This window comes from Streptomyces sp. AM 4-1-1, from assembly GCF_029167625.1.
In the GTDB taxonomy this organism is placed as follows: domain Bacteria; phylum Actinomycetota; class Actinomycetes; order Streptomycetales; family Streptomycetaceae; genus Streptomyces.
The window spans coordinates 572,092-802,777 of sequence record NZ_CP119145.1 but is presented as its reverse complement, the minus strand read 5'-3'; the positions used below and the strand labels follow the sequence as shown (position 1 = coordinate 802,777).

Genomic DNA, 230,686 nt, shown 5'->3' with positions numbered 1-230,686 from the left:
CCTTTCACGTGAACGACCAGCCGAGCCGCCGTCCCGCCAAGCCGCATCGCCGCCCCAGGAAGGACCCGGTCCGGTTCCTCGCCTTCGAGGTGCTGCGGGCCGTCGACGAGCGCGACGCGTACGCCAACCTGGTGCTGCCCCCACTGCTGAAGAAGGCCCGGGACAAGGGTGACTTCGACAGCCGGGACGCGGCGCTGGCGACCGAGCTGGTCTACGGGACGCTGCGCCGTCAGGGCACTTACGACGCGATCGTCGCCGCCTGCGTCGACCGGCCGCTGCGCGAGGTCGACCCGCCGGTCCTCGACGTGCTGAACCTCGGCGTGCACCAGCTGCTCGGCACCCGTATCCCGACCCACGCGGCGGTCTCCGCCAGTGTGGAGCTGGCCCGGGTGGTGCTCGGCGAGGGACGTGCCAAGTTCGTCAACGCGGTGCTGCGCAAGGTGTCCGCCGACGACCTCGACGGCTGGGTGGCGCGGGTCGCGCCGGCCTACGACGAGGACGCCGAGGGGCACCTCGCGATCACGTACTCGCATCCCCGGTGGATCGTCTCCGCGCTCTGGGACGCCCTGGGCACCGGCCGCGCCGGGATCGAGGACCTGCTGGAGGCCGACAACGAACGGCCCGAGGTCACCCTCGTCGCCCGGCCGGGCCGGTCCACCACCGACGAGCTCCTGACGGCCCTCGGCGACGAGTCCGGGCTGCCCGGCCGCTGGTCGCCGTACGCCGTACGGATGGCCGAGGGCGGCGAGCCCGGCGCCCTGGCCGCCGTGCGCGACGGCAGCGCGGGCGTCCAGGACGAGGGCAGCCAGCTCGTCGCCGCCGCCCTCGCCGCCGCCCCGGTCGAGGGACACGACACCCGCTGGCTCGACGGCTGCGCGGGCCCCGGCGGCAAGGCGGCCCTCCTCGCCGCGCTGGCCGCCGGACGCGGCGCCGCGCTCCTGGCCGCCGAACGGCTGCCGCACCGCGCCCGGCTCGTCGAACGCGCGCTGGCGGGCAACCCGGGCCCGTACCAGGTCATCGCCGCCGACGGCACCCGCCCGCCCTGGCACCCGGGCACCTTCGACCGGGTCCTGATGGACGTGCCGTGCTCGGGCCTGGGCGCCCTGCGCCGCCGCCCCGAGGCGCGCTGGCGCCGCCGCCCGGAGGATCTGGAGGGGTTCGCACCGCTGCAACGCGGGCTGCTCCGGGAGGCGTTGAGAGCGGTGCGGATCGGTGGCGTCGTCGGCTACGCGACCTGCTCGCCCCACCTCGCGGAGACCCGGACCGTCGTCGAGGACGTGCTGCGGGGCCGGGGCGGGGAACCCGTCCAGGCCGAGTGGGTGGACGCACGCCCGCTGATGCCCGGGGTCTCCGCGCTCGGGGACGGGCCGGACGTCCAGCTGTGGCCGCACGTCCACGGCACGGACGCGATGTATCTGGCGCTGCTGCGACGCACCGGCTGACCGACCCGGCCGGGGCCCTCGCCGGACTGGAACGGGACGTACCGGAAGAATCGCCCCGAGCGTGCGAACCGTAATGATCCCGTGAGGCTTTGGCGCGCACCGGGGCGGGGAAGCGCCGGAGAACATGGCAGGCTTGGCACATGGCCCAGATCAACCCGAGCATCCTGTCCGCCGACTTCGCCCGTCTCGCCGAGGAGGCGAAGGCCGTCGAAGGCGCCGACTGGCTCCACGTCGATGTCATGGACAACCACTTCGTACCCAACCTCACCCTCGGGGTACCGGTCGTGGAAGCGCTCGGCCGGGCCACGGACATCCCGCTGGACTGCCATCTGATGATCGAGGAGCCGGACCGCTGGGCACCGCAGTACGTCGAGGCGGGGGCGGGCTCCGTCACTTTCCACGTGGAGGCGGCGGCCGCGCCCGTACGGCTGGCCCGGGAGATCAGGGCCAAGGGGGCCCGCGCCTCGATGGCGCTCAGGCCCGCGACGCCGATCGAGCCGTACGAGGACCTGCTCCCCGAGCTGGACATGCTGCTGATCATGACGGTGGAGCCGGGCTTCGGCGGGCAGTCGTTCCTCGACATCATGCTGCCGAAGATCCGCCGCACCCGCCGGCTGATCTCCGAGCACGGCCTTCAGCTGTGGCTCCAGGTCGACGGCGGTGTCTCCGAGTCCACCGTCGAGCGCTGCGCCGAGGCGGGCGCCGACGTCTTCGTGGCGGGGTCCGCGGTGTACGGGGCCGAGGACCCGGCGGCCGCGGTACGGGGCCTGCGGGCGCGGGCGGACGCCGCGACCGCCTCGGCGGCATGGGCGTGCGGCCACTGAGCCAAGGGTGGATGAACGCGGCCCGACGGGGCTGATCAGGGATCGCCGTATCTGACAGGATGAACGGCGTATCGAGGTGTGAACAGCAGTGAGGAGATCGCGGTGTCTGGCATGTCGGCAGGTCGGGCAGCCATGCGGATGGGACCCGCGGAGCTGGTGCAGGCGGCGGCCATGGCCCGCCGCTTCTACCTGGAGGGAAAGTCCAAGATCCAGATCGCCGAGGAGTTCGGCGTCAGCCGCTTCAAGGTGGCCCGGGTCCTGGAGACCGCACTCGAACGCGACCTCGTACGGATCGAGATCCGGGTCCCCGCGGAACTGGACGCGGAACGCTCCGACGCCCTCCGGGCCCGCTACGGGCTGCGCCACGCGGTCGTCGTCGAGTCCCCGGCCGAGGAGCAGGACGACGCCCCCGACCCGGAGAACCTGGGCGAGGTCGCGGCCGACCTGCTCGGCGAACTGGTGAACGAGGGCGATGTCCTCGGCCTGGCCTGGGGCCGGTCCACCATCCACATGGCGGCGGCCCTGGACCGGCTGCCGCCGTGCACGGTCGTGCAGCTCACCGGGGTGTACGACGCGGGCACCGCCGAGCGCGGCTCGGTCGAGGCGGTCCGCCGCGCCGCCCAGGTGTCGGGCGGCGAGGCCCACCCCATCTACGCGCCGATGCTGCTGCCGGACCCGGCGACCGCCGCGGCGCTGCGCCACCAGACCGGGATCGCCCGCGCCTTCGAGTACTTCGACAAGGTGACGGTCGCCGCGGTCTCCATCGGTTCCTGGGAGCCGGGGATCTCCACCGTCCACGACATGCTCTCGGACGAGGAGCGGGCGCACTACGCCTCGCTCGGGGTCGCCGCCGAGATGTCGGCCCATCTGTTCGACACCGACGGGCGGCGGGTCGGCCGTGACCTCGGTGAGCGGTGCATCACCGTCCAGGCCGACCGGCTCCGCCGCATCCCCGAGGTGGTGGCCATCGCCGGCGGCCTGCGCAAGGCGGCGGCCATCGGGGCGGTCCTGCGCTCCGGTCTGGTCACCAGCCTGGTGACGGACACCGCGGCGGCTGACCATCTGCTGACGGAGTCGGCGCCCGGCCAGCGCCCGGCGCTGGAGCGGGCGGACCCGGACGGCCCCTGAGGGCGTACCCGCGGCGGGAGGCCGGGCGCGATCACCGCGCCCGGCCTCCCGCCGTGTCCGGCCTCCCGCCGCGTACCGCGTCTCTCAGCGGCGCCCGCCGTCGGTGCCGCCCCGGCCGGCGTGGTCCGGCGCGACCCCCAGGACCGTCGCCTCCAGATAGCGTTCCGGCCGCGCGTACTGCCCGACCTCCGCCGGGTTGTACCGGGGCGTCTCCCGTGACCAGTCGAGATTGCCGCGCATCCAGCTCCGCATCCCGTCCAGATACGGGGTGAGCATCCCCGCCAGCTGCGGATAGGCGGACAACAGCTCGGCCTCGGCGGCGAGGAACCGGTCGGTCTCGGCGGCGATCTCCGCGCAGACATGGTCGATGGCCCGCTGCTCGCCGTATCCCCGGTGGTGCCGGACCAGGTGGACGAGGTTGTGGATCTCGCCGAGCACCTGCTCCTTCTCGTAGGAGTACACGTCGTTGGCCCAGCACACGACGTTGCAGGAAGCCTCCAGCGCGGTGATGAACCGGGGATCGTTGTGGATCGTCTCGGGCGCCTCGATCCCGGCCACGATCTCTATCAGGTCCATGCACACATGGATCGCCCCGGTGTGCCGGCGCTTGGCGATGTACGTCTCCTCGGACGGTACGATCCCGGCCTCGCGGTTCGCCGTCTCCCAGGTGGTGGCCATGGTGAGGTAGGCGGTCAGATGCCAGGCGAACCGCTGCCGCCAGTGCGCGGCCACGCCCGGAATCGTGCGATCCCACAGCTCGGCCAGGGCGGTCAGGGCGGCGGGCGGTTCCTGGTCGGCCGGGAGGTCGTCCGCCGTGCCGTTCACCACGGCGAGCATCCGCTCGACCACGCCCCGCACGCGCTCCGGGCTGCGTCCCAGATACCCGTCGTCGAGCTGGTCGTCGACGAGGAACAGCCAGACGAACCAGTCGGCGACGAGGTCGAGGTCATGGCGGTCCGCGGTCGGGTAGACCATGCCGACGAAGGCCCCGAAGTCGGCCTGCTCGAAGCGTCTGCGGGCGGATTCGCGGTGTACGAGACCGGTGCGGCGTGTCCAGGCGTCGAGGTGGCCACGGGTGTGCCCGACGTGCGGATTGGTTCGCTGTGGGAACGGGCAGTAGATGTCCGGCAGTTCGCTGTCCACGGGCAGATCTCGATCCTCTCCGGTCAAACGTGTGACGGATGTTCGGAATTGACGGGTGTCCCGAATGGCCCAACTGGTCCGGCCGTACTCGCTGTTCAGATGGTCGGCTGCTCCTCCGTGATGCGGTGGCGACCCGTGGGACCTGCGCGTTTGAAGTTACCTGACCCCCCGTCACCAGGTCCAGGGAAGACGATCACGAATGGTTCGAACGCCGTTCGGGTAGGGTCCGCGGGTAAGGCAGGTTCCACTTGCCCGGGACTCTCCGATCGGTTCCTTTGGAGGAACGTACGAGCGTGAGGGGCCTTTGCTGTGTCTTCGTGGAAGCGTCCTGCACCGTTGCATATGAAAAAATGAGTGTTATGCGTTTTCTTGAGCCCGGCACCGGTCGTCACACCGAGACCCCCTCGGTCCCGTACGACCTCACCTACGACGACGTCTTCATGGTCCCGGGCCGTTCGGCCGTCGGTTCCCGGCAGAGCGTGGACCTCTCCGCGCCCGACGGCACCGGCACCACCATCCCGCTCGTCGTCGCCAACATGACCGCCATCGCGGGCCGCCGGATGGCCGAGACGATCGCCCGGCGGGGCGGGCTCGTCGTCATCCCCCAGGACATCCCGATCGAGGTCGTCACCGAGGTCGTCACCTGGGTCAAGACACGCCACCTGGTCCTCGACACACCGATCGTGCTGGCCCCCGGCCAGACCGTCGCGGACGCGCTGTCCCTGCTGCCGAAGCGGGCACACGGGGCGGGTGTCGTCGTCGACGCCGAGCAGCGGCCCGTCGGTGTCGTCACCGACCACGACCTGACCGGCGTCGACCGCTTCACCCAGCTGTCCGAGGTCATGACCAGGGATCTGGTGCTGCTCGACGCGGACATCGACCCGCGCGACGCGTTCAACAGGCTCGACGGCGCCAACCGCAAGCTGGCCCCCGCCGTCGACGCGGACGGCCGGCTCGTCGGCATACTCACCCGCAAGGCGGCCCTCCGCGCGACCCTCTACACCCCGGCCACCGACGCCGGGGGCAGGCTCCGGATCGCCGCCGCCGTCGGCATCAACGGCGATGTCGCGGGCAAGGCGAAGCAGCTCCTCGACGCGGGCGTCGACACCCTGGTCGTGGACACGGCCCATGGCCACCAGGAATCGATGATCAGCGCGGTGAGGGCGGTCCGCGCGCTCGACCCGCGGGTCCCGGTCGTGGCGGGCAACGTCGTCGCCGCCGAAGGAGTGCGCGATCTCATCGAGGCCGGCGCGGACATCGTCAAGGTCGGCGTCGGACCCGGCGCGATGTGCACCACCCGGATGATGACCGGGGTGGGCCGCCCGCAGTTCTCCGCCGTCCTGGAGTGCGCGGCCGAGGCGAGGAAGTACGGCAAGCACGTCTGGGCGGACGGCGGTGTCCGCCACCCCCGTGATGTCGCCATGGCGCTCGCGGCCGGCGCGTCGAACGTGATGATCGGCTCCTGGTTCGCCGGTACGTACGAATCGCCCGGTGACCTCCAGCAGTCCGCCGACGGCCGCTTCTACAAGGAGTCGTTCGGCATGGCGTCGGCGCGTGCCGTGCGCAACCGTACGTCGGAGGAGTCGGCGTACGACCGGGCCCGCAAGGGGCTTTTCGAGGAGGGCATCTCCACCTCGCGGATGTTCCTCGACCCGGCCAGGCCCGGCGTCGAGGATCTGGTCGACTCGATCATCGCGGGCGTCCGTTCCTCGTGCACCTACGCGGGAGCGGCGTCGCTGGAGGAGTTCGCGCAGAAGGCGGTCGTCGGGGTGCAGAGCGCCGCAGGCTACGCGGAGGGCAAGCCGCTGCACGCCAGCTGGAACTGAACGCCCTCGGGCACCTGCCGACGGGCGGGCGGCGGGCATGTCCTGCGGCGGGCACGGGACGGCCGTGTCCGCCGGCCGCCGCGCGGCGGCCGTCTCCCCCGGCGGTCGTCCGGCGGTGACGGGGCGGCTTCCGGACCGGGCGCGGGCGCACGGCCCGGCGTGCCCGGGGACCGGCGGGCCGCCCGCCCGGCCGGCGGGGACGCGGGCCCCGCACTTCACGGCGCGACGTCCGTACGCGGACCGGTGGGCAGCGCCTCCACGACGGCGGACGCCGGCCTCGCATGACCCTCGTCGTCGGGGGTGGAGGCCGTCCGCCAGATGCTCAAGGCGGAGCAGATCACGGCCCGGCAGCACCGTCAGCCGGGCGTCGCCCCCGGCGACCGGGCTCGCCGCCGCGTCCTCCATCGCGGTGCGCAGGTCGCCGGGTGTGGCGCCCAGAGCGTTCGGGGTGCGCTCGGTGGCCGGTCGCAGCAGGGGCGGGAGCGGCAGCGGCGGGGTCCGGGGAAGGCCGAGCCGGACCAGGGAGACGAAGGCGCGCACCGTCTCGTACAGTGGCGCCGGGAACGCCGCCGGGGACCAGCAGTTGGTGCCGAAGGCCGGCGTCAGCAGGCCGGCCGGAAGCTCCGCGAGCTGTTCGGCGGTGGCCAGTTCGCCGCGGGCCGCTCCCGCGTACCCCGGATCGACCGGGTCCGGCTCCGACGCCCGGCCGGCCGCGGCGGGCCAGGCGCGGTCCGGCAGGGTGGACAGCCGGCCCTCGGTGATGGAGTCGCCGTGCACGAACCACCGCGGCCGGGCGGGCGCGGGTCGCAGGGTCCCGCCCGGTGCCCGCACCCCGAGGAGCAGCGGCGACTGCGCCCGGGGCGGATACACGGTGAACGGCCCCTCGCCCGGAGGGAGTCCGACGCTGACGACGGTCTCCTCCGCGGGTTCGGCGAAGACCTCCGCGACCCGTCGGCCGTCCCGCCGGAGCGCGAACGCGTGGGCCAGACCGCGCGAGGCCCCGCCCGGCGGCGGTACGGGCAACCGGTAGCGGATCTCCACCGCTCCGGCGCCGGACGCCAGGAACTCCAGCCGCACCCCGACGGGCAGCAGCGCCCGCTGTCCGATGTCCCACGGCAGCCGGCCCGGACCGCCCGGAGCGGTCCGCACCGGGCGGACTCCGTCCCGCCACGCCACCCCGCGCGGAAAGGGTTCGGGGTCGAGCCAGGTCATCACGGCCTCCGGCGGTGGGGGACGGGCACTGACCGTCTACCCACTCCGGGCCGCCATGACGTCCGTACCGTCCTGTTCGACCCCTCGTGTTCTACTTCGGGTGGCGGCCCCGCCGCTCACCCTCCCCGGCCGGTCATCGCAGAAAAGTGATCCACCTGAAGTGAGACTGAACGATCTCGACGAACGCATCGTCCACGCCCTCGCCGAAGACGCCCGCCGCTCGTACGCCGACATCGGAGCGATCATCGGTCTCTCCGCCCCCGCGGTGAAACGCCGGGTCGACCGGCTGCGGGCCGAGGGCGCCATCACCGGATTCACCGTGCGGGTGGACCCGGCGGCGCTCGGCTGGCAGACCGAGGGATTCATCGAGATCTACTGCAGCCGCAACACTCCTCCGGAAGCCATCAAGCGCGGTCTGGCCCGCTATCCGGAGGTCGCGTCGGCCTCCACCGTCACCGGGGACGCCGACGCGATCGTCCAGGTCTTCGCCGCCGACATGCGCCACTTCGAGCAGGTGCTCGAACGCATCGCGGGGGAGCCCTACGTGGAACGCACCAAGTCGGTGCTGGTGCTGTCGCCGCTGCTGCGCAGATACTCCTCCGGCACACCCGGCTGACCACCGCCGGCCTCGCTCCCGGCTGCCGCGCCCCGCCGACGAGGGGCGGGTCACGCCCGTGGACGTGGGGCCGGAAACCCCCTTCTGACCTGCGGCGCAGTCGTACGCAACGAATCGCCGCCGGAGCGCCCCGTCACGCAACGAATCGACGGTCGATGCGCAACGCTCGCGCCTTGTCCGGCCGGATTCCGGGCCCGTACCGTCAATATGTCCGCTCCCACCCCCTTCCGCACCGACCGAGGTCAGTCATGCCGCCGTTGCGCACCGCACTGTTCCAGAGCTCCGGAACCCCGGGCTCGGTGGCCGACAACATCAAGGCGCTCGACGAGGCCGCCGGACGGGCCGCGAGGGCCGGGGCCCGACTGCTGGTCTGCCCGGAGATGTTCCTCACCGGCTACGCCATCGGGGACGCCGTCCCCCGACTGGCCGAACCGGCCGACGGTCCGTCCGCACGGGACATCGCGGCCATCGCCGCGCACCACGGAGTCGCCGTCCTCTACGGCTACCCGGAACGCCTCGGTGACCTGGTCTTCAACGCGGCCCAGCTGATCGCCCCCGACGGCACCAGGCTCGCGAACTACCGCAAGACCCACCTCTTCGGCGGCTTCGAACGGGAGTGGTTCACCCCCGGCGAGGACCCCGTCGTCCAGGCCCAGCTGTACGGCGTCCGGATCGGCCTGCTGATCTGTTACGACGTGGAGTTCCCGGAGAACGTCCGGGCGCACGCGCTCGCGGGCACCGATCTCCTGCTGGTGCCGACGGCGGTGATGCATCCCTTCCAGTTCGTCGCCGAACACGTCGTACCGGTCCGCGCCTTCGAGAGCCAGCTGTACATCGCGTACGTCAACAGGGCGGGCGTGGAAGGCGAGTTCGACTTCATCGGGCTGAGCTGTCTGGCCGGCCCGGACGGCGCCGTGCGGGCCCGGGCCGGCCGGGGCGTCGAACTCGTGACCGGTGACGTCGACCCGGAACTGCTGCGCCGGTCCCGCGCCGCCAACCCCTATCTGGACGACCGCCGCAGCGCGCTGTACGGCTCCCTCGTCCGCGCCGCCGCCTGCTGATCCCGACCCTCTCCGTTCCGCGCAAGTCGTACAAGGAGTCCGCACCATGACGTCCACGGTGCCCACCGCCGTCCAGCACACCGACGCGCAGCCGCCGATCACCATGTTCGGGCCGGACTTCCCCTACGCCTACGACGACTTCCTGGCGCATCCGGCGGGCCTCGGCCAGGTACCGGCGACCGAGCACGGCGCCGAGGTCGCGGTCATCGGCGGCGGTCTCTCCGGGATCATCACCGCCTACGAGCTGATGAAGATGGGCCTCAAACCGGTCGTGTACGAGGCGGACCGGATCGGCGGGCGGTTGCGCACCGTCGGTTTCGACGGCTGCGACCCGTCGTTGACGGCCGAGATGGGCGCGATGCGCTTCCCGCCGTCCTCCACCGCCCTCCAGCACTACATCGACCTGGTGGGCCTGGAGACCAAGCCGTTCCCCAACCCGCTCGCGCCCACCACGCCGTCGACGGTCGTCGACCTGAAGGGCGAGTCCCACTACGCCGAGACCATCGCCGATCTGCCCCAGGTGTACCGCGACGTGGCCGACGCCTGGAGCGCCTGTCTGGAGGAGGGTGCCGACTTCTCCGACATGAACCGCGCGATGCGCGAGCGCGATGTGCCGCGCATCCGGGAGATCTGGGCGGAGCTCGTCGAGAAGCTCGACAACCAGACCTTCTACGGATTCCTCTGTGACTCGGAGGCGTTCGCCTCCTTCCGGCACCGCGAGATCTTCGGCCAGGTCGGCTTCGGCACGGGCGGCTGGGACACCGACTTCCCCAACTCCATCCTGGAGATCCTGCGGGTCGTCTACAGCGAGGCCGACGACCACCACCGGGGCATCGTCGGCGGCAGCCAGCAGCTGCCGCTGCGGCTGTGGGACCGCGAACCGCGCAAGATCACGCACTGGCCGCTCGGCACCTCGCTCGCCTCGCTGCACGGCGGCGAGCCCCGCCCGGCCGTGACCCGGCTCGACCGCACGGCGGGCAACCGGGTCACCGTCACCGACGCGAGCGGCGACATCCGCACCTATCGGGCGACGGTCTTCACCGGCCAGTCCTGGCTGCTGCTCTCCAAGATCGCCTGCGACGACGCGCTCTTCCCGATCGACCACTGGACGGCGATGGAGCGGACCCACTACATGGAGTCGTCCAAGCTGTTCGTCCCCGTCGACCGGCCGTTCTGGCTGGACAAGGACGCGACGACGGGCCGCGACACCATGTCGATGACGCTCACCGACCGGATGACCCGGGGGACGTACCTCCTGGATGACGGACCGGACGCGCCGGCGGTCATCTGCCTCTCCTACACCTGGTGCGACGACAGTCTGAAGTGGCTGCCGCTGCCCCCGAACGAGCGCATGGACGTCATGCTGAAGTCGCTCGGCGAGATCTATCCCAAGGTCGACATCAGGAAGCACGTCATCGGCAATCCGGTGACGGTGTCCTGGGAGAACGAGCCCTGGTTCATGGGGGCGTTCAAGGCCAACCTGCCCGGCCACTACCGCTATCAGCGACGCCTGTTCACCCACTTCATGCAGGACCGGCTGCCCGCCGACAAGCGCGGCGTCTTCCTCGCGGGCGACGACATCTCGTGGACGGCCGGCTGGGCCGAGGGCGCGGTGCAGACCGCTCTCAACGCGGTCTGGGGCGTGATGACCCATCTCGGGGGCTCCACGGACCCGACGAACCCCGGCCCCGGCGATGTCTTCGACGCGATCGCCCCGGTCGAACTCCCCGACAACTGACCGGCCGACCGACCGGCCGGTCAGTCGGACGCGCGGTCAGCGGCGGCAAGGGGTGAGCAGACAACGCCCCACCAGACCGGCGCCCGCGTCCATCCGGTCCCTGAACTCCTCGGCCAGCACGGGAACGTCACGCAGCCGCCAGAGCACCAGGGCCGCCGACCACGCGGCCTCGCGGGCCCGCTCCAGGCTCCATGAGCCCAGCAGATGGGTGAGCGGGTCGGCGATCTCCAGGAGATCGGGGCCGGGCATCAGATCCTCACGGATTCGTTCCTCCAGCAGCACGAGCAGATCGCCGACCTGGTGGAACTCCCCTTCCAGGTCGGCCGGTACGCGGTCGAGCGCATGGCAGGTGTCCACCACGGCCAGCGCGAGATCGTGACCGATGTGGGCGTTGATGCCCGCCAGGGCGAACTGCACGGGCCGTACACCGGGATGGCGGCGGTACTCGAAGAGCGGACGCCAACAGGCGGGCGGCCGACGGCAGTCGTCCACCGCGTCGACCGCCGACAGATAGCGTCGGGCGAAGCAGGCGTCCAGGGCGGCGGCCGCCCGGCGGTCGGCGAACGCGCCCCCGGCCAGGTGCTCCGCGACGGTCTCGGTCACGGTCAGATAGACCTGGTTGAAGACGGCCACCCCGTCGTCCGGAGGCCAGACGGAGCGGAGGGTACGCATCCGCCCGATCACCGCGTCCACCTCGGCCACGGCGTCCATCTCGGCCACGGCGTCCACCGTGCCCACGTCGGCCATCAGGCCGCCCACTTCGGCCGGTGCGACGGCCGTCCCGGTCCCTTCCGCGAACTGCTCGAACCGCGTCATGGGGGCAGCGTCCCAGTGACCGTCGCGCCCCGGCGCGCGACCGGGCCACGGGTTCCCCGGAACGGGGGAACGAGGGCGCGTCAGGACTTCTCGGTCCGGCCCCGGTCGTACCCCGCGTCGCCCGGTTCGGCGAGCGCCGGTTCGTCCCTCATGTGGGCGGGAGCCAGGACCCGTAGCGCGTGATGACCGATGACCACGATCAGTGTGCCCAGCGCGATGCCGCTCAGCTCGAAGTCGTCGGTGAAGGAGAGGCTGACGTCGCCGATCGCGACGATGAGTCCGGCGGCCACCGGCACCAGGTTCAGCGGGTTGGAGAGGTCGACCCGGGAACGGATCCAGATCTGGGCGCCGAGCAGGCCGATCATGCCGTAGAGAATGACGGTGATGCCCCCGAGCACGCCTCCGGGAATGGCGGCGACGACGGCTCCGAACTTCGGGCAGAGCCCGAACAGGATCGCGAAGCCCGCCGCGCACCAGTAGGCGGCGGTCGAGTAGACGCGCGTGGCCGCCATGACACCGATGTTCTCGGCGTACGTGGTGGTGGCGGGACCACCCGCGGAGGTCGCCAGCATCGTCGCCGCGCCGTCGGCCATGATCGCCGTACCGAGCTCGTCGTCCAGCGGGTCGCCGGTCATCTCGCCGACCGCCTTGACGTGTCCCGCGTTCTCGGCGATGAGGGCGATGACCACGGGCAGGGCGACCAGGACCGCCGAGAGGGAGAAGCTCGGGGCGTGGAAGGACGGCAGACCGATCCAGTCGGCCTTGGCCACGCCCGAGAGGTCGAGGCGCCAGTGGTCGACCTTCTCGGCGCCTCCGGCGAGGGAGTGGATCTTGCCCAGGGTGCGGTCGAGGACCCAGGAGACCGCGTACCCGAAGGCCAGTCCGAGGAAGATCGCGATACGTGACCAGAATCCGCGCAGCACCACCAGCGCGAACCCGGTGAAGACCATCGTGAGCAGCGAGGTCCACTGGTCCTGGGGCCAGTAGGTACCGGCGGTGACGGGCGCCAGGTTGAAGCCGATGAGCATGACCACCGCACCGGTGACCACCGGAGGCAGCACCGCGTGGATGATCCGGGCGCCGGCCGCCCGGATCACCGCCCCGCACAGGAGGAGGACCGCGCCGACGGCGAGCAGCGCCCCGGTGAGGGTCGCCGCGTCACCGCCCTGCGACTTGATGACGGCGGCGACCCCGATGAACGACAGGCTGCTGCCGAGGTAGCTGGGGATACGGCCCCGGGTGATGAGCAGGAAGAGAATGGTCGCCACACCGGACGCCATGACGGCGAGGTTGGCGTCGAGACCCATCAGGACGGGCGCGACGAAGCAGGCCCCGATCATGGAGACCACGTGCTGGGCGCCCAGGCCCGCGGTGCGCCCCCAGGTGAGGCGTTCGTCCGGCCTCACGACCTCGCCCGGTGCGAGGCTCTTGCCGTCGCCGTGCAGCTTCCAGCCGAAGCCCGCCATGGTCCTGCTCCTCGATGTGGTGCCGTGGCGTTCCCGGCTGCCCGGCGCGCCCCTGGTGGAAAGCGGTGCGCCGGGCGGGTCCGGCGTACGCGAGGCGTGCGGCCGCTCCCCGCGTTCCTCGTGCACCGTGCCCACCTGCGGAAATGATCGGAGCAATGATAGTGCGGTACGCGGCCGGCCCCACGCGCCGCTCCCGGTCCGCACATCGTCCCCACGCCGTCCGCCGTACCGGCCGCTCCTCGCGCGAGCGGCCGGCGTGCGGAGCGGAGGCCGTCCGCGGGGCCCGGTCCCGTGCGGTCTCAGGGGCAGCGGTCGGCAGGGGGCCGCGCCGGCGTCGGCGAACCCCCGGTCACCGGCCCGGACCGGCGGTCACCGGCCCGGAGCATTCCCGCGCCCAGCACCAGCCCGAACGCGAGCACCGTCACCAGGCCGAACGACACCACCAGCGAGGTTGCCTCGGCCAGCGAACCGATCGCCGACGGGGCGATCAGGCTGGAGGTGTACGTGATGGTGGCGACGCCCGCGATGGCCTGGCTCGGCTTCGGCCCGCTGCGGGCCGCCGCCGCGAAGGTCAGCGGGACGACCACGGCCACGCCGAGGCCCAGCATCCCGAACCCGCAGAGCGCCGGCACCGCGTCGGGCGCCAGGACGATCAGCAGTCCACCGCAGGTGGCGAGGGCTCCGCCGGCCCGTACGGTCCGGACCGCGCCGAACCGGTCGACCACCCGGTCGCCCACCATCCGGACCATCGCCATGGTCAGCGCGAAAGCGGTCGTGGACGCGGCGGCCAGCCCCGCAGAGGTGTCCATGACGTCCCTGAGGTACACCGCCGACCAGTCCATGCTGGCTCCCTCGGCGAACACCGCGCAGAACCCCACCGCACCGATGATCAGCGCGGACTTCGGCGGCAGGCTGAACCTCGGCGGCGGCGCCTCGTCCGGCCCGCCGCGCAGATCCAGTACGTTCCGGCAGGCCACGAGGCCGAGCGCGGTCAGGACCAGGGACGCCACCACGTGGTGAAGCCGGGCATCGGTGCCCAGGTGCGCGGCGACCGTGCCCGCCGCCGAACCGACGAGCGCGCCCACGCTCCACATGCCGTGCAGCCCGGACATGATGGACCTGCCGAGCCGGTTCTCGACCTCCACGCCGAGCGCGTTCATCGCCACGTCGGACATTCCCGCCGAGGCCCCGTACACGAAGAGCGCCGCGCACAGCGTCAGCAGGTTCGGGGCCAGCGCGGGCAGGACGAGCGCCAGCGTCCACATCGCCAGCAGCCCCCGCAGCGCGGTCCTGGCGCCGAACCGGTGGCTCACCGCACCGGCCAGCGGCATCGCGAGCGACGCGCCGATCGCGGGGAAGGCCAGGGCGAGCCCGAGCTGCCCGGCGCTGACCCCGGCGTGGTCCTGAATCCACGGCATCCGGGTGGCGAAGCTTCCCGTGACAGCTCCGTGCACGGTGAAGACCGCCGCGACGGCGTACCGCGCGCGCCTCACCTCTTCCGCGCCGAAGGCCGTTCCGCTGGAATCCGTAGTCATGCCGCCGTGCCCTCCCATGGGGATGTCCCCGCCGTCGGCCTGCCCCGGCGACGCTCGTGTCCGCAACGAGGCCGTAAACTATCAGGAACCCTGCCTGATAAATAGTGGTCCAGTCATCTGGAAGGATCTGGGCATGCCCGCATCACCGAGCACCGCCCGCGCCATCAACGACCGGCTGGCCCTCCGACTGCTCCAACGGGAAGGGCCCTTGACGGCCGGTCAGCTGAAGTCCCTGACCGGCCTGTCGCGACCCTCCGTCGCGGACCTCGTGGAGCGTCTGCAAGGGGCCGGTCTGATCCACGTGGTCGGTGAGGCGGGCGCCGAGCGCCGCGGTCCCAACGCCAGGCTGTACGGGATCGTCGCCGACCGGGCCCATCTCGCCGCACTCGACGTGCGCACGCACAGTGTCGCCGTCGTCGTCGCCGATCTGCTCGGCAGGACCCTCGCCGAGGCGACCCTGCCCATCGGCAGCGACAGCGGCACCGGGCCCGCCGCCGAACGGGCGGCCGAGCTGCTGGAGCGCACCGCGCGTGAGGCGGGCGCCGCCCCGCTGCACAGCGTCGGCATCGGGGCTCCCGGTCTGATCGACCCGGTCACCGGGGAACTGCGCGACACGACGGGGCTGCCCGCCTGGCACCGGAGTCTGATCAGGGTGCTCCAGACACGCCTGCCCGCGAGGGTACTGGTCGAGAACGAGACCAATCTCGCGGCCGTCGCCGAACACCGGATCGGCGCCGCTCAGGACCGCGACACCTTCGTGCTGCTCTGGCTCGGCCAGGGCGTCGGCGCCGCCGTCATGCTGGACGGGAGGCTGCGCCGCGGGGCGTCGGGCGGTGCGGGCGAGATCGGCTTCCTGCCGGTGCCGGGCACGGGCGGGGTGCCGTCGGCGGTCAACTGCGACGGCGGATTCCACTCGCTGGCGGGCTCGGCGGCGGTCTGCGAACTGGCCGCCGAGCACGGCATCGAGGCGGAACCGGGCGCGAGCGGCGGGGAAAGCGAGCCGGCCGCCGCCTCCGTCGTCCGCGCGGCCCTCGCGGAGGGCGCGAAGGGGGACGTCTTCCTGGACGTGCTGGCCGAGCGTCTGGCGGTCGGCGCCGCCGCGGCGGCCGCGGTGCTCGACCCCGGCTGTGTGCTTCTCGCGGGGGAGATCGGGCACGCGGGCGGCGCGGATCTGGCCGACCGGGTGGCGCGACGGCTGGCCCGGATGTCACCGCTGCGCACGGAGGTCAGGGCGGCGGACCTCGGCGGCGCCGCGGTGCTGCACGGGGCGCTGCTGGTGGCCCGCGAGGCCGCTCAGGACGAGCTGTTCACCTCGGGCGGCTGAGGGAGGCGGGGGCCGGGCTGCCGGGACCGCCGCCGTCGTACGGGGATGGGTTCCGCGCGTTCGTACGGGGAGGGATTCCGGGAGTCGTACGAGAAGGGACTCCGCGGGGGCGCGGCGCGGCAGAACGGCACCGGGCACGGTGAAGCCCGGCGGTGACCGGGGGCGTTCCGGTCACCGCCGGGCAGTTGGCGGGGTCTCCCGTCCGGGGGGCCGTGCCCGGCCCGGACGGGAGACCCCGGGCTCAGCAGGCTCCGAGGTCCTGCCAGACACCCCATTCACCGGTGCTGCCGGGCGTCTCGCCCTTCGTCCACCACTTGGACTTCCACTGGTGGGAGCCGTGGCTGACGGTCGTGCCCGAGCCGTACTCGGTGGTCGCGTTCCACGCGGGGGCGGCGCAGGCGCCACCACCGCCGGGGGGAGTGCTCGGGTCGGGTGTCGTGCCCGGGTCCGGGGTCGGGCCCGTACCGGTGCCCGGCTCGACCAGGGTCGTACCGCGGGTCAGGTCACCCGCCAGGGCGTACGTCCTGCCGCCGAAGGTCACGGTCCAGTTGGACGGCGTGGACGTCGGCAGGTAGTAGACGAAGTCCAGCTTCACCGAGGCGCCGGGCGCCAGCGTCTGCCAGCTCGGAAGCTTCAGCGAGACGCGGTTGTAGTCACCCTTGAGGCCGCCGACGTTGTTGGCCGCCGTGTGGTCGCTGCGGATGATCGTCGTCCCGAAGCCCGACTGGTCCTTGGCGTTGGCCGGGGCCGACGTCGAGTAGTCGAACTGGAACTCCGTACCGCCCGGCAGGGTCGTCTTCGTGTTGTTGGTGAGCGTCAGCTTGGGGCTGATCGGGTAGTTGGAGTCACCCAGCGGGAACTGGTCGAAGGAGTAGTCGATGGCGACGGCCTCGGTCGGCAGGGTGATCGTGGAGCGCTTGGCGCCGTACGGGGTGGCCGACTTGAACTTGTCGTACATCGCGGAGGTGAGCGTGGAGCCCTGCTCGTACTGCCCCTTCGCGGCGTTCCAGCCGTAGTCGCCGGCGAGCTCCCAGATCATCGTGCCGCCGATGCCCTTGTCGACGACGTAGTCCGCCTTGGCGGCCACCGACTGCTCGTCCTCGGTGGAGAGGAACACCTTCTTGTCCGCGTTCCACAGCCACGGCGCGACCAGCGTCGAGCTGTAGTTGCGGACGTAGGTGCCGGCCAGCTTGGTGCCGGCGGGGAAACCGTACTGCGTGACGTAGTCGCCGACGATCCCCTTCTCCAGGTTCTTCGCGTGCCACATCGGGTTCGAACCGGCCGGCGATTCCTTGCCGTTGGTGTCGAGGTCGTGCCAGAGGTTGTCGATGCCCACGGCGCCGTCGCCGCACTTGGTGAGACCGGCGCCCGCCGGGCAGGTGGTCGCCGGGGCCTTGCCCCAGAGCCCGTTCGTGCCGCCCTGGACGTTCTTGAAGCCGCGGGTGTAGTACGGCAGGCCGATGTTGATCCGGCCGGACGGCATCGAACCGCGGAAGTAGTGGTACGCCCAGTCGGTGTTGAGGTAGCCGGTGCCGCCGTACTGGGACGTCGAGTAGACGCTCGCCTGGGCGAGTTCGGCATCCTTGCCGTCGTCGTACAGGGCCGCGTTCGGGCCGACGTACTCGTTCCAGGCGCCGTGCAGGTCGTACGACATGATGTTGACGTAGTCCAGGTACTTCTGGATCTGGAACGTCTCCATGCCGCGCAGCAGATAGCCGGAGGACGGCGCCGCGACACTCAGCAGGTAGTGCTTGCCGTCGTTGGCTGACGCGCGGTCGAGCTTCTCGCGCAGCGTCTTCATCAGCGCGGCGTAGCCCTTGACCAGGCCGCCCCTGCGGGCGTTCGAAAGCGTCCAGTCCAGCGGGTTCCCGGCGTCCTTCATGGTCGTCGGGTACTCGTAGTCGATGTCGACGCCGTTGAAGCCGTACTTCCTGATGAAGTCGACGGTCGAGTCGGCGAAGGTGTTGATGCCGGCCTGGTTGACCGAACCGTCCGCGTTGGTCGCCATCGAGTAGAAGCCGCCGGAGTTGACCCGGGCACCCTTGTCGTCGAAGTAACCGCCGGTCTCGGCCCAACCGCCCACCGACACCATGGTCTTGACGTTCGGGTACTGCTTCTTGAACTTGTTGAGCAGGTTGAAGTGCCCCTTGTAGGGGAAGCTCGGGTCCATCTCGGCGCCCGCGACGCCCGGCCAGGTCATCCCGGTCGACGCGTTGTCCGGGCCGTCGGTGCCGACCGAGAGCTTGTTGGCGCCGTCCACGTGCGCGAACGCGTAGTTCAGGTGGGTGACCTTGTCCCAGGGGATGTCGGAGGCGAGGTACGCGTCCTTGCCGTCCTTCCCGGTCCGCCAGTTGGTGAAGTAACCGATGACCCGCCGCTGGTGGTCGGCGCCCATCTTCTCGCGCCCGTCGGAGTCGTAGACGGAGCAGTACGGGACGGAGACGCCGGGGGTCTCGTAGAGCCCGTCGGGGCGGCAGGACTCCTGGTCGGCGGCGTGTGACACGGTTGCGGAGAGAGAGCTGAGCAGCAGACCGGCGACGGCGGCGCCGACTGCGAGCAGCGTGGGTCTCGCGCGGGTGGGGGAGAGCACGGCGGATTCCTCCTGGGGAGGTTCGGGCCTCAGGGCACTGGCGGGGGAGGGCGGATCGTGTCGGGGTCCTGGGTGGTGCGCACACCGCAGGACCGCTCCTCGGAGGTGACGCAGAGATTAAGAGGACTAGACCAGTGCGTCAATAGGTCTGGACCAATCGGGCTCGACTGTTCCGTTTTGGGGAACTTTCCGACGGGGGAAGTGGTCCATTTGTGATCCACCCCACAAATCCTCACTCGGATGGCCGACGCCGGACATGGCACACTGGTCGCGTACCAGTAGCAGCGCACTCCGGGGTCGGTGCAATTCCGAACCGGCGGTTACAGTCCGCGACCCGTCCGCATCCAGCGGCCGGTTGACCAGGTGAGATTCCTGGACCGACGGTTAAAGTCCGGATGGGAGGCAGTGCGCGGCGGGCCGTCATGGGTACGCCGCCGTGGGCGAACGGTTCTCGGGCCACCGAGCCGTCCGTTGCCCCGGTCCCGGCGTTCCCCTGTGCGTACCGCTTCATCTGTCGTCATCGACAGGCCCCGGAGTCCGTGCCCGAAGAGGCAGGAGGACCCGGTGGCCACTGCGGCCGACATCACCGCCATGCGCCGAGCGATCACGCTCGCCGCCCGCGGGCTCGGCTCCACCAGTCCCAACCCGGTCGTCGGGTGCGTGATCCTCGACGCCTCGGGCCGGCCGGCCGGTGAAGGCTTCCATCTGCGCGCGGGCTCCCCGCACGCGGAGATCCACGCCCTGCGCGAGGCGGGCGGACGGGCCCGTGGCGGTACCGCCTACGTCACCCTCGAACCCTGCGACCACACCGGCCGCACCGGCCCCTGCGCCCAGGCGCTGATCGAGGCCGGCGTCGCCCGGGTGGTGTACGCGGTCGCCGACCCGACCCCGCAGGCCGCCGGCGGCGGCGCGACCCTGCGCGCCGCCGGGATCGCCGCCGAACCGGGCCTCCTCGCCGACGAGGCCGAGGCGGGCAACGCCGCCTGGCTCACCTCGGTGCGCGAGGGCCGTCCGTACGTCCTGTGGAAGTACGCCGCCACGCTGGACGGCCGGATCGCCGCCGCCGACGCCACCAGCCGCTGGATCACCTCGCCCGAGTCCCGCGCCGACGTCCACCGGCTGCGCGCCGAGGCCGACGCCGTCGTGATCGGCTCAGGCACCGCCCGCGCCGACGACCCGCAGCTCGGCGCGCGGGGCGTCGAGGGCGCCGTGCAGCCGCTGCGGGTGGTCGTCGACACCGACGCCACCGCGGTACGGCCCGGTGCCCGCGTCCTCGACGACACCGCACCGACCCTGATCGCGGTCGCCCCTGACGCCGACACCGCGCGGCTGCCCGTCGAGGCCGTCCTGCGGCTGCCCCGCGCGGCCACCGGCCCCGGCCTGGACCTCCACGCGCTGCTCGCCGCGCTCCACGGACGCGGCGTCCGCTCCGTACTTCTCGAAGGCGGCCCGACCCTGGCCGGCGCCTTCGTCGCCGCGGGAACGGTCGACAAGGTCGTCGGCTATCTCGCCCCCGCACTGCTCGGCGCGGGCCCCGCCGCCCTCGCCGACGCCGGAATCTCCACCATCTCCCAGGCGTTGCGCCTCGATGTGACCGAGACCGTCCGTATCGGCCCCGATCTGCGCGTCACCGCCGTCCCTGCCCGGAAGGGGAACTGAGTGTTCACCGGAATTGTCGAAGAGCTGGGCCAGGTCACCGCAGTCGAGGAACTCGGTGACGCCTCCCGGTTCCGCCTCCGCGGTCCCGTCGTCACCGAAGGCGCGAAACACGGCGACTCCATCGCCGTCAACGGCGTCTGCCTCACCGTCGTCGACGTCGCCGAGCACGAGTTCACCGCCGACGTGATGGCGGAGACCCTGAACCGGTCGAGCCTCGGCGCGCTGGCGCCCGGCTCCCCGGTCAACCTGGAACGGCCCATGGCGGTCGGCGGCAGGCTCGGCGGACACATCGTCCAGGGACACGTCGACGGCACGGGGCACATCCTTGAGCGGAAGGTCTCCGAGCACTGGGAGATCGTGAGGGTCTCACTGCCCGCGAACCTCACCCGTTACGTGGTCGAGAAGGGCTCCATCACCGTCGACGGAGTGAGCCTGACCGTGGTCGACGCAGGGCCCGACCACTTCACCGTCAGCCTCATCCCCACCACCCTCGCCCTGACCACGCTCGGCGCCAAGGGGCCCGGTGATCCGGTCAACCTGGAGGTCGACGTCATCGCGAAGTACGTCGAACGGCTGCTCGGCGACCGGTCGGCGGCGCGGGACGGGTCGGCGCCGGAACACGAGGAGCCGGGCAGGTGAGCCCCGTCGACTGGCTGAACTCCGAGGCGTTCTCCCTCCTCGGGCAGCACATCATCTGGTCGGACATGATCGGCAACACCGTCGGCCTGTTCGCGCTGGCCCTGGGCTGGCTCCGTTCCATCTGGACCTGGCCCGCCCAACTGCTGTCCGGCCTCGTCCTGATCGCGGCCAACGTCTCCGTCCAGCAGGCGGGCAGCGTCGGCAAGCAGCTCGTCGTCGTCGCCGTGGCCGTGTGGGGCTGGCAGCAGTGGACCCGCGGCAGGCGGCGGGCCCAGGACGGCTCCATCGCCGTCCGCTTCGCCACCTGGCGCGAGCGCGGCCTCCTGCTGGGCGGCGCCGCGCTCGGCACCCTGGCGGTCGGCGGCCTCTTCACCGCGTTCCCCTCGCTGTCGTGGAGCCCGTGGGCGGACGCGTACATCTTCGCCGGGACGCTGGTGGCGATGCTCGCCCAGGCGCGCGGCATGGTCGAGTTCTGGTTCGCCTGGCTGCTCGTCGACCTGGTCGGCGTACCGCTCAACTTCCACAGCGGCCTCGCGTTCTCCGGCCTCATCTACGTCGTCTACGGAGCCCTCGTCCTGTGGGGCATGCGTGACTGGTGGCTGCGCTCGCGGACACCCGCTCTCGAAGGAGCTACGGCATGACCCCTTCCGCCCACGACCCCTGCCCCGTCGAGACCTTCGCACTCGACCCCGTCGAGCAGGCGATCCGTGACATCGCCGCCGGCCGCCCCGTCGTGGTCGTCGACGACGAGGACCGGGAGAACGAGGGCGACCTCGTCATCGCCGCGGAGAAGGCCACCCCCGAGATCGTCGCCTTCATGATGAGCGAGTGCCGGGGCCTCATCTGCGCCCCCATGGAGCACGACGAGCTGGAACGGCTCGAACTGCCCCAGATGGTCGACCGCAACGCCGAATCGATGCGTACCGCCTTCACCGTCTCCGTCGACGCCGCCGCCCGGCACGGGGTGACCACCGGCATCTCCGCCGCCGACCGGGCCACCACACTCCGGCTGCTGGCCGGCGGCCGGACCGGCCCCGGCGACTTCGTACGCCCCGGTCACGTCTTCCCGCTCCGCGCCAGGGAGGGGGGCGTCCTCACCCGCAACGGCCACACCGAGGCCGCCGTCGACCTCGCCCGGCTCGCCGGGCTGCGGCCCGCCGGGGCCATCGTGGAGATCGCGGGCGAGGACGGTGCGATGCTGCGGCTGCCCGAACTGATCCCGTTCGCCCGCAAGCACGGCCTCACGATCATCTCCATCGAGGACCTGATCGCCTACCGCCGCGGCAGCGAACCGACCGTCCGGCGCGAGGCCGAGGTCCGGCTGCCGACCGCCTTCGGCGAGTTCACCGCGTACGGCTACCGCTCCCTCGTCGACGGCGTCGAACACGTCGCCCTCGTCCACGGCGACCTCGGGGACGGCGACGACGTCCTCGTCCGGGTCCACTCGGAGTGCCTGACCGGCGACATCTTCCAGTCGCAGCGCTGCGACTGCGGCCCCCAACTGCACGCCTCCATGGCCCGCATCACCGAGGAGGGCCGGGGCGTCGTCGTCTATCTGCGCGGCCACGAGGGACGCGGCATCGGACTGCTCTCCAAGCTCCGCGCGTACGAACTCCAGGAGCGCGGCTCCGACACCCTCGACGCCAACCTGGAACTCGGCCTGCCCGCCGACGCCCGGGACTACGCGGCCGGCGCCCGTATCCTCCAGGACCTCGGCGTGCGCACCGTACGGCTGATGACCAACAACCCCGACAAGACAGCCGCCCTGGTGGGGCACGGTCTCGGGATCACCGGCCGGGAACCCATGCCCGTCCAGGCCGGTGAGCACAATCTGCGGTACCTGCGCACCAAGCGGGACCGCATGGGCCACGACCTGCCCTGGCTCGACGCCGCCGCGGCGTCGACCTGTGGCAACCAATGAACCCCCGGCACACGACCGGCGACGAGCGGTAGGAGAACGATGAGCGGCAAGGGCGCACCCGAACTGTCCGTACGCAACTGCGGTGACCTGCGCGTGGCGGTGATCGCCGCGCAGTGGCACGAGAAGGTGATGGACGGACTCGTCGACGGCGCCCTGCGCGCCCTGCACGAGCTGGGCATCGACGAGCCGACCCTCCTGCGGGTCCCGGGCAGCTTCGAACTCCCGGTCGTGGCCAAGGCGTTGGCCGGACGAGGATACGACGCGATCGTCGCGCTCGGCGTGGTGATCCGCGGCGGCACCCCCCACTTCGACTACGTGTGCCAAGGCGTGGCCAACGGCCTCACCCAGGTCACCGTCGACACCGGGGTGCCCGTCGGTTTCGGCGTACTGACCTGTGACGACGAGGAGCAGGCGCTCGACCGGGCCGGCCTTGAGGGGTCCAACGAGGACAAGGGGCACGAAGCGGTCACCGCGGCCGTCGCCACCGCCGCCACGCTGCGCACGATCAGCGAACCCTGGCGCTGATCCAGGGCGCGGGACCCCGTACTCTAAGGACCATCATGGCGAACAAAACCTTCGAAGAGCTCTTCGCCGAGCTCCAGCTCAAGGCCGCCGACGGCGACCCCTCCACCTCCCGCACCGCCGAACTGGTGGGCAAGGGTGTGCACGCGATCGGCAAGAAGGTCGTCGAGGAGGCCGCCGAGGTCTGGATGGCCGCCGAGTACGAGGGCAAGGAAGCCGCCGCCGAGGAGATCTCGCAGCTCCTGTACCACGTCCAGGTGATGATGGTCGCCCGCGGGATCTCCCTCGACGACGTCTACGCCCATCTCTGAGCGCGCCCGTCCCTGAGCGGCACCGGGCCACAGCGCCCAGCCCGCCGCACGGCCACGGAAGAACGCTCCGCACCGCCTCTCCCCGCCTCCGCACGAAGGAAGTCCGACCTCATGCTGCGCATCGCCGTCCCCAACAAGGGTTCACTGTCCGGACCTGCGATGGCGATGCTCCATGAAGCGGGCTACCAGCAGCGGAAGGAGTCGAAGGAACTCGTCCTCATCGACCCCGAGAACCAGGTCGAGTTCTTCTATCTGCGCCCGCGCGACATCGCCATCTACGTCAGCTCGGGCCGGCTCGACATCGGCATCACCGGCCGTGACCTGCTCCTCGACTCCGGCGCCGAGGCCGAGGAGATCCTTCAGCTCGGCTTCGCGCCCTCGACCTTCCGTTACGCCACCAAGCCCGGCACGGCCGACGGCCCGCAGGACTTCGAGGGCATGACCATCGCCACCTCCTACGAGGGCATCGTCGCCCGGCACCTCGCCGACTCCGGGATCAACGCGTCGGTCGTCCACCTCGACGGCGCGGTCGAGACCGCCATCGAACTCGGCGTGGCCCAGGTGATCGCCGACGTCGTCGAGACCGGCACCAGCCTGCGCAACGCCGGACTCGAAGTCATCGGCGAACCCATCATGAAGTCCGAGGCCGTGGTCATCCGGCGGGTCGGCGCCCCGGCCGACGAGCCCAAGGTGCAGCAGTTCCTCCGCCGCCTCCAGGGCGTCCTCGTCGCCCGCAGCTACGTGATGATGGACTACGACTGCCGGGTCGAGCACCTGGAGCGCGCCGTGGCCCTCACCCCGGGCCTGGAGTCGCCCACCATCTCCCCCCTGCACCACGAGGGCTGGGTCGCCGTCCGCTCCATGGTCGCGGCCAAGGAGGCCCAGCGGATCATGGACGACCTGTACGCCCTCGGCGCCCGCGCCATCCTGACCACGGCCATCCACGCCTGCCGTCTCTGACGGCACCGGACCCCACGGACCGTCGAGCCACGCGAGACGGCCAGAACCACCGGAAGACAGAAGAAGCCCCATGTCCGCCCCCGCACCCAGGCCCGAACCCCCCGCCCTCCCCGTCACGTTCCGCCCGACCCGCACCAGGGCCGTCCTGCTGAGCGTGGGACTGGCGATGTTCGTCGTGCTCACCGCCATCTCCCTGGTCCTCGAACAGCTCAGCGCGGGGGAGCGGAGCACCTTCATCCTCACCGCGCTGCTCTTCTTCGGCGTCCTCGCCCTGCTCAGCAGGCCCAGGGTCGTGGCGGACGACGAGGGCGTCACCGTCGTCAACATCACCCGGACCCGGCGACTGGCCTGGGCGGAGATCCTCCGCGTCAACCTGCGCGCGGGTGATCCCTGGGTCTTCCTCGACCTCAGCGACGGCACCAGTCTGCCCGCCCTCGGCATCCAGCCCGGAATCGCGAAGGCACAGGCCATCGCCGACGCCCGCGCGCTCCGCGCCCTCGTCGAATCCCGCGGCACCGGCCCCGACAACGGCTGAGCCCCTGCCCCGCACGGCGTCTTGTTGATTACTCTGGAGGACGGCGGCGCCAGTGCGCCCCGCCCCGCACCAGAGAGCCCACAAGGGCCGCGGGGCATCCTGCGACCCAAGGAGTGACTCCCTCCAGCAATGGACGGATCGTCCGGTAGTATCTGCGCCGCCCCCTCCCAGGAGGCGGCGGCATGACCACCCCCCTGCTGCTTCTGAGCGCAGCCTTCCTCCTCATCCTCGCCAACGGATTCTTCGTGGCGGCCGAATTCGGTCTCGTCACGGTCGAGCGGGCGGACGCCGAGCGCGCCGCGGCCGAGGGCGACCGGCGGGCCCGTACCGTCGTCGCGTCCCTGCGGGAACTCTCCTTCCAGCTCTCCGGCACCCAGCTCGGCATCACCATCACCTCACTGGTCGTCGGCATGCTCGCCGAACCGGCACTCGCCCGGCTGCTCACCGGTCCCCTCACCGCCACCGGACTGCCCGCCGGGGCCGTCCCCGGGGTCGGCGTGGTGATCGGCATGATGCTCGCCTCCGCCGTGCAGATGGTGATCGGCGAACTCGTACCGAAGAACTGGGCGGTCTCCCGGCCGCTCCAGGTCGCCCGGTTCGTCGCCGGACCCCAGCACCGCTTCGCCACCGCACTGCGGCCCGTGATCAGCCTGCTGAACACGCTCGCCAACCGGCTGGTGCGCCTGCTCGGTGTCGAGCCGACCGACGAACTGGCCTCCGCCCGCACCCCCGGCGAGCTGGTCTCGCTGGCCCGCCACTCGGCACGGGCCGGCACCATCGAACAGGACACCGCCGAACTCTTCGTACGGACCCTCTCGCTCGCCGGACTCACGGCCCAGCACGTCATGACCCCGCGCGTGAAGGTCAGCGCCCTCCAGTCCTCCGCGACCGCGGCGGACGTACTCAATCTCACCCGTGCCACCGGCCTCTCCCGCTTCCCCGTCTACCGGGACCGCATCGACGAGGTCGTCGGCATGATCCACCTCAAGGACGCCCTCGCGGTGCCCGCGGCGGACCGGCTGCGCACCACCGCCGGCCGGATCGCCGTCCCACCGCTGCTGGTGCCGGAGACCCTGCCCGTGGAACAACTGCTGGGGCGGCTCCGCAGTGAGCAGCCGATCGCCGTCGTCGTCGACGAGTACGGCGGTACGGCGGGTGTCGTCACCCTTGAGGACATCATCGAGGAACTGGTCGGCGAGGTCAGGGACGAGCACGACGCCGAGGGCGCCGACCGGCCCGAGCTGGCCCCCGCCGCCGCCGAGGACGGCCGCCCCGCCTGGGAGGCCGAAGGAAGCTGCCGCGTACTGGCCTTGCGCCGGATCGGCCTCGACGTACCCGACGGGCCGTACGAGACCGTCGCCGGACTGGTCGCGGACCTGCTGGGCCGCATCCCGGCCCCCGGCGACCGGGCCGAACTCCCCGGCTGGCGGATCGCCGTCCGCCAGGTCGGCCACTACCGCGCCGAGCGGGTCCGCTTCGTACGGCTCGCCGACGAGCACCCGGCGGACGCGGCACCGGCCACCCGCCGGGTGCTGGAGGCCGTGCGATGAGCGTGGTCCAACTGCTCTTCGCCGGGCTGCTCGTCCTGGCGAACGGCTTCTTCGTCGGCGCCGAGTTCGCACTCGTCTCGGTGCGCCGCAGCCAGGTCGAACCACTGGCGGCCGAGGGATCGAGCCGGGCCCGGCAGGTCCTGTACGGCCTTGAGCACCTGCCACGGATGATGGCGGCGGCGCAGTTCGGGATCACGGTCTGCTCGCTGACCCTGGGCGCCGTCGCCGAACCGACCGTCGCCCGGCTGCTGGAGCCCGTCTTCCAGCTGGCCCACGTCCCGGAGGGATTCGTCCACCCGCTCGGCTACGCACTGGCACTGGTCTCCGTGGTCTGTCTGCACCTCCTCATCGGTGAGATGGTCCCGAAGAACCTGGCCATGGCCGCCCCCGAGAAGACCGCGCTCCGGCTCGGCCCCGGGCTGGTCGGATTCGCCCGGCTCTGCCGGCCCGTCACCGCCGCCCTGGGCGCCTGTGCCCGGCTGGTGCTGCGGGCCTTCGGGGTCGAGCCCAAGGACGAGGTGGAGGCCGTCTTCACCAGCGAACAGCTCAACCGGCTCGTCGAGGACTCCCGGCAGGCCGGACTGCTCGAACCGGACGCGCGGGAACGGCTGGAGGACGCGCTGGAGCTGGGCAGCAGGCCCGTCACCGACGTGCTCCTCGACCGCGCTTCCCTGGTGACCGTGGACCCCTCGGTCACCCCCCGGCGGATCGAGGAGCTGACCGTGCGGACCGGGTTCTCCCGGTTCCCGGTCTGTGCGGAGGGCGGTGGCCCGTTCATGGGCTACCTGCACGTCAAGGACGTGCTCGACCTGGAGGACGCCGAGCGGGCCGTGCCCCAGCAGATCTGGCGCCCGATGGCCACGCTGCGGGCCGAGCTGCCGCTCGACGACGCCCTGACCGTGATGCGCCGCGCCGCGACGCACCTGGCCCAGGTCGCGGACGCCTCGGGCCGGGTCCTCGGCCTGGTCGCCATGGAGGACGTGCTGGAAACCCTGGTCGGCGAGGTCCGCGACCCGGCGCACCGGATCACGGTGCCCCGGCTGACCGTGGAGACGCAGGGCGCGAAGGGCCGGGGCGAGCCGCCCCTGGCCGGAGAGCTGACCGCCCTGGCCGGCTGAGTGCTGTCCCGCTGATCCCTGGCGGCGCGCGACGAGGGCGGCACCTCGCGGCGTTGCCGGGGCGTCCGCACACATCCGGTATGCGGACGCCCCTCCGCTTCGCGACGCCCGCGTCCGACGCCGCGCGCTGCTCCGCCAGGGATCACGGAACAGCTCCTGGCGCCGTGACCTCGACGGCCGTCGGTGGGGCGCTCCCGTACGGAACCGTACGGGAGCGCCGCCGTCACAGCGGCGGAGGTTCCTGCCGGCCGCGGCCCGACGAACCCCGGCCGGACAGCACCTCGCCGTACGCCTGCATCAGATCCGGCAGCCGCAGCGTCGCCAGATCGTCCCGGGTGGGCGCGGCGGTGTAGCCGGAGAGCCGCAGATCCCGGTAGGCGCAGCTCTTCTCGTACAGCGTGCGCAGAAAGCGCCCGTTGCCCAACTCGTCGATCCAGCCCTGATCGACGACGTGCCCGCTGATGCTGTGCAGCTCGTCCATCGACTCGTCGTCCCACACATCGCCGTTCTCGGCGGCCAGCACCCCGCCGATCGCGGTGAGTTCGAGCGGTCGGTAGCTGGGGAAGTCCACCCGGGTGGTGAAACGGGACGAGAGCCCCGGGTTGGTGGCGAGCAGCCGGTCCATGCCCTCCGGATAGCCGGCGAGAATCACCACGAGATGGTCGCGGTTGTCCTCGGCCCGTTTGAGGAGCACCTGAAGGGCCTCGTCCCCGTACGCGTCGCCCTTGCTGTAGCCGGTGTTGGAGAGGCTGTACGCCTCGTCGAGGAAGAGCACCCCGCCGATCGCCGAGTCGATCAGCTCGTTCGCCTTCACCGCGGTCTGGCCCAGGAACTCACCCACCAGATCGGCTCGTTGGGCCTCCACCAGATGATCACCGCCGAGCAGACCCAACGCGTAGAAGACCCGGCCCAGGATGCGGGCCACCGTGGTCTTGCCCGTCCCCGACGGCCCCGAGAAGACGAAGTGCCGCTTCGGCGGCTGTACGGGAAGCCCCTGCCCGGCCCGTAGCCGGGCCATGTTCAGCTGCGCCGACAACGCCTTGACCTGACGCTTGACGGGTTCCAGACCCACCATCCGCTCCAGCTCCGCCAGTGCGTCGGCGAGCAGTTCCGGATCGCTCGGCCCCGAGGGGGACGGCGGGGGCACGGACCGCTTCTCCCGTTTACGGGGCGGATCGGCCGCGGGCGGTTCCGCTTCCGGCCGGGGCGGCTCCGCCCCCGCCTCCGGCAGGTTCTGCGTCCCACCGGACCAGGGCTCCCGGCCGTCCACCAGGTCGGTGCCGAGCACCGTCTCCCCTTCGGGCTGCGCCTCCGCGGCCTCGGTGCCGGCCTCGGCGCCCGTCCCGGCGAAGGACATGGCGGCGAGCCCGGCCACCTCTTCGGAGCCGTCGAGCCCGTCGTGGTCGTTGATCGCCGCCAGCCGCGCCGAGGTGTCCATGAAGGACGGGTCGACCCGGTGCACCGCCCGGTACAGCGGCAGCGCCGCCGCACTGCGACCGGTGCCCTCGTGAGCCCTGGCCAGCCAGTAGCGCAGCTCCTTGCGCTGGGGCTGTTCACTCCTGCACCGCATCAGGGCGGCGGACAGCAGCGGCTCGGCCTGTCCGTACATCTCCAGGCGGACCCGGGCCATCCCGCCGAAGAGTCCGGCCTCGATGCCGAGCAGTGGATCGTCGACCAACCGCTCGGTGTGGCGGACGAGTTGTTCCCAGTCCTTGACGAGATAGGAACGGCAGGCATGCAGGAAGCGCACCTGAGGATCGGCGTCGACCGGTGGCAGTCCCGCCAACGCCCGGTCCAGCTCGGCAACATGGCGGCCGTCCAGCCAGTGGGAGGCGTGCGCGAGCAGCAGATCGCGCGGAGTCTCCAGCACCGGCTGTACCCACCAGCCCAGCCAGTACCAGGAGTTGAGAGTCCGGCGGTGGCGGGCGCGCTGTTCGCCGAACCGGTCACGGTGGCGGTACATGCGCAGCAGTGCCGTGGTGGTGTCGACCCGCAGGGCGTGCAGCCCGAGCCAGCCGTCAGCCATCGCGGGGTCGAACCGTACGGCAGCTCTGAACTCCTCCTCGGCCTGCGGATAGGCGCCCATCGTGTACGCGTCCATGCCGCGCAGCCAGGCGAGGTCGGCCGGGGCCTGCGCGCCCTGCGTGCCGATGTCCATCAGGTCCCCCACAAACAGTGCCCCCAGGATGTCCCGCCCGCACAGCATGCCCACCGGAACGCGTCGAATCACCGGATCGCCGTATCGCTGACGGGAATTACGCGCACCGAGAGGCATCGTACCGGTGCGGGGAGTGATGTGGACAAGGGCGTCGCGGGCCGGACGTCGCGGTGACCGACGGTGAGCGGATGGTGGTGCGCGATGGCGTCGGGGGCAGAACGAAGCCCCCGATCACGGGGGAACAACCGGGGGCTTCGTGTCCGCGGGGCTCCGAAAAGCCGCACATTGAGAACGTAAGACCTGTACGGCCCCGGGGTCAAGCGGAGTTGAGGATGTTCCGCTTCGACTTCCGGGCGCTCAGGACGGTGGAACCGGGCGTTCACGGTCGGTGACGAAACGGTTCGCTCCCGCTGCCGCACGGGGTCCCGGCAGCCACTCGTAGCCCGAGGGCAGCTGCCGGACGAGGGCGTCCGCGAACGGACGTGACGGCTCGTCGGCGAAGTGCCGCTGCTCGGCCGCCGTCCAGCCGTCCCAGAAGTCCGAGAGCGCGGGGCCGTCCCTGCGCCTGCCGCGTTCCCAGGACCGGGCGGAGTCCAGGTCCATCCACAACAACCGGGCGAGACGGGGCCGTAGCGCCCGGCGGCCCGCTCCGACGCCCTCGATCAGCACCACCGGAGCGGGTTCCAGGGGGCGGACGGGCCCGAAGCGCCGCTCGTTCCAGTCGTACGGGGCGTAGTGCGCGCGCTCCCCGCGCGTCAGCGGGACGATCACCTGGTCCCACAGCCGTCGCGTCCAGGCGAAGGGCTCGGCATGGCTCGCCAGGTCGTCCAGGTGCAGCACGGGGGCGCCGCCGAGCGCCTCCGAGAGCCGGGCCGCGAAGGTGCTCTTGCCCGAGCCCGCGTGGCCGTCGACGGCGATCAGCCGGACCGGTCCGCAGGACGGCGGCAGGGCGCGCAGCCGCGCGGCGTGTTCGGTCAGGTCGTCCATGTGCCCAGGCTACGAGCCGGCCCGTACCCGTGTCGGCCGGGGGCGGACGCGCTCCACCGCCCCGCCCGCGCGTGTCGCCGGTTCGCCCGTCCGCGCGCCTGCCCCCTGCCCCGGCCGAGGACGCGCGCCCCGGCGTCCTCGGGGTCATGGGTGGGCCGTACCGGTACGGATTCGGCCACGCCGTGTGGAGTGCTGGCCGAACCCGGAGCGACCCGGGATAGTTGGCGCACACGTTGTGCCCCGCAGCCCCATTCCGCTCATGACCGGGGGTCTCGCCCATGACCGGACCGACCTCACGCAGGACCGTCCTCACCGCCGCGCTCGCGGCCGCGGCGGGCGCCGGGGCGGTGTCGTCCGCGGGCCCGGCCGGCGCGGCGGCCCGCTCCACCGCCCCGCGGCACGGAACCCGGGCGGGCCGGCCGCCCGTGGACAACCACTTCTGGACCACCCGCGACGACTGGCGCTCCGGTTCCGGCTCCGGGACCCGGGACGCCGGGGGCCACCGCCCCGGTCTGGTGATCGGCACCCCGGCCGGCCGCACCGAGTACACCGACCCGCACACCGGACGGACCAGCGGCTGGGAGTACGCCACCTGGACCTCACCGGTCCACCGCTCCGCCGTCCCCGCGACGGAGATGATCGCGTCCTGGAACGCCGAAACCCCTCCGGGCACCTGGACTCAGGTCGAAATGTGCGGCACGTACACGGACGAGACCGCCACCCCGTGGTACGTCATGGGCCGGTGGGCGGCGGGGGACGGCGACATCCGGCGCACCTCGGTCGACGGCCAGAAGGACGGCCGCAGCTCGGTCTGGACCGACACCCTCTCGGTGGACGATCCGGCCGGCGGGCTCCGGCTGGTCTCGTACCGGCTGCGGCTCACCCTGTACCGCAGGCCGGGCAGCGGGCTCACCCCGACGGTACGGCGGCTCGGGGCGATGGCCTCGGACGTTCCCGACCGCTTCACGGTGCCCGCCGCCACGCCGGGCAGCGCACCCGAACTGGCGGTGCCGCGCTACTCGCAGAACATTCATGAGGGGCAGTACCCGGAGTACGACAACGGCGGCGAGGCGTGGTGCAGCCCCACCTCCTCGCAGATGGTCATCGAGTACTGGGGGCGCCGGCCCACCGCCGAGGAACTGGCCTGGGTCGAGCCGGGCACCGTCGACCCACAGGTCTGCCACGCGGCCAGGTTCACGTACGACTACCGGTACGAGGGCTGCGGCAACTGGCCGTTCAACGCCGCCTACTCCGCCACGTACCGGGACATGAACGCGGTCGTGACCCGGCTCGGGTCGCTGAAGGATCTGGAGGCCCTGGTCCGGTCGGGCATCCCCGTCATCACGTCCCAGTCCTTCCTGAAGGAGGAGCTGACCGGGGCGGGTTACGGGACCTCGGGCCACCTCATGGCCGTGATCGGCTTCACGGCCGGGGGCGATGTGATCGCCAACGACCCCGCCTCGCCGAGCGACGCGGCCGTCCGGCGGGTCTACCGGCGGCGCGAATGGGAGAACATCTGGCTGCGCACCAAGCGCTACGACGCGAACGGCCAGGTCAGGAGCGGCACGGGAGGGGTCTGCTACGTCTACTGGCCCGTCGGCCCGTCGCAGGAGCAGCACCGGGTCCTGGAGTCGCTCGGCCTGTTGTGAGCGTGCGCCGCGCCTCGGCTGTTCCGGTCGCCCGACGGCGGCTTGCCGGGCGTGCCGGGGGAGGGTGGCCCTGTGGGGTGATCCGTCCGGACCGCACGTCGTGCGGCGGCCGGAATTCTCACGGCCGCGCGCCCCACGGCCGACTTGTGCTGTTCGGGCCGCTTTCCGCCCGGTCACTTCTTCCGTGCCGCGGAGTTCGGAATGTGCATACCGATACGGATTCCTCCGGTTCGGGAATGCGTTCGGACGGCGCGATGGCCTCTCCTGCTCACCTCCCGTCCTCCGTGGTGTGACGCGCTGTCACGGATATCCGGAATCCGGATACCGGTCACCGGGCTACTCCCAAGTATTAACTCAAGCCTTTTCAAGTCCTCCGTCATGCCCTTATGCTCGGTGAGCGATTGGCTTGTTCGGGTTCTGTCGGCCTGCCGGCGGGGCCTCCCGGCTTGACCGTGTACGGTAAATCATGCGCTTTCGCGGGAGGGGGCGGCCGTCACCGCGAAACCGCTGCTCGGCGTCGACATCGCCGTACCGGGCGGTAGTCCGCCGTCCCTCGCCGTCGGATGAACACCCGCCGCCGTAGGTCGATGGGCGGCGGCTGAAGCGGACTGTCGGTGCAGGCGGCGAGGTCCCGATGGTCCTGCGGCCGACGGAGAGCGGTTCGCCGGAAGGGTGAACCGAAAGAGCCGCATGCCTTCGCGTCCGGGACCCACGTGTTTTACGGGCAGTCGATTCCGACTTCCGGACCGTTTGATGCCGGTCCGAGAAGCGGCGCTCTTTCATTTTCCGGACCACGTGACGGAGCCCGCTATTCCGAACTATTTGCGAGCATGTATGCTCTGCCGCGAACAGCCGCTTCGGAAATTCTCGACCATTCCGTCACGCGGTTTTACCCGACCATTTTTCGGCTCGGGAAATCCGAATAACGGAACACGAAGAGTAATAACGCAGGAGGTCTGCCGAATGCCTGAGCACGAGAGCCTGGTGGCCCTGCTGCGCGAGCGGGCCACCGCGCACGGCGGCCGGCCGGCGGTCGGGTTCAGCTCCGACCCGGCCGACCCCGCCGCCTACCAGGAGACGACCTACGCGGAACTGGACGAGACCGCTCGCCGCACCGCCGCCCTGCTCCAGGGTGAAGGGGTGGACGAGGGCGACCGGGTGCTGCTGCTCCATCCGCCGGGCCTCGGTTTCCCCCGGGGGTTCGCCGGCTGCCTCTACGCCGGCGTGATCGCCGTACCCGCGCCGATGCCCGACGGCTACCGGCGTCAGCGGGAACGGCTGGCGGGTATCGCCCGCGACGCCCGGGTGCGAGCCGTGCTCACCGACACCGCGACGGCCGCGGCGGTCACCGACTGGGCCCGGGAATGCGGTCTTGAGGATCTTCCGGTGCTCACCGCCGACCCCTGCTCCCTGCCGCCCGCCGGGGAGTGGCGCGAGCCGGCGCTCGGTCCACGCACGGTCGCCTTTCTCCAGTACACCTCCGGATCCACCAGCGAACCCAAGGGAGTTGTCGTCGACCACGGCAACGTGCTCGCCAACGCCGAGGCATTCCGTGGCACGGTCGATGTCCGCCAGGAGACCCGCTGGGGCGGCTGGCTGCCGATGTACCACGACTTCGGGCTGATCGGACTCCTGATCACCCCGCTGACCCTGGGAAGCACCACGGTGCTGATGTCCCCGGCGACCTTCCTCAAGCGCCCGCACCTGTGGCTGCGGCTGATGGACGCGTACGACCTCCAGGTGTCGCCGGCCCCCGACTTCGCCTACGACCTCTGCACCCAGCGGATCACCGACGCCCAACTGGCCGGACTCGATCTGTCCCGGTGGACGCACGCGATGAACGGCTCCGAACCGATCCGCGCCCGGACCCTGACCGCCTTCGCGGAGCGCTTCGCCGCGGCCGGACTGCGCGGTGACGCCCTGACCCCCGGCTACGGCATGGCGGAGGCGACCCTGTGCGTCTCCGGCTCCCCCTCCTACCAACCGCCGGTGATCACCGCGGTCGACGTCGAAGCGCTCACCAAGGACGAGTTCCGCCCCGCCGGTCCCTCGGCACCGGCCGAGGCGGTGCGCCTGCTGGTCAGCAGCGGGCGCCTCTGCCCCGGCGTGGAGGCGGTCGCGGTGGACCCCGCCGACGGCCGGGTGCTGCCCGAGGGCACGATCGGCGAACTCTGGTTGCGCGGACCGAGCATCGCCCGGGGCTACTGGGAGAACGAAGGGCAGAGCGAACTGACCTTCGGCTCCGTCACCCGCGACGGCCTCGGGGGCTGGCTGCGCACGGGGGACCTGGGGGTGCTGGCCGACGGCGAACTGTACGTCACCGGCCGGATCAAGGAACTGCTGATCCTTCACGGCCGCAACCTCTACCCGCACGATCTGGAGGCCGCCGTCCGCAGCACCCATCCGGCGCTGGGGCGTACCGCCACCGCCGTGTTCACCGTGCCGGCCGCCGGGGATCAACTGGTGGTGGTCCAGGAGACGCGCCCGGCCCAGCTCGGCGCCACCACCGCCGACGAGCTGATCGACCGCGTCAAGCAGGTGCTGGGCAGTGAGTTCGGCGTCGCCGTGCCGAACGTCGTCCTGGTACGGCCGGGCGAGGTGCAGCGGACCACCAGCGGCAAGATCCAGCGCGGCCTGACCAGGGAGTTGCTGCTCGACGGCGAACTGCGGGTGGTCCACCAGCAGGTGAGCCCCGGACTGGAACACGCCCGCGCGACGCGCGCCGGCGCCGGTGCGGCCCGGTGAGCGCGCTGACCGTCGCCGGGCTGGAGCGGGCGCTCGGGAATCCGGCCGACCCGCGGACACTGTTCTCGTACGCCCGTTGCGCCGAGCTCGACCGGGCCGAGGAGTTCCCCGAGGCGATCTGCGCGGAACTGGACCGGCTCGGTCTGTCCCGCCACTACATACCCGAGGCGTTCGGCGGGGCGCTCATCGACCACCAGGGGCTCGCCGACCTGATCCGGGTGATCGCCGGACGCGACCTCACGGTGGCGATCGGCCACGCCAAGAGCTACCTCGGGGCGGCCTGCGTCTGGATGGCCGGGACCCCGGAGCAGGCCCGCGCTCTGGCCGCCCGGATCACCGCTGGGGCACCGGTCTCCTGGGGACTCACCGAGCGGGCGCACGGCAGCGACCTGCTGGCCACCGAGGTGGTGGCCGAACCCGACCCCGCCGGTGGTCACCGGCTCACCGGTGAGAAGTGGCTGATCAACAACGCCACCCGGGGGGAACTGGTCTGCGTGCTCGCCCGCACCGACCCGGCCGGCGGACCGCGTGGCCACAGCCTCTTCCTGGTCGACAAACACGCGCTCGCGCCCGGCGGTCACCGCTGCCTGCCCAAGCAGCGCACCCATGGAATCCGGGGCGCCGACATCAGCGGCATCGCCTTCGACCGGGCCCGGGTGCCGGACGACGCCCTGGTCGGCAGTGTCGGCCGTGGTGCCGAAACGGTTCTGAAGACGCTCCAGCTCACCCGTACGGTCTGCGCGGCGCTCTCCCTCGGCGCCGCCGACCACGCGCTGAGGCAGGCGGTCGGTTTCACCGCCGGACGCGAGCTGTACGGCCGTCGGCTGATCCGCTTCCCGCACGTACGCCGCACCCTCGGACGCGCCTACGCCACGCTGTTCGCCTGCGAGGCGGTCGGCGCGGTGGCGAACCGCTCGATCGCCGCTCTGCCCGGTGAACAGAGTGTCGCGTCCTCCGTGGTGAAGGCCTTCGTGCCCGCACGCGTCGACGAACTCATCGCGGACTGCGGTGAACTGCTCGGCAGCCGGGCCTTCCTGACGGAACTGTACGAGCACGGCGGCTTCCAGAAGCTCGCCCGGGACCACCGGGTGGTGGGCATCTTCGACGGCAACCAGGCGGTCAACCGGAACGCCCTCGTCAATCAGTTCCCGGTACTGGCCCGCCGCTACCGCGAGGCCCGGGTGGACGCGGCCGGGCTCGCCCTGGCGGTCACCCTCACCTCCCCCCTGCCGTCCGCCGACCCCGGCCGACTGGAGCTGGTCTCCCGGGGCGGGTCGAGCCTCGTCCAGAGCCTGCCGGCCGCCGTCGCCGAACTGCGCGCCGGGCCGGGGACCGACCCCAGGCTGCTCGCCCTGGCCGAGCGGCTCGCCGAGCGCTGCGGCACGCTGCACGGCGAACTGGCCGCGCTGCGGCCCTCGCCGACCGCGTCCGCGAGGTCCTTCGAGCTCGCCGAGTGCTACGAGGAGTGCTTCGCCGGAGCGGCTGTGCTCCATCTGTGGCTGGCGGGCAGCCGCCGCCCGGCCCGGTCGAAGCTGTGGCAGGACGGGCTCTGGGCCAGGGCCGCACTCGCGGCACTGCTCGGCCGGCCGTCCCCGGGACGGCACGAGAGCGCCGAGTTCGACGAGCTGTTCGACACCCTGGAGTCCGTCGGCGCGACCGCCCGGCCGGTCCTGGTCCTGACCGAAGAGGAGATCCCGTGAGCGGGACGACAGCGGCTCCGCGGTCTGACGCGGCCGACCTCGAACGACGCTTCGGAGACCCCTGGGAACCGGCCAACCCGGTCGGCCACGCCGCCACCGTCGCGGCCGACGAGCGCGACGAGGTGGTGGCCGGTGCCGAGCACCTGCTCGACGAGTACGGCCTGGGCGCCGAGTTCGTCCCGGTCGGACTCGGAGGCCGCCTCGATCGCCTGGACCGGCTGGTCGAGGTGATGCGCGCGGTGTTCCGGCGCGACCCGGCGCTCGGTCTCGGGTACGGAGCCTCCTCCTTCATCGCCGCGGTCAACGTCTGGTCCTCCGGCAGCGACGAGCAGCGGCGCCGCCTCGCCGGAATCCTGCTGCGCGGCGGCCGGGTGGCGACGGTCTACCACGAGCTGGAGCACGGGAACGATCTCGCCGGCGCGGAATTCACCGCCCGCCCACAGGAGGACGGCACACTGCGGCTGCACGGCCACAAGGAGCTCGTCAGCAACGTCCGACGCGCCGAGGCACTGGTGATCTTCTCCCGGACCTCGGAGAGACCCGGCTCGCGCAGCCACTCGCAACTGCTCGTGGAGAAGGAACTGCTGCCGGCCGACCGCTACCGTTACCGCCCGCGCTTCCCCAGCGTCGGCATGCGTGGGGTCCAGCTCGGCGGCATCGAGTTCGACGACTGCCCGGTCGGTCCGGAGACCGTCGTCGGCCGCCTCGGCCAGGGGGTCGAGAGCGCCTTCCGCTCCTTCCAGCTCACCCGTACCGCGCTGCCCGCGATGGCCACCGCGATCCTCGACACCGGACTGCGTACCACCCTGCGCTTCGTCCGTTCCCGCCGTCTTTACGGGCAGTACGCGAGTGACCTGCCGCTGGTGCGCCAGACCCTCGCCGAGACGTTCACCGACCTGCTGATGTGCGATGCCCTGGCAACCACCGGGGCCCGCGCGGTGCACCTGCTGCCCGGCGCCACCGCCATGTACGCCTCCGCGGTGAAGTTCCTGGTCGCCAAGCAGCTGATGGACGCCATGGACCGGCTCTCGGTCGTCCTCGGTGCCCACTTCTACCTGCGCGGGGGCGAGTTCGCCATTTTCCAGAAGCAGCTACGGGACCTCCAGGTGGTCGGCTTCGGCCACGCCGCCAGGATCGCCTGCCTGGCCACCGTCCTGCCCCAGCTGCCGGGCGCGGCCCGCCGGGCCCGGGGGGCCGGGGCCCCGCCCGAGCTGCTGTCACGGATCGGCGCCGAACTGCCGCCGCTGGACTTCGGCCGGCTGACCCTCGGTGCCACCGGCCCGGACCACCTGGCGGCCGTCCCGGCGCAGCTCGCCGAGGAGCTGGCCGGCCGTGCGGAATACCGTGGACTGCACCGGCTGGCCACCGTGTTCGCCGCGGAGACGGAGCTGGTACGGGCCGACGCGCTGGCACTGGCCCCGCGCGATCTGGCGGTCGGCGGCTCGGCCGACGCTCTGGAGGTGCCCGCCCGCTACGCCGCGCTCCTGGCCGCCGCGTGCTGCCTCAACACCTGGCGGGACAACCGGGACAACGGCGATCCGTTCCTCGCCGACCCGCTCTGGGCCGAGGCGGCCCTCACCCGGCTGCTCGGCCGGGTCGGCCGGGGCAGCGGCCGGCTTCCGGCCGAGCGGGCCGAACCGATGTACCGCGCCCTGCTCGAACGCGACGACGCCCGGCGCGGCTTCGACCTCGCCGGCCGGGACCTGCCCGGCTGACCGCCCCGTCCCGCCCCGCCCCGTACGTCCCCACCGAGCCACGACCATGGAGACCACTTTGCCCGGCACCGACCGCCACACCGAACTGCGGGAGTGGACAGCCCAACGGGTCGCCTCCTACCTGGAGTGTTCCCCCGCCGAGATCGACCCCGAGGTTCCGCTCACCGACTACGGCCTGAGCTCCGTCTACGCCTTCGTCCTCTGCGGCGATCTGGAGGATCACCTCGGATTCCCCATCGACCCCACGGTCGTCTGGGACCACCGGAGCATCGAGCAGCTGTCGGCCCACCTGGTCGGTCTGGCCGCCGCGCACCGTGCGGACTGTCCCGGAGCGACGCCATGACCGCACTCCGGGCCGTGTCGGCCTACCTGCCGCCGGAGAGCGTACCGGTGGCCGATCTCCGGACGGAGCTCGGGCTGAATGGTGATCAGCTACGGGTGATGCGAAGGGTGTTCGGCCTCTCCCAGGTCCTGCGCGAGCCGGAGGGCACGGTCGCCGACCTCATGCTCGCCACCGCCCGGCGGCTGGACGCGCTGCGCGGGCGTGAGCACCTGGTCCGTTATGTCGTCCACGCCCGGACCATGCCGGCGGTGGCGCCGTACCCGGTCAATCCACTGCACGAGGTCCGCGACGCGCTGGGCCTGCGCCACGCCCAGGTGTTCAGCGTGTTCCAGCACGCCTGTGCCTCCGGACTGCTCGCCGTGGACATGTGCGGCAAGCTGCTGGCCGCCGACGGCGACCCCAAGGCGCTGGCCCTCGTACTGACCGGGGAGAAGACGTTCACCCCGGCCGCCAGGACCGTGCCCGGTACCGCTGTCAACGGCGAGGCGGCGGCCGCGGTGCTGGTGGGCCTCGGTGGCGATCACGACCGGGTGCTCGGCTACGCGACCCGCACCCATGGCCGCTTCAACGCAGCTCTCTCGCTCACCGCCGAGGTCGCCGCGCAGTTCCAGCAGGCCTACCCGCAGGCCCTCGCCGACGTACTGCTCGCGGCCGTCGAGAGGGCCCGCACCACCCTCGACGAGCTCACGCTGATCCTTCCGCACAACGTCAACCGGGTCTCCTGGGTCCGGCTCTGCCGAAACCTCGGCATCCCCCTGGAGAAGGTGCTGCTGGACAACGTGCCCGTCACCGGGCACTGCTTCTGCGCCGATCCCTTCCTCAACTACCGCACCGCCGCCGACCGCGGACTGCTCACGCCCGGCGACCGCTATCTGATGGCGGCGGTCGGCCTCGGCGCGACCTTCTCCGCGATGGTCCTCGAACACTGACCACCGCATCCGACAGAAAGGAGCGGCCACGAGATGCAGGACTTCATGGGCCGGCTGAGGACAGCACTCACCGGCTCGCCCGACACCCCGCTCGTCCTCCTCGGCAACTTCGAGGTCGAGGACGAGTGGGCCCGGGGCGAGCCCGGCCTGCCACGCTTCGCCTTCACGGCAGGCAGCGCGGTCGTCAACCGCATGGACGAATTCACGCTGCTGCTCGCCGGCCAAGGGGACCACGTCGTCCTCAAGTCGGCCCCCGACCCGGACCATCTGCGCTACCTGGAGGAGCTGGGTGTGGATCTGCCCCAGGTCCACACCGTCTCCGGCGGCGACCCGCAGCGCACCGTCACCCAGGACGCCCTCGCCGACCCCGCCCTCCAACGGGAGCTGCGCGCGCTCGGGCCCGGAGCCAGGATCGTCCCGCACGGCACCTCCGCCCTGGAGGAACGGCTCTCCGGCCTCACCGGACTGCCTTTGGGCGCACCGTCGGCCGCCCTCTGCAAAGCCGTCAACAGCAAGATCTACAGCCGTGACGCGGCCGCCGCCGCCGGGCTGCGCCAGGCACCCGGATGGACGTGCGACAACCTCGCCGAACTCGACGCCGCCTTCGGCGAAGCCCGGAACCTGCTGCGTGCCGGCCGCCGGATCGTCGTCAAGGACGCCTTCGGCGTCTCCGGCAAGGGCATCAGCGTCGTCGACGACGAACGGCGGCTCGACAAGCTGTGGCGGATGGTCGCCCGGCGGGCGGAGCGCAGCGGCGACGACCGGGTGGTCCTGGTGGTGGAGGAGTGGGTCGCCAAGACCGCGGATCTCAACTACCAGTTCACCGTGGGCCGGGACGGCTCGGCGCACTTCGACTTCGTCAAGGAGGCGATCACCGAGGGGGGCGTGCACAAGGGCCACCGTTTCCCGGCCCGGCTGACCGCCCCCCAGCTCGACACCGTCCGGCACGCCGCCGCGCTGCTCGGCGACCGGCTCGCAGCCGACGGCTACTTCGGCGTCGTCGGTGTGGACGCGATGACCGATCCCGAAGGCGGCGTCTACCCGGTCGTCGAGATCAACGCCCGGCACAACATGTCGACGTACCAGTCCCGGCTGCAGGAGGCGTTCATCGGCCCCGGCCAATGCGCGCTGGCCCGGCACTATCCGGTCCGGCTGCGCGCGCCGCTCGGTTTCGGACGGCTGCGCGCCCAGCTGGCGGACCTGCTGTTCACCGGTGCCGGCTCCGGTGGGCTGCTCGTCAACAACTTCGCGACCGTCAACGCGGCCGCCACGCGGGACGGCACGTCCTACGAGGGCAGGCTCTACGGCCTGCTGATCGGGGACTCCCCGCGGCGTCTGGACGAGACCGACAAGGCGATCACGGCCCGGCTGGCCGCACTGAAGGAAACCGAAGGAAGAGGGCAGGCATGACGGGTGAATTCCGTATCCAGGGGCTGGGCATCACCCGGCTCGCCGAGGAGTTCGGCACTCCGCTCTACCTGTACGACGGCGGAGCCCTGCGCGCGCAGTTCGACGGGCTGCGTTCGCGGCTGCACCCGGCGCTTGAGATATTCCTCTCCCTCAAGGCCAACCCGAACATCTCGGTCTGCGCCCTGCTCAACTCGCTCGGCGCCCGCGCCGAGGTCTCCTCCATGACCGAGCTGGTGACCGCTCTGCGGGCCGGTGTCCCGGCGCACGACATCATCTTCCTCGGCCCTGGCAAGAGCCGGGAGGAGATCGCCGCCTGTCTCTCCGAGCGCGTCCTGGCCATCGTCGTGGAGTCCTTCGGCGAGCTGGAACTGGTCGACGAACTCGCGGCCGAGCAGGGCGTGGTGGCTCCGGTCGCCCTGCGGGTCAACCCGAGCTTCGCGGTCAAGGGCTCCGGTCTGACCATGGGGGGCAAACCCCGCCAGTTCGGCATCGACGAGGAACAACTGCTCGCCGCGGAGGACCTGGCCGGGCGCCACCCGCACGTCCGGCTCATGGGCGTACACGCCTACCTGGGCACCCGCATTCTCGACGAGGACGTCATCGTCGAGAACTCCACCCGAATCCTCGGCCTCGCCGAGCGGATCTCCGGGAGGCTCGGCTTCCCGCTCGAACTCGTCGACATCGGCGGGGGACTGGGCGTCGGCTACTTCGAGAAGGAGCGGGACCTGGACCCGGAGGTGCTCACCGAACGCCTCAACCCGCTGGTCGAGACGTTCACCCGGGCCCACCCCGGCACCCGGCTGCTGCTGGAGCTGGGCCGCTACCTCACGGCCCCGGCCGGCACATACGTGGTCCGGGTCCGGTACGTGAAGACCTCGATGGGCGAGAACTTCGCGATCGCCGACGGCGGCACCAACCACCACATGGCGGCCGTCGGTATCGGCTCCTTCGTCAAGCGCAACTTCCCGATGCGGGTCCTCAACCGTCTCGACGAGCCCGCCGACCAGCCATGGGTGGTCACCGGCCCGCTGTGCACCCCCAACGACACCATCGGCAAGAACGTCCTGCTGCCACCGGTCCGGGCCGGGGACCTCCTGGGGGTCGACCGCTCCGGCGCGTACGGGCCCACGGCCTCGCCGGTGTTCTTCCTCAGCCACGGCTACCCGGCGGAAGTCCTCGTGGACGCCGGCCACGCCCACCTGGTCCGCGACCGAGACACCACCGACGACCTGCTGAGCCGCCAGCACCGCTACGACCCCCCGGCCGCCGAGGCCGGGGCACGCACCGAAGGGAACTGACCATCATGTCCGACCTCACCCAGGGCGCCGACCTCACCCAGGGCGCCGACCTCACCCAGGGCGCCGGCCTCGACCGCGCCGTCGTCGTCACCCGGATCAACGATTCGCTCGGCGAGGTACTCAAGCGCGAGCTGGAGCCCGGCGACGACTCGCCCCGCCTCTTCGACGACCTCGGCCTGGACTCCACCAGCGTGCTGGAGCTGCTGATGCGTCTGGAGGACGAGCTGGGGATCGAGTTCGACACCGACTCGCTGGAACAGCGCCACTTCGAGACCGTCGGCACCCTCGCCGACTACGTGATCGAGCAGGCCTGATCCCATGTATCTGAGCGCCGCGGCCACCCTGGCCGAAGCACCCGGCCCCGGCCCGGTCCGCCTGCCGTTGCGAGTGCGACGGATCGAGGCCCGGCGCTTCGGGCCCGGCCGGCCGTTCGTCCGCCAGGGACCGGTCCCCTGGCTGGAGCACTACTTCGCGGACCTGTCCGAGATCTACGGTGTCGGGCTGCGCCCCGGCTTCCTGGAACGGACGACCCGCAACAGCTACGCCGAGATGGCAGGCGACGTGGCGGCCTCGTTGGGCCCGTTCGGCGGACCGGTCGACCTGCTGGCCACGGCGCACGCCGTCGAGGACTCCGACATGGAACGCTCCCCGACCGGCTACGTGTGCGAGCTGCTGCCCGGTGACCCGCTCCCGATCGGTGTGAGCGACCAGGGCGCGGCGGGCCCTTTCACCGCGCTGCGGCTGACCGGCGAGTACGCACGCTCCGACGGCCTCACCCACGCCGTCCTGGTGGCGCTCGACCAGGCCGGCAGACCGTACCTGTCCCCCGTGCCGCCGGAGCAGTCGGTCACCGGTGACTGCGCGGTGGGACTGTGGCTGACCGCCGACGAGAGCGCCGACACCCGCCTCGTCCAGTGGGCCGACGTACGGCCGGAGGCGGTGGCCGGTCTGCTGGCCGGCGCCCTCGCCGGAGAACCACCCCCCGGGGTGCTGCTCACCGGAGCCGGCGTCGACCCCGACCGGGACCTCGCCGGGCTCACGGGGCGTCCCGCCCGGCTGGTCACCACCGGCCGGGGACTGCCGTGCACCGGTGTGTGGGAGCAGCTTGCCCGACTGGTGCCCGTCCTCGGCGCCGGGCCGGTGCGTGTGACCCTCGTCGAGTACGAGCGGACGCTCGGCTACCTCTGCCTGTGCTCGGTGACTCTGCATCCGCGTCAAGAGGAGGCCGATCGATGACCGCCGTCCGCGACGAACCCGTCACGGAAACGGGCGACCACATCCGCCGTACCGCACGCGAACACGGTCTGGTGGCGGCGCTGACCGCGCTCCAGGCCGGGCTCGCCCCCGGCGCGCTCCCGCTGGGCCCGGCCGGCCACGCACTGCTGCCGGAGGGCCCGGCTGGTGCCGCGCGAAGCGTACGGCGCGGCGGCCGCACCGCCCCGCGGGACCGTGCCGCCGAGTCCGTGCCCGCCCACGTACGGCTGCACGGCGAGACCCTGGTGACGCTGCGCCACCCGCTGCCGCCCGGTCCGGACGAGCCCTCGGACCTGTGGGTACTCGGCCTGGCCCGGCTGCGGCTCGGCCTCTCCGAGTCGCTGCTCGACGCGTGCCTGGACTATCTCGGCGCCCGGACCTTCGGCGACAGCCCGCTGCTGGTGCAACAACTGGTCAGGGACAGCCTCGCCGAGGCCCTGACGGAACACCTGCAACTTCGTGAACTGCTCGGCCCGCGGGCCCGGTTCACGGCCGGAGAACTGACCGAGCTGCACCGCATCGTGACCCGTACCGACCGCGTCCTGCTGCGGTTGCTCGGCGGCCACGGCTTCCGCGCCGACGGTCCCGGCCAGAGCGCCCATGTCTCCGAACTGCTCGCGGATGTCTACGCCGCGGTCCCGGCCGGTAACGAGGAAGCCCCGTGACCCTGCTCGACGAACGGCTCAGGACCCTCCAGCACACCGCGCGGGGGTGGGCGGAACAGATACGCCCCCTGGTGCTGCCCCTCGAAGCGGACCCGGAGGCGGTCCGCGAGCACCTGGACCTGCCGCTGTTCTCCTATCTGGCCCGCACCCCCGTCCCGCGGGAGTACCAGCCCGACCCGATCGTGGTCGACGGGCACGCCTACTACGGCACCGGCGGGCTGGAACGGGTGGTGTTCTGCGAGGAGATCGCCTCCGTCGACGCCGGCATGCTGCTGGCCGCCCCCGGCCCCTCGCTCTCCGGCGTGCTCGTCGCCCTGCTCGGCGACGAGGAGCAGCGGTCCTGGTTCTACGGCCGGCTGATGGCGCGTCCGACCTGGACCTTCCTCGCCCTCACCGAACCCGACCGGGGTTCCGACGCCGGCTCGCTCACCACCCTCCTCACCCCCGGCGCGGAGGGCGGCCCGCTGTTGCTGAACGGTGCCAAGAGGTTTATCGGCAACGCCGCCCGGAGTGACCTCGGCGTGGTCTTCGCCCGCACCCGGCCCGGCCCCCTCGGCGTGGTCGCCGCGCTCGTCGAGACCGCCCGGCCCGGCTTCGAGGCGGTGCCGTTCGACACCGTCGGGCTGCGCGGCAACCAGATCTGCGAGGTCCGCCTGACCGACGTCGAGGTGCCCGCCGAACACGTCCTCGGCCGCCATCTGTCGCCCACCCGGCGCGGTCTGATGGGCGCCGTCCAGGGTTTCAACCGGCTGCGTCCCGGAGTCGCCGCCCTGGCCCTGGGCATCGCCCGCGGCGCGTACGAGTACGTCGTGGCCCACCGCCGCACCCTGCGTTCGGCCGAGGCGGCCCGGCTGGAGCGCACGGCGCTGCGGATCGAAGGGGTGCGCCGCCTGGTGTACCGGGCCGGTGAAGCCGTCGACCGGGACGATCCCGCTCTCGGTCCCCTGGCCTCGGCCGCCAAGGCGCGGGCCGCGCAACTGGCCGAGGAGGTCACCCTGGAGGCACTGGAGTACTTCGGTGCCGGGGCCCGCCTCGACCACCCGCTGCTCGACAAATTCGCCCGTGACGCGCGCGGTGTGGAGTTCATGGAGGGCACCCGCAACATCCAGCGGCTGAACCTCTTCCAGGGCCTGTCCCAGGGGAAGATCGACCGTGGCTGAAACGGCGCCCGCCATCCGGAGCCCGAGCAGGTCGGTGCTCCGGATCGCCGTACCGATGCTGCCCGCCGACATCGCCGCCGTTCTGGTACCGCTCCTCGTGCTCGCGCTCATGGGCCGGATGGCCGGTGACGCGCAGTACGTGCGGGCGCTCTTCATGCCGGTGCAGTTCCTGTTCCTCGCGCTCACCGCCGGCCTGGGCGCGGGGAACCAGGTCGCCGCCGCCGTCGCGCACGGCGCGGGCGACCTCCGCGCGGCCGGCGCCGCGTTGCTCGCCAACGCCCGCGTCGCGGTGGGCGCCGGTGCCGCGTTCAGTGTGCCGCTGATCGTCTCCGCACCCCTGCTCGGCGACCTCATGGGGGTCTCCGGCACCGCCCGTGACGACTTCACGGTTTTCCTGTGTGCGATCGCCCCGGCCTCGGTCCTGCTGCTGGGGCCGGCGCTGACCGCCTCCACCCTGCGAGGCTGCGGTCTTGCACGGCAGGCGGCGGCGGTCACCCTGCTGGCTGCCGCGACCGAGGTCGGCGGGGTCGCCCTGCTCGGACTGAAAGCCGGTCTCGGGGTCGACGGTGTGGCGCCCGCCGTCGCGCTCTCGGGGCTGGTCGGCACGGCGCTCGGCTGGGTGCTGCTGCGCCGCGCCGGACTGCTCGGCCCGGCCGCCGGCCGAGTCCGGCCGCTGCCCGCCCGGGCCGCCGCCCGGCAACTCCTCACGGTCAGCGTCCCGGTCGGCGCCTCCTATCTGGTGATCTGCGCCTCCAATCTGGCGCTGATGCGGATACTGGCCCCCTTCGGCCCGTCGGTGCAGGCGGGCTACGCCAACGCGGCGACCTTGCAGACCTTGCTGATCATGCCGGGACTGGTGCTCGGCTCGGCCACCGCCATCGTGCTGAACAGCCATCGTGGCGCCGGCCGGAGCCGGCTGCTGGCCCCCGCTCTCCATTCCGGTCTCCGGATCGCCGCCGGGACGTACGCGGTGCTCGCGGCGGTCTCCTACTTCGGCCGCGAACTGTTCGCCGGACTCATGACCGGCGACGGGCGGATCGCCGCGGAGACTGCCCACTACCTGGAAGTGGTCGGCCCCAGCTATCTGCTGATGGGTCTTGTGCTGGCCGCGCTGACCGTACTGGAGCAGGTCGGTGGCGGGCCGGTGGCACTCGCCATGAACGCCGTGTACTTCGTGGGCGCGGTGACCGTCGGCGGGTGGCTCGCCCGCTCGACGGGGGACCCGGCCGCCCTCTACCGGACCATCGCGGGCTTCAACGGGCTCGGTGTGGTGGCGGTGGCGACGACCCTCCTGTTCGTCCGCCGGGTCGCCGCCCGCGAACACGCCGGCCGGACCCCGGACGGCGACGCCCCCGAAGCTGTGGACGCACCGCCCGGCGCCGTCGGCCGAGCTCGCCACCCGGCCTCCGGGGCCGGGCAACCGCACTCCTGACGTGTGGCCGACCGCACCGTACCGACCGCACGGCACCGATAGAGCCGAACCGACCGAACCGAACCGACCGATCCGCACAGGGGGAAGAAAGATGACGCACCGGACACCGGACGCCGTGAGGAGGCGGGTCGCCTTCCACGGAAGCCGAGCCGTCACCGGTCCCACCACCTGGGGCCAGCAGCACATCTGGCGGGACATCAGGGCCATGCTGCCCGACACCGCGTTCTTCAACGTCGCCCAGGCGACCTTCGTACCGCCCGGCGTGGGTGTCCCGGACGTCCTGGAGCAGCTGACCGAACTCGTCGCCCGGCACGAGTCGCTGCGCACCCTCGCGGTGCCCGGTGCGAACGGAACACTGGAGCAACGGGTCCTGGCAGTAGGGGAGTTCGAGGTTGACGTCCTCGGGCTGACCGCCGCCGAGCACGCCGTGGAGCTTCGTGAACACTTCACCGAGGCGGCGCGGCGCTTGGAGGCCCGGGGCTTCGACAACACCGCCGACGTACCGTTCCGGGCCCTGATCGGCGTGCTGGACGAGGTGCCACAGGCCGTGGTCCTCTGCCTCTCCCACTTCGCGGCGGACCTGACCGGCGTCCGCCTGCTGACCGGGGAACTGGACGCGCTGCTGGCCGCCCGCGCGGCAGGGGCCGCCCCGCCGCCCCGCCCGTTCGCGCGGGAGCCCCTGGAGCAGGCGTGGTTCGAGGCATCGCCGGCCGGTGTCCGGATGGAGGAGAAGGCGCTCCGCCACTGGAGCACCCAGCTCGGCCGGGCCCCGGCGGACAACTTCCCCCGGCCGCCGGGCGCTCCGCAGGAGCCGCGGTTCTGGCGCGGCGAACTGCTCTCCCGCGCCGTACCGCAGGCGCTGCGGGCCGCCGCCGAGCGGCATCGTTCGACCGTCCCGAACGTCCTGCTCGCCGTCACCGCGACCCTGCTGGCCCGTGGTGAGGGCCTGGGCACCTGCGGTCTGAAGCTGGTGACCGCCAACCGCTTCCGGCCGGAACTCCGCCACGCCGTGGGCAACCTGGCCCAGGAGGTGTTCGTGGCGGTCGACGTGTCCGGGGAGACCTTCGCCCAGGTGCTGAGCGGCACATGGTCCGCCACCCTGGCCGCCTACCGCAACGGGCAGTTCCGCCCCGAGCGGGCCCGCGCCCTTGCCGAGGAGGCGGGCGTCGCCGTGGACTGCCTCGTCAACGACCTCTGGTCGACGACCTGGGACAGCGCCGCCCTGCCCGCCCCGTCCGCCGCCGGACTCGCCGAAGCGGCGGCGGAATCGGCCTTCCGCTGGGCGGACCGCACGGCACAGGACGAGGTGGCGTTCTTCCTGGAGGTGTTCGAGGTATTCGGTGAACCCAAACGCGTCCGGATCACCCTGCTCGGCGACACCTCCCGGATGCCGCCCGCCAGGATCGAGGGCTTTCTGCGCGGTCTGGAGCGGGTGCTGCTCGCCCTCGCGGAGGGCCACGTGGCCCCGGCGGACTTTCCTTCGGTGGCGGGTCTCACCGTTCCCGGCCCTTCGCCCCGGTGAACGAGGACACCGGGGTGGTGGAGATCTGGCGATTCCCGCTCGATCTTCCCGCACCCGAGGTGGAGCGGCTGGCCCGCGTGCTCGACGACGCGGAGCACGACCGGCGGGCGATGCTGCGCGCGGTCGAGCACCGTCGCCGTTTCACCGTCTCGCACGCCCGCACGCGGCTGGTTCTCGGGGAGCGGCTCGGGGTGCCTCCCACGCTGGTACGGCTGCGCTCCGGCCGCTACGGCAAGCCGGAGCTGGAGGGCGGCGCGGGCACCCGCCGCTGGCACTTCAGTCTCTCCCACTCGGGTGACCTGGCGGTGCTCGCGCTGTGTCACGGGCGGGAGGTCGGGGTGGACGTCGAGCACATCCGCCCGGACCGGGACGTCGTCAGCTTCGCGGCCCGTTGGTTCGGCCCGGACGAGAGCGACTGGGTGGCGGAGGGAGGGGGGCCGGACCGGGTGCGGAGGTGTCTGCGGCTGTGGACCAGGAAGGAGGCGTGCGTCAAGGCGGCCGGCGGCCGGCTCGTGCAGGGCCTGCGCTTGGCGGTGGGCCAGGGACCCCGGCCCTGCGTGGTCGACGGGCCGCACGGGCTTCCCGGCACCTGGACGGTGGCGGACCTTCCCGTCGGTGCCGGTCATGTGGGAGCGGTCGCTGTGCGGGGCGTCCGGCCCTTCCGGGTGCTGGACCGCTCCGGCGCCGTGGCCGCCCCCACGGCGCCGGCGTGACTGTGGTGTCCGGCACAGCGGGGCTCCGCCACCCGTACCGGCCGAAGCGCCCGATGCCCGCCCGGCAGCGGGCTCCGGCCCTCCTCGGCGTCCGCCGGGCCGGACCGGGCCGTCCGGCGGAGTGACGCACGTCTCTACCGCGGGGGCCCGGCACGACCGCATGGTGGTCGGGTCCCGACGCAGTCCCCCCTCACCCGACCGAGCGAGCCGCCATGACGACTTCCACCGCCCTCATCACCGCCGTACGCCGCCGTGCCCGCACCGGAGGGCCCGACGACGGCCCCGCGCTGCTGGAGACCGTGCTGGGCTGGACGCTCGTCGTGGTGGTCGCCCTGTTCGTCACCAGGGCGGGCCTGATGTGATCCTTCCGCGCCCCCGAGGGCGCCGGACGCCCGTGTGCGGACAGGGGGGTGGGGGGGAACCCAAGGGTTCCCCGCCACCTCTTGACGGCTGTTCCCGTCAGCTGTTCACAGGGGCGACGGTGTCAGTTGATCGCCTTGATCAGTTCGCCGTCGGCCGTGTCACCGCTCAGCTCCCAGAAGAACGCGCCTCCGAGACCCTGGTTCTTCGCCCAGGTCATCTTGGAGCCGATGGTGGACGGGGTGTCGTAGCTCCACCAGTCGGTGCCGCAGTGCGCGTACGCCGTGCCGGCGACGGTGCCGGTGACCGGGCAGCTGTTCTTCAGGACCTTGTAGTCCTCGATGCCCGCCTCGTACGTGCCCGGGGCCGCACCGGTCGCGGTGCCGCCGGGGGCGTCCTGGGTGACGCCGGTCCAGCCGCGGCCGTAGAAGCCCAGGCCGAGCAGCAGCTTGTCGGCCGGGACACCGAGCTTCTTCAGCTTGGAGATCGCCGCGTCGGTGTCGAATCCCTCGTGCGGAATGCCGTCGTAGGCGGTCAGCGGGGAGTGCGGGGCGGTCGGGCCCTTCGCGTCCCAGGCGCCGAAGAAGTCGTACGTCATCGGGTTGTACCAGTCGACGTACTTCGCGGCCCCGCCGTAGTCCACGGCGTCGAGCTTGCCGCCGTCCGAACCGTCGGCGGAGATCGCCGAGGTGACCAGGTTGCCGGTGCCGAACTTCGAACGCAGCGCCGCCAGTACGTTCCCGTAGGCGTCACGTCCGCTGGTGTCGCAGGTCAGCCCGCAGGCGTTGGGGTACTCCCAGTCGATGTCGATGCCGTCGAAGACATCGGCCCAGCGGGGGTCCTCGACCAGGTTGTAGCAGGACTCGGCGAACGCGGCCGGGTTCTTCGCCGCCTCGGCGAAGCCGCCGGACCAGGTCCAGCCGCCGAACGACCAGATGACCTTGAGGTCCGGGTGGAGCTTCTTCAGCTTGCGCAGCTGGTTGAAGTTGCCGCGCAGGTCCTGGTCCCAGGCGTCGGCCACCCCGTCCACCGACTGATCGGCGGTGTACGCCTTCTCGTGGTCGGCGTACGAGTCACCGATCGCACACTTGCCGCCCGTGACGTTGCCGAAGGCGTAGTTGATGTGCGTGAGCTTGTCCGCCGAGCCCGAGGTCTCGATGTTCTTGACGTGGTAATCGCGTTGGTAGACACCCCAGTTGGTGAAGTAGCCGACCACTTTGCCGCCGGCCGCTGTGGGGGCGGCGTCGGCGGCGGCCGTGGGGGCGGCCTGGTCGGTCAGGGGTGTCGCGCCGGCCGATGGGGTACCCGCGACACCCAGCAGGGTGGCTCCGAGAGCGGCGGTACAGGCAGCGGCGGCGAGCGCCCGGAATCGGGCGCGGGGACGGTGAAGTCCGAGCATCATGGCTCCTCGTGGGGGAGGGCTTGAAGTGGGGGGATGTGCTGTTGACCTTCCCGTCAACTTGGCATGAACGCGGTGACGCGTTCCCGTGGAACCGTAGAAGGACTAGACCAGTTGGGTCAATGGTTCGAATCAATTCCAAGACCATCCGGCCGGTCCCGCACCCCGTGACGAAAGCCGCCCGATCGGGCATACTCAACGCGCCACAGCCGCTGATTGGCACCTCCTGCGATCCGGGTGGGCAGCATCGGCTGGGTAGTACTTCTTCGCCGGGCACCGCCCCGGATCAGGGCGGCGCCGCTCCCACCCCGCGCGCGCGTCCGCCGCAACGCCCGACAGGGAGGAGAGCGCCGTCATGTCCGACCGTGCCCAGCAGCCGGTGGAACGCCGACTGCCCACCGAGGAGTCCAGGCAACTCGTCGCGCTCGTCCGCGACATCGTCCAGCGGGAGATCGCTCCCCGGGCGGCCGAGGAGGAGGAAGCGGGCCGGTTCCCGCGCGAGGTCTTCACCCTGCTCTCCCGTTCCGGACTGCTCGGCCTGCCGTACGACTCCGGCCAGGGCGGCGGCGACCAGCCGTACGAGGTCTATCTCCAGGTCCTCGAAGAGCTCGCGGCGGCCCGGCTGACCGTCGGCCTCGGCGTCAGCGTCCACTCCCTCGCCTGCCACGCCCTCGCCGGATACGGGACCGAGAAGCAGCGGACCGAGCACCTTCCCGCGATGCTCGGCGGTGGACTGCTGGGCGCGTACTGCCTCTCCGAACCCGCCTCGGGCTCGGACGCGGCCTCGCTCCGTACCGAGGCGGTACGGGACGGCGACGACTGGGTCATCACCGGCACCAAGGCGTGGATCACGCACGGCGGCATCGCCGACTTCTGTACGGTCCTGGCCCGCACCGGCGTGGACGGACCGCGCGGCATCACCGCCTTCCTCGTCCCCGGCGACGCCGAGGGGCTGAACGCGGCCCTGCCCGAGAAGAAGATGGGCATGAAGGGCTCGCCCACCGCCCAACTGCACTTCGACGGTGTCCGGGTGTCCGACGCGCGCCGGATCGGGGAGGAGGGGCAGGGCTTCGCCATCGCGCTCTCCGCTCTGGACTCGGGGCGCCTGGGCATCGCCGCCTGCGCGGTCGGCGTCGCGCAGGCGGCGCTGGACGAGGCCGTCGGATACGCCACCGGGCGGCAGCAGTTCGGCCGTCCGATCGCGGACTTCCAGGGACTGCGGTTCATGCTGGCCGACATGGCCACCCAGATCGAGGCGGGCCGGGCGCTCTACCTGGAAGCGGCGCGGCGGCGCGACGAGGGCCTGACGTTCTCGCGCCAGGCGGCCATGGCGAAGCTGTTCTGCACGGACGCGGCGATGCGGGTCACCACCGACGCCGTCCAGGTGCTCGGCGGTTACGGCTACACGCAGGACTTCCCCGCCGAGCGGCTGATGCGCGAGGCCAAGGTGCTCCAGATCGTCGAGGGGACCAACCAGATCCAGCGCATGGTCATCGCACGCCACATCGCGGGGCCCGAGACGCGCTGACCGGCGTGGGGCGGGCGCGGGCGGCCGGTACGCGGCGCCCGCGTCGCCGCTCGGACCGCACCCGGTGCGACGACGGCTCCGGCTCCCCGGCCGACGGCATGGCCGCACCGGGGAAGGGGCGCGTCAGGTTGTCCGGTCCGACGGTTGCACGACTCGGCCGGACGGGGAGCGGGCCGGAACTCGTCCGGGCGTGCGGCCAACACGTCCGCGCACGCTCACGGCCCCTCGGCCGGTCCGGGTGCCCGCGAGGCGGGCGGCCGTCCAGGTGTCAGGCGGCGTGCCGCCGGGTCTGCCGCGGCATCCGCATCGGCCGCGCGACCGCGCCCCCGGCGTGCGAGAACGGCTGCATCCGCCAGTCCAGGCCCTGGGGGAGCGTCAGTAGCAGGGCCGTCTCCTGCTCCTGGATGTCGGACGTCTCGTCCGCGGGGCGGGCGGCCGAGGACCGGCTGCCGGTGCCCGTGCACACCGTGAGGACGAACGGATTCCACGGAGTGGGGCACAGCGCGTGCTCCGGCAGCACGTCCTCGCCCGCCAGCAGCGCGATGGGCTGCGCGCAGTCGGGGCACATCACCCGGTACATCTCGAACGTGTCGTAGATGTCGGGAGTGCTCTCCTCGACCGGATAGACGGGCTCCGGTTCGTTGCGTCCGGTGAGCTTCAGGCTCTGCATGGAATTCTCCCCCTCAGGTGGGCCGGGCAGGTGCCACGGCCTCGACCACAGCAAGCACTTCCCCCCGCGCGTCCGCGATAACCGCACAGGTCGTCGGCTACCCGGCCGCAAGCCTGTGGCATTCGTCACATGCCCGCCGCAGGTGCCGCTCCGGCGGCCTCCGCGCTGGGCCTGGGGGCGTCGGGGCCGTAGGTTGATCCGCATGGAGGAGCTGGACCGTCAGATTGTGCAATTGCTCGTCACGGACGGGCGGATGAGCTACACCGACCTGGGCAAGGCCACCGGCCTGTCCACATCGGCGGTTCATCAGCGTGTCCGGAGGCTGGAGCAGCGCGGGGTGATCCGGGGCTACGCGGCCGTCGTCGACGCCGAGGCCGTCGGCCTGCCCATCACCGCGTTCATCTCGGTGAAGCCCTTCGACCCGAGCGCCCCGGACGACATCGCGGAACGGCTCGCGGGAGTCCCGGAGCTGGAGGCGTGCCACAGCGTCGCGGGCGACGAGAACTACATCCTGAAGGTGCGGGTCGCGAGCCCCCTGGAACTGGAACACCTGCTGACCCGTGTCCGCTCGCTGGCCGGTGTCTCCACCCGGACCACGGTCGTCCTCTCCACCCCGTACGAGGCGCGCCCCCCGCGCCTGTGACGGGGGCCGCGGCCCGGGCCGGGCCGCGCAGGCGCGAGACTGGTGCCATGACCGAGAGCACCGCCCCCCAGAGCGACCAGAGCGACCACCGCACCGTGCTGCTGCGCGGCGGAGACGTCCACAGCCCCGCCGACCCGTTCGCCACCGCGATGGTCGTGGAACGGGGCCATGTCGCCTGGGTGGGCTCCGAGGGGGCCGCCGACGCGTTCGCGAGCGGTGTCGACGAAGTGATCGACCTGGAGGGGGCGCTGGTCACCCCGGCGTTCACCGACGCGCACGTCCACACCACGTCCACCGGCCTCGCCCTCACCGGCCTGGACCTGTCCGCCGCCCGCACCCTTCCCGACGCCCTCGCCCTCGTACGCGAGCACGTGGCCTCGCACCCGGGCGACCGCGTCGTCCTCGGACACGGCTGGGACGCCACCCGCTGGCCCGAACAGCGGCCCCCGTCCCGGGCCGAACTCGACGCCGCCGCCGGCGGCCGGCCCGTGTACCTGCCCCGCGTCGACGTGCACTCCGCGGTCGTCACCACCGCCCTCCTCGACCTGGTCCCCGGCATCACCCGCATGCCCGGTCACCATCCGGAAGGCCCGCTGACCGGCGCGGCCCACCACGCCGTGCGCGCCGCCGCCCATGGCGCCGTACCGCCCGCCCAGCGCGCCGTCGCCCAGCGCGCCGCCCTCAGCCACGCCGCCTCGCTCGGCATCGGCACCCTCCATGAGTGCGCCGGCCCCGAGATCTCGGACGAGGACGACTTCACCGGGCTGCTGAAGCTCGCCGCCGAGCGGCCGGGGCCCCGGGTCTTCGGCTACTGGGCCGAGCCGGTCACCGACCGGAAGGGGGCCGGGCGCATCCGCGAACTCGGCGCGATCGGCGCGGCCGGCGACCTCTTCGTGGACGGCTCGCTCGGCTCCCACACGGCCTGTCTGCACGAGCCGTACGCGGACCTCGCCACGGACGGTCCGGCGGGCTCGCGGACCGGCGAGGCACACCTGGACGCCGCGCGGATCGCCGCCCACGTCACCGCCTGCACCGAGGCCGGGCTCCAGGCCGGGTTCCACGCGATCGGCGACGCGGCGCTCTCCGCCGTCGTGAGCGGCTTCAGGGCCGCCGCCGGGACGCTGGGCCTCGCCCGCGTGCGCGCCGCCCGGCACCGGGTCGAGCACGCCGAGATGCTGACCCCCGAGACCGTCGGCGCCTTCGCCGAGCTGGGCCTCACGGCGTCCGTGCAGCCGGGCTTCGACGCCGCCTGGGGCGGCGAGGACGGCATGTACGCACGCCGGCTCGGCGCGGAGCGGGCCCGCACCCTCAACCCGTACGCGGCCCTGCTGCGCGCCGGGGTGCCCCTGGCGTTCGGCTCGGACAGCCCGGTGACACCGCTGGACCCGTGGGGAACCGTCCGGGCCGCCGCGTTCCACCGCACCCCCGAGCACCGGATCTCCGTACGGGCCGGATTCACCGCCCACACCCGGGGCGGCTGGCGGTCCGTCGGCCGGGACGACGCGGGCACCCTCGTGCCCGGCGCCCCCGCCGACTACGCGGTCTGGCGCACCGACGAACTCGTCGTCCAGGCACCCGACGACCGCGTCGCCCGCTGGTCGACCGACCCCAGATCGGGAACGCCCGGCCTGCCGGATCTCACCCCGGGCGCCGCCCTTCCGGTCTGCCTGCGGACCGTGGTGTTCGGACAAACTGTTTACGTACGTCCGAACGAGTGACGTCCGGACATTTCGTACCGCCGATCGAAGGCGTCCGTGCTCTGTCGCGACCTGCGTGTCCTCGGTACTGACCAGGCAATTTGGATAAAAAGCGCAGGTCGGACCACTATTGACAGAAAGCGCCCACGGGCCGGTAGGTTCGGCCACGTCCACCACAGGATGTCCGACCGGTTAAACCTCCACGCAGTCGTCGAACGCCGCTGGGTCATGAGGTGGGGTGCCGCACCGGCGCACCACCGCTTGCAGCCAGGTTCAGCGCCCGCGCCTCGGGGCGAGGGAAGGTTTCAGCCGGACGGCGGGTGGGACCCGGGTGGGGCCCGGACGTTCAGTAGACAACGGCTTTCGGTCGACCCGCAGCCAGCGGGTCCCAGGTCGGCCCGAAGGACACCGGGCCCCGATCCGCAGCTCGCGCCGCGTCACGTGCCGCGACCCGGTCACGCAGGTGCCGTCCCTCCGCGTCACGCCGTGGTTCTGTCCGCACTTCCGCGCATCTGCGCGGGCCCTGGCTCCGACACCGGCCACCGTGTCGGCCTCCGGCCGCCCCGTGCTCGATATGGTGTGCACCTGCGTACGGACATTAAGGGGCAGTAGTGAACGACGGCGGTCAGCGGCAATACGGTCCGCTCGGCACAACCCTGGTGATCATCCCGACCTATGACGAGGCCGAGAACATCGGGCGGATCGTCGGCCGGGTGCGCGCCGCCGTGCCGGAGGCCGACATCCTGGTCGCCGACGACAACAGCCCCGACGGCACCGGCAAGATCGCCGACGAGCTCGCGGCGGCCGACAGCCAGGTCCACGTACTGCACCGCAAGGGCAAGGAAGGACTCGGCGCGGCCTATCTGGCGGGCTTCGGCTGGGGCATCGAGCACGGCTACGGCGTACTGGTCGAGATGGACGCCGACGGCTCCCACCAGCCCGAGGAACTACCCAGACTGCTCACCGCGCTGAAGGGCGCCGACCTCGTGCTCGGCTCCCGGTGGGTGCCCGGCGGCCGCGTGGTCAACTGGCCCAAGTCCCGCGAGATGATCTCCCGTGGCGGCAGCACGTACTCCCGGCTGCTGCTGGGCGTGTCGATCCGTGACGTCACCGGCGGTTACCGGGCCTTCCGCGCCGAGACCCTGCGAGGACTCGGCCTCGACGAGGTCGCCTCCCAGGGCTACTGCTTCCAGGTCGACCTGGCCCGGCGCGCGGTCGACGCCGGCTACCACGTCGTCGAGGTCCCCATCACCTTCGTGGACCGCGAGATCGGTGACTCCAAGATGAGCCGCGACATCCTGGTCGAGGCGCTGTGGCGGGTCACGGCCTGGGGCGTCGGCACCCGGACGAGCCGCATTCTCGGCCGCAAACCCTCCTGACCGGCCGGTCCTCGCCCGTCCGAACGCCTCCCTTACGACCTCCCCGTGGCAGGGAGCGGGCTCCCCGCCCCGTGACTGCGCCCGCGGCGGCGTCGCCGGTCGGCGGCCTTCGCGTCGATGCCCTCGTCCCGCCCCGCGATCGACGTCGCGGAACGCCGCCCGCTGATCCACCCCCCATCGCGCGGAGGAGGTCGTTACGCCGCTCGGACGGCCGGGCGGGCACACTGGACACATGACTACCGGCACACAGCCCCCGACCGCTCCCCGACGTTCCCGCGCCCGGAACCTCGTCCCCCTGGCCGTCGCGGCCTGGGTGGTGCTGGAGATCTGGCTGCTGATCGTCGTGGCCGACGCGGCGGGCGGGCTCGCCGTGCTGCTGCTCCTGCTGGCATCGGCCGCGCTCGGGGCCGCCGTGATCAAACGGGCCGGGCGACGGGCCTTCCGCAATCTCACGCAGACGCTTCAGCAGGTGCCCGGGCGGCCCGGCGCGACCGCCGGGCCCACCGACGCTCCGACGAGCGGCAAGGGCAACGGCTTCCTGATGCTGGGCGGCCTGCTGCTGATGATCCCCGGAGTGATCTCCGACGTACTCGGCCTGTCGCTGCTGCTCCCGCCGGTCCGCTCGGCCCTCGGCCGGTACGCGGAGCGGGCGCTGGAGCGGCGGATACGGGTCGTGGCCCCCGGCCACCTGTCGGACGCCTTCCAGCAGGCCAGGACGCGCCGACCGGACGGAAAGGTCGTCCAGGGCGAGGTCATCCGCCCGGACGAGGACCAGGGCGGCCCCGGCGGCCAGGACCGGTCCGGCCGCGAGGACGGTTCCCGCCCGCCGCTGAATCCCTGATCCCGCCCTTCGGCCTCGGTCCTCGCCGCGCCGCTCCTCGCACGCCGCGGAGGCGCAGGGGCGCACGGGAGAGCCGGCCGAAGGCCGCTGGGCCGCGCGCACGCCGAAACGAGCCGCGGGCCGTGCCACACACCAGGTGTGGCACGGCCCGCGGCTCTTGTGCTGTCGTGCGTGTCGCGCGGTCAGGCGGATTTTCTGCTGTCCCGCGGATGCACCGCGATGTTCATGGCTCCGGAGCGCAGAACCGCCAGCCTCTCGGCCAGCACCTCCTCCAGCTCCTCGCGGGTACGCCGCTCCATGAGCATGTCCCAGTGCGTTCGCGCGGGCTTGCCCTTCTTCTCCTCGGGGCCATCCCCGTCCACCAGGAGTGCCTGGGCGCCACACGCCTTGCACTCCCACTCCGGCGGAATCTCGGCCTCAACCGAGAACGGCATCTCAAATCGATGGCCGTTCTGGCATGCGTACTCCACCGCCTGGCGCGGGGCCAGATCGATACCGCGGTCCGTCTCGTAGCTGGTAACCACGAGTCGCGTGCCGCGGAGAGCTCGCTCACTCATGAATCGTGCCTCCCGGGCTTGTCGCCCACAGGACAGGTGTCGCTGTCGTCGTCATCCGGTCAACGTCCGGTCGGCGGTAAAGATTCCCGTTGCGGGTCATGCGTCGCCCGTCGTGCCGCTGCTTATTCATCGGTTGGGGTACCCGCCCTCACCCGGTTTGTCACATCTGACAGAAGTTGTCACCCAACGATTTCGGCTTCTTCTGCTCGCAGTAACGGTCCTCCGGGCAGGCCAAAGGCGTACACTACCGGCCTTTCACTTCAACGTCTAAATCCGGTCCGGTACGGGATTTCCGGCCGCCGCGACCGCCCGGCGCACGGGAACCCTCGCCAACAGCACGGAACCGAGCACGAAGAAGATCACCAACGACATGATCGCGTCGCGATAACTGCCGGTCAATTGGTACGCGAGTCCGAATACGAGAGGACCCAGCCAGCTCAGTCCGCGGTCGCTCATCTCGTACGCGGAGAAGTACTCGGCCTCCTTGCCGTGCGGCACCAGATGCGAGAACAGCGAACGGGACAGCGCCTGGCTGCCGCCCAGCACCAGCCCGATCGCCGCGGCGAGCGCGTAGAAGAAGACCGGAGCCCCCGCGGGCAGGAAGTACCCCGCGACCAGGATCGCGATCCATACGACCAGTGAGCCGAGGATCGTGCGCTTCGCCCCGTGGGTCCGTGCCAGCCGGCCCATCCCCAGGGCCCCCGCCACCGCCAGTACCTGGACCAGCAGCACCGCCGTGATCAGGGTCGTCTGGTCGAGCCCCAGCTCCTCGGAGCCGTACACCGAGGCCTGCGAGATCACGGTCTGCACCCCGTCGTTGTAGACGAGGTACGCGAGCAGGAAGGAGAGGGTCAGCGGGTGACGGCGCATGTCGCGCAGGGTGGACCGCAACTGGCTCCACCCCGACCCCATCGTCCCCGCGCCACCCGGGGGCACCCGCCGGTCGCGCAGTCTGCGCAGCGGCACGACGGTGAACGCGCCCCACCACACACCCGCCGAGGCGAGACAGATCCGGACCGCGTCCGACTCCGAGAGGCCGAAGGAGTCGTGGCCCGTGTAGAGGATCAGATCGAGGACCAGGACGAAGGCCCCCGACGTGTAGCCGAAGGCCCAGCCGCGCGAGGAGACCGTGTCGCGCTCGTGCGGCTCGGCGATCTGCGGGAGGTAGGCGTTGTAGAGCGCCATCGAGACCGACACCGAGGCGTTCGCCACGATGAGCAGGGACGCGCCCAGGAGATAGCGGTGGCCGTCCAGGAAGAACATCCCCGCCGTCGCCCCGGCGCCCACATAGGCGGCGGCCGCCAGCAGCGGTTTCTTGCGGCCGGTCCGGTCGGCGGCGGCGCCCACGACCGGCATCGCCACCACCGCCAGCACCACGGAGACGGAGACCGCGTAGGCGAAGAGGGAACCGGCCCGCACGGGTATGCCCAGCGGGTGCACGAAGCCGTCCGCGTCGGCCGCGGCCTTGGCGATCGACGTGAGATACGGACCCAGGAAGACGGTCAGCACACTCGTCGAGTACACCGAGCACGCGAAGTCGTAGAAGTACCAGCCGCGTTGCTCGCGTCCGCGGGCGGCCGGGTCCGTGACCCGCTCCGCCTCCTCCGCCGCCTCGGCGCTCACCCGGTGTCCCCCGCTCGCTCGTCCCCGTGCGCGTGCGTGTCCGTGAGGACGCGGCCGGGCCCGGTGTCAGGTCCAGGCTCCCCGTTCGCTCAACACCGTACGCAGCGTCTCGATGTGATCGGTCATGATGCCATCCACCCCGAGGTCGAGGAGCGCCGCCATCCGGCCCGGTTCGTTCACCGTCCAGACATGGACCTGGAGCCCCCGCGCGTGCGCCTCCCGTACGAAACGCCGGTCGACCACGCGGACCCCGTTGTGCCGCTCCGGGACCTGGGCGCACACCGCCCCCGCCCGCAGCGCCGCCGGTATGCCGTACGAACGCAGACGCAGCCCCAGGACGCCCCGCACCCCGTACGAGGTCGCCAGACGCGGTCCCGCCAGCCGGTGCGCCCTGGCGACCCGGGCCTCCGAGAACGAGCCGACGCAGACCCGGTCCCAGGCGTCCGTCCGGCGGATCAGATCGACGAGCGGTGCGAGCGCGGGCTCGGCCTTGACGTCCACGTTCCACCGGGCCCCGGGGAACTCCTCCAGCAGCTCCTCGAACAGCGGCAGCGGCTCATGGCCCGCCACCCGGGCCCGGCCGACCTCGCTCCACGGCAGCCGCGCGATCGTCCCACGGGCGTCCGTCACCCGGTCGAGGGTCGTGTCGTGGAAGGCGACGAGCCGGCCGTCGGACGTGCTGTGCACATCTGTCTCGAAGTAGCGGTAGCCCAGCGCCGCGGCCCGGCGGAAGGCGGTCACGGTGTTCTCCAGCCCGTCCGCCGCCCCGCCGCGGTGGGCGAAGGGGATCGTCGTGGGGTGGTCCAGATAGGGGTGGCGTACGGAAGTCACCGCGGCAGTATCGCCTGCCCCGGAGGCGGCCCGGTCCCCGTCGCCCCGCCGCCGGACGCGCGGTCGCCGGGGGCCGCGCCGTCGTGAAGGGCCTCGTCGCGGCGGATCTCCTGGTGAGGGACCTCGTCGCGTGGGACCTCTTCGCGCGGCGCGGGGGCCGCCGGCATGTCCTCGGGTGAGGTGAAGACGCGCAGGAAGAACTGCGCCAGTGGGCCGATGGCCAGCGCGTACAGGACCGTGCCCGCGCCGAGCGAACCGCCGAGCAGGAACCCGGTCACCACCACGGCCACCTCGATGCCGGTGCGGACCAGCCGGACGGAGCGGCCGGTGATCCGGTGCAGCCCCGTCATCAGACCGTCGCGTGGTCCGGGGCCGAGCCGGGCCGAGATGTACAGCCCGGTCGCGACCCCGTTGAGCACCACCCCGGCGATCACCGTCGTGATCCGCAGGGCGAGCCCCCGTGCGTCCGGTACGACGGCGAGCGTGCCGTCCATGGCGATGCCGACCGCGAAGACGTTGGAGACCGTGCCCAGGCCGGGGCGCTGTCCGATCGGTATCCACAGCAGCAGCACGGCCGCCCCGACGATGATCGAGACCACGCCGATGGTCAGCCCGGTGCGTTCGGACAGGCCCTGGTGCAGCACCCCCCACGGTTCGAGGCCGAGGCCCGCGCGGACCAGCAGGGCCGAACTGACCCCGTACAGGGCGAGACCCGCGTACAGCCGGCCCAGCCTTCGGGTGATGCGGGTTCCGCGCCGGGCGGAGGTGTTGGCCACGTGGTGCCCCCTGATCTGGCCGGTGTGATCCGGTGTGGTCGTGGTGGACTGCTGCGTGTCACTCTGGGGCGGGGGATTGGCCGCCAACTATGGCCAATCCGAGAAGGGTGGACTGATTTTCATGGGGCAGTGGACTTCGGCGGTCGGCGCGGCACAGCTCGCCAGACAGCTCCAGGCCCAGCAGCAGAAGCCGCTGAGCCCCGGCGGCCGCAGACCGCCCGCCTACCGGGGGCTCGCCGACGGGGTCCGGATGCTCGTCCTGGAGGGCCGGGTGCCGGTCGCGGCCCGGCTGCCCGCCGAGCGGGAGCTGGCCCTCGCCCTGGCCGTCAGCCGTACCACCGTGGCCGCCGCGTACGAGGCGCTGCGGGCCGAAGGCTTCCTGGAGTCCCGCCGGGGCGCGGGCAGTTGGACGGTGGTGCCCGCGGGCAATCCGCTCCCGGCGCGCGGCCTGGAACCACTGCCCCCGGAATCGCTCGGCTCGATGATCGACCTCGGCCTCGCCTCGCTGCCCGCCCCGGAACCATGGCTGACCCGGGCCGTCCAGGGGGCGCTGGAGGAACTGCCGCCGTACGCGCACACCCACGGCGACTACCCCGCGGGACTGCCCGCGCTGCGGGAGATGATCGCCGACCGGTACACCCGGGGCGGCGTCCCCACCATGCCGGAACAGATCATGGTCACCACCGGGGCCATGGGCGCGATGGACGCGATCTGTCACCTCTTCGCCGGGCGGGGTGAACGGATCGCGGTGGAGTCCCCCTCGTACGCCAACATCCTCCAGCTGATGCGGGAGGCCGGCGCCCGGCTCGTACCGGTGGCCATGGAGGAAGGACTGCGCGGCTGGGACCTGAACCGGTGGCGTCAGGTGCTGCGGGACGCGGCGCCGCGACTGGCCTACGTCGTCGCGGACTTCCACAATCCGACGGGCGCGCTCGCCGACGAGGACCGGCGCCGGGCCCTGGTCGACGCGGCGCGCTCGGCGGGCACGGTCCTGGTCGTCGACGAGACGATGAGCGAACTGTGCCTGGACGCCGGCACCGAGATGCCCAGGCGGGTCTGCGCCTTCGATCCGGCGGGCAGCACGGTGCTCACCGTCGGTTCGGCGAGCAAGGCGTTCTGGGCGGGGATGCGCATCGGGTGGGTACGGGCCGCGCCGGACGTGATCCGCAGCCTGGTCGCCGCCCGTGCCTACGCGGACATGGGCACCCCGGTCCTGGAACAGCTCGCCGTCAACTGGCTGATGCGCACCGGCGGCTGGGAGCGGGCCGTGGACGTCCGGCGCGAACAGGCCAGGGGGAACAGGGACGCGCTGGTCGCGGCGGTGCGCAGGGAGCTGCCCGAGTGGGAGTTCGAGGTGCCCGCGGGCGGTCTGACGTTCTGGGTGCGCACGGGAGGCATCTCGGGGTCGCGGCTGGCCGTCGCGGGGGAGCGGGTCGGGGTGCGGGTGCCGTCCGGTCCGCGGTTCGGGGTCGACGGGGCCTTCGAGGGATTCGTGCGGCTGCCGTTCACGGTGGGCGGACCGGTGGCGGACGAGGCCGCACTGCGGTTGGCGGCGGCCGCCGAACTGGTCAGGTCGGGTACGGGCGCGGGGGCGGACGCTCCCCGGACGTTCGTCGCCTGAGCGAGGGCCGGGGCGGCCCCCGGGGCTGGTCGCTCGGGCCGGCCCCTCCGGCCCCCGGGACGGGCGCCTCACCCGCCCCGGGGCTCAGTCTCTGAGCGTCATCTCCTGCGGGAGCCCCGGCTCCGGCACCACGGCCTCGACCGGCGTCCCCCGCCCGGGAAGCAGGTCGAGCACCGCCTGCCGGTGCGCCTCGCTCGTCGCGTCGTCGTACGGGTCCGGTGTCGCGGGCACCTGGAGCCGCAGCACCGGGCCCGACGTGCCGAGCCGTGCGTAGCCCCGGCCGGGCGGCATGTCCGGGACCGGGGTGGTGTGCGGCTCGACGCCCAGGACGGAGGCGATCCGGGCGCGGGAGGCGGGGCCGAGGACGACCCGCGCCCTGGTGTGCGCCCGTACCGTCTCGTCGATGGTGTCGAGGTGGTCGAACTGTTCGGCCAGCACCACGGTGACACCCGCCGCCCTGCCGTGCCGAAGCGGGACCTGGAGCAGCTGCCGGGGGTCGGGGCCGGCGGAGGCGGGGTGACCGAGGGAGCCGGGGCGGTCCAGCAGCACCCACAGGGGCCGCACGGCGTCCCCCGGCAGCGGGTGGCCGGACCGTCCGGCCCGGTCGGCGACGGTCAGCCGCCGCTCCGTCTCGTGCGCGGCCCACTCCAGGGCGGCCCGCGCGCCCGTGAGACCGCTCTCCACCGCGAGCACGCCGTCGCGCCCGGCCAGGCAGGCGTACTCGCCCGTGCCGCCGCCCTCGACGACGAGCAGATCGCCGTGCTGGAGGGCCTGGAGGGCGATGGAGCGCAGCAGGGTGGTGGTACCGCTGCCCGGGTCCCCGACGACCAGCAGGTGCGGTTCGGTGGAGCGGGCACCGGTCCGCCAGACGACGGGAGGCATGTCACGGGTCACGTCGCCGTCCCGCACCGGGACGGTGCGTCGCACCGCGCCGGCGTCCGTGAAGCCCAGGACGGTCTCCCCGGGGGCGGTCACGAAGCGCTGGGCGGCGACCGAGGCGGGCAGCGCGTCCAGGACGCTCATGGTGAGTCTGTTGGCCTCCTCGTCCCAGTCGAAGTGGTACTCCCGGCCGCGGCCGGACTTGGTGCGCAGCAGTCGCTCGATCCGGGTGCGGGACTCGGTGTCCCCGTCCGGGAAGTACGCCGGGTACGTCACCACGAGCCGGGTCGGCCGTCCGTCGCCGTCGAACTCGTATCCGCTGAGCGCTCCCGCCCAGTCGCCGCCGTGCGTGTACGGCGAGGCCGGGTCCTCGGGGACGGAGAAGTGCGGCACGAGGGCTTCGTAGAGCGCTCGCAGCCGTGCGGTCCCGGCCTCGTCGGGGCCACTGCGGGCGGGTGTGGGTGCCCGTCCGTGCCAGGCGGCCAGGGCCGTCACGGTCCCGAGGGCGAGCAGCGGGCCGTACGGCGCGAGCGCCACCGCGAGCAGGCAGGCCGCGACGAGGAACAGCACGGGACCGCGCCGGTCCCGGGGGGTCGCGGCCCATCGCCGCCGTCCCGCGCCGGCCAGCCGTCGCAGACCGCGGCCGAGGATGATCAGCGGGTGCAGGACGTCTCCGGCGCTGCCGGCCGCCGTGCGCGCGAACTCGCGCCCTCGGGTGATCGGGGCGCTGCCGCCGGTCAGGATGCGGGGAAGTGGTCGCCGGGGCACGTGGGTCTCCTGGAGGGGTCGGTGTCGTGAGCGGTCAGAACTGGATTCCGCCCAGGAGGCCGGCGAGGCTCGCGCTGCCCGCCTTGATGCCCGGCGCGGCGGCGGTGCCCGCCAGGAAGAAACCGAAGAGCGCGCAGACGAGGCCGTGGGACGCCTTGAGCCCGTCCTTCCTGAAGAAGAGGAAGACGATGATTCCGAGCAGCACGACACCTGAGATGGAGAGGATCATGAGCGTTTCTCCTGGTTGGGGGGACAGTCACCATGAGTCATTCCAACCACACAGGAAGTATCTATGTGACAAAAGCTGCAAAAGAGTGAAATGACTCTTTTTTCACTGGACCGGCGCAGGGAGCGCGCGTGTCCGCCTGGTGCGGGCGCCACGCCGGGGCGGAGCGAGGTCGCCGCGTGCGCGGCGGGTGCTGCGCGCGGTGTGGTCCGCGTCTCGGCGGACCCGGGCCGGGGCGCCCCGGGGGCAGTACCCTGTCGGTTCACTCGTACGGCGGCAGCGCCGTACTTCCGGCCAGGTCAACGCAGTGAAAGGCGGTCCGTCCGATGAGCGAGACTCCCGATCCCGAGGTCGTCGAACTCGCGACCAAGGTCTTCGGCCTGGCACGGGCCGGTGAGGCCCAGGCGCTGGCCGGGTACGTCGACGCGGGTGTACCGGCGAATCTCACCAATGACCGGGGCGACACCCTGCTGATGCTCGCCGCCTACCACGGGCACGCGGCGGCGGTCACCGCCCTCGTCGACCGCGGCGCGGACCCGGACCGTGCCAACGACCGGGGGCAGACCCCACTCGCCGGGGCGGTCTTCAAGGGCGAGCGCGCGGTGATCGAGGCACTGCTCGCGGCGGGCGCCGACCCGTCGGCCGGAACACCCTCCGCGCGGGACGCGGCCCGCATGTTCGACAAGGCCGACCTGCTGGAACTCTTCGAATCCCGATGACCGCTGCGTCGTAAATGTGGTCGCGGTGGCGAAATGGCTGGGCCATCATGACGACGCGGGTCCGCTCAGGGCCACCGACGAGAGGCAGAGGAAATGGTTCGCACCAGGCAGAAGACGGCGGACGACCGATCGTGTCGCTGTGCGGTCTAGGGTTTCTCCTTCGGATCAGGCCGTGTCCGTACGGCCCCGACCCACACCCCGGGGGCGTGGCGGGGTGGGCGGAGCCTCGCGGACACACCTGGTGCCCCTCCGGCACCTGGAACTGCACGGTCCCGGTCGCGTCGACAGCTTGATGTGAGGCTTTTCCCATGTTCGATCCGTTCATAGCGCCGAGCGGCACCCTGCTCGGCCTGTTGCAGAGGGGCCGCGGCGACGGCACGCTCCACGCGCTCGCCGCGCCACGTCCCGAGGCCCTGGCGGCTCTCAACCACTGCGTCCTGAGCGATCCCCGGCACGACTGGCAGGTCGAGAACCGCTCGCTGTACTACGCGCGCCTCTATCTCGACCTCGACGGCGGTGTCGAGGAGATCGAGCGCCATCTGTGCCATCCCGACGACCACCTCGACACGGACGACTCACGTACCGGTCTCGCGCTGTCCGTCCTCGGGCACCTCGCCTCGTACGGCCGGGACGACGCCCTCGGTCTGCTGCGGCGGTACGCGGCGACCGGCGCCAACTGGGCCTGGGCCCTCGACGAACTCGCCCTGCGGGACGACGACGCCGGACTGCGCTCCCTCGCCGTACCCGTGCTCGGCAGGTTCCCGGCCACCGCGCGGGGCGCGGCCGAACTCGCCGCCGCCGTACGTGACGCGTACGAGCCCCGGCCCTGGCGGCTGTGGGCCGACGACCCGCGCGAGGCGGTCGGCGCCCGGGTCAGGGCCGCGAGTGAACAGGGATCGTTCGACCGCTGGCAGCGGCAGATGCGGCCCGGCGGTCCGCGTCCCGGCTGGAGCGTCCAGGCCGTCTTCGACTGGGCGCAGCAGGGGATCGAGCGCGGCAGTGCCCTGCACGTGCCCGCCGCCCGCTGTCTCTCCGCCGTGGCGGGCCCCGACGACCGCCCGGCGATCGTCGAGGCCGCCCGCAGCGGCCCGGAAGGCGCCCGCTGCACGGCCCTGCACCATCTGGCGGAGATCCGGGACCCCGCCGTGCTCGATCTGATCGAGGCCGCGGCGGTGAGCCCGGAGCGTCCCGTCGCCGACGCGGCCGTCGCCGCGTTCGAGCGCATGTGCGGTGATGAGGCGGTGGACCGGGCCCGGCGCTGGGCCCGTCGCCCCGACGCCCTGGGCACCTCCGCGGCGGGGGTGCTCGCCTGCCGGGGCGGGGCGGGGGACGCGCACCTGGTCCTCGGCGCGCTCCGTGACGCGGTACGTGGCGAGGGCCCCGACGCACCCGTGCTGTGGACCCTCGTCGACGGAGCGGGGCGGCTCGGCATCGCCTCCGCGGCCCCGGTGCTGCGCCATGTCTACCGGGAGACGTCCTCCTCCCATCTGCGCGGCAGGGCGGCGCGCGCCCTGGCCGCCACGGACGCGTCCTTCGCGACCGGGTTCGCCGTCGAATGCCTGTGGGACTGCGAGGAGACCACCCGCGAGGTCGCCGCACGGCACGCGGAGACGGGCGACGTGCGGGTCGCCGAACGGCTGCGGCGGCTGGCCGCGGACCCGGCGGAGGAGGCCGAGGTGCAGACGGCGGTCCGCAGCAGGATCGGTCCCGACGCGCCGGCCGTCTGACGGACCGGGGAGCCGGTCCCGGGGACGGGCGGGGGGCGGGCGGTGCCCGCGCCCGCTCGAAGCGGCGGGGGCTTCCTCCCCCGCCCCGATGTCCGTGATCCGGGTCACAATGGTGGAGTGACCGGGCGCTGGGAGTTCTGGATCGACCGGGGCGGCACCTTCACTGACGTGGTGGGCCGCCGCCCGGACGGAGAGCTGGTCACCCGCAAGCTCCTCTCCCACGACCCGGACCGCCGCCAGGACGCCGCCGTCGCGGGAATCCGGCTGCTGCTCGGACTCCGGCCCGACGAGCCGGTCCCCGCCGACCGGGTCGCGGGCGTGAAGATGGGCACCACCGTGGCCACCAACGCCCTGCTGGAACGGCGTGGCGAGCCGACCGTCCTCGTCATCACCGAGGGATTCCGGGACGCCCTGCGCATCGCGTACCAGAACCGGCCCCGCCTCTTCGACCGCCACATCGTGCTGCCCGAAGCGGTCCACGAACGGGTCATCGAGGTTCCCGAACGCGTCGACGCCCACGGAACCGTCGTCCGGCCCCTCGACACGGCAGCGGTCACCGAGCGGCTGCGGGCCGCCCGGGGCGACGGATTCCGCAGCGCGGCGATCGTCCTCATGCACGGCTACCGCCATCCGGCCCACGAAGCCGCCGTCGCCGACGCGGCGCGCGGGGCCGGATTCACCCGGATCAGCTGCTCCCACGAGGTCAGCCCGCTGATCAGGCTCGTGCCGCGCGGTGACACCACCGTCGTCGACGCCTACCTCTCACCCGTCCTGCGCCGGTACGTCGACGAGGTCGCCGCCGAGCTCGCCGGGATCAGGCTGACGTTCATGCAGTCCAACGGCGGGCTGCGGGAGGCGGCGCACTTCCGGGGTAAGGACGCCGTCCTGTCCGGTCCGGCCGGCGGCGTGGTCGGCATGGCCCGTACGTCCGAACAGGCCGGACACGACCGGGTCATCGGCTTCGACATGGGCGGCACCTCCACCGACGTGTCGCACTACGCGGGCGTCTTCGAGCGGCAGCTCGGCACCGAGGTGGCGGGGGTGCGGATGCGCGCCCCGATGATGAACATCCACACCGTCGCCGCGGGCGGCGGTTCGGTGCTGCACTTCGACGGCAGGCGCTACCGGGTGGGCCCCGACTCGGCGGGCGCGGTTCCCGGCCCCGCCTGCTACCGCTGCGGCGGGCCCCTCACCGTCACCGATGCCAACGTGATGCTGGGCCGTGTCCGCCCCGCGCACTTCCCGGCCGTCTTCGGTCCCCGCGGCGACCTGCCGCTGGACACGGACGTCGTACGGACACGCTTCGGTGAACTGGCCGACGAGGTCGCCCGCGCCACCGGGACCCGCCCCGGCCCCGCCGAGGTCGCCGCCGGATTCCTGGAGATCGCCGTGCTCGACATGGCGACCGCGGTCAAGAAGATCTCCGTGCGGCGCGGCCACGACATCACCCGCTACGCGCTCACCAGCTTCGGCGGAGCGGGTGGCCAGCACGCCTGCGCGGTCGCCGACGCCCTCGGCATCGAGACGGTGCTGGTGCCGCCCCTCGCCGGGGTGCTCTCCGCGTACGGCATCGGCCTCGCCGACGCCACCGCCATGCGTGAACAGTCCGTCGAGGCGGAACTCGACGCCTCCTGCCGGGACGCCGTGGCGGACCTCTGCGACGCACTCGCCGCACGCACCCGCGCCGAACTGCGCGCCGACGCCGTGCCGGACCACGCGATCAGCACCCACGCACGGGTGTCGCTGCGGTACGAGGGGACGGACGCGAGCCTGTCCGTCGGCCTGGACACGGTCCCCGCCATGACGGACGCCTTCGAGACCGAGCACCGCGCCCGGTACGGCTTCACCACCGACAAGCCGCTGATCGTCGAGGCGGTCTCGGTCGAAGCGGTCGGCGTCACGCAGTCCCGTCCGCCGCGCACGGGCGCCCCCCGCCCTCCGGGCACGGCGGGCGGCGGAACACCGGAACCGCGTGGGGCGGCCCGGATGTTCACCCAGGGGCGATGGCAGGACGCCCCGCTGTACCGGAGGGACGAACTTCCCCCGACCGCCCCGGTGTCCGGCCCCGCCGTCATCGCCGAGGACGACTCCACCACCGTGGTCGACCCCGGCTGGCAGGCGGCCGCCATCGGCACCGGCCATCTGGTGCTCACCCGGACCCGTCCGCGCGCCGGACGCCCGGCGGTCGGCACCCGGGTCGACCCGGTCATGCTGGAGGTGTTCAACAGCCTCTTCATGTCGATCGCCGAACAGATGGGTGTGCGCCTGCGGAACACCTCCCGGTCCGTCAACATCAAGGAACGGCTCGACTTCTCCTGCGCGGTCTTCGACGCGGACGGCAACCTCGTCGCCAACGCCCCGCACATCCCCGTACACCTGGGATCGATGGACGAGTCCATCAAGGAGGTGCTGCGCCGCAACCGCGGCACCATGCGCCCCGGTGATGTGTACGCGATCAACGATCCGTACCACGGCGGCACCCATCTGCCCGATGTCACCGTCGTGACCCCGGTGTTCGACGAAGCGGGTGACGCGCTGCGGTTCCTGGTCGCCTCGCGCGGCCACCACGCCGAGATCGGCGGTATCACCCCCGGCTCGATGCCCGCCTTCAGCCGTACCGTCGACGAGGAGGGCGTCCTCTTCGACAACTGGCCGCTGGTCAGGGGCGGTGAGTTCCGTGAGGCCGAGACCCGCGAACTGCTCACCCGCGCTCCCCATCCCTCCCGTGACCCGGACACCAACCTCGCCGATCTGCGCGCCCAGATCGCGGCCAACGAGAAGGGGATCGCCGAACTGCGGCGCGTCACCGACGAGTTCGGCACGGACGTCGTCGACGCCTACATGGGCCACGTCCAGGACAACGCCGAGGAGTCCGTACGCCGGATCATCGACGGCCTGAGCGACGGCTCCTGCCGGTACGAGACCGACAACGGCGCGGTGATCGAGGTCGCGCTGACCGTGGACCGCGCGTCCCGCGGCGCCGTGCTCGACTTCACGGGTACCTCGCCCCAGCAGCCGGGGAACCTTAACGCCCCGAAGTCCGTGGTCACCGCCGCCGTCCTCTACGTCTTCCGGACACTGGTCACCGACGACATCCCGCTCAACAGCGGCTGCCTCAAGCCCCTGGAGGTGCGCGTCCCGGAGGGGTCCATGCTGGCTCCCGTCCACCCCGCGGCGACCGTCGCCGGAAACGTGGAGACCTCCCAGGCGGTCACGGGCGCGCTCTACGCGGCGCTCGGCGTCCAGGCGGAGGGCTCCGGCACGATGAACAACCTCACCTTCGGCAACGACCACGTCCAGTACTACGAGACGGTCGCCAGCGGTTCCGGTGCGGGCGACGGCTTCGACGGCACCGACGCCGTGCAGACCCATATGACCAACTCGCGGCTCACCGACCCCGAAGTCCTCGAATGGCGGTACCCGGTACTCCTGGAGAGCTTCCGGGTGCGCGAGGGCAGCGGAGGGGCGGGGCGCCGGCGCGGCGGCGACGGCGTGGAGCGCAGGGTGCGCTTCCTGGAACCCATGACCGTGACGCTGCTCTCCGGACACCGCAGGGTGCCGCCGTACGGGATGGCGGGCGGACGGCCGGGCGCCCTCGGCAGCCAGTACGTGGAGCGCGCGGACGGGACGCGGACCGAGCTGGAGGGGTGTGACACGGCGGCGGTGGGGCCCGGGGACGTACTGGTGCTGCGGACACCCGGCGGCGGGGGATACGGGACGGTTGCGGGCGGTGAGGAGCACGGGGGCCGGGGCGGGCGCGGGGGAGCCGGGGGCGCCTGACCGGGGTCCGGTACGCCGTACCCGGGGTCCGGCACGCGTGCCCGGGGTACGGCTTCCGGCACCTGGTCCCGGCACGCCCTACCGGCGTCCGGCACCCGGCACCCGGCGTCCGGCACCCGGCGGCCGGCCTCGGTTCCGGTTCCGCCGATGGTCCGGGTCCCGGCCGGGGCCAGGTCGTCGTTCGCCGGTGGACCGGCTCAGTCCCGGCTCCGCGCCCGGCGCGTGGCCACGAAGCGCACCGGTGTGCCCGGCGCGGCCTGGGCCGCCGCCGCGAGATCGTCCTCCGGCACGACGCCCACCACCGGATAGCCGCCGGTCGTGGGATGGTCGGCGAGGAACACCACCGGCCGCCCGTCCGGCGGCACCTGTACGGCTCCGAGCACCATCCCCTCGCTGAGCAGTTCACCCGGCACGGCGCGTTCCAGCGCGGGTCCCTCCGTGCGGAGCCCGACGCGGTTGCTCGACGAGGACACCCGGTACACCGCCGACCGCAGGGTGCGCAGCGCGTCCGGGGTGAACCAGTCGGTCCGCGGCCCCGGCCCCAGCCGCAGCACCAGCACGTCCGGCGGACCGGGCAACGGCGCCACGCCCGCGTACCGTGCGGGCCCCCACGGTTCACCCAACGGCAGCACCGCGCCGTCCGCGAGGGGCGCCGGGCCCAGTCCGGACAGCAGATCGGTGGAGCGGCTGCCGAGCACCGGCTCCACCGCGACCCCGCCCGCGAACGCCAGACAGCTGCGCACCCCGCGCTCGGCGCCGCCCACCTCCAGCACCGCCCCGGCCGGGACGCGCACCGGGGCTCCCCACGGAGCCGGCCGTCCGTCGACCAGGACCCGGCAGTGCGCCCCGGTCACCGCCGCCGTCACGGCCCGGCCGGGTCGCACCGCGCACCCGTTGAGGGTGGTCTCCAGGACGGCGGCCCAGGAAGGATTGCCGACCAGCCGATTGGCGAGCCGGGCCGCCGGACCGTCGAGCGATCCCGAACGCGGCACCCCCAGATGGGCGTGGCCGGGCCGTCCCTCGTCCTGTACGGAGGTCAGCGAACCGGCGCGGACCACGGTGAACACCCGGCCCGTCATGATTCCCGCGCCACGAACCGCACCCGCGTACCGGGTGTCAACAGCGCGGCCGGCGCCCGCCCGTGGTCCCACAGCACCGCGTCCGTCCGGCCGATCAGCTGCCAGCCGCCGGGGGAGGAACGCGGGTAGACGCCCGTATGCGGGCCCGCGAGCGCGACGGACCCGGCGGGGACCGCGGTACGGGGCGTCGCACGGCGCGGCACCTCGTACCGTTCGGGCAGTCCCGTCAGATAGCCGAAGCCGGGCGCGAACCCGCAGAAGGCCACCCGGAATTCGGCCGCCGTGTGGATTCGTGCCACCTCCCGCGGCCGTACGCCCCACACGTCGGCCACCACCGCGAGATCGGGCCCGTCGTACCGCACCGGGATCTCGATCGTCCCCCGCTCGTCCGACGGGAGCGGCGGGATCTCCCAGTGGGCGAGCAGCGCCCCGAACCGTTCCGGATCGTCCAGTCCGTCCAGCAGCACGGTGCGCGCGGCGGGCACGATCTCCCGTACCGGGGGGAGCGAGCCGGCCGCGCGGCGGCGCAGCAGCTCGGCGTGGAACGCCTCGGCCCCGGCCCCGCCGCCGAACTCGACGAGCAGCGCGCGTTCACCGACCGGAAGCACCCGCGGACGCGCCGCACCGCCGGGCCCGAGGACTTCGCCGCCCGCCCGGAGACCTCCACCGCGGTCGACGTGCTCCGACCGCCCGGGGCGGTCCTCGGCCTCGCCGCTCATACGAACGCCGCCACCCGGACGCCCGACTCCTCCAGCCGGTCCCGTACCCGCCGGGCGAGCTCCACCGCGCCGGGGGTGTCACCGTGCAGACACAGCGAACGCGCCCCGACATCGACCGGCCGGCCGCAGTGCGAGGTGACGAGCCCCGACCGGGCGATCGACAGCGACCGCTCGACGACGGTCGCCGGATCGGAGACGACGGCCCCGTCCAGGCCCCGCTCCACGAGCGTGCCCGCCGCGGTGTACGCCCGGTCCGCGAACGCCTCGGACACGGTGGGCAGCCCGCCCTTCTCGGCCCACTCGTGCAGCACCGAACCGGGCAGTCCGAGCACGGGCAGCGCCCCGCCCGCCAGCAGCACCCCCTCGACGACCGCGGCGGCCTGCCGCTCGTCGTGGACGACACGGTTGTAGAGCGCCCCGTGCGGCTTGACGTAGGAGACGCGGCTCCCGGCGGCCCGCGCGAACACCTCCAACGCCCCGATCTGGTACGCCACGTCGGCCACCAGCTCCTCGGGCGGCACGTCCATGGAGCGGCGGCCGAAGCCCGCCAGATCGCGGTAACCGACATGCGCGCCCACCCGCACGCCGCGCCGCGCCGCCGACTCGCAGACCCGGCGCATGGTGACCGCGTCCCCGGCGTGGAAACCACAGGCGATGTTGGCGCTGGTGACGACGGAGAGCAGCCGCTCGTCGTCGGTGAGCCGCCAACGCCCGAACCCCTCACCGAGATCCGCGTTGAGATCGATGGAAGCCTCGACCACGCCGTTCACCGTCCTTCGTTCCGTACGGATGTGATGCGGTGCGCGACACCGGCCCGGCGGTGGCCGCCGAGGTGCCGGCGAACAGCATCCTGCCCTGCGGGCGGCCGTCGGCGCACCGGTGCGCCGACGGCCGACGGCCCGTGACCCCGGGCGTACCCCGCACCCGGCCCGGCGGCGGCCGGTCGCATCTGCGCCGTTTCGACCGTTGTCGGTGCGAGGACCTAATCTGTGCAACGTGACTTCGCCTGCTTACACGGACAACGCTGCGCCCCAGCTCAGCGCGGGGGCGCGGCCCGCCCCCGGCCCAGCGGCCGACGAGGGGCTGGCGCGCCGGCTGCGCGCGCTCGCCTGCACGGCGCCGCTGCACGACCTCGACGTGCGCAAGGCGAACCTCGCCGGGGAGTACACCGTCTACACGATGGCGGAGGTCGCCCTATCCGCCATCGACCTGGTCACCCTCACCATGGACTTCGACACGGGCGCGGACCACGACCAGATGGTGGCGCGACTGCTGCCGCGCATCGCGGCCCAGGCCCCGCACCGCCCGGCCGCCGAGCACGAACGCGTCGCCCGCTGGGTCCTGGAGAACCTCATCAACGTCGGCAGCGTCGACCGGGGCTTCCGCGCGGTCTACGGCACCTTCGGCCCCGACGGGCTCTACGTGCGCAGGGACTACGACTTCAAGCTGATCGAGGAGGTCCCGGGATACGGCGGCGGGGTGTATCTGCGGACCACCGACGAAGCGGTCAACGTCCTCGTCGGCGCGCTCGACACCGACGTCACGAGTGCCCAGATCGCGGCGGAGGTGAAGCTGGAGGTCCTGATCAGCCGGGGCCGCCTCGCCGACGCCCAGCTCGCCGCGGAACAGGCCCGCTACCGGACCGTGCAGTACGCCGAGACCCTGCGCAGAACACTGGAGGCGACCCGGCGCAACGTCCGCGCGGTCGACTGGCTCAACGCCGTGCCAGACATGATCACCGAGGCCCTGGACCACGTCGCGGACCGCTACCGCCACGAGAACGCCATCCTCACCAACATCCGGAAGGCACGGGACGAGGCCGAGGACCCGGAGAACAAGCGCCGCGCCGCCGAGCTCGTCGACATCGTCAAGGACTGCATCCGCCGCCACACCCAGCTCCAGTCCCGGCTGCTCGAAGCCGGCCCGCTGTTCCGCGCCGAACAGGACCGGCAGGCGTTCGCCGCCCCCACCGGCCGCACCGGCCTCGATCTGTACGGACAGTTGGTGGCCCCGCTGCTGCCGCTCCCCGTCGAACAGGGCATCCGGGTCACCGACGCCTTCTTCGCCCACGGGACCGGACTGCGCACCCCCACCTCGGTACGGGTGGCGGACCTGGTCGGCATGCTGCTCACCCCGCCCATGGAACGGGAACACCTGGGCGCGGAGATGCCCGAGCCCGATCTGATCGCCACCCCGGACGACAGCAGGTTCACCGAGGACCAGCTCGCGAACGCGATGGAACTGCTGGACCTGGAGCACGACGCGCCGCGCAGACTCTCCGGGCTGCTCGCCGAGGCCCGCGTCCGCGATCCCGAACTGCCCTATCTGGTCGCCCTCCTCGCGGTCCACGCGGCGAGCCCGCCCGTCGGCACGGCCTACCGTCAGGGAGAGCGACGCCTGTTGTTCTCCGTCGACGACGGTACGGAGCTCGACGACCCGGAGTTCGGCGGCGCCGACCTGATCGTGGGCACGGCCCTGCTGGACGCGGCCGGAACGGCCGCCGACCGGACGGAAGCCGCGTGACCCGCCCCGGAGCGCCCCGCCCCGCACCGACGAACCACCGCACCGAGGAGCCCCAGCCGTGAGCGACCACCACGCCGAGCAGACCGACGCGTGGGGCGACCCGACCGTCTCCCACGCACCGGACGGTGCCGCGGTCCCCGATACGGCGCCGGCGCCCGCCACCGTCACCCCGGCCGACGCGGCGGACGCCGCCCGGCTCGTCGCCTTCGGACTCCAGCCCAAGCTGGCCCCCGCCCGCGACGCCGAGTACGCCGAACTGCTCCGCCGCTACCGCGAAGCCCCCGCCTTCGCCCGGCTCGCCGACGCCGTCGCCACCGGGCTCGGACTCGTCGTACTGGAGGTGTCGGCCCGCGCGGGCATGGCCGTCACGGCCGACGAGGACTCGGTGTTCGCCGTCCGGATGGGCGACTACGCCCGCCGCGCCTCGTCCGACGCCGCCGACCGGTTCCTGCACGGCCTCGCCCACCTCGCCGTCGCCGCCATGGCCTTCCCGCGCCCCGAGGACCTCGCCGACGACGCGTACATCGGCCGGATCACGGTCAACGGCGTGGACGCCTTCGTACGCCAGGCCTGCCGCCGTCTGGAGGAGCGCGCCGAGGAACACGGCGACAACACCGACCCCGTCACCGAAGCCCCCGGCCTGGAGGCGGGCTGGCGTGTCTACGCCCGCCGCAGCGCTACGGGCGCCACCAAGGACGCCCGACGGCTGGCCGGTTCCACCACCGGAATCATCGGCAAGGCCGTCGCCTTCCTCACCGATTCCGGCTTCCTCCAGCGCACCGGGGACGACGCCGGAGGCACCTTCCGCACCACGGCCCGCTACCAGCTCCAGATCCGCGACATGGCTGGCAGCGCCGCCATGGCCGAACTGCTCGAACTGGGCGTCGTCCCCGTCAGCGACGGCACGGCCACCCTGCTGCCACCACCCGAGGGCGACGATCTGGAACTCGCCGCCGACGCGGGCCTGCCCTTCCACCCCTGACCCGGCCCGGCCCCACGCGCGGCCCGGACACCCCGGGCCACCGTGCCCCACACCGCCGCATCCCTTCCGCCGCCTGAACGACGAGAGTCCGCCGCCATGTACGAGCTGTCCCGGGTCCGCCTCTACTCCATCGGACCGGCCGGTGCGCGCTACGCCGACACCGTGCTCGACCTGCGCGGAGTGGGCGAACCCGTGCCCCGCCCCGCACCGGCCCAGGCGGAGTTCTTCGAGGACGAACCGGTCGGCCCGCCCCGCCGCCCCGCGCCCGCCGGAGTGCTCTTCCTGGAGAACGGCGGCGGCAAGTCCGTCCTGCTGAAGCTGATCTTCTCGGTGATGCTGCCCGGCCACCGCAACACCCTCGGCGGCGCCAGCTCCGGAGTGCTGCGGAAGTTCCTGCTCGCCGACGACTGCGGACACGTCGCCCTGGAGTGGCAGCACACCCTCACCGGGGAATGCGTCGTCGTCGGCAAGGTCAGCGAATGGCGCGGACGGCAGGTCTCCAACGACCCCCGGAAGTTCGCCGAGGCGTGGTACTCCTTCCGCCCCGGCCCCGGACTCAGCCTCGACTCGCTCCCGGTCGCCGAGGCCACCTCCGTCCGCCGCCCCACCGACGGCGCGTCCGGAGCGCACGGACGCCGCCGCACGATGAAGGGCTTCCGCGACGCCCTGACCGAGGCCGGGAAGTTCTACCTCCATCTCGACGTGCACTGGGAAGAGATCCACGACCGGTGGAACGAACACCTCGGTGACCTCGGCCTGGACCCCGAACTTTTCCGCTACCAGCGCGAGATGAACGCCGACGAGGGTGAGGCAGCCGGACTCTTCGCGGTCAAGAAGGACTCCGACTTCACCGATCTGCTGCTGCGCGCCGTCACCGACACCCGGGACACCGACGGACTGGCCGACCTGGTGAGCGGGTTCGGCAACAAACTGGGCCGCCGCGCCGAACTCACCGCGGAGCGCGACTTCACCGCAGGATCGGTCGACCTCCTCGGCCGGATCGTCGAAGCCGCGGACACCCGCTCCCGGGCGCGTGACATCCACGCGGGCGCCGAGCGCCGCACCCGCACACTCGCCCGCCGGCTCTCCGCACGCGCCGCCCGCGAACGCCTCCGCACCGCCGACCTCGCCCAGCAGGTCACCACCGCCGCGCACACCGTCACGGCGGCCGAGGAGACCCGGGGGCGCCGCGCCCTGATCGCCGCCGAACTCGCCTACCGACACGCCTCGCTGGCCCTGACCGCGGCGGAGAAGGGCGCCGCCGCCCAGCGCCGCGAGCTGGCCGACGCCAGGACCCTGCACTCCGCCTGGCAGGCCGCCGAGGCCGTACTGCGCCACCGCGCCGCCGCCGACCGCTCGGCACGGGTCGCCGCCGCCATCCGTGAGGCCGAACGCGACGCCGCCCCGGCACTCGCCGCCCGAGCCACCGCCGCCGCCGACCTCGTACGCGCCCTGCACACCGCGGCCGAGGAGGGCGAACGCGTCGCCAACGAGGAGGAGGAGCGCTCCGACACCCTCCAGACAGCGGGCGAGGCGGCCCACCGGGACGCCACCGCGGCCGCCACCGAGGCACAACGCGCCCGCAGCGAGGCCGGACACCTGCGCCAGCGCCTCGCCGAGGTGGAGCAGGAGACCGCCGAAGCCGTACGGGCCGGATGGCTCGACGACACCGCGCCGGACGCCGACCCGGCGCGCGCCGCGCTCGCCGCCAGCGACGCCGAACAGACGGCCGTCGCCGCCTGGGACACCGCGAAGGAGGCCGCGCGGGCGACGGCCGACCGGGCCAGGGAGACCGCGTCGGCGGAGAGCCGAGCCGAACTCGCCGCGGCGCGCGCCGCCGACGGCGCGCGGGCCGCCGAGCAGGCCTACGAGGCGGAGCTGCGGGCCGCCGAGTCCATCGCCGCCGAACCCCGGCTCGCGGATCTCCTCGGACTGCCCCCGGCCCCCGCCCCGGCCTCCGGAGTACCCCGCCCCCGCAGCGGTGCGGCCCCCGCACCCGAGGCGGCCGTACCGCACACGGCGGCGTCTGGGGACGGCTCCGGCGGCGGGCCCGGCGCGGCCACCGCCCCCGGCCCCGAGCGGAAGGCCGCAGCGGCCCCCCTCGCCACGGAGCCCTCCGAACGCTCCTTGACCGCCGAGGAACTCGACCGCAACGCCGACGAACTGAGGGAACTCCTCGACCGGAGCGTCACCTCCGCCGAGCGTCAGCTGTTCGACCTGAGGACCGCGGCCGCCGACGACGCGCGCATCCTCGGCGCGCTCGGCGACGGCGGACTGCTGCCGCCCGGCCCCGACGTCCTCGCCACCGTCGAATTCCTCGGCGAACACGGCATCCCCGCCCTGCCCGGCTGGCGCTACCTCGCCCAGGCCGTCGACCCCGCGGACCACGCGGCCGTGCTCGCCGCCCGGCCCGAGCTGGTCGACGGCGTCGTCATCACCGACCCCGGCGCGCACGCCCGCGCCCGCGACGTCCTCGGCGGCGCGGCCCTCCTTCCGCGCTCCGCCGTGGCCGTCGGCACCACCGCCGCACTGCTCGCCCCCGTCCCGGCCGACGGGGGAGCGGGCAGCGGCACGGACGGGGTCTTCCTGGTCCCGCCGAACCCCGCCATGCACGACGAACACGCCGCCGACGAGGAGCGGCAGGCGCTCCGGACCCGGGCCACCGCACGTGACGAGGAGATCCGCACCCTCGCGAACCGCCTCGGCGCCGACCGGGCGCTCGCCTCCCGCATCGGCTCCTGGCGCGCGGACTGCCCTCCCGGCATGCTCGCCGAACTGGCCGGGGCGGCCCGCACCGCCCGAGCCGCGGCCGAGACCGCCGAGGCGGCGCTCAACGAGGCCCGCACCGCCCGCGCCGAGAGCGAGGAGGCCGCGGCCGACGCCGCCCGGGTCCGCGACGAGCGCCAGGAGGCGGCCCAGCGCGCCCGCCGGGTCGCCGACGCCCTGGCGGGCCTCGCCCACCGCCTGCGCGAACGCACCCGATGGCAGGCGAAGCTCCGCGAACTCACCGAGGAGACCGCCGAGTCCGAGGCCCGTGCCACGGCCTGTCTGGAGCGGGCCCGCGCCTGCGACGAGGACCGCAGGGGCGCCCAGCGCGCCGCCGACGACGCCCGCCGCACGGCCCGCGCGCTGCGTGCCGAGCGCGCCGAGATCGCAGGCGCCCCCGAAGTCCTCCCCGAGCCCGACGGCGGGGTGCGGCGCCCCGCACTGCCCACCCTCCGAGAGGCGTACCGCGCCGCCTCGCAGCTGTACGAGAAGGTGGGCGTCGGCGCCGACCTGCGCGCCGAACAGGCCCGTGCGGAGAGCGACGAGAGCGCCGCGCTCACCGAGCTGGACCGGCTGACCAACAAGGTCCGCACCCGCGCCGCCCAGCTCCTGGAAGGTACGGACGGCGCCGACGGCCCCTCCCGCCAGGCCGCCGCCGCCCGCGCCGAGTCCCTGGTCCAGCTCCTCGAAACCCGGGCCTCGACAGCGAGCGAGCAGCTGGGCAGGCTGCGCGGCGAGGCCGAGCGCCTCGCCCCGGCCGACGGCGAGACCCACACGGAGCTCCCCGACGGTCTGGTCCCCGCCGACGCCGGGCAGGCCCAGACCCTGCTCCGTACCGCCACCGCCGAACTCACCGCCGCCACCGACGCGTTGGACACCGCTCGCGCCGCCCACGGCGAGCTGCTGCACGCCCACCGCACCGCCGAGGACTCCGTGGGCGGCTTCGACGAGGCCGCCGTGCTCCTGCGGGATCTGCTGAGGGACCCGCACGGCCCCGACGAGGAGACCGCCGAGGCCCCGGAGCCGTACCCGGGCAGCCTCGACGAGGCCAGACGGTCGGCCGGCGAGACCCGCCGCTCACTGCGCGGCTGCGCCGCCGACCTCTCGTCGGCCGAGAGCGCCGTACGGGAAGCGAGCGACGTGCTCGTCCGGCACGCCAACTCCACCCGGTACGAACAGGTCCGCACCCCGGCACGCCAGCAGATCCGCGAACTTCCCGCGGCCGCCCTCCCCGAACACGCGCAGAAGTGGGCCGCCGCGTTCGCCCCCCGGCTCCGGGTCCTCACCGACGAGCTGGCCCAGCTGGAACGCAACCGCGACTCCATCGTCGACCGGCTTCGCGGACTGGTGGAGTCGGCCCTCACGACCCTCCGCTCGGCCCAGCGTCTCTCCCGGCTGCCCGAGGGGCTGGGGGAGTGGTCGGGTCAGGAGTTCCTGCGCATCCGCTTCGAGGAGCCCGACCAGACGACGCTCACCGAGCGGCTGGGGGAGGTCGTCGACGAGGCCACCCGCGCCGCGCTCAGGAAGAACTCCGACCTGCGCAGGGACGGGATGTCCCTGCTGCTGCGGGGCGTACAGGCCGCGCTGGAACCCAGGGGCATCGCCGTCGAGATCCTCAAGCCGGACGCGGTGCTCCGCGCCGAGCGGGTGCCGGTCGGGCAGATGGGCGACGTCTTCTCCGGCGGCCAGCTGCTCACCGCCGCCATCGCGCTGTACTGCACCATGGCGGCGCTGCGCAGCAACGACCGGGGGCGGGACCGGCACCGGCACGCGGGCACGCTCTTCCTGGACAACCCCATCGGCCGGGCGAACGCCACCTATCTGCTGGAACTCCAGCGGGCGGTGGCGGACGCGCTGGGCGTCCAGCTGCTCTACACCACGGGTCTCTTCGACACGACCGCGCTCGCGGAGTTCCCGCTGGTCATCCGGTTGCGCAATGACGCGGACCTGCGGGCGGGGCTGAAGTACATCAGCGTCGAGGAACACCTGAGGCCCGGTCTTCCGCAGCAGGACCCGGAGGCCGAGACGGTGCACGGTGAGATCACCGCCACCCGGATGTTCAAGCGGACGACGACCACGACCGCTTCGTCCGACCCGGCGACGGACCGGCCGGCCGGCGGAACGGCCACCGGCGGCGCCGGCACCCGCGTCGGTGCCGCCACCAGCGCCGGCACCGACGCGGCCCCCGCCTGACCTCCTTCGCGGCGCGGGCCGCGCCGCCCGGCGGATCAGGCTCGCGACAGACGGCCCGCGTCACCACTCCGTATCCGCCCGGCACCCCGCCCGGCCGAGCGCGCCGCCCGCCGGGCCCGGCGCCGCTCGCGCCGCTGCCGACGCGCCGTACTGCTCGGCACGGACACCACCCCATGCCGCTGGTTCCACACCTGACGGGTGACCCAGACGTCGAGCGCGGCCCAGGTGGCGACCACGGTGCTGGCGACCCCGCTCAACACCATCGGGAAGGCCAGCCAGGAACCGGCCAGTGTGCACAGGAAGGCCACCACCGCCTGAATGAGCGTCAACGCCACTATGAGAACGGCGCGTACCGCCGCCGCGCGCACCGGATCGGGCATCCGCCGCCGTACCGCGGGCTCCTCCACCCAGAGCTGCCGCCGAGCGGCATCCCTTCCCTCATCGGCGGCCCGCGCCGCCGCACCGCGCGCCCCGGCACCGCGTGCCACTCCGGACGAGGGCGGCACGCCAGGTGCCCCCGCTCCGCCCGAAGACACCGTGCTCCGACGCTCTTCCGTGTCCAAGGAACTTCAACTCCCCACCGCTGTCCGACGTCAGGGTGGCTGCCCGGTGTGCGAGGTTTCCACGCGGCGGACGAATCCGCTCAACCGTGCGCGCGCCCCTGACTCCCCCTACCCCCATATGTACAGACGATTGATCAACTACGAAGATTCCCTCAGAACATTACGGAACGAATAATTCCAGCCATCTGCCCAGGAGGGCGGAGCAGCCGCCTGACGGGATTTCTCTGCCGGACGCGTCTCCACCATCTCCTGGAATACCCGGACAACTCATGATCGAACGCCGATCCGACGGCCGAAAACCGCCCGGACGTCTCTTCGAGTTGTTCATGGCGCGGTAGTAGGCTCGCGCCGTTTGTTGACGGACATCGCCCCAGCGACGGGGTTGAGCTGGGGGAGGCCATGCGCTTTCGCGGGAAATCCATCCGCAGGAAGATCGTGGCGTTGCTCCTGGTGCCGCTCGTCTCCCTCACCGCGCTCTGGGGCTTCGCCACCGTCCTCACCGGGCGGGAGGCGACCCAGCTCATGGGCGGGATCACGGTCGCCCGGAAGATCAGCCGACCCCTGGAGGACACCATTCGGGTCCTCCAGGACGAGCGCCGCCAGACTCTCGTCTTCCTCGCCGACCCCCGGGCGTCCGACTCCGTCCCCCTGCTGCACCGCCGCCACAGCGCGACCGACCGGATCGTGGCGGACGTCAGGAACAACACCGGACGCAAGGACATCCGCAAGGCCCTGAGCAGCGGTGAGCGGGCACAGCTCACCTCGATCCTCGACTCCGTCGACGGCCTGGACTCGCTCCGCCGGTCGGTCGAGCAGCGCACCGTCAACCGCACCCGCGCCATGGCCTTCTACAACAGCCTCATCGACCCCTGCTACCGCTTCATGACCGGGCTCCAGACGATGGAGAACGTGTCGATGGACAAGCAGATACGGGCGCTGGCCGGCCTGTCCCGGGCCCGCGAGATGCTGTCCCGCGAGGACGCCCTGGTCAGCTCCGCGCTCGTCGGCGGCCGGCTCACCGGTACCGAACTCCGGGAGGTCTCCGACCTCGCCGCCAACCGTGAACTGCTGTACGAGGTCAACCTCGAAGTCCTGCCCGCCGCCGAACGCCGCCGCGTGGAGCGGTACTGGTCGGGCCCCGACAGCGAACCGCTGCGCACCGTCGAGAAGCGCCTCATCACCGACGGCCCCACCCAGGACCCCGGCGCGGTCGACCCCGAACGCTGGCAACAGGTGGCCACCCCGGTCCTGAACCGCCTCGCCGACGAGGGCACCCGAGCGGCCGACCGGTTCCGGGACCGCGGGAAGCCGGCCGGCTACAACATCCTCATCAAGGCGGGCATCGCCGGAGTCCTGGGCTTCCTCGCCGTCCTCGTCTCGATCATCGTCTCCGTACGCATCGGCCGAGGGCTCGTCCGTGACCTCTCCCGGCTGCGGAAGGACGCCCACGAGGTCTCCGGGGTCCGGCTGCCGAGCGTGATGCGCCGTCTCGCGGCGGGCGAGCACGTCGACGTGGAGACCGAGGCCCCGCACCTGGACTACGAACGTGACGAGATCGGCCAGGTCGGCCAGGCCCTCAACACCCTGCAACGAGCCGCCGTCGAGGCCGCGGTCAAGCAGGCCGACATGCGGCGCGGGGTGTCCGAGGTCTTCGTCAACCTCGCCCGCCGCAACCAGGTGCTCCTGCACCGCCAGCTGACGCTCCTCGACACGATGGAACGCCGCACGGAGAACACCGACGAACTCGCGGACCTCTTCCGCCTCGATCACCTCACCACCCGCATGCGCCGCCACGCCGAGGGGCTGGTGATCCTCTCCGGCGCGGCCCCGTCCCGGCAGTGGCGCAAGCCGATCCAGCTCATGGACGTGGTACGGGCCGCGGTCGCCGAGGTCGAGAGCTACGAACGGATCGAGGTCCGCCGCCTGCCGCGCATCGGAGTGGGCGGCCCCGCCGTCGCCGACCTCACCCACCTGATCGCCGAACTCCTGGAGAACGCCACCGTGTTCTCGCCCCCGCACACCGCGGTCCAGGTCCACGGCGAGCGCGTCGCCAACGGCTTCACCCTCGAAATCCACGACCGGGGCCTCGGCATGACCCCCGAAGTCCTCCTCGACGCCAATCTGAGACTGGCCGAGACCCCCGACTTCGAACTCTCCGACACCGACCGGCTCGGACTCTTCGTGGTCAGCCGGCTCGCCCAGCGGCAGAACGTCCGGGTCTCGCTCCAGACCTCGCCGTACGGGGGGACGACCGCGGTCGTCTTCATCCCGGGGGCCCTGCTGACCGACGCCCCCGAGCCCGACGGCACCGGTTTCCGGCTGGACCGCAGGACCGAGAAGGCGATCGGCGGCGGCAGGCCCCGGCCCGACACGAGCCGCCGCGACGGCGTCCCGGCCCACGGCGCGCGCGACGAGCGGACCACCGGCCCCGCCGAAGACGGCTCCACCCCGCTCACCACGGTCACGGCGGGCCTGCTCGACGGCCCCGTCGAACTCGAAGGACCCGTCGGCACGCTCGACTTCGGCCACGACCCGGTGCTCGACGGGGTGTCCGACATCGAGGACACCGAGAGCGAGCGCGGCGGAATCTTCCGCTCCCGCGACCTCAGGCGCGCGGACGGCGGCGAGCAGCGCCACCAGCCGCCCGGTCGGACACCCGAAGCCGCCCCCGGCCTGCGCTCGGTGCGCCCCGAAGGGCCCGCTCCGCTGCCCCGCCGCAAGCCGCCGACCCTGGTCGTCGACCGGGGCCGCCGGGTGGACGAGGCGGGCCGGGCCCACCCCGGGCCCGCCGGGCCGGAGACCGCCCCCGCCGAACCCGCACCGCGCGTCACCTCCGTGACGCCCCTGCCCGGCCCGCGTACCCACGAACGCGGCGCGCCGCGCACCCGCGACCAGCACGGCCCGGGACCCGGCCCGTCCCCGTACGCCGAATCGCGCACCCGCGAGCGGCACGACCCGGGTCCGGCTCCGCACGCGCACACCGATCCGCACGACCCGCCGCCCGCCGCCCGGCCGACGGCACCGCCGCTCACCCCGGACACCGTGAGCGGTCTGCCCCGCCGGGTCAGGCAGGCCAGTCTCGCCCCGCAGCTCCGGGAGACCACCGACGGCCGGGTACCCGGCACCACGCCGCGGGAGACGGCCGACGACATCGAACGCGACGCGGACGAGGTGCGCGATCGCATGGCATCGCTTCAACGCGGCTGGCAGCGCGGCCGCCGGCAGAACGCCGAGGACGTGACGGGCCCCGGTGACACAGCACGAGGAACAACTCCGGGAGGGGACGGTCGATGACCGCACCGAACGCCGCAGCACCCGACGCGTCACGCCAAGGGTCCGGCGAACTCAACTGGCTTCTCGACGAACTCGTCGAGCGGGTCGGCAGCATCAACAAGGCGCTGGTGCTCTCCAGCGACGGCCTCCCCACCGGCACGTCGAGGGATCTGAGCCGGGAGGACAGCGAACACCTGGCGGCCGTCGCCTCCGGCTTCCACAGCCTCGCCAAGGGGGTCGGGCGCCACTTCGAAGCGGGCAGGGTCCGCCAGACCATCGTCGAACTCGACGAGGCGTTCCTCTTCGTCACCGCGGCCGGTGACGGCAGCTGTCTCGCCGTGCTGGCGGACGCCGACTCCGATGTCGGCCAGGTGGCGTACGAGATGACGCTGATGGTCAAGCGCGTGGGGGTCCACCTGGCCAACTCCCCCCGGACGACCGGTCTCTCAGCCGGAGGGTGAGGCGATGGCATGAACCCTGACTCCTCCCCCCACGGCGCGGGCGGCCGCCGCCCCACCCCGGGCTCCCGGCCGCATACCCGCGCCCAGGCCCGGGAACCGGCGCACTGGTTCGACGCCGAGGCGGGGCCCGTCGTCCGTCCGTACGCGATGACACGGGGCCGCACCGACAGCGCGTCCCGCCACCGGCTCGACCTGATCGCGGTCGTCGTCCCCGCACCCGCGGCCGACGACCCCGGCCAGGACCAGACGCTCTCCCCGGAACACGTGGAGATCGTCGAACTGTGCAGTGACACGCCCCAGTCGATCGCCGAACTCGCCGCCGGCCTGGACCTCCCCGTCGGCGTGGTCCGGGTGCTCGTCGGCGATCTGGTCGAGGACGAACTCGTGCACGTGACCCGCCCCGTTCCGCCGGCCGAGCTGCCGGACGTGAACCTTCTCCGAGAGGTGATCAATGGCCTTCGGGCGCTCTAGCCGCAGAAAGCGGCCCGTCCCGCCCGTCACCCTGAAGATCATGGTCGCGGGCGGCTTCGGAGTGGGCAAGACGACCCTGGTGGGCACGGTCAGCGAGATCAGACCCCTGCGTACGGAGGAGAGACTGACCGAAGCGGGCCGTCCCGTGGACGACCTGGAAGGCGTCGAGGGGAAGACCACCACCACGGTGGCCATGGACTTCGGACGGATCACCCTCCGCGAGGACCTGGTGCTCTACCTCTTCGGCACCCCCGGACAGGACCGGTTCTGGTTCCTGTGGGACGAACTGGCCCAGGGCGCCCTGGGCGCGGTCGTCCTCGTCGACACCCGCCGCCTGGAGGACTGCTTCGCGGCGGTCGACTACTTCGAGCGCCGCGCGATCCCGTTCACCGTGGCCGTCAACTGCTTCGAGGGCGCGGACCGGTTCCCGCCGGAGACGGTACGGGCGGCGCTCGACCTCGACCCCGAGGTGAGGGTGCTGATGTGCGACGCCCGGGACCGTTCGTCGGTACGGGACGTCCTGGTCGCGGTCGTCGAACACGCCCTCGCGCGTGTCGACCGGCAGCGTCAGCCCGCCACGACCTGAGGAACATCCGGCACGACCGCGGCCGGCGGAGAACCGGAGACGGCTCATCCGCGTCCGTGAGGGAGAACGGCCGGCCAGGGCCCACGGGGGTGGTCCCGGTCGGCCCGTTCCCGCACGGGACGAGCCCGCCCCCGCACGCTGGGTAAGGGGCCGGTACAGTCCCCGCGTGCCCGCGCCCACGAAGACACCCGTCAAGGACTCCCACTGCGCCTCCTGCGGCGCCCCGTACGGCCCCCTCGTACCCGTCGGCTCCTGGCCCCGCACCTGCGTGGTCTGCGGCGACACCGCCTACCGCAACCCGCTTCCGGTGGCCGTCGCGCTGCTCCCCGTCACCGACGGGCACGGCAGCGGCCTGGTCGTGATCACCCGCACGGTCCCACCGATGCGCGGTGGCATCGCCCTCCCCGGCGGTTTCGTCGACCACGCCGAGGACTGGCGCCACGCGGTCGTACGGGAACTCCGCGAGGAGACCGGCATCGAGGCCGACCGGCACGACGTCCGCCTCGCCGACGTCCTCAGCGCACCCGAAGGCCATCTGCTGGTCTTCGGCCTGCTCCCCGAACGCCCCGCCACCGACCTCCCGCCGTCCGCCCCCACCGACGAGACCTCCGGCCACCACGTACTGCGCGCCCCCACCGAGCTGGCCTTCCCCTGCACACCCGGGCCGTCCGCTCCTGGTTCGCCGGCGCGTACGGCTGACCCGTCTGCACGTACGACCGGCCCGGCGAGCCCGCGCCACCTCGCACACCCGTACCGCTCAGAGCCCGCGCACCCGGACCGGACACCCCACGGGCCCACCGCCGTCCCGCCCGACCACCACCCGGCCGTCCACCCAGCGCGTCGTGTACCGCTCCACCTCGGGCGGCGCCCATCCGTCACCCGGGTCCCGCACCACCGCGCCCCCTCCGGTCCGCCCTGCCGCCGGGGCCCACGCCTCCAGCTCCGTCCCCCCGTCCGCGCCCCGCACCGGCACCACCGCGCCCGCCTGCGCCAGCACCGGCACCCGCTCGGGCGGTGAGTCGAGCAGTACCTGCCCGGGGCCCTCGTACGCCTCACCCGTCACCGTGTCGTACCACCGCCCGGCCGGCAGCCGCACCGCCCGCCGGTCGGCGCCCGGTTCCAGCACGGGCGCCACCAGCAGCGCGTCACCCAGCAGGAACGCGTCCCCGCAGTCCCGCAGTGCGCGGTCCTCAGGCGCGGCCCACCAGAGAGGCCGCACATACGGCGCACCCGTCAGCCGGGCCAGCCACGCCAGCGTCACGAAGTACGGCCGCAGCCGCTCCCGCTCCGCCAGCGCCGCCCGCGCGCCCGCCAGTGCCCGCGGCCCGAACTCCCACGGCTCCCGCCGCCCCGCGTCGATCGCCGCGTGGGTGCGGAACAGCGGAAGGTACGAGCCCAACTGGAACCAGCGCAGATACAGCTCGGCGCAGGGCGATCCGTCGAAACCGCCGACGTCCGGCCCCGAGTACGGAACGCCGCACAGCCCGAGTCCCAGCACCAACGCCAGCGAGGCCCGCAGTCCGGGCCATCCCGTCGCCACATCACCGGACCAGGTCCCCCCGTACCGCTGCATCCCCGCCCAGCCGGAGCGCGAGAACAGGAACGGCCGCTCGTCCGGCCGCAGCCGGGCCAGCCCCTCGTACCCGGCGCGCGCCATCGTGAGCCCGTACACGTTGTGGGCCTCCCGGTGATCACCCCCACGCCCCTCCAGGGAGTGCCGCGCCGAACGCGGCAGGGTCGGATCGCCGAAAGCCGCGAACGACACCGGCTCGTTCATGTCGTGCCAGACCCCCGAGAACCCCTGCGCCAGCCGCTCCGCGTACAGCGAACCCCACCACTCCCGGACCTCCGGATCGGTGAAGTCCGGATACCCGCAGACCCCCGGCCAGACCACTCCCCGCACCATCCGTCCCCGCGCGTCGCGGACGAACGCCCCGGAACGGCCGACCGCCCGGCCCCCGTCGAACACCCCGTACCCGGGCTCCACCCGTACCGCCGGATCGACGATCGACACCAGCCGCACCCCGCCCGCCCGCAACTCCCGCGCCAGCCCCGGCAGATCGGGGAACCGGCCGCGGTCCACGGTGAAGACCCGGTGCCCGTCGTAGTGATCGATGTCCAGATGCAGCGCGGACAACGGCAGCCCGCGGTCCCGGTACCCGTTGACGATCCGCCGCACCTCCCGCTCGCTCCCGAACCCCCACCGGGCGTGCTGCGGACCCAGCGCCCAGGACGGCGGCACCGCGGGCGCCCCCGTCAGCGCGGTCCACCCCCGCAGCACCCGGGCCGGCGTCCCCGTCACCACCCAGCAGCGCAACGGCCCCCCGTCCATCCGGACCTCACAGGTCCCCGTCCGGTCATGACCGGAACCCGCCCCCTCCTCGCCCTCGCGCAGCGTCACGCGCCCGGACCAGGAGTTGTCGTGGAACGCCAGATGCGTCCCCGCGTCCGAGACCACCACCTGCACCGGCATCGTCAGGTACAGCGGATCGTCACCCGGACCGAAGCCCGCGCCCGGATCGGTGTTCCACAGCCGGTACGAGCCGTCACGCAGCCGAGGACCCGAAGCCCGCCCGCCGAGGCCGAAGAACCGCGCGTCGGCGGGCACCTCCGACCGCTGCACCCACCGCGCGGGGCCGCCCGCCACCGGCTCCCACCAGCGCGGCGGCGACTCACGCCGCAACAGCACACCCCCGGGCGTCCGCACCTCCACCGCCCCGTGCGGTGACACCACGACCGTCACCCGCTCCGACACCACCCGCCAGCCACCGTCCCGGTCCGGCTCCAGCACCGCCCGCGCGTCGGCCTCGGGAACCGGGCCCGCCAGCGCGTACGACGGCAACGGCTCCGCCCCGTCCCACGCCCAGAACACCGCACCCCCCACCACCACCCGGACACACAGCCGCGAGCGCGCGAACCGCACCACGCCACCACCCGGCCCCGGCTCCGCGCCCACCGCCCGACCCGGCACCCGCGCCCGCTCGGCGACGCGCGACGGCAGCGCCGCGTCCGTCCGCCACCGCCACCACGCCGAACGCACCGCGCGCAACCGACGCACCGAAACGACCCTCTTCGCCGAACGCACCAGGTCACGACCGTCCATAGGGTTCACCCTGCCACCCATGGGACCGGCGGCGGGCGCCGTTCAGCAGCCGTTCATCCACCCGGGACCGCACAGGCGGACAACCGGCCACACCGGCGACGGCCGGAGTGCCCTGGTGCGAAGGACGATCACATGGCATCGTCCTGACAGCCGCCTCGCCGCACGCGCACACCCTTCGCACGTGCGTGCGGACCGACGCACACCCGCGTACCCGGACAGCCATGGAGCCGCCCCATGACCTCAGCAGCGAACGAAGCCCCCCTCTGGCAGCCCGACGCCGACCGCGTCGCCGCCGCGGCCGTCACCCGCTTCCAGAGCTGGGCGGCCGAACGGTACGGGGCACCGGCCGACGGCGGCTATCCGGCGCTGCACCGCTGGTCCGTCGACGAACTCGCCACCTTCTGGCAGGCCGTCGCCGACTGGTTCGACGTACGGTTCTCCACCCCGTACGACACCGTCATCGGCGACCGGACCATGCCCGGCGCCCAGTGGTTCCCCGGCGCCACCCTCAACTACGCGGAACACGCCCTGCGCACCGCCGACGACCCCCTGCGCGCCGACACCCCCGCGCTGATCCACGTCGACGAGACCCACACCCTGACGTCCGTCGGCTGGAGCGAACTGCGCCGCCAGGTCGGCTCGCTCGCCGCGGAACTCCGCGCGCTCGGCGTCCGCCCCGGCGACCGGGTCAGCGGCTACCTCCCCAACATCCCGCAAGCGGCCGTCGCCCTCCTCGCCACCGCCGCCGTCGGCGGTGTCTGGACGTCCTGCGCCCCCGACTTCGGTGCCCGCAGCGTCCTCGACCGCTTTCAGCAGGTCGAGCCCGTCGTGCTGTTCACGGTCGACGGCTACCGCTACGGCGGCAAGGAGCACGACCGCACCGGCACCGTCGCCGAGCTGCGCCGCGAACTCCCCACCGTCCGCGCCGTGGTCCACATCCCGCTGCTCGGCACCGCCGCCCCCGAAGGCGCCTTGGAATGGTCCGCCGTCACCGCGGCCGACACCGAGCCGGTCTTCGAGCCGGTCCCCTTCGACCACCCGTTGTGGGTGCTCTACTCCTCCGGCACCACCGGACTCCCGAAGGCGATCGTCCAGTCCCAGGGCGGCATCCTCCTCGAACACTTCAAGCAGATCGGCCTGCACTGCGATCTGGGCCCCGACGACCGCTTCTTCTGGTACACCTCCACCGGCTGGATGATGTGGAACTTCCTCGTCTCCGGCCTGCTCACCGGCACCACGATCGTGCTGTACGACGGCAGCCCCGGCCACCCCGACATCAGCGCCCAGTGGCGCGTCGCCGAACGGACCGGCGCCACCCTGTTCGGCACCTCCGCCGCCTACGTCATGGCCTGCCGCAAGGCCGGCGTCCACCCGGGGCGCGACCACGGCCTCTCCCGGGTCCGGTGTGTGGCCACCACCGGCTCGCCGCTGCCGCCCGACGGCTTCCGCTGGCTCCACGACGAGGTGTCCGACGACCTGTGGATCGCCTCCGTCAGCGGCGGCACGGACGTCTGCAGCTGCTTCGCCGGCGCCGTTCCCACCCTGCCCGTCCACATCGGCGAGCTCCAGGCGCCCTGCCTCGGCACGGACCTCCAGTCCTGGGACCCCGCGGGCAGACCGCTCATCGGCGAGGTCGGCGAACTCGTCGTCACGAACCCGCTGCCCTCCATGCCGATCCGCTTCTGGAACGACCCCGACGGCAGCCGCTACCACGACAGTTACTTCGACGTGTACCCCGGCGTCTGGCGCCACGGCGACTGGATCACCCTCACCGACCACGGCTCGGTGATCATCCACGGCCGCTCCGACTCCACCCTCAACCGCCAGGGTGTCCGCATGGGTTCCGCCGACATCTACGAGGCCGTCGAGCGTCTTCCCGAGATCCGTGAAGCCCTCGTCATCGGCATCGAGGAGCCGGACGGCGGCTACTGGATGCCGCTCTTCATCCACCTCGCCGAGGGCGCCACCCTCGACGACGGCCTTCGCGACCGCGTCAAACGGACCATCCGCGAAAACCTCTCACCCCGCCACGTCCCCGACGACATCATCGAGGTCCCCGGCATCCCGCACACCCTCACCGGCAAACGCATCGAGGTCCCCGTCAAACGCGTCCTCCAGGGCACACCCCTCGCCGAGGCGGTCAACCCGGGCTCGATCGACAATCTCGAACTCCTCCACTTCTACGAGGACCTCGCCCGCACCCGCCGCTGACCGCCGTCTGTCAGTCCCCCCGATTACGCTGAGTGAGCAATGATCCACAGCGCACAGGGGGACTCATGGCGCACACCAAGCACGCCAAGCACATCAAGACCACCAAGCACACCGGACGCAGCCGCGGTGGCGCCGGCCGGAGCGGCGCGGCCATGCGACGCACACTGCGCCGCGAAGCCCCGAGCGCCATCGGCCTGCTGGCCGACGAGCGGGACTTCGCGGCCATGCGGCGCTACCGCACGTTCACGTTCGACGATCACGCCACCTACCTCCGCCAGGTCGAAAGCCTGCTCAGGACCTTCGCGGCGCAGGACCGCCACACCACGGTCGCCCTCTTCGACCCGGAGGAGTACGCCGAGTTCTGCGCCGAGTCCGGCCTCGACCCCGACACCCCGGCGGGCCGCAGCCGCTTCACCGCCGAGGTCGCGGCGACCGGCGCCACCGTGGCGTACGCCGGACAACCCGTCGACACCCTGATCAGGCTGCTCGTCGGCCGGGCGGTCCGCCGTGCCACCTGGGAGTACGCCACCCTGCGCCTGGCCGACCTCGGCGACTGCGCCGACTGCGGCCAGGACATCGGCCGCGCCGCCTTCGACCGCGCCTCCCACCTGCTGACCCGCACCCTGGAATCGGCGGGCCCCGGCGCCCAGCACCTGGTCTGCAGCGTCCCGACCGAGCACGACCAGCTGCTGGCGGTCCTCCGCACCGAACGCGAGGGGACGGGTCCGGTCCGTCTCGAACCCTCCGAGGGAGCCGAGTTCGTCTCCGTGCTCGCCGTCGGCATCGCCCTGGAGAGCCCGGCGGGACTGGTCCTGCGTACGACCGCGCCGGGCGTCCCCGACCGTGTGCACGGCTGGCGACTGAACCGCGGCGGCCTCGTCCCGCTCACCGCCGGTGAGGTGTTCAGCGCCTACTGCACCGACGCCGACACCGGCGAACCCGTCTCGCCGGAACCAGGAGTGGAGTACCTCGCCGGATTCGACATCGGCGCCGTCGCACCGGAGGACCACCACTGACACGCCGAAGGGGCTTCCCGCCGGATCAGGCGGGAAGCCCCTTCACTCCCGGAAGCCGGCCGCGTCACGCGACCGAGCGGAACTACTCGCCCGACAGCGCCCGCTCAGCCGCGAGCCGCGCCTCGTCGGCGGAGTCGGCGGCCCGCGCGGCGGCCGCGGCACGCTCGCACTGCGCCAGTGTGTACTTCGCCAGCGTCGCGCGCACGTAGGGGAGGGAAGCGGCGCCCATCGACAGCGACGTCACCCCAAGACCCGTCAGCACACAGGCGAGCAGCGGATCGGAGGCGGCCTCACCACAGACACCGCAGCTCTTGCCCTCGGCCTTGGCGGCATCGGCCGACAGCGCCACCAGATCCAGCAGCGCGGGCTGCCACGGGTCCTGGAGACGAGAGACGGCACCCACCTGACGGTCGGCGGCGAAGGCGTACTGCGCCAGGTCGTTGGTCCCCAGCGACAGGAACTCCACCTCCTGAAGGATCGACCGGGCGCGCAGCGCGGCGGACGGAATCTCCACCATCGCACCGAACTTCGCCCGCAGCCCGGCCTCACGACAGGCGTCCGCGAACGCCTTGGCGTCGATGCGGTCGGCCACCATGGGCGCCATGACCTCCAGGTACACGGGCAGACCCTCGGCCGCCTTCGACAGCGCGGTCAGCTGGGTGCGCAGCACCTCGGGGTGGTCCAGCAGACTGCGCAGACCGCGTACGCCCAGCGCCGGGTTCGGCTCGTCCGCCGGTGTCAGGAAATCCAGCGGCTTGTCCGCGCCGGCGTCCAGCACCCGTACGACCACCCGGCCCTCGGGGAACGCCTCAAGCACCGCGCGGTACGCCGCGACCTGCTTCTCCTCGGACGGCGCCTGCGTGCTGTCGTCCAGGAACAGGAACTCGGTACGGAAGAGTCCCACGCCCTCCGCGCCCGCGGCGACGGCCGCCGGGACGTCGGCGGGACCGCCCACGTTGGCGAGCAGCGGCACCTTGTGCCCGTCGGAGGTCGCCCCGGGTCCGGTCGCGGACGAGAGCGCGGCCTTGCGCTCCGCCGCGGCGCTCTCCAGCTCCCCCCGCTTCTCGGCGCTCGGGTCGACGAAGACCTCACCCGTGCTGCCGTCCACCGCGACGACCGTGCCCTCCGCCAGTTCCCCGGCGCCGGGGAGCGCCACCACCGCGGGCACCCCGAGCGCACGCGCCAGGATGGCGCTGTGACTGGTCGGTCCGCCCTCCTCGGTCACGAAGCCGAGCACCAGGGCGGGGTCGAGCAACGCGGTGTCGGCGGGCGCCAGGTCCCGCGCGACGAGCACGTACGGCTCGTCGCTGTCCGGCACGCCCGGCATCGGCACACCGAGCAGCCGCGCCACGATCCGGTTGCGCACGTCGTCGAGGTCGGCGACGCGCCCCGCCAGGTACTCCCCGGCGTTGGCGAGCAGCGCCCGGTACGCGGCGAACGCGTCGTACACACCCCGTTCGGCGGTGCTGCCGACGCTGATGCGCCGGTCCACATCGGCCATGAGTTCCGGGTCCTGGGCCATCATGGCCTGGGCCTCCAGCACGGCCTGTGCCTCGCCCCCGGCCAGATTGCCGCGCGCCATCAGGTCGGCGGCCACAGCTTCCACGGCTTGACGGGCGCGCCCCTGTTCGCGCTCGGCCTCCTCGGCGGGAATCTGTTTGGCCGGCGGTTCGAGGACAGCCGTACCCATGTGCCGAACCTCGCCGATCGCCACACCGTGGCTCACACCGACGCCTCGCAGCGTTGTCTCCATTTCACCCGTCTCCGGTTGTGCGACGGCCTGGCCGCCGCGGTTGATGTCCGACCTGCTCGTGTCGCGCCGCGCCGGGCGTCACTGCCAGCCGAACAGCGTGTCGCCGACCTTCACGTCGCCGTCCTCGCGGACGTCGGAAAGGGAGTCGGCGGTGGCTTCGAGCGCCACGACCGGGCACACCGGGGACTTGCCGGCGGCCTCCACGGCGGCCGGGTCCCAGCGCACGACGCTCTGTCCGCGCTGCACGGTGTCGCCCTTTTTGACGAGGAGCTCGAAGCCCTCGCCGTTGAGCTGCACGGTGTCGATACCTAGGTGGGTCAGCACCCCGTGTCCGTCACCGTCCACGACGACGAAGGCGTGCGGGTGGAGGGAGACGACGATGCCGTCGACCGGGGACACGGCCTCCGACGGTTCACGCACGGGGTCGATGGCGGTTCCTGGGCCCACCATCGCGCCGGAGAAGACCGGGTCGGGTACCGCGGTGAGTCCGATGGCGCGTCCGGCAAGAGGGGACGTCACGTTGGTCATGGGGGCCTCCCAGGGTGGAGATTCTGGCGTCGCCGCCGAGGTGGGTGAGGGGCGGCGTACTCTGGTGAGCAGGGTAAGTCATAAGAAGTTCCGGTTCCGCCCGAGACCTACCGATTGGCGGGCCTGGGGGAGCACCGGAACGATTTGCCTCGACTCCCAGCGGCCGTGTACTGTCGTACTCCTGCTTGACCCCAACGCGACATTGAGTCGGGGGTCGGCAGCGGCTCTCAAGCCCAGACTCTAACCCGGATTCAAATTCCGCATGCCTGCGGAACTGGTCAAAGGTAATGGAAAAGGCCTGATAGAGTCGGAACCGCTGGAAAGGGAAACGCGAAAGCGAGGAACTGGAAAGCAGCCCGGCCGGCCGGGAATCGGACACGAAAGAGTCTGATAGAGTCGGAAACGCAAGACCGGAAGGAAGCGCCCGGAGGAAAGCCTGAGAGGGTGAGTACGAAGGAAGCGTCCGTTCCTTGAGAACTCAACAGCGTGCCAAAAGTCAACGCCAGATATGTTGATACCCCGGCCTGTTTCGGCAGGTTGGTGGTTCCTTTGAAAGTCCTGTTCACCGGTCCTTGTGGCTGGGGGCAGGCAATGACACAGCGAGGACGCTGTGGATGACCGGTCTTATTCCGACCGGTTGTTCCGCTCTCGTGATGTGTGTCCCGATTACGGGAAAACATTCACGGAGAGTTTGATCCTGGCTCAGGACGAACGCTGGCGGCGTGCTTAACACATGCAAGTCGAACGATGAAGCCTTTCGGGGTGGATTAGTGGCGAACGGGTGAGTAACACGTGGGCAATCTGCCCTGCACTCTGGGACAAGCCCTGGAAACGGGGTCTAATACCGGATAATACTCTGTCCCGCATGGGATGGGGTTGAAAGCTCCGGCGGTGCAGGATGAGCCCGCGGCCTATCAGCTTGTTGGTGGGGTGATGGCCTACCAAGGCGACGACGGGTAGCCGGCCTGAGAGGGCGACCGGCCACACTGGGACTGAGACACGGCCCAGACTCCTACGGGAGGCAGCAGTGGGGAATATTGCACAATGGGCGAAAGCCTGATGCAGCGACGCCGCGTGAGGGATGACGGCCTTCGGGTTGTAAACCTCTTTCAGCAGGGAAGAAGCGCAAGTGACGGTACCTGCAGAAGAAGCGCCGGCTAACTACGTGCCAGCAGCCGCGGTAATACGTAGGGCGCAAGCGTTGTCCGGAATTATTGGGCGTAAAGAGCTCGTAGGCGGCTTGTCACGTCGGTTGTGAAAGCCCGGGGCTTAACCCCGGGTCTGCAGTCGATACGGGCAGGCTAGAGTGTGGTAGGGGAGATCGGAATTCCTGGTGTAGCGGTGAAATGCGCAGATATCAGGAGGAACACCGGTGGCGAAGGCGGATCTCTGGGCCATTACTGACGCTGAGGAGCGAAAGCGTGGGGAGCGAACAGGATTAGATACCCTGGTAGTCCACGCCGTAAACGTTGGGAACTAGGTGTTGGCGACATTCCACGTCGTCGGTGCCGCAGCTAACGCATTAAGTTCCCCGCCTGGGGAGTACGGCCGCAAGGCTAAAACTCAAAGGAATTGACGGGGGCCCGCACAAGCAGCGGAGCATGTGGCTTAATTCGACGCAACGCGAAGAACCTTACCAAGGCTTGACATACACCGGAAAGCATCAGAGATGGTGCCCCCCTTGTGGTCGGTGTACAGGTGGTGCATGGCTGTCGTCAGCTCGTGTCGTGAGATGTTGGGTTAAGTCCCGCAACGAGCGCAACCCTTGTCCTGTGTTGCCAGCATGCCCTTCGGGGTGATGGGGACTCACAGGAGACCGCCGGGGTCAACTCGGAGGAAGGTGGGGACGACGTCAAGTCATCATGCCCCTTATGTCTTGGGCTGCACACGTGCTACAATGGCCGGTACAATGAGCTGCGATGTCGTGAGGCGGAGCGAATCTCAAAAAGCCGGTCTCAGTTCGGATTGGGGTCTGCAACTCGACCCCATGAAGTCGGAGTTGCTAGTAATCGCAGATCAGCATTGCTGCGGTGAATACGTTCCCGGGCCTTGTACACACCGCCCGTCACGTCACGAAAGTCGGTAACACCCGAAGCCGGTGGCCCAACCCCCTTGTGGGGAGGGAGCTGTCGAAGGTGGGACTGGCGATTGGGACGAAGTCGTAACAAGGTAGCCGTACCGGAAGGTGCGGCTGGATCACCTCCTTTCTAAGGAGCATCTAGACCCTGCGAGGGGTCCAGAGCCACTACGTCGGCATCTGTCCGGCGGTGGTCAGCTCATGGGTGGAACGTTGACTATTCGGTCTGGTTGGGTCTTGTTCATTAGTACTGCTTCGGCGTGGAACATGAAAAAGGTTTGACTGGACCGGGCACGCTGTTGGGTGTCTGAGGGTATGGCCGTATGGTCGCCTTCGGTTGCCGGCCCCAGTGCACTCACCTTTTTGGGGTGGGGTGATGGGTGGCTGGTCGTTGTTTGAGAACTGCACAGTGGACGCGAGCATCTGTGGCCAAGTTTTTAAGGGCGCACGGTGGATGCCTTGGCACCAGGAACCGATGAAGGACGTGGGAGGCCACGATAGGCCCCGGGGAGCTGTCAACCAAGCTTTGATCCGGGGGTGTCCGAATGGGGAAACCCGGCAGTCGTCATGGGCTGTCACCCGCTGCTGAACACATAGGCAGTGTGGAGGGAACGAGGGGAAGTGAAACATCTCAGTACCCTCAGGAAGAGAAAACAACCGTGATTCCGGGAGTAGTGGCGAGCGAAACTGGATGAGGCCAAACCGTATGTGTGTGATACCCGGCAGGGGTTGCGCATGCGGGGTTGTGGGAGTTCTCTTGATCAATCTGCCGATTGGTCGGCAAGTCAGAAACCGTTGGTGTAGGCGAAGGACATGCGAAAGGTCCGGCGTAGAGGGTAAGACCCCCGTAGCTGAAACATCAACGGCTTGCTTGAGGATTTCCCAAGTAGCACGGGGCCCGAGAAATCCCGTGTGAATCTGGCGGGACCACCCGCTAAGCCTAAATATTCCCTGGTGACCGATAGCGGATAGTACCGTGAGGGAATGGTGAAAAGTACCGCGGGAGCGGAGTGAAATAGTACCTGAAACCGTGTGCCTACAAGCCGTGGGAGCGTCGCGCATCGAGCTTGCTCGGTGCGTCGTGACTGCGTGCCTTTTGAAGAATGAGCCTGCGAGTTTGCGGTGTGTTGCGAGGTTAACCCGTGTGGGGAAGCCGTAGCGAAAGCGAGTCCTAATAGGGCGTTTTAGTAGCGCGCTCAAGACCCGAAGCGGAGTGATCTAGCCATGGGCAGGTTGAAGCGGAGGTAAGACTTCGTGGAGGACCGAACCCACCAGGGTTGAAAACCTGGGGGATGACCTGTGGTTAGGGGTGAAAGGCCAATCAAACTCCGTGATAGCTGGTTCTCCCCGAAATGCATTTAGGTGCAGCGTCGTGTGTTTCTTGCCGGAGGTAGAGCACTGGATAGGCGATGGGCCCTACCGGGTTACTGACCTTAGCCAAACTCCGAATGCCGGTAAGTGAGAGCGCGGCAGTGAGACTGTGGGGGATAAGCTCCATGGTCGAGAGGGAAACAGCCCAGAGCATCGACTAAGGCCCCTAAGCGTACGCTAAGTGGGAAAGGATGTGGAGTCGCAGAGACAACCAGGAGGTTGGCTTAGAAGCAGCCATCCTTGAAAGAGTGCGTAATAGCTCACTGGTCAAGTGATTCCGCGCCGACAATGTAGCGGGGCTCAAGCGTACCGCCGAAGTCGTGTCATTTCAGCATGTACTCCTAACGGGGGCTGGGATGGGTAGGGGAGCGTCGTGTGCCGGGTGAAGCAGCCGCGGAAGCGAGTTGTGGACGGTTCACGAGTGAGAATGCAGGCATGAGTAGCGATACACACGTGAGAAACGTGTGCGCCGATTGACTAAGGGTTCCTGGGTCAAGCTGATCTGCCCAGGGTAAGTCGGGACCTAAGGCGAGGCCGACAGGCGTAGTCGATGGACAACCGGTTGATATTCCGGTACCCGCTTTGAAACGCCCAGTACTGAATCAGGCGATGCTAAGTCCGTGAAGCCGGCCTGATCTCTTCGGAGTTGAGGGTAGTGGTGGAGCCGACGGTCCAGACTTGTATTAGGTAAGCGATGGGGTGACGCAGGAAGGTAGTCCAGCCCGGGCGGTGGTTGTCCCGGGGTAAGGGTGTAGCCCGTTGTGCAGGTAAATCCGTGCAACATGGAGGGTGAGACCTGATGCCGAGCCGATTGTGGTGAAGTGGATGATCCTATGCTGTCGAGAAAAGCCTCTAGCGAGTTTCATGGCGGCCCGTACCCTAAACCGACTCAGGTAGTCAGGTAGAGAATACCGAGGCGTTCGGGTGAACTATGGTTAAGGAACTCGGCAAAATGCCCCCGTAACTTCGGGAGAAGGGGGGCCATTTCTGGTGATTGGGCTTTGCTCCATGAGCTGGGGGTGGCCGCAGAGACCAGCGAGAAGCGACTGTTTACTAAAAACACAGGTCCGTGCGAAGCCGTAAGGCGATGTATACGGACTGACGCCTGCCCGGTGCTGGAACGTTAAGGGGACCGGTTAGTGCGCTTTCGGGTGTGCGAAGCTGAGAACTTAAGCGCCAGTAAACGGCGGTGGTAACTATAACCATCCTAAGGTAGCGAAATTCCTTGTCGGGTAAGTTCCGACCTGCACGAATGGCGTAACGACTTCTCGACTGTCTCAACCATAGGCCCGGTGAAATTGCACTACGAGTAAAGATGCTCGTTTCGCGCAGCAGGACGGAAAGACCCCGGGACCTTTACTATAGTTTGATATTGGTGTTCGGTTCGGCTTGTGTAGGATAGGTGGGAGACTGTGATGTGGCCACGCCAGTGGTTGCGGAGTCGTCGTTGAAATACCACTCTGGTCGTGCTGGATGTCTAACCTGGGTCCGTGATCCGGATCAGGGACAGTGTCTGATGGGTAGTTTAACTGGGGCGGTTGCCTCCTAAAGAGTAACGGAGGCGCCCAAAGGTTCCCTCAGCCTGGTTGGTAATCAGGTGTTGAGTGTAAGTGCACAAGGGAGCTTGACTGTGAGACCGACGGGTCGAGCAGGGACGAAAGTCGGGACTAGTGATCCGGCGGTGGCTTGTGGAAGCGCCGTCGCTCAACGGATAAAAGGTACCCCGGGGATAACAGGCTGATCTTCCCCAAGAGTCCATATCGACGGGATGGTTTGGCACCTCGATGTCGGCTCGTCGCATCCTGGGGCTGGAGTCGGTCCCAAGGGTTGGGCTGTTCGCCCATTAAAGCGGTACGCGAGCTGGGTTTAGAACGTCGTGAGACAGTTCGGTCCCTATCCGCTGTGCGCGTAGGAATATTGAGAAGGGCTGTCCCTAGTACGAGAGGACCGGGACGGACGAACCTCTGGTGTGCCAGTTGTCCTGCCAAGGGCATGGCTGGTTGGCTACGTTCGGAAAGGATAACCGCTGAAAGCATCTAAGCGGGAAGCCTGCTTCGAGATGAGTATTCCCACCTCCTTTGAGGGGTTAAGGCTCCCAGTAGACGACTGGGTTGATAGGCCAGATGTGGAAGCCTGGTAACGGGTGGAGCTGACTGGTACTAATAGGCCGAGGGCTTGTCCTCAGTTGCTCGCGTCCACTGTGTTGGTTCTGAAATAATGAACGGCTGTGTTGTTGTCCGGTTGGTTCACATTTTCATAGTGTTTCGGTGGTCATTGCGTTAGGGAAACGCCCGGTTACATTCCGAACCCGGAAGCTAAGCCTTTCAGCGCCGATGGTACTGCAGGGGGGACCCTGTGGGAGAGTAGGTCGCCGCCGAACTATTTGTGACGGGAAAGCCCCGTGCCCTTGTGGCACGGGGCTTTTCTGCGTTCCCGGCCGGGCGTGACCCCTGTGCTGAGGAGGCCGACGGCTGAGGGTAGGGTCGGGGGGCATCATTCGCACGTTCTTCACACAGGAGGCCCCCGGGTGGAGGTCCAGGAGACTCGGGTCCAGACGGACCGGGTGCTCACCATCCCCAACATCCTCAGCATGGCCCGCCTCGTCGGCGTACCGCTCTTCCTGTGGCTGATCCTTCGCCCGGTGTTCGGCGGGCCCACCAGCGACGGCTGGGCACTGCTGGTGCTGATGTTCAGCGGTGTCAGTGACTACCTCGACGGGAAACTGGCCCGCCGGTGGAACCAGATCAGCAGTCTCGGCCGACTCCTGGACCCGGCTGCCGACCGGCTCTACATCCTTTCGACCCTCGTCGGACTGACCTGGCGGGAGATCCTGCCCCTTTGGCTCACCGCGGCGCTCCTCGCCCGTGAGCTGATGCTCCTGGTGATGGTGGCCATCCTGCGGCGGCACGGCTATCCGCCGCCCCAGGTGAACTTCCTGGGGAAGGCCGCGACGTTCAACCTGATGTACGCCTTCCCCTTGTTGCTGCTCAGCGACGGAAGTGGTTGGCTTGCATCGTTGGCCGCCGTTTTCGGATGGGCGTTCGCCGGTTGGGGTACAACCCTCTACTGGTGGGCAGGAGTCCTCTACGTGGTTCAGGTCCGCCGTTTGGTGAAGGCGGACGCAGTAGCCGATTGAGCTCGTTGATGCGGTGCCGTGCAGAGTCGCCGGCCCGCGGCTGATGAAACAGATTCTGCCCCCGACGGGCGAAGTCGGCTTGATCGTCGTCTCTTCAAGGAGGACGTTTCCGTCATGAAGGCCGTCGTGATGGCAGGCGGCGAAGGCACTCGTCTTCGCCCCATGACCTCAAGCATGCCCAAGCCGCTCCTTCCCGTGGCCAACCGGCCGATCATGGAGCATGTGCTACGGCTGCTCAAGCGGCATGGGCTGAATGAAACCGTTGTGACCGTACAGTTCCTCGCCTCGTTGGTGAAGAACTATTTCGGTGACGGCGAGGAGCTCGGAATGGAGCTCACCTATGCCAACGAGGAGAAGCCACTCGGCACTGCGGGGAGTGTCAAGAACGCCGAGGAGGCGCTGAAGGACGACACCTTCCTCGTCATTTCCGGTGACGCGCTCACCGATTTCGACCTCACCGACCTCATCGCTTTCCACAAGGAGAAGGGCGGCCTCGTCACGGTCTGCCTGACCCGGGTCCCGAACCCGCTGGAATTCGGGATCACGATCGTGGACGAGGAAGGGCAGGTCGAGCGTTTCCTGGAGAAGCCCACTTGGGGCCAGGTCTTCTCGGACACCGTCAATACGGGCATCTACGTCATGGAGCCCGAGGTGTTCGACTATGTGCAGGCCGACACCTCCGTCGACTGGTCCGGTGACGTCTTCCCGCAGCTCATGAAGGAAGGCAAGCCCATCTACGGCTACATCGCCGAGGGCTACTGGGAGGACGTCGGCACGCACGAGAGCTATGTGAAGGCACAGGCCGACGTCCTGGAACGCAAGGTCGACGTCGAACTCGACGGATTCGAGATCTCCCCGGGCGTATGGGTCGCCGAAGGAGCAGAGGTCCATCCCGACGCCGTACTGCGCGGGCCGCTGTACATCGGTGACTACGCCAAGATCGAAGCGGGCGTGGAGATCCGGGAACACACCGTGGTGGGGTCGAACGTCGTCGTGAAGACCGGCGCGTTCCTCCACAGAGCCGTGGTCCACGACAACGTCTACATCGGTCAGCACTGCAACCTCCGCGGCTGTGTGATCGGCAAGAACACCGACGTCATGCGCGCGGCCCGCATCGAGGACGGAGCCGTCATCGGTGACGAGTGCCTGGTCGGTGAAGAATCGATCATTCAGGGCAACGTCCGGGTCTATCCGTTCAAGACCATCGAGGCCGGCGCCTTCGTCAACACATCGGTGATCTGGGAGTCGCGCGGTCAGGCCCATCTGTTCGGGGCACGCGGGGTCTCCGGCATCCTGAACGTGGAGATCACACCGGAACTCGCGGTGCGGCTCGCCGGCGCGTACGCCACGACCCTGAAGAAGGGGTCGACGGTGACCACCGCGCGTGACCACTCGCGTGGCGCCCGTGCGCTGAAGAGAGCGGTGATCTCGGCGCTCCAGGCCAGCGCCATCGACGTCCGGGACCTGGAGAACGTGCCGCTGCCCGTGGCGCGCCAGCAGACGGCGCGCGGCAGTGCGGGCGGCCTCATGATCCGCACCTCCCCGGGAGTACCGGACTCCGTCGACATCATGTTCTTCGACGAGCGGGGCGCGGACCTCTCGCAGGCCGGTCAGCGCAAGCTGGACCGGGTGTACGCGCGCCAGGAGTACCGGCGGGCGTTCCCCGGCGAGATCGGTGATCTGTACTTCCCGTCCAGCGTCTTCGACTCGTACACCGGTTCGCTCCTGCGCAATGTCGACACCACCGGAATCGCCGAGGCCGGTCTCAAGGTCGTCGTGGACGCCTCCAACGGCAGCGCCGGGCTCGTACTGCCCAGTCTGCTCGGGCGGCTCGGGGTGGACGCGCTGACCATCAATCCGGGGCTCGACGAGTCACGGCCCACGGAATCCGCGGAGACCCGGCGATCCGGGCTGGTACGGCTCGGAGAGATCGTCTCCTCGGCCAGAGCGGCCTTCGGGGTGCGCTTCGACCCGGTCGGTGAACGGCTCTCGCTCGTCGACGAGCGAGGACGGATCGTGGAGGACGACCGGGCCCTGCTGGTACTGCTCGACCTCGTCGCCGCCGAACGGCGCAGCGGGCGGGTGGCACTGCCCGTGACGACCACGCGCGTCGCCGAGCAGGTGGCCGCCTATCACGGCACCCAGGTCGAATGGACCACCACCTCGCCGGACGATCTGACCCGGGTGGGCCGGGACGAGTCGACGATCTTCGGAGGAGACGGCCGCGGCGGGTTCATCGTCCCCGAGTTCAGCAGTGTCTTCGACGGTGCGGCCGCCTTCGTGCGGCTCATCGGGCTCGTGGCCAGGACGCAGCTCACCCTCAGCCAGATCGACGCGCGGATTCCCCGTGCGCACGTCCTGCGCCGCGATCTGGCGACGCCCTGGGCGGTCAAGGGGCTCGTCATGCGACGGGTCGTGGAGGCCGCGGGGGACCGTGATGTCGACACCACCGACGGGGTACGGGTGGTCGAGGCCGACGGCCGATGGGTGATGGTCCTGCCGGACCCGGCCGAGGCGGTCACCCACCTGTGGGCGGAAGGTCCGGACGACGCCTCCGCGGAGGCACTGCTCGACGAATGGGCGGCGATCGTGGACAGCGCGGGCGACTAGACCCGCCAGACGTGGCCGGAGGGCGTCGCACGACGCCCTCCGGCCACGCCGATGGGGCCATTCGGCGGTAGCCGTCGCGACGTGCGACGATGTGCGGCATGTCGCAGCAGCCCACCGACCGGAACACGGCCCCGCAGGCCGCGCGGCCCGACGCGTCCATGTCGCTGCTGACCAATGTGATGGACCACAGCCTTGACGAGGGATACGCGGAGGCGTCGGCACGCCGCGCGGCGGAGGGAGCCGCGGGCCTGCCCCGTACCCTCAAGGCGAAGCTCGGCCTCGCGGCCTGCCTCCTGCTCGCCGCCGTGGTGGTGACCGTCGGCGCGGCCGAGGCGCGGATCTCCGCACCGGTCGTGGCCAAGGAACGTGAAGAGCTGATCGACCGCATCGACGGTGAGACGTCCGGAGCCGACGACCTGCAGGCCGAGGTCGACAAGCTCCGCGCCGATGTGAGCGGACGCCAGCGCAGAGCCCTGGAGAAGCACGGCGGGGACCAGGGCGAACTGGTCGCGCTGCTCTCCGGAGCGACGCCGGTCCAGGGTCCTGGGGTGAAGCTGGTCGTCGATGACGCCAAGGACACCGACCAGGGCGGTGGCGGTCCGCGCGAGAGCACCGGATTCGCCGACACCGGGCGGGTGCGCGACCGGGACATGCAACGGGTCGTCAACGGTCTCTGGGAGTCCGGCGCCGAGGCGATCGCGATCAATGGCCAGCGGCTGACCGCCCTCTCGGCGATCAGGGCCGCGGGCGACGCCATACTGGTCGACAACAAGCCGCTGGTACCTCCCTATACGGTGCTCGCGGTGGGTGACGCGAAGAAGCTCAGCACGGCGTTCCGGGACAGCGCCGACGGCCGCTACCTGGACGCGCTGAAGGAGAGCTTCGGGGTCCGCGCCGGCATGTCCCGTCAGGAAACGGTACGTCTCCCGGCCGCGCCGAGCCTGATCGTACGTACAGCAGAGCCGAAGGCCGCCGGCACGGGCAGCGGCACGGCAGACACAGGGAAGGGCACATCGTGATCGCCGTACTGGGCCTCGTCGTGGGAGTCGTGGTCGGACTGTTCGTCCGGCCCGAGGTGCCGGTGGTGGTCGAGCCCTACCTGCCGATCGCCGTCGTCGCGGCGCTCGACGCCGTCTTCGGCGGGCTGCGGGCCATGCTCGACGGCATCTTCGTGGACAAGGTCTTCGTGGTGTCGTTCCTGTCCAACGTCGTGGTGGCCGCGCTCATCGTGTTCCTCGGCGACAAGCTGGGTGTCGGGGCCCAGCTCTCCACCGGGGTGGTCGTCGTCCTCGGCATCAGGATCTTCTCCAACGCCGCCGCGATCCGTCGGCACGTCTTCCGGGCTTGAGGCCGATGAGCGACAACGAAGAGAACCGCCGCGCCGAGGAACACCTCCGCCCCGAAGAGGTGGCCGACGCGGAAGGAACGGTCCGGAAGGACGAGCCGGCGGCCGGCGCGCCCGAGCAGCGGCTGACCGGCCGTCAGCGGCTGGCGGCAGGGCTGTGGCCGCCACGGGTGACCAGGGCCCAACTCATCGTGGCACTGCTGCTGTTCGGCCTCGGGCTGGGCCTGGCCATCCAGGTCCGCTCGACCAGTGACAACAGCGCGCTGCGTGGGGCACGCCAGGAGGACCTGGTGCGCATTCTCGACGAACTCGACGACCGCACGCAGCGGCTGGAGGACGAGAAGCAGCGTCTTGACAGCCAGCGTACGGAGCTGGAGAACAGCTCCGACCAGGCCGAGGAAGCGCGCAAGCAGACTCAGGAGAAGGAGCGGCAGCTCGGCATCCTGGCGGGCACCGTGGCGGCTCACGGGCCCGGCATCACCCTGACCATCAACGACCCGGGTGGCGCCATCAAACCGGACATGCTGCTCGACGCGATCCAGGAACTGCGCGCGGCGGGCGCCGAGGCGATACAGATCAACGGAGTCAGGGTCGTGGCCAACACCTTTTTCGCCGGCGAGCCCGGCGACATCAAGGTGGACGGCCGCAAGGTGAAGTCTCCGTACCGCTTCGAGGTCATCGGCAAGCCCCAGGACCTGGAGCCCGCGTTGAACATCCCCGGAGGTGTCGTGCAGACGCTGGAGAAGGAGCAGGCCACCGTCCATGTCGAACGCGCCGAGGACATCGTCGTGGACGCCTTGCGACGGGCGGAGCGGCCTGACTACGCTCAGTCGTCATCCCAGTGAGGACGTGAGCATGGGGCTCGAAGGACAAGGGCATGAGGTTGCGGGGGGTCGGCGCACCGGAACGGTGGTGCGTGGTGGAAACTGTCGAGTGCGTACGGACGTTGTGAGAATGTCCGGGTCGGCAGGTGTGTTCATTCAGGGTTCGTCCTGCCCCACGGGCGGGTCTATGTCGGTCAAGGGGAATCGCCCGTGAAGTTTTTTGCGAAGTTGTTCGGCAAGAGTGCACGCGAGGACAGCGGTACCAGCGCTGCCCGTCATCGCGCGCGACGCCATGACCAGGACGATGAGCAGGGCACGGATCGCCCGCTCTTCCGTGACGAGCTGGGCGCCGAGGGCCGTGCCCCCGGCGGGTCCGGCGCGTCGTCCGCCGATGCCGCCGGTGCGGGCGGCATAGGTTCTGGGGCGTCGGGTGCGGGTGGAGGGGCCTCCACCGGCCCGTACGCGTCCACTCCGATCTGTACGAGGTGCGGTCACCGCAACGCGGCGGGCAGCCGTTTCTGCTCCAACTGCGGCGCTCCGCTCAGGGGCGGTGCCCCGGAGCGCGCGTCGGAGCAGACGTCGACCATCTCCATCTCCGGACTGGAGGCGTACGAGGCGGAGGCGACGGGCCAGACGGCCCTGCCCTCGCTCTCGCCCGAGGCGCAGGCCGCCGTGGACGCGCTCCCGACCGGGTCCGCGCTGCTGGTGGTGCGCCGGGGTCCCAACTCCGGCAGCCGCTTCCTGCTGGACGGTGACCTGACCACGGCCGGCCGCCACCCGCAGAGCGACATCTTCCTCGACGACGTGACGGTCTCGCGCCGCCACGTGGAGTTCCACCGGAACGCGGACGGCAGCTTCACGGTCGGGGACGTGGGCAGCCTCAACGGCACCTATGTCAACCGGGAGCGCATCGACTCCGTCCCGCTCACCAACGGTGACGAGGTGCAGATCGGTAAGTACCGCCTGGTGTTCTATGCGAGCCAGCGCGGTTTCTGACCCGTCAGGGAAGGCCAATGCTGAGAACAGCGACGGGCGGCGCCGGTCACGGCGCCGCCGCTGCCGACGACCGCACGATGAGCATCGGCACGGTGCTCCTCCACCTGCGGGACGAGTTCCCCGAGGTCACCATCTCGAAGATCCGCTTCCTGGAGGCGGAGGGACTCGTGGAGCCGCAGCGGACGCCGTCCGGGTACCGGAAGTTCGGTCCCGGCGACGTCGAGCGGCTGGCCCAGGTGCTGCGGATGCAGCGGGATCACTACCTGCCGCTGAAGGTCATCCGCGAGCACCTGGACGCGCTGGCGCGTGGTGAGCGCATCACTCTGCCGCCGGCCGGGCAGCGCGACCCGGCCGACGGCGGCTGGGGCGGCTGGGACCCCGATCCGGCGCCTTCCACCGCCGCCCGCGTCGGGCGCTCCGAGCTGCTGGCTGCCGCCGAGGTCACCGAGGAGCAGCTGGCGGAGTGGGAGTCCTACGGGCTGATCACTCCCACCTCCGGGGGCTCGTACGACGCCGAAGCGGTGACGGTGGCCAGGCTTGTGGCGGATCTGGGCCGATTCGGTCTGGAACCGCGGCATCTGCGGGCCATGCGGGCGGCGGCCGAGCGTGAGGCGGGCCTTGTCGAACAGGTGGTCGCACCCCTGCGCCGGCATCGGAATCCGCAGACCAGGGCCTATGCGGAGGCCACCGCCAAGGAGCTCGCGGAGCTGTCCGTACGGCTTCACGTGGCTCTGGTGCAGACGGCTCTGCGGAGCCGGCTTCCCTGAAGAGGGGGGAGCCCGACTACCCAAACCTGCCAGGCACGTCCTAGGGTTGCTGTGTGAACGAGCTCGACGTAGTGGGTGTCCGGGTGGAAATGCCCTCCAACCAACCGATCGTGCTCCTGCGTGAAGCGGGAGGCGACCGGTACCTCCCCATTTGGATCGGTCCTGGGGAGGCGACCGCGATCGCCTTCGCCCAGCAGGGAATGGCGCCCGCCAGGCCGCTGACCCACGATCTCTTCAAGGATGTGCTCGAGGCCGTCGGCCAGGAGCTCACCGAGGTCCGCATCACGGACCTGCGTGAAGGGGTCTTCTACGCGGAGCTGGTCTTCGCCAGCGGTGTCGAGGTGAGCGCGCGTCCGTCCGACGCCATAGCACTCGCGCTGCGCACCGGAACGCCCATCTACGGCAGTGACGGGGTGCTCGACGACGCCGGTATCGCCATCCCGGACGAGCAGGAGGACGAGGTCGAGAAGTTCCGCGAATTCCTCGACCAGATCTCGCCGGAGGACTTCGGTACCAACAGCCAGTGACCGTTCTGCCGACCGCCGACAGCGCATCCGAGAAGCCCTTCCCGGCAACGAGGTACGTGAAACCACCCTCAGGGTGATTATCACTCGGCGTGCCGAGTGTGGCGATCGTTGACGCACCCCGAGTGACTGCCTACCGTCGTGATGGCAGGTCAAGGACGGAGGTCGGCGTGAGAATCAGCGGCGACGGTACGGCGGCGGGCGGGCCGTATCCGCACCACGGCGGTGCAGTCGGCCCCACCATCAGGCAACCGGCCGCGATGGCGACGGACGGCGTGACACCGGCGGACAGCATCGGCTACCGCGGGCCGACCGCGTGCGCGGCGGCGGGGATCACCTATCGGCAGCTCGACTACTGGGCGCGCACCGGGCTGGTCGAACCCAGCGTGCGTCCGGCGTACGGGTCGGGGACCCAGCGTCTCTACAGTTTCCGGGACGTGGTCCTCCTCAAGATCGTGAAGCGGTTCCTGGACACGGGTGTCGCACTCCAGAACATCCGGACGACGGTCCAGCATCTACGGGCCCGCGGCTTCCAGGACCTGGAGCGGATGACGCTCATGAGCGACGGGGCGACGGTCTACGAGTGCTCCTCGCCCGACGAGGTCGTCAAGCTCCTCCAAGGGGGGCAGGGGGTCTTCGGCATCGCGGTCGGTGTGGTGTGGCGGGACGTGGACGCCGCGCTCTCGCAGCTGCACGGCGAACGGGTCGACACGGGGGAGACCCTCATCGGCAACAACCCGGCCGACGAGCTGGCCAGACGGCGCAACCGCGCGGTCTGAACCCTCACGGACGGCGGGCGCGGCGATTGTCAGTGCCATGGGGCAGCATCGGTTGATGTGAGAGCCGCGCCCACCATCCTGCACCTGGACATGGACGCCTTCTACGCCTCGGCGGAGCAGGCGGCCAAGCCCAGCCTGCGTGGCAAGGCGGTCGTGGTGGGCGGGCTCGGCCCGCGTGGGGTCGTCGCCACCGCCTCCTACGAGGCACGGCGGTTCGGGGTCCACTCGGCCATGCCGATGGCGCAGGCGCGACGACTGGCGCCCAACGCCGCGTACCTCTTTCCGCGCTTCTCGCTCTACCGCACGGTGAGCGACCAGGTGATGGAGTTGCTGGGACGGCTCTCACCCCTGGTGGAACCACTCAGCCTGGACGAGGCCTTCGTCGATCTGGAGGCCGGGGCCATGGCGGACGACACCGCCTCGGCCCGGCTGATCGGGGAACGGCTCCGGGACGCCATCAGGGCCGTCACCGGCCTCACGGGCTCGGTCGGCCTCGCCGGTTCCAAGATGCTCGCCAAGATCGCCTCGGAGCAGGCCAAACCGGACGGGCTGGTGCTGATCGAGCCGGGCACCGAGCGGGAACTCCTCGCGCCGATGTCCGTACGGGTCCTGCCCGGGGTCGGCCCGGCCACGGGCGACCATCTCCGCCGCGCCGGGATGACGACCGTCGACCATCTGGCCGAGGCCGGTGAGGCGGAACTCGTACGACTGCTGGGAAAGGCGCACGGCGGGTCGCTGTACCGGATGGCGCTCGGGCTCGACGACCGGGCCGTGGTGGCCGAACGCGACGCGAAGTCGGTCTCGGTCGAGGACACCTTCGACATGGACCTCCACGACCGGGCCCGGGTCAGGTCCGAGGTGGCGCGGCTGGCCGACCGGTGCGTCCAGCGGCTGAGGGAAGCCGGGCGCTCGGGGCGGACCGTGGTCCTCAAGGTCCGGAGGTACGACTTCTCGACGCTCACCCGGTCCGAGACGCTACGAGGGCCCACGGACGACCCCACAGTGGTCCGGGAGGCCGCCGACCGGCTGCTGGAGCACGTGGACACCACGGGGGGTGTGCGGCTCCTGGGGGTCGGCGTCACCGGGCTCGCCGACTTCACACAGGAGGACCTGTTCGCCCAGGCCGCCGACGACGCCCAGGCCGCCGTCCTCGCGCGGGCGCCCGGTGCGGGGGAGACGGACCGGCCGGAGGAGGCGGAGCGACCGGACGGGGCGGAGGGTTCAGGGGCCGACGGGGACGTATCCGCTGAGCGTCCGGGCGAAGCGGCGACGGCGCCCCCCGAACAGCTCACCGCGCGACACTGGGCGGCCGGGCACGACGTCCGGCACGACGTCCACGGTCACGGCTGGGTGCAGGGCAGCGGGGTGGGCCGGGTCACCGTGCGCTTCGAGGAGCCCGGATCGGTGCCGGGCCGGGTGCGCACCTTCCGTGTCGACGACCCGGAGCTGCACCCGGCCGATCCGCTGCCCCTGGTGCCCCGACCGGTCGATCACTCCTCCTGGCCCGCCAGCCTGCCGAAGTCCCGGTCCGGGGCGGACTCGGCGGGTTCCTCCGGCGGCGGGGAGTCCAGCCCGTAATGGTGGTAGAGCTGGAGCTCCTGCTCCGGTGAGAGATGACGGCCGACGCCGAAGTCCGGCGAACTCCTGATCAGCGCGCGGTCGAAGGGGATCAGCAGGGTGTCGTCGACGAACTCGCTCGGTTCGAGGGGAACGAAGGCGTCCCGGCTGAACAGGCCGGTCCGTACGGCGGCCCACTCGGGCACACCGGTCGCGTCGTCGAGGTAGACCTCGTCCACCGTCCCGATCTTGGTGCCCTCGCGGTCGAACGCCTTGCGGCCGATCAGACTGCGCGGATCGATGTCGGTCTGCACGGTGCCTCCCAACTGGTGGCGACTCATCCTTGAGCACCAGACAAGAGCAGATCCGGTGCGTCGGCCACTCGAGCCCTCGGTCATCCGCCCCGCTGGTAGGCTGGCACACGGCTGCTGACCCCGCGCGGGAGAGTCCTCCGGAGAAGGTCCGGAGGCGCCGAAGGAGCAACTCCTCCCCGGAATCTCTCAGGCTCACGTACCGCGCGGACGAGGTCACTCTGGAAAGCAGGGCGGGCGTCGAACGGGCCATGTGCCGGGACGGGACCCTTCCTCACCGACGGTGAAAACCGGTACGCCCGACAGGGCCGCCGGTGAAGCTCTCAGGTTGAGATGACAGAGGGGGAGGCCGTCCGGGCACCCACGCCGTGGTGCCCTCGAAGGTCGTCACAGACCAGGAGGCCTCCACCATGACCCCCCGTCGCACTCCGCTCTCCCAGCTGGAGCAGGGCATCCCCTTCGAGCAGCGCCACATCGGGCCCGATGCCGAGGCCCAGGCCAAGATGCTCGCCCAGGTCGGTTACGGCTCGCTGGACGAGCTCACCGCCGCCGCCGTGCCCGACGCGATCAGGAGTGCCGAGGCGCTGCGGCTGCCGGAGGCGCGCAGCGAGGCCGAGGTGCTGGCCGAGCTCCGCACCCTCGCCGACCGCAACAAGGTGCTCGCCCCGATGATCGGGCTCGGCTACTACGGCACCTTCACCCCGCCGGTGATCCTCCGCAACGTCATGGAGAACCCCGCCTGGTACACGGCGTACACCCCGTACCAGCCGGAGATCTCGCAGGGCCGCCTGGAGGCGCTGCTCAACTTCCAGACCATGGTCGCCGAACTGACCGGGCTGCCCACCTCCGGCGCCTCGCTGCTCGACGAGGGAACCGCCGCCGCCGAGGCCATGGCGCTGTCGCGGCGCGTCGGCAAGGTCAAGAACGGCGTCTTCCTGATCGACGCGGACGCCCTGCCGCAGACCGTCGCGGTGATCCGTACCCGCGCGGAACCGACCGGGGTCGAGGTCGTCGTCGCCGACCTCGCCGACGGCATCCCCGCCGAGATCGCCGAGCGCGGCGTCTTCGGTGTGCTGCTCCAGTACCCGGGCGCCTCCGGAGCCGTACGGGACATCAGGCCCGTCGTCGAACAGGCCCACGGACTCGGCGCGGTCGTCACCGTCGCCGCCGACCTGCTGGCGCTCACGCTCCTCACCTCGCCCGGGGACCTGGGCGCGGACATAGCGGTCGGGACCACGCAGCGCTTCGGCGTGCCGATGGGCTTCGGCGGGCCGCACGCGGGCTTCATGGCCGTACGTGAGAAGTTCGCGCGCAGCCTGCCCGGCCGCCTCGTCGGGGTCTCGGTCGACGTCGACGGCAACAAGGCGTACCGGCTGGCGCTCCAGACCCGCGAGCAGCACATCCGCCGCGAGAAGGCCACCAGCAACATCTGCACCGCCCAGGTGCTCCTGGCCGTGATGGCCGGGATGTACGCGGTCTACCACGGCCCCGACGGGCTGCGGACGATCGCCCGGCGCACCCACCGCTTCGCGACCATCCTCGCGGAGGGGCTGCGGGCCACCGGGGTCGAGGTCGTCTCCGGCACCTTCTTCGACACGCTGACCGTGCGGACCGCGGGCCGGGCCGCCGCCGTCGTGGCCGACGCGGGTGAGCACGGGGTCAACCTGCGGCTCGTCGACGCCGACCACGTCTCGATGGCCTGCGACGAGACCACCACCCGCACGCAGATCGCCGCCGTCTGGGCGGCCTTCGGTGCCGAGGGGGACATCGAGGCCCTGGACGCCTCCGTGGCCGACGCGCTGCCGGAGACCCTGCTGCGTACCGACGACTACCTCGCGCACCCGGTCTTCCACCAGCACCGCTCCGAGACCGCGATGCTGCGTTACCTGCGCCGGCTCGCCGAGCGGGACTACGCGCTGGACCGCGGCATGATCCCGCTCGGCTCCTGCACGATGAAGCTGAACGCCACCGCCGAGATGGAGTCCATCACCTGGCCCGAGTTCGGCGCGCTGCACCCCTTCGCACCGGCCGAGCAGGCTCAGGGCTTCCTCTCGCTCATCCGTGAGCTGGAGGAGCGGCTGGCCGAGGTCACCGGGTACGACGCCGTGTCGTTGCAGCCCAACGCCGGTTCACAGGGCGAGTTCGCCGGCCTGCTCGCCGTACGGGCGTACCACCGGGCCCAGGGCGAGGAGGGGCGGACGGTCTGTCTCATCCCGTCCTCCGCGCACGGGACCAACGCGGCCAGTGCCGTGATGGCGGGCATGAAGGTCGTCGTCGTGAAGACCGCCGACGACGGCGAGGTCGACATCGAGGACCTGCGCGCCAAGATCGAGAAGCACCGCGACGAACTCGCCGTTCTCATGATCACCTACCCGTCGACCCACGGGGTGTTCGAGGAGCACGTCGCCGACATCTGCGCCGAGGTGCACGAGGCGGGCGGCCAGGTCTACGTCGACGGTGCCAACCTCAACGCCCTGGTCGGGCTCGCCAGGCCCGGGAGGTTCGGCGGCGACGTCTCGCACCTGAACCTGCACAAGACGTTCTGCATCCCGCACGGCGGAGGTGGCCCCGGCGTCGGCCCGGTCGGTGTCCGCGCGCACCTCGCGCCGTACCTCCCCAACCACCCGCTCCAGCCCGCCGCGGGCCCGGACACCGGTGTCGGGCCGATCTCGGCGGCCCCGTGGGGGTCGGCCGGAATCCTGCCGATCTCATGGGCGTACGTGCGTCTGATGGGCGGCGAGGGGCTGAAGCGCGCGACGCAGGTCGCCGTGCTCGCGGCCAACTACATCGCCAAGCGGCTCGAACCGCACTACCCGATCCTGTACAACGGCCCGGCCGGTCTCGTCGCCCATGAGTGCATCGTCGACCTGCGGCCGATCTCCAGGGCGACCGGGGTCAGCATCGACGACATCGCCAAGCGCCTGATCGACTACGGCTTCCACTCGCCGACCATGTCGTTCCCGGTGGCGGGCACGCTGATGATCGAACCGACCGAGAGCGAGAACCTCGCCGAGATCGACCGTTTCTGCGACACGATGATCGCCATCCGCGGCGAGATCGAGAAGGTGGCGTCGGGCGAGTGGACCGCGGAGGACAACCCGCTGACCCACGCGCCGCACACGGCCGCCGCGCTGAGCGGTGCCTGGGAGCACGCGTACAGCCGCGAGGAGGCGGTGTTCCCGGCCGGGGTCTCGGCCGCCGACAAGTACTGGCCTCCGGTGCGCCGGATCGACGGTGCCTTCGGTGACCGGAACCTGGTCTGCTCGTGCCCGCCGCTGGACGAGTACGACGGCTGACGCTCCCGGAGGGCGACCGACGGCAGGCAGGCCGGCCGGTCCGTGGGCGTCGCAGGGGACGGCAGGATGTGTGGAGGGGCCGGCCCGGAGAAGATCTCCGGGCCGGCCCCTCCACGTCGTGCCGGTCCGCCGTCAGGCGGCCCTCACCATCCGGGCGGTCTCCAGCGGCCGGTGAGGAGCGATGATCCGCCCGTCCGGAAGCAGCTCACCGGTGTCCTCGAAGAGCAGGACGCCGTTGCACAGCAGGCTCCAGCCCTGTTCCGGATGGTGTGCCGTCAGGCGGGCGGCTTCCCGGTCGGCGGAGTCTGCTGTCGGGCAGGGGGGCTGATGCTGGCACATGGCGGGTTCTTTCGCTGCGTCGTGGGGAATGCCCTGCGGTTCGGTGTCCGGTGCGTGACCGCGAGGGTCGGTCGGTCCGGTCCCAGTGTTGCCCGACGGGCGTCGTTCCGCAGGGATTTGGCCGCAGCCCGTCTTCTTCGCCCGCGGCGTGTCACCCGGCCGAGCGGTTCGACGGAACTTCACTGCCTCTTCGGGTGGTCCGGGGTGGCCGGACCGGACTAGTCCGGGCGGGCCGTGGTGCGCCCCGGGAAATGCCGCACCCCACCGCCCGGAACGTGAGTTCGAGTGGTGGGGCGCGGTGCGGTGCTGGAGAGAAGCGGGAGGAGGGGTACGGGTCAGGCGGGAGAGCCGAGCAGCGGGCCGGGGCCCGTCATGCCGCGAAGGGCCAGCACGGGGAGCAGATCGGCGGCCCGGTGCGGGCGGTGGGCGGCGATGCCCGGCGGGGCGGGAGCCAGCGGCACCAGCAGGTCGGACGGGGAGAGGACACCACCCGTGGCGTCGGACGTCGTGTCGCCGTGCAGCCACAGGGCCAGCATGTAGAGGCCGGGGATGGAAAGCAGGCGGGGCTGGACGGGTTGGGTGACCGACTCCGCCTGCCGCAGGGCCAGTTCGGTCGACGCGATGTACGGGCCTTCGAAGAAGTGCGAGAACGCCCAGCCGTCCGGGGTGAGCATGGTGTCGGCGCCGGCGACGGCGCGGTGGCCCTGGCTGCGGATCAGGAAGCGCCAGGCGGCGAGCCGGGTGAGCGGGGCGGTTCCGCCCGGTGTGGTGAGGTCCAACGCATGGACGGGCAGGGGGAGTTCGGGGCTGAACGGTCCCTGGACGGACCGGAGAGCGGGAGTGCGGGCGTCACGGACCGCGGTGGGGGAACCGAGGGCCGCGAGAACACTGCGCAGGGCCGGCGCGGGGGCCGGAGGGACGTGCAGCGGCATGGTGGGTCGCCTCTCACTTGGGAGACACGTGTGGCGTGGGCGGGGTGGTGCGATGCGGACAGCACTGTCGGCGGGTGGTGCCAGAGGGAGGCCGGTGACGCGGCCGGCGCGTCAGCTCACTGCCTCATCCGCGGAGTTTATACGACACACGTTCACACGGTGTTTCCGCTAGCGGCCACCGATATCGCTCACAAGGGGGAATCAGGACTGTTTTATGTGGAGATTCCGCTGATTCCGTGCGAGTGAACCGCGTATTGCCTGCGGTTCCGTGCTTTTTCGTGGTCGGCCGGAACTCGTTGGCGTTTTGACGCGCGCCGGAAGCGAAAAGTGTGTATCACCATGCCCACGGAATGTGCCGCGGGCCTCCATCGTCAGACTACTGCGGTTGCGCCCTCCGCGGGGGCGTTGTCGATCACCCGGCTGGGCATTATCGACCGTGGGGCGAGCGGCCTGGGCCGCGGGCCGCGCCCGGTCGAGGAGGGACCCTTCGATGGGCGAGAAGGTCGTGGCGGGTACCTTGGATCTGTCCGATCGGCGGAGTTACCGAAGGAAGCTCCAGCAATGCCTGGAGGGACTGGGGCGGCTGCTGGAGGAGCGGAGGTTCGACCGGCCGAGAAATCTCGTGGGGCTTGAGATCGAACTCAATCTGGCGGGCCCCGACGGCATGCCGAGAATGATGAATGGCGAAGTTCTCCAACGGATCGCGAGCCGGGATTTCCAGACCGAACTCGGGATGTTCAACCTGGAAGTCAACATAGTCCCGCACCGCTTGGAACGACGGGTCTTCGACCGGCTCGCGGAGGAACTTCGCATCGGCCTCGGATATGCCCATCGGAAGGCGAGCGAGGTCGATGCCGGGATCATGATGATCGGAATCCTGCCGACGCTCGGCCGCGCGGACTTGATCTCGGCGAATCTCTCGGACGTGGACCGCTACACCCTGCTCAACGATCAGATCGTGGCGGCCCGGGGCGAGGATTTCGTACTGCACATCGAGGGCGTGGAGCGGCTGCTCTGTACGTCCGCCTCGATCACGCCGGAGGCTGCCTGTACGTCCGTGCAGTTGCATCTGCAGGTGACACCCGCCCGGTTCGCGGATGTGTGGAACACCGCCCAGGCCATCGCCCCGGTCCAGATAGCTCTGGGTGCCAACTCCCCGTTCCTGTTCGGCAAGGAGCTGTGGCGTGAGTCGCGCCCGCCGCTGTTCCAGCAGGCCACGGACACCCGGCCGCCCGAACTGCGGAACCAGGGGGTGCGCCCGAGGACATGGTTCGGGGAGCGGTGGATCGGCTCGGCCTACGAGCTGTTCGAGGAGAACCTGCGCTACTTCCCGCCCCTGCTGCCGATCTGTGACGACGAGTCCCCGCTGCGGGTGCTCGACGAGGGCGGTGTGCCGAGCCTCCACGAACTCGTGCTGCACAACGGCACGGTCTACCGCTGGAACAGGCCGGTGTACGGAGTCGCCGACGGCGTACCCCATCTGCGGGTGGAGAACCGGGTGTTGCCGGCCGGGCCGACCGTCACCGATGTGATCGCCAACGCCGCGCTCTACTACGGTCTGGTGCGGGCGCTCGCCGAGGAGTCCCGCCCGGTGTGGACGCGGATGCCCTTCGCCGCCGCGGCCGAGAACTTCGAGACGGCCTGCCGGCACGGCATCGACGCCGAACTGCTCTGGCCGCGTCCCGGCCGTTCGGGGCAGCTGGCCAGGGTGCCCGTCGTGAAACTCGTACGGGACGAACTGCTGCCTCTGGCGGCCGTCGGACTCGACGCGTGGAACATCGAGCCCGCGGACCGCGACCGCTATCTGGCGGTGATCGAGGGGCGGTGCCGGCGACGGGTCAACGGGGCTTCCTGGCAGGCGGATACGTACCATCGGGCACGGGAGGCCGGGCTGGGCCGGGACGCCGCGCTCGCCGCGACCACCCGGCGTTACGGTGAGCTGATGCACGGCGGGGAGCCCGTGCACACCTGGCCGACCGGGTTTCCGGCGGCCTGACGGGGGCCACACCGTCGCAATGGTGCTTGTTCCCCCACCTGTCACGCATGATCTTCGTACCCGCATTCGAGGCCCTCGACGGAGTCGGCGGCGGCGGGACGGGAAACGCGACTGAAGGCAGGCGTACAGGTGGAGGCGGGGCAGGTGGCCGATTCTTTTCCCCAGCAGGCGGTATCACGGAGGACCCTGAGGTCCGAGACGGTGCTGGTACTGGCTCTCTCGCTGGGCGCGAGCGGAGTCTCCGCACTGATCAGCTTCGTCGGGTCGCTGACAAAGCCAGGTGGTCTCAAGGACCAGGCCGCGACGCTCAACAGCTCGTACGCGCCCGGACGGCCCTGGCTGGATCTCGCCTGGCAGCTGTTCGGCATCACGACGGCCCTGGTGCCCGTCGCCCTGGTGGCGCATCTGCTGGTCCGGGAGGGCGCCGGGCTGCGGACCATCGGTTTCGACCGGAGCCGCCCATGGCCGGATCTGGGGCGCGGGGCGCTGATCGCGGCGGGGATCGGCAGCGCCGGGCTGGCGTTCTACCTGGTGGTCAGAGCCGTCGGTTTCAATCTGACGGTCGTGCCGGAATCACTGCCCCATGTGTGGTGGAAGTTTCCCGTGCTGATCCTCTCGGCGCTCCAGAACTCCGTACTCGAAGAGGTGATCGTCGTCGGCTATCTGCTGCGCAGGCTCGGGCAGTTGGGGTGGACACCGATGGCCGCGCTCGTCGCCAGTTCCGTACTGCGCGGCTCGTACCACCTCTACCAGGGGGTCGGCGGGTTCGTCGGCAACATGGTGATGGGAGTCGTCTTCGTGCTGTTGTACCGGCGGTGGCGGCGGGTCGGGCCGCTGGTCGCGGCGCACGCGCTGCTCGACATCGGGGCCTTCGTCGGGTACGCGCTGCTGGCCGGGAAGGTGGGCTGGCTGCCCACGCCGTGAGGCGGGCACCCGCGCGGACCTGGTGGTGCGGGCGGTGGGCAGGGAAAGGGGTGTACGGGGAGGACCCGTGCGCCCCTTTCGGCTTCGGTGGCGGCGGGAGGAGGAGGGGACCTACCGGGGCTGTCAGACGCCGGTGAGGAGTTCGCCCTCGATGACGGTGACGGCGTCGCCGGTCAGCAGGGTGCGCTCGCCGCGCAGCGCGGTGCGGACCAGGCCCGAGCGGGCCGACGCCTGGAGGCCGGTCAGTTCGTCTCGGCCCAGCCTGGCCGACCAGAAGGGGGCCAGGGCGGTGTGCGCGCTGCCGGTCACCGGGTCCTCGTCGATGCCGACCCTGGGGAAGAAGCCGCGCGAGACGTAGTCGTGGCCGGGGGAGGGATCACTGGCCGCGGCGGTGGCGATGACGCCACGGCGTGAACACGCGGCGAGTGCGGCGAAGTCCGGTGTCAGGCCCCGGACGGTCGCCTCGTCGGCCAGCTCGACGAGCAGATCACCGAGGTGTGTCCCGGTGTCGTGGACCGAGACGGGTTCGGCGCCCAGCGCGGCGGCCAGGCCGACGGGGGCGGCGGCCGGTGTCAGCGGGGCGGTGGGGAAGTCGAGTGTGAGCGAGCCGTCCGGGTGGGCGACCGACGTCAGGATTCCGCAGCGCGCGGTGAAGCGCACGGTCCCCGTCGCCGTGCCCGTGGTGTGCAGGACATGGGCGGTGGCGAGAGTGGCGTGTCCGCACATGTCGACCTCGGTGGTCGGGGTGAACCAGCGCAGTGCCCAGTCCGCCTCGCCGCCCGGCGGAAGGGGGTGGGCGAAGGCCGTCTCCGAGAGATTCACCTCCGTGGCGATCCGCTGAAGCCGGTCGTCTTCGGGGAAGGCCGCGGAATCCAGCAGGAGAACCCCCGCCGGGTTGCCCGCGAAAGGGCGGTCGGTGAACGCGTCCACGATTCGAATCCTCATGGCCATGACCGTAGAGCGGCCGGGAAGAGGGCGACAGGGCCAATCCCGGTGACTTGTCTCATCGAAGCTGGGGGACGTCTCATTGAAGGTGGGTCGACGACGGTCCGTCTCAGCGAAACTGGGCCACTGCTCAATCCGTCTCATGGAAGATGGGCCGAACTGTCCAGCCTCGTTGAAAGTGAGCCAGCCCCGGGCCCGGTCCGGCCCGGGATCCCACCCGTACGCCTGGGCCCTGGCCGCAGAACAGTCGCTAGCTATTTGAGGCTGGCGGAGACGAGGATGCTCGGCGTAATCGGGAGGCGACGTCGGTGACGGATGGGGAACACTTCGCCAGGTGATCGTGATGCAGCCTGTACTGGAGATGAACACCCCCGATGGCTTCGACCTCTGGCCTGTCGCCGAGACCGAGCGGTTCAACTTCCTGCCGCTCAGCGGTGAACTCTCACCCGTCGAGATCGGGACGGCGCTCATGCGCATCGCCGCCTGCAATGACGTGGACCCCGCAGACGATGGCGACCTTCCGCCTCGGCCAGCCGAGCCTCTCAGTGGCTTCCTCCACGGGCTGCTGAACCTCGACAACCTCTATGCGGCGGGCGGCCTGCGTGTCACGGAGATCGCCACGGGCATCACCTTCTCGCCTGGCTGCTGTGACGGACTGGAGGACTGGCCCGACTGGTACCAGGTCCTCGACGGCAGCGGCATCATCGGGTACGGCCACGATCCGCAGCCGTCGCTGGCCGAGCGCCATGGGGATACCATCCGCCTCACCGTCGACACCGACCGGAATGACAGTCCAGTGATCGAACTGTCAGTCACCGAGCTCCGCCAGCTGCTCGCCAGTGCAGAGCACGACCTGACCGAGTTTCTCGCGGCGGCAACGGACTGGGTTTCCGAGCACCTGCCTCACCACTCCGTTCCTCTGGCCGCCGCCCTTGCCCGCGTTCTCGCTCTTCCCGCGCCGGGCATACCGCCGACGCCGCTCGGTACGGAATGGACGTGACTACCGGCATGCGCATGGCCTGGACGCTCAACGGACATGGCTGGGCCAACTGCACAGTTGAAGACGAAAAGGCCCAAGTCGAGCTCACCGCGTCCTACATCACTAACGCCCCAGAGGAGCTCCTGACTGCCGTGGCCCGGCTCGTCTCAGGCGAGACGGACACCCGAGCGCAGTTCGAAGCCGAGCCCACCGCCTTCCGGTGGATCTTCTACCGCCAGGGCGACGACGCCTGGGTTCGCCTCCTGGAATTGCGCCGCGGCAGCGACCACGACAACAAGGGCACCGAAATCTGGTCGAGCCAACTCGACGTCGACGCGCTAGCTCGAGCCGTGATCCGCTGCTTCGACGAGGTGGTTCAGACCTACGACGAGAGCGGCTACCGAGGTAAATGGGGTGAACACTTCCCTCGAACCGAACTCGAAGCCCTCAGACGCCTCTGGAACGCTCATCGACACGGAGGTCAGACATAGCCCAGGGACTGTCAAAAGAGCGGCTCTGTCTCACATTCGGTGGTGACTCTGCGTGGTGTTATCCGAGGAGGATGCGGTGGCGAAGGAGGGTGAAGCCTGCTCGTCCGTGCATCTGGCGGGCAATCCGCTTGGTCTTGGTGTTGACGCCCTCGGTCGGGCCGTTGCTGTACGGGAGTGTGAATGCGGCGATCACAGCGTCGCGGTCTCGCTCGAGACCGCGGGTGAAGGCGTGCAGATACGGCAGATCGGCCGCGCGGACCTGGGCGACCCATCGGTCGAGTGCATCGGCGTTTTCTGGCTGAGGCTTCAGAAGTAGAGCGAAGGTCCGGATGTGGGTTGCCAGTTGGGTCAACTCGGGGCAGGCGGCGGTGAGCCGGGCCAGGAGGTCGTGGTGCTCGGCCTTGAGGTTGTCGGGCCTGGTGAGGAGCATCCGGCGAGTCTGCGTGCGGAGATATGGCTGCGGTCGGCGTCCGCGCGCCCTTGGTTGATGTACTTGTGCAGGAGGTTGAGGCAGCCCGTGAAGCCAAGGGCCTTGATCTCTCCGAAGAGGTGCTGGACGGGGACGGCGGGGTCGTCAGCCCGGCGTTTGCGCAGGTGCTCGCGGTAGGGATCGACGAGGCTGGCGCGGTATTTCGGGACGCGGAGCATCCGCTCGGGCCGGTCGGCTCGGGCATAGCGTTTGACGGTATTCAGGGCCAGATGCAGACGGCGGCCGCACTCGAGGAGACCCACGCCCTGGTCGAGGAGGTCGTGAATCTGGTGCCAGCGCTCCAGGGTGGTCCGTGCGCGGGGCCCGTCATACAGGGGCGCCTCCAGCACGGTGGCCCAGCAGGTGCTGTGCGCCTTGATCTCGCTCAGGGCGGCTTCGCACAGGTTGTGCCATAAATGCCGGCGGTCACCGACCTGCACTGCATCGGGCAGAGCGCGGCGGATGGCCTCGGCGTAGGTCGCCGAGCCGTCACGGCACACGATCTCGACGCTCCGATGTTCGCGCAGCCAGGCTTCCAGAGTGTCAGCCGTGCGGTCGGGCAGCACGTCGATCCGCTCATGGGTCTCGGCGTCGATCACCACGGTGGCATAGCGGTGCCGCCGGCGCAGAGCGAAATCGTCGACGCCGATCACGCGGGGCGCCCGTCCCGTGGGCAACGGAATCCGCAACAGGGCCCGCAGAGCCGTGTGACGCGACAGGCCTACAGCGAGTATCGCCAGTACGCGCGTCCCTGCCCGGCCCGCTAACTCCTTGAATACCGCCTTGACCTGCGCGGTCAGGCGGGTGGTGCGTCGCTGATAACGCTCCAGCACCCCGGGCACCTGCTCGCGGAAGGTGTGACGGCAGCCGTGTGTCGGACAGACCAGACGCCGCACCCGTACACGGACCACCACTCGTCGGCCGTCGACCGGTACGTCGGCCACGGTCCGCCAGTGATACCCGTGAACGCGCCCCGACGAGGCCCCGCACACGGGGCAGGGCGCGGTCTTCTGCGGAGTCCGCGCCCTCACCACGACCCGCTCGCCCTCGTCGACCACATCCTCAATGACCAGCGGAGATATCCCCGCAAATACCATCTGCGCAAGTTGGTTGACATCCATCACATCGATGTCAACGACACTCACCACGCAGAGTCACCACCGAATGTGAGACAGAGCCGAACGTTTGACAGATGACCCGTCGCAGATGATCTGGTCTCGGGGCAGGTCTGTGACCTGTGACGACCAAATCATTTGAGACGCGGGGGCGTCGAAAATCTCAGCTGATATGGACCCTGGTCAGCGGATCGGCTGTCGTTGGCGATATGCCTTCTGCCGGCAACGGTGCGAACAGGTCCGTCGTTGAGCCCGACCGCGACCTGTCGGCAGTGGTCCTGCGCAGACCGTGCAGGACGGTGTGATCTGGGCCGGGGCGAGGGCGGCAGCCCTCGCCCCGGCCGTGTGGAATGAAGCTGCGGGTTCGGGAGGCGGGGGCGAAGTTGGTGGCGGTTTGATGCGCCATCGGTAAGCCTGCTGGCGACAGCGGTGAGAGCAGGTTCGCCGCTGGGGCCGGGAGGCAGTGTGGCCGAGCAGATCTCGCAGAGCCGTGGTGACGGGGGCTGCGACGGGGGTTCCGCTGCTTCAGCCGGGGAGGGAACAGGGCGAGGCGGTGATGCACTTCGCCAGCGGTATGCCTGCTGACGACACGGTTGGGAACACGTTCTCCGTCTCGAAGAAGGACTTCCGGGCGGCAAAGGACGCTCACAGATGGGACACAGGGGTGGTTTGGTTTCCCCGGTCTGGTCGGATCGTTCTTGGCGACGTCGCTGTCGTTCGAGATAAGCGTCCCGACGACAGCGCGATGAGCACAGGTGACGGCGCCGTCCGGGCCTAACCCGCATGGTCTCGCCGCACTGCCGGCAGGGCACTCGCAGCCACTCGCTGAACGGGTGGCGTCTGCGGTATACCTTCTGGCGGCAAGCCTGCGAACAACGCAGAGCCTGACGTCCAAGGATGCCGAGAGGCGGCATGGCGGCCCCGCACTCCAGACAGTGTCGGGTCTCCGGCGTGATCCGCAGGAAGTCCGGATCGCGGCCCGTGACGGCCGCCAGCCGCGACCAACTCGGGAGGCCTCGATGATCGGGCGGTTCGCAGAGGAACATCCGCAGATAGACCGGAATCAGGTGGTTTGCGTGGGCGAGGCGAACGATGAACGCCCGGACTCCTTCGCCGCCTCGCGGGCGGACCTGGACGGGCAGCAGGCGGAGGTTCCCGCTGATCACGCCGCTCTCGACGATGCTCATGAGGCCGGTTTGGACTTCCGGGTCTCGGCCGCGCGGTCGAGTTTCACGTTCTGCAGGGACTTGCGGGTGATCTTCTCGGTGCCGTCCAGGATGGCGTCGAGGGCGGCGCCGCGGATGAGGTGGGACAGCGAGCCGATCATGCCGCCGGTGCGGTCGTGGAGGTAGTGGGCCAGCCCTTCCAGAGTCCCCGGCTGGTGGTGGTGCAGTCGTAGGGCCTGTTCGAGGGTGGTGACCAGGCCGTTCCACTCCTCGGTGCGAGGGAAGGCGACGGTTTCGATGACTCCGAACCGGCCGGCGATCTGTCGTCCCCGGGTGCCGTCGAACAGTCCGTTCGCTTCCAGGTCGATTCCTGCATAGACGAAGGTGGCGGGGATGCGCTCGGAGAAGTACTTCAGGGTGTCCGAGACCTCGGCGCCGCTGCGGGTCGTGAGGGACAGGTTGTGCAGCTCATCGACACACACGACGCTGACTCTCGCGTCGATGAGGACACCGCAGACGGCCTCGATCACGTCGGTGATGTTGGCGCGGACGGTGACGGGCAGACCCAGGAATCGGGCGAACTCCACGGCTAGCATGCGTGAGGTCGCGGCGGGTGGGACGGTGACGTAGACGACAGGGATGCGGCCGCCGATGCCCGGGTGCTGACGCTTGTCGATGGCCTCGATGGTCTTGCCGAACTGGGTCAGCGCGGTGGTCTTCCCGGTGCCGGCCGGGCCGGACAGGATCAGGCCCCGGCGGGCACTGATCGCATGGCGATTCAGCAGGGTCAGCCGCCTGCCGGTATGAACGACGGTGCGCAAGGTGGAGGTCGCGGCCACGGTCAGACGCGTGTGGTAGTCGAGACGGCTGTCGTCGTAGTCCTGCCGCGCGTCCGGGTCCAACCCGGCGAGGATGTTGTCGGGCAACAGGTCGGGCGGGACCGGATCTTGAGTGGTGAACTCTCGCCAGCCCTCCAAGGTCGTGAGGTAGCGGTGCAGTTCGTCCTGATCCAGGGCCTGTCGCCATCCGGCCTGCCGACCGGGTGCCGGCTGCTGATCGGTTGCGGTCACCATCGCTTGTCAGCCTCCTTGAAGGGGTCGAAGACGCCGAGCGGGATGACATTCGCGACCGGATCGTCCTGCGTGTTGTCCGCTTCCTCGTCGTCATGAGGCTGCGGGTCGTCTGCCCGGGGCGGCTTCGGCGGCCGAGGCCCGGTGCCTTCGGCGGCGGCCCTGGTCCGGGCGGCGACTCTCCGGCCGCGCCGGGATGGCCGCTTCCCGCCGCTGCCAGGGCCCTGGTTGGCCCGGATCAGAAGCTCTGCGACCGCCTGGGTGATCTGTTCCTCGGTCGGGTCACTCTCGCCCTTCTGACGCAGGTCGGCCGCGGCGTGGTCCCAGGCCAGATCGCCGAAGGGCTGTGGGACGGTGCCGAGGTGCTTCCAGGGGACGGGAATCCAGCCGCCCTCCCAGTGGTTGCGGACCCAGATCCAGCTGGCGTCGTAGGGGTCGCGGTGGATCTCCCACAGGTTCTTCTTGCGGGCGACCCCGGAGGGCTGGCGCCGGAAGGGGCCCAGATCCGCGCAGTCGTAGATGCGGTGGCTGATCTTGATGCCGTAGGAGTTGACCGCCCGCCAGGTCACGGGCAGCAGTTCGACGTAGTCGTCCCCGGTCAGGGCCAGGGGAACATAGTCGGCACTCTCGAGAAGGCTGGCGTACTTCTGGTTCGGCGTGAAGGTGCGGCCGGGACTGCCGGGATCCCGGAGCCCGTCATGCTGCCTGTTCTGCCAGTGGATGAGCCACTCGTCCAGAAGTGCCTGGATCTCCAGCATCGACCACAAGGGCTCGTCCTCGATGTTCCGTCCGCGATGCTCGGCCGTGCGGCCCAGGTAGCCGGAAAGGAACTGGCAGAACAGCGTGGCCACCGATTCGAGCGTCCGCTCGATGTGGGGCTTCTCCGCAGGTGAGCGTGGATGGCAGGGTTGAAAGTTGATCTCCAGGGTTCGGCATGCGGCGCGAAAGTTCTCAGAGATGAAGGCCTTGCCCCGGTCGCAGACAATGGTCTCCGGGATGATCACCGGCCGGGCCGCCGCGTGTTCCAACCGCTCGTCCAGCGACAGCAGCCTGCGGTGCGGCAGGACGGAACGGGACATCTTCAGCGCATCTGACCAGCCGGGCCGCATCAGCTCCGGGGTCAGAGCACGGGCCAGCAGCAGGGAGGCGTCCACCGACTTGGTGGTGGGCCGCACGACCGCGGCGGCGATGGTGCGGGTGGCGACATCGACCAGGCCGCAGAGCTCGACCCTGCCGGGCACCCCTTCCTCAAGCCGCACCAGCACGTCCAGCGGGGTGGAGTCGATCTGCATCAACTCGCCCGGCGCCGCGACCTGCTCGTAACGGAACGGCCCCTCCGGCTGGTTGGCCAGCGACTGGCGAGTGCGGGCCGACCCGGTCACCGAGATACCGCCGGACAGCTTCGTGAACAGGCGGTAGAACGTCGCCCGCGACGGCATTTCCACCACGTTCTCGCCGTGCTCGGCGGCCAGGATGCGGCCAGTCCGCCAACGCGCGTACTCGATCGTGCGGGTGGACGCCGGGACGCTTTCCGCAATGGCCTGGCGCATCGCCGCCACCACCCGAGGATCGGCCCGGCCCAGCAGCGAAGCGTGCGGGGCGAGGCGATGGTCCACCACCGCGGCAACCCCGCCGGCCTCATAACGCTGCCGCTTGCGCTTGACCGTCCGTGCACTGATCTCCTCGCCCAGAACGGCCAGCTCCGCGGCCTTGGCCCGCTCGCGTTCCGCAAGCGACCGGCACGAAGGGTCGTATTCGGGCCGGGGCAGAGTTCCCTCCGGAGCATCCGGCGGCAGACCCGTCAGAACCTCGACCAAGTGGTGCTGCCACCACAACGCCCGCTCCGCAGCCTTCTCCGGGAGATGGTCCAGTAGCGCTGCCGAGCCGAGAGCGGCCCGCTCGCCGGTGCCGAGAACGGCGAAGTCCTCGGCAGCCTGGAGATGAACCTGGTCGATGAGCATGCCCGCGCCATGAACATCAGCCAGGCGAACCCGCATCCCGGTCAGCGCGACGACCGTGTACGTACTCCTCTCGAACCTGACCCGATCACCCAGCCGCAGCCGTCCCGGACGCGCAGACCTCACGCTGTCCTCCCCGTCGCCAGGCTGACGAGCGTCCCACCGCCCAGCGGACGCGAGACCAGATCGGCCGTCAGTTCGTGCTTCCAGAGCAGGTGATAGAGCGTCGGCAGCACCGCCTCCCGGTCACCGACACGGTCCGCCCCGATAAAGAGCCGCTGCGGTTCGACGAACAGCTGCCGCAACAACGCTGCTACCGACGCCCGATAGCAACGAAGGTGCCGGTAGCGCGCCAGCCAGCGCAGATTGGCTTGGAACGGCTGCCCCAAGTCCCCAACCAGCCGGAACTGCCACCCCACCGTCGCGCAGACTCCCTCGGTGAACGCGAAGACCCCGGCCGCCTCCTCGTCGACGAGGCTCTCCGGACGGACATCGACCACCACACCAGTGCCGTCAGCCAGCCGAGCGAAGTAGTCCGGGGTGTGCTGATGATCCCGTTCGCCATCCCACCAGGTCAGACTGAAGGGCTGCGAGGCCAGGGCAACCACGGAAGGGTCGAAGTCCAGGGCCATCGCGGCGTCCCGCTCGACCCACGACTCGTAACCCACCAGGTCACGCGAGGTCGCTGCCCAGTAGTCACCCGTGAAGTTCTTCTGTCCCTTGAACGCGATGAACTTCCTGACCGGGGCGGCACGTTCGAAAGGCTCATCCCAGTAGCGGGCCAGTGAACCAAGCCGCCCGACCCCGTCGACGCCAACGAACCCCACCTGTACGTCCGACGCGTACTCCCAGGCGGATCCAGCCTCCGCAGGCTCGCTCACGGCCACCTCCCCGACGCGCTCCCCCCTGCTGTAAGCGTCGGCCACCCGGTGCGATGCCATGCCCCGGATCCAGAAGGCGTCACCCCATCGAGCGACCACCGGTTTCGTACACCGCAAGAAGCAGATCACTTGAGACCACAGACCAGGCCCTCTCGTACGAGTAGAGAGAACGGCACAGGTTCGCGGCCCCCTCAGTCGATACAGAACTCGTTGCCCTCGATGTCCAGCATCGGGATGCACGCATCGTTGCCGTCGTACAGCGTTTGCACGTGTACCGCGCCAAGCGGGACCAACCGTGCACATTCGGCCTCGAGTGCGGCGAGCCGCTCTTCACCCACGAGTCCAGTGCCGACCCGCACATCAAGATGCACCCGGTTCTTGGCGGCCTTCCCCTCGGGGACGCGCTGGAAGTACAGCCGCGGGCCCACACCGGAGGGATCAATGCAGGCGAACCACGAATCCCGCTGCTCAGATGGCTGCGAGCCCTTGAAAGCGTCCCAAGTGGCAAACCCCTCCGGCGGCGGTACGACGTACCCCAGCACCTCGCACCAGAAACGAGCGAGGCGTTCAGGTTCTGCGCAGTCAAAGGTGACTTGGAACTTCTTGATCGACGTCATCGACCCACCATATTGGCGCGTGTCGTTCACCGAAATCCCCGGGTTCCACGGCAGGCGGGCCGAGGTCTCGCGTGACATGAGCAGCGTCAACGGGCCAGATCACCTGGGACGACGAGCGAATCGGACCAGGTCATCTGAGACAGGGGCCAATTCGCGTGAGACGGGACAACAGACCCCATCGAGACCTTGCCGAACGAGTATTAGCGATATATCGTTGGCGTATCGCGACAGATCAACGATTGAAGGAGTCGACGATGCGTTCACACGGACACGAGCATGAGCACGGACATGGGCATGGCCACCACCAGGGACCGCCGCGGTGGGACCGGGGAGACTTCGAGGAGCGGCGGGCCGCCTTCGGGGCGTTCGGGCCGCCCTTCGGCGGCGGTGGTCCTTTCGGTGGTCCCTTCGGCGGCGGACGCGGTCGTGGCGGCGGCAGGGGACGGGCGCGGCGCGGTGATGTGCGCGCTTCGATCCTGGCGCTGCTGAAGGACCGGCCGATGCACGGATACGAGATGATCCAGGAGATCGGCGAGCGCAGTGGTGGGGCCTGGCGGCCCAGCCCGGGTTCGGTCTATCCCACGCTCCAGCTGCTGGAGGACGAGGGGCTGATCACCAGCGCGAGCGAGGGCGGCAAGAAGCTGTTCACGCTCACCGACACCGGTCGCGCCGAGTCCGAGAGCGGACCGGACGCGCCCTGGGAGGAGGCCGGGCGCGGGATCGACTGGGAGAGCGCCAACGAGATCCGGCACGCCGGGGCCGGTCTGATGGAGGCCTTCGCCCAGGTCTGGAAGACCGGCTCGGCGAATCAGCGGCAGAAGGCGCTCGGCGTCGTCAACGACGCGCGCAAGCGGTTGTATCTGATCCTCGCCGACGAGGACTGAGCCGGTCAGAACCGGACGGACGGCGGAACGTGAGGAGACGGGCCCCGCGGCGGCGGCGCGACCGCGGGGCCCGTCGTGTGTTCTGGTGCGTATTCGGGGTACGGGGCGGGTCTCCCGGGCCGGGGAAGGTTCCTTCTCGCGCGTTTTCGTGCCTGTTCGTGCCTTCTCGTCCGAGGAATCGGCGCCGCGAGGCGCGCCCGACTCGTCCCCGGAGTCTCCGGGCAAGGCGGCGCGCGCGGTTTTGCCGGGTGAGTTCCGGATACATGCCGATCTCATCCGCGAGGAGGAGGAACCACTCTCATGCGCCCAACCAGGGTGGGACGCGCGAACAGGTCTCTCCGGGGATGCTCCCGCGCCGGGCGGCTGATGGGGTGAGAGGTGTGCAAAACCGGACACCGCGGATTCCTCGACAGCCCGCAGCGGACCGTGCCGAACTCGACGCCGACCTCACCCCGGAGCTGTCCTCGGTCGTGACGGGCGCCCGCAGGCGCGCGCTGCGCGACGGGGACCGGCAGATCGACACGGCCCATCTGCTGCACTCCCTCATCGAGTCGGACGCCGAGGTGCGGGCCGTCTTCGACGGCGGCCCACAGCTTGCCAAGGTGCTCGGCTATCTCGTCCAGCGCAGCATCGGTTACGGCCTCCGGTGGCAGAGCTCCGTCGAGGACTCCGGAGCCGTTCCCGTGGTCCCGCAGCCAGGTGCCGGGGGTCCCTCGCTCCCGAAGGTGGGGTGGTCGGTCCCGGCGGTGGCGGCCATGGACGGCGCGCGGGCCCGTGCGGATCGGCGGGGCGCGGCGAGGGCCACCGGGCTCGACCTGCTGGCCGTGCTGGCCGTGCTGGCCGGGAGTGCCGCGCCGTGGACGTACTGGAGCGAGCGGGCGTCGACACGGCGCTGCTGGCCCGGCGTGTCGCGGACCGGGCGGAATCGCGGACGCCGTCGCCGCACCGGGGTGGGGGCGCGGACGGGGCGGGTGACGGACTCGGTGGCGGTGCGGGCGGGGTGTACGAGACGTACGAGACCGGCGGCGCGCAGGAGTCGTAGTCGTACAGGATCGATGGTGTGCGCGTGACACATGGGGTCGACGGTGCGCGTGAGGCGACGAGGCCGAGGGGCAGCCGGACGAGGCTGACACCCGCGTCTCGCGGTGACGGCCGGGCCGGGCGGAGCGAAGTGACAGGTGTGACAGTGGTGACGGTCCTGTTGGTGCCTGTCATGATGTGCCGATGCTCGCGTCTCAGGGAAGAAGCGCCGGCCTGGGACTCGCCCTGGTGTCGGCCTTCGCGTTCGGTGGTTCAGGGGTCGCGGCCAAGCCGCTGATCGAAGCGGGGCTCGATCCGCTGCATGTGGTCTGGCTGCGCGTGGCCGGCGCCGCGCTCGTCATGCTGCCGGCCGCCTGGCGTCATCGGCGTCTCGTACGCGAACGGCCCGCGTTGCTCGTCGGGTTCGGCCTGCTCGCCGTCGCGGGCGTCCAGGCCTGCTACTTCGCCGCGATCTCCCGTATCCCCGTCGGAGTGGCCCTGCTCGTCGAGTATCTGGCGCCCGCGCTGGTCCTCGGCTGGGTCAGGTTCGTACAGCGTCGCGCCGTCACCCGGGCCGCGGCGGTCGGCGTGATCCTCGCGGTCGGTGGCCTCGCCTGTGTGGTCGAGGTGTGGGCGGGTCTCGGTTTCGACGCGGTGGGGCTGCTGCTCGCTCTCGGCGCGGCCTGCTGTCAGGTGGGCTACTTCGTACTGTCCGACCAGGGGAGTCGGAACCCACCCGCCCTCGGGGACGCTCCCACCCTTCCGGCCTCCCCCGGGCCCCCGCACCCGGTCGGTGTCATCGCGTACGGGCTGCTGATCGGTGCCGCCGTCCTCACGGCCGTCGCCCGCCCCTGGGGCATGAACTGGTCCCTTCTCGGCGGCGACGCGCGCATGGACGGCGACGACGTTCCCGCGGTTCTGCTGTTGCTGTGGATCGTCCTGTTCGCCACCGTGCTCGCGTACGTCACCGGAGTGGTCTCCGTACGCTTGCTCTCCCCGCAGGTGGCCGGAGTCGTCGCCTGTCTGGAGGCGGTCATCGCGACCGTGCTCGCCTGGGTGCTGCTCGGGGAACACCTCTCCGCGCCGCAACTGGCGGGCGGTTGCGTGGTGTTGATCGGTGCGTTCATCGCCCAGGCGGCGACCCCGAAGGCGCCGCCCGGCCCGTCGGCGTCGGGGGTGGGAGCGGATGCGGAGGCGGGGGCAGGTCCGGCCCCTGGCGCGGCGCCGGACGTGGACGGAGGAGCGCTGCCGGTCGGTCGTACCGAGCGATGAGGATAGGAGCGATCAGGGTGCGTCTGAGTCGCGGAGACCGTCGGATCGCCCCCGACGTCATGCTCCGTCTCGCGGGTCTGTGACCATCCGGTCGGCGACAACAGGGTTGTGACGTGGATCGCGAGGCTGAAGACTCAGGCGGTCCAGGACAATACTGAACGAGGTGACTGCGACCCACTACGTCACGCCCCTACGTGAGGGCGGTTCGCTCCCCGGGATCGTCGAGGCCGACGATCCCGGCACGTACGTCGTGAAGTTGCCCAACTGGTGAGCTGACCTGCGGTGTCGGGGTTCTGGGGCTCTCCGAACCGGAGGGATGCTTCGATGGCGATCGCGCGGGCCGTGTTGTGCGTCAGCCGGTGAACCCCGGCACCACCAGACCCGATTCGTACGCGATCACCACCGCGTGGGTCCGGTTCTGCGCGCCGAGCTTGGTCAGCACGTTCCCGACGTGCGTCTTCACCGTCTCCAGGCTCACCACGAGCGACTGTGCGATCTCCGGGTTGGACCGGCCGGTGGCAACCAGCCGCAGCACCTCCTCCTCCCGCTCCGTCAGCGCCGCCTTCGGCAACGCCTCGGCGGAACTCAGCGGGCGGGCGGCGACCATCCGGCGCAGGGCTGCCGGGAAGAGGACCGCTTCCCCCGCCGCCACCACGCGTACCGCCTCGGCGATCTGCCGGACCGGAAGCCGCTTGAGCACGAACCCGCTGGCCCCCGCACTGAGCGCCGCAGTGACGTAGCCGTCGTTCTCGAAGGTGGTGATCACCACGACCTCCGGAGGTTCGGCCGGCTCGGCAAGGAGTTGCCGGGTGGCCTCGATCCCGTCGCGACGCGGCATCCGCACATCCATCAGGACCACGTCCGGCCGCAGCCTCCGCACCTGCTCGACGGCCTCGACGCCGTCGGCGGCCTCCCCGACCACCGAGATCCCCGGCTGCGCCGCGAGCAAGGTGCGCAGACCGCTGCGGGTCACCTCGTCGTCGTCCGCGATCAGGAGGGTGACGGGGGTACGGGCAGGGCTGGTGGCGGCGGGTGGGAGCGGGAATCCGTCATGGCGGCTGAGCTCGCGTCGATGGCGGTCATGCCGGCAGCCGTACCGGCAGCCGTACCGGCAGCCGTACCGGCAGCCGTACCGGCAGCCGTACCGGCAGCCGTACCGGCAGCCGTACCGGCAGCCGTACCGGCAGCCGTACCGGCAGCCGTACCGGCAGCCGTACCGGCAGCCGTACCGGCAGCCGTACCGGCAGCCGTACCGGCAGCCGTACCGGCAGCCGTACCGGCAGCCGTACCGGCAGCCGTACCGGCAGCCGTACCGGCAGCCGTACCGGCAGCCGTACCGGCAGCCGTACCGGCAGCCGTACCGCCAGCCGCCAGTGCCGCGGCCCGTCCGGGCCGACCTCGATCTCACCGTGCAGCGGCCGCACGCGCTCGGCCAGCCCGGGCAGGCCGTGCCCGGACGTCCGGAAGGCACCCACGCCCGTACGCATGCCCGCGCCCGCCCCATTGACCACAACGAGTGCAAGGCAGTCCGGCAGGGCCGTCACCCGGACCCCCGGACCCTGGCCGACCTGCCCGAGCTGCTCGGCACTCCTGGCCGCGATCACCCTCGGTTACTATGCTCACTTCACGCCGGAGGCCGGAGGCAAGAGGCGCACTGTCATCGACGGACTCCTCGGGAGGCAGGGAGAACCACATGCCGTTCGAAACTCCCCAGACTTTCCTCAGAGCCGTTGACGGGCGGTTCACGCTGCTGCTCCCCTCTGAAGTCGGACATGAATTGCAAGGCTGAATAGACGGGTGGCCTGGGAAAGTGCTTACGGAAGTGACAGCGACCCGCTACGTCACGCCCCTGCGTGAGGGCGGTTCGCTCCCCGGGATCGTCGAGGCCGACGATCTCGGTACGTACGTCATGAAGTTCACCGGGGCGGGGCAGGGCCGGAAGACCCTCGTCGCGGAGATCATCTGTGGCGAGCTGGGCCGACGGCTGGGGCTCCGGGTCCCCGAACTCGTCACCATCCAGCTCGACCCCGTGATCGGACTGGCGGAGCCGGACCAGGAAGTGCAGGAGCTGCTCAAGGCGAGCGGTGGACTCAATCTGGGGATGGACTACCTGCCGGGTTCCATCGGATTCGACCCGCTCGCCTATCAGGTGGACCCGGCGGAGGCCGGCCGGATCGTCTGGTTCGACGCCCTGATCAACAACGTCGACCGGTCCTGGCGCAACCCCAACATGCTGGTCTGGCACAGCGACGTCTGGCTGATCGACCATGGTGCCACGATGATCTGGCACCACAACTGGCCGGGCGCGCGGGCCTCGGCCGCCAAGCCGTACAACGCGTCCGACCATGTCCTGGCCCCCTTCGGTCCCGACATCGAGGCCGCCGCCGCCGAGCTGGCCCCCCGGGTCACCGAGGAACTGCTGACCGAGGTGGCCGCCGACGTGCCCGAAGCCTGGCTGATCGACGAACCCGGGTTCGATACCACGGAGGCACTGCGCCGCGCCTATGTGAAACCGCTGCTGGCGCGCGCCGGCACGATCCACGAGCGGATCTCGATGGACGCGCCCAGGCCCGGCCCGCCGTCCCGGGCGCCCGGCTGGCTCACCGAGCACCTGACCCCCTGGCCGCATCCGACGAAGAAGGACCGGCAGGAAAGGGAAGCGGCCGCCGCGGAGCGCGAAGCGGTCCGGAGCGGCGCCGGTGACGTCGGTGGCGTCCGCGCCGTCGGCGACGCGGGCGGCGAGCGCTGCGGGAGCGACAACGAGAAGGACGGTAAGCGGTGAGCGGGCGCGATGTATTCGAGTACGCGCTGCTGCGTGTCGTACCGCGGGTCGAGCGGGGCGAGTGCTTCAACGCCGGGGTGCTGGTGTACTGCCGTGCGCGGTCCTTCGTCGCGGCCCGTACCCATCTGGACGAGGACAAGCTGAGGGTGCTGGCCCCGGACGCGGACCCCGCCGGGGTGCGGGCCGCGCTGCGCGCCGTCGAGGGCCTGTGCGACGGCGGCGCGGCGGCGGGACAGGCGGCGGGCGACGACCCGGGGCGACGGTTTCGCTGGCTGGTCGCACCACGTTCCACGGTCGTGCAGCCGGGCCCGGTGCACAGTGGCCTCACGCTCGATCCGCAGGCCGAGGTCGAACGCCTGCTGGAGCTGCTGGTGCGCTGAGGGCGGCTCGGGCGGCGGCGCCCGTGGCGGCCGCTGACGGTGCGGCACCGCTCCGGCCACCACGCCCGGAGCGGTGCGACATGGCCGCTGTTCCGGTGGGCCGTTGACACCGGGTGCCATGGCTTCTAGCGTCTCGTCTGCTGAAGGTACTAAGCGGTTGCTCAGTCATCGGGAGTTGTGTTCCGCCCGGTCGGTCATGCCGGAGGGGCGGGCTCCGAGGTCCGCTGAACCGCGACCCAAGGGCGAGGAGAGCCAAACATGTCCACCACCGAGCAGCGCGTCGCCATCGTGACGGGAGCGGCGCGAGGCATCGGCGCCGCCACCGCCGTGCGCCTGGCGGCCGAGGGCCGCGCCGTCGCCGTACTCGATCTCGACGAGGCGGCCTGCGGGGAGACGGTCGAGAAGATCACGACCGCCGGGGGCACCGCTCTCGCCGTCGGCTGTGACGTGTCGGACAGCGCCCAGGTGGAGGCCGCCGTCGCGCGGGTCGCGACCGAACTCGGCGCGCCGACGATCCTGGTCAACAACGCGGGCGTGCTCCGCGACAACCTGCTCTTCAAGATGAGCGAGTCCGACTGGGACCTCGTGATGAACGTGCACCTCAAGGGCGCCTTCCTGATGGCCAGGGCGGTGCAGAAGCACATGGTGGACGCCGGGTTCGGCCGGATCGTCTCGCTGTCGTCGTCCTCGGCGCTCGGCAACCGGGGGCAGGCCAACTACTCCGCGGTCAAGGCCGGACTCCAGGGCCTCACCAAGACACTGGCCAAGGAACTCGGAAAGTTCGGCGTCACCGCCAACGCCGTCGCCCCCGGCTTCATCGTCACCGAGATGACCGCGCGGACCGCCGCCCGCATCGGCATGGGTTTCGAGGAGTTCCAGGCCGCAGCCGCCACCCAGATCCCGGTGCAACGGGTCGGCCGGCCCGAGGACATCTCGAACGCCATCGCCTTCTTCACCGGTGACGACGCGGGCTTCGTCTCCGGACAGGTGCTGTACGTCGCCGGCGGACCGCTCAACTGAACCCGGGGGAGGCCGACATGACTGTACGGGACAGCGGACGGGTCGCCCTGGTGACCGGGGCGAGCCGCGGGATCGGATACGGCATCGCCGAGGCGTTCGTCGCCCGCGGCGACCGGGTGTGCGTCACCGGACGTGGTGAGGGGGCACTGAAGGAGGCCGTCGAGAGGCTGGGACCCGACCGGGTGATCGGGGTGGCGGGCAAGGCGCACGACGAGGCGCACCGTGCGGCGGCCGTCGCACGCACGATGGAGGCGTTCGGCCGCGTCGACCTCCTGGTCAACAACGCCGGCACGAACCCGGTCCTCGGCCCCATCGCGGAGCTGGACCTCGACGTGGCCCGGAAGGTGTACGACACCAATGTGCTCTCGGCGCTCGGGTTCGCCCAGCTGACCTGGGAGGCGTGGCAGAAGGAGAACGGCGGGGCGATCGTCAACATCGCCTCGATCGCGGGGATCGGCGCCTCGCCGTTCATCGGCGCGTACGGCATGAGCAAGGCCGCCATGATCAATCTGACCCTCCAGCTGGCGCACGAATTCGCCCCGGTCGTCAGGGTCAACGCGATCGCGCCCGGCGTGGTGAGGACCAGGTTCGCGCAGGCGCTGTACGAGGGGCGGGAAGCGGAAGCGGCGTCCGCGTACCCGCTCGGACGCCTCGGTGTTCCGGAGGACATCGCGGGCGCCGCCGCGTTCCTCACCTCGGACCAGGCTGCCTGGGTCACCGGACAGACGCTGGTGGTCGACGGCGGCATCTTCCTCAACTCCGGCATGGGGTGAGGTAGTTGCGTCACAGGCGCGTCGAGCGTCCTGTCGGGGCCGGATGCGGCCCCGGCAGGACGTCGCCGCCGCTCCGGCGAGCGGACGCGCGAAGGCGGGTAGCTCGTCGCGGAACCGGCTGTCGGTGAGCGTTGTCAGTGGCCCCCGGTAGGTTCTGTGATCGAGAGCCCGATGCACAACGGAGGTTGTTGACGTGACCGCTACCGACCTGCTGCCCGAGTCCTGGCGCGGCGTCCTCGGCGAGGAACTGCAGAAGCCGTACTTCAAGGAACTCGTCGACTTCGTCGAGGACGAACGGGCGAAGGGACCGGTCTACCCGCCGCGTGAAGAGGTCTTCGCCGCCCTCGACGCCACGCCCTACGACCGGGTCAAGGTGCTCGTCCTCGGCCAGGATCCGTATCACGGTGAGGGGCAGGGCCACGGTCTGTGCTTCTCCGTGCGGCCGGGTGTCAGGACCCCTCCGTCGCTGCGGAACATCTACAAGGAGATGAAGGAGGAGCTGGGCCTCCCCGTCCCCGACAACGGCTATCTGATGCCGTGGGCCGAGCAGGGGGTGCTGCTGCTCAACGCGGTGCTGACCGTACGGGCGGGCGAGGCCAACTCGCACAAGGCCAAGGGCTGGGAGAAGGTCACCGACGCGGTGATCCGCGCGGTCGCCGAGCGGCCCGACCCGGCGGTCTTCGTGCTCTGGGGGAACTACGCCCAGAAGAAGCTCCCGCTGATCGACGAGGAGCGCCACGTGGTGGTGAAGGGGGCGCACCCTTCACCGCTGTCGGCCAAGAGGTTCTTCGGCTCCCGGCCGTTCACACAGATAAACGAGGCCGTCGCCGCCCAGGGGCACGAGCCCATCGACTGGCGCATCCCCGACCTGGGCTGATCCACCCGCACTCGCACCCACCCGCGTCCGGCCGGCAGCCGTCCGCCGCCGCCCGGACCCGTGCGGGACGTCCGGTGGCGGGCCGACGGCCGCCCCGTGGTCCACGGCGGGCGCGCGTCGAAGGGCCCTCGGGTACCTCGCCGTCGTTGTCGGGACGCCCGTACGTGTCCGGCGTGCGAGCGTCCTCCCCCCTTTCCGCCCCACACCTCCAGGTCCCTTCCGTCCCGCGGTCCGCCGCACCCGTCGCCGCGCGCCGGTCCACCAGGCGTCACGGAGCACCCCTTAGCGTCGGGACCGACCGGAACGGGCCGGACGGGGCGTGAGGGAGACCGAGATGACGGAGCGGCAGGATGCGCCGGCGGAGACGGTGCCGACCAGGATCGGCCAGGCGGTCATGCTGCTGCACGGCGGCGACCGGGAAGAGGCACGCAATCGTCTCGGCCGGCTCTGGTCGCAGTTGGGGGAGGGCGGTGACCCCCTCCACCGCTGCACCCTCGCCCACTACATGGCCGCGGCCCAGGACGATCCGGGGGACGAACTGGCGTGGGACCTGAGAGCGCTTGCCGCCGCCGACGGGATGACGGACGAGCGGACGGCACGCGGTCAGGACAGGCTCGCGGCACGGGCGTTCTACCCCTCGCTCCACCTCAGCCTCGCGGCGGACTACGTCAGGCTCCACCGGCCGGACGCGGCACGCCTCCACCTGGACCGGGCGCGGGCCGCATCCGACGCCCTCGTGGACGACGGATACGGCGAGGACGTGCGCGCGGCCATCGCACGGCTGGAGCGGCGGCTCGGAGAGCCGTGACGTGTGCGGGGACACGGGTGCGGGGTCGCCCTGACCGGGCCGTTCATCCGCGGAGCCCGGTCTCCGGCCCCTCCGGCTCCCCGGCCGACGGACCCCGCACCTCGCGTTCGTACACGCGGACCCGGCACCTCGGGTCCGCACGTGCTCAGCGGCCGTACGTCTCCTCGCAGATGCGTGCCTGGGGACTGTTCGCCGGCCACCGCCCGTATCCCCGCCCGAGCGCGCACACGTCCGCGCCACCGACCGGGCCGCCGGGCAGCGTGAGGACGGGCGCGGGCCGGGTGTCCGGCGCGCGGTGGTGGTGCGGGTTCGTCGTACCGGTGTGGTGACGTCGTGGCGGGTCCGGCTCGGCGGGCCCGGCCGCCGGGGACTGCCGCTCGGTGGTCGGCCGGATGTGCGACGGGACCGGGTCCGGTACCGCCTCCAAGGTGTCCCTGACCGGTGGCCGCGCGATCTGCGGCGCCACGTTCCGGTCCGGGTGGCTGATCCCGGTACGGGCCGGGACGCCCTGCTGCGGCGAGACGGACACACAGCCGGAGAGGGCGGTGACCGCTGCCACCCCCACCAGGAACTTCGCGATGATTCTGGTTCGATGCACCTGGACAACTCTGCTGTGCGGACGGCCCGTCGAGGGAGCCCTCCGGGCAGGATTGGCCCGCATGAGTGACCCCGGCCGGCGCAACGGACGAGCCCCGCACGTCGCGACCGTCCTGGCCCCCAGCACGTCCGTTCGCCCGGGCCTCGCTCGCTCGGGTGCTCGGGCGGTACGTCCGGCCGACCGGTCCCGGTTCCGTGGCCGGTCGCGCCCGACCGGTCCCCAGGAGAGTCCCGGTCCGTGGGCGGTCAGTCGCCGGTGACCCCGTCGATCCGCTCCCGTACCAGGTCGGCGTGGCCGTTGTGCCGGGCGTACTCCTCGATCATGTGGGTGTAGATCCACCGCAGGTTGTACGGCTCGCCCGCGCGGCTCAGACCGGCCGACAGATCGTCCAGCCCGGCCTTCGCGGCGAGTTCCCGGGCCCGCGCGATCTCGGCCTGCCAGGTGGTGCGGGCCTCCTCCCAGGTGTCCCGCTCGGCGAGGTGGAACTCGCCGTCCGGATCTTCGGCGGTGCCGTAGATCGGTGGCACGTCCTCGCCCGCGAGCACCGCACGGAACCAGCCGCGTTCCACCTCGGCCATGTGCCGGACCAGTCCGAGCAGGCTGAGTTCAGACGGGGGTACCGATGCCTGCCGCAACTGGGCGTCGGTGAGACCGGCGCACTTCAGCACCAGGGTCTCGCGGTGATAGTCGAGCCAGCCCTCCAGCATGGGGCGTTCGGCGGCGGTGAAGGAGGGTTCGGACCGTTCGTCATGAATCATGTCCGTCATCCTCCGCCATCGCCCACCCGGTCGGCCAGGCGATATCCGCGGCCGGCCGGCCGGTGCGGCGGCGGACGCCGCCGTCGGAGGGCTCCGGCGGCGCACGTATGCTGCCCAGGCGCAGGAGCGCACGGGACACGGCGTTGAGGGAGACCCACTGTGAGGATCGGCTGCATCGGGCTCGGCGACATCGCGCAGAAGGCGTATCTGCCGGTACTCACCACGCTGCCCGGCGTCGATCTGCATCTGCAGACCCGTACCCCGGCGACGCTCGCCGCCGTCGCCGGAGCCCACCGGATCGCGCCCGACCGGTGCCACACGGACCTCGACGCGCTGCTCGCCCAGGGCCTGGACGCCGCCTTCGTGCACGCCCCGACCGCCGTGCACCCGGAGATCACCCGCCGACTGCTGGAGGCGGGCGTCCCCACGTACGTCGACAAGCCGCTCGCCTACGAACTCGCCGACTCGCGGCGGCTGGTGGACCTCGCGGACGAGCGGGTGGTCACGCTCGCGGTGGGCTTCAACCGCCGGCTCGCCCCCGGCTACGCGGAATGCGCCGAGCATCCGCGTGAGCTGATCCTGATGCAGAAGAACCGGGTCGGGCTGCCCGAGGACCCCCGCGTCATGGTGCTCGACGACTTCATCCACGTCGTCGACACCCTGCGCTTCCTGGTCCCGGGAGCGGTCGAGCACACCGTCGTGCGGGCACGCGTCCGCGACGGCCGGATGCACCACGTCGTGCTGGAACTGTCCGGGGACGGGTTCACCGCCATCGGCATGATGAACCGGCGCAACGGCTCGACCGAGGAGATCCTGGAGGTCTCCGGCGAGGACTCCAAGCGGCAGGTGTTCAATCTCGGGGAGATCGTCGACCACCACGGGGAACCGACCGTGCGGCGCCGGGGCGACTGGGTGCCGGTCGCCCGCCAGCGCGGCATCGAACAGAGCGTGCTCACCTTCCTCGACGCCGTACGGGCCGGGAAGGTGCTCAGCGCCCGGGACGCGCTGGCCACCCATGAGCTGTGCGAACTGGTCGTCAGCGAAGCGCTGGCACACGCCTTCTGACCGACCGCAGCCCCTCGGCGGCGCCCAGGACGAGCAGCACCGCCGCGGCCCCCCGCACCGGCCAGTCACCGAAGCGGACATAGAGCGTGGTGCCCGTCGACAGCGGTACGTCGAACACGGCGGCCCCGCTCGTGTCCGTGTCCAGCGGCGATCCGACCCGGCCGCCCCCGGCCCCGTACACCGTGCTCGTCCCGGTGAGCGTGGCGTGCACCACCGGCCGTCCGCTCTCGGCGGCCCGCAGGGCGCCCAGCGACGCGTGCTGGGCGGGCGCCCAGCCGCCCTGGAACGACGAGGTCGACGACTGGGCGACCAGGACCTGCGCACCGTCCCCGGCCAGCTGCCGGCTCATGTCCGGGAACGCCGTCTCGAAGCAGATCAGCGGGCCGATCCGCAGGCCGCGGGCCGTGCCCTCGCCCAGGCCCGATCTCCCCGGCAGGGTCATCACGACCTGCCGGGTGCCGCGCAGCCGGTCCTCACCCGCGGCCCGGCCGACCGAGGTCGCCCAGCCGAGGGCCGAACGGGCCGGTACGTACTCGCCGAACGGCACCAGACGCATCTTGTCGTAGCGGTCCCCGGTCGGTCCGTCGGGACCCACCAGCACCGCGCTCTTGAAGATCCCCGTGCGGCCCGAACCGTCGGTCTGCCGGGCGTCCACACCGACCAGGACATCGGCGCCGACCCGGCGGGCGAGTGCGGCGATCCGTGCCGCCGGACCCGCCCGCCGGGACAGATCGACGCTCACACTGCTCTCGCCCCAGACCACCAGGTCGACGTCCTGGCCCACCAGGGTGCGGGTCAGTTCCTCGCCGCGTTCGAACCGGCGACCGATGCTGCCCGCACCCTCGACGACCCCGGGCTGTACGACTGCGATCCTGGCCATGCCCGCAGGCTCGGGCCTCGGCGCCCATGCCGAGACCGCCCCCACGGCCAGCGCACCCAGCGCGACCCCGGCGAGCACGGCCGTGCGCGCCGCGGAGTCGACCAGCAGCACGGCGATCGCCGTGTTCACCGCCACCAGCAGCAAACTCACCAGCCACACCCCACCGACCGATGCCACCCGCAGCGCGGGCGCGACCTGCCACTGGCCAGCGCCGAGCAGTCCCCAGGGGCCGCCGAGTCCTTCCCAGGACCGGATCAGTTCGATCATCAGCCAGCCGGACGGGATCACGAACAGCCCGGCCACCGTCCGGGCGACGGACGGTGATCCGCCGAGCATCCGGAGGACCAGCAGGCCCCACGGCCCCCACAGCAGACCGAGCAGAGCGGCGAGCACCACGAGGAACACATGGAGGCTCGGCAGCAGCCAGTGGTGCGCGGCGAGCATGAACCCGGCCCCGCCGAGCCAGCCGTCGAGCGCGGCCCGGCGGCCCGTACCCGCCGTACGGATCAGCAGCAGCCACGGCACCAGGGCGACATACGCCAGCCACCAGAGCGAGGGGGCGGGGAAGGCGAGCGTCGGAAGGGCCCCGGCGGCCAGGGCGGCGGCCCCGCGCCACCAGGGCGAGGCCGCCGCCCTGGCCACGGCGTCGTCCCACCGGACCCGCCGTCCCTCCGTCTGCCGGGCGGGCCGCGTCCGCTGTACGCGCCGCTCCCGTCGTGCCCGCTGGTCCTGACCACCGACCGGATTCCGCATGCGGCGCCCTTCCTCGTACCGCCCGGCGGGCGTTCTGCCGGGTGACCCGGTGTTCTGCTCCCGGTCCCTCAGTGTGGGGGAGCGGGCGGGACGGTGACAGGGGGACGGACATCGGGCGCGTCGCCCGGTCCGGCGGAACACGGCGCCCGGGGGCGGCCGGGGCGGTCACGTGCCCGGGTCGTTCAGGGGGCCCGGGGCACTCATGGAGTGTCCGGGGCGCGCCGCCATTTCTCCTCGACGACGACCGTACGGATGCGCCATCCCGCGTCCGTACGCAGCAGCTCGAAGGCGTACCGTCCGCCGGTCAGGAAGTTGGGTACGGTCGGCGGCCCGTCCGCTCCCGGCGATCCGGTCTCCCGCCGCATCGGATTGAGGTAGTCGGCCCGCACCTCGGCGCGGTCGCCCGGATAGCCGCCCAGGTCCTGGAGGGTGAGCCGGCGGTTGACGATCAGGTGCTGACGGACCGGGAAGCGCCGCAGCGACTCCTCCAGCCATCGGGCGACGTCGGCGGCCGGACCCTCGACGCCGCCCGCGCTCCGGTAGTCGGCGCGGCCCTCCGGTGTGAACAGTGCCCGGTAGTCGGACCACGAGCCGTCGTCCACCGCCACGGCGTAGCCGGTGATCACCGCGTCGATGGAGAGCTGGTCCATCACGGCCGAAAGATCCACACGCTGCGTCATCCGGTCAGTCTCCGGTAGTCGGCGCACAACTCCAAGGGCTGAACGCGGCGGATGCCGAAGACTTCCGGCCGCCGGTGGCGGCGGTCTCCCGGCGGAGACATCGAACCGGGGCGGGCGGTGAGGCGCGGGGGCGGGGAGGAGGGGGCAGGGCGGGGGCGGGTACGCGGCCGGCCGGTCCGGTGGGGAGGGGAGCACCGATCCGGCGATGGCTCCGGCGGAGTACGGACGGGATGAACCCGGTCCCGGGGAGCGGGCCGTAAGCTCGGGGCATGGAGCAGAGTGAAGTCGTGAAGCGAGTGATCGGCATCCTCACCGAAGCCGGCGAGATGCACCGCCTGCTCGCGGAGGACAGTGAACGTGATGATCTGGAGACGGAGACCGGTGTCGTAACGGCTCTGCTGGACGAGACCATGCCGAAGATCGCCATCTCCGAGGACGCCACCATCGAAGAGGTCGCGGCTCTCGTGGGGCGCGAAGTGGGCGGCGCGGTGGAGCAGTTGGTGGGGGCGTTCACCTTGGCCTTCACGATGCTGGCACAGGTGCACGACTCCGGACAGACGGACGTGTCGTCCACCGATGTCCTGCGGGATCTCGCTCTCCGGATCGAGGAGACCGGACCCGACGAGGCCCCGGGTGCGGCTTTCTGACGCTCGCCGAAGCGATCCGTCGCCGCCGGTGTCCACCCGTACCGTGTCGGCGGAGCGCCGCACCGCGCGCGTGGACACCGGCGTCCCCGACGGCTTGTTCAGCGGCTCCGGGACGCGCCACCCCGGTCGGTCCGGGGGGACGGCGTCACGGGCGTGTCATCCCGCGGACTCACCCGCGTGGGGGCTCAGCACACCGGCCGCCACCAGAGCGAACAGCAGCACGCCCAGCAGTACCCGGTAGACGACGAACGGCATGAAACTCCTGGTCGAGACGAACCGCATGAACCACGCGATCACCGCGTAGCCGACCGCGAACGCGATGACGGTCGCGAAGATCGTCGGACCCCACGACACATGTCCCTCGCCCGCGTCCTTCAGTTCGAAGACACCGGACGCCAGCACCGCCGGGACGGCCAGCAGGAACGAATAGCGCGCCGCCGCCTCACGGGTGTAGCCCATCAGCAGACCGCCGCTGATCGTCGCGCCCGACCGCGAGACGCCCGGGACCAGCGCCATGGCCTGACAGAACCCGAAGATGAGACCGTCCTTCACGCCGAGGTCCCTGAGCGACTTGCGGTCCCGCGTCGCGCGGTGCCGGCCGCCGATCTCGTCGCGGGCGGCGAGCCGGTCGGCGATCCCGAGGACGACGCCCATCACGATCAGCGTCGTCGCGATCAGCCGCAGATCGCGGAACGGGCCCTCGATCTGGTCCTTGAACGTCACACCGAGCACCCCGATGGGGATGGACCCCACGATGACCAGCCAGCCCAGTTGCGCGTCGTGGTCCCGGCGCGCCGCCGAGTCGGTCAGGGAACGGAACCACGCCGAGACGATCCGGGCGATGTCCTCGCGGAAGTAGATGAGGACCGCCGCCTCCGTGCCGATCTGGGTGATGGCGGTGAACGCCGCACCCGGGTCGTGCCAGCCCGCGAACGCGGCGGTGAGCCGCAGATGGGCACTGGAGGAGATCGGCAGGAACTCGGTCAGTCCCTGTACAAGGCCCAGGACGAACGATTCGAACCAGCTCATGGGGGTCAGGCCATCCCGGGGATGATCAGGCGACGGCCGCCGGGCATGAGGGCCGTCGGCTCCGTGCGGGGTGCGGTCATAAGGGATTCAGGGCGCAGGTGGCCCCGGCGTCTCCTTGTCGGTCGCGGGCAGGTTACCGGCCCCGGATGAACGGAAAGCGGCGTCCTTCCGGCGTACGGGTGACACACCGTTCCCGCTCAGCCGGTGGCGCTTGCGCCAGGCGACCAGGACCGCCCCGATCCCCGTCAGCACGATGAAACCCGTCGCGGCCAGGAAGGCGGGTGAGGTCGGGGAGGCCGCCTCGCTGCCCGCGACGACGTACGCGGCGGTGTTCGGCACCGAACCGAGCCCGGTCGCCAGCAGGAACGGCGGACAGCCCATCCGGGAGACCGCCGCGCAGTAGTTGGCGGCGGCGAACGGCACACCGGGGAAGAGCCGGAGCGCCAGCATCGAGCGGAAACCGTGCCGGCTCAGCTGCCCGTCGGCCGCCGTCAGCCACCGGCCGCGCACCAGCGTGCGCAGCGCGTCCTGACCCAGCACCCGGACGAGCCCGAACGACACACCTGCCCCGAGCACCGTCCCGGCCAGCGCCGCGCCCAGACCCGCCTGGGCGCCGAACAGCGCGCCCGCCGCGAGATTGAGCAGCGGTCTGGGGACGAACGCGACGGTGCACACGCCGTACGCGACACCGAACAGCACGACCGCCGCAGCGCCGGTCAGCCGGTCCGGCCAGCCGTCCGCCAGCAGCCGCTGGGGTTCGAGCACCAGCATCGTCGCGGCGGCGGCCGAGAGCACGACCACGAGCAGGGAGAGCCGCGACCAGGGGGAGAGCAGGGCCCGCGCGCAGCGCACGGCGAGGCCGCTGCCGGGCCGGGCGGCGGGAGCGGGGGCGAGCATTCCGGGAGAGTAACCGACACCTGTGTGTGAACGGCGTAACGCCCGCGGCACGAACCACCCGGCGGCGCTCGTCCGGGCGCGAAAACCATTCGACGGGCGCCCGCCGTCCGGCCCATCATCAGGGCATGTTCCGGTACGCCTTCCTCGCAGCGCGGTCCGCAGTCGCGGGCCCGGCGAAGGCTGCCGTCACGCACAGCACGGCCATCGCCGCCGTCATGGCGCTCACCGTCGTGGCGGCCGCGCCCGCCGCAGCCGCAGCGCTCATCGGCGGCGCCCGAAGCTGACCCTCCCCCGACAGACCGGCGGACCCCGCAAGGGGAGGGTCGGCGGGGCTCCGGGGTCCACGACCGGCTTCGAATTCCAAGGAAAGAGCCATGCCCAAGACGGCGTACGTGCGCACCAAGCCGCACCTCAACATCGGCACCATGGGTCACGTCGACCACGGCAAGACCACTCTCACCGCCGCCATCACCAAGGTGCTCAGCGAGCGGGGCACCGGCGCCTTCGTCCCGTTCGACCGCATCGACCGGGCACCGGAGGAGGCGCAGCGCGGCATCACGATCAACATCGCGCACGTCGAGTACGAGACCGACACCCGTCACTACGCGCACGTCGACATGCCCGGCCACGCCGACTACGTCAAGAACATGGTCACCGGGGCCGCGCAGCTCGACGGGGCGATCCTCGTCGTCTCCGCGCTCGACGGGGTCATGCCGCAGACCGCCGAACACGTCCTGCTGGCCCGTCAGGTCGGGGTCGACCACATCGTCGTCGCCCTGAACAAGGCCGACGCCGGTGACCCCGAGCTGACCGACCTGGTCGAGCTGGAGGTGCGCGAACTGCTCACCGCGCACGGTTACGGAGGTGACTCCCTTCCCGTCGTGCGTGTCTCCGGGCTCAAGGCACTGGAGGGTGACCCCCGGTGGACCGCGGCCATCGACGGGCTGCTCGACGCGATCGACACGTACGTACCCATGCCGGTGCGGTACACCGACGCGCCGTTCCTGCTCCCCGTGGAGAACGTGCTGACGATCACCGGGCGCGGCACCGTCGTGACCGGCGCCGTCGAGCGCGGCGCCGTCCGGATCGGTGACCGGGTGTCCGTGCTCGGCGCGGACGTCGACACCGTCGTCACCGGTCTGGAGACGTTCGGCAAGCCGATGGAGCACGCGGAGGCCGGTGACAACGTCGCGCTGCTGCTGCGCGGGGTGGAGCGTGACCGGGTCCGCCGCGGCCATGTGGTGGCGGCGCCCGGCAGCGTCAGTCCCGGCCGGCGCTTCACGGCGCGGGTGTACGTGCTGTCGACGCGGGAAGGCGGTCGCACCACCGCGGTGTCCACCGGCTACCGGCCGCAGTTCTACATCCGCACCGCGGACGTCGTCGGCGACGTCGACCTCGGCGACGTGGCGGTGGCACGTCCCGGCGACACGGTGACCATGACCGTCGAGCTGGGCCGGGACCTCCCGTTGGAGCCGGGACTCGGCTTCGCGATCCGCGAGGGTGGCCGGACGGTCGGCGCCGGTACGGTGACCGGCCTGCTCTGACGCCGTCCGCGCGGGCCCGGACGGTCCGTCACCGGGCCCGCGCGGACCTGCCTCCCCCGCCCCGGGGAGGCGGGTCCGCAGCCGTGCGGCAGACTGGGGCCATGGCGGACACAGCACTGGTACTCGGCTCGGGCGGCGTCACCGGCAGCGCCTGGGAGACCGGAATCCTGCACGGACTCGCCAAGGCGGGCGTGGATCTGTCCACCGCGGACGTCGTCATCGGCAGCTCGGCGGGCGCCGTCGTGGGCGCCCAGCTCGCCTCCGGACTGCTCACGGCCGGCGAGCTGTACGAGCGTCAACTCAGCGGACGCCGGGAACCGGCAGGGGGCAGGATGCCGGTGACCCTGTTCCTCCGTTACGCACGGGCGGCGCTCTCGTCCCGTACCCCCGAGGCGTACGGAAGGCGACTGGGCGCGCTGGCCCGGACCACACGCCCCCAGGTCACCGCGGACCAGCGGCGCGTCACCATCGCCGGGCGGCTCCCGTCGCCCCACTGGCCCGAACGCGGACTGCTCGTCACCGCCGTGGACGCAGTCTCCGGCGAACCGCACACCTTCGACAGGACCAGCGGAGTCCCGCTCGTCGACGCCGTCACCGCGAGCTGCGCGGTCCCCGCGGTCTGGCCGGTCGTCACGGCCGGCGGCCGCTCCTGGATCGACGGTGGAGTCCACTCCCCGGCCAACGCCCACCTCGCCGCCGGCTGCACACGCGTCGTCGTCATCGCACCCAGCGCCCTCGGCAACCGGGCGATCGCCTCGCCAGGGGCCCAGGCGGCGGCCCTCGCCGAGGCGGGCGCCCGGGTCGAGGTGATCACCCCGGACCGGGCCGCGAAGAAGGCGTTCGGGCGGAACCCGCTCGACCCGGCCCACCGGGCCGCCGCGGCCCGCGCCGGACTCGCCCAGTCCGCGGCGCACACCGAGGCCGTCTCCGCGGTCTGGCACGGTTGATCCGGGGCCGGCGCGGCTGACTCGGGGTCCGGTGCGGCTGGTCCGGGGTCCGGCGCGCGACTGGTCCGGACGTGCCGGGGGAACGGCGCAGGTCACGGGCCCGGACGGCCTCAGCAGCCGTTCCGGTGCGGAGTGCCCCGCCCGGCACCCCACAATGGGCGGGTGAACCAACCGATACCCGTGATCCGCGATGTCGACGGCGGCACCGCCAGACTGCTGCCCGACGTCGACCGGGAGCGGGCCTGGCTGCTCACCGTCGACGGCTCGCCCCAGTCGTACGTCGACCTGGACGATCCGGGCCACCTCGAATTCGAGTACGCGCGACGGCTCGCCCACGTCGTGGACCGCGCCGCCGGCCCCGGCGTCCCGCTCGACGTGCTCCACCTCGGCGGCGGCGCGCTCACCCTGCCCCGCTACGTCCTCGCCACCCGCCCCGGATCACGCCAGGACGTCGTGGAGGCCGACCTCGGGCTGCTCGCCCTGGTCGCCGAGCGACTGCCGCTACCCGCCGACAGCGGAATCACCGTGCACGGGGCGGACGCCCGCGAACGGCTGGAACGGACACCGCCCGGCTCCGTCGACGTCCTGATCGCGGACGTCTTCGGCGGCTCGCGGGTGCCCGCCCACCTCACCTCGGTCCAGTACGCGCGAGCGGCCGGGCGGGTGCTGCGCGACGACGGTGTGTACGCCGCCAACCTCGCGGACGGCGCTCCCTACGACTTCGTACGCTCCCAGCTCGCCAACTTCGCGACGGTCTTCGAGGAGCTGGCGCTGATCGCCGAACCCGCCGTCCTCCGCGGCCGGCGCTTCGGCAACCTCGTGCTCGTGGCGTCCCACCGTGTCCTCGACACCGCGTCGCTGGCCCGCCGCTGCGCCGCCGACGCCTTCCCCGCCCGGGTCGAGCACGGCAGGGCGCTGGCCCGTCTCATCGGTACGGCGCGTCCGGTCGACGACGCGGACGCGGTCGCCTCACCGGAGCCCCCGGACGGCGCCTTCAGCCTCGGCTGACGTCGCCGGCCCGGGTCCGGCTTCAGCCTTGGCCGACCTCGCCGACCCCGGTACTCTCCGTCGCGGCAGGCATGGCAGGCATGGCAGGCATGGCAGGCGCGGCAGGCGCGGCAGGCGCGGCAGGCATGGCCAGCACGGCCGTCACCGGGGCCGGAGGGACCTCCTTCGAGCCGGTCACGCGCGTCAGGTTCCGTACCGCCGGAACGCTCAGCGCGCCGGCGGTGACAAGCACGATGAGCGCGGAGCAGCCCCACAGCGCCGGCCCGCGCCCGATCACACCCTCCACGGGCCCGGCCACGGCGGTGGCGACCGGCACCATCGCCACCGAACCGAACCAGTCGTACGCCGACACCCGCGACAGCTTCTCCTCCGGGATCTCCTGGTGCAACGCCGTCATCCAGGAGACGCCGAACACCTCGATGGCCACGCCGCTGACGAACATCACCACACAGAGCCAGAACACCGGCAGCGGAACCGCGAGGCCCGCCGACGGAAGGGCCAGCGGGAACACACAGAGCGTTCCCGCCAGCAGCAGCCGCCGGGGCCGCCAGCGCGTCATCAGCAGCGCACCGCCCAGCGTCCCGACCCCGAAGGCGGCGAGCGCGAACCCCCAGGGCCGGGCCCCGCCGAGCTGGTCGCGGGCGACGAGCGGCCCGTACACCGCCTCGGCCGCCCCGACCACGGCGACCACCACCGAGAACTGGGCCACGACCACCCAGAGCCAGGTCCGGCCGACGAACTCCCGCCAGCCCTCGCGCAGATCGGCCAGCAGCCCGCCGCCGGGGGCGCGCGCCGGGATGTGGCCGACGTCGAGGAAGGCCCGCAGCGCACCGGCCACCGCGAAGGCCGCCGCGTCGACGGCGAGCACCCATCCCGGGCTCATCGCCGCGATCATGGCGCCGCCCAGCGCCGCACCGCCGATCGAGGCGCCGTGCATGGACATCCGGAAGAACGCGAAGGCGCGACTCGCCTGTTCACCGCTGACGCTCGCCATCAGCATGCCCTCGGCCGCCGGGGAGAAGAACGCCTGGCCGGTGCCGCAGAGTGCGGTGAGCAGCATCATCTGCCACAGGCGTGGCTCGCCCGTCAGCACGAGCCAGGCGAAGGCCGCCTGCGAGACGCAGTTCAGGGAGTTCGCCGCGACCATCACCCGGTGCCTGGGCAGCCGGTCCGCGATCGCGCCGCCGATCAGCAGGAAGACCACCAGCGGGGCGGTGCGCGCGGCGGCGACGAGACCGACGTCACCGCCGTCGCCCCCCGACTCCAGGACGGCGAACGCCGCCGCGATCAGCGCGCCGTTCGTACCGAGACCCGTGATGATCGCGGAGGCGGTCAGCAGACCGTAGTTGCGGTCGGCCCAGGCGGGGCGGCGGGGGCGGGACGCGGGGTTGGCGGTGGGAGTCACCAGGGGACTATCCCTGTCGGCACCCCGCCGTGCCAAATGGGATTACCGGGCGGACCCGGCCGGTGATGACGGCCGGGTCACGCACACCGCCGGACCTTGTCGGAACCGCTCGGCCCGTGCGCTGTCGTGCCGCTCGTGCTCGTGCGCTGTCCGGCCTCCGCGCAGCCCGGTACGCCTCAGGCCGTTCGGCCGGCCGCACCGGACCGGCGCCTCGTGCGCGGTCAGGACTGTCCGGCCAGGCGCACCGTGCTGAGGATCTGCTGGATCGTCGCGTCCGGGAGTTCGTCCTTGACGCCCGTGTTCGCGTACAGCACCCAGCTGGAGAAGTCACCCTTGGCGTTCTTGAAGCTGAAGGCGATCGACTTGCCGTCGGTGTCGCACTTGTTCTTCTTGGGCACACCGGGGGCGGTGGCCGTCACGACGCTGCCCGACAGCCCGGACCTGGTGGTGTACGGCGCGGGCTTGCCGACCTTGACGGTGCCCTTGGGGGCGGTCTGGGCGTAGCCCGCCCACGCCCAGTTGCCGGCTTCGGTGGTGGCGGCCTCGTCGGTGTTCTTGGCGCCCTGGCCGCCCTTGGTGCCGGTCCCCGCCAGGCTGGTGGTCTCCGACGAGCCGTCCTTGTCGATGTCGTCGACGCACCACTTGCTTTTGAGGTGCGCGGGCGAGGAGAAGCCGACGACCGGCGCGTCCGCGGGCTTCTTGGCGTTCTCGAAGCCCGAGATGACACCGGGGCCGTCCACCTCCCAGTCGCCCGGGACGTCGAACTGCGTCCCCCACTTGGGGTTGGTGACGACCTTCCAGCCGGCGATGAGCGGCTTGGCGTCCCCGTCGGGGCCGCGCGGGTTGGCGGCGGGGGAGGAGGCCACGGTCGACGGGGCCGCCGACGGTGACGCCTTCTTGTCGTCGGCGACGGACGGGCCGTCCTTGTCGTCGTCCTTGTTCAGGACGAGGAAGCCCGTGACGGCGGCGGCCACGACCACCACGGCGACCGCGACGACCGCGACGACGGTCGTCTTCTTCCTGCCGCCGTCCGGACCACCCGGCACAGGACCGCCCGGCTGACCGGGCACGGCGTACTGCGGCACGGTCGGCTGCTGATACGGATTGGGCTGCTGGTAGCCGGGCTGCCCCTGCTGCGGATGGCCGGGCTGCTGCCCCGGCTGCTGATATCCCGGCTGTTGGTACGGGTTCGGCTGCTGGTAACCCGGCTGCTGGTACGGGTTCTGGTTCTGGTCCTGCGGGTTCTGCTCGCCCCCGGGCGGCTGCTGTCCTGGCCACATGGCGAGTAACCATAGAGGGGGAGGGGCCCGTCGGCTACGGCCGCCCCCGAGGGGGGGATGGCCAAACGCCGCTACCGGTGAGTAGCGTTCGGGTATGAGCGAAGCAGAGATGACGGTCGGCGACCTGCTCGTCGCGACGGTACCGATGGCCAGGACCCTCAACCTCGAATTCCTGGAGACGACGGCCGAACGCGCCGTCGTGCGCTTGCCGGACCAGCCCGAATACCACAACCACCTCGGGGGACCGCACGCCGGTGCGATGTTCACCCTCGCCGAGTCCGCGAGCGGGGCGATCGTCATCGCCGCCTTCGGCGACCGGATGTCGCAGGCCGTACCGCTCGCCGTCAAGGCGGAGATCGCCTACAGGAAGCTGGCCAAGGGGGTCGTCACGGCCACCGCCACCCTCGGCCGCCCGGCGGCCGACGTCCTCGCCGAACTCGACAAGGGCGAACGCCCCGAATTTCCCGTCTCCATCGCCATCGAGCGCGCCGACGGGGCCGTGACGGGCGAGATGACGGTCGTCTGGACGCTCCGTCCCAACGCCTGAACCCGCCCGCACCGGCCGCCGCGCCGTCACACGTGTTCCCGGGGCCGTCGCGCCACCCTCCGCCGAGGGGCGCGACGGCCCCGCGCACGGTCCGGACGGATAAGCTTCCCAGGTGTGCCACGATTCCTCGGGGCGAGCACCGGAAGATCATTACGGGAGGAACCGGCGTTGGACGTCCAGGCGTGGCTCGAAACCATTCCCGCGGTCAGCATCTACCTCCTGGTGGGGGTCGTGATCGGGCTGGAGAGCCTGGGCATCCCGCTGCCGGGGGAGATCGTGCTGGTCAGCGCGGCCCTGCTGGCCGCCTCGCACGGTGACATCGATCCCGTGATTCTCGGAGTCTGCGCCACCGCCGGAGCGGTCGTCGGGGACTCGATCGGTTACGCCATCGGCCGCAAGGGCGGACGCCCCCTGCTCGGCTGGCTCGGAGGGAAGTTCCCCAAGCACTTCGGCGAGGCACAGATCGCCATGGCCGAGCGGTCGTTCGAGAAGTGGGGCATGTGGGCGGTCTTCTTCGGCCGCTTCGTCGCGCTGCTGCGCATCTTCGCCGGTCCGCTGGCCGGCGTCCTGCACATGCCGTACTGGAAGTTCCTGATCGCCAACGTGCTGGGCGGCATCGTCTGGGCCGGTGGCACCACGGCCGTCATCTACTCGGTCGGCGTGGTGGCCGAGGCGTGGCTCAAGCGTTTCTCCTGGCTGGGCCTGGTGCTCGCGCTGCTCATCGGTCTGGTCTCCATGCTGGTGCTCAAGAACCGGGCCAAGAAGGCGGCCGCGCAGTCCACGGCACCTGCCCCGGCCGACGCGGCGTCCGTGCCCTCCACCGACTGAGGCGGCCGGTCCGGCGGGCCCCCGCGCGTCGTCCGCCGTGTCGGCGGGGGTGCCGGGCCCTGCGGCGCGGTGGGGTGAACGTCACAGGTCACCGCCTCGGCCGACGGTGAGCGGGCCGATTACCGTGTGCGGGTGCCGAAGAACAGCAACACGGTCTCCTCCCTGACGGGCCTGCGGCGCCGTGTCCTCTCCCGGGCCGTCCACCGGGGCTGGCGATGGGTACAGGAGACCGGCGCGGTCACGGCCCGCCACCCCGGGCGACTGCGGTTCGGCCGGATCGGAGTGGGTACGAGGCTCGCCTTCCCGCAGGGCACGGTCTTCGGGGAACGGTGGATCGAACTCGGCGACCACCGCGTCGTCGGTGAGCAGGTCACCCTGCGGCCGCCCCTGCGTACCCCGGCTCCCACGCCCCCTCCCGCGGAGAATGCCGCGGAACGGTCGTCGGTGGCGGTGCGGCCGGACGGGCCGCGGTCGAACGGGACCTGATCCTCCGAGCGGGCCGCAGGCCGGTACGCATCCGATCGAGCGGGCCGCAGGCCGGTACGCATCCGATCGCGACGGGGGGCGCGAACCCGCCGAACCGACGGCGGCGGTCCGCGTCCCACCCGTGCGCCGGTGGCCGCCCCCTATGCCTCACCAGGCACAACACAGCGCCGGGCGGCGGCTGTTAGCGTGACTTTCATGCGTGCACCCATCGGCACCTTCGAGGATGCCTCCCCCGCCACGGACCGTACCGACCTGCTCGTCCCATCCGTCGCCGAAGCGGTGCGTGGTGGCTGGAGCGGTGTCCCCGCCGAACAGATCATCCACGTCGACACCGACCCGGAGATCGCCGACACGGCCGTCTTCGCCGAGCACCACGGCGCCGACCTGCTCAACCGGTCGGCCAACTGCGTGGTCCTGACGGGACGGCGTGGTGGCGAAGCCACACTGGCCGCCTGCGTCGTCCTCTCCCACTCACGCGTCGACACGAACGGGGCGGCCCGCAGGCACCTCGGCGCGCGCAAGGTGTCCTTCGCGCCGATGGACGTGGCGCTCGGGGAGAGCGGTATGGAGTACGGCGGGGTCACCCCGGTGGGACTGCCGGACGACTGGCGGCTGTTGATCGACCCCGCCGTCGTCGACGAGGAGTGGGTGCTGATCGGCAGCGGCAGCCGGCGCGGAAAACTGATCGTGACGGGCAAGGCCCTGGCAGCGCTGCCGCACGCCGAGATCGTCGACGGCCTCGCTGTCCGGATCGACGGTCTCGGCGTCTGAGGCGGCCGCCCCGGTGCCAGGCGTGCGGTCGGCGGCGGCCGGGGCACGAGAGCCGTGAGCCCGCTCCGTGACAGGATTCAGGAAGGCCCCGCAGCCCCGGAAGGCATGCGCCGGTGGCCACGTAACCACCGCGTCGCGAAGTCGACCGCGTCGGTGAACGGGAAGAGCCGGGCGTACGCCGATCCCACCGGCCCCGTACGCACGGCCCCACCACCGGCCGCACGTTCGAAATCGGCGCCCAGCGCCGCGAAATCGCTGTCGTCCAGGGCCACGTCCTCGTACTCCCACCACCGGCGCGGCCCGTCGCCCGCCACCACGCAGCGGTAGCGGCGCCGGGGTGGATCGGGGACCCGGTACTCCCCGAGGTGGAAGGCGCTGCACGTGTCGAAGCCGGTCCCGAGCAGCAGCACCCGGGCCTTCGCGTCGTACAGGTATCCCAGTGGGGAGTGCTCGCCCAGATGGCAGTCGGGCCGATGGTGTGCGACGACCTTCCCCGCCTCCCGGCCGAGCGCGGCGAACGAGGTCTGCGGATGGGCGCTGCGCCGCGCCCCGGGCGCCAGCCGCACGGTCTCGGCCAGTCGGCCCACCGAGGGCGCGGCGGACGTCGCGGGATCGTACGGAGGCATGACCGCCCGGACCGCCCGCCGGGCCTCGGCGTCGAGACCCCTGATCCGCTCCCGGTACTGCGGGGAGGTGTCGGAGTTCTCCGGAGTGAAGGCGGGCACGACGAGCGTCCCGTCGGGGCCCAGCGCGCCGCGCAGCGCCCGGAGCACGGACAGGGCGCGGCCGCCGACGGCGCGCAGCGAGGCGTGCACGAGCAGGACGCCACCGTCCTCCACGCCCAGCGCGGAGAGCTGTGCGGTGATCCGGCGCGTGCTCGGACGAGTGCTCGGGGGGATGCTCACGAGGGCACATTGTGCCTGCCCGTGTACCGACGGACACCACGGCTTTCCGGCCGTCGAGGAGCCCGGCCGCACGGCCGGAACCCGTGCCACGCCCGGTCGCCGCCCGGTGCCGGCGTCACGGTGCGCGCGTCAGTGCTCCAGGGACGGGATCTCGATCGCGGGACACCGGTCCATGACCATGTCGAGTCCCGCCGCACGCGTACGTTCGTACGCCGCCTCGTCGATCACACCGAGCTGGAACCAGACGGCCTTGGCGCCCACCGCGACGGCCTCGTCGGCGACACCGCCCGCCAGCTCGCTGTTGACGAACACGTCCACCACGTCGACCGGGAACGGGATGTCCGCCAACGACGCGTACCCCTGCTCGCCCCCGACCGCCTCCGCCTTCGGATGCACCGGGACCACCCGCTTGCCGAACCGGCGCAGCGCTTCCGCGACCCCGTGGGCCGCCCGGGACCGGTTGGTGGACAGGCCGACCACGGCCCAGGTGTCGCCACTGTCCTGAAGAATCCGTCGGATCGTCTGCGTGTCTGCGTACATGCCCGGACAACGGACGGCCGCCCCCGGCCATTCCCCACCGGCCGCATAGGCTGGCCCCATGCAGGAGCAGTACCGGACAGTCGCCCGAGAGGGCGTGCACGAGACCGAGATCAACCGGTCGCGCTTCATCTGCGCCCTCGCGCCCGCCGGCACCGAGCGGGAGGCGCAGGACTTCGTCGCACGGGTCCGCAGGGAACATCCGACCGCCACGCACAACTGCTTCGCGTACGTCATCGGCGCCGACGCCTCCGTGCAGAGGGCCAGTGACGACGGTGAGCCGGGCGGCACCGCCGGGGCCCCCATGCTCCAGATGCTGACACGCCGGGAGGTCCGCTACACGGTCGCCGTCGTCACCCGCTACTACGGCGGCGTGAAGCTCGGCGCGGGGGGACTGATCAGGGCGTACGGGGGAGTGGTCGGCGAAGCGCTCGACGCGGTCGGGACCCGTACCCGCCGACGGTTCCGGTTCGCCACCCTCACCGTCGACCACCAGCGCGCGGGCAGGCTGGAGAACGATCTGCGGGCCACCGGGCGGGCCGTTCGCGAGGTGCGGTACGCCGAGGCGGTGACCATCGAGATCGGGCTCCCGGACGCCGAGGTGGACGCCTTCCGGGCGTGGCTGGCCGACACCACGGCCGGTTCGGCGACGCTGGAACTGGGCGGCGAGGCGTACGGGGACGGCTGAAACCGCGGCCCCGGCCGGAGCGGCGTCCGCTGTCCGGGGAACGGTTGGCGGACCAACGATGACCGCCGGGCGGTCCCCGGCGGTCAGGCAGGCGGATGGGCCCGGCGCAACTGCGGGGAAGCCGGCCGTGCCCCGCTGTCCGACCCCGGTGGCAGACTGAGGGCCGTGACCGATCGGGTCCCCGGCAGGCGTTGACGTGGTCGACGCCGACGGCGGACCCGCGCCCGTCCGGCGCACGAGCCGGAAGCGTCCGTACGAGAGGGAGACATGCAGGCCGGAGCGGCACCTTGAGAATGTTGCACACCTCCGACTGGCATCTGGGACGGTCCTTCCACCGGGCTTCCCTGCTCGACGCCCAGGCGGCCTGCCTCGATCACCTGATCGCGACGGTCCGCGAGCGCCAGGTCGACGTGGTCCTGGTGGCCGGTGACGTGTACGACCGGGCGGTGCCGTCGCTCGCCGCGGTCGAACTCTTCGACGACGCGCTGCACCGGCTCGCCGACGAGGGCGTGCCCACCGTGATGATCTCCGGCAACCACGACTCGGCCCGCAGACTGGGGGTCGGCGCCGGACTCATCGGGCGGGCCGGCATCCACCTGCGTACCGACCCGGCCGACTGCGCCACCCCGGTCGTCCTGTCCGACGCCCACGGGGACGTGGCGTTCTACGGGCTGCCGTACCTGGAACCCGCACTCGTCAAGGACGTACTCAAAGCCGAGCGGACCGGCCACGAGGCGGTGCTGACCGCCGCCATGGACCTGGTCCGCGCCGACCTCTCGGCCCGGCCCGCCACCACCCGCTCCGTGGTCCTGGCCCATGCCTTCGTCGCCGGCGGCGAGCCCAGCGACAGCGAACGCGACATCACCGTCGGCGGGGTCGCCGCCGTGCCCGCCGGGGTCTTCGACGGCGTCGACTACACGGCCCTGGGGCATCTGCACGGCTGCCAGACCGTCACCGAGCGCGTGCGCTACTCCGGCTCCCCGGTCGCGTACTCGTTCTCCGAGGCCGCCCACCGCAAGACGATGTGGCTGATCGGCCTCGGCCCGTCGGGGGAGATCGACGCCGAACGGATCGACTGCCCGGTGCCGCGCCCGCTCGCCCGGCTCCGCGGCCGGCTCGGCGCACTGCTCGACGACCCCGCGCTCGACCGGCACCAGGAATCCTGGGTGGAGGCCACCCTCACCGACCCGGTGCGCCCGGACGAGCCGATGGCCCGGCTCGCGGAGCGGTTCCCGCACACCCTCAGCCTGGTCTTCGACCCCGAACGGGCCCCCGACGACCCGCAAGCCTCGTACGCCCAGCGCCTCAAGGGGCGCGACGACCAGCAGATCGCGGAGGACTTCGTGTCCCATGTACGGGGCGGCAGCGGGCCGGACGACCGGGAGCGGGCGGTGCTGCGCGGCGTCCTGGACGACGTACGGGTCGACGACGGTGTGCGTGAGGTGTCGCGTTGAGGCTCCACCGGCTCGCCGTCACCGCGTTCGGCCCGTTCGGCGCCACCCAGGAGGTCGACTTCGACGCGCTCTCCTCCGCCGGGCTCTTCCTGTTGCACGGCCCGACCGGCGCCGGGAAGACATCCGTGCTGGACGCCGTCTGCTTCGGACTGTACGGCGCGGTTCCGGGGGCCCGTCAGAGCCCCGGCACCTCACTGCGCAGCGACCACGCACCGGCCGGACTGCCCACCGAGGTACGACTGGAGCTGACCGTCGGCGGTCGGCGGCTGGAGGTCACCCGGCGCCCCGCCCAGCCGCGCCCCAAGAAGAAGCGCGAGGGCTTCACCACGGAGAGGGCGCAGAGCTGGCTGCGCGAGTACGACGCCGAGAGCGGCTGGCGGGCCCTCAGCCGCTCCCACCAGGAGATCGGCGAGGAGATCAGCCAACTGGTCGGCATGAACCGGGACCAGTTCTGCCAGGTGGTGCTGCTGCCGCAGGGGGACTTCGCCCGTTTTCTGCGCGCCGACGCGGAGGCCCGCGGCAAGCTGCTCGGCAGGCTCTTCGACACCCGTAGGTTCGCCGCCGTCGAGGAACGCCTCGCCGAACTGCGTCGCCGGGCGGAGGCCCAGGTCACCGCGGCGGACGAACGGATTCTCGCGGTCGCCCAGCGGATCGCCCAGGCGGCGGGACCGGCGGGCCTGGAGGCGGCGTTCCCCGACGCCCAGCCCGGCGAACCCGGACTCGCCGAAGGGGTCCTGGAATGGGCGGCGGTCGCACGCGGTGGCGCCAGGGAACGGTTCGACATCGCCCGGTGCGTGCTGTCCGCTGCGGAACAGCGGCAGGCCGCCGCACAGGTGGCCCTCGACACCGAACGCGAACTGACCAGGCTCCAGCAGCGCTACGAGGAGACCCGGCGCCGGGCCGACGCGCTCGAAGCGGACCGCGTAGGACACGACCAGGACCGCGACCGGCTCGAAAGCGCCCGCAAGGCCGACCTCGTCACCCCCGCCCTCACCCTGCGGGAGGCGGCGGAGCGGACCCGCCGCGGCACGGGCGAGGCCCGGGAACGCTCCCGCGCCCTGCTGCCCGCCCCGCTCGCCGACGCCGGGGCCGGACAGCTCGCCACCCGCGAGCGTGAACTCCGCCAGGAGCTCGGCGCCCTCGAAGCGGCCCGCAGAGCCGAGCGGCGCAGCGCGGCCATCGACTCCGAGCGGGCCGAGCTGGAACGCCAGTCCCGGGCCGACGACGCGCTGATCGCGGAGGCGGCGGGCTGGCTGGCCGACTGGGAGACCAGCCGCAAGGAACTGGCCGACCGCATCGGGACGGCGCAGGAGGCCGCGACCCGGGCCGAACAACTGGCGGGCCGGCTGGGCCCCGCGCGCGGACGACTGGAGGCGGCCCGCCGCCGAGACGCGCTCGCCGCCCGCATCGCCGACGCCAAGGACCGGCTGACCGCCGCCCGTGAAGAGGCGGCGGCCGCCCACGAGAACTGGCTGGGGCTGCGGGAGCGCCGACTGCGCTCCATCGCCGCCGAACTGGCGGCGGAACTCGTCGCCGGCGCCCCCTGCACGGTCTGCGGCTCGGCCGACCACCCGGAACCCGCCCGCGCCGAGGCCGGTCACGTCGACCGGGCCACCGAGGAGGCGGCCCTCGCCGCCCACCGCCGGGCGGAGGAGGCCCGGACAGTGGCGGAGAGCGCGCTGTCCGCCGTGGGCGAGAAGTACGCGGTGGCTCGCGCGGAGGCCCGGGGAGTCTCCCTGGGTGGGGAAGAGGACGGGGAGGGGGAGGAGGGCACGACCCGGGGCCGGGACGCGGAGGAGGCCACGGCTCCGGACGGGAACCGGGACGAGAACACCGCTCCCGGCGGGGGCGGGCTCGGGAACACGGCTCCCGGCGGGAGCGGGGCCACGACTCCGGGCGTGGGCGGGGCCACGGCTCCCGGCGAGGGCGGGGGCAGGAACGCGACTCCCTGCGGGGGCGGGGCCACAGCTCCGGGCGTGAAGGGGGACACGACCCGGGACAGGAGTGAAAACGAGGTCACGGCTCCGGACGGGAGCGGGGGCGGGAACACGGCTCCCGGCGGGGACGGGGCCATGGCTCCCGGCGGAATCGGGGGCCGGGAGGCGGCCGGGCATGCGGATCGGGTCCATGGGGTGCTCGCGGTGTCGGCGGGGCCCGCGATCCCCGCCCGCAGGAACGGTGACGAGGACCTGGGACCGTCGCGTACCACCGCCGAAGCCCCGGCCGACCCCGACCCGGCGGCAACGCCCGGTGTCCCGGCAACGCCCGGCGTCCCGGTCACGCCCGGCGTCCCGGCCGCCCCCGGCGTCGCGACCGCACCCGGCATCCCGGCCACCCCCAGCGTCGCGACCGCACCCGGCGACACTGCGGCGACGCCAGGTGTCACCGGCCCGGACGCGGTTCCGGCCGCCCGGAGTGAGGCGGCGCCCTTGTCGGCGTCCCGCCACGGCGCCGTACCGGACGATGGCGTACGGGACGGGGCCCGGACCGGCCCGGCGACCGGAGCGGTCCCGGCCCGCGCTGCCCGCCCGGCTCCCCACCCGCGCGTCTCCCCTGGGTCCTTCCCGGCGCCCGGTGACGACCCTTCCGTCGCCGAACTCGAAGCCCTCCTGGGTGAACTGACTCACGCGCACGAGAGCGCTCACCGCACGGCCGCCGGAACGCACGCGGCCCGCGAGGCGCTCGCCGCAGCCGAGCGCGAGCATGCCGAACGGCTCGACGACCAGCAGCGGGCCGAACGCCGGGCGGCCGCCCGCACCTCGCAGCGAGAATCCCTCGACCGCGAACAGGCAGCCCTGAGCGAGGAGTTGGCGACCGCACGCGGTGGCTCCCACAGCGTGGCCGAGCGCATCGCCCTGCTGGAGCGCCAGGTCACCCTGCTCGCCGAGGCCGCCGACGCGGTGCGTGCCGACGAGGAGGCCCGGCGGCAGCGCCAGGAGGCCGATGACCAGCTCGCCGAAGCCGTGGCCCGCGCCGGGTTCGACAGCCCCGAGGCCGCCGAGGCGGTACTCCTCACCGACGCGGAACAGCGCGAGCTCCAGCGCCGGACCGCTGCCTGGCAGGCCGAGGCGGCGGCCGTCGCCGACCGGTTGGCGGAGGCCGACACCAGGGCCGCCGCCCACCGTCCGCCCGCCGACCCGGACGCCGCGCGGGCCGTGTACGACACGGCCGAGCGGCTGCTGCGGAACAGCGCCACCGCACTCGCCGCTGCCCGCGAACGCTGCGCCGAACTCGACAGGCTCGCCCACCGCGCCACGGAGGAGGTGCGTGGGCTGGGACCGCTGCGTGAGGAGTACGAGCGGGTGGCACGGCTCGCCGGACTCACCGCGGGCACCTCGGCCGACAACGAACGCAAGATGCGGCTGGAGTCGTACGTCCTCGCCGCCCGGCTCGAACAGGTGGCCGCCGCCGCCACCGCCCGGCTCGCGAGGATGTCGTCGGGCCGCTACACCCTGGTCCACTCCGACGCTCGTACCGGCGGGCGCCGGGCCGGTCTCGGCCTCCACGTGGTCGACTCCTGGACGGGCCGGGAGCGCGACACCGCGACGCTCTCCGGTGGTGAGACCTTCTTCGCCTCACTGGCCCTGGCCCTCGGTCTCGCCGACGTCGTGACCGACGAGGCGTGCGGCGTGCGGCTGGACACCCTGTTCATCGACGAGGGCTTCGGCAGCCTCGACGACCAGACCCTGGACGAGGTGCTGGACGTCCTGGACTCGCTCCGCGAACGGGACCGCAGTGTCGGCATCGTCAGCCATGTCGCCGATCTGCGCCGACGCATCCCCGCACAGCTGGAAGTGGTGAAGGAACGCCACGGTTCGGCGGTGCGGCAGCGTGCGACCGACGGGGCCGGCCGCTGACCGCGGGGCATCCGGGCCCGTGCGGCCGGGCCCGGATGCCGCCTCGCGCGTTAAGGGCTGACGGGGCGTCAGAGCTGTGACAGCACGTCCACCAGATCGTCCAGCCCGAGCGACCCCTGCGAGAGGGCCGCCATGTGCCAGGCCTTCGCGTCGAACGCCTCGCCGTGCGCCTCACGGGCGTTCGCCCGGCCGAGCAGCCACGCGCGCTCGCCGAGCTTGTAACCGATGGCCTGGCCCGGCATCGACAGATAACGGGTCAGCTCGCTCTCGACGAAGTCGGCGGGCCGGCCGCTGTGGTTGCCGAAGAACTCCTGCGCCAGCTCCGGCGTCCACCGCTCGCCGGGACGGAACGGCGAATCCGCCGGAATCTCCAGCTCCAGATGCATGCCGATGTCCACGATGACCCGGCAGGCCCGCATCATCTGCGCGTCCAGATACCCCAGCCGGCGCTCCGCGTCGGGGAGGAAGCCCAACTCGTCCATCAGCCGCTCCGCGTACAGCGCCCAGCCTTCGAGGTTGGCGCTGACCAGCCCGACCGACGCCTGGTAGCGGGAGAGGTGTTCGGCGACATGGGTCCACTGGGCGATCTGGAGGTGGTGCCCCGGCACGCCCTCGTGGTACCAGGTCGACACCAGGTCGTACACCGGGAACCGGGTCTCGCCCATCGTGGGCAGCCAGGTGCGGCCCGGCCGGGAGAAGTCCTCGGAGGGGCCCGTGTAGTACGGGGCCGCAGCGCCCCCCGGCGGGGCGATCCGGGACTCCACCCTCCGTACCCGCTCGGCGAGTTCGAAGTGGGTACCGTCGAGTGCCTCGATCGCCTCGTCCATCAGCCCCTGCAACCACGCCCGGACCTCGTCGACGCCCTCGATGTGCTCGCCGTGCACGTCGAGGTGGGCCAACGCCTCCCAGGGGCCCGCGCCCGGCAGGACCTTCTCGGCCTCGGTCCTCATCTCGGCGAGCAGCCGGTGGTATTCGGACCAGCCGTACGCGTACGCCTCGTCGAGGTCGAGATCGGTGCCGTTGTAATAACGCGACCAGCGTGCGTAGCGCTCCCGCCCCACCGTGTCCGGGGCGCCCTCGACCGCGGGGGCGTACACCTCGCGCACCCAGTCGCGCAGCGCCACCAGGGCCTCGGTGGCCTGCCGGGCCGCGTCGTCCAGTTCGGCGCGCAGGGTCTCAGGACCGGGGGCGACGAAGTCCTGGAACCAGCCGTGCCCGTTCTCCCCGCCCCATTCGGCCAACTGGTCGAGGAAGGTGCCGGTGGCGCGCGGGCCCCCGTACAGCTTCCGTTCCAGACCGAGTCCGAGCGAGACGCGGTAGCCCTCCAGGGAGGCCGGGACCGCCCGCAGCCGCTCGACGAGGGCGGCCCAGTCCTCCTCCGTGTCGGTCGGCGTCACCGTGAACACCTCACGGATGGAGTGCGCGGGGGAGTGGAGGTTGGAGACGGTACGCAGTCCCTCCTCGCTCTCGTGGACGGCGAGTTCCGCCGTCAGGCGCTCGCGCAGCAGACGGGCGCAGCGGCGCTCGGCCTCGCTGTCGGCGCCGGGCAGCCGCTCGGACGCGTCGAGTTCCGCGAGAGTGGCACGGGCGAGTCCGGCGAGGGCCTCCTGGCCGGCGGGCGAGAAATCGGGAAGGCGGCGAGAGCTCTCCGCGACACCGAGATAGGTGCCGGTGATCGGGTCGAGTTCGATGAGCGCGTCGACGTAGGCGTCGGCGACCTGGCGGGGCAGCGAGCTGCTCGTGGTGTCTGGCATGTGGACATCCTCGTACGACGGAGCCCTTGAAGTCACTACCGTCCGAACCCGGCCGCCCGGCCTTTCGTGACGGGATCGGCAGTGGTCACGGCGGTGGGCCCGGTTCGCCCGCCGACGGCGGGAGCAGCGGACCGCACTCCCACTGCTGGAAGACCAACCGCGTCTCCACCCGGGCCACTTCGCGCCGGGAGGTGAACTCGTCGAGCACCAGCCGCTGGAGATCCGCCGTCCCCGCCACGGCCACCTGGACCAGATAGTCGTCGGGACCGGTGAGATGGAACAGCGCCCGGGTCTCCGGCAGGGCCCGGACCCGCTCCACGAAGGGCCCGATGAGTTCGCGGCGGTGCGGCCGGACCTGCACCAGGAGCAGGGCCTCAAGTCCGCGGCCGAGCCGCGCCGGATCGAGTCGCAGCTGGTGCCCGAGGATGACCCCCGCGCGCCGCAGCCGGGCCACCCGGTCCAGACACGTCGAGGCGGCCACGCCGACCTCGGCGGCGAGATCGCGGTACGTGGTCCGGGCATCGTTCTGCAACAGGCGGAGAATGTGCAGATCGACCGGATCGAGAGCGACGGATTCGGTCACCGGCCGAACGTAGCACGGCGTCCCACCGCTCATGCCCGGCAGTTGTTCAGAGTGGCGCCATGGACACCGAAGCCCCGTTGCCGCCCTCGGCCGCGCCCCGGACCAGGGCGCTCGCCACCGAAGCCGTGCACGCCGGACGTGACGATCTCGCGTCACTGGGCCTGCACGCCCCGCCGATCGATCTGTCCACGACCTATCCCTCGTACGACTCCCGGGCCGAGGCCGAGCGGATCGACGCCTTCGCCGCCACCGGCGGCAGGCTCGACGGGCCGCCGGTGTACGCCCGCCTCGACAACCCGACGACGGCCCGCTTCGAGACCGCTCTGGCCCGGCTCGAAGGAACGGAGAGCGCCGTCGCGTTCGCCAGCGGAATGGCGGCGCTCACCGCCGTGCTGCTGGCCCGCGCGAGCCTGGGACTGCGCCATGTGGTGGCGGTACGACCGCTCTACGGCTGCAGCGACCACCTGCTCGGCGCGGGTCTGCTGGGCACCGAGGTGACCTGGACCGATCCGGCGGGGATCGCGGACGCCGTCCGGCCGGACACCGCCCTGGTGATGGTGGAGACCCCCGCCAACCCGACGCTCGCCGAGATCGACATCCGGGCCGTCGCGCACTCCTGCGGTTCGGTGCCGCTGCTCGTCGACAACACGTTCGCCACCCCTGTCCTCCAGCGGCCGGTCGAGCACGGGGCCCGCGTCGTGCTGCACAGCGCCACGAAGTACCTCGGCGGGCACGGCGATGTGATGGGCGGGGTCGTGGCCTGCGACGAGGAGTTCGCGGCGCGGCTGCGGCAGGTGCGGTTCGCGACCGGCGGCGTGCTGCACCCGATGGCCGGATACCTGCTGCTGCGCGGACTGTCGACGCTGCCGGTGCGGGTCCGCGCCGCGTCCGGGAGCGCCGCCGAACTGGCCCGCAGACTGACCGCCGATCCGCGCGTCGCCCGGGTGCACTACCCGAGGATCAGCGGGGCGATGGTCTCCTTCGAGGTGTACGGAGATCCGCACCGGGTGATCGGCGCGGTACGGCTGATCACCCCCGCGGTCAGTCTCGGCAGCGTCGACAGCCTGATCCAGCACCCGGCCTCGATCAGCCACCGCATCGTGGACGAGGGGGACCGGCGGTCGGCGGGTGTCGGCGAGCGGCTGCTGCGGATGTCCGTCGGCCTGGAGGACGTCGAGGACCTGTGGGCGGACCTCAGTCAGGCGCTCAGCGATCCGCCCGCTCGTACGGGGGCAGAGACCGGGACACGGACGCGTTCAGCCGCGCGGTGACGACCAGCGTGCCTTCCTCGATCTGGTAGTCGAGCGGTCGGCCCAGGCCGCGCATCGTGGCGACCATGCCGGTGTTGGCGGCCTGAGTCACGGCGTAGACGTTCTCGCAGTCCGCCTCGACGGCGAGTTCGACCAGGCGGTGGAGAAGCCGCGAGCCGATCCCCCGGCGCTGCCAGCCGTCCTCGACGAGCAGGGCGACCTCGGTCTCGTCGCCGTCCCAGAGCAGATGGCCGAGCGCGACGAGCTGTCCGGAGGAGGTCCGCACGGCGAGGGAACGGCCGTACCGGGGGCTCAGCAGATGGTCCAGATAGCGGTCGGCGTCGCCCACGGGGCCGTGGTAGCGCAGCCGCAGGGTGTGCTCCGAGCACCGGTCGTGCATCGCCCGGGCCGCCGTGAGATCGCTCCGGTCGGCGCGGCGCACGGTGACCGGGTCGCCCTCGGGAAGGGTCAGGACGGCCTCGTCGCGTGGGACCCGGGGACCGAGCCGGGCATCGAGTTCGACCAGGGCGCGGGCACGGGCGAACTCGGTCGGGGTGAAGGGGAGATACGGCCGCTCGACGGTGATGACGCCGCCTGACGGATCGCGCAGCCGCATCGAGGTCTCCTCCAGGACCCCTTCGACCGGCGCGGACGCGCCCGTCGGCCGGCCGTCGAAGGAGACGGCCGGAACCGAGTGGATGGTGCAGCGACCCAGCAGCTGGCGCAGGGCCAGGGGGAGTTCCGCCGCGTCCAGCGCCGTGCGGGTGGCGAGTCCGAGCACCCGGGTGGGGGTGTCCACCAGATCGTGCGCGTCGGCACGTTCGATCCAGGTGGAGCTGCCGCCCGCCTCCGAGATCTCGCGGCTCAACTGGCGTGCCTGGAGCGTGGCGGGGGCGCGGAGCAGGAACTCGTCCACCGTGCCCCGAGCCAGTGGGTGCGTCTGCAGGGTGAGGATGTCGATCCGGTGCCGGGCCAGCGCGACGCACAGCGAGGCGAGGCTGCCGGGCGCGTCACGGACGGTGGTACGCATCCGCCACAGGACCGGGCCCTCGGCGGGCACGGCCGGCGCCGTGACGGTGGGGTCTGTGCGGACGGGCGGCGGACCACCGGAAGGGTCCGGTGCCGGGACTCCGGCGGTGCGGTGCGACGCCGGGACGGCCGCACGTGCCGGTGGAGTGGCTGCGTGTGGCGGTGTGGCGGGCGTGTGTGGCGGTGGGGTGGCCACGTGCGGCGGTGGGGCGTGGCTGTGCCGCCGGGCCCACCAGATGTGGAAGGCGGCGGTCGCGGCCAGCGCCACCGCCGCCGCGATCAGCAGATACGGGCCGTCCGGCTGATGCCCGACGAGATTGGCGACCGCGTCGGCCACGGCGACCGCGGTGAACAGTGCGGCCAGTTCGGTGAGGTCCCGACGCCAGTGATGGGCTCGGTGGGCGCTCTTGGCGGAGGTCATATCGGTCATGCCGCCACTCTGACCGAGCGGTGTTGCCTGACCGCGAACGTCTTGTGTCCGACGGGTTAATGCGGATCTGGAGACCTATCGTCCGGTTTTCCCGGACCTGGGATTTCCCCGGCCCTGGGTTCTCGCGGACCGGGTTTTTCCTGGGCAGGGGCAGGGGCAGGGGCAGGGGCAGGGGCAGGGGCAGGGGCAGGGGCAGGGGCATCGGGCACAGGGCGCGGGGCCACGGGGCACGGGGTATTCGTTCGTCCGGTACGCGCGTTCCGGAGCCCGCGCTCGGTGCCCCGCGGGTCGGCCTCCGGGTTTGGTTCGCCGGAATGCGTACCAGTTGTACCGGTTGCGCTGGTTGTGGTGGGGCCGTCGGTCGTGAGCCGGACATCGCCCTGATTACGGCTGGACACCACCTGATGCCTCGGTTGGGATGGAGGTGTGACAACCGACAGCGCCGCCGAGGTCTTCGGGGAACACCGTTCCGTGCCCCCGGGGTCGCCCACCGGAGGCTCGGACGGATCACCGACGCGGAGGGTGTCGTGCGGGAAGTCCGGCTCCGCGGGTCCTGCGCGCCACGCCAGGACGGACGCGAACCCCCGCCTGCCCGATCCGGATCGTCACCCGTCACTCGTCACCGTCTCGCGGTCGATCGGCTCGACAGCGGGGTGGAGAGCGTCTTCCGGATGGATGCCAGGGGCGGGGTCGTTCGATGCGGCCGGTTTCCCGGGCTGCCCGGAGCTTCGCGCTCCTGCCCGGACGTGGGATTTCTTGCTGCGTACGCCTCACGACGGCGCGAACGTCCTGTGAACGCTCTGCGGTGAAGCCGCGTTTTCCTCCAGGAGGGATGAGGATTGGTCTTGACCAAGGGGATGTGTCGCCCTAAGGTCTCAGGTTAGACAGGAACCTTTAATAAATAGCGTCGCGGAAGATTCGCTGGGCGATTGCGGAGGACAGGGTGGGGACCACGCAGCTGGAATCGGTACAGGAGCCGAAATACTGGCACCTCAGGACCGTGCTCAGTGAGGCACTCGACTCGGACTTTACGGTGGGGGAAGTCCTGCCCAACGAGCGTGATCTCGCTGCCCGGTTCGGTGTCGCCCGAGCGACGCTCCGGCAGGCGCTCGAGCAGCTCGAACTCGAAGGCAGACTCCAGCGCCGCCGCGGTGTCGGGACCACGGTGGCCCCGCCGCGCGTGGGCGTCGCCGTCTCCACCGCCCAGCACGACTGGGCCGGCGGCGTCACCGGTGAGGCGTGGCAGCCCGTCGGCTCCACCACCGGGCCCGCACCGGCGTCGGTGGCGGTGCTGCTGGACACGGACATCGACGAGCTCGTGCACACCGTCCGCCGTACCCGTGTCACCAACGGACAGACGGTGGCGGCGGAGCTGCTGTACGTGCCCTCGTCGTCCGTCCCCGACCTCTCCGCGATCGACGCCCCGGCCGGCCCCGTCCGCGCCCGCGGTGTGCTGCGGGAGCTGCACCGTCTCGGTCTCGAAGGCCAGGACCGTTCGGTGGAGCTCGGCTCGGCGGGCACGGACGACGCCAAGGCGCTGGACCGGCTGCCCGGCGCGCCCGTACTCGTCGTGACCACCCGCTACTTCGCCGTGGGCGGCACCGCAGCGGTCTCCGTCGCCACGTACCGGGCGGACACCTGCCGCCTCACCTTCGGCGACGCGGGCGATCTGCAGATCAGCCACCAGGACGAGGAACGCAAGGCGTCCTGACCCCGGGACCGGACCGGCCGCGCCGGCTCCGCGCCCGGAGTGTCGCGGCCCGTCGCTGTCAGCGGCGGGCCGTTACCGTTCCCTCGACCGCGAACAGCTGCTCCTCGACATGGTCCAGGGCCAGCCGCAGCGCCCCCGTGGCCACCGCCGCCTCCCCGAGCAGGGACAACGTCACCTCGGGCGGGCGCAGACAGTAGCGCGCCAACTCGCCGCGCAGCGGCTCCAGCACACCGTCCAGCCCCGCCGCCCAGCCGCCGATCACCACCAGCTCGGGATCGAGCGCCAGCACCAGCGCAGCCACATCGTGGACCAGCCGGTGGATGAACCGTTCGACGGCGGCCTGGGCCCGCACGTCGCCCTTACGGGCCTCCGCGAAGACCGCCGCCACGGCGGGCTCGTCCAGCGGGTCCAGCGGCTTGTCCGTGGTGGACAGCAGCTTCTCCGGAGTCACCTCGCGGCCCAGCAGGTGCAGGGCGCCGATCTCGCCCGCACCGCCGCCGAAACCGCGGTGCAACCGGCCACCGATCAGCGAACCGGCGCCCGGGCTCAGCCCCGCCAGTACGAAGACGATGTCGTCGGACTCGGTGGCGGCGCCCTTCCAGTGCTCCGCGACAGCGGCCGCGTTGGCGTCGTTCTCCACCAGGACCGGGCAGCGGAAGGAACGACGCAGCCGCTCACCCAGCGGCAGCCCGGTCCAGCCCGGCAGCGCGGTGCCCAGCCGTACGGTTCCGTCGGCCTCCACGATGCCCGGGCTGCCCACACCGACCGCCCGGAGACTGCTCCTGGAGACCCCGGTCCGGCGCAGCACCTCGGCGACGACGGTCCTGACCCGGTCCAGCCGGTCGTCGGCGGACGCCGTCTCCGACACGTCGCGCGACGCGGCACCGATGATCCGGCCGTCCAGCCCGGACATCAGCGCCGACACCCGGTGCGGGCCGATCTCGATGCCCATCAGGTGCCCGGCCTCGGCACGGAAGCGGAACCTGCGGGCGGGCCGTCCCTGCCGGCGGGCCTCGCCCTCGTCAGGCGCGGCCTCGACCACCAGGCCGGCCTCGAAGAGCCCTTCGACGACGCCCTCTACCGTCGGCCGTGACAGTCCCGTGATCCGGGTGAGGTCCGTGAGGGTGGGGGAACCGGCACCCCTGAGCGCGTGCAGCACCACTGCGGAATTGATCCGCCGCAACAGGGACGGGTCCCCACCGGTCAGCCGGCCCACGGTGTGTCCTCCCAGCTCGTGCGCATGTCTGCCGGATCGTACTCGCTGGCGGGAGCCGGGGCGACCGAGGCCCGGACCTACCCGTTTCCGGTCCTCGGGCTTATCGCGGGGCCACGAATCCGGACTCGTAGGCCGCGATCACCGCCTGGGTCCGATCCCTCGCCCCCAACTTCGCCAGAACCGCACTGACATGGGTCTTCACCGTCTCGACACCGACCACGAGCTTGGCGGCGATCTCAGCGTTGGACAGACCCCGCGCCATCAGTCGCAGCACCTGAGCCTCCCGCTCCGTGAGCGCCGCCCGGTCCATGGCCGTCCGCGCCGCGTTCGTCCCGTATTCGGCGGCGAGCTGCCGCACCGCCGCCGGGAACAGCAGCGACTCGCCCTCCGCCACCAGGCGCACCGCGTGCACGATCTCGGCGGGCCGGGCGCGCTTGAGGAGGAAGCCGTCGGCCCCGGCGCGCAGCGCCTCGTAGACGTACTCGTCGTTCTCGAACGTCGTCACCACGATGATCTTCGGCGGCTCGGGCACCGTACGCAGCACCACCTTGGTCGCCTCGATGCCGTCCATCAGCGGCATGCGTACATCCATGGCCACCACGTCGGGCCGCAACCGGCGCACCAGAGGGATCACGGCGGCGCCGTCGGCGGCCTCGCCCACGACCTCGATATCGGGCTGGGCCTCCAGGACCGCGCGCAGCCCCGCGCGCACGAGAGGTTCGTCGTCGACCAGAAGAACGGTAACCGCCATCCGGTCAGGGTATGCCGTCCAACGGAAGGCTCACGTGCACTCTCCACCCGCCTTCGTACGGGCCGGTGGTGGCCTTTCCACCCAGCAACGCCGCACGCTCACGTATCCCGCGAAGGCCCGTCCCCCCGCCCGGGGAGGCCACCGAAGCGCCGAGCGGATTCGTCACCTCCAGCTCCAACCACCCGTCCGCGACAATGATCCGTACCCCCACCGCCGCCGCCCCGGAGTGGCGCAACATGTTGGTCAGCGCTTCCTGAAGGATTCGATACCCCTCCCGCGACACGGCTCCGGGCACCGCGCCCAGCTGCCCCGAGACCTCGGAGTCGACCTTCACCCCGGAGCCCCGGGCCGATTCCAGCAACCGGCCCGCCTCGACGAGCGTCGGCTGCTGACCGATGGGTGTCCCGGACGACTCCCGCAGCACGCGGAGCACCCGCTCCAGATCGTCCAGGGCGTCCCGTCCCGTCTCCTCGATCGCGGCCAGCGCCCGCTCGGTGAACGCCGCGTCACCGGCCGCCCGTGCCGCGCCCGCCTGCACGACAGCGACCGTCAACGCGTGCCCGATCGAGTCGTGCAACTCGCGCGCGATGCGGTTTCGCTCCAGCAACTGCTCGGTGCGCTCCTCCAGGGCGGTCAACCGCTCGTAGCGCGAGGGACCGAGCAGTCTGCGGGCGAAAAGGGTGATCAAGTCGCCCAGCAGGACGCACAGGACGGGAAGAACCAGGAGCGGAACCACCGCCAGGGGGATGTACCACCAGTGAGGATCCAGCGAGTTGAACACCGTGACATCCGGCACGGTGTCGCCCCGGGCCCGCATCACCATCTCCACCGAGGTCAGGGGGAGCCAGGAGGTGAGCCCCGTGACGACCGCGGACAGAAGCAGACGGACCTCCAGCCAGAGGACGGTCCGCCAGCGATCTTCCCAGGTGGCCGCGGACGCGGTGCCGATCGAGGCGTACGGGGTGCCCCGCTCGTACGGGGTCAGGAGCAGTTGGGCCTGCAGCCCTTCCTCCAGGCGCACCGCCGGGATCAGACCGAGCGGAACGGCCAACAGCAACAGCACCCAGACATGCTCCATGTCGATGAACAGCCAAATCGCCACGAACGCCATGGGGATGCACAGGTGCAGCCAGCGTGTGTACGTGACCGGAGAGACCAGTCGACGGAGGAATCGGAGCATTCCGTCATCGTGCCAGCGACGTGATGGTGGTGGCTCCCCCGTGCGGGGGAGGCGATCTCCCCGGGCGGGGGAGGACCGGGACGTGGACGGCCAGGAGGCTGGAGCCATGACCAGCATCGACGTCCACGAACTCACCAAGGAATACGGCTCGACCCGCGCCGTGGACTGCCTCACCTTCAGCGTGCGGCCGGGCCGGATCACCGGCTTCCTCGGCCCCAACGGCGCCGGCAAGTCCACCACGATGCGCCTGGTCCTCGGCCTCGACCGGCCGACATCGGGCACGGCGACCATCGGAGGCCGCCACTACGCCGCACTCGACGCACCGCTGCGCCAGGTCGGCGCGCTCCTCGACCCACAGGCCGCGCACGGATCGCGGTCGGCACGAGAGCACCTGCTGGCCCTCGCCGTGAGCAACGGCATTCCGGCCCGCCGGGCGGACGAGGTGCTGGAGGAGTCCGGGATCGCGAGCGTCGCGAGGAAACGCGTCAGGACCTTCTCGCTCGGCATGCGCCAGCGCCTCGGGACAGCCGCGGCCCTTCTCGGCGATCCGGCGGTGCTGATCCTCGACGAGCCGTCCAACGGCCTGGACCCCGAAGGCATCATCTGGATCAGGGAACTGGTGCGCCGCCTGGCGGGACAGGGGAGAACGGTCCTGGTCTCCAGCCACCTGATGAACGAGACGGCGTCCTTCGCCGATCACCTGGTCGTCCTGGGCCGGGGACGGCTCCTCGCCGACACCTCGATGCGTGACTTCATCGACTCGCGCGTCCAGCCCAGGGTGCGGCTGCGGACCACGGAAGGCGACCGGCTGCGGAATGCCTTGCGGGACAAGGGGTTCACCGCTGTGCCTGCGGAGGACGGCCGCTGGACCGTCGAGGGCGCACGGGTGACGGAGATCGGGCCGATCGCGGTGGACAAGGGCATACCGCTCCTCGAACTCGCCGATGAGGAAGCCACATTGGAACAGGCATATCTCGACCTGACCGCTGACCAGGCGGAGTACAGCGCCGCCCGTACGGCCACGGACCAGGAGGCGTGAGCCATGTCGTTCCCCGCGGTTCTGCACGCCGAGTGGATCAAGATCCGCTCCCTTCGCTCACTCACCGGCTCGCTGACGGCGATCTTCCCGATGACCACCGGTCTGACCGTTCTGGTCTGCGCGGCCCTCGGCCGCCCGGAGCCCGATGTCACCGACTTCGACCCGGTCCTGTTCTCCTACTACGGTCTCAACTTCGGGCAGATGGCGGCCATCACCTTCGGCGCGGTGACGACGGCCACCGAGTACCGGAACGCCGGGATACGCGTATCGCTCACGGCTGTGCCACGGCGGGGGCTCTTCTACACGGGCAAGCTGGCCGTGATCGGCGGTCTCGTGTTCGCCGTAGGACTCATCACGAGCCTGACCAGCTTCCTGGCCGGACAGGCGCTCATGGACGAAGGATTCGGTATCGGTATCGGCGACCCGGGAGCTCTGCGGGCGGTCATCGGCTGCGCCCTCCATCTCACTCTGTGCAGCCTGCTGGCAGCCGGTCTCGCGACCGTGCTGCGCAGCGTCACGGGGGCGTTGAGCGTGCTCGTGCCGCTGTTCCTCATCCTGCCCTTCGTGGTCGGGGACGTGTCGCACGACGGCGGCGCCGCCGAGTTCCTGCCGGATCGTGCGGGACAGCAGATATTGCTCCAGGACTCCTCGGGCACGCTGGGGGCATGGAGTGGTATGGCCGTGCTCGCGGGATGGACGGTCCTCGCGACCGGGGCCGGTTGGTGGGCGCTGCGACGCAGGGACGCCTGACGAGAGGCCAGGTGTCAGTGGGACGGGGTTTACTGACGGTATGACCACCGCAGACCACCTTCGCCTCATCGACGGGATGCGCAGCCAGGAATTTCCCACCGAGCGGGTCCGGTCGGGCTCGGGAGCCAGTGGGCCCGGCTACCACACGGTGTCACTCCTCATGGACGGAGAACTCCTCGATGAGGAACACGCCGACGGGGATGTCGACGGGGACGAGGCGTGGCGCAGGGAACACCGGGCGCAGTGCCTCGCGGAACATGACGCGTTGCTGACCCTGCTCACCCTGCGCTGGGGCGAGCCCAGCCCGATCAGTCTGTGGAGTGCGCACGAGCGGATGATGGCGGGTGAGGACATACCCGAACCATGGGCCGACCCCGTCGCGGGTTGCGAGTACCTACAGCTCTGGCGCGTCGAGGAAAGGTGGATCGCCCTGGCGCTCCACCTGGAAGAGGAGGGAACGGGATGCGAACTGATCGTCCTGGTCACGGAAACCGATCCTCCCTGAGACTTGAATGCCTGGAGGCGGAGCAGCCCTCGGGGCAGGTCCCGATTCCTCAGGCGTCAGGTGTCCTCGCGAGGAGGGGCGGTCCTGTTTCCTCGGCGCCGGGCGTTTCCGCGGGGACGGGCGGATCGTCGGCGGGGGAAGGGGAGGGAGGGCACGGTCGGTCACACCGGTGCCGCGCTGCGACCCGCCCCGGGGGCCGTCGCCTCTTCACCGCTCCTTCTGGGCGTCATCGCTCGTTCTCGGCGGCGGCGCGGAGGCGGCCGTACTCCTCGGCCATCGTCCGGACGGTCCAGTGGGCGTTGAGACCACTGGGGTTGGGCAGTGCCCAGACGCGGGTGCCACCTATCGTCCGGTCCTGCGCGCCGATCTGTGCGCCGCGCTCTGCGAACGCGGTGCGGTAGGCGGTGACGCCCACCACCGCGAGCCAGCGCGGACGAAGCAGCTCGACCTTCGCGGCCAGGACCCGGCCACCCTCGCGGAACTCCTCGGCGTCCAGCTCGTCCGCCCGCGCCGTGGCCCGGGCGACCACGTTGGTGATGCCGAGGCCCGAGTCGAGCAGCAGGCCCTGCTCCGAGGGTTTCAGTCGTCTCGGTGTGAAGCCCGACAGATGGAGGACCGGCCAGAACCGGTTGCCGGGGTGGGCGAAATGATGTCCGGTGACAGCCGTTGTCAGGCTCGGGTTGATTCCGCAGAACAGCACCCGCAGGCCGTCCGCGACCACATCGGGAACGACGCGGTCGCGGGCGGCCAGGAGTTCTTCGGGGCTCATCCGGTGTCGGTCCGCGCGGCGCTCAGAGGATGGAGCCCGGCGCGTACCCGGCGGCCTGCGGGTGCTGCTTGACGATCTCCTCGATCCGGGAGACCACCGTGGTGACCTGGTCACCCGCCGCGCCGGTGAAGGACAGCTTGTCGTCCATCAACGTGTCCAGCTGGGCCCGGTCCAGCGGAATGCGGTCGTCGGCGGCCAGCTTGTCCAGCAGTTCGTTGCGTTCGGTGCCCAGCTCCCGCATGGCCAACGCCGAAGCCACCGCGTTCTCCTTGATTGCCTCGTGCGCGACCTCGCGGCCCACACCGGCCCGCACGGCGCCCATGAGTACCTTGGTGGTCGCGAGGAACGGCAGGTAGCGGTCCAGCTCCCGGGCGACCACGGCCGGGAACGCCCCGAACTCGTCGAGCACCGTCAGGAAGGTCTCCAGCAGACCGTCGAACGCGAAGAACGCGTCGGGCAGTGCCACCCGGCGGACCACGGAGCAGGACACGTCGCCCTCGTTCCACTGGTCGCCCGCCAGTTCACCGGTCATCGAGGCGTAACCGCGCAGGATCACCATCAGGCCGTTGACCCGCTCGCAGGAGCGGGTGTTCATCTTGTGCGGCATCGCGGACGAGCCGACCTGGCCGGGCTTGAAGCCCTCGGTCACCAGCTCGTGCCCGGCCATCAGACGGATCGTCTTCGCGACCGACGACGGCGCCGCTGCCAGCTGCACGAGCGCGGTCACCACGTCGTAGTCGAGCGAGCGCGGATAGACCTGACCGACCGAGGTGAACGCCTGCGCGAAACCGAGATGCCCGGCGATGCGCCGCTCAAGGGCGGCGAGCTTCCCCGTGTCGCCACCCAGCAGATCGAGCATGTCCTGGGCCGTACCGACCGGGCCCTTGATGCCACGCAGCGGATAGCGGACCAGCAGATCCTCCAGCCGGCCGTACGCCACCAGAAGCTCGTCGGCGGCCGTGGCGAAGCGCTTGCCGAGGGTGGTCGCCTGCGCGGCGACGTTGTGGGAACGGCCGGCGATGACGAGTTCGCCGTACTCACCCGCCAGCTTTCCGAGCCGGGCCAGCACCGCCACCGTGCGGTCGCGCATCAATTCGAGGGACAGCCGGATCTGGAGCTGTTCGACGTTCTCAGTGAGGTCCCTGGAGGTCATGCCCTTGTGGACCTGCTCATGACCGGCGAGAGCGTTGAACTCCTCGATCCTGGCCTTCACGTCGTGCCGGGTGATCTTCTCGCGCTCGGCGATGGAGACCAGGTCGACCTGGTCGACGACCCTCTCGTAATCGGCGAGCGCGCTGTCCGGCACCTCGATCCCGAGGTCCTTCTGAGCGCGCAGCACCGCCAGCCACAGCTGACGTTCCAGCTTCACCTTCTGCTCGGGGGACCAGAGGACGGCCAGCTCCGTGGAGGCATAGCGGCCGGCCAGGACATTGGGGATGCGAGGCTTCGCAGACACAGCAGTCACGTGTCCGGAGTTTACCGGGCGTCCATAGGGGTTCCGAACCGTCCACATGGTGTAGGGACCACCAGGTCAGAGGCCATTCGTCAGCCCCACCGCATCAGGTTTGCGAGATGCGTGTGAGAGGACGAGGCAGGCCGGCGCCATCACAGCAGATCCCCGGGACGTCTTGAGTCAGCCCGCACGGATCAGGGCGTACAGGTCAAGTCGCACAGGTCAAGATCTTGCTCTGTTCGTGAAAGCGAATCGTTCTGTCCCGGGCCGTGCCCTGCGGGCGCCGGCTGGGCTTCAGATCCGGCGATCCGGCGGGGTGGGGAAGGTCAGGAGAAGGATTCGATGTACTCCTCGGGCTCTCCGAGGTCGGGTCCGGCACGCAGTTCCACATGGTCGCCGAAGCGCTCCAGTTCCAGCAGGGTCAGGCGGTTGGCGCCCGGCGCGACCAGAGGCGCCGGTACGTAGAGCGTGGCCTGGGGGCCGAGGTTCCAGTACCGCCCGAGCAGGAAGTCGTTGATCCACACGAAGCCCTTGCCGAAGTCCGGCAGGGTGAGGAAGGTGTCGCCGCTTCCCTCGGCGTCGAAACGCGCGGTCGCGAACCCGGATGTCCCCTGACCTCCGGCCGCCGTCGCCCGCTCCAGGTCGTCCGGCGCCCATTCGTCGAGCGGCAGCGGGAACATGGTCCAGTTGTGCACCAGACGGCGTTCGACGCGTACTCCGCCGAGGATGCCTTTGCCCTGTCCCAGGAGTGGCCCGTAGTTGATGCGCCCCTGGTTCTCGAGCAGGAGTTCAAGGCGGACCGGTTGCCCGGCGCCCTCCAGGGTCAGTGAGGCCGTCTCGCGTGCCAACACCCCGACGGCCGCGCCGTCCACGAAGACCTGGACCCGGTCGTGCAGACCGGTCACCGTCAGTTCGGTCAGGCCGGGCGGGAGCACGGGGTGGGCGCGGTAGAGGACGAGCCCGGAGGACTGGCCGAGCTGTCCGAAGGACAGCGGATGGGGTGAAGCGACCGTGCCGGAGACGGCTTCCAGGGCGGTGAGCAGTCCGGACTCCGGGGTCACCGGCAGCGACCGGGGGGCCAGCAGAGGCCGTGAGGGCGGCAGGGGGCGCGGCGGGGCGTCCGTGGCGGCCAGCAGCTTCTCACGGAAGGCGTGGAACTTCGGTGTCAGTGCGCCGTGTTCGGCGACCGGCGCGTCGGAGTCGTAGCTCGTTACGGTGGGCTGGAGAGCGCCGTCGGCGTGGTTGGCGCCGGCCCACAGGCCGAAGTTGGTGCCGCCGTGCGCCGGATAGAGGCTGACGGAGCCGCCGTCGGCGAGGATCTCCGCCAAGGTGTCGGCGGCGCTCTCGGCGGAGCGTGTGTGGTGCCGCTCGCCCCAGTGGTCGAACCACCCGTTCCAGAATTCCGCACAGACGAACGGCTCCCCGTCCCGGCGCGTACGCAGCAGCGCGGCCGCCTGGTCGGCGCGGGAACCGAGGGTGGCGGTGGCGAGGACGCCGGGCAGCGTCCCTCCGTCGAGCATCAGCGTGGTGGGGCCGTCGGCGGTGTAGAGCAGCTCGGTGACGCCGCGTCGGACGAGGGCGTCGCGCACCCATTCCATGTAGGCGTGGTCGTCGCCGTAGCTTCCGTACTCGTTCTCCACCTGGACGGCGACGACGGGGCCGCCGCGGGACGCCTGGAGAGGAATGATCCTGGGGAGGAGGACGTCGAACCAGTGGGCGACCTCCTCCAGGTAGGGGGCGTACGAGGAGCGCAGCCGCATGCCGGGACGGTCGGTGAGCCAGGCGGGCAGGCCCCCGTTGTCCCACTCGGCGCAGATGTACGGGCCGGGCCGGACGATCACGTCGAGGCCGGTCTCCTGGGCCGTGCGCGCGAAGCGCTCGATGTCCTGCCAGCCGTCGAAGCGGCGGTCACCGGGGCGCCGTTCGTGGAAGTTCCAGGCGATGTAGGTGTCCACGGTGTTCAGGCCCATGGCAGCCAGGCGTTCCAGCCGGTCGCGCCAATGGTCGGGGTGGACGCGGAAGTAGTGCATGGTGCCGGCGAGGACCTGGTGCGGTCGGCCCGCTCGCCGCAACTCGCCCTCGGCGTATGTCAGAAGGGCCTGCGAAGAGGTACCGGGTGTGGGTGTCACTTGACGGCTCCCGCGGTCATTCCCGCGCGCCAGAAGCGCTGCAGGGAGACGAAGGCGATGATCAGGGGGATGACGGAGATCAGTGAACCGATGACGACCAGAGGCGCCGGTACGGCGACGCCGTGGCTGGCGTTCCAGCCGACGAGGCCGACGGTGACGGGCTGGAGCCGGTCGTCGCTGAGCACCATGGCGGGCAGCAGGTAGTTGTTCCAGATGTCGACGAACTGGAAGAGGAAGATCGTCACCAGGGCCGGGAGCATCATCGGCAGCGCGACGGTGCGGAAGATACGGAACTCGCTCGCCCCGTCGAGGCGGCCGGCCTCGATGACCTCGTCCGGTACGGACTGGGTGGCGAAGACACGGGCGAGGTAGACGCCGAACGGGCTGACGACGCTCGGAAGCAGCACGGCGAGCGGATTGTCGATCAGGCCGATGCCGGAGAACATCAGGTACAGCGGGAGGGTGAAGAGGATCTTGGGGATCAGCACGGCGGCGAGTACCACGCCGAACAGCACGTTCCTGCCGCGGAACCGGTATGTGGCCAGGAGGTGGCCGGCCATGGCCGACAGCAGGGTGCCTACGAGCGCGCCGATGCCGCAGTAGAGGACGCTGTTGAGCATCCAACGCCAGAAGATGCCGTCGTTCTGCGCGGTCAGTCGGCCGATGTTGCCGAACAGGTCGAACCCGTCGAACCACAGCCCGTTGCCGCTGAACTGCCGTCCGAAGGGCTTCGTGACGGAGACCAGCAGCCACCACAGGGGGAAGAGGAAGTAGACGCTGGAGACCAGCAGGAGGGACAGCGTGAGGCCACGGCTGGCCATGGTCGTCCCGCGCTTCGCTCCGCGGGGGCGGGAGGCGTCTGGTATGTCGGTGGCGCTCATGCGTTCTCACCCCGGCTGGTCAGCTTGAAGAAGACGAAGGACAGTACGCCGACCGCGACGGCCAGCACGACCGACTGGGCAGCCGCGTAGGGGTAGTTGCCGGCGGCCACGGCGGCCTGGGCGGACATGATCGGGGTGAAGGTCGAGGAGATCGCGCCGCTGGAGATGGGCTGGAGGACCGCGGGCTCGTTGAACAGCTGCGCCGAGCCGATGATGGAGAACACCGTGGTGAGGACGAGGGAGCTGCGTACGGCCGGGATCTTGATGTTCCACGCGATCCGCAGGGCGGACGCGCCGTCCATCTTGGCGGCTTCGAGCACCTCGGCGGGGATCGTCTGCAGCGCGCTGTAGATGATGATCATGTTGTAGCCGGTCCAGCTCCACGTGACGATGTTCGCCACGGACCACAGGACGGCGCCGTTCGCGAAGAACGGGATGTGGACACCGAGTGGTTCCAGCAGATGATTGATCGGGCTGGACTCGGAGGAGTACATGAAGGACCAGACCAGGGCCGCGCTGACGCCGGGGATGGCGTAGGGCAGGAAGGCGCCGAGCCGGAAGAACCCCTTGGCCCTGGCCGACCTGGAGTCCAGGAGCAGGGCGAGACCCAGGGCCAGGCCGAGCATCAGCGGTACCTGTACGACGGCGAAGAGGCCCACGCGGGCGAGCCCGGCCAGGAAGTCGTGGTCGCCGAAGGCCTGCGCGAAGTTGTGCAGCGGCTCGAACCGCCTGGTCGGCGGGGCGAGGCCGAGGCCGGAGCGCTTGACGACGAAGAGACTGCTCACGGTCGCGTAGAGAAGCGGGGCGATGTACATCGCCGCGAAGAGGACGGCGAACGGTCCGCCGAAGAGCAGCAGGGTACGTCGGCCGAGTGCCGTCTCACGCCCGCGTCGCCCGCCGGGCAGTACGGCATGCTTCGGTGCTGCGGCGGTCTGCTCCGCCGTGCCGGTTGGTCTCACGAGTTCTCTTCCGAATCGGGGCTGTGCGGGTATCGGCGGCCGGGCGGGCTCGTCCTGACCGGCCGCCGGTTGTCGTGCGTGGCTACTCGGCGACCTTCAGACCCTGGTTCTTCAGCTCGGCGACCGTCTTGGTCCGGGCCGTCACCAACGCGTCCTTGAGGGTGCCCTTGCCGGCCCAGGCCTTGCCCAGTGCGTCGTCCAGGTCGGTGGTGGTCTTGGTCATGATCGGACCCCAGGTCCAGCCGGGGGTGACGTCGGCCGCCGCCCTGGCGAAGACGTCGTAGATCGGCTGTCCCCCGAAGTAGGGGTCCTTCCCCTGAAGTTGGGGCAGATCCAGCAGTGCGACGGCGGCCGGGTACAGCGACGCCTTGGTCACCAGGTCGCCGTAGGCGGTGCGGTCGGTGCTCAGCCAGTGGGCGAATGTCCAGGCCGCGTCGGTGGACTCGCAGCCCTTGAGGACGGCGGTGGCCGAGCCGCCCGCGTTGCCCACGGCCTTCTCTCCGGCCTTCCACTGCGGCATCGGGGCCACGGCCCAGTCGCCCGCGCCGTCCTTCACGCCGCCCTTGATCACGCCGGCCTGCCAGACGGCCCCGACGACGGTCGCGATGTTACCGTTGCCAAGACCCGCGTACCACGCCTGGTCGTACATGGGGGCACCGCTGATCAGGCCCGCGTCCACGAGCCCCTGCCAGTAGGCGGCCACCTTCTGGTTGGCCTCGGAAGCCAGGTCGACCTTCCACGAGTCGCCCTTCACCCCGAACCAGCTCGCGCCCGTCTGCCAGGACAGGCCCGCGTAGTCGTAGTTCAGGTAGGGCGAGGAGATGTAGCGGTGCGGGTCGGAGGCGTGGATCTTCTGGGCCTGCTCCTGGTACTCGCTCCAGGTCGCCGGGGGCTTCAGTCCGAGCGAGTCGTAGACCTTCTTGTTGTAGAACAGCGCCATCGGGCCGGTGTCGACGGGCGCCCCGTAGACGGCGTCCCCCAGCCGGACGGACTGCCAGGCAGCCGGCTGGAAGTCCGACTCATCGCCTTCGGCCTGCTCGTGCACGTCCTGGAGCGCGCCCTGCGCGGCGAAGCTGGAGAGAGTCTCGTACCCCACCTGGGCCAGACAGGGGGCATTGCCCGCCTGGACCGCGTTCAGCATCTTCTGGTACCCGCCCTTGGCCCCGGGCTGTACCTCCTGGTACGTGACCTTGATGTCCGGGTGGCTCTTGTTGAACGCCTTGACAGCGTCCGCGTAGCCGGGCGACCAGCCCCAGAACGTGAGCTCCTTCGACGATCCGGAGCCCTGGTCCCCCTCGGTGGACGAGCAGCCGGCGAGCGCCAGCGCGAGCGCCGCGACCGCGGCGGTCGCGACGGTTCCAGTACGGGATGCCTTCATGGCCCCTCCTTGTGTGCGTGGGCGGACCGGTCCGCGGGAACGCCGGTGGGTCAGCTGCGAGATCGCTCCGCAACGAGGGCGGCCCAGGCCGTCGTCCTCGCAGGTATGGCCGGAACTATGGCAGAGAATGTTATCGATGCCAATAGTTCCGAGGAGATTCGCTTGACCACATGATCTGCGGCATGGTGCCGCTATCATTCGCCCAGACACCCTGAGAGAGGAGGCAGGACGCATGGGCACAGCCATGGGCGAGGGAGAAGCCAGGAAGCCGCCGGGCATGACCGACGTGGCGCAGGCCGCGGGAGTCTCGCCGCAGACGGTCTCGCGGGTGCTGTCCGGCCATGTCAACGTGCGCGCCGAAACCCGCGCGCGCGTACTCGCCGCCGTCGAACGCCTCGGTTACCGCAAGAACAGCGCGGCCCAGATCCTGTCGTCGGGACGCAGCCGGACGATCGGCGTCGTCAACCTGCAGACGGCGTTCTACTCACGCCTCAACCTGACCTTCGGCATCGAGAACGCCGCGCGCGCGGCCGGGTATTCGGTCTCCATCGCCTCCACCGCGTCGCTGGACACCTCCGCCGTCGAGGCGGCACTCTCGCGGCTGGCCGACCAGAGCGTCGAAGGCGTCATCCTGGCCATCCCGCTGATCCACGTCAGCCCGCGCATCGAGCAACTGACGGGTTCGCTCCCCACCGTGACGGTCGACGGGTCGCGCACGCCCGCGTCGGAAGTCGTGGCGGTCGACCAGTCGCAGGCGGCCCGGCTCGCCACGCGCCATCTGCTCGACCTGGGCCACGAGACCGTCTGGCACGTGTCGGGCCCCGGCGAATGGCTCGACGCCGTCAATCGAATCCATGGCTGGCGCGAGACGCTCGAAGCTCAGGGCCGTACCGTCCCACCGATACTGAAGGGCGACTGGTCACCCTCTTCCGGCTACCGCAACGGCCTGATCCTGGCCCGCATCCCGGAAGTGACCGCGGTGTTCGCCGCGAGCGACGAAATGGCGTTCGGTGTCATCCGGGCCCTGCACGAGCTGGGGCGACGCGTCCCGCAGGACATCTCCGTCATCGGTGTGGACGACATCGCCCTGGCCGAGTACTGCTCGCCCTCGCTGACCACAGTGGCTCAGCCCTTCGAGGAGATGGGCGCGCTCGCGGTCGGCCATCTGCTGCGGCACATCAACGACCCCGGAGCGGCACACGAACCCGCCTCGGTCGAACCGGAGCTCGTCGTCCGCGCCAGCACCTCGCCCGCGCGCGAGAAGGCCGGCGAGCACTGAGCGCGCGGTGGTACGCCGGGGTCCTGGGCGCGGTGCGCTCGGCCCCGGCGTACCACCGTCCGTCGTGGTGCGGTCGGCTCGGTCAGCCGATCGTCCACTGCCGCAGGGGCGAGTCGGTGTCGGGCTGCTGGGTCACCGGGGCTCCGTCGGTGGAGGAGCCCGCGGCGAGGACCAGTCCGCTGCTGACCGACGCGACGGTGTAGGTGCCGTTCGCCCGCAGGCTCACTGTCCAGCGCTGGTTGCTGCCCCCGGTGCAGGTCCACTGGATCACCTTGGCGCCTGCCGCGGTGGATCCACCGTCGACGTCCGCGCACAGGCCGGACTCGGTGTTGGCGATCCGGTAGGAACCGTCGGACTGCTGCGTGAACCTCCAGCTCTGGTTGGCGCCACCGCTCGGGCTCCAGGTGATGAGCGGGGTGCCGGGGGTGGTGCTGTGGTCAGGGTCGTCGAGTGCCTTGCCGCCGGTGAAGAGCGTCCGGGTGCCGGTGAGGACGGGGGCCACCGACCAGGTGAACGAGGCTGATCCGCGGGTCGTGCCGGACGAGGCGGTGACCGTGACGGTGGACGCCCCGGGTGTGGTGGGCGTTCCGGAGATCAGCCCCGAGGGGTTGATCGACAGGCCGGCCGGCAGACCGGTGGCCGTGTAGGTCAGCGCCCCTCCGGCGGAGTCGGTGCCGTCGATCCGCAGGCCGACGGCCTTGCCCACGGTGCTGGACTGGTCACCGGGCTGGTTGACGGTGACCCGCTTCGGTGCGGGACCGGTGGACGAGAGGGTCAGGGCCTGCTCGCCCGCCGTGCGCGAGCCGCCGACCGTGCCGCCGGTGGTGTCGCTCCAACCGCGGGTGGGAGTGGTCTCGGCGAGACGGCCGGAGGCGCCGGACATTCCGATGACGAGGCCGCTGTAACGGTTGACGATCCTGTACGTGCCGGTGGGGCTGCCGTCCGAGGCGGAGGCCCCGGGGATGACGAACCACTGCTGCCCCACGTCCGGGCCGCCGGTGCCGGCCGCGGTGACGGTGGGCCTGGTGCCCCAGGCGCGGGCGGTGTTGGACGTGGAGCCGACGCCGAGCAGTTGTCCGGTGCCGGCGTTGGAGATGCGGTACGAGCCGTCGCTGTTGGAGGTGAAGATCCACGACTCCAGGCCGGAACCGGTGGCCGACGCCAGGGAGGTGGTGGCGGAGCCGCCGGAGACCTGGGCGAGGACACGGCCCCCCGCGGAGGAGATCCGGTAGGCCCGGGTGGTGTCGACGGGCGCGGCGGCCGCGGAGGTGTTGACGGTGAGGTTGGTGTACTCGCTGGATGAGCCGTCCGAACAGCCGAAGGAACAGTAGGACCGGAAGTTCTTGCCGACGATTCCGGAGCTCGTCCTGTTCACCCCGTCGAGGAACCAGCGGTACCACGAGGCGTTGGTGTAGGTGCCGGTGTCTCCGAGGAGGAACCACTTCTGCTCGGCGAGGTTGTCGGTGGCGTAGATCTGCTGCGGCGCCGACCCGCTCTGGTCCACGGCCTGGGGCTGGCCGATGTACAGGCCCAGATGCGCGTTGTAGGTGATGTCCATGACGAACAGGGGCGAGGTGGGCGGCATCGTGCCGGCGGCGACCTGCTGGCTCACCGTGCCGCTGTTGCGCGGGTCGTACTCGCCCGAAACGGGGGTGTACCCCGTGGTGTTCGATGAGCCGACGGGCACCATGTTGCTTTCCCGACCGCCGACACCGGGCTCGGACCAGGCGCCGTCGTACCACTTCTGCCATGTGCCGGGCGCCATCTTGCCGGACATCGGGGCACGGGCCACATGGGCGTGGAAGGCCTTCCAGCCGCCGCCCTTCTCGACGACCCGCGAACCGTAGTAGGCGTAGAAGTAGCCCGAGGCGGTGTCCACGAACAGGCGCGGGTCGCCGTCACCGTAGTGGTAGGTCTGCTGCGGGAAGGCGGTGGTGTTTCCCCGCGTCGTGCTGTACGGCGAGGTGATCACGTGGTTCTTGATCGCCCAGGTGCGGCCCTGGTCCTTGGAGACCGCGTAGTCGATGCCGTCGAAGTGGACACCGTCGCCGAAGGGCTGCGGGGTGAACTCGTTGTGCACCAGGCCGTACCAGTCACCGGTGTCCGGGTCGACCCAGACGCCCGCGAGATCGCAGTAGTTCTTCTGCGCGTAACTCGAACCCGCCGGGGCCTGGGTGGACTTGAGGCCGGTGGGGCTGTTGTTGCAGCGCCATGTGGTGTCGTTGTTGCGGTTCTTGGAGTTCGCGGGGTCGACGGCGTCACTGATCGCGCCGGAGCGGACGGTCGTGTCGAAATTCGCGCCCGTGAAGAAGTCCCAGGTGCGGGAGTCATTCGCACCGTAGAGAGCGTGGGCCTGCTGGAAGTAGAACGTGCCGTCCTTGTCGATGTATCCGGCGGCCGGGGTGTCGTCGGGATGGGTCCAGGAACCCTTCGACCCGACGGAGACGGTATAGGTGGCGTCAGGCGAGCCGGCCGACGCAGGTGCCGCTGTCAACTGGCTGCTCGCCACCACGGCGAGGGCCGTGGTGGCGAGCAGGCCGACCAGTCTTCTCTTCAGGGTTGCCACAGGTACAGGTACTCCGTTTCTTGATGGAGCCACGACTGAGCGGGGCGGGGGCCCGTCGGGCGACGCCTTCCTCGGCATGGGACGCCCGGAGCGTGTACACCCGGAATGCCGGCGAAGCCGACGCGTGGCGCGGACGGAACGCCCGGTCGGACACCGTGAAAGCCGGTCCGGCCGACCACGCCTTCCCGCGACCGTCCGCGTATCAGGGGCCGCGTGAGGCCACAGCCCCGCCGTCCCGTCCTGCCGCGCCGGGCTCGTCGGTCAGCTGAAGGTATGGCGTCCGCGATCGGTAAAACAAGAGGTGCGTGCAATATTTTGCGCATCGAAGCGGTTAAACGCGCTGTTTCGAGCATGCGTGATGGAGTATTGCGCGTCATTACGAGGGTTCGTGCAGGCGGGTCCCGGTCGGGCGGTTCGTCCGGTTCCGGACGTCGTGGCTCCGGACAGCCGCGGAAGCCCTTCGGCGCGGGACCGAAGGGCGGCAGGTGGTTGTGGCCGTGTGCTCCTCGGCTCACGCCGTCACCCCGGAACACCGGAGCGTACGGATGACGCGTCTCGCCACGGCCCCGACCTGGGCACCGCGGCCCCGGGCCGCCTTCGGGCCGTCGCTCTCCCGGCCCACCCGGCGAGGGAGCACCACAGGAGTGTCCGGCTTCCCTCCGGACTGCGGGTGGCGACCACGGTCGTGTCCGGGGGATGCCGTCCCGGGCGGGGACGGAGGACGACCGGTGCGGGCGCGGTCGGTCAGGGTGGGGTCCCGCGCCCGCAGCGGGGTCAGTGACCCGCGAGCACGCGCAGGAGTCGCGCCACCTCCGCCGCGACGGCGTCCCGTGCGGGGCCGAGGTACGTACGGGGGTCGGCCGTGGCGGGGTGGGCGGTGAGGTGGTCGCGCACGGTCCGGGTGAACACCTGGTTGAGGTGCGTGGACACGTTCACCTTGGTCATGCCGGCCGCGACCGCCCTGGCGAGGTCCGCGTCGGCCACCCCGGACGAGCCGTGGAGGACGAGGGGAACGCCGACAGCGGCCCGTAGCCGTGCGATGAGCTCGAAGTCGAGGACGGCGTCGCGGGTGAGCATGGCGTGCGAGCTGCCGACGGCCACGGCGAGGGCGTCGACGGCTGTCGCCTCGACGTAGGACGCCGCCTCCCCGGGATCGGTGCGGACACCCGGGGCGTGTGCGCCGTCCTTGCCACCGACCTCGCCCAGCTCCGCCTCGATCCACACGTCCGCGCGGTGGCAGTAGTCCGTGATCTCCCGGGTGGCCTGCACGTTCTCGTCGTACGGGCGCCTGGAGGCGTCGAACATGACGGATGTGAAACCGAGGGCGACGGCCTCGCGGACCAGGTCGGTCGATTCGGCGTGGTCGAGGTGGACAGCGACCGGAACGCGTGCGTCACGGGCGATGGCGAGAGACGCGAGTCCGATGGGCGCGAGCGATCCGTGGTAACGAGCGGTGTTCTCGCTGATCTGGAGGATGACCGGGAGTCCCGCGCTCTCCGCTCCCGCGACGATGGCCTCGGCGTGTTCGATCTGTACGACGTTGAAGGCGCCGACGCCCGAGGTTGCGGAGTACGCGGGTTCTATGAGCTCGTCAGTGGTCGACAGGGGCATGGGTTCTCTCCACGGGAACGGACGTACGGAACTGGTGGTAGAGGCCGGCGTCGACGTCGCCGGCCAGGGGACAGGCCACGGCGGCGGCCGAGAGCGCCACGGCTTCACGCAGGATGACCGGCCACGGCTCGGCGGCGAGGAGCCCGGCGGCGATCGCCGCGACGCAGGCGTCCCCGGCTCCCGTCGGGTTCCCGGCCATCCGCCGAGGAGGGGTGGCGCGCCAGGTCCCCTCGGGCGTGACGGCATGGAGCCCGTCCGGGCCGAGTGACGCGACGACGCTTCCGGCGCCGAGTTCCCGCAGGGATTCGGCGGCAGTTGCCGGGTCGTCGTGGCCGGTGGCCTCGGTCAGCTCCGCCGCGTTGGGTTTGACCACGGTGGGGTGTGCGCCGAGGGCCGCGAGGAGGGTCGGCCCGCCGGCGTCCACGATGGTCAGGGCTCCGGCGCCGTCGGCCAGACGGGTGAGCCGTGCATACGCGTCGGCCGGTACCCCGGGAGGAAGGCTGCCGGCCAGGACGACGACCTGGGCGTCTCGTACCAGACGGGTGAACCGTGCGACGAAGTCCGTCCACGCCGCCGTGCCGACCTGAGGTCCGGACTGGTTGAAGACGGTGGCATCGCCGTCCTCGCGCGACACCACGGCGACCGTGCGTCGCGAGTCGCCCTCCATGGGCACCAGTTCGTCGGTCAGCCGCGCAGCGTGCAGATCGTCCCGTATCGCACGGCCGGTCGGCCCGCCCACGAGACCGGTGACGACGGCGGGGAGTCCCAGCGTGGACAGGACGCGTGCGACGTTGACGCCCTTGCCTCCCGCTCGGGAGAAGGATTCGCCGACGCGGTGCGAGGCGCGCGGGACCAGGGCATCGACGTGGTAGGTGATGTCCAGAGCCGCGTTGAGCGTGACGGTGAGGATCATGACGTCGCCACCCGCGCCCCCTCCAGGGGGCGCCGAGCGGAACTCGCCTCCACCGCGTCCCACGCGGTGAGCCCGGCCCCCAGGCATCCCGCCATGTCTCCGAGCGCGGCGCGGACCAACTCGGGTCGCCGCTGGAACGTCAGCCGCCGGGCGAGGGAGGCCCGCAGCGGATACATCAGCAGACCACCGGCTTCGGCGAGGCCACCGCCGAGCACGACGATCTCGGGTGTGAGCAGCGTCGTCACCGTCGCCAACGCGGTGGCCAGGGACTCGACCGCCCGGTCCCAGACGAACCGGGCGTCCGGATCGCCCTGTGCGAGCATCGCCGCCACCGGGGCGGCCCCTTCGACCCGGCGGCCGGAGCGCGCGCTGTACGCCGCACCGATCGCCATGGCCGAGGCGACCGTCTCCAGACAGCCCCGTGCTCCGCAGGAGCACGGCTCCCCGCCGGGTTCCACGACGACATGGCCGAGTTCGCCCGCGTAGCCGTGTGCCCGGACCGGGCGTCCGTCGCGGAGGACGGCCGCGGAGATGCCGGTGCCGATGGGGACGAAGCAGGCGTCCCGCACGCCCCTGGCCGCGCCGAGGCGGCATTCGGCCGCTCCGCCGGCCCGTACGTCGTGCCCCAGTGAGACGGTCAGGCCCGAGGCGTCTTCGAGCAGGGCGGCGAGTGGCAGGTCACGCCAGCCGAGGTTGGCCGAGTGGACGGCAGTCCGGGTTTCCTCGTCGACGATGCCGGGGACCACCACCCCCGCTCCGCGCACGGTCAGCCCGCGCGCGGCGGCACTCCTGTCGAGGTCGCGCAGAACGGCGCCGATCCCGGCGATCACCGCGTCCGGACCCGACCGGCGGGGTGTCGTCGTGCGCACGGTTCTCAGCGTCTTCAGGTCGCGGTCGAGCAGGGCCCCCTTCATGCCGGTGCCGCCCACGTCCAGTGCGATGACGCAGTCGGCGCCGTGGGTGCCGTCACGCATCGCGGCTCTCGAGGATCACGGAACGGGTCAGGTTGCGCGGGCGGTCGGGGTCGCAGCCCCGCGCCTCCGCGAGCCGGACGGCCAGCCGCTGGGCCAGGACGAGGTCCGCCAGCGGGTCGAGATCGTCGGGGCGGTTGCCGGAGCCGGCGACGAACGTGCCTCCCACCCGGGCGACTTCGGCGGCCAACCCCGACGGGACCGGACCGAAGACCCAGGTGACGCGGCCGGGACCGGCGATGCTGATGGGGCCGTGCCGGTATTCCATGGCCGGGTACGCCTCGGTCCACGCCCCCGCGGCCTCGCGCATCTTCAGGCCCGCCTCCAGCGCCAGGCCGTAGGTCCAGCCGCTGCCGAGGAAGGTGAACTGCTCGGCAGCGCTCACCGCGGCGTCCAGGTCCACCGCGATCGCCCGCCGGGCGTCGGCCGCCGCCCGCTCGATCGGACGCACACCGTCCGGCAGCGCTCCGGACGCCTCCAGGTGGGCGCGCAGCAAGGCCAGAGTGGTGGTGGCGAACCGGGTCTGCACCACCGACTCCTCGTCGGCGAAGTCGAGCACGGCGACACCGTCGGCCGCCCGCATCACGGGAGTCTCCGCGTCGGCGGTGATCGCCCCGGTCTGCGCGGTGCCCTTGACCCGGGCCAGGACCTCCAGGACCTCGGTCGTGGTACCGGAGCGGCTGATCGCCAGCACGCGGTCGTACCGGCGCCCGTGCGGGAATTCCGAGGCGGCGAAGGCGTCCGTCTCACCGTGGCCGGCACGCTCACGGAGTTCCGCGTAGGCCAGGGCCATGAACCAGGAGGTTCCGCAGCCGACCACGGCGACACGCTCGCCACGGCGCGGCAGGACGTCCGAGAACAGATCGAGTGAGTCCCTGGCCCGCAGCCAGGTGTCCGGCTGCGAGGCGATCTCGACGGCGGTACGGGAAGACGCGGTGGTGGACATACGGAATGGCTCCTCGGAAGGACGGGCCCATGACGGGCGCACCCTGATCTCGATGCACGAAAATGCTCGAACGCTGCCTTGTTCAAGCAGTATGGAGCATATTTGATGCGAGCAGTATGGCGGAACGGCGGCTCGCGGTCCAGCGGGCCGGGGCAGGCGGCCGTCGGGCGAGGAGCCCCTGAGCTGCGGGCTCCTCCGCGCACGCGTTACGCTCCCCACTCGTCGACGAGACGCCCCACAGGTACACCTGGGGCGCTCGCGTGCGTGGAACGAGGGTCAAGGAGCTCCGACACATGTCCAAACATGAGCGGTGGAACGCGCTGCTGGAGCTGCTGGCGACCGAGGGCAGACTGGAGGTCGACGAGACCGCCGCCACCCTGGAGGTCTCACCCGCGACCGTCCGGCGGGACTTCGACGAACTCGCGGAGCAGAAGATGCTCGTCCGGACGCGCGGCGGTGCCATCGCGCACGGCGTCTCCTACGAACTGCCCCTGCGGTACAAGTCCTCCCGGCACGCCTCGGAGAAACAGCGCATCGCCGTCGCCGTCGCCGAACTCGTCGGCGAGGGAGACGTCGTGGGGCTCAACGGCGGAACGACCACCACCGAAGTGGCCCGAGCGCTGGCACTGCGGGCTGGCGGAGGGCGACGCAACGCGGCCGACGCCCCGGCACCCCTGCTCACCGTCGTCACCAACGCGCTCAACATCGCGGGCGAACTCGCCGTGCGGCCCCAGGTCAAGATCGTGGTCACCGGCGGCGTGGCCCGCCCCCAGACCTACGAGCTCGTGGGTCCGTTGACGGCCGGCGTGCTGAAGGAGGTCGTGCTCGACGTGGCCGTCCTGGGGATCGACGGGCTCGACCCCCAGCTCGGCGTGATGGCCCATCAGGAGGACGAGGCCGGCATCAGCAGGCTGTTCGCCGAACGCGCGCAGCGCGTCGTCGTGGTCACCGACTCGTCGAAGCTGGGGAAACGGGCCTTCGCCCGGATCTGCGGGCTCGACGACATCGACGTCATCGTCACCGACTCCGCTGTGCCCTCCGACATGGCCGCCCGCCTCACCGACCTCGGCATCAAGGTGATCGCGGTGTGACGGACCGCCGTCGACGCCGACGGGCTCCCGAGCGGCCGGACGGGCCCCGGACGGGGCCGGACCGCTCCGCACGCCGGAAGGGTCCCGGGGCGACGGCGTCCCGGTATGTCATGGCCGCCCACCGCGGACCTGGTCGCGGGACCAGGCGCCGAGCACGGGGACACAGCGTTCGGCGAAGTGCTCGAAGTCGGCGGCCGTGTTGTACACATGCGTCGAAAGGCGCAGATAGCCGACGCCCCCGAAACTGGTGAAGGCCGCCGCGACCCCCAACTCCCGCGCCACCCGGTCCCGCAGCGCGTCGGCCTCCGCGCGAGTCGCGGCCAACGGCGCGGGAATCCGCACCAGCCGGAGTGCGCTGACCGGCATGCCCACACGGACGGCGCAGTTCTCCCCGGTCAGGTCGGAGAACGCCGCACCGATGATCCGCTCCGCGTAGTCGGCGAGTTCACGCATATAGCCGCGGGCCGCCTCCCACCCCCAGGTGTCCTCGATGAAACCGAGGGCGGTGGGCGTGGCGAGGTAGCTGGTGACGTCGACGGTCCCCTGGGTGTCGAAGCGGTCGGGGAACGGCTCGCGGGCTCCCCAGGAGTCGATCAGCGGATGGAGGCCGTCGCGCAGTCCGGTGCGCGCCACCAGCGCCGCGGTGCCGCGCGGGGCGCAGCCGAACTTGTGCAGATTGCCGACCCAGAAGTCGCAGGAGAGGCCGGCGAGGGGCTCTTCGGCCAGTCCGGGCACGTGCGCCCCGTCCACGAGGGTCGGGATGCCGCGTCTGCGGGCTTCGGCGGTGATCCGCGCGACCGGCATCCGGCGGGCGGTCGCGGATGTGATGTCGTCGATGACGAGGAGGCCGGTCGCCTCTCCCAGCGCCCCGACGACGCATGCGTAGGCGGTGTCGGCGTCCGCGTCGAGCGGCACGTGGGCCGTGCGTGTCCGGCCGCCCCAGCGCCGGGCCAGGCGCTCGGCCCCCATGGTCACGGCGCCGTAGCCGTGATCGGTGACCACGACGTCGCCGCCGGGTCGCGCGGGGGTTCCGGCGTAGACGACGCTCGCCCCCGCGCTGGCGTTGGGCACGAGGGCCAGATCGTCGACGGGCACCCGTAGGAAGCCGGCGATCGCGCTCCGCGCGGCCGCGACTCTCCGGGGCAGCGCGGGAAACCACTCCACGGGGGAGGCGTCCATCTGCCGGCGCAGCCGGTTCTGCTCGTCCTGGGCCAGGAGCGGAACCGCCCCGAACGACCCGTGATTCAGGTGTGTGATCGCCGGATCGAGCGACCAGGCAGCGGCGGCGGGGCGGCCGTCGGCCAGTTCGAGGGGAAGCGGTGGAGTGGGGACACGTGTCGTACGCATGGGGCTCCGAACGGGCTGGGCAGGAACGATCGGCCGACCGGGGCAGCGCGGTCCTGCGGTGCGCCACCCGGAGACGATGAGATTTGCGCGCGAGTAGCTTACTTCGATCATTTGCGAGCATGCCTTGATCGTCTTCTGATCAGGTGTCGTGGTACGGCGCTCGTCACCCGGTACCGGCCGGACCCACTCCGCACGGGCCGCACCCCGCGAAGGAGCGTCGAGCTGAGCGCGACCGGATCATGCGGTCCGGAAGCGGGGCCGCGGCTTCGGAGTCGACGGCCGGGGTGGGCCACCGGTCCGGCGGCCGGACGGTGAACGCGGGCCGGGGTCTACGGGCCCGGTACCTCGTACGGCAGCAGCTCGGCGCGTTTGGCCGGGCGCCCGTCGCCGGACGACCGGCCCGTGAGCCGCCGCCCGATCCACGGCACCAGGTGTTCCCGCGCGAAACGGACGTCCTCGGCACGTCGCGTCGCCCATCTGGCCGGCACGGCGGCCGGCAGCGGGGCCCGCCAGTCCTCCTCCGGCGGCAGCCCCAGCGTCTGCCACACGGCCTCGGCGACCCTGCGGTGCCCCTCGTCCGTCAGATGCAGCCGGTCGACGCCCCACATCCGCGGATCGCCCAGCACGGGCGCCCCGTACAGGTCGACCACCAGCGCCCCGTACCGGCCCGCGAGGTCGTCGACGACGGAGAACAACTCCTCCATCCGCGGGCGGAAACGCTCCATCACCGAGCCGTCGCGCCCCGGGCTGCGCATCAGGACGAGCGTCCCGCACGAAGGGGCGAGCCGTTCCACGGCTTCCTCCAGGCGTCCGCGCACCATGCCCATGTCGCACTTCGGCCGCAGCGCGTCGTTCAGCCCGCCGACCAGGGTGACCACATCCGCCCGCATGGCGGCCGCCACGCCCACCTGGTCGTCGACGATCTGGCCGATCAGCTTGCCGCGTACCGCGAGGTTGGCGTACTGGAACCCGGGCTCACGGGCCGCGAGGCGCGCGGCGAGAACATCGGCCCAGCCGCGGTACGAACCGTCCGGCAGCAGGTCCGACATCCCCTCGGTGAACGAGTCGCCGATCGTGACGAGACTGGTGTATGAGGCATTCATGTCCATGGCGGTGCGATCGTATCGCGGGCCCAGGGGCGTTCGGGAGGGAACGACGAGAGGGCCACCCCGCCGGTGCGGTCCTGCCCGTGCGCCCCCCGAAGCCCCTCGCGCGGTTCGCCGGAGGGGGACCGCGCGAGGGGCGACCCGTGTCAGAGCGCCTGCGGCCGGCCCACCAGCTCGCGCAGGACGTCCTCCATCGTGACCAGACCCGCCAGCCTGCCGTCGTCGGCGAGGACGGCCGCCAGGTGCGTACGGCTGCGGCGCATGGCCGTCAGCACGTCGTCGAGCGGGGTGGCGGCCCGGACCCGGGCGATGGGACGCATCGCCGTCACCGGGAACGGGAGATCGCGCGGCGTGGCGTCCAGGGCGTCCTTCACATGCAGATACCCCAGGATGCGCTCCTTGGCGTCCACCACCGGGAACCGCGAGAAACCGGACTCGGCGGAGAGCCGTTCCAACTGCTCGGGGGTCGTCCCGACCCTCGCGTACGTCACACGCCCGACGGGCATCACGACGTCGCGCACCGGGCGCCGGCCCAGTTCGAGGGCGTGGTGCAGCCGTTCGGCCGCCCGGTCGTCGACCAGCCCCGCCTCACCCGCGTCCCGCACGAGTCTGGCCAGTTCGTCGTCGGAGAAGGTGGCGGACACCTCGTCCTTCGTCTCCACCCGCAACATCTTCAGCAGCAGGTTCGCGAAGGCGTTGATCGCGAAGATCACCGGCCGCAGCGCCCGCGCCAACGCCACCAGCGGCGGGCCGAGCAGCAGCGCGGTGCGCACCGGTTCGGCCAGCGCGATGTTCTTCGGGACCATCTCGCCCAGCAGCATGTGCAGATAGGTCGCCGCGGTCAGTGCGATCACGAACGAGATGGGGTGGACCAGTCCGTGCGGCACACCGATCGTGCCGAAGACGGGCTCCAGCAGATGTGCGATGGCGGGCTCGGCGACGATGCCCAGCACCAGCGTGCAGAGCGTGATGCCGAGCTGGGCCGCCGCGAGCAGGGCAGAGACGTGCTCCAGACCCCAGATGACGCCGCGTGCCCTGCGGTCCCCGGCCTCGGCGGCCGGCTCGATCTGGCTGCGGCGTACGGAGATCAACGAGAACTCCGCGCCGACGAAGAAGGCGTTCACGACCAGTGTCAGCAGGCCGATGAAGAGCTGGACGGCGATCACCGGTCGTGCTCCGTCCAGTCGTCGGCGCCGGTGCCGGTGCCGGGCGGTGGTGCGTGCAGCAGGGCGCGGGCGGCGCGGCGTCCGGAGGCGTCCACCACGTCGATCCGCCACTCGGCCAGTTCGATCGTGTCACCCACGGTGGGAATGCGTCCGACCTCGGTGGCGATCAGCCCGGCGAGGGTCTCGTACGGACCGTCGGGCACGCGCAGTCCGATGGCCCTGAGCTGGTCGGTACGGGCGGCCCCGTCCGCCGACCACAGATGCCGTCCGTCGGCGTCCTCGCCGGCCGGCGCCAGGTCCGGGGTCTCGTGCGGATCGTGTTCGTCACGGACCTCGCCGACCACCTCCTCGACGATGTCCTCCAGCGTCACGACCCCGGCCGTACCGCCGTACTCGTCGATGACGACCGCCATGGCGAGCTTCCCCGACAGCCGGTCGAGCAGCCGGTCCACGGTCAGCGTCTCCGGGACGAGGACGGGTTCGCGCAGCATGTCCGAGACCCGTTTGCGGGACCTCTCCTCGGCCGGCACGGCGAGCACGTCCTTGATGTGCGCGACCCCGACGACGGTGTCGAGACTGCCCCGGTAGACGGGGAAACGGGACAGCCCGGTCGCCCGGGTCGCGTTGGCGACGTCCTCGGCCGTCGCCTGCGCGTCCAGGGCGGTGACCTGGACGCGCGGGGTCATCACGTTCTCCGCGGTCAGCTCGGCCAGATTGAGGGTGCGGACGAACAGCTCGGCGGTGTCCGCCTCCAGCGCCCCCTCCTTGGCCGAGTGCCGGGCCAGTGCCACCAGCTCCTGGGGGCTGCGGGCGGTGGCGAGCTCCTCGGCCGGTTCCAGACCGAAGCGGCGCACGATCCGGTTGGCGGTGTTGTTGAGGTGGCTGATGAAGGGGCGGAAGACGGCGGTGAACGCGCGCTGCGGGGTCGCGACCGCCTTGGCGACGGCCAGCGGCGAGGAGATCGCCCAGTTCTTCGGGACGAGTTCACCGACGATCATCAGGACCACGGTGGACAGGGCCGTGCCGATGACGAGCGCCAACGACGAGGCCACGCCCGGCGAAAGGCCGGTCGCCTCCACCGGTCCACGGATCAGGGCGGAGACGGACGGCTCGGAGAGCATGCCGACCACCAGGTTGGTCACGGTGATGCCGAGCTGGGCACCGGAGAGCTGGAACGTGAGACTGCGTACGGCCTTCAGGGCGCCGGCGGCGCCGCGCTCACCTCGCTCCACGGCCCGTTCGAGCTGGCCGCGCTCGACCGTGGTCAGTGAGAACTCCGCAGCGACAAAGGCTCCGCAGGCAAGGGAGAGCAGCACCGCCACGAGGAGCAGAAGCACTTCTGTCATCGGTTCACCTCCGTCCCATGATCGGGCAGGGACAGGGGGATCGCGCGGTGTCGACTACTGGGAGGCTCGCCCATGGGCGGACGCTCACACCTTTCGGGAGGATCGGTCGGACGAGAACCCATCGTAAAGGATCGGCAAAGTCCCCACTCCCTCGGAAGATCGCGTGCTCGGTCCCGGGCCGCTCTCCTGCCCCGTCCGGGCCCCGCTCACGCGGGCCGCGGTCCGTGGATGTGCCGGCGGGCGGCCCGGGACCGGGCCTGCTCGCCCCGAGAGGCGTGGGTGTACACGAAAGCGGCCGGTCAGATCGGTGCGGGCAGGACTCGCAAGTCTCGTCCGATGGGGAAGACTGAGCCCATGAGAGACATCGTCTTCACGCGCAGGAGCGGCTGGATCCCGCACGTGATCCGCGAGGACGGTGAGCTGAAGCTGACGCTCGGTGCCGGGGCCGACGCCAACCACGAGCCTCGCACGTTCACGTTCTCGATCGGGGAAGCTCATCTCGCGGTGATCCGGGAGGACCTGGCCAGACACCTCCTGCTGTGGAGCGCGGTCCTTCCGCTGTGCGACGCCGCCGGAACCCGGGGCCGGTTCGACGAGAGCGCTGCCGTCGCGCTCCTGGACCCGATCCTTCTCTCCGCGCGCGCGGACGTCGACGCGCTCTTCCAGCGCATCCGGTGGGACAGGGGTCGGCTCATCGCCCATGGGGCTGACATCGGTCTGCTCGAGCGCGGTCAGGTCTGCGCGGCGATGCGCACGGCGACAGAGGCGTCCAACGGGAAACGAGTTCAGGAGTACCCGGCGGACCGCCGTCGCGCCGAGCGCGGAGCGGTACCCGGTCCGCTCGACGCCGCGATTTTGATGTACACGGGCCAGTACCTGCACGGTGCGACGGTTCCGAGGAGGATGCCCGATGCCGTCGACCCCGCGCTGCTGCCCGAGGTCATGTGTGTGATCGCCACCGCGGAGCAGGCGTGCGCCGGGATACGGATCGGCCGCGATCCGCGCCGGGGAAAGCGCGCCACGGACAAGCGTGACTGGGATCGGATGGCGGCGACGGTCGACGCGGCCGTGCGCCGTGCACACCCTGAGCTCGTCGTCGACGCGGTGCGCACCGTGAGCTTCCTGATGTGCTCGGAGGCCGCGGACCGCTCCAGGAGCACGCCCATGGAGGACGAAGAGGCTGCCGGCGACCGCGCCGACTTCGGCGGGAGTGCGAGGAAGACGGCCCTGTCGTTCACCGACGACAGGGGCGTCGGGAAGAAGTGGCTCCCGGACAATCCCCGCACCGCCAGCGCGGCGTTCTGGGAGTTCGTCGGCGATCGCTCCGCCGCGGACAACGAAGTGTTCACCATCGAGGACGAGGAGAGGGGCGAAGGGATTCAGCTCCACTTCTACGCGGACTCCATCGCCCGGGTCACGACGGCGCACGAGGGCGAAGGCGGGTCGGATGCGCGGTACCGGGTCGAGTACAGCCTGGTCGACGGGATCGGCGGGTACCGGAACCTGGTGAGCGCCTTCGTCCGTGGCGGCTGCGCCGCACTCGAACAGCACGGCTCCTGGCTGTCGGATGCCGCTGAGTTCGAGCGCGCGCGCCGGCGGCGCGACGCCGAGTAGTCCTGGCGGAGCCCGCGCACACGTCGTCGGAAGGGCCCGTGAGAGAGCGGGTGGAGGAGTCCGCGCACTGGCCGACGCAGCCGGATGACCCGGCCGCATCGCTCGACCGGGACCCGGTCGGGCACTTCCGCCGGTTCCGGGCCGACACCGGGTACAACGACTCAACGGCTCGTGGGCCTTGCCCCTGGTCTGCCGCCACCTGATCGCGCACCGAGCCGGGTTCTTCCACTTCGCGGTCCCGGCCGTCTCCGTCACACGTTCCGCACGGTCGGAATCCACCAGGTGCTCCCCGCCCTGATCACGGCGGTCCTCGCTCGGGAACTCGCCCCGCAGGACGTCTTCCTCCCCTGAACGACCGGCAGGACGTCCCCGCCCCGCTTCCCTTGGGCGGCGCCTTCGAGCTGCGCCGCCTCCACGTCTGCCCCGGCATGCGCCTCCGGAGGCTGACCGCCACGGCGGCCCGAGCGGGGCGGGCCCGGCCGGGGGCCGAGCGGAGGACCCCTGCCGAACCTCCGTGGTACTCATGACCCATGAGCCAGTTCCGCGACTTCAACCTCAAGCTCCTTGTCATCGAGGAGCTCATGTACGGCCCCGAGCCGCTTCTCCCGGTCTACGACCTGCCCGCGCGGCTGGCCGAGCGGGGGATCGGCGACCCCGCGTCCTACGTCCTGGAGAACCGCCTCCACGCGGAGGTGCTGCCGGAGTCCCGGGCCCATTTCGAGGCCCTGGAGATTCCGGCCGAACTGCTCGCCCGCGTCGAGGAGCTGTGCTTCGACGCCGGGGCGGACGTCTTCCGGCACTGCGCCCCCGCCTGGGACGGCGAGGACGACCTGTTCGACGTCCGCTCGCTCAACGACCTCGCCCTGCTGCCCAACCTGCGGGAGGTCACCTTCGTGGAGGACGGCGTCCTGGCGGTGCCGGACGCGGCGCGGGTCTTCACCGCGCGCGGTATCGACACCGACTGAGCCCCGGCACCCGTCCGCCTCCCCGGCCGGGAAGGCCGCGCTCCGCCGCCACGCGGACGCGCTCCACCGCAAACGGCTCCGGCGCCCCGGGCCGCCCATGCCCGGATCACCTGATCGGCTCCGCCGCGCGACTGGCGGAGCCGATCAGGGCCGACGACGCGCGAGGACGATCCCTCCAAGCTCGCTCTCGGCAGAGGTGAGAGTCTTGTGCGTCTCGACGGCGAAGCCGGCTTCGTCAAGCCACTCAATCGTCCGGCGGTGCTGACGGCGGTGGACACAGACCTTCATCGGGTGCCCGCCATAGCCCTCAGTCTTCAACCGCGGCTCGTCGCCGACACGGAAACTGAGCAGTAACGGCGCACCGGGCCGAAGCACTCGACGGAAATGCGCAAGGACCGAGCTGATTCCGTCGTCAGGAACGTGGATCAGTGAGTACCAAGCGACCAGCCCGGTCACCGAGGCGTCGCCCAAGGTCAGGTCCGTCATGGAACCGACGTCGAACCGCACCCCAGGGTGATGGCGACGGGCCACATCGATCATCCCCGGTGCCAGATCGATGCCGAACGCGTCCAGGCCCAGCTCCCTCAAGTGGCCTGCAATCCTGCCTGTCCCGCACCCCACGTCCGCGACCGGCCCGCCGCCTCGGGCGCACACCAGATCAGCCGCGCGTGAAGCGCGGCGAGGATGAACGCGAGGCATACGAACGAGTACGTACGAGCGGCGGGGGCACCGTGTCCCCGGCACGCCGACGGACATGCCGACGAGCAGGCCGGTGCTCCCGGTCGGTCCGGAGAAGATCGGCCGTTCCCGGGCCCGTCGGCGCACGCGGGCAGGACGTACCCGCAGCCGTCACCCGGGCAGGGACTTCTCCAACTGCGCGGCCATGAACGTCCGGGCCGGCTTCCCGCTCGCCGTCCGGGTGACAGCGCTGTGCGGGATTTCGAGCACGGTCTCCGGGGCCGTACCGAAGTCGGCGGCGATCCGGGCACCGATCTCGACGGTGTCGACCTGCCGCCCCCGCTCCGTCACGACCATGACGGCGAACGCCTCGCGGTACGGAAGGGCGACGCAGTCGGCGACGCCCGGAAGCATGGTCACCACCTGCTCGATGTCCGTGACGAACACGTTCGCCCCGTTGACGGTGACGCGGTCGCCGCGCCGCCCGCTCAGATGGAGACCGCCCGGCCTCAGCGATCCCAGGTCACCGGTGTCGAACCAGGTGGTGCGGTGGTCGGTGGCGCCGTCGTACCCCGCGAACAGGGTCGGCCCCCGCAACTGCACGGAGCCGACCTCCGCCTCGGCGCAGGGACGGCCCGACTCGTCGACCACCCGCAGGTCGAGCCCCGGCAGGGGAGTGCCCAGGCACGCGGTGGTGGCCGGGCCGTCCGTGTGGAAGCTGGTGCCCGCGTCCACGTAGCGGTGCGAGGTCGCCATCAGCGACGCCTCGGCGAGTCCGTAGCAGAACACCAGCGCCGTCGGGTCGAACCCCCAGGGGGCGGTCGCGTCGAGGTAGGTGCTGATGGTGCGCGGGCGGATGGGCTCAGCCCCGCAGAAGACGGTGCGCCAGCCGCTGAGGAGATCCGGCTCCGGGGCCCGCTGGCCCGCGGCGGTCGTGAGCCGGGCGGCGAGGTAGCGCAACATCGAGTCGGGGAAGGCGCTGTGCGCCCGGTCCGCGTCCCGCAGCAGTCGCAGAGCGGCCAGCGGCCTGCGCAGGAAGGCGCCCGGCTCCTCGATCACCAGGTCGATGCCCGCGACGAGGGAGGCCAGTACCCCGATGAGGCCCATGTCGTGGTGGAGCGGAAGGGCGATGAGCCCCGCGTGGCCCGGCCTCATGCCCGACACGCCGAGGATGGCGCCGATGTTGCCGAGCACGGCCCGGTGGCTGAGCGGAATGGGCCGGGGGAGTCCGGTGGAGCCGCTCGTGTACTGGATGAACGCGAGGTCCTCCGGCGCCCCGGGCGCGGGCTCGGGCGAGGCGCCGCGGTGCGGGACCAGCCGCAGCTCCGTCAGACCGTGCCCGGCCACCCGGAAGGAGTGACGCACGTTCTGCTGCCGGGTCACCATGGCGAAGTACTGTCCGATGATCGCCCCGGGGACGCGCGGCTTGACGGAGACGGGGACCGCGCCCAGATGCATCAGCCCGAGGAGGGCCACCACGTCCTCGCGGGAGCTGCCGATCCGGAGCATCACCCGGTCCCCGGGACTCACACCCTGCCGCGCGAATCCGCCCGCGGCGGCCGCGATCTGCTCGGCGAACGCGGGATACGTCAGGCTCTCGCGCGTGGCGGACGTACCGAAGGTGACGGTCGCCCGCTCCCGTTGGGCCTGTCCGGCGAGGGCGTCCTGAAGGGTGGTTCCGCTCATACCGCTCTCCCGGGAACGTTCAGCAGGGCGTGCAGGTCGGCCCGGTGGATCTGTTTGGTCTCGCGGTCCACCAGCCCGAGGCGGACCCGGCCCCGCGCCACCACGGTGCCGTCGGTGTGTTCGATGTCCTGGTCGAGGGTGAAGCTGTACGGGGAACGCGAGGCGAGCGAGGTGCGGACGACCACCCGGCCCACCGGGTCCCAGTCGACCGCCTTCACGTAGTCCAGCTGGAGCTGGAGGACCACCGCGACCAGCGAGCTGTCGCGCAGATCGCCCCCCAGGGCGAGCCCCCACTCCCAGCGCCCCGATTCCAGGATCTGCAGGTGCACGCTGTTGTTCAGATGCCCGGCCCAGTCGAAGTCGTTGGGACGCAGGGCGACTTCGCAGGTGTGGACCGCGTCCAGCGGTGTGCCGGCGGTCATGCGGAACCCTCCTCCGCTCTCCTTGTCGGTTCGGCCAGGAACACGACCACCGCACCGGCCAGGTCGCCGGTGTGGCTGATCGACAGCTCGACCCGGGCGTCACGCCGCCGGCACCACTCGCCGATCCGCCCGTGCAGCCGGAACCGTGGCTGACCGGCCGGTCCGTGGACCACCTCGGCCTCGGGAAAGGTGTGCGCGGGCGCGCCCCCGAGGGAGCTGAGGGCCTTCACGAACGCCTCCTTGGCCGCGAACAGCCCGGCCAGGGAGGCGTACGGGTCGGGGCGCGAGTCGCAGTGCGCCCGCTCCCCGACGGTGAACAGCGCACCGCTAGCGAGCAAGTGCGGCTTCCCGCGCAGCTCCGTCACGGACTGCAGATCGAATCCGGTCGACATCGTTCGTGCGGAGGCTGGCGAAGTAGGCACGCTTGAGGTCCTCATACGACTGGGTCTGGATGCCGGTCACCTCGCGGACCAGGGCGAACACGCTGGTCAGCTTCCGGGCGTGCACCGATCCCTCGTGCAGCGCCTCGTCGTCGAGCCCGAACTCCTCGTCGCCGGAGCGGGTCCGCTCCCACCAGTTCACGAATCCCTGGCGTTCGGTCTGCGCCTCACGGGCCGAGCCGAAGGTCTCGCCGCCGTCCGGACGCACCCAGGTGTACGCCATCGACAGGACGTCCTTGACGGGGTAAACGCCGGACTCCACCAGGGCCTTGGCGAAGGAGGCGAAGTACTGCCGGTGCTGCACCTCGTCCTTCATGATGGTGCCGAAGACGTCGCTCACGAGTTCGTCCTCGGTGGTGCGCGACTGCCAGCCGTACGACACACAGGCTTCGATCTCGACGCACGCCTGGAGGACGCAGACCCTGGCGTAGTTGTCGGCCGGGAACGGACCACGGTGCTCGATGACCTCGGCCTCGTCGATCGGGTCCACCCCTGCCATCTCCATCAGACGGCCGAAGGCCACCTCGTGGTGCGCCTCCTCCTCCAGCCAGTACCGGGCCGACCAGGCGGCCGCGATGTGCAGGACGTCGGCGCCGAGCGGGTTGGACTCACGGAGTTCACCGGCGAGCTTGACGCCGTCGACGGCGAGCCGGATGCCCGCGGGCTGGGTGGTCAGCTCGGCTCGGGAGGCGTGCCAGAGCGCGGCCTTGTCACCGGGGGCGGGCCGGGACAGGCGACGGCCGTCGAAGAGGGCGTCCGTCCCCCAGCGGCGCTGCTCGTGGTAGCTCTGCTGGACGCGCAGTACATCGCTGATGGTCGCTCCGGCGCGGAGTTCCTTGACAATGTCGGTCATGATCAGCATGGGCTGCGGCTTCCGTTCAGGAGGAGGTGGAAGTGAGCTGCTTGTCCAGTGCGACGACGACGTCCTCGGCGGTGTGGTCGAGGGTCATCGTGGGGAGTTCGACGTCCGCGTCGGCGCCGGCGTCGGCCAGCGCTCCCGCGAACGCGTCCAGCAGGTCGATGGAGTTGATCGCGGTCGGGGAGGCGACCAGGACGGCCGACAGCGGCTGACCCGCGAACACCTCCTCCTGTGACAGACCGAGCCGGCGCGCGACATGGGTTCTGAGTTCGTCGAGCATGAATGTCTCCCTGTGGATGTCGGTGCTGCGGAGACGGTCGGCCGCCGGGGCGGACCAGTCCGGTGATCTGCCGAGCGTCGTGAGGACCAGGTCGAACGTGGGTGCTCCGGGGGCCGGGGCGAGAGCCGGCCGGAACTGTGCTCCGGGGCCGAGCCTGCGCTCGTCGTCCGGCACCCGCAGAGCGACGGCCAGGGCCGTCTCGGCGGCTTCGGTGGACAGCTCCAGGTCCAGACCCAGCGCGCGGGCGAGGTCCCAGCCGTGGACGACGTAGTCCAGGAAGTGGAACCCGATGGCCACGGAAGCGGGGAAGGACATGGTGGTGCTGATCTCCGGGAGCCTGAACTCGCGGTTGAGCACGCCGGGCCGGTCGAACGCCGTGAGGACGGCTTCCGCCGAGGCGCGGTAGGTCCCGAGCGGGTCCTCGCCGAGGGCCGCTGGTTCCCAGTCGCGGAGCGCGGCCCCACCGCCCGTCGCGGCGGCGGCGAACCCGTCGTGCTGCCCCGCCATGTGGGCGACCAGCTGACGCACCGTCCAGTCGCCGCAAGGAGTGGGCGCGTCCCAGTGTCCGGGCCGCGCCCACTCCAGAACGCGTACGGATTCCAGCACGGCCGCCCGGTCGAGTTTCCGGATGTCCATGCGGTTCCTTTCGACGGGTGGTGCCCCGGCTCACGGGTACGACGCTCGGGCCCCGCGGACATCGGGCGGCGGGTGTGCCGGCCGGATCAGCGGAGGGCGGCGGGCCGCCGGCCTCCGCGGAGAGTGTGGCCAGAAAAACAATAGCACGACCGTACGTTTAGTTAGTCGCGATTCTCGGGTGGCCGGGGAAGGGGTCGCGACGTGGGGGTGGCCGCGAGGGGGCGGACCGGTGAAGGGACGGCCGGCGAGGGGGTGTCCGGTGAAGGGGCGGTCGGTGAAGGAGCGGTCGACCCGCTGCGAAACCCCGTTGTCCGACCGTCCTTCGCGCGCGGCGTACGGCCGGACTCTCGTCGGCGGCCGTGTGCCGCCGCGCGCTCACCGACGGCCGTGCGCCGTCGCGTACTCACCGCCCGTCGGGTGCCTCCCTCGTCTGTTCGGTGATGAACGCGGCGAGCGCGGCCACGCCCTCCTTGATCCGTGCGGGGTCCAACGCGCTGCACGACAGGCGGAGTTGGGTCTCCCCTCCGCCGTCGAGGTAGAAGTCGCTCATCGGCGTCCAGAGCACGCCGAAGTCACGCGCCGAGTGTTCGAGGGCCTTGGTGTCGGCGACGAACGGGACGTTCAGCACGAGGAAGAAACCGCCCTCGGGCTGGTTCCAGTGGACGCCGAGTTCGCGTCGGCGCCCGGACGGGAAGTGCCGCTCCAACTCGTCCAGCAGGCAGTTCATATTGGCGCGGTAGAAGGCGATGGCTCCGGCGTTGGCGTCCCGGAGCCGGCAGTCCGCCTCGACGAGCAGCCCGCCGACGACGGCCTGGCCGACGGCCGAGGTGTTGACCGTGGTCATGCTCTTGATCTTGGACAACTGGTCGGCGAGCAGGGTGCGTTCGCCGGTCGCGGAGACCACCTCCTGATCGGCCACGACATACCCGACACGCGCGCCGGGGAGCGCGGTCTTGGCGAACGAGCCGAGGTGCAGGACCCGCCGGTCGGGGTCCAGGGACTTGAGCGTCGGCCTGGCGTTCCCGGACCGGACGAAGAACCCGTAGGGATCGTCCTCCAGGATCAGCAGATCCTCCTCCTGGGCGATCTCCAGCAGACGTCTGCGCGCGGCGACGGTCATGCTCGCGCCCGACGGGTTGGCGAAGTCCGGCACCACGTACAGGGCGCGGGGCCGCCCGCCCGTCGCCCGGGTCTCCCGGACGGCGGCCAGCAGTGCTTCGGGGTCCGGCCCGGCCGCCCCTTCCCGGACGGGGCGCAGCGTGATGTCGAGCAGTCGCGCCGCGCCGGTGATCCCGACGTACGCGGGGGAGCTGACGAGCAGGGTGTCCTCGGGCCGTGCGAAGAGGGCGCGCAGCGTGAGCAGCATCGCCTCCTGGCAGCCGGTCGTCACGACCACCGCGTCCGGCCGGACGTGGATGCCCTCGTCGTTGGCCAGGGTGCGGGCGATCAGCTCATGGATGATCCCGTTGGTGCGCCCGTACTGGAAGAGCTGGGTGCGCACCTGGCCGTGCGTCCAGCCGAGCCGGTTCTTGAGGTGGTCGGTGTAGACCTGGAGGTACCGCGTCAGGTCCTCCGGCTCGAACGAGCCCTCGGAGGGCCTGCCGGGGGCGAAGGAGATCGCCTCCGGGAAGCGCCCCACGACCTCGTTCAGGAAGTTCATCGCGTCCAGCACCGGATCGGCGAGCGACGCGTGCAGATCACCGAGGTCCAGAGCCCAGGCCCGGCCCGTCGGAGCGGTGGTGTCACCCATGGTCAGCCCCTTGTCGTGGCGTCGGCGAAGGCCGTGCGCAGATACGCGGCGGCCTGTTCGATGGCCCGGCGTCCCGCGTCGAGCGTCCCGGCCATGGCGAAGAAGCCGTGTGCCACGCCCTTGTAGCGGGTCAGGACGACGGGTACGCCGCTGTCGCGCAGCCGTCGGGCGTACTGCTCGCCCTCGTCGCGCAGCGGGTCGTACTCCGCGGTGATCACCAGTGCCGGTGGCAGCCCGGAGTGGTCCGGGGCCCGCAGCGGGGAGGCGAGCGGATCGCCGCCGTCCTCGGGGGCCGCGAGGTAGTTGTCCCAGTACCACTGCACCGACTTCTCGTTGAAGAGCAACGGATCGGTGTTCTCGCGGCGCGAGGGCGTGTCCGCGAAGTGGTCGGTGTTGGGATAGACGAGCACCTGGGCCAGGATGTCCGGGCCCGATGCGTCCCGGGCCATCAGGGTCACCGCCGCCGCGAGGTTGCCGCCCGCGCTGTCACCGCCCACGGTCAGGCGCGTGGCGTCGCCCCCCAGTCGTCCGGCGTTCGCGGAGGCCCAGCGGACCCCCGCGAGACAGTCCTGGGGCGCGGCCGGGAAACGGTGCTCGGGTGCGAGCCGGTAGCCGACCGCGATGGTGAGGCATCCGGCGGCATTGGCCAGTTGCCGGCAGATCGCGTCGCTGGTGTCGAGCGATCCGAGGGACCAGCCACCGCCGAAGAAGTAGACGAGCACGGGCAACGGGCCCTCGCCCGCGGGCCGGTAGATCCGTACCGGCAGGTCACCGGCCGGGCCCGGAATCGTCGTGTCGCGCACCTCTTCCACCGGTTCGGGGACGCCCGCGTCGGCCCGCACGGCGGCGAGATCGGCCGCCCGTGCCTCCTCGACGGACAGGGTGTACAGGGGACGGATGTCCTGGGTCGAGCGCTCGTCGTACAGCGCGCGGAACTGGGGATCAAAGGTCATGGTGTCTCCGGACCAGGGCCACGGTCCGCGGGACCGTGGACGGTGTCAAGGTGTGTCGGGGAGCAGCGAGGGGTCCGTCGCGACGCTGCGGAGGCGGTTCAGAACGCCCTTGGCCGCCTTGTCGTAACAGGTGAAGTCGTCGTGCAGCACGGACTCGGTGCTGGCCAGTTCGAGGAAGGAGACCAGCTCGAAGGCGAGTTGGGGGATGTCCGTGTCGTCGCGGACCTCTCCCGCGTCCCGGGCCTCGGTGATGGTCTGTTCGATGTGGGTGAACCAGTTGCTGTGGGCTCCGACGACCGTGTCGTGGACCTTGCCCTCGCGTGCGTCGTACTCGGCCGTGACCGAGTAGAAGAAGCAGCCGCTGGGGAAGACCCGCTGTTCGGAGTGGCGCAGCCAGTTGCTGAACAGATACCACACCTGGTTGAGACCGGCCGGTAACTGGCGGGCAGGCTGCACGACATGTTCGATGTATACCGTGATGGCGGCGCGAACGGTCGCCAACTGTAACTCTTCCTTCGAGCCGAACAGGGCGAAGACCCCGCTCTTGCTGAGACCGAGTTCGCCGGCCAGACGACCCAGTGACAGTCCTTCGAGTCCCTCCTCCGATGCGATGGACACAGCTCGCTGAAGGACCAACCGCCTTGTCTGGTTGCCGCGTTCGACCCGTCCGTCGGTGCGTGTCGCCGTCATGCGACATCTCCTCTGTCTCGCCGTCGGTGTCTCTCCGGGGCATCGGCCCCCGCGCACTGTACTAAGTGGACGACCGTGCGGACAGTGTGCAAGAGTACGGTTGACGTACGGTCGTGCGGTTAGTTCGATGGTGCGCAGTGGGCGATCACGGGGGTCGATCGAATGACATCGTTGGCACTTCAGGAGTACGAGACCGCGGCCAGGGGGAAGCTGCCCGGCCCGGTGTGGGACTTCCTGCAGGGGGGGAGCGGCACCGAGTCGATGGTCTCGGCCGGCCGCGCCGCCCTGGACGGACTGCGGCTGCGCCCGCGTTTCCTGGTGGACGTCTCGGCGTGCGACGCGCGGACCTCCCTGCTGGGCGCGCGGCTGGCGGCCCCGGTGGGCATCGCACCCGTGGCCTACCACCGGCTGGCCGATCCGGAGGGCGAGGTGGCGACGGCGCGCGCCGCCGGTGAGGCCGGTTCGCTGTTCACGGTCAGCATGTTCGCCAGCCGTACCCTGGAGGACATCGCGGCGGCGGCGACCGGTCCGTTGTGGCTCCAGCTCTACTGGCTGAAGCGGCGCGAGGTCATGGTGGACCTGATCCGGCGGGCCGAGGAGTCCGGCTACCGGGCCCTGGTGCTGACGGTGGACGCGCCGAGGGTCGCGCACCGTCCGCGTGACGTGCGCAACGGTTTCGCCGTGCCCGAGGGGATCCGTGCGGTGAATGTCGATCCTTCCGTGATGGCGGCCTCCCATGGCGGGCGTGCCGGGCAGTCCGCCATTGCGCGGCATTCGAAGGAGCAATTCGACGCCTCGGTCACCTGGGAAGACCTGGCATGGCTCAGGGAACGGACCTCGCTGCCTCTCGTGCTGAAGGGCGTCCTCACCGGAGAGGACGCCGAACAGGCGGTCAAATACGGTGTCGACGGACTCGTCGTGTCGAATCATGGGGGACGGCAGCTCGATTTCGCGGTGCCGGCCGCCGACGCTCTCCCGGAGATTGCCGAAGCGGTCGCCGGCCGATGTCAGTTGATCTTGGACGGTTCGATTCGGCACGGCGCCGATATCGCGAAGGCGCTCTGTCTCGGCGCCGACGCGGTTTTTGTCGGCCGCCCTGTCCTCTGGGGCCTCGCGCACTCCGGCAGTGACGGCGTCTCGGCCGTCCTCCGGGTGTTGATGGACGAGTTCGACGAGGTCATGGCACTCATGGGTGTTCCCCGGGTACAGGATTTTCAAAGTTCCGGAATTGTTCACCGCTGAGCCGGTCCGCTGACCGCAATTCTCTCTCTCATTCACCGATTCCGGCAGGGTGAATGAGGTATTCCGCTTGCTCGGAAGTGCGAGTTGGTTGGGATTTCAATTTCTACTTGCGAGTAGGAAGTAATGGAAAACTTTGCTTGATTACCTGGCGGTAGTAAGTGACGATGGATCTGTCGCCGAGAAAAGCACGAGTGACATATGCGCCCGACGATCGGTGGACAGAGTTGTCCCCGTGTCGCGTCGGGCGGTTTCAAAAACTTTCGGATGAGTGGGGATTCCTGTGGGGGGAACGGTGCCGATAGGGTCCGTTTGCGCCGACGGCGCCTGGGTCGACGACGTATTACTCGGGGGTGACGGCCGGGACATCGTCCTGCACCTCGGAGAGCCGGTGGACCGCTCGGAGCTCCGCCGGCTCGTCGTGGAGCAGCAGGGCCGCCTGGTGGCCGCCGGACTGACCCCCTCGGGGACGGTCGCCGTGCGGTTGCCTCCCTCCCTGGCCTGCATCGTCTCGATGCTCGCCGGATGGCGTGCCGGCGCCCAAGTCACCCTTCTCGACTATCGGTTGACGACACATGAAATCGGCAAGGCCATCGCGCGGCTCGCCCCGCAGCTGGTCGTCGAGCCCGTCGGCGAGGTCACCGGGACGCTGCGTGGGTTCTTCGACGTCCATACCCGCGTCACCCCGCTGCGCGGCGGCCGTCCGGCCCGCTCGGCGCACGTGCTGCTGCAGCTGAGCTCCGGTTCGACCGGGCCCTCCAAGGTCATCGGCCGCACCCTGGACAGCCTCCTCGCGGAGATCGAGCGGTACGGACGACTCGACGGCTTCCCCCGCAAGGGCGAACGCACCGTCGTGCTGGCCTCGATCATCCATGTCCTGGGCCTGGTCGGCGGGTTGCTGTACGGCCTCGCGGCCGGCAGCCAGGTGATCCTGCCGGCACGGCACACGGTCGACGGAATCCTCAAGGCCGTCGCGGCCGGGGAGGAGCCGACCACCGTGCTCGGAGTCCCCTCCCAGGCCGCGGTCCTCGCGGCGGCGCGGAACCCGCCCGTCCTTCCCCAGTTCCACCGCATGATCACGGGTGGCGAACTCGTCAAGGCCGACGTCCGGGAGCGGTTCACCCGGGGATACGGCGCCGAACTCGGCGTCATGTACGGCATGACGGAGGTCGGCGTCATCGCCACGGACCTCACCGGGGCCGACCGCCCCGGCCTCACCCCGGCACCCGGCGTACGGGTCCGGGTGGAGGACGGCGAGATCCTGGTGGGTCTGCCCGAGTCGCCGTATGTCGGACAGACGGACCCGGCCCGCTTCGTGGACGGGTGGCTGCGGACGAAGGACGCGGGCAGTCTCGACGACGCGGGCCGGCTCACGGTCCACGGACGGCTCGACTCGCAGGTCTCCGTCGGCGGACTCAAGGTGGACCTCGCGGAGATCGAGGCGTTCATCACCGGTCTGCCCGGCATCACCGACGCCGTCGTCCTGCACGACTCCGGTATCGAGGCGTTCGTCGCCGTGCGGGAGAGAACCGTGTTCGACGGCCTCGCCGCGTGTCTCGCGGCGCGCCTGGCCCCGTACAAGCGGCCCCGGACGCTCCATCTCATGGCCGAGATCCCGCGGACCGCCACCGGTAAGCCCGTGCGTGACGTGGCCGCCCTCCGTGCCGCCGTGCGGCCCGCGGCCGGAGTGTGACCGGCCCGGCCTTACGGGGCGGGGGAGACCTCACGCACACACACCCGGACACCGGCCCGGGACGGTACGGCACCGTCCGTACCGTGCAGAGCGACACCGATGATGTGCCGGCCTCCGCCGACGCCGACCGCCGCCGACGCGAGGTCCGGCGCCCCGGGCAGCGGGCGCGGCACGGCGGGTTCCCCGGCGACCGGGGGCCAGTGCTCCGGGAGGGGCATCGAACGGCTCATCCCGCCGCCGCGCAGTCCCTGTCCGAGCGCCTTGCCCACCGCCTCCTTCTGCGTCCAGAGCCAGAGGAACGCCGCTGACCGATCCGCTTCCGGCAGCGCCGCCACCCAGTCGGCCTCGACCGGGTCGAGCCAGGCGCGTGCCATCGCGTCGGCGCGCAGCCGACGCACGACCTCCACATCGACACCGACCGGGAACGCGGTGGTCAGGGCGACAGCCAGGGCCCCGCGCGCGTGGGCGACGCTGACCCGCAGCGCCGTGCCGGCCCCGCCGAGAAACGGGCGGCCGCCGGGCTCATGCTCCAACCAGACCTCGGCCGCCGGGACATCGAGCAACTCGGCCGCGGCCCGCACCAGCAGGGTGCGCGCCCGGCGCCGCTCGTCCCCGTCCGTACCGCACCACAACACCGTCACATTGTCCGGGGCAGATCCCGGGCGTCCGTCCATGAACAGGGAGTCAATCAAATGTCCACCGAAGTTGAGAAGTTCATCATCGAGGCCCTCCAGAACATGAACTACGACGTGTCGGACGTCACCGGCGACACCCCGCTCGGACCGGCCGGACTCGACCTGGAATCGCTCTCCGTGGCCGAGATCGCCATCCAGGTCGAGGACACCTACGGGGTGAAGTTCGAGGAGGACGAGATGGAGACCGTCGCGCTGCTGACCGTCTCCGGCCTGGTCAAGGAGATCGTGGACCGCGCAGCGGCCTCCGCCGCGGTCAAGTAGGTCCGGGACCGGCCCCGTGCTTCCGGCGAACCCTCCCCGCCCGTGTGCCTCCGGGCAGCGGGCGGGGAGGGGATCGGCGGAGGCCGGCCGGTCGCGTCCGGCCAGCCGCCGGCACAGTCGCGTACGCAACGAGTCCGATCCAGAGAGTGGGACATCGGGGAATGAATCCCAAGAACGACCGCGCGGAACTCGCGGCCGATCAGGGGCTGGGCGTCGGCAATGTGCTGACCACGCTCCTCGCACGGAACACCGGCCTTGACGCGCCGACCCTCACCTTCGACACCGAGGTGGACTCCATCCCGGCCTGGCAGGCGCTGACACTGCGTGAGCTGGGCGACCGGGTGGCGGCGCGGGCCGCCGCGCTGCACGACCTGGGAGTCGCCCCCCGGGACCCGGTCGCGGTCTTCGTGACGGACGCCGCCGACCAGGTGCTCAGCTACCTCGCGCTGGCCCGGCTCGGCGCGATCCCCGCCCTCGTCAACGGCAGGCTCGCGGGGGAGCAGGCCGCCGAGTACATCAGGCGGCTGCGCGCGGTCGGCGTCATCGCCGACGCCGGCCACCGGTCCGTGCTGTCCGGGCACGACACCGGGACACCGCTCCTCGCCGACCCGGCCGACCTCGGCAAGGGCGACCCCGCCGCCGCCCCCCGGCCCTACCGGCACCACGGGAACGAGCCCGTGGTCATCACCCACTCCTCCGGCACCACCGGCCTGCCCAAGGCCGTGACCCACACGCACCACAGCCTCTTCGCGGCCATCCGCCACCGGCTGACCCTGCCCAAGGGACAGGGCGCCGACCGCATGCTGGGGGCCCTCCCGTCGGCCCACGCGGCCACCGTCATCGCCGTCAACCTGGCGCTGGTCGGCCGCGGCCAGCTGGCCCTGCTGTCCCAGCAGGCCGGCGGCCCGGTCCTCGAAGCGATCGAGTCCTGGCGGCCCCAGAGCGTGCTCGGATTCGCCACCACCTGGTCGGAGCTGGCGAGCGAGGACCTGTCGGCGCGCGACCTGGAGTCCGTACGCACCTGGTGGAACACCGGGGACTGCGCCCACGAGGCCCACATCCGCAAGCTCATCGCCAAGGGCACCCGGGAGACCGTCACGGCCAACGGCCGCGCGCTGGTACCCGGTTCGTTCTTCGTGGACGGCCTCGGCTCGACGGAGATGGGCCACTCCCAGTTCTTCATCACCCACACCTCCGCGACCGACCGCTACGGGCGGTGCATCGGCAAGCCGCACGCCTTCTCCGACGTCGCCGTGCTCGACGACGACGGGGAGAAGCTCCCCGCCGGGAAGGTCGGACAGCTCGGCATCAACGCGCCCACGCTGTCCCCCGGTTACTGGAACGACTCGGTGACCACCTACCGCACCCGCAGGGACGGCTACTTCCTCACCGGGGACCTCGTCTTCCGCGACGAGGACGGGTACTACTACCACGTCGACCGCATGGTGGACGCGCTGGAACTCGACGACGGCCAGAGGCTCTACACCATGCTGTGCGAGGAGCGCGTCCTCGCGGACTGCGCCGATGTGCTGGAGTGCACCGTCGTCGCGGTGCGGACGGAGGACCGGGTCGCCACCACCGTGCTGCTGTTCCTCGACCCGCGGGCGGACCAGGACGCGGACCGTACCGCCGAAGTGCTCGCCGCACTTGAGCCGCACGTGGCCCGCACCGTCGAACGGGTCGTCGTCGTCGACCCCGACGTCATCCCGCTGGGAGCGACCGGCAAGGTGCGCAAGATCCTGCTGCGCCGGCGCTTCCTCGACGGTGAGCTGCTGGGGACAGGGGCCGCCGCGCAGCAGGCGGTGATGGCATGAGCGCCCCGACCGCGGGAGCGAGCGCCGTCATCACCGGGCTCGGTACCTTCACCCCCCTGGGACGCGGCGCGGCGGACACCTTCGACGCCCTGTGCCACGGCAAGTCCGGACTGCGCACACCGCGGACGGGACACCTGCTCGACGGCACCCTGGACGTCGCCGGCATCGCACCGGACATCGAGGCTTCCGAGGTGCTGCCCCGCAGCGAGGGCCGGCTCGTCGACCGCTTCGCGCTGATGGCCATCGCCGCGGCGGACGACGCCCTCGCCGACGCCGGGCTCGTGGTCGGCCGTGACGTCGACCCGCACCGGGTCGCGGTCATCGTCTCCAGTGGCGCGGGAGGTCTGACCACGTACGAGGAGCAGACCCGGGCACGCGCCGAACGTGGCCCCACCGCCGTCAGCCCCTACCTGCTCCCCGGCATGCTGCCGAACATGGCGGCGGCCCGGATCGCCATCAAGCACGGCATACGCGGCTGGAGTTCGGCGACCGCCACCGCCTGCGCCGCCGGCGCGCACGCGGTGGCCGAGGCCGTCCGGCTCATCCGCTACGGCGAGGCCGACGTGGTGGTCTGCGGCGGCGCCGAGGCCCCGCTCAACCCCACGTCCGCGCTGGCGTTCGCACACGCCAGGGCCCTGGCGCACGACTGGGAGGACCCGGAGGCGGCCAGCCGCCCCTTCGACCGGCGCCGTAACGGCTTCGTCCTGGCCGAGGGCGCGGGAGTGCTCGTCGTCGAACGGGTCGGGCACGCCGACGCCCGCGGCGCGGCGGGCTACGCCGACCTGCTCGGCTGGGGGGCCACCACCGACGCCTACCGGCCCACCGCGCCCCGCCCCGACGGCGAGGGGGCCGCGCTCAGCATGCGCGGCGCGCTCGCCACGGCCGGTCTGGTCCCCGACGACATCGGGTACATCAACGCGCACGGCACGTCGACGAAGCTGGGCGACGTCGCGGAGACGAAGGCCGTCCACGCGGTGTTCGGCGACCGCTCGCCCGCCGTCAGCAGTACGAAGTCCATGACCGGCCACCTGCTCGGCGGATCGGGCGCGGTGGAGGCGGCCATCTGCGCCCTCGCCATTTCCCAGGGCGCGCTTCCGCCCACCCACAACCTCGACGACGTCGACCCGGCCTGCGATCTGGACCATGTGCGGGGCGCGGCCCGGCGGCAGCGCGTCGAGGCCGCGATCTCCAACTCCTTCGCATTCGGCGGCCACAACGTCAGCCTGCTGCTCGGTGCGGCGACCACCCGCGCCAAGCGCGGAGAGAAAGGGCAACACGCGTGAACATCGGAGCTGTGGACCACATCGAGTTCTACGTCGGCGACGCCCAGCAGTCGGCGTTCTTCCTCTGCACCGCGTTCGGGTTCAGGGTGTGCGGCCAGATCGGCCCCGAGACCGGCTGCCCGGACCGGCGTTCGCTCCTGCTGCGCCAGGGCGGCATCGACCTCGTCCTCACCTCGGCGCTGACCGCCGAGCACCCGGCGGCCCGCTACGTGGCCGAGCACGGTGACGGCGTGGCCAACATCGCCTTCGAAGTACCGGACGCGGCCCAGGCGTTCGCGCTCGCCGTGCAGCGGGGAGCGACCCCCGTCGAGGAGCCCACGACGCACCGGAAGGGCGACTGCGAGGTCGTCACCGCGGGAGTGCTCGGCTTCGGTGACGTCGGACACCGGCTCGTGCAGCGCGGCGCCGACCGGGCCGAGTTCCTGCCCGGCGTGATGGACATGTTCGCCGAGGACCCCGACGGGACCGAGCACCTGGTGCACACCGTGGACCACGCGGCGGTCTGCCTGCCGGCCGGCCAACTGGCCGGGACCATCGCCTTCTACGAGAAGGTCTTCGGTTTCTCCGTGATCTTCGAGGAGTTCATCGAGGTCGGCGAACAGGCCATGGACTCACAGGTGGTGCAGAGCGCCTCCGGGAAGATCACCTTCACGCTCATCCAGCCGGTGGCGGGCCGCAAGCCCGGCCAGATCGACGACTTCCTGGCCCGTCACGGCGGCGCGGGGGTGCAGCATCTCGCCCTGCTCGCCGACGACATCGTCGCCGCCGTACCCGCCCTGGAGAGCCGGGGCGTCCGGTTCCTGGAGACGCCCGGCGCGTACTACGACGAGCTGGAGGGGCGCATGGGCCGGCCCGACCTCCGGATCGAGGACCTGCGGCGCACCAATGTCCTGGTCGACCAGGACCACTGGGGCCAGGTCTTCCAGATCTTCACCCGGTCCCTGCACGTCCGCGACACCTTCTTCTGGGAGGTCATCGACCGGCACGGGGCGCGGACCTTCGGCAGCGGCAACATCAAGGCCCTGTACGAGGCCGTGGCCCGCGAGAAGACCACCGCCTGAGCACCGGCGACACCCCTCACGTTCACACCACATCCGCGCGACTCGCACGAAGGAATACCGTGACCGTCCAGGAATCGACCTTGTTCACCCTGACCGACGAGGAGCGCGAACTCCTCCCCACCGACGAAGACGTGGCCTTCTACGCGGAGCACGGCTGGTACACGTCGAAGAAGCTGTTCACGGACGAGGAGACCGATCTCCTGGAGTCCGCCAGCGAACGCTTCTACGCCGGACACCGCGACCGCACGCTGCCGGTGCGCCCGCCCAAGCTCGCCTACTGGGAGCCCGGCCACGGTGACGTGCAGCGCCACAACGACTACATCCACTACGAGGACGACACGATCGGCCGGATTCTGCGCAAGCCGCTGCTCGGCGCGGTGGCGGCCCGGCTGGCCGAGGCCGACGAGATCCGGGTGTTCCAGTCCACCCTGATCTACAAGCCGCCGGTGGTCGGGGAGCCGTCGAACATCGTGCCGTGGCACTTCGACCGGCACTACTGGTCCACGTCCACCTCCGAACGGATGCTGACCGCCTTCATCCCCTTCCACGACTGCGGGGAGGAGATGGGCACGATCACCATGATCGACGGCAGCCACCGCTGGCAGGAGACCGCCGAGAACGACGCGACCTCCCTGCACTTCGCCGAGCGTGACCGCAGTGAACTGGAGGTCATGCTGGAGGAGAACGCCCGCCACAACGGCGTCGAGGTCCGCAAGATCCCGGTCCACATCCCCAAGGGCCACGTCAACTTCCACCACTGCCGCACCTACCACGGCAGCGGCGCGAACGTCAGCGACCGCCCGCGCCGGGCCATCTCCTTCCACCTCCAGGACGGGGACAACCGCTACCGGGAGTTCCGCCGCTCGGACGGCGCACCGGTCGCGTACAACCACGACGTGGTGGTGCGCAGGACCCCCGAGGGCACCCCGGACTACAGCGACCCCGAGTATCTGCCGGTGCTGTGGAGCAGTCGCTGATGCGCAGTGCCGCAGTGGTCGGTACCGGTCTGATCGGTACGTCGATCGCCCTGGCCCTGCGGGGCCGGGGCGTGACCCCCTACCTCATCGACCGGGACCCCGAGGCGGCACGCACCGCGGCGGAGCTGGGCGCCGGCGTGGTGGGCGCCCCGCGGACGCCGGTGGACCTGGCCATCCTCGCGGTGCCCCCGCAGGCGGTCGCCGAGACCCTGCGCGACCAGCAGGCGAAGGGCCTCGCGGAGGACTTCACGGACGTGGCGAGCGTCAAGGCGCTCCCGCTGCGCGGGGCCGCCGAGCTGGGCTGCGACCTGAGCCGTTACCTGGGCGGCCACCCCATGGCGGGCCGGGAGCAGTCGGGTCCGCTCGCGGCCCGGGGCGATCTGTTCCAGGGCAGGCCGTGGGTGCTCACCCCGGCCCCCGGGGTCCGTGAGCGGACCGTCGAACGGGTGCGGGAACTGATCGGCCTCTGCGGCGCCGAACCCGTCGTGATGGAGCACTCCCAGCACGACGGGGCGGTCGCCCTCATCTCGCACGCGCCCCATGTGGTGGCCAGTCTGGTGGCCGCCCGGCTGCTGCACGGCGATGAATCCCAACTACGCCTCGCGGGCCAGGGGTTGCTCGACGTGACCCGGATCGCGGCAGGCGACGCCGAGCTGTGGACCGACATCATCGGCTCGAACGCCACCGCCGTCGCGGACGTACTGGCGGAACTCACCCTCGATCTGGGCCTGGTCGTGGACGCCCTGCGCGATCTCGGCTCCGGGGCCCCGGAACGGCCGCGGGCCAGCCGCGCGGACCTCACCACGGCCCTGGCCCGCGGGGTGCGGGGGCGGGACCGAATTCCGGCCCGGGGCCCGGCCGCACTGCGGCTGAGCGGTGCGGCCGTCGCCGACTGAGACACCGGCGCTCCGGCGCCCCCGGGCCCCACAACGACTTCCGATTCAGTGGAGAGACTGACTATGACCAGCCGACGGCTCGACGTCTGCCTCATCGGTGCCGGACCCCGGGGGCTCTCGGTCCTGGAACGGCTGTGTACGAACGCCGCGGCGGGGTCGCGGGACCTGACGGTCACCGTGCACGTGGTCGACCCGTACCCGCCGGGGGCCGGACAGGTCTGGCGCACCGACCAGTCCGAACATCTGCTGATGAACACGGTGGCCTCCCAGGTCACGATGTTCACCGACGACAGCGTCGAGGTCGAGGGGGTACGCGCACCCGGGCCGAGCCTCTACGAGTGGGCGCGGTTCCTCACCCTCATCGGCCCCCTCGACGACCGCCACGCCGACGAGCGGGTACTGGCCGAGGCACGCACGCTCGGCCCGGACTCGTACCCGTCCCGCGCGTTCTACGGCCACTTCCTCGAATGGGTCTTCCAGCGGGTCACGAAGACCGCGCCGGACCGGCTGACCACCGTGGTGCACCCGGCCCGCGCGGTCGCCCTGGAGGACGTCCCGGACCGGGCCGAGGGCCCGGACGGTGCCCCGCAGCGCGTGGTGCTGGAGGACGGCACGGTGATCGACGGGCTGGACGCCGTGGTCCTGGCCCAGGGGCATCTGCCCGTACGCCGTTCCCGGCGGGAGGACGCGTTCGCCGAGTTCGCCCGGACCCACGGGCTCGGGCACGTTCCCCCCGCCAACCCCGCGGACGTCGACCTCTCCGGGGTGCGGCCGGGGGAGACCGTCGCCCTGCTCGGCCTCGGCCTCAACTTCTTCGACTACATGTCACTGCTGACGCTCGGCCGCGGCGGAACGTTCGTCCGCGGTACGGACGGTCTCGTCTACGTGCCCTCGGGGCGCGAACCCCATCTCGTCGCGGGCTCCCGCCGGGGACTTCCCTTCCACTCGCGCGGCGAGAACCAGAAGGGACCGCACGGCCGCCACGAGCCCGCCGTGCTGACCGAGGACGTCATCCGGGGACTGCGGGAACGGTCCCGGGGCGGGATCGACTTCCGCCGGACACTGTGGCCGCTGGTCTCCAAGGAGGTCGAGACGGTCTACTACACGACACTGCTCACCGCCGCGGGGCGGGCCGGCGCGGCCGCGACGCTGCGGGCCCGGTACCTCGCCGCGCCCGCGGGCGGCGACGAGGAACGGGCGATCCTGGACGAGTTCGGCGTCGCCGAACAGGACCGCTGGGACTGGAACCGCGTCGCCAGTCCGTACGCGGGCCGGACGTTCTCCTCTCCGCGGGAGCACCGGTCCTGGCTGCTGGAGCATCTGCGCGCGGACCTCAGGGCCGCGCACGACGGCAATGTGGACGGGCCCCTCAAGGCGGCGCTCGACGTCCTGCGCGACCTGCGCAACGAACTGCGGCTGCTCATCGACCACGGCGGCCTGACGGGGAGTTCGCACCGGCAGGACCTGGACGGCTGGTACACACCGCTGAACGCCTTCCTGTCCATCGGCCCGCCCGCCCGCCGCATCGAGGAGGCCATCGCCCTGATCGAGGCCGGCGTCCTGCGGGTCATGGGGCCCGGCGTCCGGGCGGACATGGACGCCCGAGCGGGGACCTTCACCGTCGAGTCCCGTTCCGTGTCCCGCTCCCTGACTCCCGCCACCACCCTGATCGAGGCGCGGCTCCCGGAGATCGATCTGCGCAGGACCGCCGACCCGCTGCTGCGCCGGCTCCTCGCGGACCGGCAGTGCCGCCCGTACGAGGTCACCGACCCGGACGGCGGGGTGTACGAGACGGGCGGACTCGCCGTCAGCCCCGCGCCGTTCCACCTGATCGACGCCGAGGGCCGCCCCCACCCGCGCCGGTTCGCCTTCGGCGTCCCCACCGAGTCCGTGCACTGGGCCACGGCCGCGGGTATACGCCCCGGGGTGAACTCCGTGACCCTGCAGGACTCGGACGCCATCGCCCACGCCGTACTGGGTCTGGCCCGGGACGCGCGCCCGGACAGCGAGATGATCGGAGAGCTGGCACGGTGAGCACCCCCACCACCCCGCCGGACGTCATCGACGCCGGACTGCTGAGCCCGGTACGGGCCGGCACGCCCGTCGAGGCGGCCACCTCCGACCTGGCCTGTCTCCAGGCGATGCTGGACGCCGAGGCCGCCCTGGTCCGCGCCCAGGCCGGCCTGGGCAACGTGCCCGTGGCGGCCGCCCGGACCATCGGCGAGCTGGCCGACGCGGGCCGGCTGGACCTGCGGGAGATCGCCCGGCTCGGCCGGGGCGCGGCCAATCCGGTGGTGGCCCTGGTCCAGGCGTTCACCGCCCTGGTGGCCGAGGAGGACCCGGAGGCCGCCGACCACGTGCACCGCGGCTCGACCAGTCAGGACATCCTCGACACCGCGCTGATGCTCGTGGCGGCCCGCAGCCTGGACCTCCTGGTGGCGGACCTGGACCGGACCGCCGGATCGCTGCGCGCCCTGGCCGACGAGCACCGGCGGACGACCATGGCGGGCCGTACGCTCGCGCTGCACGCCGTGCCGACGACGTTCGGGCTCAAGGCGGCCGGCTGGCTGGCCGCCGTCGGCCGCGCCACCGCACGGCTGCGGCGGCTGCGGAGCACCGGCCTCTACGTCCAACTCGGCGGCGCGGCGGGCACCTTGGCCGGGTACGTCGAATACGAACGGCTGCACAGGGAGGCCCGGCGGGAGTCGGTGCCCGCGGGCTACGCGGAGCGGCTGACCGAGCGGTTCGCCGCCGAGACCGGCCTGTCGGCACCGGACCTGCCGTGGCACACGGACCGTACGCCCTTCGCGGCCCTGGCCGGCGAACTCGCCCTGGTCACCGGGGCGCTGGGCAAGATCGCCGTCGATGTGCAGTCGCTGGCCCGCACCGAGGTCGCCGAGGTCGCCGAACCCGCCGCGGCGGGCCGGGGGGTCTCGTCGGCGATGCCGCAGAAGCGTAATCCGGCGCTGGCCACGCTGATCCGCTCGGCGGCCCTTCAGGTGCCCGCGTACGCCGGTGTCGTGACACAGGCGATGCTGTCCGAGGACGAGCGTTCGGCGGGAGCCTGGCACGCCGAGTGGCAGCCGCTGCGCGAGTGTCTGCGCCTGGCCGGCGGGGCCGCGCACACCGCGGCCGAACTGGTGGCGGGGCTGGAGGTGTCACCCGGGCGGATGCGGACGAATCTGGAGCTGACCGGCGGCCTGATCGTCTCCGAGCGGCTGGCGGCCGTACTGGCGCCGGTCCTCGGCAAGGCGGCCGCGAAGGAACTCATGAGCCGGGCCGCCACCACGGCGGCCGCGGAGGGGCTGTCCCTCGCCGCGGTACTCGCCAAGGAGCCGGATACGGCCGGCCGGTTCGACGAGGACGATCTGGAGCGGCTGACGCGCCCGGACGACTACACCGGGGCGGCGGCCGAGCTGGTGGAGCGCGCGCTGCTGCGGTACGCGGCCGAGCCGGGCGGGAGGGACGCGTGAGCCGTGGTGCGCGCCCGGCGGGCGCGGCGCTGAACGCCGTGGGGCGGGTGGCGCCCGGACTCGCGGGACGCGCCGGATTCCGGCTGTTCCGTTCCCCGCTCCGGCGCGGCGAGATCCTGCCCCTGGAACGCGCCGTCCACGAGCGGGCCACGACCGGGCTGCTGACCGTGAACGGGAAGCGGGTACGGGTCTACCGCTGGGGCACCGGCGAACGTCCGGTCCTGCTGCTGCACGGCTGGCAGTCGCGGGCGTCGCGTTACGCCGGACTCGTGCCCAGGCTGGAGGCGCTGGGACTGAGCCCGGTCTCCTTCGACGCGCCCGGACACGGGAGTTCGGGCGGTCGTGAGACGACGATCCTGGAGTACCGCGAGATCATCGGCCTGCTGCACGCCCGCTACGGAGCCTTCCACTCGGTCGTCGCCCACTCGCTGGGCGCCACCAGCGCCTTCCTCGCGCTCCGCGGGGACGTGGCGGCGGGGCGCCTGGTGACGGTGGCGGCGGTGAACGACTTCGGGCACTTCCCGGACGAGTTCGGGCGGATGCTGCGGCTCCGGCCCGCTCTGCGGGCGGATCTGCGCCACCGGATCGAGCACCTGCTGTTCGCGGAGGTCGACAACCCCTGGGAGCTGTTCGACGCCACCCGCCGGCCCGGCGAGATCGCCGTGCCGATGCGGATCATCCACGACGAGGACGACGAGATGGTCCCGGTGGCCCAGGCGCACGCGCTGAAGGCCGCGTACGGAGACCAGGCGGAGCTGTTCCTCACGAAGGGGCTCGGGCACCGCAAGGTGCTCGGTGAACCCGAAGTCATCGAGCGGGCCGTGGAGTTCGTCGCGCGGGCGTGAGGGCTGTCCCGCTATTGCCGTGACCGGCAATGTTTGCCCCGAAGGAGCGTGCGTGCTGGGCGGCGCGACGGGGCACAGCTTGCCGGGAGCGGCACTGGTCCCGGGCGGGCACGCTACGACAGCCGCGGCACCTCGCGGCGTTACCGGAACGTCCACATGCATCCAGTACGTGGGCGCGCCTCTCCGCCTCGCGACGCACCGCATCCGACGCCGCGAGGCGCGGCACGAGAGCCCGCGAGGACGGCCTGACCCGAACGAAAGTCCCTGTGGGCCACAGCCCTTGGGAAGAGCGGTGCGGGTGTCATGACGTCCGCGGACGGCCGGTCCCCCTTTTAAAATGCACGTACGGTCGTTTAGTTTCTATATCCGCGGATCTCCGACGAGCAGTGGGGTCCGGCGACGAAGGGAACCCTCGCATGACCACCGCTTCCTCCCCTCCGTCAGGGGCGGGTCCGAAGGACTCCGCCGGACCCGGACACGAGCCGCCGCCGGACGAGGTCCGTGCACCCGATCCTCAGCGGCCGGCCGGCGGGGCACCGGCCACCGCCGGACTGGCACTGTTCGTGGCGTCCGGGGCCACCTTCCTCGCCGTGCTCGACACCACGGTCGTCAACATCGCCTTCTCCGATCTGCGCGTCGACTTCCCCGACGCCTCGCTGTCCCAGCTGACCTGGGTCGTCACCGCGTACACCGTCGTCTTCGCGGCGCTGCTCGCCGTCTCGGGCCGGGTCGCCGACGTCATCGGACGCAAGCGGCTGTTCCTCTGGTCGACGGTGCTGTTCACCCTCGCCTCGGTGCTGAGCGGGCTCGCAGCGGGCGTGCCGATGCTGGTCGGAGCCCGCGCGCTCCAGGGCGTGGGCGCGGCCGGGATGATTCCCTCCGCGCTCGGCCTGGTGCTCCAGCACACCCCCGCGGCGCGTCGGCAGGTCGCCGTCGGTGTCTGGGGCGCGGTCGGCAGCATGGCCGCCGCCGTGGGCCCCAGCCTGGGCGGTCTGCTGGTGGACGTGTGGGGCTGGCGCAGCGTCTTCCTGATCAACCTGCCCATCGGCCTGGGCATCGTGGCGATCGCCACCCGGCTGGCCGGTGACGCGCCGAGCGGCCGACGGCTGCCCGACCCGCTGGGGACCCTGGTACTGGCCCTGGGCATCGGCGGGGTCGTCTTCGGTGTCACCCAGGGCACCGACTGGGGCTGGGGCGGAGTCCGGGTCCTCGCGCTGATCATCGGCGGGGCCGTGCTCGTCGTGCTCGCCCTGCTGCGCTCGCGCGGTCACACCGCGCCCGCGGTGGAGTGGGACCTCTGGCGCAACCGGAGCTTCGCCGCGACCAACGTGACCTCGTTGCTCTTCGGCGCGGCGATGTACTCATACCTCCTTTCCACCCTGCTGTTCCTCAACGCGGTATGGGGCTACTCGGAGTTGAAGGCCGGCCTGGCCGTCACACCGGGCGCCTTCAGCGCGGCGGTCGGCGCCCTGGTGGTGGGCCGCCGGGTCGGTCCCCGGGCGCAGTGGGCGGCGGCGGCCGGTGGGTCCGTGCTCTTCGGCGCGTCCTGCGCGGCGATGTATCTGCTGCTGGGCACCGAGCGTCAGTACGCGGCCCTCTGGCTCCCCATCGGCATCGTCGCCGGCGTGGGGATCGGCGCGGCGCTCACCGCGATCTCCAACGCCGGCACCGCGTCGCTCGCGCCCCAGAGGTTCGCCTCCGGCACCGGCCTGCTGATGACCACCCGACAGGTCGGCGGGGCCCTGGGCATCGCCGCCCTGGCCGCGATCCTCGAACGCCACAACGTCCTGGACGACCAGGGGTACCTCCAGGTCTTCCTCGCCTGCGCCATCGGGTCCGTGGCGGCCGCGGTCGCGGCGGGGGCCATCCGCTCCCGGCAGGGCTGAGAGCCGTCCCCGTGCCGCTCTTCGCGTCCACGGTCCGGCCCGCTCCCGCCCACCCGTTCACCCGACGTGAGAATCCCCGACGTCGAAAGCCCCGACACGAGCAGTTTCCCGACACGAGCAGTTCCGACGCGGAAAAGAGAGTGCCATGCCGCCTGTCGACACGTCAGACCCCTCCGTCGTCCATGCGGAGTTCTCCCTGCTGGCCGAACTCCAGCCGGTGGTGGAGCGCAACCTCGACCGCCATCTCTCCGTGGCCAAGGAGTGGTTCCCCCACGAATACGTACCGTGGAGCGAAGGCCGAAACTTCGAGGGGCCGCTCGGCGGAGCGGCGTGGTCCCCCGACGAGGCCGGACTCCCCGAGGTCGCCCGCACCTCGTTGGTGGTCAACCTCCTGACCGAGGACAACCTGCCCGGATATCACTTCGCGGTCGCCCAGTTCGGGAAGGACGGCGCCTGGGGCAACTGGGTCGACCGCTGGACCGCCGAGGAGGCCCGGCACGGCACCGCACTGCGTGACTACCTGCTGGTCACCAGGGCGGTCGACCCCCGGGCCCTGGAGCGGGCCCGGATGGCGCACATGTCCAGCGGTTATCTGCGCCCCGACGGCTACAGCGCTCTGCACGCCATCGCGTATGCGGCCTTCCAGGAGCTCGCCACCCGCATCTCGCACCGCAACACGGGGGTGGCGAGCACCGATCCGGTGTGCGATGCGCTGCTGGCGCGGATCGCGGCGGACGAGAACCTGCACATGGTCTTCTACCGCAATCTGGTGGAGGCCGCGTTCGAGCTGGCGCCCGACACGGCCATGCGGGCCGTCTGCGACGTCGTGACCGGGTTCGAGATGCCGGGGTCGACGATCAAGGACTTCGGGCGCAAGTCCGCGGAGATCGCCATCGCGGGCATCTACGACCTGAGACTGCATCACGACAACGTGGTGATGCCGATCGTGCGCAAGCTCCGCGTGTTCGAACAGGAAGGGCTCGGCCCGGTGGGTGAGGCCGCACGGCAGGAGCTCGCGGACTTCCTGCGGAAGCTCGACAGGCAGGCGGAGTCCTTCACGGACCGGCGCGAGGGAATCCGGGCGTCACGGGCCAAGCGGGCGGCAGCCGCCGTCTGAGGCCCCGCCGTCGTACCGGGGCGCCGCCGCCGTACCGGAGCGCCGGCGCCCTGATCCCTTGCTCCGGCCCCCGGCTCACAGCCGGGGGCAGTGGCGCGCCGTCCGAGGACCGTCGTCATCGGTGCGGGACGCCGGCCGGGGGCCGGGCGCCGTCACGAACCGGGGTGACCCGGCGCCAGTTCCACCGGGAGGGAGTCCCACTTGCCCGGTTTCCCGTTCCAGTCGTCGGCGTCGGCGAGCGGCACGACGCGCGAGGTGGCCAGGGGGAGCAGGGGGGCGAGCCGGGCGTTCCACCCGAGCGCCGGAGCGAGGTCCGGGGTCAGTTCGTCCTCGGGGTAGATCGCGTCGGCAGGACACGCCTCCACACAGTTCCCGCAGTCGATGCACTCCTCGGGGTCGATGACCAGGAAGCTGCCGGCCTCCCGGAAGCAGGCGACCGGGCAGTAGGTGACGCACTCCGCGAACTTGCAGCGGACGCACTGTTCTGTGACCACGTGTGTCACGCGCTGTCCCCCCGCACTCCGGTGTCCGTGTCCGTGGCGGCGTCGGCGAGCAGTTCGGGGTGCTCGTCCAGGAAGCGGTGTCCGGCGTCGAGGCCGATGCCGTACGCCTTGCCGAGCCCATCGGCGGACGCCGCGGCGTGGTCGACGCCCAGGTCCTTCAGGTCCTCGTCGGGCTTGATCACCAGGACCCGCGCTCCGTGCAGGACGGAACCGTCGGCGATCTCCTCGGAGGCGTAGAGGTCGCGGTACAGCGGAAAGGGCTCGGAGCCGATGGCTATCACCACGGACACCCCGGTGGCCGCCACTTCGCGCGCCGGGCAGGCACAGGTGTACGAGGCGTCGACGTACGCCTCTCCGTCGATCTCCGCCGGAATCCTCCAGGCGTGCAGCATGCGCGTCGAGGCGTAGGAGACCGTGTCGAAGTTCTCCGGCGTCAGCCGGGCCCCCTCACCGGACGCGGCGGAGGAGAACACCACGGTGGCCAGGTTGGCCCGGACCCACTCCCGGTCCCCGGTGAAGATGTTGCGCAGGAGCTGCCTGCCGAGCTCCCTCGCGCCGGGACCCTGGGTGATCTCCGCGGCCTCCGCGGTGGTGACCTTGCCGGTGGCGAGCAGGAACTCCGGCGCGTGCGGGCCGAAGAGGCCGTCACGCAGCGTGGGACCGTACTCCTCGATGCTGTCGAGGACGACCTGGCTCATGCCCTTGTCGGCGGAGGCGGCGGCCGCTTTGAGCCAGTAGTCCACACCGGTCCGACGGGCGCTGCCGACGGCGGCGAGGCCGCCGGACAGGACGGAGGAGGAGGCCGTTCCGTAGACGTCCGCGCGCAGTCCGCGTTCCTCGAAGGCGGACAGCACGCCGTGGCCGTAGACCCCCTTGAGCATCCCCGACGCGACGGCGATGCCCAGGCGCTTCGTGGTGCCTGCGTCAGTCATGACGGCAGTCCCTTCTCCAGCTGTTGTGGCGTACGAGCTGTGCTTGTCGTACGAGTTACGGGTGTACGCGCCGCGGGACGTGAACGCCGGCTCCGCCGCCGGGGCGACGGCCCGGGGCCTCACCGACAGTCCCCGCGCATGGTGGTCGTCCCCGCGCGTGGTTCAGGTCCGGGAACCGCGCCGGGTGGGGCGGGCGTCCGCCGGGGGCGCGGCGGGTTCCGCGACGCCGCTCAGAAGCTGCGCGTCGATCAGTCCGTCCACATGGTCCTTGAACCACTGGTTCGGACCGGCCGGCCGGTCCGTCACTTCATCGGTGTCCGACGTGGGGTGGGGGAGCGTCATGTCTTCCTCCAGAAGGGAGTGCTGACGGGCCGACAATAGCACGACCGTACGTTTAGTTTGTGTCCGGAAGTGAGCGATCAATGTAAGCGAACGGTCGTGCTAACATCTCGCATTCCTGATGATCTGGAGGGCGTGGAATGGACCCCGCTACCACAGTCGTGAGCAGAGCCCAGGGCCCCGCGTCGGCCGACCCGGACCGGCTGACCGGCGAGTCGGCGCTCGACCTCTTCCTGCGGCCCCAGGGCCGCAGCCGGGTCAGGCCGGACGAGCGGGCGGTCGTGGAGAGCGCGCGGACGGACGAGATGACGGTCAACGGCGACACGGTGGTCAGCTATCGCTGGGGCAGCGGGAAGCGGCCGGTGCTGCTGGTCCATGGCTGGGAGTCGCGTGCGTCGCGCTACGCGAAGGCCATCGCACGCCTGGTCGAACTCGGGTTCAGTCCGGTCGCCTTCGACGCGCCGGGCCACGGTGAGTCCACCGGCTCGACCACCACCCTCGTGGAGTACCGCGACATCATCGTCGAACTCCACCGTGAGCACGGGGACTTCGAGGCCGTCGTGGCCCACTCCTTCGGCGCCACCGCGGCCTTCGTCTCCTTGCGGCACGGGGTGCGGGCCCGGCGGATGGTGTCGATCAGCGCCGTGCCGGACTTCGCGTATCTGATCGACACGTTCTGCGCGCGGCTGGAGCTGTCGCCCGAGCTCAAGGAGGAGCTCCGGGGCCGGGTGGAGCGGGAGGCGTATCCGACGGAGACGGACATGTGGACGCGCTTCTCGGTCTTCCACGAGTCCGACCGCCTGCGTATCCCGGTCCTGGTCGTCCACGACGAGGACGACACGAGGGTCGATCCCGCGGAGGCGGGGCGACTCGCCGCCGCCTTCGGCGACCGCGCACGTCTGGTCACCACGCGCCGATTCGGTCACCAGCGCATCCTCGGCGCCCCCCAGGTCGTCTCGGCCATAGCGGAATTCGTCTCCACCGGAGCGGTGGGGACCGGACAGGAAGTGAGAGCCGGATGAGCGGCATGCTCGCGGGCAAGCGCATTCTCGTGACGGGGGTCCTGCTGGAATCCTCCATCGCCTTCCACACGGCCCGGCTCGCCCAGGAGCAGGGCGCCGAGGTCGTCCTCAGCGGATACGGCCGGCTCAGCCTCGTCGAGCGGATCGCCAAGAGGCTGCCGGAACCAGCTCCGTTGGTCGAGCTCGACGTCCAGGACCAGGGGCACCTCGACAGCCTCGCCGACCGGATACGGGACTGCGCCGGCGGTGACGGGCGACTGGACGGCGTCGTCCACTCCATCGCGTTCGCCCCGCAGGACGCGCTCGGCGGCAACTTCCTGGAGACCGGGTGGAGTTCGGTGTCGACCGCGGTCGAGGTGTCCGCGTACTCCCTGAAGTCCCTGGCCATGGCCTGTCTGCCGCTCATGGAGGAGCGCGGCGGGGCGATCGTGGGTCTGGACTTCGACGCGTCGGTCGCCTGGCCCGCCTACGACTGGATGGGGGTGGCCAAGGCGGCCCTGGAGTCCACCTCGCGCTACCTCGCCCGGGACCTGGGGCCGCACGGCATTCGCTGCAACCTCGTCGCCGCGGGACCGATCAAGACGATGGCGGCCAAGTCCATCCCGGGGTTCGAGACCTTCCGCGAGGTGTGGCGCACGCGTGCGCCCATCGGCTGGGACCTGTCCGATCCCGATCCCGCGGCCCGAGCGGTCGTCGCGCTGCTGTCGGACTGGTTCCCCCGCACGACGGGCGAGATCGTGCATGTCGACGGGGGTGTGCACGCCATCGGCGCGTGAGCGCCCGGCGACAGGTGTGCGGCCCCGGTCCGCGAACCGCGTGACCGGGGCCGCACACCCGCGCGGTCAGTCCGTGCCGGGCAGCATCGAGGGGTCGGTGGCCACGCCCCGAAGCCGGGCGAGGAGGGCCCTGGTCGCCTTGTCGTAACAGCTGACGTCGTTGTGCAGGACGGACTCGGCGTTGGCCATCTCCAGCATGGCGACCATCTCGAAGACGAGCTGGGGGACGTCGGTCTCCTGCTCGATCTCACCGGCTCGCTGAGCGTCGCGCACCGTCTGTTCGAGGAAGACGAACCAGTTCGTCCTGGCCGCCGCGAGGGTGTCGTGCACCTTGCCCTCGCGGGCGTCGTACTCGGCCGAGGCGGAGTAGAAGAAGCAGCCGCCGGGGAAGACCCGCAGCCGGGAGTAGTCGAGCCAGCGGGCGCACACGTCCCACAGCCGGCCCAGTCCCGGCGGCAGCTCGCGGGCCGGCTGCACCACGTGCTCCAGATAGATCTTGATGGCGGCCCGGACGGTGGCGAGCTGAAGATCCTCCTTGGAGCCGAACAGGGCGAACACCCCGCTCTTGCTGAGCTTCAGCTCAGTGGCCAGCCGCCCCAGCGACAGCCCCTCCAGCCCCTCGACGGAGGCGATGTCCACGGTGCGCTTGAGGATCAGCTGACGGGTCTGGTTCCCGCGCGCGATCCGTCCGTCCGTGTGTGCCGGTGTCATGCGCGCACCTGCCCGTCTCTTGTGCCAGGCCGTCGTCATGCCTGAGGAAACAGTGTACTGAATAAGCGGACGATCGTGCGGTCAGTGTGGCGGTGGCCAGGGACGGGTGACGACCGTGCGCCGGTGGTGTCATCCTGCTGCCGGACATCCGTGCCCGGCAGCCCGCCGGCGTCACCGACGGCCGCCGGAAGTGGCCGGGGACCGGCGGGACTGGCGGACCCGCCGGACATCCGATCCGCCGGCCTGTCCAGCCGGCCTGTTCCCGTCGGCCCGTTCCGTCGTTCTGCTCCGTGCGGCTGTTCAGTCGGCGACGAGGGGTTCGTGCGCCGGGTCGGAGGGCCGGAGTTCGCTCCGCCCCACGAAGTCCAGCACCGTGCGTACGACTTCGGGATCACCCAGAATCCGGCGGTGCCCGAGACCGCTCGTGGTGACCAGCCGTGCCCGGTCGCCGAACGCCCCGGCGAGCCGATGCCCCTGTGCCACCTCGATCCGGGTGTCGTCCTCGTCGTGGACCACCAGGACGGGCGACCGCACGTCCTCGGCGGCGTGCGTCACGGAGAAGGGTGTCCGGTCGGCGGGTACGTGAGGAAAGAGCTTCGTCCCGATCCTGTCCTGGAGCCGCGCCTTCAACCGGTCGCGCAGCTTCAGCGCGGTGCAGAACTCGTCGGTCAGGTAGGAGAAGTCGCAGACCCCGCTGATGGTCACGACCTTCCGTGCCTTCACGCCGTTCGTCATGGCGTAGAAGGACGCGAGCGCGCCCAGGGAGTGTGCCACCAGGGCGTCGAACGTGCCGTACTGGTCATGGAGCCGGGTGATGATCTCGCGGTACTCCAGGATGGTGGTGCTCCGGCCGCCCGAGTCGCCGTGGCCGGGCGCGTCGAACGTGACGACGCTGTGTCCCTGGTCGAGCAGCCCCGGGACGAAGTCGGCGAAGCGTGATCCGCGCGACTGCCAGCCGTGCACGAGCAGAACGGGCCGTTCGCCGTCGCCCCACCGGTAGGTGGCCGCGGACTTGCCGTTGACGTCCACCTGCCCGACCTGCGCCCCGGCGAACAGTTCGCGTTCCGTCGCGCGCATGCCGCTCCGGGCGAGCGGCATGTGGAACAGGGAGAAGGCGCCCGCACCCGCCAGCCGTCCCGAGACACGGGAGACGCTGTTGAGGGTGGCGCTCGCGACTGCCTCGGTGGCGTTCATGCCCGCGTTACTCCTCGGTCGGGATCAGGAGCGTAATATTCTAGCACGAACGGCCGTGCTTTTAAGGTTCCGGTGTGCCGTGCGCCGATCGCCCCTGCCGGCCCTGTCCCACCACGAGGAGAACGCCATGTCGGCCACGATCTGGTTCGCGCCGTGGAAGCCCGG

General features: G+C 71.4%; 189 protein-coding genes, 3 rRNA genes, 5 pseudogenes and 2 riboswitches (1 of these 199 cut by a window edge). Of the genes and pseudogenes, 118 read left to right on the top strand and 79 right to left on the bottom strand.

Annotated elements, in window-relative coordinates:
* The first annotated feature begins 8 nt into the window (after positions 1 to 8).
* From PZB75_RS03160 to PZB75_RS03150, 3 genes are all read left to right on the top strand, one after another.
* Positions 9 to 1,442 (top strand): transcription antitermination factor NusB, encoded by a 1,434-nt coding sequence (locus PZB75_RS03160; RefSeq protein ID WP_275533755.1) that lies wholly within the window; start codon positions 9 to 11, stop codon positions 1,440 to 1,442.
* 140 nt (positions 1,443 to 1,582) lie between these two features.
* Positions 1,583 to 2,266, top strand: coding sequence for a ribulose-phosphate 3-epimerase (gene rpe / locus PZB75_RS03155; protein WP_275533754.1), 684 nt, complete (start codon positions 1,583 to 1,585; stop codon positions 2,264 to 2,266).
* 132 nt (positions 2,267 to 2,398) lie between these two features.
* Positions 2,399 to 3,394, top strand: a complete 996-nt coding sequence (locus PZB75_RS03150) for a sugar-binding domain-containing protein (protein WP_275533753.1) — start codon at positions 2,399 to 2,401, stop codon at positions 3,392 to 3,394.
* Between the two features lie 84 nt (positions 3,395 to 3,478).
* Here PZB75_RS03150 and PZB75_RS03145 read toward each other — a convergent pair whose 3' ends face one another.
* Positions 3,479 to 4,537 carry a terpene cyclase gene (locus tag PZB75_RS03145; protein WP_275533752.1) on the bottom strand — a complete coding sequence of 353 codons (1,059 nt, stop codon included), beginning with the start codon at positions 4,535 to 4,537 and terminating at the stop codon, positions 3,479 to 3,481.
* Positions 4,538 to 4,896: 359 nt separating this feature from the next.
* Here PZB75_RS03145 and PZB75_RS03140 point away from each other — a divergent pair, with 359 nt between their 5' ends.
* The 4 genes from PZB75_RS03140 to PZB75_RS03125 all read left to right on the top strand — a co-directional run bounded on the left by PZB75_RS03140 (position 4,897) and on the right by PZB75_RS03125 (position 10,990).
* Positions 4,897 to 6,363, top strand: a complete 1,467-nt coding sequence (locus tag PZB75_RS03140) for a GuaB1 family IMP dehydrogenase-related protein (protein WP_275533751.1) — start codon at positions 4,897 to 4,899, stop codon at positions 6,361 to 6,363.
* Between the two features lie 1,372 nt (positions 6,364 to 7,735).
* Complete coding sequence (locus PZB75_RS03135) at positions 7,736 to 8,191, top strand: Lrp/AsnC family transcriptional regulator (protein WP_275533750.1); 456 nt, start codon at positions 7,736 to 7,738, stop codon at positions 8,189 to 8,191.
* Between the two features lie 248 nt (positions 8,192 to 8,439).
* Positions 8,440 to 9,252: a carbon-nitrogen hydrolase family protein gene (locus PZB75_RS03130; protein ID WP_275533749.1), complete on the top strand. Its 813-nt coding sequence runs from the start codon at positions 8,440 to 8,442 to the stop codon at positions 9,250 to 9,252.
* Positions 9,253 to 9,298: 46 nt separating this feature from the next.
* The gene (locus PZB75_RS03125) at positions 9,299 to 10,990 is read left to right on the top strand and encodes an NAD(P)/FAD-dependent oxidoreductase (protein ID WP_275533748.1); all 1,692 of its coding nucleotides are present in this window, start codon (positions 9,299 to 9,301) and stop codon (positions 10,988 to 10,990) included.
* 36 nt (positions 10,991 to 11,026) lie between these two features.
* Here PZB75_RS03125 and PZB75_RS03120 read toward each other — a convergent pair whose 3' ends face one another.
* The 3 genes from PZB75_RS03120 to PZB75_RS03110 form a co-directional block, all read right to left on the bottom strand.
* Positions 11,027 to 11,701 carry a DUF5995 family protein gene (locus PZB75_RS03120; protein WP_275538561.1) on the bottom strand — a complete coding sequence of 225 codons (675 nt, stop codon included), beginning with the start codon at positions 11,699 to 11,701 and terminating at the stop codon, positions 11,027 to 11,029.
* Positions 11,702 to 11,886: 185 nt separating this feature from the next.
* Entirely contained in the window at positions 11,887 to 13,272 is a 1,386-nt protein-coding gene (locus tag PZB75_RS03115; RefSeq protein ID WP_275538560.1) for a solute carrier family 23 protein, read from the bottom strand.
* Between the two features lie 299 nt (positions 13,273 to 13,571).
* The gene (locus tag PZB75_RS03110; RefSeq protein WP_275533747.1) at positions 13,572 to 14,807 is read right to left on the bottom strand and encodes an MFS transporter; all 1,236 of its coding nucleotides are present in this window, start codon (positions 14,805 to 14,807) and stop codon (positions 13,572 to 13,574) included.
* Between the two features lie 133 nt (positions 14,808 to 14,940).
* Between PZB75_RS03110 and PZB75_RS03105 the strand changes: the two genes are divergently transcribed.
* Positions 14,941 to 16,131 carry an ROK family transcriptional regulator gene (locus PZB75_RS03105; protein ID WP_275533746.1) on the top strand — a complete coding sequence of 397 codons (1,191 nt, stop codon included), beginning with the start codon at positions 14,941 to 14,943 and terminating at the stop codon, positions 16,129 to 16,131.
* 241 nt (positions 16,132 to 16,372) lie between these two features.
* Here the strand turns inward: PZB75_RS03105 and PZB75_RS03100 are convergent, their stop codons facing one another.
* On the bottom strand, positions 16,373 to 18,721 hold the full coding sequence (locus PZB75_RS03100) for a chitinase C-terminal domain-containing protein (RefSeq protein WP_275533745.1): 2,349 nt from the start codon (positions 18,719 to 18,721) through the stop codon (positions 16,373 to 16,375).
* Positions 18,722 to 19,003: 282 nt separating this feature from the next.
* A riboswitch (FMN riboswitch) is annotated at positions 19,004 to 19,134 on the top strand.
* Between the two features lie 151 nt (positions 19,135 to 19,285).
* Here PZB75_RS03100 and ribD point away from each other — a divergent pair.
* From ribD to PZB75_RS03050, 10 genes are all read left to right on the top strand, one after another.
* A complete protein-coding gene (ribD, locus tag PZB75_RS03095) occupies positions 19,286 to 20,380 on the top strand; it encodes a bifunctional diaminohydroxyphosphoribosylaminopyrimidine deaminase/5-amino-6-(5-phosphoribosylamino)uracil reductase RibD (protein WP_275533744.1) in 1,095 nt (364 codons plus the stop codon).
* Positions 20,381 to 21,019: a riboflavin synthase gene (locus tag PZB75_RS03090; protein ID WP_275533743.1), complete on the top strand. Its 639-nt coding sequence runs from the start codon at positions 20,381 to 20,383 to the stop codon at positions 21,017 to 21,019.
* Positions 21,016 to 21,660: a nicotinamide mononucleotide transporter family protein gene (locus tag PZB75_RS03085; RefSeq protein ID WP_275533742.1), complete on the top strand. Its 645-nt coding sequence runs from the start codon at positions 21,016 to 21,018 to the stop codon at positions 21,658 to 21,660. Before PZB75_RS03090 ends, PZB75_RS03085 begins: the two co-directional genes overlap by 4 nt.
* Positions 21,657 to 22,940 (top strand): bifunctional 3,4-dihydroxy-2-butanone-4-phosphate synthase/GTP cyclohydrolase II, encoded by a 1,284-nt coding sequence (locus PZB75_RS03080; protein ID WP_275533741.1) that lies wholly within the window; start codon positions 21,657 to 21,659, stop codon positions 22,938 to 22,940. Before PZB75_RS03085 ends, PZB75_RS03080 begins: the two co-directional genes overlap by 4 nt.
* A gap of 39 nt (positions 22,941 to 22,979) precedes the next feature.
* Positions 22,980 to 23,465 carry a 6,7-dimethyl-8-ribityllumazine synthase gene (gene ribH / locus PZB75_RS03075; RefSeq protein ID WP_275533740.1) on the top strand — a complete coding sequence of 162 codons (486 nt, stop codon included), beginning with the start codon at positions 22,980 to 22,982 and terminating at the stop codon, positions 23,463 to 23,465.
* Between the two features lie 35 nt (positions 23,466 to 23,500).
* A complete protein-coding gene (locus PZB75_RS03070; protein WP_014157415.1) occupies positions 23,501 to 23,773 on the top strand; it encodes a phosphoribosyl-ATP diphosphatase in 273 nt (90 codons plus the stop codon).
* A 111-nt stretch (positions 23,774 to 23,884) separates the two neighbouring features.
* Positions 23,885 to 24,733, top strand: a complete 849-nt coding sequence (hisG, locus tag PZB75_RS03065) for an ATP phosphoribosyltransferase (protein WP_275533739.1) — start codon at positions 23,885 to 23,887, stop codon at positions 24,731 to 24,733.
* A gap of 70 nt (positions 24,734 to 24,803) precedes the next feature.
* Positions 24,804 to 25,268, top strand: coding sequence for a PH domain-containing protein (locus PZB75_RS03060; protein ID WP_275533738.1), 465 nt, complete (start codon positions 24,804 to 24,806; stop codon positions 25,266 to 25,268).
* A gap of 182 nt (positions 25,269 to 25,450) precedes the next feature.
* Positions 25,451 to 26,818: a hemolysin family protein gene (locus tag PZB75_RS03055; RefSeq protein ID WP_275533737.1), complete on the top strand. Its 1,368-nt coding sequence runs from the start codon at positions 25,451 to 25,453 to the stop codon at positions 26,816 to 26,818.
* The gene (locus PZB75_RS03050) at positions 26,815 to 27,936 is read left to right on the top strand and encodes a hemolysin family protein (RefSeq protein ID WP_275533736.1); all 1,122 of its coding nucleotides are present in this window, start codon (positions 26,815 to 26,817) and stop codon (positions 27,934 to 27,936) included. Before PZB75_RS03055 ends, PZB75_RS03050 begins: the two co-directional genes overlap by 4 nt.
* A gap of 223 nt (positions 27,937 to 28,159) precedes the next feature.
* Here PZB75_RS03050 and PZB75_RS03045 read toward each other — a convergent pair whose 3' ends face one another.
* Both PZB75_RS03045 and PZB75_RS03040 read right to left on the bottom strand, forming a co-directional pair.
* Positions 28,160 to 30,142: an AAA family ATPase gene (locus PZB75_RS03045; RefSeq protein WP_275538559.1), complete on the bottom strand. Its 1,983-nt coding sequence runs from the start codon at positions 30,140 to 30,142 to the stop codon at positions 28,160 to 28,162.
* Between the two features lie 309 nt (positions 30,143 to 30,451).
* Positions 30,452 to 31,081 carry a hypothetical protein gene (locus PZB75_RS03040; RefSeq protein WP_275533735.1) on the bottom strand — a complete coding sequence of 210 codons (630 nt, stop codon included), beginning with the start codon at positions 31,079 to 31,081 and terminating at the stop codon, positions 30,452 to 30,454.
* 278 nt (positions 31,082 to 31,359) lie between these two features.
* Between PZB75_RS03040 and PZB75_RS03035 the strand changes: the two genes are divergently transcribed.
* From PZB75_RS03035 to PZB75_RS02960, 16 genes are all read left to right on the top strand, one after another.
* Positions 31,360 to 32,730 (top strand): peptidase C39 family protein, encoded by a 1,371-nt coding sequence (locus tag PZB75_RS03035; RefSeq protein ID WP_275533734.1) that lies wholly within the window; start codon positions 31,360 to 31,362, stop codon positions 32,728 to 32,730.
* Between the two features lie 963 nt (positions 32,731 to 33,693).
* Positions 33,694 to 35,475: a fatty acyl-AMP ligase gene (locus PZB75_RS03030; protein ID WP_275533733.1), complete on the top strand. Its 1,782-nt coding sequence runs from the start codon at positions 33,694 to 33,696 to the stop codon at positions 35,473 to 35,475.
* On the top strand, positions 35,472 to 37,175 hold the full coding sequence (locus PZB75_RS03025) for an acyl-CoA dehydrogenase family protein (protein ID WP_275533732.1): 1,704 nt from the start codon (positions 35,472 to 35,474) through the stop codon (positions 37,173 to 37,175). Before PZB75_RS03030 ends, PZB75_RS03025 begins: the two co-directional genes overlap by 4 nt.
* Positions 37,172 to 38,890: an acyl-CoA dehydrogenase family protein gene (locus PZB75_RS03020; protein WP_275533731.1), complete on the top strand. Its 1,719-nt coding sequence runs from the start codon at positions 37,172 to 37,174 to the stop codon at positions 38,888 to 38,890. The genes PZB75_RS03025 and PZB75_RS03020 overlap by 4 nt, the downstream gene beginning before the upstream one ends.
* A 46-nt stretch (positions 38,891 to 38,936) precedes the next feature.
* Positions 38,937 to 39,233, top strand: a complete 297-nt coding sequence (locus PZB75_RS03015) for an acyl carrier protein (protein WP_275533730.1) — start codon at positions 38,937 to 38,939, stop codon at positions 39,231 to 39,233.
* Positions 39,230 to 40,162 (top strand): 3-oxoacyl-[acyl-carrier-protein] synthase III C-terminal domain-containing protein, encoded by a 933-nt coding sequence (locus PZB75_RS03010; RefSeq protein WP_275533729.1) that lies wholly within the window; start codon positions 39,230 to 39,232, stop codon positions 40,160 to 40,162. The genes PZB75_RS03015 and PZB75_RS03010 overlap by 4 nt, the downstream gene beginning before the upstream one ends.
* A gap of 33 nt (positions 40,163 to 40,195) precedes the next feature.
* Positions 40,196 to 41,572, top strand: a complete 1,377-nt coding sequence (locus tag PZB75_RS03005; RefSeq protein WP_275533728.1) for an ATP-grasp domain-containing protein — start codon at positions 40,196 to 40,198, stop codon at positions 41,570 to 41,572.
* Complete coding sequence (locus tag PZB75_RS03000; RefSeq protein WP_275533727.1) at positions 41,569 to 42,870, top strand: type III PLP-dependent enzyme; 1,302 nt, start codon at positions 41,569 to 41,571, stop codon at positions 42,868 to 42,870. The genes PZB75_RS03005 and PZB75_RS03000 overlap by 4 nt, the downstream gene beginning before the upstream one ends.
* Before the next feature lie 5 nt (positions 42,871 to 42,875).
* Positions 42,876 to 43,184 (top strand): acyl carrier protein, encoded by a 309-nt coding sequence (locus PZB75_RS02995; protein WP_275533726.1) that lies wholly within the window; start codon positions 42,876 to 42,878, stop codon positions 43,182 to 43,184.
* 4 nt (positions 43,185 to 43,188) lie between these two features.
* Positions 43,189 to 44,106 (top strand): hypothetical protein, encoded by a 918-nt coding sequence (locus PZB75_RS02990; protein ID WP_275533725.1) that lies wholly within the window; start codon positions 43,189 to 43,191, stop codon positions 44,104 to 44,106.
* Complete coding sequence (locus PZB75_RS02985) at positions 44,103 to 44,789, top strand: hypothetical protein (RefSeq protein ID WP_275533724.1); 687 nt, start codon at positions 44,103 to 44,105, stop codon at positions 44,787 to 44,789. Before PZB75_RS02990 ends, PZB75_RS02985 begins: the two co-directional genes overlap by 4 nt.
* Positions 44,786 to 45,949 carry an acyl-CoA dehydrogenase family protein gene (locus PZB75_RS02980; protein ID WP_275533723.1) on the top strand — a complete coding sequence of 388 codons (1,164 nt, stop codon included), beginning with the start codon at positions 44,786 to 44,788 and terminating at the stop codon, positions 45,947 to 45,949. Before PZB75_RS02985 ends, PZB75_RS02980 begins: the two co-directional genes overlap by 4 nt.
* Positions 45,942 to 47,381 (top strand): MATE family efflux transporter, encoded by a 1,440-nt coding sequence (locus PZB75_RS02975; RefSeq protein ID WP_275533722.1) that lies wholly within the window; start codon positions 45,942 to 45,944, stop codon positions 47,379 to 47,381. The genes PZB75_RS02980 and PZB75_RS02975 overlap by 8 nt, the downstream gene beginning before the upstream one ends.
* A 91-nt stretch (positions 47,382 to 47,472) precedes the next feature.
* Entirely contained in the window at positions 47,473 to 48,903 is a 1,431-nt protein-coding gene (locus PZB75_RS02970) for a condensation domain-containing protein (protein ID WP_275533721.1), read from the top strand.
* Entirely contained in the window at positions 48,900 to 49,616 is a 717-nt protein-coding gene (locus tag PZB75_RS02965) for a 4'-phosphopantetheinyl transferase superfamily protein (protein ID WP_275533720.1), read from the top strand. The genes PZB75_RS02970 and PZB75_RS02965 overlap by 4 nt, the downstream gene beginning before the upstream one ends.
* Positions 49,617 to 49,828: 212 nt before the next feature.
* Positions 49,829 to 49,978, top strand: coding sequence for an SCO1431 family membrane protein (locus PZB75_RS02960; RefSeq protein ID WP_275533719.1), 150 nt, complete (start codon positions 49,829 to 49,831; stop codon positions 49,976 to 49,978).
* 122 nt (positions 49,979 to 50,100) lie between these two features.
* Here PZB75_RS02960 and PZB75_RS02955 read toward each other — a convergent pair whose 3' ends face one another.
* Positions 50,101 to 51,375 carry a glycoside hydrolase family 18 protein gene (locus PZB75_RS02955; RefSeq protein ID WP_275533718.1) on the bottom strand — a complete coding sequence of 425 codons (1,275 nt, stop codon included), beginning with the start codon at positions 51,373 to 51,375 and terminating at the stop codon, positions 50,101 to 50,103.
* 355 nt (positions 51,376 to 51,730) lie between these two features.
* On the opposite strand from PZB75_RS02955, the gene PZB75_RS02950 reads away from it, so the two are divergent.
* Positions 51,731 to 52,903 (top strand): acyl-CoA dehydrogenase family protein, encoded by a 1,173-nt coding sequence (locus PZB75_RS02950; protein WP_275533717.1) that lies wholly within the window; start codon positions 51,731 to 51,733, stop codon positions 52,901 to 52,903.
* A gap of 268 nt (positions 52,904 to 53,171) precedes the next feature.
* On the opposite strand, the gene PZB75_RS02945 is transcribed toward PZB75_RS02950, so the two are convergent.
* Entirely contained in the window at positions 53,172 to 53,573 is a 402-nt protein-coding gene (locus tag PZB75_RS02945; protein ID WP_275533716.1) for a hypothetical protein, read from the bottom strand.
* Between the two features lie 202 nt (positions 53,574 to 53,775).
* On the opposite strand from PZB75_RS02945, the gene PZB75_RS02940 reads away from it, so the two are divergent.
* The 4 genes from PZB75_RS02940 (at position 53,776) to fxsA (ending at position 58,133) form a co-directional block, all read left to right on the top strand.
* Positions 53,776 to 54,216, top strand: a complete 441-nt coding sequence (locus PZB75_RS02940) for an Lrp/AsnC family transcriptional regulator (protein WP_275533715.1) — start codon at positions 53,776 to 53,778, stop codon at positions 54,214 to 54,216.
* Positions 54,217 to 54,263: 47 nt separating this feature from the next.
* A complete protein-coding gene (locus PZB75_RS02935; RefSeq protein ID WP_275533714.1) occupies positions 54,264 to 55,934 on the top strand; it encodes an amidohydrolase in 1,671 nt (556 codons plus the stop codon).
* Between the two features lie 590 nt (positions 55,935 to 56,524).
* On the top strand, positions 56,525 to 57,292 hold the full coding sequence (locus PZB75_RS02930) for a polyprenol monophosphomannose synthase (RefSeq protein WP_275533713.1): 768 nt from the start codon (positions 56,525 to 56,527) through the stop codon (positions 57,290 to 57,292).
* 232 nt (positions 57,293 to 57,524) lie between these two features.
* Positions 57,525 to 58,133 (top strand): FxsA family membrane protein, encoded by a 609-nt coding sequence (gene fxsA, locus PZB75_RS02925; protein WP_275533712.1) that lies wholly within the window; start codon positions 57,525 to 57,527, stop codon positions 58,131 to 58,133.
* Positions 58,134 to 58,315: 182 nt separating this feature from the next.
* Here fxsA and PZB75_RS02920 read toward each other — a convergent pair whose 3' ends face one another.
* From PZB75_RS02920 to PZB75_RS02905, 4 genes are all read right to left on the bottom strand, one after another.
* Positions 58,316 to 58,690 (bottom strand): RNA polymerase-binding protein RbpA, encoded by a 375-nt coding sequence (locus tag PZB75_RS02920; RefSeq protein ID WP_003959706.1) that lies wholly within the window; start codon positions 58,688 to 58,690, stop codon positions 58,316 to 58,318.
* 267 nt (positions 58,691 to 58,957) lie between these two features.
* Positions 58,958 to 60,313, bottom strand: a complete 1,356-nt coding sequence (locus PZB75_RS02915; RefSeq protein WP_275533711.1) for an MFS transporter — start codon at positions 60,311 to 60,313, stop codon at positions 58,958 to 58,960.
* 66 nt (positions 60,314 to 60,379) lie between these two features.
* A complete protein-coding gene (locus PZB75_RS02910; protein WP_275533710.1) occupies positions 60,380 to 61,144 on the bottom strand; it encodes a glycerophosphodiester phosphodiesterase family protein in 765 nt (254 codons plus the stop codon).
* On the bottom strand, positions 61,141 to 61,920 hold the full coding sequence (locus tag PZB75_RS02905; protein ID WP_275533709.1) for a hypothetical protein: 780 nt from the start codon (positions 61,918 to 61,920) through the stop codon (positions 61,141 to 61,143). Before PZB75_RS02905 ends, PZB75_RS02910 begins: the two co-directional genes overlap by 4 nt.
* A gap of 121 nt (positions 61,921 to 62,041) precedes the next feature.
* On the opposite strand from PZB75_RS02905, the gene PZB75_RS02900 reads away from it, so the two are divergent.
* Positions 62,042 to 63,541 (top strand): PLP-dependent aminotransferase family protein, encoded by a 1,500-nt coding sequence (locus tag PZB75_RS02900; protein WP_275533708.1) that lies wholly within the window; start codon positions 62,042 to 62,044, stop codon positions 63,539 to 63,541.
* 84 nt (positions 63,542 to 63,625) lie between these two features.
* Here PZB75_RS02900 and PZB75_RS02895 read toward each other — a convergent pair whose 3' ends face one another.
* Together PZB75_RS02895 and PZB75_RS02890 are read right to left on the bottom strand one after the other, a co-directional pair.
* Positions 63,626 to 65,188 (bottom strand): hypothetical protein, encoded by a 1,563-nt coding sequence (locus PZB75_RS02895; protein ID WP_275533707.1) that lies wholly within the window; start codon positions 65,186 to 65,188, stop codon positions 63,626 to 63,628.
* 34 nt (positions 65,189 to 65,222) lie between these two features.
* Positions 65,223 to 65,417, bottom strand: a complete 195-nt coding sequence (locus PZB75_RS02890; RefSeq protein ID WP_275533706.1) for a hypothetical protein — start codon at positions 65,415 to 65,417, stop codon at positions 65,223 to 65,225.
* Positions 65,418 to 65,740: 323 nt separating this feature from the next.
* Here PZB75_RS02890 and PZB75_RS02885 point away from each other — a divergent pair, with 323 nt between their 5' ends.
* From PZB75_RS02885 to PZB75_RS02875, 3 genes are all read left to right on the top strand, one after another.
* Complete coding sequence (locus tag PZB75_RS02885; RefSeq protein ID WP_275533705.1) at positions 65,741 to 66,133, top strand: ankyrin repeat domain-containing protein; 393 nt, start codon at positions 65,741 to 65,743, stop codon at positions 66,131 to 66,133.
* Positions 66,134 to 66,441: 308 nt separating this feature from the next.
* Positions 66,442 to 67,860, top strand: a complete 1,419-nt coding sequence (locus tag PZB75_RS02880; protein WP_275533704.1) for a HEAT repeat domain-containing protein — start codon at positions 66,442 to 66,444, stop codon at positions 67,858 to 67,860.
* Between the two features lie 117 nt (positions 67,861 to 67,977).
* The gene (locus tag PZB75_RS02875) at positions 67,978 to 71,640 is read left to right on the top strand and encodes a hydantoinase B/oxoprolinase family protein (RefSeq protein WP_275533703.1); all 3,663 of its coding nucleotides are present in this window, start codon (positions 67,978 to 67,980) and stop codon (positions 71,638 to 71,640) included.
* Positions 71,641 to 71,837: 197 nt separating this feature from the next.
* Here PZB75_RS02875 and PZB75_RS02870 read toward each other — a convergent pair whose 3' ends face one another.
* Genes PZB75_RS02870 through PZB75_RS02860 form a run of 3 tightly spaced genes read right to left on the bottom strand, consistent with a single transcriptional unit; the run spans position 71,838 to position 74,199 of the window.
* Positions 71,838 to 72,719, bottom strand: a complete 882-nt coding sequence (locus PZB75_RS02870) for a biotin-dependent carboxyltransferase family protein (RefSeq protein WP_275533702.1) — start codon at positions 72,717 to 72,719, stop codon at positions 71,838 to 71,840.
* Positions 72,716 to 73,438, bottom strand: a complete 723-nt coding sequence (gene pxpB / locus PZB75_RS02865) for a 5-oxoprolinase subunit PxpB (protein WP_275533701.1) — start codon at positions 73,436 to 73,438, stop codon at positions 72,716 to 72,718. The genes PZB75_RS02870 and pxpB overlap by 4 nt, the downstream gene beginning before the upstream one ends.
* A complete protein-coding gene (locus tag PZB75_RS02860) occupies positions 73,435 to 74,199 on the bottom strand; it encodes a 5-oxoprolinase subunit PxpA (RefSeq protein ID WP_275533700.1) in 765 nt (254 codons plus the stop codon). The genes pxpB and PZB75_RS02860 overlap by 4 nt, the downstream gene beginning before the upstream one ends.
* A gap of 235 nt (positions 74,200 to 74,434) precedes the next feature.
* On the opposite strand from PZB75_RS02860, the gene PZB75_RS02855 reads away from it, so the two are divergent.
* The 3 genes from PZB75_RS02855 (at position 74,435) to PZB75_RS02845 (ending at position 81,902) form a co-directional block, all read left to right on the top strand.
* Positions 74,435 to 75,961 carry a hypothetical protein gene (locus PZB75_RS02855; RefSeq protein ID WP_275533699.1) on the top strand — a complete coding sequence of 509 codons (1,527 nt, stop codon included), beginning with the start codon at positions 74,435 to 74,437 and terminating at the stop codon, positions 75,959 to 75,961.
* A gap of 58 nt (positions 75,962 to 76,019) precedes the next feature.
* The gene (locus tag PZB75_RS02850) at positions 76,020 to 76,943 is read left to right on the top strand and encodes a hypothetical protein (RefSeq protein ID WP_275533698.1); all 924 of its coding nucleotides are present in this window, start codon (positions 76,020 to 76,022) and stop codon (positions 76,941 to 76,943) included.
* A gap of 96 nt (positions 76,944 to 77,039) precedes the next feature.
* Positions 77,040 to 81,902, top strand: coding sequence for a hypothetical protein (locus PZB75_RS02845; protein WP_275533697.1), 4,863 nt, complete (start codon positions 77,040 to 77,042; stop codon positions 81,900 to 81,902).
* 35 nt (positions 81,903 to 81,937) lie between these two features.
* Here the strand turns inward: PZB75_RS02845 and PZB75_RS02840 are convergent, their stop codons facing one another.
* The gene (locus PZB75_RS02840) at positions 81,938 to 82,390 is read right to left on the bottom strand and encodes a hypothetical protein (protein ID WP_275538558.1); all 453 of its coding nucleotides are present in this window, start codon (positions 82,388 to 82,390) and stop codon (positions 81,938 to 81,940) included.
* Positions 82,391 to 82,864: 474 nt separating this feature from the next.
* On the opposite strand from PZB75_RS02840, the gene PZB75_RS02835 reads away from it, so the two are divergent.
* The 5 genes and pseudogenes from PZB75_RS02835 to PZB75_RS02815 all read left to right on the top strand — a co-directional run bounded on the left by PZB75_RS02835 (position 82,865) and on the right by PZB75_RS02815 (position 87,955).
* Positions 82,865 to 85,759 (top strand): nitrate- and nitrite sensing domain-containing protein, encoded by a 2,895-nt coding sequence (locus tag PZB75_RS02835; protein ID WP_275533696.1) that lies wholly within the window; start codon positions 82,865 to 82,867, stop codon positions 85,757 to 85,759.
* Positions 85,756 to 86,199, top strand: a complete 444-nt coding sequence (locus PZB75_RS02830) for a roadblock/LC7 domain-containing protein (RefSeq protein WP_275533695.1) — start codon at positions 85,756 to 85,758, stop codon at positions 86,197 to 86,199. Before PZB75_RS02835 ends, PZB75_RS02830 begins: the two co-directional genes overlap by 4 nt.
* A 9-nt stretch (positions 86,200 to 86,208) precedes the next feature.
* Positions 86,209 to 86,670: a DUF742 domain-containing protein gene (locus PZB75_RS02825; protein WP_275533694.1), complete on the top strand. Its 462-nt coding sequence runs from the start codon at positions 86,209 to 86,211 to the stop codon at positions 86,668 to 86,670.
* The gene (locus tag PZB75_RS02820; protein WP_275533693.1) at positions 86,651 to 87,256 is read left to right on the top strand and encodes an ATP/GTP-binding protein; all 606 of its coding nucleotides are present in this window, start codon (positions 86,651 to 86,653) and stop codon (positions 87,254 to 87,256) included. Before PZB75_RS02825 ends, PZB75_RS02820 begins: the two co-directional genes overlap by 20 nt.
* 166 nt (positions 87,257 to 87,422) lie before the next feature.
* Positions 87,423 to 87,955, top strand: a pseudogene (locus tag PZB75_RS02815) (NUDIX domain-containing protein).
* A gap of 58 nt (positions 87,956 to 88,013) precedes the next feature.
* Here PZB75_RS02815 and PZB75_RS02810 read toward each other — a convergent pair.
* Complete coding sequence (locus PZB75_RS02810) at positions 88,014 to 90,359, bottom strand: TIM-barrel domain-containing protein (RefSeq protein ID WP_275533692.1); 2,346 nt, start codon at positions 90,357 to 90,359, stop codon at positions 88,014 to 88,016.
* Positions 90,360 to 90,593: 234 nt separating this feature from the next.
* Here PZB75_RS02810 and PZB75_RS02805 point away from each other — a divergent pair, with 234 nt between their 5' ends.
* Positions 90,594 to 92,570, top strand: a complete 1,977-nt coding sequence (locus PZB75_RS02805; protein ID WP_275533691.1) for an acetoacetate--CoA ligase — start codon at positions 90,594 to 90,596, stop codon at positions 92,568 to 92,570.
* A gap of 65 nt (positions 92,571 to 92,635) precedes the next feature.
* A complete protein-coding gene (locus PZB75_RS02800; RefSeq protein ID WP_275533690.1) occupies positions 92,636 to 93,586 on the top strand; it encodes a hypothetical protein in 951 nt (316 codons plus the stop codon).
* Between the two features lie 82 nt (positions 93,587 to 93,668).
* Here PZB75_RS02800 and ptsP read toward each other — a convergent pair whose 3' ends face one another.
* Positions 93,669 to 95,339 carry a phosphoenolpyruvate--protein phosphotransferase gene (gene ptsP, locus PZB75_RS02795; RefSeq protein WP_275533689.1) on the bottom strand — a complete coding sequence of 557 codons (1,671 nt, stop codon included), beginning with the start codon at positions 95,337 to 95,339 and terminating at the stop codon, positions 93,669 to 93,671.
* Between the two features lie 78 nt (positions 95,340 to 95,417).
* Positions 95,418 to 95,867, bottom strand: coding sequence for a PTS glucose transporter subunit IIA (locus PZB75_RS02790; RefSeq protein ID WP_275533688.1), 450 nt, complete (start codon positions 95,865 to 95,867; stop codon positions 95,418 to 95,420).
* A 679-nt stretch (positions 95,868 to 96,546) separates the two neighbouring features.
* Between PZB75_RS02790 and PZB75_RS02785 the strand changes: the two genes are divergently transcribed.
* From PZB75_RS02785 to PZB75_RS02725, 13 genes are all read left to right on the top strand, one after another.
* Positions 96,547 to 98,074 (top strand): 16S ribosomal RNA (locus PZB75_RS02785).
* Between the two features lie 297 nt (positions 98,075 to 98,371).
* Positions 98,372 to 101,498, top strand: a 23S ribosomal RNA gene (locus PZB75_RS02780).
* 80 nt (positions 101,499 to 101,578) lie between these two features.
* Positions 101,579 to 101,695, top strand: a 5S ribosomal RNA gene (gene rrf, locus PZB75_RS02775).
* Together the 16S, 23S and 5S rRNA genes form the textbook arrangement of a ribosomal RNA operon.
* 147 nt (positions 101,696 to 101,842) lie before the next feature.
* Complete coding sequence (locus PZB75_RS02770) at positions 101,843 to 102,451, top strand: CDP-alcohol phosphatidyltransferase family protein (protein ID WP_275533687.1); 609 nt, start codon at positions 101,843 to 101,845, stop codon at positions 102,449 to 102,451.
* Positions 102,452 to 102,565: 114 nt separating this feature from the next.
* Complete coding sequence (locus tag PZB75_RS02765) at positions 102,566 to 105,061, top strand: mannose-1-phosphate guanyltransferase (protein ID WP_275533686.1); 2,496 nt, start codon at positions 102,566 to 102,568, stop codon at positions 105,059 to 105,061.
* Between the two features lie 98 nt (positions 105,062 to 105,159).
* Entirely contained in the window at positions 105,160 to 106,080 is a 921-nt protein-coding gene (locus tag PZB75_RS02760) for a DUF881 domain-containing protein (protein ID WP_275533685.1), read from the top strand.
* Positions 106,077 to 106,409, top strand: a complete 333-nt coding sequence (locus PZB75_RS02755) for a small basic family protein (RefSeq protein WP_275533684.1) — start codon at positions 106,077 to 106,079, stop codon at positions 106,407 to 106,409. Before PZB75_RS02760 ends, PZB75_RS02755 begins: the two co-directional genes overlap by 4 nt.
* Complete coding sequence (locus tag PZB75_RS02750; RefSeq protein WP_275533683.1) at positions 106,406 to 107,251, top strand: DUF881 domain-containing protein; 846 nt, start codon at positions 106,406 to 106,408, stop codon at positions 107,249 to 107,251. The genes PZB75_RS02755 and PZB75_RS02750 overlap by 4 nt, the downstream gene beginning before the upstream one ends.
* 189 nt (positions 107,252 to 107,440) lie before the next feature.
* Positions 107,441 to 108,226: an FHA domain-containing protein gene (locus PZB75_RS02745; RefSeq protein ID WP_275533682.1), complete on the top strand. Its 786-nt coding sequence runs from the start codon at positions 107,441 to 107,443 to the stop codon at positions 108,224 to 108,226.
* Positions 108,227 to 108,243: 17 nt separating this feature from the next.
* Positions 108,244 to 108,993 carry a MerR family transcriptional regulator gene (locus PZB75_RS02740; protein ID WP_275533681.1) on the top strand — a complete coding sequence of 250 codons (750 nt, stop codon included), beginning with the start codon at positions 108,244 to 108,246 and terminating at the stop codon, positions 108,991 to 108,993.
* 53 nt (positions 108,994 to 109,046) lie between these two features.
* Entirely contained in the window at positions 109,047 to 109,520 is a 474-nt protein-coding gene (locus tag PZB75_RS02735) for a bifunctional nuclease family protein (RefSeq protein WP_275533680.1), read from the top strand.
* Between the two features lie 167 nt (positions 109,521 to 109,687).
* Positions 109,688 to 110,296, top strand: a complete 609-nt coding sequence (locus tag PZB75_RS02730) for a MerR family transcriptional regulator (protein WP_275533679.1) — start codon at positions 109,688 to 109,690, stop codon at positions 110,294 to 110,296.
* Positions 110,297 to 110,353: 57 nt separating this feature from the next.
* Entirely contained in the window at positions 110,354 to 111,874 is a 1,521-nt protein-coding gene (locus PZB75_RS02725; RefSeq protein WP_275533678.1) for a DNA polymerase IV, read from the top strand.
* On the opposite strand, the gene PZB75_RS02720 is transcribed toward PZB75_RS02725, so the two are convergent.
* Positions 111,787 to 112,167 (bottom strand): PRC-barrel domain-containing protein, encoded by a 381-nt coding sequence (locus tag PZB75_RS02720; RefSeq protein ID WP_275533677.1) that lies wholly within the window; start codon positions 112,165 to 112,167, stop codon positions 111,787 to 111,789. The genes PZB75_RS02725 and PZB75_RS02720 overlap by 88 nt on opposite strands.
* Positions 112,168 to 112,282: 115 nt before the next feature.
* Positions 112,283 to 112,379, top strand: a riboswitch (glycine riboswitch).
* 195 nt (positions 112,380 to 112,574) lie between these two features.
* Between PZB75_RS02720 and gcvP the strand changes: the two genes are divergently transcribed.
* Entirely contained in the window at positions 112,575 to 115,460 is a 2,886-nt protein-coding gene (gene gcvP, locus PZB75_RS02715) for an aminomethyl-transferring glycine dehydrogenase (protein ID WP_275533676.1), read from the top strand.
* A gap of 132 nt (positions 115,461 to 115,592) precedes the next feature.
* Here gcvP and PZB75_RS02710 read toward each other — a convergent pair whose 3' ends face one another.
* Both PZB75_RS02710 and PZB75_RS02705 read right to left on the bottom strand, forming a co-directional pair.
* Positions 115,593 to 115,799 carry a DUF5999 family protein gene (locus PZB75_RS02710; RefSeq protein ID WP_275533675.1) on the bottom strand — a complete coding sequence of 69 codons (207 nt, stop codon included), beginning with the start codon at positions 115,797 to 115,799 and terminating at the stop codon, positions 115,593 to 115,595.
* A 335-nt stretch (positions 115,800 to 116,134) separates the two neighbouring features.
* Positions 116,135 to 116,731 (bottom strand): hypothetical protein, encoded by a 597-nt coding sequence (locus tag PZB75_RS02705; protein WP_275533674.1) that lies wholly within the window; start codon positions 116,729 to 116,731, stop codon positions 116,135 to 116,137.
* A 490-nt stretch (positions 116,732 to 117,221) separates the two neighbouring features.
* On the opposite strand from PZB75_RS02705, the gene PZB75_RS02700 reads away from it, so the two are divergent.
* Together PZB75_RS02700 and PZB75_RS02695 are read left to right on the top strand one after the other, a co-directional pair.
* Positions 117,222 to 118,727, top strand: a complete 1,506-nt coding sequence (locus PZB75_RS02700) for a glutamate-cysteine ligase family protein (protein ID WP_275533673.1) — start codon at positions 117,222 to 117,224, stop codon at positions 118,725 to 118,727.
* Positions 118,728 to 118,871: 144 nt separating this feature from the next.
* Positions 118,872 to 119,651: a type II CAAX endopeptidase family protein gene (locus PZB75_RS02695; protein WP_275533672.1), complete on the top strand. Its 780-nt coding sequence runs from the start codon at positions 118,872 to 118,874 to the stop codon at positions 119,649 to 119,651.
* Between the two features lie 123 nt (positions 119,652 to 119,774).
* Here the strand turns inward: PZB75_RS02695 and PZB75_RS02690 are convergent, their stop codons facing one another.
* Positions 119,775 to 120,596 carry a PhzF family phenazine biosynthesis protein gene (locus PZB75_RS02690; protein ID WP_275533671.1) on the bottom strand — a complete coding sequence of 274 codons (822 nt, stop codon included), beginning with the start codon at positions 120,594 to 120,596 and terminating at the stop codon, positions 119,775 to 119,777.
* A 343-nt stretch (positions 120,597 to 120,939) separates the two neighbouring features.
* On the opposite strand from PZB75_RS02690, the gene PZB75_RS02685 reads away from it, so the two are divergent.
* On the top strand, positions 120,940 to 121,596 hold the full coding sequence (locus PZB75_RS02685) for a hypothetical protein (protein WP_275538557.1): 657 nt from the start codon (positions 120,940 to 120,942) through the stop codon (positions 121,594 to 121,596).
* On the top strand, positions 121,593 to 122,066 hold the full coding sequence (locus PZB75_RS02680; protein WP_275533670.1) for a hypothetical protein: 474 nt from the start codon (positions 121,593 to 121,595) through the stop codon (positions 122,064 to 122,066). Before PZB75_RS02685 ends, PZB75_RS02680 begins: the two co-directional genes overlap by 4 nt.
* Positions 122,067 to 122,124: 58 nt before the next feature.
* Here the strand turns inward: PZB75_RS02680 and PZB75_RS02675 are convergent.
* The 5 genes and pseudogenes from PZB75_RS02675 to PZB75_RS02655 form a co-directional block, all read right to left on the bottom strand.
* Positions 122,125 to 123,665: pseudogene (locus PZB75_RS02675) on the bottom strand (ISL3 family transposase).
* A 1,168-nt stretch (positions 123,666 to 124,833) separates the two neighbouring features.
* Complete coding sequence (locus PZB75_RS02670) at positions 124,834 to 125,889, bottom strand: ATP-binding protein (RefSeq protein ID WP_275533669.1); 1,056 nt, start codon at positions 125,887 to 125,889, stop codon at positions 124,834 to 124,836.
* The gene (locus PZB75_RS02665) at positions 125,883 to 127,847 is read right to left on the bottom strand and encodes an integrase (protein ID WP_275533668.1); all 1,965 of its coding nucleotides are present in this window, start codon (positions 127,845 to 127,847) and stop codon (positions 125,883 to 125,885) included. Before PZB75_RS02665 ends, PZB75_RS02670 begins: the two co-directional genes overlap by 7 nt.
* Before the next feature lie 119 nt (positions 127,848 to 127,966).
* Positions 127,967 to 128,725: a TnsA-like heteromeric transposase endonuclease subunit gene (locus tag PZB75_RS02660; protein WP_275533667.1), complete on the bottom strand. Its 759-nt coding sequence runs from the start codon at positions 128,723 to 128,725 to the stop codon at positions 127,967 to 127,969.
* 191 nt (positions 128,726 to 128,916) lie between these two features.
* The gene (locus PZB75_RS02655) at positions 128,917 to 129,342 is read right to left on the bottom strand and encodes a VOC family protein (RefSeq protein ID WP_275538556.1); all 426 of its coding nucleotides are present in this window, start codon (positions 129,340 to 129,342) and stop codon (positions 128,917 to 128,919) included.
* A gap of 254 nt (positions 129,343 to 129,596) precedes the next feature.
* Here PZB75_RS02655 and PZB75_RS02650 point away from each other — a divergent pair, with 254 nt between their 5' ends.
* The 3 genes and pseudogenes from PZB75_RS02650 to PZB75_RS02640 all read left to right on the top strand — a co-directional run bounded on the left by PZB75_RS02650 (position 129,597) and on the right by PZB75_RS02640 (position 132,518).
* Positions 129,597 to 130,226, top strand: coding sequence for a PadR family transcriptional regulator (locus PZB75_RS02650; protein ID WP_275533666.1), 630 nt, complete (start codon positions 129,597 to 129,599; stop codon positions 130,224 to 130,226).
* A gap of 380 nt (positions 130,227 to 130,606) precedes the next feature.
* Positions 130,607 to 131,268 (top strand): annotated as a pseudogene (locus PZB75_RS02645) (Clp protease N-terminal domain-containing protein).
* Positions 131,269 to 131,450: 182 nt separating this feature from the next.
* Complete coding sequence (locus PZB75_RS02640) at positions 131,451 to 132,518, top strand: EamA family transporter (RefSeq protein WP_275533665.1); 1,068 nt, start codon at positions 131,451 to 131,453, stop codon at positions 132,516 to 132,518.
* A gap of 352 nt (positions 132,519 to 132,870) precedes the next feature.
* Here the strand turns inward: PZB75_RS02640 and PZB75_RS02635 are convergent, their stop codons facing one another.
* Together PZB75_RS02635 and PZB75_RS02630 are read right to left on the bottom strand one after the other, a co-directional pair.
* Complete coding sequence (locus PZB75_RS02635; RefSeq protein WP_275538555.1) at positions 132,871 to 133,512, bottom strand: response regulator transcription factor; 642 nt, start codon at positions 133,510 to 133,512, stop codon at positions 132,871 to 132,873.
* 85 nt (positions 133,513 to 133,597) lie between these two features.
* The gene (locus PZB75_RS02630) at positions 133,598 to 134,122 is read right to left on the bottom strand and encodes a hypothetical protein (protein ID WP_275533664.1); all 525 of its coding nucleotides are present in this window, start codon (positions 134,120 to 134,122) and stop codon (positions 133,598 to 133,600) included.
* Positions 134,123 to 134,328: 206 nt separating this feature from the next.
* Here PZB75_RS02630 and PZB75_RS02625 point away from each other — a divergent pair, with 206 nt between their 5' ends.
* The 6 genes from PZB75_RS02625 (at position 134,329) to PZB75_RS02600 (ending at position 139,158) form a co-directional block, all read left to right on the top strand.
* Complete coding sequence (locus PZB75_RS02625) at positions 134,329 to 135,300, top strand: HipA family kinase (protein ID WP_275533663.1); 972 nt, start codon at positions 134,329 to 134,331, stop codon at positions 135,298 to 135,300.
* Positions 135,297 to 135,680: a DUF3037 domain-containing protein gene (locus PZB75_RS02620; protein WP_275533662.1), complete on the top strand. Its 384-nt coding sequence runs from the start codon at positions 135,297 to 135,299 to the stop codon at positions 135,678 to 135,680. The genes PZB75_RS02625 and PZB75_RS02620 overlap by 4 nt, the downstream gene beginning before the upstream one ends.
* Before the next feature lie 258 nt (positions 135,681 to 135,938).
* Entirely contained in the window at positions 135,939 to 136,700 is a 762-nt protein-coding gene (gene fabG, locus PZB75_RS02615; RefSeq protein WP_275533661.1) for a 3-oxoacyl-ACP reductase FabG, read from the top strand.
* Positions 136,701 to 136,717: 17 nt separating this feature from the next.
* Positions 136,718 to 137,473, top strand: coding sequence for an SDR family oxidoreductase (locus PZB75_RS02610; RefSeq protein ID WP_275533660.1), 756 nt, complete (start codon positions 136,718 to 136,720; stop codon positions 137,471 to 137,473).
* A 193-nt stretch (positions 137,474 to 137,666) separates the two neighbouring features.
* Complete coding sequence (locus PZB75_RS02605; RefSeq protein ID WP_275533659.1) at positions 137,667 to 138,350, top strand: uracil-DNA glycosylase; 684 nt, start codon at positions 137,667 to 137,669, stop codon at positions 138,348 to 138,350.
* Between the two features lie 334 nt (positions 138,351 to 138,684).
* A complete protein-coding gene (locus tag PZB75_RS02600) occupies positions 138,685 to 139,158 on the top strand; it encodes a hypothetical protein (protein WP_275533658.1) in 474 nt (157 codons plus the stop codon).
* Positions 139,159 to 139,303: 145 nt separating this feature from the next.
* Here the strand turns inward: PZB75_RS02600 and PZB75_RS02595 are convergent, their stop codons facing one another.
* Both PZB75_RS02595 and PZB75_RS02590 read right to left on the bottom strand, forming a co-directional pair.
* Positions 139,304 to 139,756, bottom strand: coding sequence for a hypothetical protein (locus PZB75_RS02595; RefSeq protein WP_275533657.1), 453 nt, complete (start codon positions 139,754 to 139,756; stop codon positions 139,304 to 139,306).
* A 245-nt stretch (positions 139,757 to 140,001) separates the two neighbouring features.
* Complete coding sequence (locus PZB75_RS02590) at positions 140,002 to 140,514, bottom strand: DinB family protein (RefSeq protein ID WP_275533656.1); 513 nt, start codon at positions 140,512 to 140,514, stop codon at positions 140,002 to 140,004.
* Positions 140,515 to 140,673: 159 nt separating this feature from the next.
* On the opposite strand from PZB75_RS02590, the gene PZB75_RS02585 reads away from it, so the two are divergent.
* On the top strand, positions 140,674 to 141,579 hold the full coding sequence (locus PZB75_RS02585; protein WP_275533655.1) for a Gfo/Idh/MocA family oxidoreductase: 906 nt from the start codon (positions 140,674 to 140,676) through the stop codon (positions 141,577 to 141,579).
* Here PZB75_RS02585 and lnt read toward each other — a convergent pair.
* Both lnt and PZB75_RS02575 read right to left on the bottom strand, forming a co-directional pair.
* Positions 141,551 to 143,212 (bottom strand): apolipoprotein N-acyltransferase, encoded by a 1,662-nt coding sequence (gene lnt, locus PZB75_RS02580; protein WP_275533654.1) that lies wholly within the window; start codon positions 143,210 to 143,212, stop codon positions 141,551 to 141,553. The genes PZB75_RS02585 and lnt overlap by 29 nt on opposite strands.
* Before the next feature lie 200 nt (positions 143,213 to 143,412).
* A complete protein-coding gene (locus PZB75_RS02575) occupies positions 143,413 to 143,892 on the bottom strand; it encodes a nuclear transport factor 2 family protein (RefSeq protein ID WP_275533653.1) in 480 nt (159 codons plus the stop codon).
* Between the two features lie 269 nt (positions 143,893 to 144,161).
* On the opposite strand from PZB75_RS02575, the gene PZB75_RS02570 reads away from it, so the two are divergent.
* The gene (locus PZB75_RS02570; RefSeq protein WP_275533652.1) at positions 144,162 to 144,539 is read left to right on the top strand and encodes a hypothetical protein; all 378 of its coding nucleotides are present in this window, start codon (positions 144,162 to 144,164) and stop codon (positions 144,537 to 144,539) included.
* A 156-nt stretch (positions 144,540 to 144,695) separates the two neighbouring features.
* Here PZB75_RS02570 and PZB75_RS02565 read toward each other — a convergent pair whose 3' ends face one another.
* Together PZB75_RS02565 and PZB75_RS02560 are read right to left on the bottom strand one after the other, a co-directional pair.
* Positions 144,696 to 145,568 (bottom strand): undecaprenyl-diphosphate phosphatase, encoded by an 873-nt coding sequence (locus tag PZB75_RS02565; RefSeq protein WP_275533651.1) that lies wholly within the window; start codon positions 145,566 to 145,568, stop codon positions 144,696 to 144,698.
* 87 nt (positions 145,569 to 145,655) lie between these two features.
* A complete protein-coding gene (locus PZB75_RS02560) occupies positions 145,656 to 146,465 on the bottom strand; it encodes a TVP38/TMEM64 family protein (protein ID WP_275533650.1) in 810 nt (269 codons plus the stop codon).
* 125 nt (positions 146,466 to 146,590) lie between these two features.
* Between PZB75_RS02560 and PZB75_RS02555 the strand changes: the two genes are divergently transcribed.
* The 4 genes from PZB75_RS02555 (at position 146,591) to PZB75_RS02540 (ending at position 149,964) form a co-directional block, all read left to right on the top strand.
* The gene (locus PZB75_RS02555) at positions 146,591 to 146,749 is read left to right on the top strand and encodes a hypothetical protein (RefSeq protein WP_275533649.1); all 159 of its coding nucleotides are present in this window, start codon (positions 146,591 to 146,593) and stop codon (positions 146,747 to 146,749) included.
* Between the two features lie 90 nt (positions 146,750 to 146,839).
* Complete coding sequence (gene tuf / locus PZB75_RS02550) at positions 146,840 to 148,009, top strand: elongation factor Tu (protein WP_275533648.1); 1,170 nt, start codon at positions 146,840 to 146,842, stop codon at positions 148,007 to 148,009.
* Positions 148,010 to 148,110: 101 nt separating this feature from the next.
* Entirely contained in the window at positions 148,111 to 148,956 is an 846-nt protein-coding gene (locus PZB75_RS02545; protein ID WP_275533647.1) for a patatin-like phospholipase family protein, read from the top strand.
* A gap of 162 nt (positions 148,957 to 149,118) precedes the next feature.
* Positions 149,119 to 149,964 (top strand): fused MFS/spermidine synthase, encoded by an 846-nt coding sequence (locus PZB75_RS02540; protein WP_275533646.1) that lies wholly within the window; start codon positions 149,119 to 149,121, stop codon positions 149,962 to 149,964.
* 22 nt (positions 149,965 to 149,986) lie between these two features.
* On the opposite strand, the gene PZB75_RS02535 is transcribed toward PZB75_RS02540, so the two are convergent.
* Positions 149,987 to 151,369, bottom strand: coding sequence for an MFS transporter (locus tag PZB75_RS02535; RefSeq protein WP_275533645.1), 1,383 nt, complete (start codon positions 151,367 to 151,369; stop codon positions 149,987 to 149,989).
* A 221-nt stretch (positions 151,370 to 151,590) separates the two neighbouring features.
* Positions 151,591 to 152,649, bottom strand: a complete 1,059-nt coding sequence (locus tag PZB75_RS02530) for a hypothetical protein (RefSeq protein WP_275533644.1) — start codon at positions 152,647 to 152,649, stop codon at positions 151,591 to 151,593.
* A gap of 109 nt (positions 152,650 to 152,758) precedes the next feature.
* Between PZB75_RS02530 and PZB75_RS02525 the strand changes: the two genes are divergently transcribed.
* The 4 genes and pseudogenes from PZB75_RS02525 to PZB75_RS02510 all read left to right on the top strand — a co-directional run bounded on the left by PZB75_RS02525 (position 152,759) and on the right by PZB75_RS02510 (position 155,281).
* Entirely contained in the window at positions 152,759 to 153,196 is a 438-nt protein-coding gene (locus PZB75_RS02525) for a DUF4442 domain-containing protein (protein WP_275538554.1), read from the top strand.
* 168 nt (positions 153,197 to 153,364) lie between these two features.
* Positions 153,365 to 154,024: a DedA family protein gene (locus PZB75_RS02520; protein ID WP_275533643.1), complete on the top strand. Its 660-nt coding sequence runs from the start codon at positions 153,365 to 153,367 to the stop codon at positions 154,022 to 154,024.
* A gap of 132 nt (positions 154,025 to 154,156) precedes the next feature.
* Positions 154,157 to 154,402 (top strand): annotated as a pseudogene (locus PZB75_RS02515) (acyltransferase); the annotation flags it as partial.
* Between the two features lie 303 nt (positions 154,403 to 154,705).
* Positions 154,706 to 155,281, top strand: coding sequence for a YbaK/EbsC family protein (locus PZB75_RS02510; protein ID WP_275533642.1), 576 nt, complete (start codon positions 154,706 to 154,708; stop codon positions 155,279 to 155,281).
* Between the two features lie 77 nt (positions 155,282 to 155,358).
* Here PZB75_RS02510 and PZB75_RS02505 read toward each other — a convergent pair whose 3' ends face one another.
* Together PZB75_RS02505 and PZB75_RS02500 are read right to left on the bottom strand one after the other, a co-directional pair.
* On the bottom strand, positions 155,359 to 156,186 hold the full coding sequence (locus tag PZB75_RS02505) for an AAC(3) family N-acetyltransferase (protein ID WP_275533641.1): 828 nt from the start codon (positions 156,184 to 156,186) through the stop codon (positions 155,359 to 155,361).
* 129 nt (positions 156,187 to 156,315) lie between these two features.
* Positions 156,316 to 156,726, bottom strand: a complete 411-nt coding sequence (locus tag PZB75_RS02500) for a CoA-binding protein (RefSeq protein ID WP_275533640.1) — start codon at positions 156,724 to 156,726, stop codon at positions 156,316 to 156,318.
* 58 nt (positions 156,727 to 156,784) lie between these two features.
* On the opposite strand from PZB75_RS02500, the gene PZB75_RS02495 reads away from it, so the two are divergent.
* From PZB75_RS02495 to PZB75_RS02485, 3 genes are all read left to right on the top strand, one after another.
* Entirely contained in the window at positions 156,785 to 157,411 is a 627-nt protein-coding gene (locus PZB75_RS02495) for a YigZ family protein (RefSeq protein WP_275533639.1), read from the top strand.
* A 287-nt stretch (positions 157,412 to 157,698) separates the two neighbouring features.
* Entirely contained in the window at positions 157,699 to 158,865 is a 1,167-nt protein-coding gene (locus PZB75_RS02490) for an exonuclease SbcCD subunit D (protein ID WP_275533638.1), read from the top strand.
* Entirely contained in the window at positions 158,862 to 162,722 is a 3,861-nt protein-coding gene (locus PZB75_RS02485; RefSeq protein ID WP_275533637.1) for an AAA family ATPase, read from the top strand. The genes PZB75_RS02490 and PZB75_RS02485 overlap by 4 nt, the downstream gene beginning before the upstream one ends.
* 68 nt (positions 162,723 to 162,790) lie before the next feature.
* Here PZB75_RS02485 and PZB75_RS02480 read toward each other — a convergent pair whose 3' ends face one another.
* Together PZB75_RS02480 and PZB75_RS02475 are read right to left on the bottom strand one after the other, a co-directional pair.
* A complete protein-coding gene (locus PZB75_RS02480) occupies positions 162,791 to 164,476 on the bottom strand; it encodes a DUF885 domain-containing protein (RefSeq protein ID WP_275533636.1) in 1,686 nt (561 codons plus the stop codon).
* Between the two features lie 85 nt (positions 164,477 to 164,561).
* Positions 164,562 to 165,059: an Lrp/AsnC family transcriptional regulator gene (locus tag PZB75_RS02475; protein ID WP_275533635.1), complete on the bottom strand. Its 498-nt coding sequence runs from the start codon at positions 165,057 to 165,059 to the stop codon at positions 164,562 to 164,564.
* 59 nt (positions 165,060 to 165,118) lie between these two features.
* Between PZB75_RS02475 and PZB75_RS02470 the strand changes: the two genes are divergently transcribed.
* The gene (locus PZB75_RS02470; protein ID WP_275533634.1) at positions 165,119 to 166,330 is read left to right on the top strand and encodes a PLP-dependent transferase; all 1,212 of its coding nucleotides are present in this window, start codon (positions 165,119 to 165,121) and stop codon (positions 166,328 to 166,330) included.
* Here PZB75_RS02470 and PZB75_RS02465 read toward each other — a convergent pair.
* Positions 166,266 to 167,759, bottom strand: coding sequence for a GNAT family N-acetyltransferase (locus PZB75_RS02465; protein ID WP_275538553.1), 1,494 nt, complete (start codon positions 167,757 to 167,759; stop codon positions 166,266 to 166,268). The two genes, PZB75_RS02470 and PZB75_RS02465, sit on opposite strands and share 65 nt — an antisense overlap.
* Before the next feature lie 952 nt (positions 167,760 to 168,711).
* Here PZB75_RS02465 and PZB75_RS02460 point away from each other — a divergent pair.
* Complete coding sequence (locus tag PZB75_RS02460; RefSeq protein WP_275533633.1) at positions 168,712 to 169,479, top strand: GntR family transcriptional regulator; 768 nt, start codon at positions 168,712 to 168,714, stop codon at positions 169,477 to 169,479.
* A gap of 58 nt (positions 169,480 to 169,537) precedes the next feature.
* Here PZB75_RS02460 and PZB75_RS02455 read toward each other — a convergent pair whose 3' ends face one another.
* From PZB75_RS02455 to PZB75_RS02445, 3 genes are all read right to left on the bottom strand, one after another.
* Complete coding sequence (locus tag PZB75_RS02455) at positions 169,538 to 170,695, bottom strand: ROK family transcriptional regulator (protein ID WP_275533632.1); 1,158 nt, start codon at positions 170,693 to 170,695, stop codon at positions 169,538 to 169,540.
* Positions 170,696 to 170,795: 100 nt separating this feature from the next.
* A complete protein-coding gene (locus PZB75_RS02450) occupies positions 170,796 to 171,446 on the bottom strand; it encodes a response regulator transcription factor (RefSeq protein ID WP_275533631.1) in 651 nt (216 codons plus the stop codon).
* A 4-nt stretch (positions 171,447 to 171,450) separates the two neighbouring features.
* Complete coding sequence (locus tag PZB75_RS02445) at positions 171,451 to 172,626, bottom strand: histidine kinase (protein ID WP_275533630.1); 1,176 nt, start codon at positions 172,624 to 172,626, stop codon at positions 171,451 to 171,453.
* 106 nt (positions 172,627 to 172,732) lie between these two features.
* On the opposite strand from PZB75_RS02445, the gene PZB75_RS02440 reads away from it, so the two are divergent.
* The 3 genes from PZB75_RS02440 to PZB75_RS02430 are packed head-to-tail and all read left to right on the top strand — an operon-like array spanning position 172,733 to position 174,920.
* Positions 172,733 to 173,665: an ATP-binding cassette domain-containing protein gene (locus PZB75_RS02440; RefSeq protein WP_275533629.1), complete on the top strand. Its 933-nt coding sequence runs from the start codon at positions 172,733 to 172,735 to the stop codon at positions 173,663 to 173,665.
* A gap of 3 nt (positions 173,666 to 173,668) precedes the next feature.
* A complete protein-coding gene (locus tag PZB75_RS02435; protein ID WP_275533628.1) occupies positions 173,669 to 174,415 on the top strand; it encodes an ABC transporter permease in 747 nt (248 codons plus the stop codon).
* A 40-nt stretch (positions 174,416 to 174,455) separates the two neighbouring features.
* The gene (locus PZB75_RS02430) at positions 174,456 to 174,920 is read left to right on the top strand and encodes a hypothetical protein (RefSeq protein WP_275533627.1); all 465 of its coding nucleotides are present in this window, start codon (positions 174,456 to 174,458) and stop codon (positions 174,918 to 174,920) included.
* Between the two features lie 226 nt (positions 174,921 to 175,146).
* Here PZB75_RS02430 and mug read toward each other — a convergent pair whose 3' ends face one another.
* The 6 genes from mug to PZB75_RS02400 all read right to left on the bottom strand — a co-directional run bounded on the left by mug (position 175,147) and on the right by PZB75_RS02400 (position 182,489).
* Positions 175,147 to 175,689 carry a G/U mismatch-specific DNA glycosylase gene (mug, locus tag PZB75_RS02425; protein ID WP_275533626.1) on the bottom strand — a complete coding sequence of 181 codons (543 nt, stop codon included), beginning with the start codon at positions 175,687 to 175,689 and terminating at the stop codon, positions 175,147 to 175,149.
* 22 nt (positions 175,690 to 175,711) lie between these two features.
* Positions 175,712 to 177,154 (bottom strand): adenylosuccinate lyase, encoded by a 1,443-nt coding sequence (purB, locus tag PZB75_RS02420; RefSeq protein WP_275533625.1) that lies wholly within the window; start codon positions 177,152 to 177,154, stop codon positions 175,712 to 175,714.
* Between the two features lie 314 nt (positions 177,155 to 177,468).
* Entirely contained in the window at positions 177,469 to 179,271 is a 1,803-nt protein-coding gene (locus PZB75_RS02415) for a beta-galactosidase family protein (RefSeq protein WP_275533624.1), read from the bottom strand.
* Entirely contained in the window at positions 179,268 to 180,152 is an 885-nt protein-coding gene (locus PZB75_RS02410) for a carbohydrate ABC transporter permease (protein WP_275533623.1), read from the bottom strand. The genes PZB75_RS02415 and PZB75_RS02410 overlap by 4 nt, the downstream gene beginning before the upstream one ends.
* Positions 180,149 to 181,111, bottom strand: a complete 963-nt coding sequence (locus PZB75_RS02405; protein WP_275533622.1) for a sugar ABC transporter permease — start codon at positions 181,109 to 181,111, stop codon at positions 180,149 to 180,151. Before PZB75_RS02405 ends, PZB75_RS02410 begins: the two co-directional genes overlap by 4 nt.
* Before the next feature lie 82 nt (positions 181,112 to 181,193).
* Positions 181,194 to 182,489 (bottom strand): extracellular solute-binding protein, encoded by a 1,296-nt coding sequence (locus PZB75_RS02400; protein ID WP_275533621.1) that lies wholly within the window; start codon positions 182,487 to 182,489, stop codon positions 181,194 to 181,196.
* A 232-nt stretch (positions 182,490 to 182,721) separates the two neighbouring features.
* Here PZB75_RS02400 and PZB75_RS02395 point away from each other — a divergent pair, with 232 nt between their 5' ends.
* The gene (locus PZB75_RS02395) at positions 182,722 to 183,768 is read left to right on the top strand and encodes a LacI family DNA-binding transcriptional regulator (RefSeq protein ID WP_275533620.1); all 1,047 of its coding nucleotides are present in this window, start codon (positions 182,722 to 182,724) and stop codon (positions 183,766 to 183,768) included.
* An 82-nt stretch (positions 183,769 to 183,850) separates the two neighbouring features.
* On the opposite strand, the gene PZB75_RS02390 is transcribed toward PZB75_RS02395, so the two are convergent.
* The 5 genes from PZB75_RS02390 to PZB75_RS02370 form a co-directional block, all read right to left on the bottom strand.
* Positions 183,851 to 186,334 (bottom strand): RICIN domain-containing protein, encoded by a 2,484-nt coding sequence (locus PZB75_RS02390; RefSeq protein WP_275533619.1) that lies wholly within the window; start codon positions 186,332 to 186,334, stop codon positions 183,851 to 183,853.
* Positions 186,335 to 187,108: 774 nt separating this feature from the next.
* On the bottom strand, positions 187,109 to 187,945 hold the full coding sequence (locus tag PZB75_RS02385) for a class II fructose-bisphosphate aldolase (protein ID WP_275533618.1): 837 nt from the start codon (positions 187,943 to 187,945) through the stop codon (positions 187,109 to 187,111).
* Positions 187,926 to 188,858 (bottom strand): hexose kinase, encoded by a 933-nt coding sequence (locus PZB75_RS02380; protein WP_275533617.1) that lies wholly within the window; start codon positions 188,856 to 188,858, stop codon positions 187,926 to 187,928. The genes PZB75_RS02385 and PZB75_RS02380 overlap by 20 nt, the downstream gene beginning before the upstream one ends.
* Positions 188,855 to 189,832 carry an ROK family protein gene (locus PZB75_RS02375; protein WP_275533616.1) on the bottom strand — a complete coding sequence of 326 codons (978 nt, stop codon included), beginning with the start codon at positions 189,830 to 189,832 and terminating at the stop codon, positions 188,855 to 188,857. Before PZB75_RS02375 ends, PZB75_RS02380 begins: the two co-directional genes overlap by 4 nt.
* Positions 189,825 to 190,775, bottom strand: a complete 951-nt coding sequence (locus PZB75_RS02370) for an SIS domain-containing protein (protein WP_275533615.1) — start codon at positions 190,773 to 190,775, stop codon at positions 189,825 to 189,827. The genes PZB75_RS02375 and PZB75_RS02370 overlap by 8 nt, the downstream gene beginning before the upstream one ends.
* 293 nt (positions 190,776 to 191,068) lie before the next feature.
* Here PZB75_RS02370 and PZB75_RS02365 point away from each other — a divergent pair, with 293 nt between their 5' ends.
* The gene (locus PZB75_RS02365) at positions 191,069 to 191,866 is read left to right on the top strand and encodes a DeoR/GlpR family DNA-binding transcription regulator (RefSeq protein WP_275533614.1); all 798 of its coding nucleotides are present in this window, start codon (positions 191,069 to 191,071) and stop codon (positions 191,864 to 191,866) included.
* 108 nt (positions 191,867 to 191,974) lie between these two features.
* Here PZB75_RS02365 and PZB75_RS02360 read toward each other — a convergent pair whose 3' ends face one another.
* From PZB75_RS02360 to PZB75_RS02345, 4 genes are all read right to left on the bottom strand, one after another.
* Positions 191,975 to 193,213: an aminotransferase class V-fold PLP-dependent enzyme gene (locus PZB75_RS02360; RefSeq protein WP_275533613.1), complete on the bottom strand. Its 1,239-nt coding sequence runs from the start codon at positions 193,211 to 193,213 to the stop codon at positions 191,975 to 191,977.
* 329 nt (positions 193,214 to 193,542) lie between these two features.
* Positions 193,543 to 194,322: an SGNH/GDSL hydrolase family protein gene (locus PZB75_RS02355; RefSeq protein WP_275533612.1), complete on the bottom strand. Its 780-nt coding sequence runs from the start codon at positions 194,320 to 194,322 to the stop codon at positions 193,543 to 193,545.
* A 143-nt stretch (positions 194,323 to 194,465) separates the two neighbouring features.
* Entirely contained in the window at positions 194,466 to 195,485 is a 1,020-nt protein-coding gene (locus PZB75_RS02350) for a hemolysin family protein (protein ID WP_275533611.1), read from the bottom strand.
* A complete protein-coding gene (locus tag PZB75_RS02345; RefSeq protein WP_275533610.1) occupies positions 195,482 to 196,831 on the bottom strand; it encodes a hemolysin family protein in 1,350 nt (449 codons plus the stop codon). Before PZB75_RS02345 ends, PZB75_RS02350 begins: the two co-directional genes overlap by 4 nt.
* 354 nt (positions 196,832 to 197,185) lie before the next feature.
* Here PZB75_RS02345 and PZB75_RS02340 point away from each other — a divergent pair, with 354 nt between their 5' ends.
* Complete coding sequence (locus PZB75_RS02340) at positions 197,186 to 198,445, top strand: DUF6357 family protein (protein ID WP_275533609.1); 1,260 nt, start codon at positions 197,186 to 197,188, stop codon at positions 198,443 to 198,445.
* 530 nt (positions 198,446 to 198,975) lie between these two features.
* Positions 198,976 to 199,410, top strand: a complete 435-nt coding sequence (locus tag PZB75_RS02335) for a hypothetical protein (protein WP_275533608.1) — start codon at positions 198,976 to 198,978, stop codon at positions 199,408 to 199,410.
* A 144-nt stretch (positions 199,411 to 199,554) separates the two neighbouring features.
* Here the strand turns inward: PZB75_RS02335 and PZB75_RS02330 are convergent.
* The 9 genes and pseudogenes from PZB75_RS02330 to PZB75_RS02290 form a co-directional block, all read right to left on the bottom strand.
* Positions 199,555 to 200,073 (bottom strand): annotated as a pseudogene (locus PZB75_RS02330) (class I SAM-dependent methyltransferase); the annotation flags it as partial.
* 186 nt (positions 200,074 to 200,259) lie between these two features.
* Complete coding sequence (locus PZB75_RS02325) at positions 200,260 to 201,774, bottom strand: AMP-binding protein (RefSeq protein ID WP_275533607.1); 1,515 nt, start codon at positions 201,772 to 201,774, stop codon at positions 200,260 to 200,262.
* Positions 201,771 to 202,196, bottom strand: a complete 426-nt coding sequence (locus tag PZB75_RS02320; RefSeq protein WP_275533606.1) for an acyl-CoA thioesterase — start codon at positions 202,194 to 202,196, stop codon at positions 201,771 to 201,773. Before PZB75_RS02320 ends, PZB75_RS02325 begins: the two co-directional genes overlap by 4 nt.
* On the bottom strand, positions 202,193 to 202,534 hold the full coding sequence (locus PZB75_RS02315) for a holo-ACP synthase (RefSeq protein WP_275533605.1): 342 nt from the start codon (positions 202,532 to 202,534) through the stop codon (positions 202,193 to 202,195). The genes PZB75_RS02320 and PZB75_RS02315 overlap by 4 nt, the downstream gene beginning before the upstream one ends.
* Entirely contained in the window at positions 202,524 to 203,489 is a 966-nt protein-coding gene (locus tag PZB75_RS02310) for a hypothetical protein (RefSeq protein ID WP_275533604.1), read from the bottom strand. The genes PZB75_RS02315 and PZB75_RS02310 overlap by 11 nt, the downstream gene beginning before the upstream one ends.
* Positions 203,490 to 203,514: 25 nt before the next feature.
* Positions 203,515 to 204,411 carry a TIGR03086 family metal-binding protein gene (locus PZB75_RS02305; RefSeq protein WP_275533603.1) on the bottom strand — a complete coding sequence of 299 codons (897 nt, stop codon included), beginning with the start codon at positions 204,409 to 204,411 and terminating at the stop codon, positions 203,515 to 203,517.
* Positions 204,412 to 204,814: 403 nt separating this feature from the next.
* Positions 204,815 to 206,161, bottom strand: a complete 1,347-nt coding sequence (locus tag PZB75_RS02300) for a PLP-dependent aminotransferase family protein (RefSeq protein ID WP_275533602.1) — start codon at positions 206,159 to 206,161, stop codon at positions 204,815 to 204,817.
* A gap of 2 nt (positions 206,162 to 206,163) precedes the next feature.
* Positions 206,164 to 207,114: an alpha/beta hydrolase gene (locus PZB75_RS02295; protein ID WP_275533601.1), complete on the bottom strand. Its 951-nt coding sequence runs from the start codon at positions 207,112 to 207,114 to the stop codon at positions 206,164 to 206,166.
* A 45-nt stretch (positions 207,115 to 207,159) separates the two neighbouring features.
* Positions 207,160 to 207,804 carry a TetR/AcrR family transcriptional regulator gene (locus tag PZB75_RS02290; RefSeq protein ID WP_275533600.1) on the bottom strand — a complete coding sequence of 215 codons (645 nt, stop codon included), beginning with the start codon at positions 207,802 to 207,804 and terminating at the stop codon, positions 207,160 to 207,162.
* 162 nt (positions 207,805 to 207,966) lie between these two features.
* Between PZB75_RS02290 and PZB75_RS02285 the strand changes: the two genes are divergently transcribed.
* Entirely contained in the window at positions 207,967 to 209,046 is a 1,080-nt protein-coding gene (locus tag PZB75_RS02285; protein WP_275533599.1) for an alpha-hydroxy acid oxidase, read from the top strand.
* A gap of 292 nt (positions 209,047 to 209,338) precedes the next feature.
* Entirely contained in the window at positions 209,339 to 210,736 is a 1,398-nt protein-coding gene (locus PZB75_RS02280; protein ID WP_275533598.1) for a class I adenylate-forming enzyme family protein, read from the top strand.
* 11 nt (positions 210,737 to 210,747) lie between these two features.
* On the opposite strand, the gene PZB75_RS02275 is transcribed toward PZB75_RS02280, so the two are convergent.
* Positions 210,748 to 211,428 (bottom strand): 4'-phosphopantetheinyl transferase superfamily protein, encoded by a 681-nt coding sequence (locus PZB75_RS02275; RefSeq protein WP_275533597.1) that lies wholly within the window; start codon positions 211,426 to 211,428, stop codon positions 210,748 to 210,750.
* Here PZB75_RS02275 and PZB75_RS02270 point away from each other — a divergent pair, their 5' ends adjacent.
* From PZB75_RS02270 to PZB75_RS02220, 11 genes are all read left to right on the top strand, one after another.
* Complete coding sequence (locus tag PZB75_RS02270; protein ID WP_275533596.1) at positions 211,429 to 211,692, top strand: phosphopantetheine-binding protein; 264 nt, start codon at positions 211,429 to 211,431, stop codon at positions 211,690 to 211,692.
* A 161-nt stretch (positions 211,693 to 211,853) separates the two neighbouring features.
* Positions 211,854 to 213,506: a class I adenylate-forming enzyme family protein gene (locus tag PZB75_RS02265; RefSeq protein ID WP_275533595.1), complete on the top strand. Its 1,653-nt coding sequence runs from the start codon at positions 211,854 to 211,856 to the stop codon at positions 213,504 to 213,506.
* Complete coding sequence (locus PZB75_RS02260) at positions 213,503 to 214,789, top strand: beta-ketoacyl-[acyl-carrier-protein] synthase family protein (RefSeq protein ID WP_275533594.1); 1,287 nt, start codon at positions 213,503 to 213,505, stop codon at positions 214,787 to 214,789. The genes PZB75_RS02265 and PZB75_RS02260 overlap by 4 nt, the downstream gene beginning before the upstream one ends.
* Positions 214,786 to 215,850, top strand: a complete 1,065-nt coding sequence (gene hppD / locus PZB75_RS02255) for a 4-hydroxyphenylpyruvate dioxygenase (RefSeq protein ID WP_275533593.1) — start codon at positions 214,786 to 214,788, stop codon at positions 215,848 to 215,850. Before PZB75_RS02260 ends, hppD begins: the two co-directional genes overlap by 4 nt.
* A gap of 59 nt (positions 215,851 to 215,909) precedes the next feature.
* Complete coding sequence (locus tag PZB75_RS02250; protein WP_275533592.1) at positions 215,910 to 216,827, top strand: phytanoyl-CoA dioxygenase family protein; 918 nt, start codon at positions 215,910 to 215,912, stop codon at positions 216,825 to 216,827.
* On the top strand, positions 216,827 to 217,723 hold the full coding sequence (locus tag PZB75_RS02245) for a prephenate dehydrogenase (RefSeq protein WP_275533591.1): 897 nt from the start codon (positions 216,827 to 216,829) through the stop codon (positions 217,721 to 217,723). Before PZB75_RS02250 ends, PZB75_RS02245 begins: the two co-directional genes overlap by 1 nt.
* A 63-nt stretch (positions 217,724 to 217,786) precedes the next feature.
* Complete coding sequence (locus PZB75_RS02240; RefSeq protein WP_275533590.1) at positions 217,787 to 219,757, top strand: FAD/NAD(P)-binding protein; 1,971 nt, start codon at positions 217,787 to 217,789, stop codon at positions 219,755 to 219,757.
* Positions 219,754 to 221,196 carry an adenylosuccinate lyase family protein gene (locus PZB75_RS02235; protein WP_275533589.1) on the top strand — a complete coding sequence of 481 codons (1,443 nt, stop codon included), beginning with the start codon at positions 219,754 to 219,756 and terminating at the stop codon, positions 221,194 to 221,196. Before PZB75_RS02240 ends, PZB75_RS02235 begins: the two co-directional genes overlap by 4 nt.
* On the top strand, positions 221,193 to 222,041 hold the full coding sequence (locus PZB75_RS02230) for an alpha/beta hydrolase (protein ID WP_275533588.1): 849 nt from the start codon (positions 221,193 to 221,195) through the stop codon (positions 222,039 to 222,041). The genes PZB75_RS02235 and PZB75_RS02230 overlap by 4 nt, the downstream gene beginning before the upstream one ends.
* A gap of 416 nt (positions 222,042 to 222,457) precedes the next feature.
* On the top strand, positions 222,458 to 223,927 hold the full coding sequence (locus tag PZB75_RS02225) for a DHA2 family efflux MFS transporter permease subunit (protein ID WP_275533587.1): 1,470 nt from the start codon (positions 222,458 to 222,460) through the stop codon (positions 223,925 to 223,927).
* 145 nt (positions 223,928 to 224,072) lie between these two features.
* Positions 224,073 to 225,044 (top strand): acyl-ACP desaturase, encoded by a 972-nt coding sequence (locus PZB75_RS02220; protein WP_275533586.1) that lies wholly within the window; start codon positions 224,073 to 224,075, stop codon positions 225,042 to 225,044.
* Positions 225,045 to 225,196: 152 nt separating this feature from the next.
* Here PZB75_RS02220 and PZB75_RS02215 read toward each other — a convergent pair whose 3' ends face one another.
* From PZB75_RS02215 to PZB75_RS02205, 3 genes are all read right to left on the bottom strand, one after another.
* Entirely contained in the window at positions 225,197 to 225,547 is a 351-nt protein-coding gene (locus PZB75_RS02215) for a ferredoxin family protein (RefSeq protein ID WP_343286214.1), read from the bottom strand.
* Complete coding sequence (locus PZB75_RS02210) at positions 225,544 to 226,479, bottom strand: hypothetical protein (RefSeq protein ID WP_275533584.1); 936 nt, start codon at positions 226,477 to 226,479, stop codon at positions 225,544 to 225,546. Before PZB75_RS02210 ends, PZB75_RS02215 begins: the two co-directional genes overlap by 4 nt.
* A 162-nt stretch (positions 226,480 to 226,641) precedes the next feature.
* The gene (locus tag PZB75_RS02205) at positions 226,642 to 226,821 is read right to left on the bottom strand and encodes a hypothetical protein (RefSeq protein WP_275533583.1); all 180 of its coding nucleotides are present in this window, start codon (positions 226,819 to 226,821) and stop codon (positions 226,642 to 226,644) included.
* A gap of 158 nt (positions 226,822 to 226,979) precedes the next feature.
* Between PZB75_RS02205 and PZB75_RS02200 the strand changes: the two genes are divergently transcribed.
* Both PZB75_RS02200 and fabI read left to right on the top strand, forming a co-directional pair.
* Positions 226,980 to 227,840: an alpha/beta hydrolase gene (locus PZB75_RS02200; RefSeq protein WP_275533582.1), complete on the top strand. Its 861-nt coding sequence runs from the start codon at positions 226,980 to 226,982 to the stop codon at positions 227,838 to 227,840.
* Complete coding sequence (gene fabI, locus PZB75_RS02195) at positions 227,837 to 228,616, top strand: enoyl-ACP reductase FabI (RefSeq protein ID WP_275533581.1); 780 nt, start codon at positions 227,837 to 227,839, stop codon at positions 228,614 to 228,616. The genes PZB75_RS02200 and fabI overlap by 4 nt, the downstream gene beginning before the upstream one ends.
* 66 nt (positions 228,617 to 228,682) lie before the next feature.
* On the opposite strand, the gene PZB75_RS02190 is transcribed toward fabI, so the two are convergent.
* Both PZB75_RS02190 and PZB75_RS02185 read right to left on the bottom strand, forming a co-directional pair.
* The gene (locus PZB75_RS02190; RefSeq protein WP_275533580.1) at positions 228,683 to 229,327 is read right to left on the bottom strand and encodes a TetR/AcrR family transcriptional regulator; all 645 of its coding nucleotides are present in this window, start codon (positions 229,325 to 229,327) and stop codon (positions 228,683 to 228,685) included.
* A gap of 300 nt (positions 229,328 to 229,627) precedes the next feature.
* Positions 229,628 to 230,521: an alpha/beta hydrolase gene (locus tag PZB75_RS02185; protein WP_275533579.1), complete on the bottom strand. Its 894-nt coding sequence runs from the start codon at positions 230,519 to 230,521 to the stop codon at positions 229,628 to 229,630.
* A 79-nt stretch (positions 230,522 to 230,600) separates the two neighbouring features.
* Between PZB75_RS02185 and PZB75_RS02180 the strand changes: the two genes are divergently transcribed.
* On the top strand, positions 230,601 to 230,686 hold the 5' portion of the coding sequence (locus PZB75_RS02180) for a hypothetical protein (protein WP_275533578.1). It continues 397 nt past the right edge of the window; the window shows 86 of its 483 coding nt (coding positions 1-86); it begins with the start codon at positions 230,601 to 230,603; its stop codon lies beyond the right edge, outside the window.

Excerpts from the sequence above, each read along its gene's own strand:
- rpe (WP_275533754.1), top strand. The coding sequence starts at position 1,583 with ATGGCCCAGATCAACCCGAGCATCCTGTCCGCCGACTTCGCCCGTCTC.
- PZB75_RS03150 (WP_275533753.1), top strand. The coding sequence starts at position 2,399 with ATGCGGATGGGACCCGCGGAGCTGGTGCAGGCGGCGGCCATGGCCCGC.
- PZB75_RS03140 (WP_275533751.1), top strand. The coding sequence starts at position 4,897 with ATGCGTTTTCTTGAGCCCGGCACCGGTCGTCACACCGAGACCCCCTCG.
- PZB75_RS03130 (WP_275533749.1), top strand. The coding sequence starts at position 8,440 with ATGCCGCCGTTGCGCACCGCACTGTTCCAGAGCTCCGGAACCCCGGGC.
- PZB75_RS03125 (WP_275533748.1), top strand. The coding sequence starts at position 9,299 with ATGACGTCCACGGTGCCCACCGCCGTCCAGCACACCGACGCGCAGCCG.
- PZB75_RS03120 (WP_275538561.1), bottom strand. The coding sequence starts at position 11,701 with ATGGACGCCGTGGCCGAGGTGGACGCGGTGATCGGGCGGATGCGTACC.
- PZB75_RS03115 (WP_275538560.1), bottom strand. The coding sequence starts at position 13,272 with ATGGCGGGCTTCGGCTGGAAGCTGCACGGCGACGGCAAGAGCCTCGCA.
- PZB75_RS03110 (WP_275533747.1), bottom strand. The coding sequence starts at position 14,807 with ATGACTACGGATTCCAGCGGAACGGCCTTCGGCGCGGAAGAGGTGAGG.
- PZB75_RS03105 (WP_275533746.1), top strand. The coding sequence starts at position 14,941 with ATGCCCGCATCACCGAGCACCGCCCGCGCCATCAACGACCGGCTGGCC.
- PZB75_RS03080 (WP_275533741.1), top strand. The coding sequence starts at position 21,657 with ATGACCCCTTCCGCCCACGACCCCTGCCCCGTCGAGACCTTCGCACTC.
- ribH (WP_275533740.1), top strand. The coding sequence starts at position 22,980 with ATGAGCGGCAAGGGCGCACCCGAACTGTCCGTACGCAACTGCGGTGAC.
- PZB75_RS03070 (WP_014157415.1), top strand. The coding sequence starts at position 23,501 with ATGGCGAACAAAACCTTCGAAGAGCTCTTCGCCGAGCTCCAGCTCAAG.
- hisG (WP_275533739.1), top strand. The coding sequence starts at position 23,885 with ATGCTGCGCATCGCCGTCCCCAACAAGGGTTCACTGTCCGGACCTGCG.
- PZB75_RS03060 (WP_275533738.1), top strand. The coding sequence starts at position 24,804 with ATGTCCGCCCCCGCACCCAGGCCCGAACCCCCCGCCCTCCCCGTCACG.
- PZB75_RS03055 (WP_275533737.1), top strand. The coding sequence starts at position 25,451 with ATGACCACCCCCCTGCTGCTTCTGAGCGCAGCCTTCCTCCTCATCCTC.
- PZB75_RS03050 (WP_275533736.1), top strand. The coding sequence starts at position 26,815 with ATGAGCGTGGTCCAACTGCTCTTCGCCGGGCTGCTCGTCCTGGCGAAC.
- PZB75_RS03045 (WP_275538559.1), bottom strand. The coding sequence starts at position 30,142 with ATGCTGTGCGGGCGGGACATCCTGGGGGCACTGTTTGTGGGGGACCTG.
- PZB75_RS03040 (WP_275533735.1), bottom strand. The coding sequence starts at position 31,081 with ATGGACGACCTGACCGAACACGCCGCGCGGCTGCGCGCCCTGCCGCCG.
- PZB75_RS03035 (WP_275533734.1), top strand. The coding sequence starts at position 31,360 with ATGACCGGACCGACCTCACGCAGGACCGTCCTCACCGCCGCGCTCGCG.
- PZB75_RS03030 (WP_275533733.1), top strand. The coding sequence starts at position 33,694 with ATGCCTGAGCACGAGAGCCTGGTGGCCCTGCTGCGCGAGCGGGCCACC.
- PZB75_RS03015 (WP_275533730.1), top strand. The coding sequence starts at position 38,937 with ATGGAGACCACTTTGCCCGGCACCGACCGCCACACCGAACTGCGGGAG.
- PZB75_RS03010 (WP_275533729.1), top strand. The coding sequence starts at position 39,230 with ATGACCGCACTCCGGGCCGTGTCGGCCTACCTGCCGCCGGAGAGCGTA.
- PZB75_RS03005 (WP_275533728.1), top strand. The coding sequence starts at position 40,196 with ATGCAGGACTTCATGGGCCGGCTGAGGACAGCACTCACCGGCTCGCCC.
- PZB75_RS03000 (WP_275533727.1), top strand. The coding sequence starts at position 41,569 with ATGACGGGTGAATTCCGTATCCAGGGGCTGGGCATCACCCGGCTCGCC.
- PZB75_RS02995 (WP_275533726.1), top strand. The coding sequence starts at position 42,876 with ATGTCCGACCTCACCCAGGGCGCCGACCTCACCCAGGGCGCCGACCTC.
- PZB75_RS02990 (WP_275533725.1), top strand. The coding sequence starts at position 43,189 with ATGTATCTGAGCGCCGCGGCCACCCTGGCCGAAGCACCCGGCCCCGGC.
- PZB75_RS02985 (WP_275533724.1), top strand. The coding sequence starts at position 44,103 with ATGACCGCCGTCCGCGACGAACCCGTCACGGAAACGGGCGACCACATC.
- PZB75_RS02970 (WP_275533721.1), top strand. The coding sequence starts at position 47,473 with ATGACGCACCGGACACCGGACGCCGTGAGGAGGCGGGTCGCCTTCCAC.
- PZB75_RS02960 (WP_275533719.1), top strand. The coding sequence starts at position 49,829 with ATGACGACTTCCACCGCCCTCATCACCGCCGTACGCCGCCGTGCCCGC.
- PZB75_RS02955 (WP_275533718.1), bottom strand. The coding sequence starts at position 51,375 with ATGCTCGGACTTCACCGTCCCCGCGCCCGATTCCGGGCGCTCGCCGCC.
- PZB75_RS02950 (WP_275533717.1), top strand. The coding sequence starts at position 51,731 with ATGTCCGACCGTGCCCAGCAGCCGGTGGAACGCCGACTGCCCACCGAG.
- PZB75_RS02945 (WP_275533716.1), bottom strand. The coding sequence starts at position 53,573 with ATGCAGAGCCTGAAGCTCACCGGACGCAACGAACCGGAGCCCGTCTAT.
- PZB75_RS02940 (WP_275533715.1), top strand. The coding sequence starts at position 53,776 with ATGGAGGAGCTGGACCGTCAGATTGTGCAATTGCTCGTCACGGACGGG.
- PZB75_RS02935 (WP_275533714.1), top strand. The coding sequence starts at position 54,264 with ATGACCGAGAGCACCGCCCCCCAGAGCGACCAGAGCGACCACCGCACC.
- fxsA (WP_275533712.1), top strand. The coding sequence starts at position 57,525 with ATGACTACCGGCACACAGCCCCCGACCGCTCCCCGACGTTCCCGCGCC.
- PZB75_RS02920 (WP_003959706.1), bottom strand. The coding sequence starts at position 58,690 with ATGAGTGAGCGAGCTCTCCGCGGCACGCGACTCGTGGTTACCAGCTAC.
- PZB75_RS02900 (WP_275533708.1), top strand. The coding sequence starts at position 62,042 with ATGGGGCAGTGGACTTCGGCGGTCGGCGCGGCACAGCTCGCCAGACAG.
- PZB75_RS02890 (WP_275533706.1), bottom strand. The coding sequence starts at position 65,417 with ATGATCCTCTCCATCTCAGGTGTCGTGCTGCTCGGAATCATCGTCTTC.
- PZB75_RS02885 (WP_275533705.1), top strand. The coding sequence starts at position 65,741 with ATGAGCGAGACTCCCGATCCCGAGGTCGTCGAACTCGCGACCAAGGTC.
- PZB75_RS02880 (WP_275533704.1), top strand. The coding sequence starts at position 66,442 with ATGTTCGATCCGTTCATAGCGCCGAGCGGCACCCTGCTCGGCCTGTTG.
- PZB75_RS02870 (WP_275533702.1), bottom strand. The coding sequence starts at position 72,719 with ATGACGGGCCGGGTGTTCACCGTGGTCCGCGCCGGTTCGCTGACCTCC.
- pxpB (WP_275533701.1), bottom strand. The coding sequence starts at position 73,438 with ATGAGCGGCGAGGCCGAGGACCGCCCCGGGCGGTCGGAGCACGTCGAC.
- PZB75_RS02845 (WP_275533697.1), top strand. The coding sequence starts at position 77,040 with ATGTACGAGCTGTCCCGGGTCCGCCTCTACTCCATCGGACCGGCCGGT.
- PZB75_RS02835 (WP_275533696.1), top strand. The coding sequence starts at position 82,865 with ATGCGCTTTCGCGGGAAATCCATCCGCAGGAAGATCGTGGCGTTGCTC.
- PZB75_RS02830 (WP_275533695.1), top strand. The coding sequence starts at position 85,756 with ATGACCGCACCGAACGCCGCAGCACCCGACGCGTCACGCCAAGGGTCC.
- PZB75_RS02825 (WP_275533694.1), top strand. The coding sequence starts at position 86,209 with ATGAACCCTGACTCCTCCCCCCACGGCGCGGGCGGCCGCCGCCCCACC.
- PZB75_RS02820 (WP_275533693.1), top strand. The coding sequence starts at position 86,651 with ATGGCCTTCGGGCGCTCTAGCCGCAGAAAGCGGCCCGTCCCGCCCGTC.
- PZB75_RS02810 (WP_275533692.1), bottom strand. The coding sequence starts at position 90,359 with ATGGACGGTCGTGACCTGGTGCGTTCGGCGAAGAGGGTCGTTTCGGTG.
- PZB75_RS02805 (WP_275533691.1), top strand. The coding sequence starts at position 90,594 with ATGACCTCAGCAGCGAACGAAGCCCCCCTCTGGCAGCCCGACGCCGAC.
- PZB75_RS02800 (WP_275533690.1), top strand. The coding sequence starts at position 92,636 with ATGGCGCACACCAAGCACGCCAAGCACATCAAGACCACCAAGCACACC.
- ptsP (WP_275533689.1), bottom strand. The coding sequence starts at position 95,339 with ATGGAGACAACGCTGCGAGGCGTCGGTGTGAGCCACGGTGTGGCGATC.
- PZB75_RS02790 (WP_275533688.1), bottom strand. The coding sequence starts at position 95,867 with ATGACCAACGTGACGTCCCCTCTTGCCGGACGCGCCATCGGACTCACC.
- PZB75_RS02765 (WP_275533686.1), top strand. The coding sequence starts at position 102,566 with ATGAAGGCCGTCGTGATGGCAGGCGGCGAAGGCACTCGTCTTCGCCCC.
- PZB75_RS02760 (WP_275533685.1), top strand. The coding sequence starts at position 105,160 with ATGTCGCAGCAGCCCACCGACCGGAACACGGCCCCGCAGGCCGCGCGG.
- PZB75_RS02740 (WP_275533681.1), top strand. The coding sequence starts at position 108,244 with ATGCTGAGAACAGCGACGGGCGGCGCCGGTCACGGCGCCGCCGCTGCC.
- gcvP (WP_275533676.1), top strand. The coding sequence starts at position 112,575 with ATGACCCCCCGTCGCACTCCGCTCTCCCAGCTGGAGCAGGGCATCCCC.
- PZB75_RS02710 (WP_275533675.1), bottom strand. The coding sequence starts at position 115,799 with ATGTGCCAGCATCAGCCCCCCTGCCCGACAGCAGACTCCGCCGACCGG.
- PZB75_RS02705 (WP_275533674.1), bottom strand. The coding sequence starts at position 116,731 with ATGCCGCTGCACGTCCCTCCGGCCCCCGCGCCGGCCCTGCGCAGTGTT.
- PZB75_RS02700 (WP_275533673.1), top strand. The coding sequence starts at position 117,222 with ATGGGCGAGAAGGTCGTGGCGGGTACCTTGGATCTGTCCGATCGGCGG.
- PZB75_RS02690 (WP_275533671.1), bottom strand. The coding sequence starts at position 120,596 with ATGAGGATTCGAATCGTGGACGCGTTCACCGACCGCCCTTTCGCGGGC.
- PZB75_RS02685 (WP_275538557.1), top strand. The coding sequence starts at position 120,940 with ATGCAGCCTGTACTGGAGATGAACACCCCCGATGGCTTCGACCTCTGG.
- PZB75_RS02670 (WP_275533669.1), bottom strand. The coding sequence starts at position 125,889 with ATGGTGACCGCAACCGATCAGCAGCCGGCACCCGGTCGGCAGGCCGGA.
- PZB75_RS02665 (WP_275533668.1), bottom strand. The coding sequence starts at position 127,847 with ATGCTCATCGACCAGGTTCATCTCCAGGCTGCCGAGGACTTCGCCGTT.
- PZB75_RS02655 (WP_275538556.1), bottom strand. The coding sequence starts at position 129,342 with ATGACGTCGATCAAGAAGTTCCAAGTCACCTTTGACTGCGCAGAACCT.
- PZB75_RS02650 (WP_275533666.1), top strand. The coding sequence starts at position 129,597 with ATGCGTTCACACGGACACGAGCATGAGCACGGACATGGGCATGGCCAC.
- PZB75_RS02640 (WP_275533665.1), top strand. The coding sequence starts at position 131,451 with ATGCTCGCGTCTCAGGGAAGAAGCGCCGGCCTGGGACTCGCCCTGGTG.
- fabG (WP_275533661.1), top strand. The coding sequence starts at position 135,939 with ATGTCCACCACCGAGCAGCGCGTCGCCATCGTGACGGGAGCGGCGCGA.
- PZB75_RS02610 (WP_275533660.1), top strand. The coding sequence starts at position 136,718 with ATGACTGTACGGGACAGCGGACGGGTCGCCCTGGTGACCGGGGCGAGC.
- PZB75_RS02600 (WP_275533658.1), top strand. The coding sequence starts at position 138,685 with ATGACGGAGCGGCAGGATGCGCCGGCGGAGACGGTGCCGACCAGGATC.
- PZB75_RS02590 (WP_275533656.1), bottom strand. The coding sequence starts at position 140,514 with ATGATTCATGACGAACGGTCCGAACCCTCCTTCACCGCCGCCGAACGC.
- lnt (WP_275533654.1), bottom strand. The coding sequence starts at position 143,212 with ATGCGGAATCCGGTCGGTGGTCAGGACCAGCGGGCACGACGGGAGCGG.
- PZB75_RS02575 (WP_275533653.1), bottom strand. The coding sequence starts at position 143,892 with ATGACGCAGCGTGTGGATCTTTCGGCCGTGATGGACCAGCTCTCCATC.
- PZB75_RS02570 (WP_275533652.1), top strand. The coding sequence starts at position 144,162 with ATGGAGCAGAGTGAAGTCGTGAAGCGAGTGATCGGCATCCTCACCGAA.
- PZB75_RS02565 (WP_275533651.1), bottom strand. The coding sequence starts at position 145,568 with ATGAGCTGGTTCGAATCGTTCGTCCTGGGCCTTGTACAGGGACTGACC.
- PZB75_RS02560 (WP_275533650.1), bottom strand. The coding sequence starts at position 146,465 with ATGCTCGCCCCCGCTCCCGCCGCCCGGCCCGGCAGCGGCCTCGCCGTG.
- PZB75_RS02555 (WP_275533649.1), top strand. The coding sequence starts at position 146,591 with ATGTTCCGGTACGCCTTCCTCGCAGCGCGGTCCGCAGTCGCGGGCCCG.
- tuf (WP_275533648.1), top strand. The coding sequence starts at position 146,840 with ATGCCCAAGACGGCGTACGTGCGCACCAAGCCGCACCTCAACATCGGC.
- PZB75_RS02545 (WP_275533647.1), top strand. The coding sequence starts at position 148,111 with ATGGCGGACACAGCACTGGTACTCGGCTCGGGCGGCGTCACCGGCAGC.
- PZB75_RS02530 (WP_275533644.1), bottom strand. The coding sequence starts at position 152,649 with ATGTGGCCAGGACAGCAGCCGCCCGGGGGCGAGCAGAACCCGCAGGAC.
- PZB75_RS02525 (WP_275538554.1), top strand. The coding sequence starts at position 152,759 with ATGACGGTCGGCGACCTGCTCGTCGCGACGGTACCGATGGCCAGGACC.
- PZB75_RS02510 (WP_275533642.1), top strand. The coding sequence starts at position 154,706 with ATGCGTGCACCCATCGGCACCTTCGAGGATGCCTCCCCCGCCACGGAC.
- PZB75_RS02500 (WP_275533640.1), bottom strand. The coding sequence starts at position 156,726 with ATGTACGCAGACACGCAGACGATCCGACGGATTCTTCAGGACAGTGGC.
- PZB75_RS02495 (WP_275533639.1), top strand. The coding sequence starts at position 156,785 with ATGCAGGAGCAGTACCGGACAGTCGCCCGAGAGGGCGTGCACGAGACC.
- PZB75_RS02480 (WP_275533636.1), bottom strand. The coding sequence starts at position 164,476 with ATGCCAGACACCACGAGCAGCTCGCTGCCCCGCCAGGTCGCCGACGCC.
- PZB75_RS02470 (WP_275533634.1), top strand. The coding sequence starts at position 165,119 with ATGGACACCGAAGCCCCGTTGCCGCCCTCGGCCGCGCCCCGGACCAGG.
- PZB75_RS02465 (WP_275538553.1), bottom strand. The coding sequence starts at position 167,759 with ATGACCTCCGCCAAGAGCGCCCACCGAGCCCATCACTGGCGTCGGGAC.
- PZB75_RS02450 (WP_275533631.1), bottom strand. The coding sequence starts at position 171,446 with ATGGCGGTTACCGTTCTTCTGGTCGACGACGAACCTCTCGTGCGCGCG.
- PZB75_RS02445 (WP_275533630.1), bottom strand. The coding sequence starts at position 172,626 with ATGCTCCGATTCCTCCGTCGACTGGTCTCTCCGGTCACGTACACACGC.
- PZB75_RS02440 (WP_275533629.1), top strand. The coding sequence starts at position 172,733 with ATGACCAGCATCGACGTCCACGAACTCACCAAGGAATACGGCTCGACC.
- PZB75_RS02435 (WP_275533628.1), top strand. The coding sequence starts at position 173,669 with ATGTCGTTCCCCGCGGTTCTGCACGCCGAGTGGATCAAGATCCGCTCC.
- PZB75_RS02430 (WP_275533627.1), top strand. The coding sequence starts at position 174,456 with ATGACCACCGCAGACCACCTTCGCCTCATCGACGGGATGCGCAGCCAG.
- mug (WP_275533626.1), bottom strand. The coding sequence starts at position 175,689 with ATGAGCCCCGAAGAACTCCTGGCCGCCCGCGACCGCGTCGTTCCCGAT.
- PZB75_RS02410 (WP_275533623.1), bottom strand. The coding sequence starts at position 180,152 with ATGAGCGCCACCGACATACCAGACGCCTCCCGCCCCCGCGGAGCGAAG.
- PZB75_RS02400 (WP_275533621.1), bottom strand. The coding sequence starts at position 182,489 with ATGAAGGCATCCCGTACTGGAACCGTCGCGACCGCCGCGGTCGCGGCG.
- PZB75_RS02395 (WP_275533620.1), top strand. The coding sequence starts at position 182,722 with ATGGGCACAGCCATGGGCGAGGGAGAAGCCAGGAAGCCGCCGGGCATG.
- PZB75_RS02385 (WP_275533618.1), bottom strand. The coding sequence starts at position 187,945 with ATGCCCCTGTCGACCACTGACGAGCTCATAGAACCCGCGTACTCCGCA.
- PZB75_RS02380 (WP_275533617.1), bottom strand. The coding sequence starts at position 188,858 with ATGATCCTCACCGTCACGCTCAACGCGGCTCTGGACATCACCTACCAC.
- PZB75_RS02375 (WP_275533616.1), bottom strand. The coding sequence starts at position 189,832 with ATGCGTGACGGCACCCACGGCGCCGACTGCGTCATCGCACTGGACGTG.
- PZB75_RS02370 (WP_275533615.1), bottom strand. The coding sequence starts at position 190,775 with ATGTCCACCACCGCGTCTTCCCGTACCGCCGTCGAGATCGCCTCGCAG.
- PZB75_RS02365 (WP_275533614.1), top strand. The coding sequence starts at position 191,069 with ATGTCCAAACATGAGCGGTGGAACGCGCTGCTGGAGCTGCTGGCGACC.
- PZB75_RS02360 (WP_275533613.1), bottom strand. The coding sequence starts at position 193,213 with ATGCGTACGACACGTGTCCCCACTCCACCGCTTCCCCTCGAACTGGCC.
- PZB75_RS02355 (WP_275533612.1), bottom strand. The coding sequence starts at position 194,322 with ATGGACATGAATGCCTCATACACCAGTCTCGTCACGATCGGCGACTCG.
- PZB75_RS02345 (WP_275533610.1), bottom strand. The coding sequence starts at position 196,831 with ATGACAGAAGTGCTTCTGCTCCTCGTGGCGGTGCTGCTCTCCCTTGCC.
- PZB75_RS02340 (WP_275533609.1), top strand. The coding sequence starts at position 197,186 with ATGAGAGACATCGTCTTCACGCGCAGGAGCGGCTGGATCCCGCACGTG.
- PZB75_RS02335 (WP_275533608.1), top strand. The coding sequence starts at position 198,976 with ATGAGCCAGTTCCGCGACTTCAACCTCAAGCTCCTTGTCATCGAGGAG.
- PZB75_RS02325 (WP_275533607.1), bottom strand. The coding sequence starts at position 201,774 with ATGAGCGGAACCACCCTTCAGGACGCCCTCGCCGGACAGGCCCAACGG.
- PZB75_RS02320 (WP_275533606.1), bottom strand. The coding sequence starts at position 202,196 with ATGACCGCCGGCACACCGCTGGACGCGGTCCACACCTGCGAAGTCGCC.
- PZB75_RS02310 (WP_275533604.1), bottom strand. The coding sequence starts at position 203,489 with ATGACCGACATTGTCAAGGAACTCCGCGCCGGAGCGACCATCAGCGAT.
- PZB75_RS02305 (WP_275533603.1), bottom strand. The coding sequence starts at position 204,411 with ATGGACATCCGGAAACTCGACCGGGCGGCCGTGCTGGAATCCGTACGC.
- PZB75_RS02300 (WP_275533602.1), bottom strand. The coding sequence starts at position 206,161 with ATGGGTGACACCACCGCTCCGACGGGCCGGGCCTGGGCTCTGGACCTC.
- PZB75_RS02295 (WP_275533601.1), bottom strand. The coding sequence starts at position 207,114 with ATGACCTTTGATCCCCAGTTCCGCGCGCTGTACGACGAGCGCTCGACC.
- PZB75_RS02290 (WP_275533600.1), bottom strand. The coding sequence starts at position 207,804 with ATGACGGCGACACGCACCGACGGACGGGTCGAACGCGGCAACCAGACA.
- PZB75_RS02285 (WP_275533599.1), top strand. The coding sequence starts at position 207,967 with ATGACATCGTTGGCACTTCAGGAGTACGAGACCGCGGCCAGGGGGAAG.
- PZB75_RS02270 (WP_275533596.1), top strand. The coding sequence starts at position 211,429 with ATGTCCACCGAAGTTGAGAAGTTCATCATCGAGGCCCTCCAGAACATG.
- PZB75_RS02265 (WP_275533595.1), top strand. The coding sequence starts at position 211,854 with ATGAATCCCAAGAACGACCGCGCGGAACTCGCGGCCGATCAGGGGCTG.
- PZB75_RS02260 (WP_275533594.1), top strand. The coding sequence starts at position 213,503 with ATGAGCGCCCCGACCGCGGGAGCGAGCGCCGTCATCACCGGGCTCGGT.
- PZB75_RS02245 (WP_275533591.1), top strand. The coding sequence starts at position 216,827 with ATGCGCAGTGCCGCAGTGGTCGGTACCGGTCTGATCGGTACGTCGATC.
- PZB75_RS02240 (WP_275533590.1), top strand. The coding sequence starts at position 217,787 with ATGACCAGCCGACGGCTCGACGTCTGCCTCATCGGTGCCGGACCCCGG.
- PZB75_RS02225 (WP_275533587.1), top strand. The coding sequence starts at position 222,458 with ATGACCACCGCTTCCTCCCCTCCGTCAGGGGCGGGTCCGAAGGACTCC.
- PZB75_RS02220 (WP_275533586.1), top strand. The coding sequence starts at position 224,073 with ATGCCGCCTGTCGACACGTCAGACCCCTCCGTCGTCCATGCGGAGTTC.
- PZB75_RS02210 (WP_275533584.1), bottom strand. The coding sequence starts at position 226,479 with ATGACTGACGCAGGCACCACGAAGCGCCTGGGCATCGCCGTCGCGTCG.
- PZB75_RS02205 (WP_275533583.1), bottom strand. The coding sequence starts at position 226,821 with ATGACGCTCCCCCACCCCACGTCGGACACCGATGAAGTGACGGACCGG.
- fabI (WP_275533581.1), top strand. The coding sequence starts at position 227,837 with ATGAGCGGCATGCTCGCGGGCAAGCGCATTCTCGTGACGGGGGTCCTG.
- PZB75_RS02190 (WP_275533580.1), bottom strand. The coding sequence starts at position 229,327 with ATGACACCGGCACACACGGACGGACGGATCGCGCGCGGGAACCAGACC.
- PZB75_RS02185 (WP_275533579.1), bottom strand. The coding sequence starts at position 230,521 with ATGAACGCCACCGAGGCAGTCGCGAGCGCCACCCTCAACAGCGTCTCC.